The sequence below is a fragment of the Gilliamella sp. LMG 34361 genome (assembly GCF_984569075.1).
Window position 1 is genome coordinate 2360095 of sequence record NZ_OZ474903.1, and the last position, 230686, is coordinate 2590780.

The window sequence follows — 230686 nt, forward strand, 5'->3', positions numbered from 1 at the left end:
TAATGCGATCCAACGTATCGGGTAGTTGAATGGGAGTTTCATCCGGTTCGGGTAAAGTAAAGTTTGATAATTGTTCTAAATTTGCCAGTTGCTTGATGGCTACGTCATCTAATATGGTGTCTTTAGGTCCAAATTTCAATAGTTGACAATTAGCCAGTAAACCAATATTTTTTACAAATGGTGGGATTTCATTAAAACGATTTAATACCATTATAATCGTAATAGTTTGTGCAGATAATTGGCTTAGTTTTTCAGCTAAATTAGCACGAGATGCCACATCTAAACCATCAAAAGGTTCATCTAATATTAATAGATCCGGTTGACTCATCAAGGTACGGCAGACCAATGTCTTTCGAGTTTCGCCAGTAGAGAGATATTTAAAACGACGCTTTAAGAGATGTTCAATACCAAATTGCTGCGCTAAGTGTTTACAAAGTTCTGCGTCTTGATGCGTTTCTTGGATGATTTCAGCAGTCGTTAGTCCGGTATCATCTTCGTTGTCACTAAGCATATCGGTATTATTACGTTTCCATTCATCGTCAATTATTTTTTGTAATTGTTCAAATGAAATATGCGCTATTGATTTAAATTGATTTGTTACTTCACCTGACAATAACGGTTGATTACCAGCTAATGCTTTAGCTAATACCGACTTACCGGATCCATTTCGTCCCACAAAAGCTACAATATCACCATCATTAATGGTTAATGATTCGATAGTAAATGTGCGGAAATCACTTATTTTAAATACTGCATTTTTAATTTGTAACATAAATAATACCTCAAACAGCTAAACTAATGTCGCAACTATGATGTGCTGGGGATGAATGGATATGGTCGTTTGTTGGCCTTCAATTAATTTTAGTTGATTAACCTCATTAGTTGCTTTACTCGCATAAAGCATTATTCCGGATGGCAATGAAAATGAGATTTCTGATAGTTGTCCATCAGTGACTATTTTTTCTACTTTAACTATCAACTTATTCTCATTTAAGTTATTCAATTCTATTAATGGTGCTTTAATTAGTAACAGAACCGTTTTATCAATGTTCAGTTTTAAACGTTCAATACTTTGTTGCGTAATATACGCTTTTAATTCGGTTTGATTGTCATTTAATTTTACTTTAACCAAACCAGCAATATGAGTTGCTTCAATGCTTGAGACATTGCCATAGATTTGATTACGCGCACTAGTTTGTAAGGATAATTTAGCGGTTATTTTTAAAATATCATTAAGCGGTATATTGTCATCATTTAGAATATTAAAGGCTTTATATTGTAATTGGGTTAATAGGTCATAAAGCTGAATGAATCTTACCGCATAAGCACTGAGTTTGGTACCGCCGCCATTTTTACCACCGGTTGCGGTAATTAAAAAAGGTTTAGGTGCTAACTGGTTGATTTCATTTATCGCATCCCAAGCTGTTTTATAACTAATCCCTATTTGCTTTGCCGCTTGACTAAGTGAACCACTCTGCTCTATTGCTTTTAATAAGTCAATTCGTCTTGGATCAGTAAATAATTGCTGATTGATGTTTAAAGTTAATAATATGTCAGGTGACAGCATTACGTTATGCCTTAGTTAATTAAAAAGTCACTCTTAGCAGAAAAGTCATTCTATTGTAGACGCTTTTTTCATTTCCTTCAAAAAATGTACTTAGCTAAATTGATTAAAAGTAATGGAATCCGCAAAGTTTAATTGTACTTTATAAATAAATTTTGATAGCATCGCTATATATTAAATTACATAACGATTCTGAGGAGTAAAATGAAAAAAATCATTGGAGTATTATTATCTTTAACCACTTTATTTGTTAGTTTATCAACATTTGCTAGTCAAAAAATCACAGTATTTGCAGCCGCATCACTGACTAATGCAATGCAAGAGATTGCAACTTCCTACCAAACAGAACATCAAGACAGTGAAATTGTTTTCTCATTTGCTTCATCTTCTGTATTAGCCAAACAGATTGAACAAGGTGCGCCTGCTGATATTTTTATGTCAGCGGATCAAAAGTGGATGGATTACCTTATTGAACACAAAGTCGCAACGGATAAACAAAATTTGTTAAAAAACGGTTTGGTATTAATTGCCCCTAAACAATCTAAATTAGAAAACGTGGAAATCAATGCCAATACCAATTGGCAAGCCATTTTATCTAAAGGAGAAAGATTAGCGGTTGGTAACCCTGATCATGTTCCAGCTGGTCTCTATGCTAAAGAGTCTTTAACCAATTTAGGGGTATTTGATAAATTATTACCACAAATGGCACCAGCAAGCAATGTTCGTGATGCATTAATGTTAGTTGAACGCAATGAAGCAGCCTTAGGTATTGTTTACAGCACTGATGCGAAAGTAAGTGATAAAGTGAAAATTATTGGTAGCTTTCCAGCTGATACATTTAAATCTATTGAATATCCAATTACATTACTCAAAGCTGCTGCAACAGAATTTTACCAATATTTAAATTCAGAAAAAGCCAAAGCTATTTTTCAAAAATATGGATTTATAACCAACTAGTATTTAAATAAGATGATATTAACTGCGTTTGAATGGCAAACATTGCTGCTAAGCTTAAAAATAGCCAGCGCAGCAATTATCTTCAGTCTTCCAATAGGAATTTTGACCGCTTGGATTTTAGCAAGATGCCAATTTATTGGCAAATCACTCTTTGATAGTATTGTTCATCTTCCTTTAGTACTCCCTCCTGTGGTTTTAGGTTATCTATTACTTTTAACCATGGGACGCCATAGTTTTATTGGTGAATGGTTAGATAAGTGCTTTCATTTAAGTTTTAGCTTCAATTGGCAAGGTGCCGCGTTAGCTTCTGCGGTGGTTGCCTTTCCCCTTATGGTGCGATCGATCCGATTAGCAATTGAGTCCATTGATTGCCGGCTAGAAAACGTAGCTCGAACCCTTGGTGCTAAGCCATTTCGGGTCTTTATGACAATCACTTTACCGTTAGCTTTTCCGGGTATTTTAATGGGAATCGTACTCGGCTTTGCTCGTTGCTTAGGTGAATTTGGCGCTACAATTACCTTTGTATCAAATATTCAAGGTGAAACACGTACCCTACCATTAGCGATGTATACCCTATTACAGATCCCAAACGGTGAGTCAGCGGCATTACGGCTTTGTATTGTTTCCATTATTTTATCGTTAGTCGCCTTGTTCCTTTCGGAAATGTTAAATCGCTGGCATAAAAAGAAATTAACAGGATCGAAATAATGTTGAATATTAATGTAAGCAAAGAACTCGCCTCATTTGTTTTTGAATTTAAGCATGAAATTAATTGCCAAGGTGTAACGGCTATCCTTGGGGTTTCTGGTTCAGGAAAATCAACACTCATTAATCTTATTAATGGTTTGATTAAACCTGATATTGGTTATATCAATCTAAATCAAGAAACGTTAGTAAATACCGAAAAACATGTTTATATCGCACCAGAAAAAAGACAAATTGGTACCGTTTTTCAAGATGCGCTCCTCTTCCCACATTATAGAGTGATTAAAAACTTAACCTATGGAGCAAAATCGCTAAATTCTGAAAGATTTGATGAGATTGTAACTGTGCTTAATATCGGCTCTCTCCTTGATCGTTATCCAGCGATGCTCTCAGGTGGCGAAAAACAGCGTGTTGCCATTGGTCGAGCTTTATTAACTAATCCCCAATTATTACTGATGGATGAACCTTTATCAGCTTTAGATATGCCTCGTAAAAAGGAGTTGTTAAGCTATATTGATAAACTTGTCAGTGATTTGAATATACCTATTATCTATGTCACTCATAATATTAATGAGGTAAAACGTATCGCACAGCATGTAGCCATATTGGAGCAGGGAAAATTAATCGACTATGGCTCAACCGAACAAATATTACAAAGTAATTATTTAAAAGAGTGGTTATAGAGCTTTAATAGAGTACTATTCGCTTCTTGTTTTATATAACTAACACCATCATGCCAAGCACCAAGTACCAATCTGGTTACTGATTCACCATTAATGATAAGATGATGGGTAGCCGGTTTATGGGTATGCCCATGAACCATAACATTGGCATTATACTCAATCATCATATCAACCACCGCTTGTTGATTTACATCCATGATAGTTTCAGATTTTATTTGATTATGCTGATTACTTTCTTTTCGTAATTTGCTAGCGATTTTTAAGCGAATAAACAGTGGCATTAATAAAAATAACTTTTGTAACCACTTTTTATGCATAGTTTTTCGAAATTTCTGATATTGAAGATCATCAATACAAAGCAGATCACCATGTAAAAAAACAATGTTTTTATTCTGATTTGCTAAACAATTAATATCTCTTAATAGCGTCATATCACACCGCTTAGCGTACTGCTTGCCAATCAGAAAATCACGATTACCGTGGACAAAAAACTTTTTAATTTGCCTTGAGGATAAGGCATTTAAAGCGTCTGAAATTTGATTGTGTAGTGTTGAATGAACATCATCCCCAACCCAATAATCAAACAAATCGCCTAGAATATAGAGTTCACATTGATTAGGTAGTTGTTTAAGGAAAGACAAAAAGCCTGCTGTAATATCAAAATGATGCGCAGCAGGCTCATTTTCACCGAGATGAATATCGGCGATAAAAAAGCGAACAGGATTATTCAACCGTCACACTCTTAACAATGATATCTTCGACTGGTACATAAGAATGTATTCCGCTACAACTAGTTTTGACCGCTTTAATCTTATCAACCACATCCATCCCGTCTACCACTTCAGCAAAAACACAGTAACCAAAGCCATTGATATCAGAAGAACGATAATTTAAACAATCATTATCAACAACATTGATAAAGAATTGAGCAGTCGCAGAATGTGGATCGGTTGTACGCGCCATAGCTAAAGTACCGCGACTATTTTTTAAACCATTAGCAGCCTCATTTTTAATTGGAGCTTTAGTTTTTTTCTGCTTCATGCCCGGCTCAAATCCACCACCTTGGATCATAAAATTGTCTATCACTCGGTGAAAAATGGTATTGTCATAAAAACCTTCTTGGCAATATTCAATAAAGTTTTTGACTGTTTCTGGAGCTTTGTCATCAAAAGTATTAATCTTAATATCACCTAAAGAAGTATGAAATATAATCATATAATTTTCCTTATAATCATTTTATTAATACATAAAACTTCAAGATAAATAAGCCTTTTTTAATAATGGCTTACTCACTAAATCTCTCGCATGCTTCTAATGTATTGCTCATTAACATTGCAACTGTCATTGGGCCTACACCACCGGGAACAGGTGTGATCCAGCCGGCATGTTGGCTAGCAACGTCGAATTCAACATCACCTACGAGTTTGCCATCAGGTAAACGGTTAATACCAACATCAATCACGATAGCACCCGGTTTTATCCATTCCCCTTTAACGTAATTAGGAATACCAACACCGGCAACTACAATATCAGCATTACGAACATGTTTTTCTAGATCAACGGTTCGGCTATGAGTAATTGTTGTGGTACAGCCTAATAGCAGTAATTCTAACGCCATTGGTCGACCAACAATACTCGATGCACCAACAACAGTGGCATTCAAGCCGGATAAATTAATACCAGTTGACTCTAACATTTTAACCACACCATAGGGTGTACATGGGCGTAAAATTGGATCGCGTTGTAATAAATGACCAATGTTATAAGGATGAAAGCCATCAACATCTTTACGCGGATCGATACGTTCTAGCACTTTTGTCTTAGCAATATTATCCGGTAGGGGAAGCTGAACTAAGATACCATGCACATCAGCACGTTGATTCAATTCATCAATTAACGCTAATAGTGCCTCTGTAGTTGAGGAAGGATAATCATAAGCAAAAGAAGCAAATCCAACATCATCACAAGCTTTCTGCTTATTTTTAACATAAATTTTAGAAGCCGGATCAGAGCCGACTTGTATAACAGCTAATCCCGGTACTGATAAACCTTGTTCAGTACGTGATGCTACCTTTTTGGCAATTTCGTTACGTATTTGTTGTGCTAACGCTTTACCATCAATTATTTTTGCAGTCATAAGTGATTACTTCTTTTACCTATTCATTGTGAATGAGGTATTCTCGCAAAAGTTTTTATTGTTGTCTATTTACTTGTCGGTTGATTGGTGAAGTTCTGTTAAAATCTGTTGATATTGTTGATCTACATCAGTAATTACCGAACAGATATGGGCGTCGAATGCCTTAAGTTTTGGTTTTTGAGTTTTCCATTCATTTTTTGAAATATCTTTGATAGTACCTAAATTTTTAAAAAAGTTAAATTCTACAATACTCCCTCCGACTACGTTATAAAAAATACGTTCCCCAATATCTTGCCCATCTTTTTTTATTTTATTAAAGTTTTGATAGTAAAACGTTGTTGTATCATTTTCAGTAATAATTGAACGATGCAATAATTTAACTAATCGTTTATAAAGTTTATTTAATTCACTATGTAGTTCACGATCATCACTCAATTTTCTGGTTATTGCTTGGTCAAAAGCAATTTTTACCTCCAACAATAAATTTAATGATTGTTGTTCTAACTGTGGTAATTGTAAACGTAGACTTTTTTGAAATTCATTAATTTTTTTACGTAACGACTTATTCACTGATACTGTTTTTGCATTTAATACCACTTGCCCATCACTCATGATAGATAAATCATTTGATTGATTAACGATATGGATGTTGTTTTTATTTATCACAATATCGTAACTTGGTTTGACTGGGCACTCTTTTTTAGCGGCAAACGCCGTTATTGATAATGTTAATGAAAAAAGAAATAGTATTTTTTTTAGCATGCTGACATCCATTTAATGGTTGAAATTAAAATTATAGCGAGTAATATCAAATTAGCATTAAATTTAAAAGTTAAAAAACCCCGTTCCTCAACTTTTTTCTGGATAAAAATAGATAAAATATTCGATTAATTATCCAAATGATTAAAACCCATACCTAACTCACTATGCAAGTGGAGGATCAATAGATATAATCTATTATATTAACTAAGTTTAACTACTTTTTTTTATTTGAAACTGAAGTATAGTAAATCCATCAAGCAAATTTAACTTATTCGAGGTGAAATATGTATGCTGTAATTTTCGGACGTCAAGGATGTCCATACTGTGTGCGAGCTAAAGAGCTTGCTGAAAAGTTATCTCAAGAACGCGATGATTTTTCTTATCGTTATGTTGATATCAATGCTGAAGGTATTACTAAAGAAGATCTTTCAAAAAGTGTCGGCAAACCGGTAGAAACCGTACCACAAATTTTTATCGATGAAAAACCAATTGGTGGTTGCACTGACTTTGAAGCCTATGCCAAAACTAATTTGGGATTATTTCAAGGATAAATATTCTGCATAATAAATACAGATAAACCACCTCGGTGGTTTATCTGATCTTAACGACCCGGTAATTTTTGCCAAGTCACTTCATTACGTAAATAAGTTGGCTCAACATCTTCAACTTTAACAACGTCATTTTTCAACCATTTCTGATGGGCGATAACGACTAAATCTTGTGCTTCTGGTAACCATACTTCACTTTGCTTAATCTCTGTTAACATATCAGGATAAGTTTGCCAACCGGTGCCAGCCAAATAATAGTTACTATCAATATGCTGAATTTTTGATTTCACATCTTCAGGTTTGATAACGCATTCTGCAATAATTGCTTGCCACTCCTGATTTTGATATTGATATTGCCCCAAATAGACCTCACTCATTCTAGCATCTATCGCCGGAATAACTTTACTTGCTCTGGTTGTTCGATAACAACCTTGCGCCAAAGTCATCAAGGTGGACACACCTATCATCGGTTTATCAATGCCCAATGCTAATCCTTGCGCAACCCCTATACCAATTCTCACGCCAGTAAAACTACCAGGACCTTGTGCAAAAGCAATAGCATCAAGTTGTGAAAGTGTACAGCCTGATTGATTTAAAATATTATCAACCATTGGTAAGATCTTTTTAGTATGATCTCGCACCGAAATCATGAAATCGTGGGTGATTTCATTTCGATATAATAGTGCTACGGAACAAGCTTCTGTTGAAGTATCAATGGCTAAAATAGTACTCATTTGTTTTCCAAATTATCAGGTTCATTGTTAGATAATAAAAAATCGATTACCTTGTTAACATCTCGGGTTCTTGGTGATGGCGGTAAACTATTAATAAACGTTGCGCCATAAGGGCGCATAACTAATCGATTATCACAAATTATAATCGCTCCACGATCATTATGATGACGGATCAATCGCCCCACCCCCTGTTTTAGGGTAATAACAGCTTCAGGTAATTGCACTTCATTAAAGGCATCACCACCTTGCATTTGGCAATCCTCCATACGTGCTTTCATTAAAGGATCATCCGGTGAGGTAAAAGGTAACTTATCTATAATAACACAAGATAAAGTATCGCCCCTAACATCAATCCCTTCCCAAAAACTACTGGTAGCGATTAATAGTGCATTTCCGCTTTCAATAAATTGTTCAAGAAGTTTTGTTTTGCTAGTTTCACCTTGAACCAATACCGGTAATTTGGTAAGCAAACGAAATTTTTCAGCTAACGCATTCATCATTGCATAAGATGTACAAAGAAAAAAACAACGACCATTATTAGCCTCAATAACCGGTAATAAAATATCTACAAGTTTTTCAGCATTGCCTCGTTCATTTGGTGATGGTAAATAACGCGGGACACACAAAATCGTCTGATTGATATAGTCAAATGGGCTTTCTAAAATTAAAGATTCAGCGTTGGTTAGCCCCAAACGTTTAGTAAAATAATCTAATTGATTATCGACTGATAATGTTGCTGAGGTAAATATCCAGCTACCTTCTCGCTGGGTTAACAATTCTTCAAATTTTTCCGTTACAGATAATGGTGTTAATGCAAAGAGAAAAGAACTATAGGTGCTTTCATACCAATAGCTATAACCAGGTACATGAGTTTCTGTCAACTTTTTTAACAATTGCTGGTACTGATTAACCCGGTCATAACAATTATCTAATGTGGTAGATCGACCTATGGCTAACAATAGAACTTCTTTACAAAAATCAAGAGCATCAAACAGATAAGATAATTCTTGTTTGATACTGGATTGATTAAATAGATAACGAAGATTACCTTTGTTATTCTGCTGACTGATTAATATTCGCAAATCTTGAGTACATTTTTGCAGTTTATCAGCGCACTGCTGTAACTGAGACATATCTTTAACTTCGGTTCGATAAGCCAAATTTATCTCTTTAGCTAAGTCAAATAGTTGTCGACTCGTTAACTGCTCGCCAAAATAGCGACAAGCAAGATCGGGAAGTTGATGAGCTTCATCAAATATCATTACATTAGCTTTAGGAATTAGCTCGCCAAATCCGGTATCTTTAACCACTACATCAGCCAGAAATAGATGATGATTAACCACGACAATATCGGCATTTAACGCGCGTTTACGGGCTTTAACCACATAACAGTCATTATAATGCTCACAATCACTGCCTAAACAATTATCGTTAGTACTGGTTAAGATTGGCCAAATTGGATTATCTTCAGTCACCGTAGTACATTTACTGATATCACCATCTTTGGTTTTGATTGACCAGTTTTTTACCCTAACTAAATCTGTGCGTAAACTCTTATCTAAATCGCCTGCTGCCGCATATTGATGATACATACGCTCTAAACAAAGATAATTGGCTCGTCCTTTAAGAAGTGAAATTTTACCCGTATAGTCCAATGCTTTTTTGATAATGGGCAAGTCTTTACTATATAACTGTTCTTGTAAATTTTTCGATCCTGTCGAGATAATTACTTTTTTATCACTACGTAATGCAGGAACCAAATATGCAAAGGTTTTACCTGTTCCCGTTCCTGCTTCCACTACCAGCGAATGTTGTGCGTTGATTGCTTGAGTGACTTTATTTGCCATACGCCTTTGTGGTTCTCTTGCAACAAAACCATCTATAGCCGTCGCAAGCAAACCATTTTCTGCAAAATCATCAATCACTTAAAATGCACCTAATTAAAAGATAAGCCTAATTTGTCAATCCACTCGGAAAAATTTATTTAATAAATAAGCTAACGTTAGAAAAAAACAATTATATATTTGAAATGAAATTATTATCCTGAAATTGAACAATTAACCATCAAAATAACGATTTATAATATAGCAATAACTGAAGCAAAAATATAGACAAGAATAATCACTATAAAGAAAAAGCTTAGTTAGAAACTGATTAATTTTCTTAAATCGATAATCTAAATAAACTTTTAGATAATAAAATTAACTAACCATTATTACTTTTTAAATTTAGTTTTTAAATAAATAAGATAGTGTTTTATCCCAGCTAGATATTTTTTTTGTTTAAACATCAGTTTTGAATAAGCGCGAATTGAAGAGGTCTTTTTAGGACTATATATTGGTAAACAATCATTTCGCCATGGTGATTTTTCTAAATAAGAATCAAATAATATAGATCGATAAGGTTCATGCCAAGGTTTATTCTTAGTTATGTAATGAATAAAGACTGTTTCATCGGGAATATTCGCATCTTCATTACCATTAATTGATAATGCCAATAAATTATTAAATTTTCTTGGTAATATTAGCCTTTTTTCACCGACACAAATATTTAAGACATCTTGGTCGGGATATTGATATTTTTCACCACCATTTAATAGTTTCAACGTTTTATCAGTAATGTTATCTTCGCACCAAAGCGGAATGTTAATGAGCATAACACCAGAATTAAAATAAGTTCCTTCAATAACACCATATTTGGTACATTGAGATTGTTGCATATATGGTTCGTCAGCAACAGCTGCAATTAGAATGCCAGTAAGATCAATATTATCAATATCTGATAAGCTATTCGTACATAAGGTATCACTATCAACATAAAGTAATTTATCAGTAGTATTTTTCAGTATTATTGGCGCTATTAGGCGCACACAAGCTGAAAGCGGAAACTGTTCGGTATTTTGCTCATCGACTTTAAACTGATCATTAATAACATATTCAGTTATTGATATATTATCGAATTTAATTTCTTCAAATTTACGTCTATTCTCATCAGAAAGATTATGGGTAAATAAATGAAAATGAATCGGCCTTGAAATATTATTTTCAAAAACAGAGAAAATATTTATACCTGCTGATAATGCATAATTATCATCAAAACATAATAAAATATGTATGACAGATTGATTATTGTCAACATTATTTGAGAGTAATTCATTCCTTTTGTTAATAAAGCTATCAACTTGAATCACGGTTCACATCCTCATCGCCTTTTAAAGGCTTTATGCTTGAGATAAAGTAAATAATATTTGAATGCCGAAAAATATTTTTTTTGACTTACTAACAATTTTGCATAACGTCTGGTGGTTGAGGGCGCATTTTCGTTAGCTAATAATAATTTTTGATTAGCCCATGGTGAAGTAGCCATATAGCGTTGATAAAGTGGGGTTAAATATAGCTGATACCATGGTTTATTGCCGGTAACATAATGAATTATAACAGTGTCATCACTTAATAAGCTATCTTCATTACCACCAACTGAGAGTGAAGTGAGTTGATTAAATATCTTCGGTAGAAACTGAGTTTTACCCTGCATTAATATATTCAATACATCCTGATCTGCAAATTTGTAAACTTTACCGCTATTAATCATTGCAAAAGCTTTTTCGGTTAGATTATTATCTACCCACATATCAGTATTAATATAAATCATACCCGCATTAAAATATTCGCCATATGGAATATCGCAAGCAAAGCATTGTTTTTCCTGCATTTTTTCAACATCACAAACTACAGCGGAATATTTATCATTTAAGTCAATATTCATTAACTCATTAAGATTGTTGGTGCACAAAACATCACAATCTAAATACAACATTCTAGATGTTAATTTGTTTAGAATTTGCGGTACAATAAACCGTAGACATGTTGATGCTGAAATATGTAATACTAATGTATCAGGATTTATTGAGAAATCTTCACTTATTTCATAATAAATTATCGAAGTATTGTTTCGATTTAATTGATTGAATTTTTGTATTTTTTCATCAGATACATTGTTGGCAAATAAATGAAAAACCAAATTTTTATCAGGATTGTTAATTATAACTGAAGATATTGCGATACTAGCTGGCATTGCATAATTATCATCAAAACAAAAGGCGATATGTATTGTATTTTGGGCTTCCAATTTATTTTCAAATAACGTTGTGCTTTTGCGAATAAAATTATTTTGTTCTAACATAGGGTATTTTATGTTTACTATAAGTAAGATTGTTTCATTTTAGCACAACTAAATATCAACAACTAAATAATAATCATTTTTATATTGACATAAATATGATCTAATGACTAAATATCGTATAAGTTTAGCAAAAAAATAAAGTATGGATAACAATATTATAAACATTGCTTACTGTACTGACTCAAATTATCTTGAGCATGTTGCAGTATCGATTAAATCAATTATATTAAATAATCTAAATGAAAATCTTCGGTTTCACGTGTTTTTATACAATGTTGATGAATTTGACATAAAAAAATTTCAACAAACTTCTGAATTAATTTTCATATATCAAATTGAACCAGAAGATTTTGAAAAATACAATCATAATTTTTCAACTACGCATATAACTAATTCAACTTTTATCCGTTTAATGGTACCTAGATTATTATCAAGTGAAGTCACAGAATTACTCTATCTCGACGCAGATGTGTTATGTTTTAATAACATTTCATCTATTCTTAATATTGATATAGAAAATTATATTTGTGCAGCAGCAATCGACTCTAAACAAAATATTCAAAATTCCAATTCTTCTAGATTAAAATTAAATTCAAATGATTATTTTAATGCTGGCGTGTTATACATAAATATTAAAAACTGGATGAGTTTTGATGTTGAAAGCAAAAGCAATGATATTTTATCAAAAAATAATGATTTAAAATATGCCGATCAAGATGCTTTAAATATTGTATTGCAAAATCATATAAAAATAATCGATTCTAAATGGAATTATTTATTTACATGGATGACAAATCAGGAAAAAGAAACATTCTTCTATGATAAAAAAACATTACCCTATTTTATTCATTTTACCGGCCCGAGAAAAATGTGGTACGTAGAACATGAAGGTTTAGCTCAAGATTTATATAATTTTTATAAACATTTTACACCTTGGAGCGATGTACTCTTAAAATCTTACCAAAGCAAAATGAGAGCAGTTGATTATAGGATATATGCAAAAAATTTCTTTAGAAAAAGAAGACTTTTCAAAAGTATTAAATATTATTTAACTTATTTAGTTAAAAAATAGATCAAATAAGAAATTTTAATATCGTAACTTTTTATAATGCTACAACTAAAAAACTAAAATAATTATTTTATGAAGAAACAAAATATACTGATTTTTATATATTTCGCTATTATATTCATCTCATATTATATAATAAACATCAATAATCTAACTAATATTAGTTATATACTCTTATTCTATTTACTTTTATTAGTGATGTTACCAAATTTAAAATGGTTAAGGCTCTCAATATTCATAATAATAAACTTTATTTTAGGATTAGAATTATTCTTTAATTTAAAATACGGTTACATTTCTGAATCACTATTAAGAACCGCATTAGAAAATGATAAAAATTAAAGCATTACAATGATAATCAACGATTTTCTACCTATTATATTACCTTCAATTCTTTTTCTTTGATTTACACTTATTTTATATACAACAAAATTAAAATTTCTTTTAAAAATAGCATTTTATATTGGATAATCATTATTATTACTAGTTTTTTCTTATTCAAAAATACAGTTTACTACTATTTAGCTGATAAACGCCATATTGTTGAATTTAATGTTGATCCTTTTTTTTCTTTAAATAAATCTGTACGAGTTAAATATCCTATAATAATAGGTAATTCAACAATAATGCTTATTAGTTACTTAGGTTTTACAGAGAAATACACGAATGTTATTGAACATGAAAAATTTAATGCATCAATTCTTGATTCAAATAATATTATTACTAATAATAAATATAAGCATATTATTTTTATATTGGGAGAATCGGCTTATCGTGCACAACATAGTCTCTATGGTTATAATGTTGACACGACACCTATTATTTTACTTGCTGTTTTTATACAAGTTTATTAAATAGATAAAAATAGTAAAATTTAACAGCTCTAAAAACTCGACCTCTTTTTAAACAATATTTGGCATAGTGTCTTAACCATGACTTTTTTAGTGCTTTCGGTCGTTTTGTATTTTTCCAAGGAGATAAATCATAAAATTTTCTAAATAACTTAGAATTAAATGTTTGATACCATGGTTTATAGCCTGTTACGTAATGTAATAATACTGTATAAGGCGCTATTAATTGTTCTTCTTTACAAGAAATACTTATGTGAATTTTAGTATTATATTTTATAGGTAAGAGAATTGCTTTATTTTCCAATAAAATATTTAAAACATCTTGATCTGCAAAACGGTAAATATTGCCATCATTCACCTTGTTAATACATTTATTGGTTAAATCATTTTTCATCCACTCATCAGTATTAATTAATAATACTCCAGAATTAAAATATTTCTTAACATCGATTGAATATAAAGTTTTTATTTCATTTTGCATCGGTTTATCGTCAGGAATAACTCCAGCAACATAATTAGATATTTCTGTATTATATAGTTGGCAAATCGATTTCAAACAAAGAATGTCACTATCAAGATATAAAAATTTTTTTGTCTGAGAATGTAATAATGCCGGAAGAATAAAACGAGCACAAGAAACCGCAGATAAGTAACCTAATACCAATGTATTCGAATTAATGTCAAAATTATCATTTAAATGATATATTTTAATACTAACATTGTTTCCAATAAGTTCTTTAAGTTTCGCTATATTAACAAAAGATACATTATCAACTAATAGGTGAAAACAAAAATTTAAATTTTTATTATTTTCAATTATAGAAGTTATAGTTACCCCTGCTGGCATCGCATAATTATCATCAAACGCTAATGCAATATGCAATATTTCTTTATTGCTATTTTGTATAAACTCTTCAACTCTACTGATATATTTATTGTAATTAAACATTTATTACTTAACTTTTTAAAATTTTTTATTATTCTAAATAAATACTATAAAAGTGTAAATTTATTTAATCTGCCAAAAGTTCTTAAATACTCATTTTTTTTATTTATATAAAGTTTTTACCTATATTTTGTTAACAAACGAATATATAATTAACATATTAGATTATCAGATATAACTTAAACTAGAACGGATTAAATGTTTAACATAAATAATTTTATTGATCAAATTGAACCTATAAGTACTAATTTTGAGCTACATTTTCCAACTCTGAACATTGCTTTAGGATTTGACAATAATTATGCAATGCCAGCTGGTGTAGCAATATTATCAGTTATCCAAAATACGCCAAATTACAATCTACATTTTCATTTGTTTATTGATAATGTATCACATGTAAACCTTGAAAAGTTTAAGAAGTTCAATTATCCGAATGTATCAATTACACTGTATTTTTTAAATAACAATTTTATCATCAATCCCAAAACGTTAGTTTTGCATATTCCGACTGCATCAACTTGCATACGTTTTATTATGCCAAAACTCCTTGTTTCAGTAACTGATAAATTAATATATCTTGATAGCGATATAATTTGTTTAAAATCATTGGCCAAATTAGTTGAATATGATGTTGAGAATTATATTGCAGGAGTTATAAGTGATACCGAAGATATGCAACAAACTATCAAAGAAATGTATCAAATTGATTCAACAAGATATTTTAATGCAGGTGTATTAGTGATAAATACTACTAAATGGTGTGAAGAAAAGATTTCCGAAAAGGCATTAACCATGATTAATGATGGAAATATTTATAAGTTTGCTGATCAAGATGTTTTAAATATTCTTTTAGAAAATAAAACACTATTATTGCCTATAAAATTTAATACTAAAATAAAAATTTCAATTGACGCACATCAAGAAAAAGAAATTGGACCTTACACAGTTATTTTACACTATATTTCACAAAATAAGCCTTGGTTTAAAGTCTACCTTTCTAAAATTTTTGAGTATTATTTAGCTTTATCCCCTTGGAAAGATGAACAATTACCTTTAAGTGGTGATAGCTCGTCAATAAGAAATTATGCCAAATATTTATTTAGACAAAAGATCTATTATAAATCTATTTATTACTATATTATTTATTTAAAATATAAGTTATTTCTCAAAAAGTAATTATCTAATTGAAATTTTATGATAAATAAAACAGTTTGTCTTTCTATAATTATACCTTGTTATAATGTTGAAAATTACATTACTGATTGTTTAAATTCTGTAACAAAATATCGTGCTGATTCAATTGAAATCATATGTATTGATGACGGTTCAAGTGACAGTACGCTACGAATACTTGAACAATATCGATCTAAATATGAAAATATCAAAATAATCACGCAAAAAAATCTAGGAGTTAGTCAAGCAAGAAATAAAGGAATAGAGTATTCTACCGGTAATTATGTTTTATTTATTGATTCAGATGATATTATAAATCCTGATTTACTCAAAGAGTTCATATACAGTTTGAGTATTATGCCTCAATTGGATTGCATTTATTTTGATTATACATCTTTTAAAGATAATGAAATAAAATCTTATCCAACCAGTTTGGAACAAATCAAAACAAAAAACTTCGATACTGGAATAGAGCTATTAAATTATTTACTTGAAAAAAGAAATTATTCTGGAGTCATATGGCGATTAATTTTTAACCGCGAATTGTTATCAGAAAAATTTATAGAGAAAAACCACGAAGACCACAATATTTCGCTTTCTATTATTTCGGAAGCGAAATTAACTTATTATTTAATAAATAAAAATTGTTACTTTCATCGAGTTCGTTCTTCTTCATTATCAGAACAATGTATTGATGATTTGAATTTAAAAACTCTAAAAAAAGTTTTAAATCAATGCATAACAAAAATCAATAAACTACCCCTATCTGACAAAGCAAAATACAATTATATTTTTGCTATGAATATAACCTATTTAGAGTCGGTATTGAGATCAAATAAGATATTTGCAAAAAAAATCGAAGATAATATTATAAAAGAACTCGGCTTACTCAAGTTAATGATACGTATACACAATAGTAACAAATCGAATACAATAAGAAATATTTTTTATATATTAAAATTTATAAAAAAATATTCTTGTTCATACTCCGCAAAAAAAACATTATTAAAATGTGCGATAACTAAAAAGTATCCTAATTTAAATATTAAAAAAGATTACATATACTATTCATCTTTAAACAAATTTTGAAAGGAATATTAGTCATTTTTCTTTCATCATCAATAAGTTATTATTCATTAAAATTACTTTTATACAATTTAGTATATGCGCCATTTTTTCTCAATAATTCAATATGCGTACCTTGCTCAATAATAGTTCCCTCATTCATTACTAATATTTGATCAGCATTTTCAATAGTAGATAATCGATGAGCTATGACAAGAGAAGTCCTTCCTTTTTGTAATTCATCTAACGCTGCCTGTATAGCTTTTTCAGACTCTGTATCTAATGCTGAAGTAGCCTCATCTAAAATAAGGATTGGATTATCTCTTAAAAGAGCTCTTGCAATAGCTATGCGTTGACGTTGGCCACCAGATAATAAAACCCCATTTTCACCAACTACTGTATCAAAACCATTATCAAATTGTTCTATAAATTCATAAGCGTTTGCTTTTTTTGCAGCATCTTCTATCTGCTTTTGAGAAAACTCACCAATTTTTCCATATGCTATATTGTTTGCAATGGTATCATTAAATAAATGGACATATTGAGATACTAATCCTATTTGATTCCTTAAACAATACAATGTGTAATCACTCAGATTAATGCCATCAATAGTTATTTCTCCATCAGAGATTTCATAAAAACGAGCTAATAGATTTGCAATTGTAGTTTTCCCTGATCCTGACTTCCCAACTAAAGCTACTGTTTTACCGGCAGCCACAGAAAAACTAATATTGTTTAACGCTAAATCTTGCCTGGTTGCATATTTGAATGAAACATTTTTAAAAATAATATTCCCTTTAACTTTATCAATATTAACATTACCATTATCTTGTTCAACTGGTTGCTCTAATATAGAAAACAATGTTTGGCAGGCGGCCATACCCTTTTGAAACCCAGCATTTACACTAGTTAGACTTTTGATCGGTTGCATTAAAGCAACTAATGATGAAAAAACAACAGTAAACTCGCCAGGGGTAATATTTAAATCAGGATTACTTGCTGTAAGTAATACAAAAGCTATAGCAAAGGAAATAACAACTTGAACAATAGGTGTTGATAATGCTGAAATAGAAACTAATCGCATGTTATCACGACGAAACTTATTACTTAGTTTTTCAAAGTTTCTATTTTCTTCCTCTTGAGCCCCGAAGATAATAATTTCTCGATAACCTTTTAACATTTGCTCAACAGACATTGTCACATTGCCCATTGAATTTTGCATATTTTTTGCCAATCTCCTAAATTTGATTGAGATAAAAGTAATAAGACTTATCACTATGGGTGTAATAATAATTAAAGAGAAAGATAATTGCCAGCTATTATAAAACATTGTATAAAATAGACCGCAAATAAAAGCTGTTTCCCTTATTATAGTTATCAAAGCATCTGATGAAGATGCTGCGACCTGATCTGTGTCATAAGTAATGCGTGATAACAATCGTCCTGTTGAATTTTGATCATAGTAACTAACTGGAGCATCAACAAAATGACTAAATAGTCTCTGCCTAATTTTCATCACGATCTTTCCAGATATTAATGACAAAAATATAGAGTAACCATAGTTTGCAATTCCACGCAATACTACTAATCCAAAAATGTAAAAAGGAGCCATTAGTAAAAACTCTTGATCATTCATTGAAAAACCACGATCCAATAAAGGCCGTAATAATGCTATCAATGAGGTATCAGCAAATGCACTTGCAATAAGCAAAATAACAGATAAAAATAAAAATAATTTATGTTCCATAATTAATGGAGACAACTTTAAAAAAGTTTTCCACGTTGAAGAATCTTTATCTATATCATTAAGATTGAATTGGCTACTTTGTTGATTCATATTATTCATTATTTATTTTATTTACTTTGAGTATTAAATTGCATTTTATGCATTTGTGCATAAATTCCATTTAAATTGATCAATGATTGATGATTGCCATCTTCAATTACTTTTCCATCATCAATAACTAGAATACGATCCGCTTTTTCAATGGTAGACAAACGATGAGCAATGATAATGGATGTTCTATTCTTCTGTAGTATTTCTATTGCTTCTTGTACTAGTCTTTCTGATTCATTATCTAATGCGGAAGTTGCTTCATCAAAAATTAATATAGGATTATCACGTAATAAAACCCGCGCTATTGCAATTCTTTGTCTTTGCCCACCTGATAATAAAACCCCATTATCACCTATTTGAGTATTGATGCCATATTCCAATTTATTAATAAATTCAATAGCATTCGCTTGCTCAGCTGCCCTTATAATATCATCCTCGCTGTGAAGTTCTTTTTCACCATATGCAATATTTTCTGCAATTGTGCCATTAAACAAATGAACATTTTGCGAAACGTAACCAATTTGCTTACGTAAAGATTTTAATGTGTATTCTTGGATATTTATAGAATTTAATAAAATTTCTCCCTCTGACACATCATAAAAGCGCGGTAATAAGCTAGCAATAGTTGATTTACCTGCACCAGAACGTCCGACTAGGGCTATTGTTTGCCCCGCTTCTATTTTTAAACAAAAATTGTTAAGTGTTGGAGTATTTCTTGTTGGATAAGTATAAGTAACATTCTTAAATTCAATGTTTCCTTTTACTCTATTAGCAACAATAGTTCCATTGTCATCTTCTAATGGGGAGTCTAAAAGTTCGAACAAAGATTCACAAGCAACAGCACCTTTTTGGAGCTCAACATGTAAACTTGTTAATTCACGCAATGGGCGCATTACAGCAACCATTGCCGAAAAAACAACGGTAAATGAGCCGGGAGTAATATCTAAATTTTGACTTGCGACTAAATAGAGTATAAAACCTAAGCCAATTGTTGCAATTAACTGAATAATAGGCGTTGATAATCTTGAAACTATTTCAATTTTCAACATACCTCGCCAAACACTATCTGTTATACGATTAAAATTATTTTTTTCATATTCCTTTGCATTAAAAATTAAAACCTCTTTATGCCCTTTCAACATTTCGTCAGTTGCTATAGTAATTTGTCCCATTCCAGCTTGCATTGATGCAATTGTCTTCCTAAATTTTTTGGCAATAAATTGAGCAACAAAAATAATTAACGGAACTAAAATAATCAATACTGATGCTAATTTCCAACTGCCATATAACATAACAAGACATAGACCAACAGCATAAGTTATTTCGCGAATAAGTATGATTAAAGCGTCAGATGAAGCTTTTGATAACATCTGAGTATTAAAAGTAATAACAGAAACCAGATCTCCTATGGATTGCTTATCATGAAAACTAATAGGACTTTTAATCAAATGATTGAAAATCATTTGTCTAAACTTAGTTACAACTTTTCCTGATAACCAAGAAAGGCAGTATGTTGAAATATAATTAGATAACCCTCTCAGTAAAATTAATCCAATAATTGCGATTGCGATTATAATCAAAAGAGAATAATTTTTATTCATTAAACCATGGTCAAGTAAAGGTTTCGTAAGTGATATTAAAGTAGCATCTGTAGCTGCATTTAATAATAATCCAAATACGGCTACAAATAATGCTTTTTTATATGGTTTAATAAATGGCCAAAGTTTTTTTAACGTCGTAATTGAGTTTAATTTTTGAGGCATAATAAAATATTAAAATAATAAATTATGAACGATTATACACTATCTAAGACTTTCACGTTAATTTTATTGTGTTGTGATTACATAATAATTCATTGTATAATCTTAGTATATGTTATCTAATACATTTAATTTCTTTTTTACTTTAATCTTAATCCCTAAAAAACATAAAATATAAGAGTTATCAGCATCCCAAACTCCAACCAAACGTTGTCTTTTACTTAAAAATAATTGATTTATCTTTCCTATATTATGATAATTTTTATTAGATATTGAACTTAAAAAATTATTATTAGGAAAATAATATGTTAAATCAAATAGCTTAACAATTTGAGTAGCTTTATTTAAAGCTAACATTCTATTCTTTTTAGGTAAACGGCGCATAGACTCTATTAACTTATCTTGAAATAAATCAATTAAAACAGGTTTAAACTTTTCAAATAACTTCCAGCGAAAAACAAATTGCAATAAATAATCAAAACACAGCAATGAATCTAATTCATGAGAAATCATACTATTTTTCTGATTTCCTTTCTTATAACTCATAATGGAACCATCTCTTATAAGATAGTTATAAAATTTATCATTGATAAAATACGCTTCATCACATAACAATCCATAAGACCAGAAAAAAGGGTTATCTTCATACCAAAGTCCTTCCGGAAAAAGAATGTTGTATTTTCTAATGATTGAAAGTTTATAAACTTTATTCCATGCACACACATCCATCTTCGTCATTACATCATTAGATAATTTAATAAAACCTTTATATTTATGTTCAAAATAGCGTTCATCTTGCATTCTGCTAAGATTGTTTTCAATAATAATGTTAGTTGAAAAATAGACTAGATCAACTTCCGGTTTATTAAATTTCTCAATCGCTTTCTCGTATGTATCTAATTCAACAAAATCATCTGAATCAACAAAAGTAATATATCTTCCTTTTGCGTTTTCTATACCAATATTTCTAGCAGAAGATAAACCACCGTTTTTCTTATCAATGATCCGTATTCTTTTATCAATTTCATTATATTGTTGTAAAAAAGCTAACGAATTATCTGTTGAACCATCGTTGATACAAATAATTTCAATGTTTTTAAGAGTTTGAGATATGACACTATCTAAACATTTTACTAAATATTTTTCCGTATTATATACAGGAATGATTACAGACAAAATCGGTTCCATTAAAAATAATCCTTAATTGTTTTTTAATATTTAAATAATTTGTAAAATCAAGCAAAAGAAAACTCATAATGTTTTGTTACAATTCTCCCTGCATTTTCATGATTTTCCTTTGCAATTTATTTATTTGATTTATCACAAGACAATAAGGAAATAAATTTAATAAATATAAAATCACTATCCTTTTAATATATTTAAATTGTGAGTATTGCTTTAGTTTTTTCTTCTCAAAAAATTCAGTTTTAACAACGTCAAAATTAGGTCCATGTATAAAATTGATCGGTAATGGCTTTATCGCTTTATATTTCCAAAAATTAGCCCACCAGACCTCCATACAATAAAATTCATCAGATTGTAGATTGTGTTCAAAATCAGTATATAATGACGATGCATCATTGATAATGTTTGGACGTCCAAAAAAAATCAAATCTGAACCTTCCAAAAAACAAGGATCCTCAATCATATTTCCACGACCAAATGGACCAAAACCATGAAAAATTGCATTTTGTGGTATTGTTAATTGAAATTCAGAATAACAGCTTATAAATGAATTAATTCCAAATGGCTTTTTGAAAAATATATCTGGTCTGGTTACTATTACCCAATCGTATTCAATATCATTTTCGATTTCATAATCATTACGTAATTTATTGCTCATATAAATAGTATAAGCATTATTTAAACATCCTTTTTTAGCTCTTGGATGTTGGCCAATTTTTTCTACTAATACATCATCGGAACAATCTAATTGAGGTTCAACAAGCATTTTTTTAGGTTGATAAAGTTGATTAACTAATAATAATTTATCACTAGTTAATGTTTCCTTCGTTAAAGGTTTTCCACCAACATTACGATAGTTGATAGTAGAGTGATCTAATTCTTCCCAAGTATGAATAAAAATATCTATATGATAACCGTCTTTTATATTTTCTTTTAATAAATTTTGTTCAAACGAGTTGAATGTATATTCAAAGGTTCTCAAATGACCAAAAAATTGGACAGCTATATTTTTAGAATTCATCAGGTTATTCCGCTTGTTAATAATAAACCTATTTTATAAAAGATTCGAAATCTAAACTTGTAATCTTCATCTATAATTAATTAACTATAACATATAAATTCATATGATATTTGAATCTATATTTCATCAGTTAGTAGATTTTAATGCATAATACTTTTTATATCATCATTTAATGTAATAGACTTATTTTGAATTTAGTGTTTGTTATTTTCTCACTTAAATTATTTTCTAACTTCTTAACCAAAAAATATGGCATGATCCCAAGAATGAATCTTAATAATTGAATTGATATATATTTTATTTTCAAAACAAATCTCTTATTATTAGCAATATTATTGTCCTGATTACAAGACCAATTTCGCCATATTTTTTTCGATTTAATAGTATAATAATGGTCGACAATATTTTTATTACCATGAATTTCATGTCTTAAAATGCAAGCAGCTTTTTCAATAGGTCCCCCCTCAAAAGGAGCTAATTTAAAAAAGTGAGGTAAGATGATTTGATTTCCTTTTTTAAAAGGATAATTTCTTTTCTTTTTCCATCTTAATGAAATATCCCAAGAATTTAATAGATAAATATATTTTTTGAAAGCATTATAACTATCTTCTCTAGTTTCTTTAAAATCCCAATTTTGTTTTTTCAAGAAATTTCTAAATAACTCACTTTCGGGAGAAAAGGGGTTATAAACAATATTAGTTGGACTATTTTCTACTAATTCACGTATTTCCAAAATAACATTTAGTTCTGTTTTATCATAAAACGGAATATCATAATATTCCTTCAAGATTTTAGCCTTACTGGCTAAAAACATATCTGAAGGGTGGTATAATCTATCCTTCCTTGTGTAACAGCAAGTTGTAACAATTTTCTTATCATTATCAAAATTCCATTTAAATTTTTTTATTTTTTCGAAAAACTTATTAAAATCAAAAGACTGATCATTTCTTAATTTTATAACAAAATTAGAATCATCTATCTCATTGAGTCCAGCTTTTACAGTCAATAACTGACGATTAATATTAGCAAAACCCGGATTAATTAAATCTTTAACATATATCTTTTTTACTTTACATTCACCAAATAAATCCGATATATCTTTTTCATAAAGTTTCTTATCATTTTCATAAATAACAAATACAACTTCACTTATATTATAATCACTTTTTCCTAAGGAAATCGAAATTTTTTTCAATATATTATCATGATATGGACCATGAATGAGCAAAGAAATTTTATCCATTTACATTATCCTGTAGATTTAATTTTTCTCGAATAGAAAGCATATATTTAAGATGACGCCGATTAGATTCTAAATTTCCAAAATTATCAATAACTATTTCAATAACGTGCTCTTTCCTTAAGTTAACAACATCCAAAATATCTCTATAAGATAGAGTGCTTCCTTTCGTAAATATCTTATCAGCATTCAGTATCATAATTGGACAGCCATAATCAATTGCATCAATAACCTCATTAATATAAGCATAACCTTGATTAAAAACAATAATTTTATCTACAAAGTTTATATTTAAATTAAAATAATTCAAAAAGTTATCTATTATATTATTCTTTTTATCATTCGGGGTTAATATTACATGCTTCTCGGAGAAAACAACAATTTCTTGATTATTTATATACTGCCATGAATCAATTTTATTTTTTCCATTTTCAATTTTAAGTTTAAGTTTATCTTTTATCCATTCTAAGCGAGAATCGACAGAAACCAAAGGAGACGTTGCTTTAGAAAAGCTTTCTTGTTGATCTAATAAAATTGTCATCTTATCTTTTTCTGACATATTATAAAATTTTTCAATTTTTTCTGCCAAATCATCATCATTGAAAGGATCAAAAGTTGTAAATTCTTTAGTTTCCCCTAAATAGTCGCAGCATCCTGTATATTTTGATGCCATTCCAGGAACACCCTTCAAGATTGTTTCTCCAAGTGCAATAGAAAAACTTTCAAATGTAGATGGTAAAATACAAAGATCTCCAATAGCGATAAATTTATCCTTTTGTTTAGAATCAGCAAAATCATAAAATAATATATCATTTCTATATTCTAATGGAATATCTTTAAAAATTTGGAAACGGCACTCTTCATTAGTAATTTCATCATAATTTGAATTTCCAACGATAAAAAGTTTAGACCCAGAGATTTTCTTTTTAACTTTAATAAATTGATCAATAAGAAAATGTTGGTTTTTACGACCCTCAACTCTCGAAATAATGAATATATTAAAAGTATCTTTATATTGTTCAAGATTATAAATTTTAGATAATTCATCGACAACTAACTCTTTATTTTTTATAGTTTCAACATTTAGATGATTAAATACTTTAATACTATCATGAATAAAGTAATTTTTCTCTACGTAATTACTCATAAACGTCGATGGTGAAATATGTGCATCAGCAAGCATGAACTGCAGTTTTTCTCTCATAAAACAATCTTTTATAAAACCATTAGCATACTTAATAGGCAATGAAGTATTCCACTCGTAACATTCTCTAGATGCTGTGTGATGATGAACAGCAAAAATAGTATTTGAAAATTCGCCTTTTAAATTTTTAGCTAACAAGCAATCTAATGCGTGTGCACAATAATCTGATACTTCAACAAAATCAGGTTTAATCGAAGAAATCTGCCAATACACATCAGCAGAATTATTAATATTTATAATGTGTAACTTTTCATAATTTAACAAATCTGTGTGCTTATCGTGACAATTTACCAACACATAAACGTTTATATCTTCATGATTTTGTAATATATATTTACAAATGTTGTATAAATATGATGCGATACCTCCATGACCGGTAAAAAAACCAAACTCATGGGCTACAAAAGCGATTTTTTTTAACATAAAAAGCCTTCAACTATATAAATTATTAATTAAAAATCAAATTTATATTTAAAAATTTTATTTTTAATTAAAATAGGTTATTAATCATATATAAAACTAATTTTGTTTATTCTTAAGTTTATACTACTAACTTTTACGTCTATCAAGCTGAATTAATAAAAATAATGATGGATTATCAAATAATTTAAAATTAGTACGAGTACATAGCATTATATTAAATTTATCATATTTGGCTGAGTTCATATTTGTAAGAGCATCGGTTGCTTCGCAAACCCCATAGCTAGATTCCACGCCCATATCGACAATTAAAAATCCCTCATATAAAATTAAATAATACATGTATATATAGTAATCAAATTGAAACCAATTAATCAAATTTAAATTATTATGGAGCTTCGTAATTTCAAAGAATTTATTTAAATTTGAGGTTTTATATATACATGGTTGATTAAACCACAGATACAACTCAGATTGAAGTTTTTGTTGCATACCCGATGAAAAAAAAACTTTACACTCGTCTTTTATTTTATCTGTTAATAATTTACCTTCTGGTAAAATTTTATTACCCAATAAAATTTTAGATTCAAAAAAATTAGAACATAGTTGCAGTAAATCTACATTGCGGATAAATAACGATTCTGAATCAAGGGTCATTATATAATCGTATAATGGCTCCAAGGATTTAATCGCCCAAATCTTTTTTATATTTATTATACCATCGAAATTAACTGTCTGATAATTTTCAGGTAAAATTAATTTATACTCATAATCTCCAAATGAATCTGCCTCAGCGGCATTACCAAAGACAAACCATAAATGCGATTGTTCTTCAAAACCTTTTTGTTTAAAAGAAAGAAGAAGAGATTTCGCAAATTCAAAGTGAAGGAAATATGTTGGGCAAATAAATGCAATTTTAATTTTACTCATATAATCTCTACTACATAAACATTTTTCAATAAAATCAATTCTCATTAATGAAATATTTATCAGAATTAGCACCAGGTATTTTCACAACTACGTTTATCGTTCCATCTTCCAGGCATTCAAAATCAGTTGATTCATTTGGTTCAATAATAACAATATCACCAGCTTTATATTCTATATTATTCATTCTCACTCTACCTAAAATAATTAAGGTATATTCGGTCGCAATTTTATGAAAATGCTTCATTTCATGATCGCCTTTATTATATTTTTTCACTGCAACCTCAACATCATTTGTTTTGCAAATAGATGGTTCGAAATTACCTATAAACCAACCTTTAAACATATCATCAAGTTTTGCTACTTTCATTACTTACTTTCCTTAACATCTATTAATTCTGTAATATATTGAGCTAATTGCATTTCTGTTTTTAGAGGATGAAATTTTTCATTTGTAATTTTGTAGATTGAAACTTTTTTTTGTTTCAATATCATTTCATTTAAAGTTTGGCTTAAATAAAAAGCTCCATTAATCAAATTATCCTTTCGAATCACATTTTTAGCACAATCAACAAAGTCAGCGCCTCTTTTGTAATAATAAAAGGAGACCAGTGCATTTTTGCTTATAGGTTTTTTTTCTGAAACTTCTATTACCAAGTCATTTTCGTCTAATTTAACAAAAGAATATCTTGGATGAACAGAGTTAAAAGATACAACTCCAGCATCACTTTTATTTTCCCTGAAAAAGTTTAAAATATTTTCACTTGAAACTTCAATAAAATCATCAACTGCCAATAATATTAACTCTTCTTCATTATTTATATATTCAATTCCAAGCAGAGCGGTACACACTGCCCCCATAGTTTTATCATTTATGATGATAATTTCACTATCAGGCACTAATTGTTTAATAACCGAATCTACTTTAAAATTTTTTATATCTTCATCTTTAATACAAAATAGAAATTTCCTTGGATTTAATCCTCGACAGTAATCAATTTGTTTCTCAATTATCAATTTTTCATTAATTTCCGTTAAATAAAGAGGGTATTGTTCTCTATTTTTTTCAAAGTTTTGCCCACCCATTAAAAAGATGATTTGCATTAGTTATATCCCTCTTCAATTTCTAAAATTCGTTTTTTAATATTATCATAATTGACTTCATCAACTGTTTTAACTACCAACACATTAGCACCGGAAGCAACAGCGGCTTTAATACCATTTTCATTATCTTCAACTATCAAACAATTTTCTGGCTTGATATTCATTTTCGACATCGCAGTCAAATAAATCTCGGGGTCTGGTTTAGCATTCTTAACATCTTGATTGCTTAACATGAAATCAAAATAATCTGTCAATTTTGCATAATCCATCATCATTTCTATAGTCATTCTTATAGAATTCGAGCCAACTGCAAGCCTATATCCTTCCGACTTCAATTTTGATAAGGCATATTCATGATTAAAACGAGGGCGGCATAAATTTTGGATCATTGATACTGTATATTGTTGCTTCATTTCATTTATGAACTTATGAAGCTGTAAAGGTAAGCCTTTTTCTAAAGTTAATTTTTGTAACTTCATAGAGGTTGGTAAACCATCATAACTGGTTAAATGTTCAAACCTGCTTATTTCATAACCAAATAAATTTAAAGCCCGATTTAAAGCTTCATAGTGCCAATCTTTGGCTTCAATCAATACTCCATCCATGTCAAATAAAACAGCTTTAATTCTCATTGAAATACTCCCTCGCTTTTTCAGGAAAATCTGTACAAATCATTAGATTATCACTATGTAAAAATTTACTCTTTTTAATAATAGACCATTGATTCAAATTTTCTCTTTTATGTAATTCAGCTGAAACTAAGCAAACTTTTTTATTCTGTCCTAAAAGATTATCTATGACAGACCAATCATACCAATCAGAATTAAAGCAATCCAACCAGACACCTTCACATTCAGGCAATAAAACTGGTTGAATTAATAAATCATTTAAACCTGTAAAGACTTTAAGTTTATTTTTTAAGTGACAAACCATATCTGGTATAGACATATCAAAAGTAAAATAATTAGTATGATTATATTTTTCTAGTTTACTTTTAATATTTTCATATAAACCATCCGCTTTAATATTTAAAGCAAGCGGTAAATTTCTCCCCCTCATAAGGATTAATAATTCTTCAAAAGTTCGTTCATTACCTTTAGGCATATCATGAGCAATAACTATTTCACCGTTATAATCTCTCAAGTCTGTCTCTGTCCCAAAACCCATATTGAAACTTCGTCCGAAAGCATCAAAAGAATTTCTTTCTTCTAAAGATTTCCAATATCCTCTATGTGAAAGAACAATCATATTTTTACCTGTTGGGAAATTGGATGATTTATAAAGAAATCAAGATCCTTTGGTATTCCTAGACCATACATACCATTGTATTCTTCACCAATTCCATAAATGCCTATTTTTTTACCTTCTTTGATTAGATAATTATAACATGGACAAGTATAAAACTCATTATTAACTCTAATATTATCTTTGATCATTTGTTCAGCTGCTCGAACTAAATCTTTTCCTTTCGAAAAATTGAAAATACCAACTGTAGCATCTTCTGAAATAACTTTCTTTTCCGCTGTTTTAATAACAAAACCATCACTATTGGTTTTTGCATATGACCATTTTGGATCTTGTGATTTCATCGTCATGATCATACCATCTAAATTTCGTGAAAGTATAACATCCAAATACTCATTAATATCAAAATCGATATATTGATCCGCGTTAGCATTCATTAAGGGTTCATCATTATCGAAAAATTTTTTTGCTAATAGAGCAGTACATACTTGACCTTGAGTAATACCATTTATACCTATAATTTCTACATTTTTAGCATATGATTTTAATTTAGGTATTAAATCATACAGATCTATATGTTGTTGTTGGCAAATAAAAATAAAACGGTGATCGCAAGACGGAGTTAAATTATCCACTACCACTTTAATCATGGGAACATCATGAATAGGAATGAACGGTTTCGGTATAGAATATCCAGCATCTGCAAACCGGCTTCCTCTACCTGCCATAGGCAATACAATGTTTAACATTTGACACCCTTTACCATATATTAACATTATGTAATAATAAGGTAATATATTATCAGAAAATACTATTAATTTCCTGTTATTTTTTTTCTAATTTTTTTCCTTAAATTTTTATTATTTTTACCTAAAATAAAAATAGTAACTATTTTTGCGAAAATTTTTAATAATTTATAATATTTTAGAACCAAATTTAATTTAATTCTTTCAAAATCAAACTCTATAAATTTGTTTGGTTTCTGGATAACATGTTTATAATATAGCTGCTTCCATTCAATATGAGTAATACAAGAAAAATGATCTAATTTTCTATATAATTTAAATTTTTTAGGCGGTTTTAAATTAAAAAAGCGCCATTCTAAAAAAATAAAATTTGAAGTAAAATACTTTTCGGTAAACTTTATTTGTTTTTTTGTAGTAGGAAATCGATTACTAAAAGATACATTTATACCTTTTTTTCTTAAAAAACTTATAAAAATATATTGTTCAGGTGCATATTTTCTTTGCCATTCTCCATTTTCAAATATATAAAATTCGTCCGATTTAGACATTAAGTTGATATCAAATAAATCAAGCAAATCTAATTTCAAACCGAAAAAGGCTATATCTGAAGGATGATAGGCTAAATTAACATTATTAGGGTTACGTGAAAAATAGCTGCATGCTAAAACTTTATGTTTAAATAAAGCAAAATCAGGTTCAATTAAATTATATTTATCAAAAAAATTTAAAAACGAGTTTCCAGTTAATTGAAAATCTGTTCGCAATTTCATTACATATTTAGTTTTAGCCGCCCTAATTCCATTTAGACTTGAAAGAATCAATCTATTTACATTATTATATTTAACTTTATTTGAACTAGTGTGAATAAACCCTCCTGGATCTTGACTGTATATCAGTTGATCAAATTCTAATCCCGTTATGTCAGAATCATTCCAAGTGGACAATATAATTTTTGAATTGGGAAGAAATTTTCTAATGCTTAATAGTGTAAGCTTCGTAATATCAGAATGAATAACACCCTGAACAACAACAGAAATATCTTCAAATTTTATCATTTTTTGATTATTCATAAGTTATGATTAAGCATTTATATTATCAAAATTGTTTAATTTTATATTATATATTTGAGAGGTAAATAATTGTCCTTATCAGTCCAGAATCTAATCTTTTCTAAACTTCCAACCTAACTGTCGAACTTTAGATGTATCTATAACAGATCTGAAATCGTGACCAGGTATTTCAGAAAAATTCTATCTTTTTGTATTGGTAAATATTTATCAAATAATAGAACATATTTTTGAACCATATCAAGATTATTGATTTCATTATCGATTCCAATATTATATGTTTCACCACATTTTACTTTTTTAAAATAGAACATAAAGTTTTTGCGATATCTTGAAAATAAATACAATTGCGAATTTGTAACCCTTTACCATAAATTCTAATTGGTTTGCCTGATACAACATTAGTAATAATTGATGATATTAATTTTTCTTCATATTAATAAGGCCCGTTATAATTAGAGCTATAATTTATAATAGCATGTGTACCATAAGCGCGACACCATGCTGAAACAAGATGCTGACTTGAAGCTATAGATGCCAAGTAAGGCTTATTTTGAGTATAACATGAAGACTCATTAAACGATGAATCACGACTTTTCAATTCACCATATACCTCATTAGTATAAACATGAATAAAAAAATTACTTCTAATTTCCTTAGATGAATAAATCAAATAATTTGTGGTAACTTCATGTAGTATAAAAGTGCCCAAAATATTGTTCTTTATAAAAGTTGTTGGATAAGCTATCTAACAATCCATACGACTTTCAGCAGGTAAGAGAATCACTACGTTTGGGTGATATAACTTAAATACATGATCTAAATGATGTTGACTAAAAATATCAATTTTTCAAATATATATTTCTTACTGTAAGAAACACTTTCGATCCCTTTGAGATTTGCCGCATAAGTCAATTTATCAAAATTTATAACAAAATGTGGAGTATGTTTAATAATATATCGCACAACTGCAGATCCAATAAAACCGGCTCCACCCGAGACTAAAATCTTCATTGGCGTTTTTGATAAATTCGTCAACCTACCGTCCTATTCCATAATCCCGGAGTTTATTCGCTATCGCGGTATGTGATACGCCTAATCTTTTTGCGAGCTTTCTAGAGCTTGGATAATTGATATACAAGCTTTTTAAGACTTCCTTTTCAAATTGTTTAGTCATCTCATCAAGAGTTTTATTTTCGATATTATTGATTAACGATATCTGAGTCGAAGTTATCGCTGGTAGAACAATATCTTTTACCTTTAATTGCGATGATGTCAACTGAACTAATGCGGAATAAAGTACATTTTTAAGCTGTCTAACATTACCCGGCCAAGAGTACTGAGTTAAATAAGCAATAACATCTTGATTCACGGTTGGCGCATCAATGCCCTGCTTATTAGCAAATTCATCAATAAAAATATGCGTAAGTGTTGCAATATCTTCCTGACGCTCTTGTAGTGAAGGTAAATTTAAGGACAATACATTTAAGCGATAATAAAGATCTTTCCTAAACTTCCCTTGTTCCACCAACTCAGCTAAATCAACTTTAGTCGCACAGATAATTCTGACATCAACATAAACTTCGTTATCATCTCCTACTCTTCGAAAATATCCGTCATTAATGAAACGCAATAATTTGGTTTGCATTTGAAATGACATTTCATCGATTCCATCAAGTAATACCGAACCACCATTTGCTTGTTCAAAAAAGCCTTTTTTACCTTCTAGAACACCGAGATAAGCGCCTGCTGCATGGCCATAAAGCTCACTTTCAACAACCTCATCAGGCATAGCAGCACAATTGAGACCTAAAAAGGTGCGATCCCCCCTAGGGCTATATTGATGGCATGCGCTAGCCAGCAAATCCTTACCGGTACCTGTTTCACCGATAATTAGCAATGGTTCTCGTTGCATTGAAAATGTTTTAGCCTGAGCAATCAGTTTTTTCATTGGTTGGCTTTGTGCTGCGAAAATATCAAAAGCATGACTGCCAACAACATTAATCTTCGATAATCGTTTTTTTAAATATTCAACCGGTTGCAAAACAAAAGTAATTTTGAATGATTTACTAATTTTTTGCAACAAAAAATACTGGGAATCTAAAACAACAATTGTATCGTCATGCTTGGATAAATTAAATGTTATATCCAAATTGAATACATTTTGATAATCAAACTTTTGATTTAATTTTAATGAATTACTAGAAAATAGTGCTTTTGCAGCTTTATTAAAAGCAACCAATTGTGAATTATTATCGATTTCAATGATGGCTGCTTGCATGATAATCTTCCCACTTTTCATTCAATTTCATTAAATTATTATGACGAACTTGCCACTCATGACTCTTTATTAAGTCAGCATAACTTATTTTTGTACTCGTTAATAACTGTTTTGCCTTATCTTTTAATAACAATTGTTTTTTATTTAAACAATTTAATGCATCTAAAATAGCTAATGTGCCATTTCGATTATTACAAGCCAATAATAAATCACAACCAGCACTAAGGGCTGCTTTTGCTCGCTCAGCGTGATTACCTAGGATAGCCGCACCTTCCATCGATAAATCATCAGAAAATATAATACCATCAAAATGCAATTGTTGGCGTAACACCGTATTGAGCCAAAATGTTGATGCACTGGCTGGTTTATCATTAAATTCTGGGTAAATAACATGAGCAGGCATAATCGCATCAAGTTTCCTTCTAGCAATCAATTTTGCAAAAATCTGCATATCATTTTCAATAAGTACTTTCGAGCGATGATCAATTGGCGTTTCTTTATGAGAATCAGCAATAACATGGCCATGACCAGGAAAATGTTTACCGGTGGTTTTCATGCCCGCTGAATGCATACCATCAATCAAAGATGAAGCAACTTGATAAGCAATATTAATATCGGAATGAAAGGAGCGACTGCCAATCGCTAAACAATCGTGCCCCAAATCTAATACTGGTGCGTAACTAAGATCGATATCATAGGCAATCAATTCCATAGCCAGTAACCAGCCTGCATCAAATGCCAATGACTTAGCTTGATCCAGATTATTAAGTAAAGCAAAAGATTGTGCTGGTGGAATAAGGGTAAAGCCTTGCTTAAAACGTTGAACACGACCACCTTCATGGTCAACTGAAATCAATAAACGCTCAGGAGTTACGATGCGAATATGTTTAATGAGTTCAGTTAATTGTTTTGGACTATCAAAATTACGACTGAATAATATAATACCGGCAACCAATGGGTTTTGTAAAAGCTCTACATCGTCATTAGTCAACAACGTACCTTGTACATCGATCAATAAAGGCCCCATTATTTACCTGCTCCTTGAGCATTATCCAAGGTCCCATTAGGCTGAACATCTTTTGATGTTACACGTTGTAAAATTTCACCCGTTTGCGTTGAAAGTAATTCCATAGAAAGATCAGCATCAACATTTTCTGATGGAGCTTTATAAAGGGTTGTAAAAAGTACATATCCAGCATTCATTGATTTAGCCAGCCCAATCATTTTACTTCGTGAAACAAGTTTATCATCAACTGAAATACCTAACGCTTGTTTTGCTTGGATAATTGATTGTCTATTAGCGACAGCAAAAAAGTTTTGATTATTCATTAATTGATGTAGCGCGTCATCAACCTGGTTTATCGCTAAATAATCACCACTACGATTTTGAATATCGCTAATTAACAATAAGTTATTGCCACCAATAGAAGATGAAGATTGCAATATTTTATTCACAAACGGTGATAATATCGTATTCCAATCAGTTGTTTTTACAATTTGTGGAGGCGTATCAACGACGCCAGCATCATCAGGTGCTTCTATTGGTGCTTTGACTTCATTTTTCTGATTAAGACCTAGAAGTTGACATCCTGCTAAGCCAAAAGCCAACATACTCATTACGACGACACGTTTAAACTGTTTCATAGTAAGTTAACCTATTAATCGCCCTAAATTCTTACCGCCTAATAAATGCATATGAATATGAAAGACTTCTTGCCCAGCATCTTTATTGCAATTCATAATTAAACGGTAGCCACTTTCATCAATACCTTCTTGTTTGGCAATTTTAGATGCCACTACCACCATATGACCAAGCAGAGCTTCATCTGTTTCTTCTATATGATTGATGGTCGGAATCAATTTGTTGGGAATGATTAATATATGTGTAGGCGCTTGCGGAGAAATATCCCGAAATGCTGTAACTTTATCATCTTGATAGACGATATCTGAAGGAATTTCACGGCGAATAATCTTACTAAAAATGGTTTCTTCAGCCATATAAACACTCCTTAAAAAAATAGCTATTAACCTTAAATTTATATTCTGTTAAGAATAGCATACTTTAATAACAAAAATGTATAGATATCATTACATTTTTACATCTAGACCAAATTTTAGAAAAAAAATTGAGGAACGGGGTTTTTGTGGTTTCTAATATAGTCGTTTTTATGATTAAAATTATATTTTGCTTTAAAAAACCAAATTGCATTTTTATAATTTATTCGTTTGTTAAAGAAGTTAATTTGATATATAATGCGCCGTCGATTTCAACCGCCCAATTTTCATGTTCCTTGCTTTCAATGGGTTGCGGTTGCCCCGACAGAAAGCTGATTAATCCGTAGGGAGCGATAATGCGTCATTACGAAATTGTATTTATGGTTCACCCAGATCAAAGTGAACAAGTACCTGGTATGATTGAACGTTATACTGGTACGTTAACCACAGATGGTGGAAAAATCCACCGTTTAGAAGATTGGGGGCGTCGCCAATTAGCCTATCCTATCGAAAAACTGCATAAAGCACATTATGTGTTAATGAATGTAGAAGCAACTCAAGAAGCAGTAAATGAACTTGAAGATAACTTCCGTTTTAATGATGCAGTAATTCGCAGTTTAATTATGCGTACAAAACACGCTGTAACTGAAACATCACCTATGCTAAAAGCTAAAGATGAACGTCGTAGTTCAGAAGAAGATTATAGCGATGTAAACATGGACGATGATTCAGAAGAATAATCGTTTAGTTTTATCGGGATTGGTTACCAAAACCCCGATAAAAAAAATGAGTCCCAGTGGAATTTCACACTGCCAGTTTTATTTAGAACACGTTTCTGAACAAATCGAAGCAGGACTCCCCAGACAAGCATGGTGCTCAATGCCCGTTATTGTCAGTGGACAACAAGATTTGAGTTACAGTATTAAAAAAGGCAGCAAAGTATTAGTAAGTGGCTTTATTAGCACACATACTAAACGAGATAAAACTAGTCAATTAGTTTTACATGCTGACCAAATTAAACTATTAGGAGAATAGCCAAATGGCACGTTATTTCCGTCGTCGCAAATTCTGCCGTTTTACTGCAGAAGGCGTTAAAGAAATTGATTATAAAGATGTTTCTTTATTAAAAAGCTATATCACAGAAAGTGGTAAAATCGTACCAAGCCGTATCACTGGTACTAGCGCAAAATATCAACGTCAACTAGCTCGCGCTATCAAACGCGCTCGTTACTTGGCATTATTACCATATACTGACAACCATCAGTAATTAGCAACAGAGGGAACATATAATGCAAATTATTCTACTCGATAAAGTTGCTAATTTAGGCAGCTTAGGTGATCAAGTTAATGTTAAAGCGGGTTATGCTCGTAACTTTTTGATTCCACAAGGTAAAGCAGTACCTGCGACTAAAAAGAATATTGAATTCTTCGAAGCACGCCGTGCTGAATTAGAAGCAAAATTAGCAGAAACATTGAAAGCCGCTGAAGAGCGTGTATCTGAAATCAATGCATTAGGTAAAGTAACTATTACTTCCAAAGCAGGTGATGAAGGTCGTCTATTTGGTTCAATTGGTACTCGTGATATCGCTGATGCTGTTAAAGCTCGTGGTATTCAAGTATCAAAAAGTGAAGTTCGTTTACCAAATGGTGTATTGCGTACTACTGGTGAACACGAAGTGTTATTCCAAGTACACAGCGAAGCTTTTGCAAAAGTTATTGTTGATATTATTCCTGAATAATCACCAAATAATAAATAGCAATAAAAAACCCGTTTTTATAACGGGTTTTTTTATTACCACAAGAATCTATTATGTTTTTGCTGTTTTTCCCCTAAACTAGGATAGATTCGATACCAACCTGCAATTTATTCCTCTGTTTGACTATTGCTTTCAGATTTTGCTTGTTCTTCTTTATAAAGTTTGTTGTCATAAATTTTGACAAATGGTAGGTAAATCAACAATGCTAAAATTGCTGAAAGTATCGCAACAAACATAGCGCGATAATCACCACCGGTTCCTATAAATGCCCCTAATCCCATTGGTGACGGCCAAGGTATTAAGGCAATAATTGGTTTCATAAATTCAGTACTAATAGCAAAGTAACCTAAGGTACCACATGCCATAGGCGCTAATAGGAATGGTAAGGCAAGGTATGGATTATAAACTATCGGCATACCAAAAATAATTGGCTCATTGATATTAAAAATTGCCGGGACCGCTGAAGCTCGCCCCAAAATCTTTAATTGACTCGATTTAGCACAAAAAGCAATAAAGAAAGTCATAAGTAGCGTTGAACCTGAACCACCTAAAATTACCAAAGAATTATTGAACTCACCAGCAAATGGAATATGGGCTCCGCCAACGTTTTCATTCATATTACTAAGCATTATCGGAGTAATAAAGGCACCAATGATACTTGCACCATGAATACCAACCACCCAAAGTGCATGGATTAAAAATAGAATAACCATTATACCAAGCCAACTTTTAGTTAAATTAGTTACAAAGGTAAACGGAACACCAATAATATCAAAAATATCAGTACCAAAGTAAACCAAGATACCATTTAGGATGATAATGGTGAATGCGATAACAAAGGTGGGAATTAATGCAGTAAATGAACGAGAAACACCTAATGGAACGGTTTCTGGCATCTTAACCACCCAATTTCGACGAACACAGAGAAAATAAAGCTGTGTTGCAACAATTGCCATAACAATTGCAATAAAGATACCTGAAGTTCCTAATCTAAAAACAAATGGTTTTAAACGTAATCCATTAAATACTAATTCGCTTTGATCACTAAGTAATACCATTGCACCACTTTGCATAACCAATTCTGGTAAAGTCATAACAAAAGCGAAAACCGATAACATTGCACCATTAAGTGCGTTCACTTTTAAACCAGTTTCCTCTTCCTCAATTTTGGTTAATTCATAACCAACAACAATATTAAAATAGAGCGCTAATATCCCCATTGTTGCCGTATTAGCAATCATATAGAGATCACTTACTTTAAAAATAGTATTTTCAAAAAGGGTTTCTAAACCAGTAAATGTCATCGGTAATGTATTAAACACCAAAAACATCGATCCAACAATACAAAAAGGAACGGATGCCATCCCCGCTGCCATTACTGCCCGAACAATCTTAAACTGCGATATTTTTGCCATCGGAGTCATTAGATACTTTTGTAACAACACAAATCCGGTATTCATTTTGTTTTCCTCATTTAATTAATGATTTCTTGATAAGCTCGAATTCTTTTAAAATGTTTATCCTCATTACGCTCAATCTTCTTCAGTTTTAATAATATAAGAATTGTAAAAAATAAACTTACTGACAAAATTCCTAATAATATGTTTATCGCCTCTGGCGAATTTTTTAAAAATGGAAAAAAGAAGTGAAATAACGGAGTGAATATCGAAACTATTAACACTATGATTGCTATCAACATTATTCGATAAAACAAACTGGCATAACGCAAATAGTTTTTATGATTTCGGTAAAGCCTAATTTGCTCAAAGCTGGTTAACGTAGCAAGAACAATGAGCATAAGAGGTAGCACAAAAGCTATTGATAAGCTTCCCATCAAAAAAACCGCCCAATAAAGGTTAATAAACAGAAAAAATGCTGTGATATAACGAACCGCTAAAAAACGATTAAAATAGAGATTAGTCAAGCTGACTTTTTTATGCATCTTAAGTTGGCTTTCTAGTGGAGTATTCATCGCTAACCTCTTTATTGATTTGATAATTTATATATTTGTTTATACAGGTGGGACATTTCAATAGCAATTTCGCGTAACGTCATGGTGGTCATCAGGTGATCTTGAGCGTGAACCATAATGATCTCCATCTCAATTTTAGTACCACTTGCATAAGATTGAAGCAATTCAGTTTGCGATTTATGCGCTTCTAAAATCTCTTCATTCGCTTCTTCAAGTAATTGCGTTGCTTGTTCAAATTCAGATTCTCTCATTGCTTTAAATGCAAGGTGAATCTTAGTTTTAGCATTACCACTATGTAAAATAATATTGAAAGCGGTAATTTGAATATCCTCCGAGCTCATTATGTCAGTCATTGCTACGCTCCTTTTTCAATTAGTTGGATAAAAAGTGATTTAAACTGATTAAAATCTGAGATTTTTAACATTGCTTGTTGCATAGCTAAATCATCAATTAAATTGACAATCGCTTTGGTCATCATAGCTAAGTTGGAATTTTGATAAATGGATGGTGAAATCATAAAAACAAACTTGATGTCTTGGTAATGTTCATCCCAACATAATCCTTTAGGTATGATGGCAATCGCAATTTTAGCTATCTTACCGATTGGAATTGCAGGATGAGGAACCACTATGGTTGGACTAAAGATTATTTCACCAATTGACATCCTTTTATCCATTTGTTTTTTCATCTCTTGCTTGAAGTTTTTTGCTTCATTCACAGATAATGAATCAAGTAAATGATCTAACACAACCTGTTTAGTTGGCTTTTTTTGAAACAGACCAAAGTAATCCGCAGCAATTTCATCAAATACCTGAGCAAGATATTTCGAATGATTCTGTTTTTTATCATCTATTGGTAAGCCACTTTTAGGTAATGAACAAGGTGTTTGTCGATAAGATAGATATCGACGGATAGCTTGTACATCTTCCTCACAAAAGAATACTGAAACATGAAATACCGGGACTTTAAATACCTTGGAAGACAAATCAACAGAAGAAATTATAAAATCAATGTCATTTAACATATCTTGCTCTATTTCATAATAGCCACGTGTTGCTACAATTTTTACTCGCTCGTCAAATTCACTTTCCACTCGATTTTTAAGCAGTTGGGCACTACCAAGTCCGGTTGCACAAATAATTAATACCTTAGCTTTCTGTTCGTTTTTTAATTTTTCAATCGATGCTAAAAAGTGGAGTGCCAAATATCCCCACTCATCATCATTTACATCATATTTATTTAAATTGGGTAATTGGTTGACATAGCGCTTCACTAATCCAAAGACTTCACCATATTGGCTTTTAATTTCATCTAATAGCGGATTTTCTAATTTTATATTTTGTTCTAAACGTACAAGCATAGGCTTTATGTGCTGAATCAAACCATTTTTCAACTGTTCATCATGCCAAAAAGGATAACCGGTTTCTTGTTGTATTTTTAATAGTAAACCCGCTAGTGACGAGCCTAGCTCTCCATCCTCATTATCTTGGATTAAATTCGATTTACTCATTAAATGCAGAGTAAGGTACATTTGCTCTTCTTTTGGAAAATGAAAACCAATTATTGATTCAATGCGCGCAATGATTCGCTTCGCGACTTGGTATTCAAGTGTTGAATCAGAGGAAAGAGGCAAATCGAGATTTTGTATCGTTAGTCCTGATTGCAAACGTTTAATACTTAATGATAGATGCAAAACGATATTTTGAATCATAACATCTGATAATTTGATATTAGCCTCACGACATTCATCTAAAATGATAATAGTTAATGTATCGAAGCTAATGACTTCACAGGTTTGGTTGAAATAGGATAAATGGTGTAAAAAATTAATCGAATCTTCATGAAAAAAGTAACTCATAATAAAATGACGTTTGGCTTTTTCCTCACCATCAACATAAATTAACGAACGACTTTTTTTAAGGGTAAGCTCATAAGGTTGTAATTGCGATTTAATTTCTGCAATATCTTTATTTAATTGCGATGAACTAATAAAAAACTGTTCTGATAACGTTTCAACATCAATTTTTTGACTTTCTAGTAATAACAAGTTAAGAATATAGTGTTTTCGATCACTCGCTTCTCGACACTTAGATTGCTCAACATTTTTATCTAATAAATGATGTTCAATTAAAAATAAATTAAAATTAGTTCGATCTACAATTTCAAGTTGAAAACCATAACCTTGTTTACTAATAATATTGCCACCATTGTTTTCAATTAATGTCTTTAAATCTTTAAGATAAGTACGAACAGTACGATCTGATAACGATAATTCCGTTGCAAGCTCTTGACTACTTTTATAGCCATTTTTAGAACGAATTAATAAACTAATAAGTTCTCGTTGTTTCTGTTTTATCATTATCTACTACACCTTAACTATTAATAAAAATTATCTAAAAGTATTAAGACATTGAAACTTAAACTTCTTCTATGATGCGATTATTTAACTCAACAATCGCATCACATTAAGAATGGTAGAACTAAGATTTTCTTAAATTTTAATTAATATTGTCCTCAACTAATTTAGCTAATTGTTCAATGCCTGATTGAATCGGAATATATGCCTGAAAAGGAATACTGACAACAGGTTTACCCACTTCATCCCCTAACGCTTTCAATTTATCAAACATCATCATAGTTTGTGGACTAACCAAAAACAGTGAGAAATCACTATTTTTAATCTTATTACTGCCTTCTGTTGCAGATACCGCATCAAGCTCAATCGCTATATTTTTGTTTGCAAAAAATTCAGTTACCTTTTTAGCCATAAGTGATGATGACATGCCTGCTGCACAAATAATTAACGCTTTTTTCATAATTTCTCCTAATGAAGTTAAATCGTTATAGAGTTTCACCATTTGACTCAATGACTTTTTTATACCAAGCAAAAGAATCTTTACGGCTACGTTTTAAAGTTCCATTGCCTTTATTATCTTTATCAACATAGATAAAGCCATAGCGCTTTTCCATTTCACCTGTTCCTGCTGAAACTAAATCTATACAACCCCAAGGGGTGTATCCCATCAAATCGACACCATCTTCTTCAACAGCTAATTTCATTTGTTTGATATGTTCACGTAGATATTCAATTCGATAATTATCATGAACACTACCATCTGCCTCAACTTTGTCATAAGCACCAAAACCATTTTCAACAATGAAAAGTGGCAATCGATAGGTATCGGTTAGCCAATTTAATGTGTAACGCAAGCCTTCAGGGTCAATTTGCCAGCCCCAATCGGATTTTTTGACATATTGATTGCCGACTAAATCGGTTTTTTCGTTATAATCATAATGATCATTACCCTTATTGTGTCTAACCACATTCGACATGTAATAGCTAAATCCAATATAATCAACCGTTCCTTTAGTTAATACCTCTAAGTCTTGCGGGGTAATATCGAGTTTGATATTTTTACGTTGCCAATATTTTTGAATGTAATTTGGATATTTGCCGTGAACATGGACATCAGTAAAGAAGTACTTACGTTCCATCACTTTTTGAGCCATTAAAATATCACTTGGTTTACAAGTTTCAGGATAAATTGGTACTAGAGCAATCATACAGCCAATTTCAAAATCAGGATTAATCGCATGCCCAATTTGAACCGCTTTTGCACTGGCTACTAATTCATAATGTGCGGCTTGATACATGATTTCTTCACGATTATCGCCTGGTTTATAGTAAATACCTGAGTTAGTGAAAGGAGCAAAATCTTCATTAAAATTAGCTTGGTTATTAATCTCATTAAAGGTCATCCAATATTTCACTTTATTTTTATAACGATCAAAACAGACTTCAGCAAAGCGAACAAAGAAATCAATTAGTTTGCGATTACGGAAGCCACCATATTCGGTAACTAAATAATAAGGTAGCTCAAAGTGTGAAAGGGTAACAACTGGCTCAATGTTATATTTTAAACATTCATCAAAAAGATCATCATAGAACTTCAACCCCTCTTCATTTGGTTCAAGTTCATCACCTTTTGGAAAGATTCGCGTCCAAGCAATCGACGTTCGAAAACACTTAAAACCCATTTCAGCGAACAATTTAATATCATCCTTATAGTGGTGATAAAAATCGATTGCCTCGTGATTAGGGTAATACTCACCAGGAATAATACCTTCGGTGATTTTTCGATAACTTTTAGGCGACCCAACAGTCATCACATCAGCAACACTAGGCCCCTTACCACCAGCTTGCCAACCACCTTCCAATTGATGAGCGGCAACTGCGCCTCCCCATAAAAAACCTTTTGGTAAACCTTTATTATTCATAATCAAGTACCTATGTTTATTGACGATTTAAATTTAGTATAAAAGGAAAAATGAATAATTACTAACCTATATTTTCCGTATTGATAAGGAAAAATTAGGCATAATAAGGAAAATTTCATTAGGATAAAAGGATAAAATTCGCTTGTATTACTCCGATAAAAAAATAAGCCAACCATCAATGTTGACTTATTATTTTTGAACCTGATTATTCATAATCGTTCGAAACTGTTATTTTGTCACCCATTTACCATCTTCACCTTTGCGATACACTTTTTCAACTGCCGCCCAAGCCACTCGAAAAGCGACTTGTTCCGGATTACTGTTATCGCGTCGTTTTTTGGGATCTTGATACTCTTTTATGGCGCTATTAAAAGCCTCTTTAAAAATATCTTGAGCATGAGCAGGTAAGACATGTCGCACTGATTCTGGTAGGTCATCTCGTGTTTGATAAGGCATATCACATTCCCCTTTAAATTAATCATTCAATATGGATAATTCTAACGGTCATTGCGAACTTTAATTTAAAAACAACTGAACTTGAATTTAGTCTGATTTTACGGGAAATACAAGAACTATTAGGCAATAATTTGTCATTTAGATATAAAAGTGAATAAAGCGATGATAAATTACATCGCTTTATTGGTGATTTAGTTACTTATTCACATCAACCACAAAACGACCTTTAATTTTACCGGCGATCATTTCAGCGGCAACATCGGTGCATTCATTTAAGGTGATGGTGTTAGCTATATGTGAATATAGCTGTTCGTCCATATTTTGCGCAATTAATTGCCAAGCCGCAATCCGTTTATCATAACTGGCCATCACACTATCAACGCCGGCTAATGTTACTCCGCGTAAAATAAATGGTGCAACCGTGGCCGGTAAATCCATACCCTGAGCAAGACCACAGCAGGTGACAATACCACCATATTGGGTTTGAGCACAAATATTGGCTAAAGTGTAAGAACCTACCACATCGATCGCTGCTGACCATAACTCTTTTTGTAATGGTCGATTAGCCTCTTTCAAAGATTGACCATTAATAATTTCAACAGCACCGAGTTTATGCAGATAATCTTCATCAGTCACTTTACCCGTAGAAGCGGTTACCTGATAGCCTAACTTACTCAGTAGCGCAACCGTAACCGAACCAACACCACCTGTTGCACCAGTAACTAAAACCTTGCCATCATCTACTTTAACACCAAAATCAACAATACGCTTAACACATAAAGCCGCCGTATATCCCGCAGTACCGATAATCATCGATTGATAAGGGGTAAGATTTTTGGGTAAAGGGATTAACCAATCCGATTTTAAATAGGCATATTGAGCATAACATCCCCAATGCGTTTCACCACATCCCCAACCATTCAAGATAACTAAATCACCGACTTGATAACGACCATTTTGACATTCAATAACCGTACCTACTCCGTCAATTCCGGGAACCATTGGCCATTGTCTAACAATAGAACTTTTATTGGTCAATGCTAATGCATCTTTGTAATTGATACTTGAATATTGAATTTGAACTAAAGTATCACCTTGTTGTTGTAATAATTGTTGTTTAGTTAAGGTTTTTAATGAATGTGAAAACCCATTAACCTCATCTTTTTCTAAAATAAGAGCCTTGAATGACATAATGAATCCTTAATGCAGCTAGTAATAAAATCATAATAAATAGTCGAACTATCAAATGCAATAATTTGCCATTAATCACTTTATTCAATTAATAAAAAGCCTGATAGTTATCAGGCTTAATAGTAAAGGTTCGCCAGTTTTGGCATAAAAACAGAATTATTTTGTTTTTCGGCGTTTTACTTTTTCGGAAACTGCACCAATAAAGACAACATCACTAGATGAATTAAGTGCGGTTTCAACCGAGTCTTGAATGACGCCAATCGCAATACCGATACCAATAACTTTTGCTGAAATTTCGTTAGGTATACCAAACATACTACAAGCTACTGGAATAAGTAGTAACGAACCACCCGCAATACCCGATGCACCACAAGCACAAACACTGGCGACAATACAAAGTAACACCGCAGAAAAAATATCAATATCCATACCCATTGAGTATACAGTTGCTAAGGTCAAAACGGTAATAGTAACGGCAGCGCCAGACATATTAATAGTCGCCCCTAGCGGTACGGCAACCGAATAGGTATCTTCATCCATTTTTAATTTTCGACAAATTTCCATATTAACTGGAATATTTGCTGCCGAACTACGAGTAAAAAAGGCTGGAATAGCACTTTCTTTTAATGAGGTAAACACTAATGGATATGGATTTTTACGCATCACCAAAAATGCCAATAGTGGATTAATAATTAACGCAACTATCAACATACATGAAACTAACACGATCAATAAATGTGCATACTTAGTAAGCTCACCAAAACCTGTTTCAGCCAAGGTAGAAGCAACTAAACCAAATACACCAATTGGCGCAAACCGAATAATAATTTTAACAATAAACGAAATAGCTAAAGAGAGATCGTTCATCATTGTTTTGGTTGTTTCGCTCGAATGCCTTAGTGCAATCCCAATGCCTACCCCCCATATAATAAGACCGATATAATTAGCATTAACCATTGCATTGATAGGGTTGTCTATCATCTTATCCAACAATGTTTTTAATACCTCAAGAACGCTACCTGGCGGCGTTAATTTATTCTTATCAATTGAATCCCCTAACGAAATTTGTGAAGGGAAAATAAAACTAGCAACTGTAGCAAGTAAAGCTGCCAACATCATACCAGCAAAATAAAGTGCAAGTAATTCACCCATATTGGCACGTTTGCCATGTTGATGATTCGAAATTGAAGCAATAACTAAAATGATAACCAAAATTGGCGCCACTGATTTCAACGCATTAATAAATAATGATCCAATAAAAGACATATCTAATGCAACTTCTGTAGAAACCGCTGCTAACGCGATACCTAAAAGCAAACCTAAAACAATTTGTGGAATTAGCCCTACTTTAAAATAAAAACGAACCAAAGGATTGGTTGAATGAGTCATGGTTTTTCCTTATATAACAATATAACGCCAAAACATTACCATAAATAAATCTTAAAACTATAAAAAAATTATTATGATAACTATTTTTTATATAGCATTATTCAATTATTAAGATTAGTTATTCCTTAGTATAAATAAGGAGATTTAATAATGAAGAAATGGTCACAATTATATAAAAAAGTTGAGGAAAGGGGGTTTTGAAGGTAAAAATAAGTAACTAAAAAGGGAATATAAATTGGCTTGATGCCATAGTATATAAAATAAATCCTTCTAACTTTACTAAATAGAATTATTGATAAATAATCCTAAACAAGATAATAACACCAGTTATTTTCAATTAACTTTTATGCTAGAGGTGCTGATGATGAAAAGGATAAAATTAAATAATGGTATTGAAATGCCTATTGTTGGATTTGGAGTATATCAAATTGATGAAAAGCAGTGTCAGCAAGCGGTATTGGATGCAATTGATGTTGGTTATCGTCTGATTGATACCGCAACGGCCTATCAAAATGAACGCCAAGTAGGCGATGCGATTAGAGTTAGTGGAATTAACCGAGATGAGCTGTTTATCACCACCAAACTTTGGTTAAATCGGGCTAGTTATGAAGGTGCTAAAATCCAATTTGAGCAATCCTTAAATTTATTACAAGTAGACTATATTGATCTGTATTTAATCCACCAACCTTTTGGTGATATTTTTGGCGCTTGGCATGCGATGGAAGAACTTTATGAGCAAGGTAAAATCAGAGCAATAGGTGTTAGTAATTTTAGGCCGGATCGTTTAGCCGATTTAATGGCATTTAATAAAATAAAACCGGCCGTAAATCAAATTGAAGTTAACCCTTTTAATCAACAATTACAAGCAGCACCTTGGATGCAAAGTAAGACTATTCAGCCGGAAGCGTGGGCGCCATTTGCTGAAGGAAAGAATGATATCTTCAATCATCCAATTTTAACTGCAATTGGAAAAAAATATAATAAGTCGGTTGGGCAAATTATTTTACGTTGGTTAATTCAACGGCAAATTGTCTGTTTGGCTAAATCAGTTAGAAAAGAACGTATGATGGAGAACTTTAATCTATTTGATTTTCAACTATCAAATAAGGATATGATCGATATTACCGCAATTGATACAGCAACCAGTGCATTTTTTTCACATAGCGATCCGGCCATTGTAGAGTGGTTGACTCAACGCCGACCAAATATTTAGTTTTAAAATATTTACTATGTGTAGAAAAAAGTTATAAAAAAGCCGATATTTAGCATACAATATCGGCTTTGTAAATTTATTGTGATTTTTTTCACACTTACCATTTAGCTCGTATGCCAACAGAAGCACTAACAGGAGCTTTCACTCTGGCATCACCACCATGAGTCCAGGTATGCCCTATTTCGCTATATACATTGATTTGATTATTGATTTCATAACTGCCGCCAATTGCTAATTCCGAACTTAAATATTTACCCCCATTACTAAATTCGCTACTACCATTTTTACAATCAAATTTAATATGATCCGCACCATTTGGAGAATAGAAAAGGTTTACTCGTGCGTAAGGGCGCAATATAGTGTCTTGAGTTTTATAATTACCTTCTAACCTTGTACCTAAACGGAATAACCAACTATTATTATCACTATGTTTTACAGTGGTTTTACCACTGATATGACTATCTTTTAAATCAAGCCATTGATGGATTATTTGTACTTGAGGCTCTAGTTTCCAATTGCTCTCCATTAAAACAAAGGGTTTGCCTGTTTCAATCGATGCGCTCAAACCTTTAGCTTTTTGTTTACTATTTTTATTTCCATTTGGATTGAGATCAACTCGATGACGAACTCCTTGTAAAACCATATCAATATAACTACCATCATTCTGCATATAGGTACTATATGCACCTAAAAAGTAGGAATTTATCTCATTTTTACCCACTCGTTTATATTTACCACTAGCGAAACCATCAACACTTAAATCACCATTTAAGTAACCAAAATAAGCCCCAATTCGCCAATCATCATTCTGCCAAATATCACTGCCTAATTGGAAACCGCTATAGTTTCCTTTGCTATGCGCATTAGCGATGCCATTTTGTTTTAAATTCACTCGTTTGGTAATAATTCGCCCCCAACTTATTGGCGAATTCAATAATGGCACATTACCGATGCGTTGGTGCAGATTGCTCTGCATAAGATTATCCGCAAGACGAAGCTGTGCAGCAACAGCCCCAAACAATGGAACCTCTTTACGATAGGTTATCTGAGGTACCGGTTTACCTGGTTCAGGGTCAATAGTTGGATTGGTCGGATCCGTTGGGTTAGTCGGATTTGTTGGGGTCGTTGGGTTCGTTGGATTGGTCGGATCCGTCGGGTTAGTTGGATTCGTTGGATTGGTCGGATCCGTCGGGTTAGTTGGGTTCGTTGGATTAGTCGGATCCGTTGGATTCGTTGGATTAGTCGGATCCGTTGGATTCGTTGGGTTCGTTGGATTAGTCGGATCCGTTGGATTCGTTGGGTTCGTTGGATTAGTCGGATCCGTTGGGTTCGTTGGATTCGTTGGATTGGTCGGATCCGTTGGGTTCGTTGGATTCGTTGGATTGGTCGGATCCGTCGGGTTAGTTGGATTCGTTGGGTTCGTTGGATTAGTCGGATCCGTTGGATTCGTTGGGTTCGTTGGATTAGTCGGATCTGTTGGGTTAGTTGGATTCGTTGGATTGGTCGGATCTGTTGGGTTAGTTGGATTCGTTGGATTGGTCGGATCCGTCGGGTTAGTTGGATTCGTTGGGTTATGCGGTAAGTAAGAACGCAAATACCAGTTATTATTTTGGTTATTAATATCACCTTTATGTAAATAATATTCATAAGCACCGACATCTAAATGTTCTGTTTGCATTCTAAATGCATCATTACTACTGGTACCGCCAACATGGATTAATTCAATACCATTGGTATTACCTGTATCAGCACCTAAACCATTAATATCATTGATTTGTATCCATGTGTTGCCTGAAACATTACCATTTACTAGTAAGCGATCGGTAGCACTATCACTATCTTGAAGGACTGTATCAAAAATTATTTTACCGCCATTGCCTATATAATCGCCTGTAACCGTTAAACGGTCACCTGTAAAAGCATTATTAAGATTAATTGAACCAGCGTTATTGACGCTACCAGTAATTATAGATTGGTGCAGACCTGATTGCAGTTCAACTATTGCACCAGAATCAAGCGTCAAATTATCAGCATTTAAATTACCGGTTAACGTTAATTTACCGCTACCGCTCAAATTAATATTTTCCCACCCCCAAATAGCCACATTATTTAGCGAACCATCAGAGGTGGATGAGCCAATAAGATGCGTATTCAAATTTAACGTATCAATATCAGAAGAGCCTGCAACACGAGTAAATTTATTACCGCCATCAACCATAATCAGTTGCGATATATCTGCACCTTCATTAATAAACAAGGTATCATTACCAGTTCCAAGTACAATTTTACCACTGATTTTTGCACCATCATTTAAAGAGATTATAGAATCTGTTTTATCATTTTTAATCGCAATACCGCTAGCCGATGAAACATCTGCACCTTGATTCAGATTTATATAGGTTTTAATCCCTTCTCTACCATTACTATTTATGGCTATTCCGGATGTACTATTGTTGGCGATTACTTTACTTGATATATCGATTTTGGTGTTACCACTAGCATTATTGAATACAGAAATCCCCTTATCAAAGCCACTAATAACCCCATTTGTTTGTTGCAATAATAGATCCTGTGCGCTACCATAATTAGCGGCAACAATTCCAGAACCACCTATACCAGAGACATCGCCATCAATAAAAATCTCGGTCGAGCGCTGACCTCGATTTGCCAAATTTACACCATTATTTCCACCTTGAATAATACTATTAGTGGTTTGCTTAAATATTAACTCATTAGTGTTAAACTCATTACCTGCCATAACGGCATCTAAATTTCTGCTCGTAACTTTACCCGCAATGTTAATAGTAGTTACACCTTGGCCACTATTAGTAAGATTAAAACCACTAGTTTGCCCAATAATCTCACTACCTTCAGTTTGATCGATAATTAAATCAGAACTATATGAGCCATTATTCACCCAAACACTGTCATTATTACTTACGACTTTACCCGCTAAACTGATCAGTGTTGAACGTTGCCCATCATTAGATATATTGAATCCATAATTATTGGCATTGATTTCACCTCCTGCTTGAATAATATTAATCTCCTTACTATTGCCTCTAATTGCCGCGGTAATCCCATCTTTCTCCTCAGCGACTATTTTACTTTTTGTAGTGATATTCGTTGCACCTTGACCTGTACTGATTATATTTATTCCATTTTCCTTACCTTGAATATTACCAGCTAATTGATCAATTTTAATATCATTTGTATTTTCATAATTTACTACAGTTATTCCATCATTCTGTGAGCCGATAACGTTACCAGAAACACTTACCGACGTAGTATTTTTACCACTATTAAACAAAATAATCCCATAAGTGTTACCTTTAATATTCCCACTGTTTTGAGAAACCGTAATACCTTGACTATTTTCACCATTAACTACTAAAATACCATTATCTTGAGTACCTATAATGTCGCCATCTGCTGTTATTGTCGTGGTATTAACTCCATTATTATCAATATTTATTCCGTCTAATTTACCTTGAATACTTCCTCCAGACTGAGTAACACTTGCTTCTTGGCTATGTCTATAGTTGTTAATATAGATACCATAATGCTGACCACCAATAACATCACCATTGGTATCAACAGTGGTTGACCCTGTGCCATAATTTGTTAGAGAAATTCCATTTAGACCACCTTGGATACGCCCTGATTCTTGTTTAACTATAATATTTTGGGTATTTGTTTGAATCGTGGCATTGATACCATTACCATTTTCACCAATCACGCTACCTGTGGTAGAGATAATTGTTGAACCTGTTCCATTATGGTTAACATTAATACCATCTGTATTACCATGAATTTCACCTGATGCTTGAGAAATAGTAATATCCTTGGTATTAGTATCAGCAGCAGCTATAATGCCAGAATTAATATTGCCAGTAACATTACCTTTGATAGTTACATTAGAAGAACCAGTACCTCTATGGGTAATATTGATACCAGCGTTTTGACCATAAATCGCGCCACCATTTTGATTGATAATGAGATCACGAGTATTAGTTCCATTGATTATACGAAGCCCATCATCCCCAGAACCTGTCACTGTACCGTTAGTGTTAATTTCGCTTGAACCATTACCTTGATTAGTTAGAATCATGCCATAACTTAACCCTTTGATATTACCATTCGACTGTTCAACCTTTAAACCAGTCGTGTTTACCCCACTAAATACAGACATACCTTCTTGATGTTGGCCTTCAATATCACCCATAATAGAAATAGACGTTGTTTCATTGCCATTATTAACAATACCAACACCAGATCCTTTTCCTATAATGGAACCTGCTACCTGATTAAAGGTTAATTTGTGAGTATTCGCAAAATTAGTAATAGATACCCCAGAACTTTGATTAGCCACTATCTTACCGGACGTTGTGACTATCGTTGAACCATTGCCACTATTAACAGCATTGATGCCGTTTGCCAAACCATTGATCTCGCCTGATTTCTGACTAATGGTTAAATCATGAGTGTTGGAATTGTTATTGGCAAAAAGACCGTCATTTTGTTTACCGATAACTTTTCCCGCTACCGTGATAGAAGTTGAACCATTACCAAAATTATTTGCTTTGATTCCATTAAGTGCACCTGAAATTAAACCACGATCTTGCGAAATAGTTAAATCGCCTGCATTTTGTTCATTAGTTGCATTAATCCCTTCTTTCTCATCACCAATGACATTGTCATTAGTATCAATATTTAATTTGCCTTTTCCTTTATTATCAGCATTAATACCATTTTTTTTGCCATGAATATCACCCGATGATTGAATTATATTTAATCCCTGAGTATCTCCATCATTCACAGCCAAAATACCATCAAGATCATCACCTATCACAGAGCCAATGGTCGATATCATTGTGGTACCATGACCATAATTAACCGCATTAATTCCATTTGATTTTCCATGGATACTGGCATCAATAAGCTCCATGATATTCAAATCATGAGTATTATTTGAGTTTACCACATGTAAACCATCGTTTTGCTTACCCGTGACATCACCCGAAATATTAATCGTTGTAGAGCCAGAACCATTATGGCCAAGATTGATTCCGTTTTTACCACCAATGACCTCACCAGCATACTGAGTTAAACTAAGGTTATCAATATTATTATCACTCATGTATCTATAACCATCATCATTAGACTCAACATGATCAGGAATATTTAACTCTATGGAATGACTAAAAGTAGATATATTAAAAAAAGGGTTAATAGAATTACTAACGAAATCATTATTCGTTAGTTGATAAGTAACATTTTGGGTAAATAGGTTATTGAAAGGTGAGTTCTCATATTGGGCATAGCTAGCTGGAGTTATGGCTAAAGTTAAACCAGCAACTGATAATAAATTAATCAGAAATAATCGTCCTTTAGATTGCGATTTTTCTGATGCCACTACATAAGCTTGACGACGTGCATTCCAAACTAACTTATATATTTTATTCATTATTTCCTCTCCCAGAATAAGTCCATATTGGTCAAACCACATCATTATTTGAAAAATTAAATAGCGAATTAATAAGCAATAAGGATAAGTGCTTTTCTATTTGTTAATTATTGCAAAGAGATCAATGCTAATGATGGAACTTGCAAAAAATCTTAAAATAAAAGGCTTAATTTATGAAAACATGGAAAAATTAATAAATAATTTAAAGTAGAAAAAGAAAAGTTATATTGTTGATGAATTGGTCACATAAAAGAAACTAATCCAGTTTCGTATTTTTACCATATCGAAGAAAAATAAGCAATAAAAAGAATAAAATTGGTTAATATTAATAAACTAAAAATTCGTCTTGTCTTTAAGTATTTTAAATAATTATTCTAAAAAAATAGATAACTGCACATATCCAAAAAGAGATATAAATATATTGATATATAATATCGGACACAAAAAAAAGGGCCAAAAGCCCTTTAAATATAATAGTGAAATCACATTAATTAATATGCATACCACCTGTCACGCCATACACTTCAGCAGTAGTATAGCTAGACTCTTCTGATGCTAAATGCACGTACACACCAGCAAGCTCAACTGGTTGACCGGCACGTTTTAATGGTGTTTGTTTTCCAAACTCTGGTATTACCTCACTTGGTTGACCACCACAAATTTGTAACGGTGTCCAAACTGGGCCAGGTGCCACACAGTTAACACGAATACCTTTACTACCTAATTGCGCCGCTAAACCACGAGTAAACGCGATAATCGCTGTTTTAGTTGAAGCATAATCCAACAAATTACCACTTGGTTGATAAGCTTGCACAGAAGAAGTGGTAATAATTGTTGAACCCGGTTTTAAATAACCCAATGCTGCTTTGGTTACCCAAAATAGTGAAAACACATTGATTTCGAAGGTTTTGATGATCTGCTCAGTAGACAATTGCATAATATCCTCTACAGCAGTTTGTTTACCAGCTACTAATGTTAAGTTATCCAGTCCACCTAATTTTTTATGGGCTTCCTCGATTAATTTTTTACAAAATGACTCATCGCTTAAATCACCTGGAATTAATACTGCTTTTCGACCCACTGATTCAATCACTTTAGCCACATCTTCAGCATCTTTTTGTTCGGCAGGTAAATAATTGATTGCCACATCTGCGCCTTCTTTTGCATACGCAATTGCTGCAGCACGACCGATACCAGAATCACCGCCAGTAACCAACATTTTAAGCCCTTCTAAACGTTGATGACCTTGATAACTCTTTTCGCCACAATCTGGCACTGGTTTCATCTCACATTGCAAACCAGGAGGATTTTGTTTTTGTTTAGGAAACTTGTCATGGTGATATTTGGTTAATGGATTATGCTTACTCATAATTTTCTCCTAAGTTAAACATGTATTTGAATTCAAATTCAATATAACTTAAATAAAATCAATTAATAATCACAAAATCCTATTGTCGAGTATATTTTACATCTTTAAAATATTTAATTAATTCAATTAATTATATTATTCGATACTGTAAAAAATAAAAATCATTGATAGAAAAAACAACTTCCTTGAATGGTTTAGCGAGGACAGAAAACGAATGCTGAAACCATGATGGGTGAAATAGAAACACCAAAAGTAGTTTAGCAAAGAAATAATTATTAATCTAGCAATGCTAGCTTAATAATAACTATCTCTGAATTTTACAATCAGTTGCAGCAATCATCGCTAAACCCCTTTGACCCTCGATGTAAAACATGAATTCAACACCGTCACTAAAATATTTCTTCAGTTTTTTCATTTGAGCATTATCTTGGCAATAAATTTCAGTAATAGCTTTACCAATTTTTTTATATTTTCACTTGTCAATAAATCCTCTTTAGTTATTCCTTTAACTTCCGTTTTATAAACGAGGGCATTACCATCCGCCTCAATATCAAACCAAATTAGGTTATCATTAAATTTAATAGGTAATATTTGCTTAAGTATACTGATGGCAGCTTTTTTTTCATCACCTAAATCATAAGGTTTATTATTCTTTGAAGTATTAAATTTTTCATCATCAACTTGATCGATAATTTGAAGTAACTTTTCTGTTTTTTCAGCTCCAATATTCTCCACAAGCCTATCAATTTTATTTTTTTCTAGCGGTGAATTATCACAACCAAATTGGAGCATGACCAACACAATAAAACAAATAATCTTGCGCATTCCTAATCCTTAGTTAGCCTATATTTTATAACTATTGTAATAAGTGATCATTTTATCAATTATATGATTGTCAATCACAGATAGTTATTTAACACGACAATCCGCTGGTGTTAATTCAACCACAACAATCTCTTTATTATTAATAAAATAATGGTAATTTGCTCCATCTGGGAACGCCGTTTTCAACTGTTGCATCTCCTCAGTATTTTGGCAATAAGCATTAAAAAGTGCTTGGCGAATTGTATCGAGGGTACTTGGTAACAACAATGTATGCTCTGGCGTATTTTTAACATCATATTGATAATTGATAATATTTCGATCTTTATCCTTCTCAACACCAACCAAAGTAGTTAACTCATCAACATCAATCGGTAAAACCTTTTTCATTGGTTCAATCATCGAATTTTGTACCGAGTTGAGTGAATCATCTTCAACTGCGGTATTTTTTTTGGCATTATCACAGCTTAATACGAAAAAACTCACCACAAAAAAAGCAAATAGTTTAATTATTTTCATAATGATATCTCTTATTAGGTAATAAATAATAATTATCAATAGGCTATTAAATAATGTTGATTTATTTTCAGGGTTGATGAGTGATATTTATACACTAACCTTCTTCAAAAAGCCAAAATAATCATTTTTAATCCCTCAAAAACCCCGTTCCTCAACTTTTTTACAGAGATAAAAATAAGATGCTTAAAAAAAACCACAAAAAATAGTTGCACTTTTTTTTAAAACGAGTATTTTGGATAAATATTTTTCGAAATTGACAAAAAAATTACAAAAACATTATGAATTTTTCACTCATCGTCGTCCTCATTAACATTATTGTCAGCGTGGTCATTATTCCTGCGCGGGGGCGTCTTTTGAGTTAAATATATGGTCATCATATTTCAAAACCCCCGCCCCAAAAAGCGGGGGTTTTTTTATGAACAATTTTGACATTAACAATGCATGAGCAAAAGTAAAAAGAGAGGAATGAATGTTAGGAACACAGTGGATAGTAAAAACCTTAAAAGAAAAAGGCATTACCACCGTTTTTGGATATCCTGGTGGTCAAATTATGCCTCTATACGATGCCCTTTATGATGGCGGGATTGAACACGTACTTTGTCGTCACGAACAAGGCGCTGCCATGGCGGCGATTGGTTATGCCCGTGCCACTGGCAAAATCGGCGTTTGTATTGCCACATCAGGCCCCGGCGCAACCAATATTATTACTGGTCTTGCTGATGCATTAATTGACTCAGTACCCGTTATCGCGCTTACCGGACAAGTTCCAACTACACTTATCGGTACCGATGCCTTTCAAGAAGTTGATGTTTTAGGATTATCCTTAGCATGCACCAAACATAGCTATTTAATTGATGATGCCACCCAGTTGCCAAATACCTTACAAGAGGCTTTTAATTTAGCTAATTCGGGCAGGCCGGGACCAATATTAATTGACATCCCAAAAGATATCCAACTTGCCGACCATGATTACCAAACTTATTTAACACCATCAACTATAAAAACGCCTTCTGATAACGCTCAATTATATCCAATCTCACCTGAGGAGATAAAACAAGCCAAACAAATGATAAACCAAGCTAAAAAACCAGTACTTTATATTGGTGGTGGTGTTGGACTTTCTGGAGCGATCAACGAACTACGCGAGTTTATGAAACTAACTCAAATTCCTAGCGTATCAACCTTAAAAGGGCTTGGTGTAGCAGATCTTAACAACCCCTACTACTTAGGGCTTATTGGCATGCATGGCGCCAAAGCCGCTAACTTAGCGGTACAAGAGTGTGACTTACTTATTGCCTTAGGAGTAAGATTTGACGATCGTGTAACAGGTAAGCTTAACGAATTTGCTAAACATGCAAAAGTTATCCATGTTGATATAGATCAGTCTGAAATCAACAAATTACGCCAAACTCATTTAGGTTTACAAGGTGACATCAAACACGTTTTACCTATGCTAAATCAAACCATATCGATTGATGACTGGCATAACAAAATAAAACAACTCAAATCCCGACACCCAACGCCATACGATCATCCTGGTGACGCCATTTATGCACCAGCATTACTAAAGCGTATTTCAGAGCGCAAACCGATTAACACCATTATCACCACCGATGTTGGTCAACATCAAATGTGGACAGCACAGCACATGTCATTTACCCATCCACAGAACTTCATTACTTCAAGTGGGCTTGGAACTATGGGCTTTGGTTTACCAGCCGCAGTTGGCGCCCAAATGTCTAGACCCAATGACTTGGTAATTTGCGTATCAGGTGATGGTTCGTTCATGATGAATGTACAAGAACTAACTACCATCAAACGTAAAAAACTACCGATCAAAATTGTCCTTATCGACAACCAACGCCTTGGTATGGTAAGACAATGGCAAGAGCTATTTTTTAATGAAAGATATAGTGAAACCAACTTATCGGATAACCCAGACTTTTTAATGCTAGCCAAAGCGTTTGATATCCCGGGACAAACCATCAGCAAAAAGTCGGAAATAGAGTCAGCACTTGATAATCTATTTAATTCAGCTGGCGCTTATCTACTGCACGTTTGTATTGATGAGCTTGAAAACGTATGGCCACTTGTTCCACCGGGTGCCGCCAACGAAAACATGTTAGATAAAAGTAATAAGGAATAAGTGATGAATCAAAAAGCGACACATCAATTTACCATAACCGCCCATGATAAATTAGGTTCACTTGAACGCATTTTACGCGTTGTTCGCCATCGCGGTGGTCATATAGAGCAGATGCAGATGCAATCAATTGATAATCGGCTATTTAGCTTAATACTTACATTAACTACCGAACGGACGCTATCATCCTTACAAAACCAAATAATCAAATTGGAAGATGTAATAAAGGTAGAATAAAGTGTAACTATATTCTTTGGTGAAACAACAAGTTAAATTAAAAAAGTAACAATATTAACAGTTAAACAAACAGTAAAGTAATGTATAATGCTTAACATTAAATTAACATAAGCAAAATACTGGCTTAACAAAGGTAAAATTTAAGAGGAAAACAAAAAATGGGTACTACAGCAAAATCTGATTATATTTGGCTAAATGGTGAAATGATTCCATGGGCAGATGCAAAAATACACGTCATGTCACATGCACTACATTATGGTACTTCAGTATTTGAAGGTGTTCGTTGCTACGAAACGCATAAAGGCCCAGCTATTTTTCGTCATAAAGAACATGCCCAACGCCTATTAAACTCAGCCAAAATATATCGTTTTCCTGTCCCTTATTCTCTTGAAGAGATCATGGAAGCAACTCGCCAAGTAATCAAAAAAAATAACCTAAAAAGCGCCTACATCCGTCCATTAGTCTTTATTGGTGATGTTGGCATGGGCGTTATTCCACCTGCCGGTTACCAAACCGATGTCATGATTGCCGCATTCCCTTGGGGTGCTTATCTTGGTGAAGATGCCTTAGAACAGGGTATTGACGCAATGGTATCATCATGGAACCGTTTTGCACCAAATACCATCCCTGCAGCAGCTAAAGCCGGCGGTAACTATCTATCATCACTACTCATTGGATCAGAAGCCCGCGCAAATGGCTTCCAAGAAGGGATTGCTTTAGACGTTAATGGTCAGTTATCTGAAGGTTCTGGAGAAAATCTATTTATCGTTAAAGATGGCATATTATTTACCCCATTACTATCATCATCAGCACTACCAGGCATTACTCGTGATGCCATCATCACCCTTGCACATGATCTAGGCATTGAAGTACGTGAACAAACACTCTCTCGTGAATCACTATACCTTGCTGATGAAGTGTTTATGACTGGTACAGCTGCGGAAATCACGCCAGTACGTAGTGTTGACCGTATTCAAGTTGGTATTGGACGTTGTGGGCCAATCACCAAACAAATCCAACAAACATTCTTCGGATTGTTTAATGGCAAAACTCAAGACAAATACGGTTGGTTAGACCCTATTAAATAAATAAGCAAAACACCGCCGAACAAATCGGCGGTGTCACAATTATTTAACGATTTATTATTCATCAAAACACAAATATGTACCGAAAGAAATCGGTCGCTTGCATTATAAACTTGGGAGCAACAAATGCCTAGATATCGTTCAGCAACCTCGGTTGAAGGTCGCAACATGGCAGGCGCCCGCGCCTTATGGCGTGCAACAGGCGTAAAAAATGAAGACTTTGGTAAACCCATCATTGCAGTGGTTAACTCATTTACCCAATTTGTACCGGGTCATGTTCACTTAAAAGATATCGGTCAACTGGTAGCAAAAGAAATTGAGGCATGCGGTGGCATTGCCAAAGAATTTAACACCATTGCTGTCGATGATGGTATCGCTATGGGGCATGGTGGTATGCTTTACTCATTACCCTCACGAGAGCTTATCGCCGACTCAGTAGAATACATGGTTAATGCCCACTGTGCCGACGCTATGATCTGCATCTCAAACTGTGACAAAATCACGCCCGGCATGTTAATGGCCTCACTGCGTTTAAACATTCCAACCGTATTTGTATCAGGCGGGCCGATGGAAGCAGGCAAAACCAAACTATCTGATCAAATCATCAAACTTGACCTAGTCGATGCCATGATCCAAAGTGCCAACCCAAATGTCAGCGATGCCGATAGTGAGGCAATCGAACAATCTGCTTGCCCAACTTGTGGATCATGCTCTGGCATGTTTACCGCTAATTCAATGAACTGTTTAACCGAAGCATTAGGTTTATCCTTACCGGGTAACGGTTCACTCATTGCGACGCATAAACAGCGCGAACAACTCTTTTTAAATGCTGCTAAACGTATTGTTGAAATTACCAAACGCTATTACGAACATGGTGATGAATCCTACTTACCGCGCTCTATCGCAACCAAAGCAGCTTATGAAAATGCCATGTCGCTTGATATCGCTATGGGAGGGTCAACCAACACGGTATTACACTTACTTGCCACCGCACAAGAAGGTGAAATCGACTTTACCATGTCAGATATTGACCGATTATCTCGTAAAGTCCCTCACCTATGTAAAGTGGCACCTAGTACTGCCATTTACCATATGGAAGATGTGCACCGCGCAGGTGGTGTAGTCTCAATTTTGTCAGAGTTAGACAAAGCAGGATTACTCAATCGCAACGTCCACAACGTACTTGGTTTAAGCTTACAAGAAACCTTTGCCAAATATGACATCACCCAAACCACTGAGGAAAGCGTCAAAAAAATGTATCGCAGTGGTCCAGCAGGTATTCGCACCACTAAAGCCTTCTCACAAGATTGCTACTGGGATACGCTTGATGACGATCGCCAAAACGGCTGTATACGTGACAAAGCCCATGCTTATAGCCAAGATGGTGGATTGGCAACCCTATACGGTAACGTAGCTGAAGATGGCGCTATTGTAAAAACCGCTGGCGTTGCTGCAGAAAACCTCGTTTTTCGCGGTCCGGCTAAAGTCTATGAAAGCCAAGAAGATGCCGTTGATGCAATTCTAGGCGGTAAAGTGGTTGAAGGTGATGTAGTGGTTATCATCTATGAAGGACCAAAAGGTGGCCCAGGCATGCAAGAAATGCTCTACCCAACAAGCTACCTAAAATCAATGGGGCTTGGCAAAGCTTGTGCATTAATTACCGATGGTCGATTCTCTGGAGGCTCATCAGGCTTATCCATTGGTCACATCTCCCCAGAAGCTGCTAACGGTGGCGTAATTGGTTTAGTTCGTGATGGTGATATTGTGGATATCGACATCCCGAATCGAAAATTAAACATCATTGTACCAGAAGATGAATTAGAGCGTCGCCGCGTGGCAGAACTAGCTCGCGGCGATAAAGCCTTTACACCGCATAACCGAGACCGTTATGTCTCATATGCCCTAAAAGCTTACGCAAGCTTAGCAACTAGTGCCGACAAAGGTGCGGTACGTGATAAAAGTAAATTAGGTGGTTAATGTGAATAATAACAAACTAACCGGCGCTGATTATTTAAAAGCTACCCTATGCAGCGCTGTATACGATGTCGCTCAAGTGACACCACTTGAACATATGGAAAAAATCTCATCTCGGCTAAAAAACCAAGTATTTGTTAAGCGAGAAGATCGCCAGCTCGTTCACAGTTTCAAAATTCGTGGCGCACAAGCCATGATTGCCAGCCTTACCCCGGAAGAACGCCAATGCGGTGTCATTGCCGCATCAGCTGGCAACCATGCCCAAGGCGTCGCATTTTCAGCAACAAAATTAGGCATTAAATCGCTAATTGTTATGCCATTAAATACCGCCGATATCAAAGTCGAAGCGGTAAAAGGCTTTGGTGGTGAAGTCCTGCTTTACGGCGCCAACTTCGACGAAGCCAAAGCCAAAGCGATGGAACTGGCCAAACAGCAAAACCGCATCTTTATTCCCCCTTTCGATCACCCACTTGTCATTGCGGGGCAAGGCAGTATTGCTATGGAACTGCTACAACAAAATGCCAAACTTGACCGCATATTTGTACCTGTGGGTGGTGGAGGACTTGCCGCGGGCGTTGCCGTATTAATCAAACAAATCATGCCATCAATCAAAGTGATTGCAGTTGAACCAGAAGATGCCGCCTGCTTAAAAGCAGCATTAGTTGCTGGTCACCCGATTGATCTCGATCGAGTCGGCTTATTTGCCGAAGGCGTAGCAGTAAAACGTATTGGTGATGAAACATTTAGACTCTGTCAGCAATATATCGACGACATTATCACTGTGGATAGTGACGAAATCTGCGCTGCCGTTAAAGATCTGTTTGACGACGTACGAGCCATTGCCGAACCGTCAGGCGCAGTCGCCTTAGCAGGAATGAAAAAATATGTCGCACAACACAACATTTGTGGCGAAAACTTAGCTCATATTCTATCTGGGGCTAACTTAAACTTCCACAATTTACGTTATGTATCAGAACGTTGTGAATTGGGCGAAAAACGCGAGGTTCTATTAGCTGTCACCATTCCAGAACAAAAAGGCAGCTTCCTCAAATTCTGCCAATTGCTCGGTGGTCGCGCTGTAACCGAATTTAACTACCGCTATCACGACGACAAATCAGCTTGCGTGTTTGTTGGGGTTAAAATTGCCAAGAGCAATGAAAAAGAGGAAATCATGCAAGAACTCACTGCTGCCAGTTACCAAGTTGTCGACTTAACAGACGACGAAATGGCTAAACTGCACGTGCGTTATATGATTGGCGGCAAACCATGCAAACCTATTCAAGAACAAGTCTACAGCTTTGAATTCCCTGAATCACAAGGTGCACTTCTCAAGTTCTTAGAAACATTAGGTACTAACTGGAATATCTCAATGTTCCACTATCGTAGTCACGGCACCGATTATGGTCGCGTGCTAGCTGCCTTTGAAATTGACAAAGCCAGTCATAGCACCTTTACTAAACACCTAACCGAGTTAGATTACGGTTTTCATAACGAAACGCAGAATCCTTCGCTTAAGTTGTTTTTAACCGCTTGATGATTCAACTGCCCCTAAAATAAATCAGGGGCATTTTTTTCCTCAAAACTCGCTTAATTTACTGATTAATTATGATGATTTTAATCTGTTTTTTAACAAAAATACCAAGTTAACTGTTATTTTTAAGATATGAGTTCTAAAAAAACACCTTGATTTTTTAAGGCTTAAAAAATAGCTATCCTCAATTGAATTCGCCAATCTCTAAAACGCACGCTGCTAAACGATAAAACCATTCAGATTTCACTACTTCGGTAATTTAGTAAATATAAAAAGTTAAGGTGAAGGTGAATAAATACAAACTGCATAACCGCCGTTAGAAACAGAGGATAGTTTAACTAATCCTGTATACGCGTCCACAGCTATATTATTGCTGCCACTACTGTCTGAAGTACTCGTCCAGTAGTCGTAGTCGAAGCCATAATGGGACATATTTCCCCATTCTGAAAACAATCCTGCACCAATTTGACGTTTATAATAATTATCAGATGAAGGAGATGAAGAATCTAAATTGTTATAATTTGAATTAGTTAATTCTTCAGCTGTAGCAAGACGATAACCTATCTTATCACACCATGATTTCTGATTATTAAGATTTGTGTAACTAATATTTGGGTAACTAGTTTCTCCACGGTTGATAAACCATTGTTTTAACTCAAATCCATACTTGACAACGACATTGCCATCTGGACTATCACGACCAACTAACTCAAATACCTGAGGCAAAGATGGCTTATCGATATTTCCCGGATCACCTGAACTCATTTGTGATTGTGTAGCGAAATAACCAGTTAATGTGACTCGAACGCTTGTCTTTGTTGAATTAGTCATCGTCGCCGTAATACCACTATGAGAAACTGGCGCCCAATGTAAAACCTGATCATTACCGCTAATATCCAAATCAAAATATAAATTATGAGCACCAGTAGTTGGGAAATTTAAACCATAAGACGATGGTTTAGCTGTCTGTGTCAGGAATCCCTTTTTAGGGTCCCATATGGAAGCAGGGCCACGAAAGTCAACATTTGGATATTCCCATTCGTCATTTGAACCATATTTTAAAAAACTTGGTTTAGCAAAACAAATTGCTGCTGATCCCTTAGGATTAATATAATAAGTAACATTATTTGCATTAAAACGACTTTCATTAGGCACGCCATAAAGTGTTTTCAATGTACCATCAGTATTTGATAAGGTTAATTTATAAGGCGCTTTACAGATGGTAAGAACATCATTACGCTCAACAACCTGATTATTTTTATCAACGATGGATAACCTTAAACTACCTGTAGCCGTTATACCATTAGAGCCTTGACCGTCCCCATCATCATCCCTCCAATAATAATAAGGTGCACCAATAAAAGAACTTAATTCGATTGAATTAATATCAGTTGGCACTAACATATTAATATCAGCAAAACTCTCACCAGTTTCCGGCAATTCAATTGGTTGGGTTGACGAATTATTTGTTGCTGGCGTAAATTTAGTTCCATTGGATAAAGTTATCCAAAGTAAATCTTCAGAGTTAGTTACATGCGTATAACCATTATCGAAGGTTAAATATGGCGCATTACCATTAATAATATCTGAAGTTGTAGCCGTTAATGCATGACTTGAATAGGAAGTTATTAGTGACACGCCGAGCGTTATCGTTAAAAGGGTCTGCCGGGTTAAATCAGATTTGCAAGATGCTCGTTGGGAGGATTTTCGAAGTGATATCAAATTATCACTGATTAATAAACTAGAGTGTAAACCTAAACAATTAGAGTTTATACTAAAAGAATCTAAATTATAGCTTGGTATACTTGGTATAGGTTGGGCAGGTTTGTTGTTTGTTGTTTGTTGTTTGTTGTTTGTTGTTCAATATTGTAACTCATAAATAGAGACCTTGTCAATTACTTTATTATTTTATTTCAACTTTCTACATTATAAATTAATTTCTTAATTGATAACTTAGTTTAAAAATATGAAGAAAGATAAATTCCTTCATAGCTTATTTTTATATATTAATTAATTACTTTTGTAAAGTGTAATGCTAAATTTCATTTTTATAACGTACGTTATCACGATAACAACAATTATTTTTTCATTTCAAAAACTTCACTTTTTAATTTTTCACGTTATTTTAATTCACTTTTGAAATCTTAGGCATATTGATCAAATAAGAGCATTTCGGATCTTAATAATATTAAAACCCCGTTCCTCAACTTTTTTTGAGGAACGGGGTTTTTGAATTTTTGTATGCGAACAGGGTAGTATTTTCGAAAAAACGGACTTTTACAGTGCGTTTCCTTGTCTGAAGAATAATCTTTCCATCCCTTTTACGACGTTTTTCGAGAGTTTTTCGGATAATTTTTGTTTACGTTGATAGCTAACCGCAATGATTTTATAAGTGTCTAAATGCGATAAGATAAAGTCATCACTAGTACTAATTTCGTCAACCAGTCCCTTTTCTTTGGCTTGGGTTGCAAACCAATGTTCGCCAGTAGCCACTTGCTCTATATCGACATTTGGTCGATATTCCTTTACAAAATCTTTAAATAATAGATGTGTTTCTTCAAGTTCTTGTTTGAATTTTTGGCGGCCTTCGTCGGTGTTTTCACCAAACATAGTTAACGTTCGTTTATACTCTCCCGCTGTTTGTAATTCAATATCGACATCATGCTTTTTAAGTAATCGGTTGAAATTAGGAATTTGTGCAACCACACCAATTGACCCGACAATCGCAAACGGCGCTGCAACAATTTTGCTGGCAGTACAAGCCATCATATAACCGCCACTAGCTGCAACTTTGTCAACCACAGCAGTAAATGGAATATTGCGCGTTCTAAAACGTAATAGTTGTGAAGCCGCAAGCCCATAACCATGCACTACCCCACCAGGGCTTTCAAGTTTTACAACCACTTGATCTTCCGGCTTGATTATGGCGAGTACCGCCGTGATTTCTTGACGTAATTCTTCGACTTCGTGTGCATCCATACTGCCATTAAACGATAATACAAATAATTTAGGTTTGGCATCTGGCAATTTAGCATTATCATCGGTGCTGCCTTTCTTTTTAGCTGCTTGTTTAGCCTGTTTCTTTTCGAGTTTTTTTTGTTTTTTAAGTTCTTTATTAAACTGTTTAGCTTCGACTTCATCCAGACTCGACATTAACATATCATCTTTGACTTGTTCATATTCTTGACTAATATCTTTGACCGATAAACGCCCAGCAGTCAATGATTTTCGGCGTTGACTTAAAATAAAAATTAATACCGCTAAAATAGCAATAACAACTGTTGCTGTTTCAGCCAAGAAGAGAGAATACTGCGAAAACCAGTTCATTTAATAATTATCCTTAAGTTGAGAATTTTTGTTATTATAACAAGATAATTAACGCTTGTGCCGAAAATCAATAAAGATAAAATTGTCGCTTTATTCGGCATTTTAAATTCTTTATACTGACAGCCTAATTTATTGCTATACGAGAATAAAAATGCCACTACGCCCGATAACTGAAATTGCTAAGCAATGTAATATTCCTCAAAAGTATATACTTCCTTACGGTAAACACGTTGCCAAAATCGATTTATCTATTCTTAACACTAAACAAAATAAAGCTGCTGGTAAATTAATTTTAGTTACCGCTATTACGCCAACACCGTTAGGTGAAGGTAAGACGGTTAATACCATTGGCCTGAGTGAAGGTCTTAACTATTTAGGTAAATCTGCTATCGCCTGTATTCGTCAACCTAGCTTGGGGCCTGTTTTTGGAGTTAAAGGCGGTGCTGCAGGTGGCGGGCAAGCCGAAGTTTTGCCAATGGAAACCTTAAACCTCCATCTTACTGGTGATATTCATGCGATAACCGCCGCACATGATTTAGCGTCTGCGGCATTGGATTCTCGTCTTTATCATGAAGAGCGCCTTGGTGATGAATTTACCGCACAAACTGGTTTACCTCGTCTAAACATCGATGTGAACCGCATTGTTTGGAAACGCGTTATCGATCACAATGATCGCGCTCTGCGTAATATCACTGTCGGTGTAGGCGGTGGCGTCAATGGTATTGAACGCCGTGATGGATTTGAGATCACCGCCGCATCTGAATTGATGGCAATTTTAGCCTTAGCTTCCGATTTACATGACATGCGAACACGCATTGGTCGTATTATTTTAGCCTATAATACGCAAGGTGACCCAATCACCGCTGAACAACTCGAAGTAGCTGGTGCCATGACTGTGCTGCTTAAAAATGCGATTAACCCAAACTTAATGCAGACGGTTGAAAATAATCCAGTATTAATTCATGCTGGACCATTTGCTAATATTGCCCATGGTAACTCATCAGTTATCGCTGACCGCATTGCAATGCAATTAGCTGATTATGTGATAACCGAAGCTGGATTTGGATCTGACATGGGCATGGAGAAATTCTTTAATATTAAATATCGTCAAGCTGGTATTAAGGCGTCTTGTGTGGTTTTAGTCGCAACTGTGCGTAGCTTAAAATCCAATAGCGGTAAATATAATATCAAACCAGGACAAGCCATTCCAAAAGAGATTTCACAGTCTAATGTAGAATTACTGGAAATTGGCGCTGCCAATTTAGCATGGCATATTAGCAATGCCAAAAGCTATGGTTTACAAGTGATTGTAGCCATTAACCGATTCCCACATGATAGTGAAGAAGAACTCGCATTTTTACAAAAATACGCCGTTGATCATGGCGCATTTGCCTGTGAAGTGAGTGAAGTGTTCACTCAAGGTGGTAAAGGTGCTGAAAAACTGGCTAAACATGTGATTAAAGCGTGTGATATGCCAAGTGAAATCAAATTACCTTATCCTGACAGTATGCCTTTAATGGATAAGATCCAAACTATGGTTAAAAAGTACGGCGCCAATAAAGCGAATTTGTCTGAAACTGCACTCAAAAACGTTAAAGAAATTGAGGCGTTAAAACTCGATCATTTACCACTTTGTATCGCTAAGACCCCGATGTCAATTAGCGCCGATGCAAATTTAAAAAATGTACCGACCGACTTTGATGTCGATATCAGCCATTTAGCAATTTCGGCAGGTGCTGGTTTTATTCGTGTTTATGCTGGTAATGTGATGACAATGCCTGGCCTCGGTACCAATCCAGCCTATCGTCATATTGATATTGACAAAGATGGTAATATTGTCGGTTTAAGTTAATTGAAAATTTATTATGCAATATAAAGCCTTTATTGATGAAGAAAATTGTATTGGTTGTGGCAAATGTGTTCGCGTTTGCCCGACTGATGCTATTATTGGTAGCAAACAGGTGCTACATACGATATTACCGCAATTTTGTACCGCTTGTAGTAGTTGTATTAATACCTGTCCAACTGACTGTATTACCTTAAGTACCCTTGGCGTTGCCCTAAGTGAGCAAGAGGAATTAGAGCTAACCGAAAAGAAACAACAACGTATAAATTGTAATCAGTTGATTCCACCCACTATCTTATTTCCTAGGTCGATGTCGACAAGTAGTGCGGCTACACAGAAAGATCGCAAACAATCGATTGCCGACGCCATCGCCCGAGTTAAAGCCAGAAAAAAACTCGCTAATTAGCGAGGTTCAATTTTCTTTATTTCAGACCATTAGAAGTATTAAAGTATTACTCTTTATTACTTCTAAATGCACGTTTACGGTCGTTTTCGGTTAAATGAAGTTTACATAGACGACATAGACGACATAGGCGAACAGATAATGGCGTAACTTCAACTAAATCATCATCAATAAACGCTAATGCTTGTGCTAATGACATTTTTACTGGTGGTGATAACGTAGTTGCTTCATCACTACCCGATGCATGATCGCAAACAACCGATTGCCGACGCCATCGTCCGAGTTAAAGCCAAAAAAACCTCGCTAATTAGCGAGGTTTTATTTTCTTTATTTCAGACCATTAGAAGTATTACTCTTTATTACTTCTAAATGCACGTTTACGGTCGTTTTCAGTTAAATGACGTTTACGTAGACGAACAGATAATGGCGTAACTTCAACTAACTCATCATCATCAATAAACTCTAATGCTTGTTCTAATGACATTTTTACCGGTGGTGATAAGGTAGTGGCTTCATCCGTACCTGATGCTCGCATGTTAGTTAATTTCTTACCAGTTAAACAGTTAACAGTTAAATCATTTGAGCGAGTATGGATACCAATAATTTGCCCTTCATATACTTCAGCACCATGACCAAGGAATAATTTACCACGATCTTGTAAACTATAAAGTGCATAAGCTAACGCTTTACCTGTACCGTTTGAAATCATTACGCCATTAATACGTTGACCGATTTCACCTGGGCGAACATCATCGTAATGGCTAAATGTTGAGTAAAGTAAACCTGTACCAGATGTCATAGTCATAAATTCAGTTCTAAAACCGATAAGACCTCGGCTTGGGATCACATAATCTAAACGTACACGACCTTTACCATCAGGTAACATATTGGTTAAATCACCTTTACGTAAACCTAAGGCTTCCATCACAGAACCTTGGTGCTGTTCTTCAATATCTAAAGTCACTTGTTCGAAAGGTTCTTGCTTTTTACCATCGATTTCTCTATAGATAACTTTAGGACGAGATACACCAAGCTCATAACCTTCACGACGCATATTTTCGATAAGAACCGATAGGTGCAACTCACCACGACCTGAAACTTTAAATGCATCTGGATCTGGGGTTTCTTCAACGCGTAATGCCACGTTATGCACCAGTTCTTTATTTAAGCGTTCAAGGATTTGTCGAGAGGTAACATATTTACCTTCTTTACCGGCAAATGGTGAGCTATTAACATTAAAGAACATGGTTACCGTTGGTTCATCAACGCTTAATGCTGGTAATGCTTCAACACAGCTGTTATCACAAATTGTGTCAGAAATACCAAGTTCACCTAAACCAGTGATAGCAATAATATCGCCAGCTTCGGCAACTTCTGCTTCATAACGTTGTAAACCTAAATGACCTAATACTTGCCCAACTTTACCGGTACGTTTGTTACCTTCGCTATCAACAATAGTGACTTGTTGATTTGGTTTAACGCGACCACGTTTAATGCGCCCAATCCCAATAACACCAACATAATTGTTATAATCAAGTTGCGAAATTTGCATTTGGAATGGACCATCTAAATCCACTTTTGGTGGCTCTACATGTTCAACAATCGCTTCAAATAATGGCGTCATATCTTGCGCCATGTCTTGATGATCAAGACCAGCAATCCCCATTAAAGCTGAAGCATAAACAATTGGGAAGTCAAGTTGTTCATCAGTCGCGCCAAGATTAACGAATAGGTCGAATACTTGATCGACAACCCAATCAGGACGCGCACCCGGACGGTCAACTTTGTTAATAACAACAATTGGTTTTAAACCATAAGCAAACGCTTTTTGCGTAACAAAACGTGTTTGTGGCATTGGTCCGTCCATTGCGTCAACAAGCAATAGTACTGAATCAACCATCGACATTACACGTTCAACTTCACCACCAAAATCGGCATGGCCCGGAGTATCTACAATATTAATTCGGTAACCATTCCAATCAATAGCAGTATTTTTTGCTAAAATAGTAATACCACGCTCTTTTTCAAGCGCATTAGAGTCCATTATTCTCTCGTTATCATCGCCACGCAAATTATCAAGCGTACCAGACTGTTTTAAAAGTTTATCAACCAAGGTTGTTTTACCATGGTCAACGTGAGCAATAATGGCTATATTTCTTAAATTTTCAATCACAATTAAAATCCCAATTAGGAGACAGATTCTTTAGGCGCAATATTGTACACCTTTTTAGTAAAAAAGTTGATCTATATCACAAAGTTTCTGCAAAATGAAGTTTAAGATTTGATATTTAACGAAAATAATGACTTATTTTAACAAAACAACTAAGGTTGCTTATTAATAAGTGCCACAAATTGCTCAGCAAATTCATCTACTTTTGCCCAATTCGTGTACTCAATCACCTCTTTAGTCACATCGGTATCGCCTTTACCTAGCCACATAATAAATCGGATCATATTACGATCAAACCAATTATATTTTGGATAATAAAGCGCGCCAGCAAATACCGCTTTGATAGTCGGTTGCCATGCAATTTTAGCGAGGAATTTTTTAGTATACAAATTGGTCTCAGGTGTATTTTTATGCGGTTTTCTTGCCACCACATTCACACCGAAGAATCCCGATTTAAGCGTATTTAATTGCGCAAAATTAGCATCAATAAATTTCTTCATGGTTTTACTGTAAAAACCATATCGAATTGAACAACCAATTAATACCGCTTGGTAGCTGCCAAGATCAATCTTACTTTCTGGCAATAACTCAAGCAAATCACAATCACATTTACCCACAAGATGTGTTTTTATTCGTTGCATAATTTTAAGGGTTTGCTTTTCGTGAGTGGTGTAAAGCAGTAAAACCTTCATTTTACGTTTCCTATTAGCGTTTATAAATGTACCCGAGGACAACGAATTGTCACCTAAAATTTGTCTTAGAAACTATTGCCAAGTTGATTTCACATAAACCTATGCTTTGCAATAGACAAATTAAGAAATAGAAATAACAACATATTATATACCAATATTAAAACAGAAAAACGAATGCGTTAATTTTACTTTTTTATTGTATTAAACCGAAATGACGACATTTTTAGTTAAATCAAGAGTAATCGAGATGGAATAGGTTGATAGAATTTTGTGATATAGCTAGCAATTTACAGAAAAAAAGTTTGAAATACCAAATTAATATCTTTATTATAAAGAATAAATCTGTGTTTTAATCTTTTTATTATTAATTTATTGTCTGTTATAGACATTAAGCACAACAAAAAACTATTTATACATCTGGAGATATCTTATGAAAAATACTGTCGCAATATTGGAAAAACCGGGAAAAATGGTTATCAAAGAGACGCAAATGCCTACCCCTAAAGATGATGAAGTTTTAATTGAAGTAAAATATGTAGGTATCTGCGGTTCAGATGTTCATGGATTCGAATACGGCCCCTATATTCCACCTAAAGACCCAAATCAAATTATTGGTTTGGGTCATGAATGTTCCGGAATTATTAAAAAAATCGGTAAAAATGTTAGAAAATTCAAGGTCGGACAACGAGTATGTATAGAACCTGGAGTACCTTGTTATACCTGTGAGTTTTGTTTATCTGGTCATTACAATGTCTGTCCTAATGTTGACTTTATGGCTACTCAACCCAATTATCGTGGTGCACTTACTAACTATTTAACCCATCCTGAAGCAATGACCTTTCATCTTCCTGAAAACATGTCCCTAATAGAAGGTGCACTTGTTGAACCTGCGGCAGTAGGTATTCATGCTGCTAAAATGGCCGGAGATTTATTAGGTAAAACCGTTGTGATTTTAGGTGCTGGCTGTATTGGTCTGATGACACTACAAGCATGCAAATTGAAAGGAGCAGCAAAAATTGTAATGATCGATATCTTAGACAATCGGTTAAATAAAGCCATTGAACTAGGTGCAACAGCGACCCTCAAAGGTAACGATCCACAATTAACCGAGAAAGTTAAAAATATCGTTGGTGAATATGGTACTGATGTGGTGCTAGAAACTGCTGGTTCAATTTTCACTGCGGAAAAAGCTTTAGAAATTGTTAAACGTCGAGGAAAAATTTTAATCGTTGGTTCTATTGCGGGTGGCGTTCCTGTTGAATTTTTGAAAATTAATCGTGAAGTTACCATTCAAACTGTTTTCAGATATGCCAATGATTTCCCGGCAACCATAGATTCTATCGCTAATGGCGACTTTGACGTAGATTCAATTGCCGATCGTTTTTTCAATTACCAAGATACTCAGAAGGCCTTTGAATTTTCAGTTAACAACAAAAAAGAGTTAATTAAAGGCGTAATCAAAGTAGCTGATTAAAAAGGAGTTTTGAAATGAGCAGTGTTGAGGTGATTTGTATTGGTGCAGCAATTGTTGATTTACCTTTATATCCGGTAGGTGAACATATCTTTAAAAATGTTTCTTATCCAGTTGATAATATATCAATGACGATAGGCGGAGATGCAATAAATGAAGCAACAATTATTACAAGACTTGGTCACAAAGTATCATTATTTGCGATGGTTGGTAATGATGTTGCAGGTAAATTTATTAAAGATTTTGCCCAACAAAATAATATTATTACTGACAATTTAATAACTCGAGAAGATATCACCACATCTATAAATGTAGGTTTGGTTCAGGAAGATGGTGAGCGAACTTTTGTCACCAATAGAAATGGTAGTCTTTGGAAGATGTCCTTACAAGACATTGAACTGGCTAATATCAAACAAGCAAAAATCCTATCTTTTGCAAGTATTTTTAATAATCCTAAATTGGATAATCACGCATTAGTTTCAATTTTCAAAAAAGCAAAATCTGAACATATGATTATTTGCGCTGATATGGTTAAGAGTCGGTTAGGTGAAGGTTTAACTGATATTGCTGAAGCATTAAGTTATATTGATTACTTCTTCCCCAATTATGATGAAGCATCTGAGCTCACAGGGAAAACAGAACTGAGTGAGATTGCGGATACTTTCATTGCATTAGGGGTAAAGAACGTCCTTATCAAAATTGGAAAAAAAGGTTGTTACATTAAAAACCAACATCTAAGCAAAATTGCCCCCGCGTTCAAAAAACCTAAAGGCGTCAAAATTGATACTATCGGCGCAGGCGATAACTTTGCATCAGGATTTATTTCTGCCTTATTAAAAGGACAATCAATTGAAGAGTGTGCGGTATTTGGTAATGCAGTAGCTTCAATATCAATTGAGTCACTAGGGGCAACAACCGGCGTAAAAAGTCGTAAACAAGTAGAAGAGATGATCGCAATTTATGAAAAAAGTTATGGGAGAGTGAGTTGTGAATAAAATGAAATTAGCTAAAACTGGACTTGATATATCAAGAATTGGCTTAGGAACATGGGCAATTGGTGGCGGACCCGCTTTTGGCAATCAAGATAATAAACAAGCTTCAATAGAAACTATTAGATATGCACTTGAAAAAAATATAAATTTTTTAGATACCGCCCCAGCTTATAATTTTGGCAATAGTGAGGCAATTGTTGGTGAAGCAATTAAAGGAATACGCGACAAATACATCATTATTACCAAATGTGGTATTACATGGGAACGAGAAGGAAGTTTTTTTAATAAAGTTGGCGATCGCTCTCTATTTAAAAATTTATCAAAAGAATCAATTAAATTAGAAGTTGAGAGCAGTTTAAAACGATTACAAACTGATTATATTGATGTTTATATGACTCATTGGCAATCAGTTGAACCTTTTTTTACACCAATTTCAGAAACCGTTGCAGCGTTAAATGAATTGAAAGCAGAAGGCAAAATAAAGGCAATCGGTGCAGCCAATGTAGATATCAACCATGTCAAAGAATACCTAAAATATGGTCAATTAGATATTGTCCAAGCAAAATACAGTGTATTAGATAGGCAAGTTGAGAAAGAGCTGTTACCTTTGTGTAAGGAACATGATATTACTCTACAAGCTTATTCCCCTTTAGAAATGGGCATTTTAACTGGTGCCATTGAAAAAGATTATATTGCCCCTAAAGGTACAGCAAGATTTGGAAAAAAATGGTTTGAACCTAAAAATTTATCTAATGCTATTGATATGATGAATAAATGGAAACCATTATGTGAAAAATATCACTGTAGTATCGCCAATCTTGCTATCGCTTGGATACTTGCGCAAGGTGATAATATTAATGTGCTTAGTGGTTCCACCACTAAAGCTGAATTAGATGAAAACAGCAAAGCGGCAGAGATAAACTTATCGGAACAAGATAAAAATTATATTAGAAAACTAGCCGAAGATATCTCATAAAAACAAGGCTCATTCAGCTGACTAATAAACCTACTAAGTTAAGATAATCAAATTAATTTAGTAGGTTATATGGATAGTTATTTACCATAAGTTAAAACAGAAAATAACGCGATTTGCTCTCTAACTTATCAAGCTCAATAATTAATATATTAACTCTATCTTGTTAGTTTTGAGATAAGTAATCCACTCTTTACTCGGCTCTTTATCCGTAATAATGGTGGTAATATTGGATAGATTGGTTAAATGAACAAATGCTTTTTTGTTAAATTTTGAAGAATCTGCAAGTAGTATCACTTCTGTAGCTTGCGAGATCATGCGCATTTTTAATTTAGCTTCATCTTCGTTGGAATCGGTAATACCTGTAGCTATGTCTAATCCTTTACAACTAATAACGGCGGTATCTACATTATAGTTGCAAATCGATTGCTCAGCTAATGTGCCTTGTAGTGAAAGTGATTGCTTATTAAACATACCGCCAGTAGACAAAATATTCACCGATGACAGCATAAGTTCGCGTAATACTTCAGTCGAATTAGTAACAATAGTCAAATCATTGCGATCTTTTAATAATTTTAAGGTTTCCATTACGGTCGAACTGGAATCAGCCGATATGGTCGACCGGTTTTTAAGCAGTTGTACAGTTTTAATTGCGATATTCTGTTTTTGCTCAAAATTCTTTTCAGCTCTTTTATAGAACGGGATGTTGGATACAATCTCTTCCCCATTAAATACTGCACCGCCATAAGTTCTGGTCGCAAAATTTTCTGCTTCAAGTTTTTCTAAATCTCTTCTTATTGTCTCTTCGGTGACTGAAAACTTTTGGCTTAAATCAGACACTAATACCTTTTTATCATTAAGTAATAATTGTCTAATAGTTGCTAATCGATTTGTTCCTTTCATAGTACTTAGCTCTGAATTTTGGATTTCATTGCATAATATCATATTTTTTTGCAGAAAAAAAAGTTACTTCTACAACGTTATTCTGTGAAAAAAATAAATAAATTCATTTTTTAAATCAAAAACTATAGAAACTAACACTTCTATAGTTTTTGGTTGGTTAGCGATTATTGCGGGCTTTTGCCTTCAGCACCAAATAGTGTGATTTTTTCAATCGCTCTATTTTTTACTGCGGCTCGAACACTTCTTTCAAGCTCAAGGAAGGATGCATTGACATTTTTTCGAATCGCATCCATCGCAGCCAAACAAAGTTCCGTATGAATATTGATTTTCGAAATACCTAAAGATATTGAAGTTTTGATATCATGATCGGCAATCCCTGATGCGCCATGAAGAACAATTGGAATATCAACAGCATTTCTTACTTTTTCAAGAACATCAAAAGCAATTTTAGGTTCTGAAGAATAAACACCATGCACATTACCAATAGCTACCGCCAAAGAATCACACTGTGTTCTATCAACAAATTCTGCCGCTTGTGAAGGCTCAGTATAATGATAGCCCGATAACGCTTCTTCATAAATAGTTTCATTCCCCACATGCCCTAATTCAGCTTCAACAGGTACACCTAACGGATGAAAATAATCAACGACTTCTTTGGTTAGTTTAATGTTCTCTTCAAATGGACAAGCAGAAGCATCTCGCATAACCGAATTCATACCATAATTATAGGCATTTTGAACAATCTCCATACTTCGTCCATGATCCCAATGAGTGATAACTGGAACAGAGGCATTTTTAGCCATCGAAACCATCATTGGTGCGAACTCTTCAAATATAGTATTACCGATAAAACCGGTACCAAAAGAGATAATAATTGGTGCTTTAGTTTCTTCAGCGGCATCAATAACGCCCATTAGCATTTCGGCATTCCATACATTAAAATGTGGAATAGCAAAACCGTTCTTTTGTGCAAATTCTTCCCAATATTTTATATTTGCTAACATGTTATCTCCTATTCTTTTTAGTCATTAAAGTCATAAGTCAAAATGACTTTAATCGCTTCTTTGTTTGCCATTAACTCAAAACCTTTTTCCCATTCAGATAATCCAAATCTGTGGGTTATCATTGGTTTAACTTTAATTTTTCCATCTGCTAATAATCTAATAGCATTACGCCAGGTGGTTGAGTCATAAGCCATATGCCCAATAATACTTATTGCCCATGACGTAATATCATTAATTGGATAATTAAAAGGTTTGAAACCCATACCGATTCGAACCACTTCACCATTCGGTCTAAGCATATCAATCGACTGTTTAAGTGCGATATTGGCGCCTGAACACTCCAACACTAGACCTAAATTATCTACGCCACATATTTCCTGACATCGTTTTACAACATCTTCTTTAGAACCATTGACTAAATGCGTTGCACCAAGTTGTTTAGCTACAGCAAAACGTTTCTTGGTATCTTCTTCAAGCCCGACCATGACAATATTTACCGCGCCCATTAGCTTTGCCATCTGCACAGAAAACAATCCCAAAGGACCAGTACCAATAACCACCACATCGTTGCCCGGTAAAAAACTTGAACGTTGAGCAATTGCTTTATAAGCATTACAGATTGGGTCAAGTACACAGGCCTCTTCATAATCTAAATTTTCAGGGATTTCCCAAATTGCATGTTTATGAATTCTTAGAATTTCACCGGGGATTAAACAATATTTTGAAAACCCACCTCCCCAACGGTTATTATCAAGACCAAGATTTACTTTTTCATTGCAGGTTAAAAAATCGCCCTTATCACAAGCCGGACATTTACCACAAACATGTCCAGAGTTATCAGAGACAATCCTCTGCCCAACATGCCAATCAGTCACTTTGTTACCAACTTTGACGATCTTTCCTGCAAATTCATGACCTCTGATAGAATTAAATTCATCAGAACCATTTTCAACACGAAAATGTTTCATATCAGCACCACAAATAGCCGCGGCTTTAACTTCAATGACAATATCTTCATCACCACAAACCGGCTCAGGAACATCAATTAAACGATATCCACCAAACTCTTTTCCATATCTTGCTAACGCTTTCATAATTCACTCTCCAAATTAAATTAACTCTCTTTTTTAACAATATTACCAATATCCTCAACTGATGCGCTCCTCGTCTCAATACCAACAATGGCAATGATTAACGCGGTAGCAATAGCCACGCCACCAAGTAGTAAGAACACGCCAACAACACCTGAAGTATTTAAAAAATAGGCCACACCATATGGTGCAATGATGCCACTCACTCGCCCGACAGCATTGGCAAGTCCTGCACCACGCATTTTTGCAGCTGTTGGCCATATTTCTGGCACATAAACTGCTGATGCATAACACACATACATATAAACGAAGGTAATTAAGAAAAATCCCAAGATAGAAATTGTTGTCATATCGCTTTGTAATGAATATATATAGCCTAAGACAGCAATAATAATTAATAGACCAATACCCATTATTTTTCTTGGAATTTTGTCAATAATGAACATCGCAATAAATATGCCGATTGGTGCACCAAACATACTCATCGTATTTAATAAAACTGAATCTTTTAAATTGATACCTTGTTTTAAAAAGATGGTTGGTAGCCAATTAATTAGGGTGTACTGCACGACATTCATTGCGATAAGAACAAATGATCCTAAAATGACACGTTTTAATAATTCCCCTTGAAACAGTTGTGAATAGGAGATATTGGTTTCTTTAGCATTATCCAGTTTCTCATATGGCGGTAATGTTTTACCTGTTTCGGCAACAACACGTTTTTCAATATCTGAAACTATTTTTTCAGCTTCGGCATATCTACCTTGAGATTCAAGCCATCGAGGCGATTCGGGAAAATGACGATAGGTAACCCAAAAGAGTATAGTCGATAAAAAAGCGGGAACTAAAAGCTGTATACGCCAATTCATTTCCGGGGCGATAGCCGGAGTAATAGCCATGGCAATCAATGAACAAACAGGATAAGACCAATTTCCTATAAACGAAGCACGTGCAGACCATGTTCCCCTTGTTTTACTAGGAACATATTCAGTAAAACCGGCAAATAATGTTACTAGTAAGGCACCGAGGGCAAATCCCATAACAAATCGACAGGCAATTAAAAACGTCATATTAGGTGACATAGCACCAATAACCATCGAAATAATATGGATAAAGACAAAAAGCAGGTAGCTTTTTCTTCTGCCAATCCTATCGCCAATAATCCCGCCGATAAAAGCACCAAAAAACATACCAGCAGTAGTTAGCGACGAAAAGATCGCGGTAATGTTATTGTTTGTCCAACCGATTTCCTGCAATTGGGCGAGCATTAAACCACCAATTGCATTACTCCAACTAACCAACAAACCAAACGCCACTAAACCAAAAATTTTCCATTGATTTTTGCTTGTTGGTAACCTATCTAATCTTGCCCCACAATAGGGTTTTGTTATCTCATTCATTGCTTCCAACCTTATTCAATTAAGCCAAACAACCAAGCGATTAATTATTAATTAATAATCACCTTTTTTTGAAAACAGACAAAATATGACACCATTATTTTTTAAAGTCAACATAAATTCTTTTATTCAAAGAATTCATGTTGGATTGTGATGTTGTTATTTTTGAATAAACGAATTGAATAAAATTTAATTATAATCATTAAATTATGTAAATAATTAAAAATTAAAAAACCATATGTATTGATATACCACACCAATAATATTCTGCAAATTTTGTGAAATAGCGCACATAAAAAAGATTTTTTGTTTGAATTAATCATTTTTTCTTGGAATATTACATTATTATTTTGATTAATCATTAGGGATATTAATGATTACTTAATATTTATTGCTATGAGCGAAACGAATTAGCAAAAGCATAGAAAAATTGACAGTTGCAATAGTATTTTATCTTTTTAAAAATTAAATGATTAGGAGCAATAATGAGTAATTTAGCAGCACGACTTGATCGACTCCCGATCAGTTCTTTTCATCGAAATTTACTGATTATTATTGGTGGAGGAATGTTTTTTGACGGTTTTGATAATTATCTGGCTAATTCGGTTTTAAGTATTTTAATTGAGGAAAACTGGTCTACATTACATTTAAATGCCTGTTTTTTATCTGGAACTTCATTAGGCATGTTACTCGGCTCAATTATGGCTGGATACCTTGGTGATAAACATGGCCGCAAATCTACCTATCAAATTAATTTGCTGATATTTGGTTTTGCATCAATTGCCTGTGCTTTGACACCTGATATGTACTGGTTAATTTTCTTTAGATTTTTAACCGGTATTGGATTAGGCGCTGAAATTGTTGTCGGTTATGGTTTACTGAGTGAATTTATCCCGCCTTCCCACCGTGGCCGTTGGGGGGCTCTCATGTCATTTATTGGTCAATTTGGTCTATTTTTTGTTACCTTTACTAGTTGGCTAATCATTCCATTAGCCGGTTGGCGAACAATGTTTGTGATTGCTGGTCTTGGTGGATTATTAGTATATATAGCTCGCAAGCAACTGCCTGAATCACCTCGATGGTTAAGTAGAAAAGGACGAAAACAAGAAGCGGAAATCATTGTCAGTAATATTGAAAATAAGTATTACCAAGGTAATTTACCGACACCCAATACTGATAACCACTCAAATTTATATATTAAACCTAAAATTAGTGTTTTTGAGCCACGTTTTCGTAAACGAATATTTTTAGGGTCACTAATGATGGTAGTACAGAGTATTTCTATTTATGGTTTTGTCGCTTGGCTACCGTCCTTAATGGTAAGTCAAGGAATATCGGCTAATCTATCACTAACTATCACTGTACTTATGACCTTAGGGGGACCAACCGGAGCAGTTTTTGCCTATTGTTTAACTGACAAAATAGGACGAAAACCGGCAATAATCTTCGGTTCATTACTTGCAGCATTATCAGGGATTTTATACGCACTTAGTTCATCACAATTATATGCTACACTTTGTGGTTTTGTTACCTTTTCGTTAATCTATTATTTGGTTTCGGTAATCCAAGCCGGTTATATCCCTGAACTTTTTCCAACCGATGTTAGAATGCGGTTATCGGCAATTTGCGTCATCTTTGGTCGTATATCCTCAATTATCATGCCATTCTTTGTCGTCTTGTTATATAACTATGGCGGTATATTAATGGTAACCTCGATGATCGCTATTTTGTTATGCATACAGGCTATAGCCGTCTATATTTTAGGTATTGAGACCTATAACAAAAGTCTAGAGTCAATTTAATAATGAAGTTACGGTACAAAGATTAGCTGATTAGATAATCGTAAAACTTTTTTTGGGATAAAAATTAACAATTTCGTGATGATTTCGTGGAAAACTTTGATTATAGTATTAGCCTTATTTAACCAGACCGGAACTGATTATGGCAATTTCACCTCCAAAGCGCAGTGCTATTATTTTGGCGGCAGGAAAAGGCACACGGATGTATTCCAACCTACCTAAAGTTTTACATAAAATCGGCGGTAAGCCGATGTTACAACATGTTATTGATACCGTTCAACAACTTAATACCGATCGTATCAATATTGTTTATGGTCATGGCAAAAGCGAGCTAGAAAAATCGTTACAAGATCAACCTGTACAACTGGTTTATCAAGCAGAGCAGCTAGGTACAGGACATGCTGTTCAACAAGCTATCCCATTTATTCAAGATGATGAAGATATCTTAATTTTGTATGGTGACACGCCTCTTATCTCAATTGAAACGTTACAAAATCTTATCGCCAGTAAACCACAAGAAGGCATTGCCTTATTGACCGTGATTTTAGATGATCCAACTGGTTATGGTCGAATCGAACGCCAAGACGGTAAAGTGGTCGCTATTGTTGAACAAAAAGATGCCAATGCTGAGCAGCAAAAAATCACTGAAATTAATACTGGCATCATGCTAGTGACAGGTAAATTACTTAAACAATGGCTATCACGCTTAAACAATAACAATGCGCAAAAAGAGTACTATTTAACTGATATTATCGCTTTTGCTCACCAAGATGGTTACCAGATTTTAACATCCCATCCAGTTAAAAAATTCGAAGTTGAAGGCGTTAACAATCGTTTGCAGTTAGCAACCTTAGAGCGCCATTATCAACAACATCAAGCTGAACAACTTCTACTTGCTGGCGTCACGTTACTCGATCCGGCACGCTTTGATTTACGCGGTAAGTTAACCCATGGCAAGGATGTCACAATTGATACTAACGTGATTATTCAAGGTGAGGTTAAATTAGGAAACAGTGTCTTTATCGGTGCCGGCTCTATTTTGAAAAACTGCACCATTGCTGATAACAGCCAAATTAGTCCTTACACAGTTATTGAAGATTCAGTCATTGCCGAGCATTGTACTATCGGCCCTTTTGCCAGAATACGACCGGGCAGCAAACTTGATGATCATGCGCATGTGGGTAACTTTGTCGAATTGAAAAAAGCTCATCTTGGTAAGGCCAGCAAAGCAGGACATTTAAGTTATTTAGGTGATAGTGAAATTGGTAGCAACGTCAACATTGGCGCTGGCACAATTACCTGTAACTATGATGGTGCGAACAAATTTAAAACCATAATTGAAGACGATGTATTTGTCGGTTCAGACACTCAACTCATTGCACCTGTCAAAATTGGTAAAGGCGCAACAATTGCCGCGGGAACAACAGTAACCAATGATGTAAACGACAATGAACTTGTGGTTAGTCGTGTAAAACAGAGACAACTTGCCGGCTGGAAAAGACCAACTAAATTGAAAGAGGAATAAACAATGTGTGGTATTGTGGGCGCTATCGCCAAACGTGATGTGGCAGAAATATTGTTAGAGGGGTTAAAGCGATTAGAATACCGTGGTTATGATTCTGCTGGACTGGCAATTATCTCACCTACTGGTGAGTTACAGCGAGTAAGACGTGTCGGAAAAGTAAAGGCGCTTAAAGATGCACTAGACGAACATCCGATCAAAGGGTCAACAGGGATTGCACATACTCGCTGGGCAACGCACGGCGAACCGGTCGAACATAATGCCCACCCACATGTATCAGGCTTTATTGTCGTTGTACATAATGGCATTATCGAAAATTTTGAGCCGCTACGTGAAACACTCATCGCAAAAGGCTACCAATTTCGTTCAGAAACCGATACTGAAGTTATTGCTCACTTAATTCACAATATTATTGCAACCGAAGATTGCTCACTGTTCGAAGCGGTACAAAAAGCAATCCCGCAATTACGCGGTGCTTATGGCACAGTGGTAATGGATACTCGCAATCCAGACATTTTAGTCGCCGCCCGATCAGGTAGCCCATTAGTAATTGGTTGTGGTGTTGGCGAAAACTTTATTGCCTCAGATCAGCTAGCGTTATTACCGGTTACTCGGCAATTTATCTTTTTAGAGGAAGGTGATATTGCGTTAGTCACCCATCGCACAGTAACCATCTTTGACAAAAGTTATCAAGAAGTCGATCGCCCTTGTATTGAGTCTGATGCTAAATATGACGCAGGCAGTAAAGCCGGTTTTAACCACTACATGCAGAAAGAGATTTACGAACAACCTAATGCCATCAAAAATACGCTTGAAGGCCGAATGGCGCATGGCAAAGTGGATTTATCTGAACTTGGTGTCGATGCTGAAAATATTCTTAAACAAGTTGAACATGTGCAAATCGTCGCTTGTGGCACCGCTTATAATGCTGGTATGGTGGCTCGTTATTGGTTTGAAGCCTTGGCCGGTATTCCTTGTGACGTTGAAATCGCTTCAGAATTCCGCTATCGAAACCCCGCGCGTCGTAAAAACAGTTTATTTATCACCCTTTCACAATCAGGTGAAACGGCAGATACCCTTGCGGCATTACGCTTAGCAAAAGAGAATAATTACCTAAGTACCCTTGCCGTCTGTAATGTGGCGGCCTCCACTCTGGTACGTGAAGCGGATTTGGTGTTATTGACCAAAGCTGGCGTTGAAATTGGCGTTGCTTCAACCAAAGCTTTTACCACCCAATTGACAGTATTATTACTTTTAGTGGCCAAATTAGGGCGACTTAATAACATGGCCGAAATCACCGAACAAGCGATCGTCCATGCTCTGCAAACCTTACCAAACCGCATTGAACAAGTGTTAATGGCCGAACCAATAATCAAAAAACTTACAGGTCACTTTGTCAATAAACACCATGCACTATTTTTAGGCCGTGGCGACGAGTACCCAATCGCCATGGAAGCGTCATTAAAATTAAAAGAGATCTCCTACATTCATGCCGAAGCTTACGCCGCTGGTGAATTAAAACATGGTCCATTAGCGTTAATTGATGCCGATATGCCAGTGATTGTAATGGCACCGACCAATGACTTACTTGAAAAACTTAAAGCCAATATTGAAGAAGTGCGTGCCCGTGGTGGTCAACTTTATGTGTTTGCCGAGCAAGATGCAGGTTTTGTCAGTGACGATACTATGCATATTATCAACTTACCCCATATTGAAGAATTTACTGCGCCAATCTACTACACAGTTCCGACGCAATTACTTGCTTATCATGTCGCCCTAATTAAAGGTACCGATGTCGACCAACCACGTAACCTAGCAAAATCGGTGACAGTGGAGTAATTTATTAGATTAAATGTGAGGACTTAATATATATAGTTATGATATCATCATCAAAATTAGAGTTCTCACATTAAATCAATTGGATAAAGAAAAAGAAAAAGAATATCGCAACGATATGAATATTTATTTCTTGCGAATTAATCGATTTAGAATGATGAGACGCTTCTGGCATATAAAAATTATCTAATTATTAAACAATTCCCCATCTACTTCAACATACATATATTGACTAATAAGACTTAGCACAATCACTATTAATTGTTTACCTTATGCATACTAATATTCTAACTTTCGTGTTATCGACATATCTAATTCACTATTACCGTTAAAACATTGGCTAACAGTCCAATCACCGTGTTCATTATATTGACTATAGTAACAAGTAGATATTCGATACTTAGACTCATTGATATCTTTGGGTAACGATGCAGTGTTTCCGTTTAGTAATGGATCCTCCTGTTTTGAAATGGAAGAAATCAGTCTATTTTCATCATCATAATAATATAAATTTGTTGACAGAAAAGTAAGTATTTTTTTGGGCCTAATGGTTTCAATTTCTCGTTCGTTATGCTGAATAAGATTATTGTTTTTATCATATAAATAAGTTCCTATATAATTTTTCCCATCTACATTTTCATTTGAAGAAATCAATTTTCCTTGTTCATCATATTTATAATAAGAAGTTATTTTTTGGTTAGAATCTTTAATTTCTGTAACGTTTTTTTGATCATCAAATTGTACTGAATAATTAACGAAAGTTCCTTTTTCATTTCGTGTTAAAACTTGCATCTCATAATCCATAATCAGACCTTTTTTATCAGGAGCAGATTCTTCTATAATAAGACCATTATCATCTGAATATACTTCTAAATTACTGACAGAAGATGTTGGTTGGATATTTTTAATAAGTAATTCTTGTTTTTTTATAGGAACAGAATGCGGAATATACTCAGGAAAAAGTAGAAAGAGATAATTATTAGTAACACGAATATGGTTACGTTCATCATCAACAGATGCGAAGGCATAAAAATTAAAAAAACAGCATACTACTAATAAAAGCTTTTTCATCTATATTCTCTTTTTATTATTAATATCTTAACTATTTTTATCATAAAGAAATTTTTAATTAAATATAGTAAAGGATAATATTCATTTTAATATAATTACCAATATTCTATTTCTCTCTTAAAATCGCCTAGATTTTTTTTGTTTGCGGAACAATAACCTTTTGTCCAATCACCATGCTTATTATGGTTGATGAAAAAACAATCCATATTAATTCTGTTTTTGGTCTCAGCTAAATACATCGATTGTTTTGTTTGAATTATTCTATTTTCATCATCATATATATATTCTATTATTTCATTGCTGGTTTCATCTGATGAAAAAAGTTCTGGGTCTTCAACATTTTCACTCTTAATTAATTTAGCTAAATTTTGATTTGTATAATCAATTTTATTCATTACAAAAAAAGCATTAACTTTTTCTAAAAAATTGATTAATCTTTTCTTCTCATCATAAATATAGTTGGTATTAATATCAAAAAAGTCATTTTTAGATAACGACTCTTTTTGGATATCATTATTTTCATTGAAAGTAATATCATACTTAGAAATCTGAGTTGACTTTGCTTCAGAACTCGAATTAACAAAAGAGTTACTAATCAATCTAAATTTTTTCTCATAATCAATTAGCCACAAACCTAGATTTTTTTTATGAATGAAAGTAATAAAACCATTTTTTTGGCATTCTATAATTGTATTTTTCCCAGCAACTTTAGTAAATGGAAGGTTGAAAGGTAACGTTGAGGAAATTTCTTGTCTCTTTATCGTAGTTGAATGAGGTGATAATTCAGGATAAGAGTATATTAAATAATTGTTATATACTTTTATATTTACTTCGGAATAAGAATAATAACTAAAAGTAAATAACACGATAAATATTAATTTTTTCATACCTAGTACTTTCCTATATCCATTATTTTCGCGTTACAAATATTATACAATCTTTACTGATTATACACGCTATCAATTATAAGCGTTGTTAAATTGGATTAATAAAAGCAAAGTGAGTATGAATATTTACTAATCTATTACTTAAGCAACTTTATAAAGTCTCAAAATTATTTAGCAAATTGATTTTTTAGTCTAAATTGGTGGATTATGCTGCAGTGTTTTTTTACCGAAAATAAAAAATAAAATAACCGCAATGAATAGTAATATTATATGGAAGAAAACAAACATTTGATAACTGCTAAAACCAGTACTACTTGCTATAGCAGCTAACAGCGGAGAAAAAAATGCGGTACTAATAATATTAATGCCGAATATAGTAGTAGAAATAATCGGTTGTTTAACAAAAGTAATTAACGCCAATAAACTACATAACATAGCTAAAAGTAAACCGAAAAATGGAATAAAAACAGATATTATAGCTAAAATTAATCCAAAAATTGAGAGCGCTTTCATCTTACCTCTAATTAAAATAATGATTCTTCATCGAATCTACTAAATAAAATTTGACAAAACTGGTTTACATCTATAACAAGTGCATACTAACAAATTTTAATCTGAGATAAAACTATTCTCAATAATTCAATAAAATATTGATAACGTATCAATAAATTATCATGTTTACCTTTACTTTACTCTGATAGCCGCCAATTCTATTCACTCATCCAACGTCCAATTGACCATTCTTGTGGTAATCAAAGGCAAAAATGTGATCTAAATCACAAAATCAGAAAATACCCCGCTTTTAACAATGTGACATTCGTCACATTTTTTGATTATTTTTGATGAATCTACTAACTAAATACTTCTACAATAGTTGCATAATGATTATATCAATCAAAAAGGAAAGATTTATATGACAACATCAAACATTAAACTAAAAGTCCAAAATTTTGGGCGGTTTTTAAGTAATATGGTGATGCCAAATATCGGCGCATTTATTGCTTGGGGTTTTATAACCGCAATTTTTTTATATAACGCTAATGACCCTAACGCTGGGGGATGGTTTCCAAATGAAGGGGTATCAACTGCTTTTATCGGACCAATGATCACTTACCTACTTCCCCTACTAATTGGTTATACAGGAGGTAAATTAGTTTATGGAGAACGAGGGGGGGTAGTTGGTGCGGTTACCACAATTGGCGTAATTGTCGGTGTATCTATCCCAATGTTTTTAGGTGCAATGATTTCCGGTCCTTTAGGTGGATGGTGTATTAAACAGTTCGATAAGTTAATTGATGGCAAAATCAAAAGTGGCTTTGAAATGTTAGTTAATAACTTTTCAGCTGGCATTATTGGTATGATTCTTGCGCTTATCGCTTACTTCGGGATTGGTCCTGCTGTTGCTTCATTAACTAATGTACTTATTGTTGCTGTACAATTCATGGTAGATCATGGTTTATTACCATTGACTTCAATCCTTGTTGAACCAGCAAAAATACTATTTCTCAACAATGCAATTAATCACGGCGTATTTACATCTCTAGGTGTAACACAAGTAGCAGAAACAGGTAAATCTATATTCTTCTTGATTGAAGCAAACCCAGGACCAGGCTTAGGTTTATTACTTGCTTATATGTTCTTTGGTAAAGGTGCAGCAAAAGGGTCGGCTAGTGGTGCGGCAATTATTCACTTCTTTGGTGGTATCCATGAAATTTACTTCCCTTATGTCTTAATGAATCCAAGACTCATTATCTCTGTGATTTTAGGCGGCATGACTGGTGTATTCACTTTAACATTATTTAACGCTGGTTTAGCTGCACCAGCATCACCAGGTTCTATCTTCGCAGTAATGAGTATGGCAAAAGGTTCATATTTAGGAGTAACAGTATCTGTACTTGCAGCAACTACAGTCTCATTTATTGTGTCAGCAATTTTATTAAAAACCACAAAAGATAATGGTAAAAGTTTAGATGAAGCAAAATCTGATGTCACTGCAATGAAAAGCGAAGCCAAAGGAGAAAGTGGTAAACTTGATCTTGCTAACGTGAAAAAAATCATCGTCGCTTGTGATGCAGGTATGGGCTCAAGTGCCATGGGCGCAGGTGTGTTACGTAAAAAAATAGAAGATGCTCATTTAGGTATCAATGTGACAAACTTAGCAATAAATAACTTGCCAACTGATGCTGATATCGTCATCACCCATAAAGACTTAACTGCACGTGCAAAACAATATGCACCAAACGCATACCATATTTCATTAACTAACTTTTTAGACAGTAATTTATATGCTAATTTAGTAAATGATTTAGTGAAAGCTCAAGGCCAAAAAGTTGCGCCTACAAAAGAATCACAGAACCAACAACCTCTGTTTAAGTTAAGTGAGAAAAATATCTTTTTAGGCTTAACTGCACAAACTAAAGAAGAAGCTATTCGCTTTGCAGGACAAAAATTGGTCGAAAACGGTTACGTTAAACCAACTTATATCGAAGCCATGTTAGAACGTGAACGTTTAACATCCACCTATTTAGGCGAATCTATAGCTGTTCCGCACGGCACTATTGAAGCGAAAGAAGATGTTATTAATACCGGTATCGTATTTTGCCAATACCCAGCGGGTGTACAATTTGGTGAAGAAGAGCAAGACAAAGCTAAAATTGTGATTGGCATTGCCGCTCGCAACAATGAACATCTTGACGTTATCGCAAAATTAACTAATGCACTTGACGACGATAAGATTATTGCAAAACTAGCTACAACTAGCGATATTCAAGAAGTCTTAGCAATATTAAGCTAACTTAACCACTTCCTACTAAGGTAGGAAGTGTTCATAAAAACGATTCAAGATTAAGGGTTATTATTATGCAAGCATTACATTTTGGCGCCGGCAATATTGGGCGTGGTTTTATTGGTAAACTATTATCCGATGCGGGTGTCCATGTCACCTTTGCAGATGTTAATCAACAAGTTATTGATGAACTTGCAAACCGTCATCAATATCCTGTCAATGTGGTGGGTGAACAATCGATCACCGAAACAGTTAAGAATGTTGATGCAATCAACAGCACCTCACCAAAAGTCAGTGATTACATCGCCAAAGCCGATCTGGTTACAACTGCAGTGGGTCCTCAAATTTTAGCTCGCATCGCACAAAGTGTTGCACAAGGTATTATCGCTCGACATTCACAAGGCAATAATGCCCCACTCAATATTATTGCATGCGAAAATATGGTGCGCGGTACCAGCCAATTTAAACAAGAAATTGTTAAATATTTACCTGATGATCTTCTTCAATGGGTTAATGAACATATTGGTTTTGTTGATTCCGCCGTGGACCGCATTGTGCCACCAGCAACCTCTAAAACCGGTGATATTTTAGAAGTAACAGTTGAAACATTCTCTGAATGGATTGTCGATAAAACCCAATTTATTGGTGCGATCCCCCAAATTAAAGGGATGGAACCGGTTGATAACCTAATGGCTTTTGTGGAGCGTAAACTATTTACTTTAAATACCGGACACGCCATTACAGCCTATCTCGGTTTCTACCACAACATTGGTACTATTCGCGATGCTATTTTAAATGATAAAATACGTAAAATTGTACGCGGCGCAATGGAAGAAAGTGGTCAAGTGCTGATCAAACGCTATCACTTTGAGCCAGCCAAACATCAAGCTTATATTGAAAAAATCCTAACTCGATTTGAAAACCCTTATCTTCATGATGATACCGCCCGAGTGGGTCGTCAACCAATACGCAAACTAGGTTCAGGCGACCGTTTAATCAAACCATTACTTGGCACGTTTGAATATCAACTCAGTAACCAAAATTTACTTATTGGAATTGCAGCTGCACTTAACTATCGTAATAATGATGACGAACAAGCAATCGACCTAGCAAATCAGATTGCAAACAAAGGTTTAAAACAAGCGTTTTGTGATATTTCTGGTATTGAAAATGATAATCCAGTTGTTAGTCAAATCGAACAACTTTATACTGCTATGCAAAATCATCAATTTTAATTGACAATGCCAAAGCAGCCATTAGCAGAAGACACTATACTTGAAAAACTCAACCAGCAAGCTGATATACACAGCTTGCTCAAGGTTGCTATCAAACTAATTAATGACAGCGTTAATCAATTGATATTAAAAGTCTTTCGTAAAGAGCCTCATGCCATCAAGTTTGTTATTCCATCATTAATGGGCAAAAACGGGCCACTTAATGACACATCAGTCTGTTTAAAGTTACTCTATGCGCTAGGAATTATTACCCGTGAAGATTATGAAGATATTGAATTGTTAATGGCGATTTTAGACGAGCTTGAACAAGACGACAAAAACTACACCTATCTAGATGATGAAATCCTAGGACCTATCAGCTTATTGCATGATATGATACTTCCGCCTAACTGGAACTATCCACCCAATCAAGACAATGGTATTGTCGACACCTTAAAATCATCCATGTACCAAAACCGTTATCAACAGATGATCCGCTCGGCATTAATCATTGCCATCACGGATTTAACCTTACGAATTGTAAATAAACAGAAAATTGATTATTTTCCTGAATAATTATACTGATTAATTTGTCTAATCGAATTTTGAATTCATATAAAAGGGATTTTTAATCCCAAAACAGCTATTTTTAAAATTCAAAAACCCCGCTCCTCAACTTTTTTACTATAAAAAAATCCGCCCCTAAAAAATAACTCCTTTCCGGTTGGAACATATAATTCATCACAAAATCGCTTTGAAGCTTCCCTTTATGTCAACGGCGCTACAAATCAACCATTCTTTAGTGAGCTTGATGTTATCTTTATCTTCACCCACCTAAAGAATAAGAACCAGAAAATAAAGGTTAAGGATAAGTGCACATTACACCATTGAGACCGACATCTGGGCTAAAGACGGGGCCTAATATATAGCCATGTTGCGAATCAACCACGAAAAAATAAGTGCCACCATTGTCGTCGTTCGCCCAATAGAAGAAGGAAATGTCGGCTGAAGAGCGAAGATATCCCCATTCCGAAAAAAAGCCGGCTCCTATTTGTCGTTGGTAATGATTAAACGATGAAGAAGATGAAGTGCCAGATATGACCGTACTACCTTGATGAACAACAGCATTAGTTAAATCCTTTACCTTAACCATTCGATAGCCTGAACTATTACACAATTGTAAAGCTGTATTATAAGTATAACCGGCATGACCCATATTGATAAACCACTGCTTTAACTCAAATCCATACTTCACAACGATATCATTATTGTCACTGTCTTTACCTTTACCAACTAACTCAAATACTTGAGGCAAAGGAGTTAGTTTCTCAATATCTCCCGATTCATCTAATGACTTTATCTGTAAGGAAGAGGCGGCAGGTCCCCTTAATAAAACGCGAACAACTGAACCAGAAGCATCGGGTGTCATGATAGCAGTTATATGACCATCATGAGAAGAAACTGGTGCCCAATTTAAGGCCTGATTGCTACCACCTATCACTAAATCAAAATATAAACCATCTGCGCCAGTAGTTGGGAAATTTTGACCATATTTTGATGGAACAAATGACTGAGGAAGGAACCCCTTATCAGGCGCCCAAATAGAAGCAGGGCCCGCATAATCATTTTTACCATGCCATATACTTGGCCTTATAAAGCAAATAGAAGGCCCGGCCTTAGGATTAATATAATATGTGGCGTTACCCTCATTAAAACTATTACTATTAGGTACACCATAACGGGTAGATAAGATGCCACCATCCGTATTTAACGTCACTTTATAAGGCGCATTACAGATTGTTAACACAGTATTTCGTGATACAGCTTGATTGTTTTTATCAACAATAGACAAGCTTAAATTACCTGTAGCCGTTATTCCATTAGCACCATCACCATCATCATCACCCCAATAATGATAAGGTGCACCAATAAGCGAGTTTAATTCGATTGAATCAGTATCAATTGGTATCAACATACCAATATCAGCAAAACTCTGACCTGCATTAGGTAACTCAATAGGATTGGTTAAACTTGAAGTGTTAGACGATGGCGTATATTTATCTCCATTAGAAAGGTATATTCCAAGCAAGCTGTCGGTATCTGTTACTCGTGTATGACCACCATCAAAGGTTAAGTAAGGTGCATCGCCTTTAATAACTTCTAAGGTATTAGCGGTTAATGCTTGGCTACCGAATGAAAACAATAAGATTAACAGTGTTAACAACCAATATAAAAATAGGTACCATTTTAAGACATCTTTTAAAATTACCTCAAAGAGTGAACTATAGTGAAATATGGCTCTTCGATTACTAAAACTAGTTAAAATAAAATCATAACGCATAACAGCATTCCTATTAATTAATCACTTGTTTTATTTGATCCTTTATGTCAATTCCCTTTAACTACAACACCTTTTATCTTAAATTGTGTAAAAGTTCGCTAAAAGCAGTACTTTGAACTTTTAGTGTTGATAAAAACGAACGCTAACATGATTGTCAAATTAGCGACTTACGCTCTGTTTTATAGTCAAAAATACGCTTTGTAATACTCAAAAAATCACATTTGATGATTAATTTTGAGCTTCAAAAACCCCGCTCCTCAACTTTTTTACTGTAAAGAAACGGCTTTTCAAAAATATACCTATCTCAATTGGGCGGATAGTTCACACCACAAAATCGCTTTTTATCACTCTTTTCGTTAACTTCATTGCCTTTTCAAGGCAATGATTATTTAGCTTTCTAACTCTACTTTTCCTATCTCCCTAGTTCAAGAAATAAGGCTAAGGAGAAACGCAAACTATGCCTGTGCCCCCGGTTTCGTTTGATGTGCTATCACAAAAATAGCCATCGAGTAGACTAACTGCAAACTGATATTTATCCGTAATACCATCCGCCCAATAGAAGGGGATAAAACCGGCGTCAGCGTAATGGAGCATTCGCCCCCACTCCGCAGATAATCCGGCACCGATTCGACGTTGATAATGAACCCCTGAGGAAGAAGGCGTCTCGTCGACAGCTAAAGAACAATCCTTAATATGGTATTTGTTGCAAGATGCGTTAGTTAAATCCTTAACCTTAACCATTCGATAACCTATACTCTTACACCATTGTAAAGCTTGACTATAATTACCGGTGTTATTACCTCTATTGATAAACCACTGTTTTAATTCAAAACCATACTTCACAACGATATCACTATTATCACTGTCTTTACCTTTACCAACTAACTCAAATACCTGAGGCAAAGGAGTCAGTTTCTCTATATTTCCCGATTTATCTGATGACTTTATCTGTAAGGAAGAAGCGGTAGGTCCCGTTAATGTTACCCGAACTGTACCAGTAGGAGTAGGCAATGTATCATCATATGTCATTGTTGCAGTTATATCACCATGAGAAACGGGATCCCATGACAATTTCTGATTGATACCACCTATTTCTAAATCAAAATATAAACCATCTGCGCCAGTAGTTGGGAAATTTTGACCATATTTTGATGGAACAAATGACTGAGGAAGGAACCCCCTATCAGGGTCCCAGATAGAAGCAGGGCCAGCGAAAAAATCTCTACCATGCCTTACAATTGGCTTTGCAAAACAAATAGAAGGCCCAGCTTTAGGATTAATATAATATGTTACGTTACCCTCATTAAAACTATTACTATTAGGAACACCATAGCGGGTAGATAAGATGCCACCATCCGTATTTAACGTCACTTTATAAGGCGCATTACAGATTGTTAACACAGTATTTCGTGATACAGCTTGATTGTTTTTATCAACAATAGATAAACTCAAATTACCTGTAGCCGTTATTCCATTAGCACCATCACCATCATCATCACCCCAATAATGATAAGGTGCATCAATAAGCGAGTTTAATTCGATTGAATCAGTATCAATTGGCATCAACATACCAATATCAGCAAAACTCTGACCTGCAATAGGTAACTCAATAGGATTGGTTAAACTTGAATTGTTAGACGATGGCGTATATTTATCTCCATTAGAAAGGTATATTCCAAGCAAGCTATCGGTATCTGTTGCTCGTGTATGACCACCATCAAAGGTTAAGTAAGGTGCATCACCTTTAATAACTTCTAAGGTATTAGCGGTTAATGCTTGGCTACTGAATGAAAACAACAAAATTAACAGTGTTAACAACCAATATAAAAATAAGTACCATTTTAAGATATCTTTTAAAATTACCTCAAAGAGTGAACTATAGTGAAATATGGCTCTTCGATTACTAAAACTAGTTAAAATAAAATCATAACGCATAACAGCATTCCTATTAATTAATCACTTGTTTTATTTGATCCTTTATGTCAATTCCCTGTAACTACAACCTCTTTTATCTTAAATTGTGTAAAAGTTCGCTAAAAGCAGTACCTTGAACTTTTAGTGTTGATAAAAACGAACGCTAACATGATTATCAAATTAGCGACTTATGCTCTGTTTTATAGTCAAAAATACACTTTGTAATACTCAAAAAATCACATTTGATGATTAATTTTGAGCTTCAAAAACCCCGCTCCTCAACTTTTTTACTGTAAAAAACACGGCTTCTCAAAAAGATACCTATCTCAATTGGGCGGATAGTTCACACCACAAAATCGCTTTTTATCACCCTTTTCGTTAACTTCATTACCTTTTCAAGACAATGGTTATTTAGCTTTCTAACTCTACTTTTCCTATCTCCCTAGCTCAAAAAATAAGGCTAAGGAGAAACGCAAACTATGCCTGTGCCCCCGGTTTCGTTTGATGTGCTATCACCAAAATAGCCTTCAAGTAGACTAACTACAAACTGATATTCATCCGTAATACCATCCGCCCAATAGTAGGGGATAAAACCGGCGTCAGCGTAATAGTGCATTCGCCCCCACTCCGCAGATAATCCGGCACCGATTCGACGTTGATAATGAACCACTGGGGAAGAAGGCGTCTCGTCGACAGCTAAAGAACAATCCTTAATATGGTATTTGTTGCAAGATGCGTTAGTTAAATCCTTAACCTTAACCATTCGATAACCTATACTCTTACACCATTGTAAAGCTTGACTATAATTACCGGTGTTATTACCTCTATTGATAAACCACTGTTTTAATTCAAAACCATACTTGACAACGGCATTACTATTAGGATTAGGACTATCACGACCGACTAACTCAAATATTTGAGGTAAAGATGGAACAAGTATCTTATCCGAATTACTTGATTCCGGTTGGGATTGCGATGATTTAATGGCAGGCCCCCTCAATAAAACGCGAACAATTGAACCAGAAGCGTTGGACGTCATGATGGCAGTTATACTGCCATCATGAGAAGAAACTGGCGCCCAATATAAAGCCTGATTACTACCGCCTATCACTAAATCAAAATATAAACCATCTGCGCCAGTAGTTGGGAAATTTTGACCATATTTTGATGGAACAAATGACTGAGGAAGAAACCCCTTATCAGGCGCCCAAATAGAAGCAGGGCCAGCGAAAAAATCTCTACCATACCTTACAATTGGCTTTGCAAAACAAATAGAAGGCCCGGCCTTAGGATTAATATAATATGTTACGTTACCCTCATTAAAGCTATTACTATTAGGAACACCATAACGGGTAGATAAGATGCCACCATCCGTATTTAACGTCACTTTATAAGGCGCATTACAGATTGTTAACACAGTATTTCGTGATACAGCTTGATTGTTTTTATCAACAATAGACAAGCTTAAATTACCTGTAGCCGTTATTCCATTAGCACCATCACCATCATCATCACCCCAATAATGATAAGGTGCATCAATAAGCGAGTTTAATTCGATTGAATCAGTATCAATTGGCATCAACATACCAATATCAGCAAAACTCTGACCTGCAATAGGTAACTCAATAGGATTGGTTAAACTTGAATTGTTAGACGATGGCGTATATTTATCTCCATTAGAAAGGTATATTCCAAGCAAGCTATCGGTATCTGTTACTCGTGTATGACCACCATCAAAGGTTAAGTAAGGTGCATCGCCTTTAATAACTTCTAAGGTATTAGCGGTTAATGCTTGGCTACTGAACGAAAACAATAAGATTAACAGTGTTAACAACCAATATAAAAATAGGTACCATTTTAAGATATCTTTTAAAATTACCTGAAAGAGTGAACTATAGTGAAATATGGCACTTCGATTACTAAAACTAGTTAAAATAAAATCACAACGCATAACAGCATTCCTATTAATTAATCACTTGTTTTATTTGATCCTTTATGTCAATTCCCTGTAACTACAACCCCTTTTATCTTAAAGCGGCTTACGCTTTTTTTATATTCAAAAATACACTTTGTAATACTCAAAAAATCACATTTGATGATTAATTTTGAGCTTCAAAAACCCCGCTCCTCAACTTTTTTACTGTAAAAAAACACGGCTTCTCAAAAATATACCTATCTCAATTGGGTGGATAGTTCACGCCACAAAATCGCTTTTTATCACCCTTTTCGTTAACTTCATTGCCTTTTCAAGGCAATGATTAGTTAGCTTTCTAACTCTACTTTTCCTATCTCCCTAGCTCAAGAAATAAGGCTAAGGAGAAACGCAAACTATGCCTATGCCCCCGGTTTCGTTTGATGTGCTATCACCAAAATAGCCTTCGAGTAGACTAACTCCAAACTGATATTCATCCGTAATACCATCCGCCCAATAGTAGGGGATAAAACCGGCGTCAGCGTAATAGTGCATTCGCCCCCACTCCGCAGATAATCCGGCACCGATTCGACGTTGATAATGAACCTCTGGGGAAGAAGGCGTCTCGTCGACAGCTAAAGAACAATCCTTAATATGGTATTTGTTACAAGATGCGTTAGTTAAATCCTTAACCTTAACCATTCGATAACCTATACTCTTACACCATTGTAAAGCTTGACTATAATTACCGGTGTTATTACCTCTATTGATAAACCACTGTTTTAATTCAAAACCATACTTCACAACGATATCACTATTATCACTGTCTTTACCTTTACCAACTAACTCAAATACCTGAGGCAAAGGAGTCAGTTTCTCTATATTTCCCGATTTATCTGATGACTTTATCTGTAAGGAAGAAGCGGTAGGTCCCGTTAATGTTACCCGAACTGTACCAGTAGGAGTAGGCAATGTATCATCATATGTCATTGTTGCAGTTATATCACCATGAGAAACGGGATCCCATGACAATTTCTGATTGATACCACCTATTTCTAAATCAAAATATAAACCATCTGCGCCAGTAGTTGGGAAATTTTGACCATATTTTGATGGAACAAATGACTGAGGAAGGAACCCCCTATCAGGGTCCCAGATAGAAGCAGGGCCAGCGAAAAAATCTCTACCATACCTTACAATTGGCTTTGCAAAACAAATAGAAGGCCCAGCTTTAGGATTAATATAATATGTTACGTTACCCTCATTAAAGCTATTACTATTAGGAACACCATAGCGGGTAGATAAGATGCCACCATCCGTATTTAACGTCACTTTATAAGGCGCATTACAGATTGTTAACACAGTATTTCGTGATACAGCTTGATTGTTTTTATCAACAATAGACAAGCTTAAATTACCTGTAGCCGTTATTCCATTAGCACCATCACCATCATCATCACCCCAATAATGATAAGGTGCACCAATAAGCGAGTTTAATTCGATTGAATCAGTATCAATTGGCATCAACATACCAATATCAGCAAAACTCTGACCTGCAATAGGTAACTCAATAGGATTGGTTAAACTTGAAGTGTTAGCTGATGGCGTATATTTATCTCCATTAGAAAGGTATATTCCAAGCAAGCTGTCGGTATCTGTTACTCGTGTATGACCACCATCAAAGGTTAAGTAAGGTGCATCGCCTTTAATAACTTCTAAGGTATTAGCGGTTAATGCTTGGCTACTGAACGAAAACAATAAGATTAACAGTGTTAACAACCAATATAAAAATAGGTACCATTTTAAGATATCTTTTAAAATTACCTGAAAGAGTGAACTATAGTGAAATATGGCACTTCGATTACTAAAACTAGTTAAAATAAAATCACAACGCATAACAGCATTCCTATTAATTAATCACTTGTTTTATTTGATCCTTTATGTCAATTCCCTGTAACTACAACCCCTTTTATCTTAAAGCGGCTTACGCTTTTTTTATATTCAAAAATACACTTTGTAATACTGAAAAAATCACATTTGATGATTAATTTTGAGCTTCAAAAACCCCGCTCCTCAACTTTTTTACTGTAAAAAAACACGGCTTTTCAAAAAGATACCTATCTCAATTGGGCGGATAGTTCACGCCACAAAATCGCTTTTTATCACCCTTTTCGTTAACTTCATTGCCTTTTCAAGGCAATGATTATTTAGCTTTCTAACTCTACTTTTCCTATCTCCCTAGCTCAAGAAATAAGGCTAAGGAGAAACGCAAACTATGCCTCTGACCACGGTTTGGTTTGATGTGCTATCACTAAAATGGCCATCGAGTACATTAACTATAAACTGATATTCATCCTCAATACCACCCGCCCAATATTCGGGAATAAAACCGGCCTCTGCGTAATGGAGCATTCCCCCCCACTCTGCAAATAACCCGGCACCAATTCGTCGTTGATATTGGGTAGTTGGGGAAGAAGGCGTCTCGTCGACAGCTAAAGAACAATCCTTAATATGGTATTTGCTACAAGATGCGTTAGTTAAATCCTTAACCTTAACCATTCGATAACCTATACTCTTACACCATTGTAAAGCTTGACTATAATTACCGGTGTTATTAACGTGGTTATTACCTCTATTGATAAACCACTGTTTTAATTCAAAACCATACTTGACAACGGCATTACTATTAGGATTAGGACTATCACGACCGACTAACTCAAATATTTGAGGTAAAGATGGAACAAGTATCTTATCCGAATTACTTGATTCCGGTTGGGATTGCGATGATTTAATGGTAGGCCCCCTCAATAAAACGCGAACAATTGAACCAGAAGCGTTGGACGTCATGATGGCAGTTATACTGCCATCATGAGAAGAAACTGGTGCCCAATATAAAGCCTGATTACTACCGCCTATCACTAAATCAAAATATAAACCATCTGCACCAGTAGTTGGGAAATTTTGACCATATTTTGACGGAACAAATGATTGGGGAAGGAACCCCCTATCAGGGTCCCAGATAGAAGCAGGGCCAGCAAAAGAACCTTTACCACGCCTTATAATTGGCCTTATAAAACAAATAGAAGGCCCGGCCTTAGGATTAATATAATATGTTACGTTACCCTCATTAAAACTATTACTATTAGGTACACCATAGTGGGTAGATAAGATGCCACCATCCGTATTTAACGTCACTTTATAAGGCGCATTACAGATTGTTAACACAGTATTTCGTGATACAGCTTGGTTGTTTTTATCAACAATAGACAAACTTAAATTACCTGTAGCAGTTATTCCATTAGCACCATCACCATCATCATCACCCCAATAATGATAAGGTGCACCAATAAGCGAGTTTAATTCGATTGAATCAGTATCAATCGGTATCAACATACCAATATCAGCAAAACTCTGACCTGCAATAGGTAACTCAATAGGATTGGTTAAACTTGAAGTGTTAGCTGATGGCGTATATTTATCTCCATTAGAAAGGTATATTCCAAGCAAGCTGTCGGTATCTGTTACTCGTGTATGACCACCATCAAAGGTTAAGTAAGGTGCATCGCCTTTAATAACTTCTAAGGTATTAGCGGTTAATGCTTGGCTACTGAACGAAAACAATAAGATTAACAGTGTTAACAACCAATATAAAAATAGGTACCATTTTAAGATATCTTTTAAAATTACCTGAAAGAGTGAACTATAGTGAAATATGGCACTTCGATTACTAAAACTAGTTAAAATAAAATCACAACGCATAACAGCATTCCTATTAATTAATCACTTGTTTTATTTGATCCTTTATGTCAATTCCCTGTAACTACAACCCCTTTTATCTTAAAGCGGCTTACGCTTTTTTTATATTCAAAAATACACTTTGTAATACTCAAAAAATCACATTTGATGATTAATTTTGAGCTTCAAAAACCCCGCTCCTCAACTTTTTTACTGTAAAAAAACACGGCTTCTCAAAAATATACCTATCTCAATTGGGTGGATAGTTCATACATTACTATGCCCCAAGATCACTTTAGCTCGCTCAGTACGTTGCGACTCTGCAAAACAATTGCCATTTAGCGAGCTAACTTTTTTCTTATCTATACAAAAATCGAGCAAGAATTGAGAACCGAGAAATAAGGACTCATGGCAACCTTATCAACAAATCCTATATTTATTTATAACCACCATCTTTAACCAACAATTACTGGCTGGTCTTAGGTGTCTCAGGAATTAAAGGGCGGACACATAAACCATAAGCACCGTGTATGGCAGGGTAGTTCCAACCAACAGCACCATCGTAGGAGTAGACATCAAATGGCTTATTACCAGAATATTGAGAAATGTCACTAGTCCAATAACCGTGATTACCAAAATTAGAGTTAGTGTAATAGCTCATAAAACCCCACTCTGAAAAAAAACCTGCACCAATTATACGTCTGTAATAATTATTAAGTGAACGTGGTTCGGCACCAACTGCTCCCTTACAATATTCATTTGGACCATTTCCCGTACAAGCTGAGTTTGTTAAATCTTTAACTTGAGGTAATCGATATTTTAGTTTTTCACACCATGATTTTGTATTAGTATAGTCATAAGTTTTAGTTCCACGATTAACGTACCATTGTTTTAATACAAAACCATACTTAACCACTTCATTGCTATTACTATCTCGACCGACTAATTCGAATGTCTGTGGTAAATCAGGTTTACCTATTGTATTAGGAGTATCTGATTCCCATTGTGTTTGATCAGTAACAGCAGGACCTTCTAGTGTAACCCGAACAATTGAACCAGAAGCGTTAGACGTCATCTTGGCTGTTATATTATTTTTAGGAGAAACCGATTCCCAAGTCAAAGAACCACTACTGGCACCTATCTCTAAATCAAAATATAAACCATTTGCACCAGTAGTTGGGAAGTTTAAATCGTAAGATGTAGTAGATTGTGGAATAAAACCTTTGGCGGGATTCCACATTGTATCTGGACCACGAAAATCATGTTTTGAACCATATTCATCTTTACCCAATTTTAAATGTGGTCTTGCAAAACAAACTAATGGCCCACCCTTTGGATTAATATAATAAGTGGTATTCCCTGCACTAAACACCTGACTGTTAGGAATACCATAATGGGTAGTTAATATCGCATCAGTACTTGTTAATGTGATTTTATAGGGGGCTTTACAAATATCTAATGTCGTATTACGTGATACAGTTTGGTTATCTTTATCGGTAATAGTTAAATTTAAGTTACCTGTTGCTGTTGGGCTTCCATCTCCGTCATCATCACCCCAATAATTGTATGGTGGTGAAATAAGTGTATTTAACGTGATTGAATCAGAATCAATGGGTACCAACATATCAATATCTGCAAGCGTTTCGCCAGCATTAGGCAACTCGATAGGTGTAGTTAATGAGTTGTTTGCTGCTGGAGTAATTTTCGTTCCGTCTGATAAAGTGATTTCAAACAATCCTTCCGTATTAATCACTTTTGTATGACCGCCGTCGAATGTTAAATAAGGTGCATTACCATTAATTATATTCAATGTTTGAGACGTTAAGGCTTGACTACAAAATGAAAACGACGCGATCAACAGTATTACTAAAAACTGTCGGTATGAATATAAGTACGTCTTTAAGAAATATTTTAAAATTACATCGAAGAGAGAACTACAGTGAAATATTGAACTTTGATTACTAAAACTAGGTAAAATAGAATTATAATGCATAATGGCATTCCTGTTGAGTAATTATTTGTTTTATTTAAATCTCCATATCAATTCCCTTTAATTACAACCTCTTTAGTCTTAAATCGTGTAAAAGTATAGTTTTTCAAAAAAAAAGTGCAACTTCTTTGAAATTTTAATTGTTAATTTTTGTAAAGATGAGTGCTAAAACGATTTCAAATTAATTGCTTACTATCTGTTTTATATTAAAAAAATTCTTTACAAAATTTAAAATTAACATTTAGTGATACATTTTATAAACAACTTAATAACCTTTAATAACGCGAAAATAACGTTTTTAAGATAGCTGTAAATTATTTTTATTATTGATGTTGGCAGTAACATGGATAATTGAGAATTGTTTAAGCGGATCGTTTCCTACTACTACAATTAGTCGGTATAATGCCTGCAATTTTATTATTAAGTGGATTATGCATGAAAACGCTATTTGCCAGCACATCTCGCGGGCTTGAAGAGTTATTAAAAAAAGAGTTAGAAAATATTGGCGCGATAAATTGTAAAGTGTCGCAAGGTGGTGTCTACTTTGACGCTGATCAATCAACCATGTACCAATCATTATTATGGTCTCGTTTGGCTTCTCGGATTCTATTGCCGATTGCTGAGTTTGATATTTATAGCGATTTAGATCTCTATTCATGTGTAATAAATATCAAATGGAGCGATATTTTCGCGGTCGATAACTCATTTATTATCAACTTTGTTGGCGTTAATGACTTTATTCGCAATAGCCAATATGGAGCATTAAAGATCAAAGATGCAATTGTTGACCATTTTATGCGTCAAACTAATGAGCGCCCAAATGTTGCCAAACAAAATCCAGATATTCGTTTACATGCTTATCTAAACAAAAATCGAGTTACCTTATCGTTAGATTTAAGTGGTGAAAGCCTACATCAACGTGGTTATCGTCAACAAACAGGCCAAGCACCATTAAAAGAGAACTTAGCTGCAGCAATTATTCGCCGCTCAGGTTGGCAAACAGATGAACCTCTTATCGATCCAATGTGTGGTTCAGGAACCTTACTAATTGAAGCCGCGATGATAGCGTCTAACATTCCACCGGGACTTCTACGTAAACAGTGGGGATTTTTTGCTTGGCAAGGATTCAACCCAACACTTTGGAATGAGTTATTCTTCGCGGCCAAGCACAACGTAAAAAAAGCGACAACGCCTTTCATTGGTTATGACAATAACCCTGCGGTGTTAGAGCGCGCCAAGCAAAATGCTATCCAAGCTGGAGTTGGTGACTTAATTACTTTTGCTGTGCAGGACGTGACTCAATTAACTAATCCATTTGAGCACCAGATACATGGTATGATCATCAGCAATCCGCCTTATGGTGAACGATTAGAAAGTGAACCTGCATTGGTTGCCCTGCACTCTGCACTTGGTCGTCAAATTAAGCAACAATTTGCTGGGTGGCGATTATCGCTATTTAGTGGTGCGCCACAACTGTTAGATTGTTTGCAAATGCGAGCCGACAAACAGTTTAAAGCCAAAAATGGGCCTTTAGATTGTGTACAAAAAAATTATACCATTGCTGATCGTCAAGTCGATAAGCCGGTTACATCCCCCAATTTACCCGCAGCCGATTTTGCCAATCGCCTACGTAAAAATTGCCAAAGATTTGCAAAATGGGCAAGCCAAGAACAACTTGAATGTTATCGCCTTTACGATGCAGATTTACCTGAATATAACGTGGCTATCGATCGTTATAAAGACAAAATCGTGATACAAGAATATGCCGCGCCAAAAAATATTGATCCGCAAAAAACGCGACAACGACTATTTGATATTATTAATGCCACTATGTCGGTACTGGAGTTAACTGCCGACCAATTGGTACTAAAAACTCGCGAAAAGCAAAAAGGTAAACAACAATATCAAAAACTCGGGCAAAAACAGGATTACTTCTTAGTCCATGAATATCCTATTAACCAGCAAAAAACGCAGTTTTGGGTTAATGTGGTCGATTATTTAGATACCGGTTTATTTTTGGATCACCGCTTAGCCAGAAAAATGATCGGCCAAATGAGCGCGGGTAAAGACTTTTTAAATCTATTTGCCTACACAGGTAGCGCAACCGTTTACGCCGGTCTTGGTGGCGCAAAATCGACCACGACCGTTGATATGTCACGCACCTATTTAGAGTGGGCTGATCGTAATTTAAAACAAAATGGCTTAACCGGAAAAAAACATCGATTGATACAAGCCGACTGCTTGCTCTATTTATCGCAGGCGGATGAACAGTTTGATTTGATTTTTATCGATCCTCCGACATTTTCCAACTCTAAACGGATGAATGATACCTTTGATGTTCAGCGTGATCATCTAAAATTAATGAGTGATTTAAAACGATTACTTAGACCAAATGGAGTAATAGTATTTTCAAACAATAAACGTGGCTTCAAAATGGATGCCGATGGTATGCAAAAACTAGGGCTAGCATTTAAAGATATCACCGATAAAACTCTATCGCTTGATTTTAAACGCAATAAACAGATCCACTGCTGTTTTATCGTTAAACATCAATAATAAATAAAATACCGCCGCAAGGCGGTAAATTCTTCCATCTTCAAAAATAATTGAATCAAATTTATCTTAGCAATTAGCTATTCTGTTTGTTTTAATTCATTTAAATGGTAAAATAGTTAAATAACTAATGAACTATTAAACTATAAACTTAAACAAATTAGATACCATATAGCCTAATAGATTAAAAAATCCAAATTAAGGAAATTATTTTGCCCAATATAGCCAAGCAGGAAGTTGACAATATGCAAGAAAGAAAGGTTAATTCATCAGCTATCATTATTTTATCTTCTTTAGGATTTTTCATGTCAATGATCGATTCAATGATAGTTACCACAGCCACTACCGCCATAAGGCATGATTTTCAAATATCGGTAAATTTATTACAGTGGTTGTTGAACATTTATAATATAACCATAGCGGCATTACTACTGGTTGGTGTATCACTGGGCGAAAAAATAGGCAGAAAAAAAGTCTATCTGATTGGTATTGCGATTTTCACTATTGCTTCTGTATTTTGTGCTTTATCGAATAGTATTACCGAATTAATTATATCTCGAATGATACAGGCTGTTGGTGCTTGTGTTATGACGCCAATGTCCATGGCAATTCTAACACATTCATTGCCCGTTGATATACGTGGAAAAGCTTTAGGAATATGGAGTGGCATTGGTGGTTTAGCACTAATTGTCGGGCCAGTTTTAGGCGGATTTATTGTCGCAACTTTATCATGGCAATGGATATTTTGGATTAATTTGCCTATTGGAATAATAACAATCTATTTTGCTCATAATTTATTACCTGAAAGTAAAGGTAAGGATGATAAGTTGAACTTTATTGATATTCTGCTTATTGCCATCTCTTCCGCCGGAATAATATGGTCATTATCCACCATAACCACAAATACCACACATGTTATAACGATTATTACCGGATTATCTAGCCTCGCACTAGCTATTTTATTTACTGTTAGGCAAAAAATAAGTTCTACCCCTATGATTCCATTAAGACTATTTCGCACCAAGGTATTCACTAACGGTAACATTGCAACTTTTTTATTATATGCCTCAATGTTTGGCGTGTTATTCTTTTTGCCACAATTTTTATTAGTATTAGAAAACGTTAATCCACTCGTGGCGGGATTACAATTATTACCTTGGACAGCAACATTAGTCGTTATCGCACCTTTTGCAGGCAGCGCTGTAGATAGGTTTGGCGAAAGGATTATTGCAACATTAGGATTATTCTTACAGGGGATCGGTTATCTATTAATTATTTTTTTATTTAATGCAACTGATTCATATATAGCAATGGCAATACCTTTAATGATCGCTGGTATGGGACTTTCGATGGCAGGACCGGCTCTGCAAAAAGCGGTGTTAAGCGCTGTCGAACCAATATATTTAGGGAAAGCATCTGGAATATACAATATATTTCGCTTATTTGGTGGAGCAATAGGTACCACAATATGCGTAATTGTATTTAATATTTTCGGCGGAACCACTGATTCAACAGCTTTTGCCGAAGGATTTGATGCTGTTATTATTATGTCTGGCCTGATATCATTATTTGGAATAGTTTTTTCAATTAGGCTAACAGCTAGGAATAAAAAATAATATTTGATAAAATCAAAGCGATAAATTCAACAATAAATCAATATTTGAGTATTTTAAAGATTATCAAAAAACCCGGTAACATATTTATCAAATGTTGATTTATTAAGCCATACGTATTTTTCCCTAGCACTCTTTCTTACATTAATTAATTCTGCTTGTTGTAATAACCTAAAATGATAAGTTCCTGAAGGTTTACTAATACCAACCGCTTGACCAATTTCACCACAGATAACCTCTGTTTCTATACTTTTTAAATATTTAATTATTTCTATTCTAACCGGATCTGATAATGCTTTGAAAATAAGCACCATTTTTTCATTTAATTGGTTATCAATTGTACTATTATTCATCATATTTACAGAGTTAATTATAATTAAACATGATTATAACATGTGGTGAATTTATTCACCTAAAAAACTGATACTTCAACTTTTATATGGAACGTTTTTTGTGTCACAAAAATAAACTCAATCTATTGGAAATATAAATGTTTATGTTTCCAATTAAGTTAGAAGAGCGTTAGTTAGTGGTTTGGTAAAATTAGTAACGACTTAGAAACAGGCCTGATATTTGATAAGCTCAAACAGATCGTTACATTAATACCAAACGATGGGTTAAGGTGAGCATGCATTCACGACGCTAGCGGAGAGCACCGTGCGGATAAATTTACTGGCATAAGTTTGATATTTTTTCATACAAGCCTGAATAACATAACCAATTAAAATTATTATATATTTATTGAATTTTCACCCGAAATTTTTGTTTGGCAACCTTTTACTGTGAAAACACCATTAAACAAAATAAATCCGCCGCTATTGGGGCGGATTGTTCACGCATTACTTCGTCATAAAATCACTTTAGTTCACCTACTTCGTCAGTTTGGTTGACTTTGCGAAGAGTTATTATATAGCGAATTAACTCTATTTTTTCTGAGTATACCGTGCCAATTCAAAAATTAAGAAACAAGATCTAAGGATAGATGCAAAGCCCGTTACGGGCGGGTGTAGGGCCAGAGCGAACCGCGTTACCAACGAGCGAGCCTACGATAAATGCTTCACTTGTCCAGTAATATTGACCTCGTGCACCGATACCATTAAAGTTGTAGAAATACATGTCGCCCCACTCTGCAAAGAACCCGGTTCCTATGTGACGCTAGTATAAAATATTTGGTGATGAAGGTGTAGCACCGACAGTACCTTGACAGTTATCAGAAATAGCTCCCAGACAAGATGCATTACCATGAATAATATTCGAAGTTTTGGACGTTAACGCGTAGCTAGTATAGGAAGTTATTAGCAACGAGCTAAACGATAATCCTAAAAAAGATCTGCCGAAATAAAAAGGATTGAAGGAAGGATCGCGCAAAATTTCGCGAATTTATGTATAACTTCGATAAAAATAAACTATGGTTAAAAATGAACGTTGAGAACTTAACTTTGACGAAATTAAATTATAGGTTGTGCGTGTTGAAAATTATAATGCATTTCGACATTCCTGTTAATTATACCTTTGATTTATTTTAAATTTAATGCTAATTATTTAGATATTTATCGTTTGCATTAAACGATACGAAAAGCGTAAAGAGAAGTAAAAAAGAGTATAAAAAATAGATGGCCTAATCCTTATTCCAACAGGAAATAGCTTCTTTGCTTACATATCATTGGCTATAGCGTATTGACGAGGTAAATTTTGTTTTAGTGGTTGAAATTAGTAGTTATTATTGAGAACGAGATTTTGATTTTTTAAGCACGTTATTAACAACAAAAAGTGCATTACTTAACTTATTAGCAGTATAGTGCAATTAGTTAGTTTCAATAAAATTTTAATAGTTTAACCAATAGAATAATTATAAACTTTAATAAATTGATGCCCACCAAAAGACCTTTTCTCAATTTTTCCTAACTTTAAGTGGGCAAATATTAACTTAATCACAATAATTGGCTAGTTCGACAAGGTTTCCATCCGGGTCTCTCAGATAAAGACTTTTGATATTACCTTTAGCGCCATGTCGATCAACGATCCCTTCTACAATCGGATAACCTTTTTTATAATCTCTTTTTTTACGCTCTCAATATCGTCTTCAACTATTAAACAAAAATCTTGGCTGCCATATTCTGGATGTAATGCTGCTGGCTGAAATTCGCCTTTTTTGGCATGAATGTTAATCTTTTGATTACCAAAGACAAAAGCATGGCGCCCGTTGCGTTCGACATGTTTTAATCCTAAAATATCTTGATAAAATGCAATACTTTTAGTGAGATCATGACTAGTAATGACAAAATGATCGATATTTTTAATTTTCATCAGTATCTATCCTCTCTATCTAATCTAAAAAAGAGTATATATTGAAACTATATTGATTATTTGACTTGCAATAGTTTTATCGATTAAATAATTATTATTCAACTTAATATATAAATTAACAAATTGATCAAACAAGGCAAAATTTTTGAATGTTGTCTAGAGCTGTTTCTGATAAAAGAATATTAGTATCAATCCTGATATAAACTCTGAATAATTGTTAAGCATTTTCTTCAGATAATGTATACAGAAATGAGGTCTACTCTGTTTATTATCCCTGATAGTTAAATCAAAATATTTTTTTATTATCTGGTTGTGACAATTTTTCAAAACAATTTCAGTAATACCATCTCTATCAAACTTCATTATTATGATATTATTACGAGTAGGTATACTCAATTTTATTGGCATACTAAAAAGGGGCAAAAAATACTTAATTTTTTTTATTTATTTTATTTATCCATCATAATAGGCTCAAATTGATATTCACTTTTACCCGCTAAAAGTTGATCGATTTTATCCAAAAATTCTGCGACATCTTTATCTTTGCGATCTGGCGTGTTAGAGCTAAATAAATTGTTTGCCCCAATACCATAAATAGAAATCTTATAACCTGGCCCATCGTACTCTTGCATATTATAATATTCATCATCTCTTAAATATCTTTCAGGGATTAATTGGAAAAGATTATGATGACCGGTGTATTCACTGTCAGGTTCATTAGCTGTGCAGCTACTAACATTCTCGTTTTGGACACAAGTTAATGTTGCATATTTAACAATATAGTTTTCAGCGATTTCAAAGCGTATTCTTCCAACCGGTGCTTCTGGTGTTGAATCATAAATAATTATTACTGCATTATAAGTATCAAATGTTGTTGCATTAACAACAAAACTTAAAATAAAGAATAACCACCCAAAAAATATCTTTGTTTTCATCATTATTCCTATTATCCTTTTGTTTTCTTAATATTATAGAGAAGCTTCTACTTTTTTATGTACTATTTTAGGGGATAGTTATAGTTTTAATATTACTTCTCACTTTATCGTCATAAAGTTGTGTTATTCTTCTTTGAAATTCTTTTGCTTCATCATCATTATAGCGATTAAAAAAGTTATCAAACTCACGATTCCCAATATACAAATCCCATATATTGCAATGACCATCAGTAAAACAACCTTCTATTTTGAACAATGGACGGTCAGTACTAATATTTCCTTCACCATATCTCCTGAGATCAATAAAATTAGAGCCTGATAAAAATAAAGTTGGAAAAGCCTTAAAAATATTATATTTATCTTGGTACTGAATACTTTTACTTTTTACCTTACATTGAAGTTCACCAAAGTATGAATGGCATATTTTGGCGGGATATTCAGTTATTGAATCAGCAGTAATGGTATATAACAACACTTCATGAAAAGGGTAACCAATTAATTGATATAGATTAATTGATGTCAGATTTTTTTTATCAAAAATAGCTTTCGGCATTGGAGGAGTCGTTTTCGGATGAAATTGATATTCACTTTTACCGGATAGTACTTCGTCTAATTTATTAGCAAAAGGTTTCATCACGTTATCATCAAGATTTTCATAATTCCATGAATGACAACGACCATCTGTAATACAAATTTCTACTTTAGTCGTCCACATACCATCATAAGTTATTGGATCAGTATAGTTTGATTTTGCTAAATATTCCTCAGGAATAAATTTAAAAATATCATGATCTCCTCGATACTCTATATCCTGACCATCTGTATGACATTCTTTATCATTACATAATCCATGAGGGATAAAAATTGAATCAGCGGTTATTTTAATAATTAAAGATTTACAAAAATCTATAGACTTAATCCTATGAATAGTAATCATCGAAACATCTTGGCGATTAAAGACGTCTGCTTTCACCGCAAAGCTTAATAAAAAAAAGGTGAAGATGAAAAAAACAATATTTTTGACATTCATTATATATTCCTTTTAATATTCAATACTATCTTTATCTTTTCGCATCAAATCCCATTGCCATTTATAAAAAGAATACATTTTACCTCTGTAACGATTATCTTTGTGAGATAAAAGCTGTTGGTTTTTGTTATCAATATAATTGAACTTTTTTCAATTGAATTATTAAAAGTAGGAAAAAAAGGATTATAGAATATAAGTATTTTTTTAATCAGGTCAATTTTTTTATTTATTCCAGATAATAACTAAAAATAACTAAACCAACTAATGAATGCGGATTTTCAATTTTCATGATAATTATATTAATAATTTATTAATCAATTAGTTATAAAATATAATGATTTATAAACACATATAAAATTAATTGTTAATAATAAACACAACTTATAATAGATCGTATTGATATGAATTTTAGGTTATTTATTAAGAGTATTAAACGACGAATTATTTACGAGGAGTTATTCGCTCCTCGTTATAGTTTAGAGAATAAATTTAGAAACTAGCGAACGACTAACACTGATGTTTTTGCACCTCGCACCACACCAGAGGCATTTGATCCTAGTAGATGCGTTGAGATATTCGGCCGTCTTGAACCTATGATGATCAGATCGGGCTTTATCTCTTCAACTAAACGTAAGATCTCATCTCTAGGGTTACCAAACGCGATAGAATAAGATACATTGTCTTTTGGCAAATCAATTGAATCGATCAAGCGAAGTAACGACTGCTGTGTTTGTACTGTTGCTTGATCTTTAAACTCATCAAAACCAAATGAGTAGGCATTTACAATAGCAGATGAAACCGGTAAGCTATGAAAGAAGATAACTTGCGCATTAGATAATTTTGCTAAGCACTCAATATGTGGGATCATTTTTTGAGTAAGTTCATCTTCAAGCACATCAATTGGAACTAATATTTTTTTGTACATAATACTTCCTCACAATAATTAAATTTGGCTTTATCATTTTAACTAGTAAAGGCCAATGGCATAGGTTTAGTATGATACTAATTTGACATTAAATCCAACATTATTATCCTAACGCGAATTTAAAAGATTGAAATAATTTTTTTGCAAAATCATGATGGAGATCAATAATGGCAAACATTATTGATAACAATGATATGACGCTAGAACAAGTAAGGCTGTTATACGGTCATTGTTTATTAGGAGAACGTCAACCAATAAATAACAAATCTTGTTTTCAAAAAATACCAGATAATGTCAATTTAGTAATTACAGCATGAGATGGAGCAAAACTAATCGGTATTGCTCGCTGTTTAACTAACTTTGTTTACATATTTAGCTAATTTGGTTGTTAACGAAGTTCATTAAAAATAGGGTATTAGTAATCAATGACTAAAGCGATCCAAAATCATGCAGATAATCGCTGTGCGATTACCTTAATTACAGTGCCACAGGCAGTTGATTATTAAAGTCATATCGGTTTTAATGTTCATCCTTCAGTATCGATTTTAAGAGAAGCGTTAAATGAGAATTATCCTAGCATCGACATCATTATCACGTAAAAAAGTGCTGGAAAAATTAGCCATTCCTTTTGAATGTGTGCCTCCGATTTGTGATGAAACACCCCAAGCAAACGAGAGTGCACAGCAGTTGGTAGTGCGATTAGCTTACGCTAAAGCGCAGTCATTAGTTCCAAGCTATCGTGATTGTTTGATTATTGGTTCCGACCAAGTGGGCGTTTTAGATGGGCAGATTGTTTGTAAACCACATACCGTTGAAAACGCCCAGCAACAATTAAGAAATAGCAGTGGCAAAGCGTTTTACTTTTATACGGGGATGACTGTGATTAATAGTCACACAGGTCAATCGCAAACAATTTGTGAACCATTTAAGGTCACTTTTCGCCAATTAACGGATGCAGAAATTGATGCTTATATCACTAAAGAGATGCCACTACAATGTGCTGGCAGTTTCAAATGTGATGAGTTAGGTATTACGCTGTTTGATAAACTCGAAGGCGATGATATCAATTCATTAGTTGGATTACCGCTGATAAAGTTAAATAAAATCATGATTAATATGGGCTGTAATCCGTTATTGTTATAATCGTTAATAATACCATTAGTGTAAATTAATCTATTAACCGACCGGACGACATTTTTAGCGTTCTTTGGCTATAATTTGCTACATCATTATCATGGGTAACAATCAATAGCCCTGTGCCTTGTTGGTGAATATCGGTTAATAACGTCATGATTTGTGTTGAGCTTTCCTCATCAAGATCGCTGGTTGGTTCGTCGGCAATCACGATTTGTGGTTGGCAAATTAGCGCGCGTAAAATAGCAATTCGACGCATTTCACCACCCGACATATTGGCTGGGTAGGTATCTTTTAGATAACTAATTTTTGCTTTTTCAAGTAGTTGCAGAGCATAATTTAAGCTCGATTGGTTTTCACGTTTGGTTAAAGAAAACGGTAATCGAATATTCTCTAGTGCGGTCAAATTCGGTAACAAACTACTACCTTGTGGAATATAACCGATGTTTTGATTACGAAACGCCGATACCTGTTTATCATCAAGTTCAAATAAGTTGGTACCATTAATGGTAATTTTACCTTGAGTCGGGGTCAATAACCCAGCAATCATATTAAGTAACGTCGTTTTACCACTGCCTGATTTGCCCATAATACTGATAAAATCGGTTTGTGCCATTGAAAAACTAACATTATTTACCGCTGAGAAATGTTGCGAACCACGTTGATAATCTTTGCGAAGGTTTTTGACATCCAATAACATTATTCACCCTCTCTTAATGTTTGATAAGTATCAAATTTAGTCAGCGATAATGCCGAATAAATACTAGACAGTGGACCAATAATCAACGTCAACATAAATACCATTAATGCATAAATTAAACCATCCGTAATTGAAATATTCATACATGGCAAACCTATCGACTGGCAAATCAATAAGCTAAAGGCATAAATCAACACGCCAGCAATCACAATACCTGCAATACCACCTAAAGCGCTAATAATAAGCGATTCTCGCAGTAACATTTTGACCAGATCACCACGTGATGCACCTAAAATGCGTAATAAGCTAATTTCGCGTTTACGTTCATTAAGCGATGAAGAAAATATCACAAAGATCACAATAATTGCCAGTACCCAAAATATCGCCGATAAGCTATAGACAATGGTTGAAAAGCCATTCAGCCATTTGGAGATATTACTCAATATGCCTTTAGTCATCACAAAATCAATATTGTAATCGATGGCATATTTCGGCATGATTTGATTAACAACGTCCTTAGGTTGATAATCAGGATCGACTTTAATAAAAATTGATGACACATAATTAGCAAAGTGATCAATATCGCCTTCAATTAAATTAGCTTCTTTCATCAGCGATTGCGCGGTTGGGATGGTCATAAAAACCGAGGTGTCAAAGCCCATACCGGTACTATCCATTTTTGCGGCGATTTTAAAAGGGTGATTGAAAAACATGATTTCCTCACCCACATTTGAAGTAATTTTGCTCCCCACCACTACCTGATCGTCGGCCAATGGTTGGTTTAATTGTGTTTGTAACCAAGGTTTGATCACAAAATCACTTTGCTGATCAAATCCTATTAGTTGCACTTTAGACGTACAGCAAGCAGCACTTAATGAAGCGATAAACAGTTGTGGTGAGGCAGCTTCGATCTCTTTGATATCTTTGATTTTATCAATCAAGTCAGCTTTTAGATAAAAACTACTTGGTTCGCCTCGTAATAAGGCAACTTCAAGATTTTTTTCATAACCATAAGGCACCACCAAAATGTCCGCCCCTAACCGACTAGCCATGCCAGAAATCCCTAGGCTTAGGTTTTTCATTAACACACTACCACCAAATAGCGTAGCGGAAAAAAGCATAATGATGATAATCAAACAGCAACTTCGAAATGGTCGTCGTTGAATGTTTCGCCATGCTAAATTCGCGATAGTTATTTCTTGCATGTTTTGCTTCTCGTTATTGTCTAGTGAATGTTAACGCTAGTTAATGCTATTTACTAAATGCTATTTACTAATAGTTACCAACGTTTAGTTTGTTTATTTAAATACCATACATTGATAATAGCAACAATTGCCAAAACCAAGGACAATAAAACCAATGCCGGTTTAGCACCCATATTGCAACGCATCATTTCATTACCACATACACCGATTAAAATGGTTGGAATCGCAGCAGCCAATACAGCAGTGCAAGCAATAGCCATGCTTAATCCTATACGCACAAATAGCGAACGGCTAACTAGTACTAATAATCCAATAGCTATAACTAGACTACCAATTCCAATTTCCGCTCTAGATGTCCAAAAACATTTCATGATTTTGCCGGGTGTATTGTGCATATGTCCATCCATTGGCGCTGCATGCATAGCATCGGCTGGCATTGCGGTAGTAGCCGGCATCGCTTGCACATCCGGTAGTGGACAAACCGGTAAAATATAGAGTGGAAATAAAATAAGTAGCGCCCCAAATAACATAAACAATACAGATGAAACAATACGATTTTTCATAAATATAGACCCTTTAATCATTAATTATTGATAATATTTGCTATTTTACCATGTTCAAGAACCACCGTGGTTTGCGCATGTTTAGATACTTCAGGTGAATGCGTAACTACGATGATTGTGCTTCCTTCTTCATGAAGCTGATGCAGTAAGTTCATGACCATTGCTTCATTGCTTTCATCTAAATTACCGGTTGGCTCATCAGCTAAAATCAGTTTGGGATAATTAATTAGCGCTCTGGCAATACAGACGCGTTGCTGTTCACCACCCGATAATTGACGCGGTAGATGTTTAGCGCGCGCGGCAAGCCCAACGCGTTCTAATGCTTGTAGGGCTTCTTTTTCGTCTACCATACTGTGATAATATTGTGCGACCATCACGTTTTCTAATGCGGTTAAATAAGAGACAAGGTGGAACTGCTGGAAGATTAAGCCAATCTTGTCGCGCCGAATTTCCGTTAACTGTGGTAATGAAAGTTGGGTGATATTTTGTCCATCTAAAATTACCGTTCCTAGTGATGGTTTATCCATACAGCCAATAATATTCATTAACGTGGTTTTACCACTGCCTGATGGTCCCATGATGGATATCCACTTGCCCTCTTCAACGGTTAAGTTAACTTCTGACAAGGCATGTAATGAGCCATAGATTTTAGAAACATTATTCACTTCGAGCATATTCATACTTTACTATCCTATTCACCTCGTAAAACTAAGGCTGGTTCAACTTCAAGCGCACGTTTTACCGGAATCAAACACGCTATAATGGTAACCACAGCGGAAATAACAATCGTTGTGGGTATCAAATAAAATTCAATTACAATTGAGCGCCCAAAAACATTAGCACTAATTACTTGGGCAAAAATCAGACCACAAATTACCCCAATCACGCCACCGACAATACCTAAAATTAATCCTTCGGCTAAAAACTCTTTGGCAATACTCTTATTGGTTGCCCCGATGGCTTTTTTCAGACCGATCTCCTTACGCCGTTCCATGACGACGGTCATCATAGTTGTGGCAACACAGATCATCGTCAAAATTAACACCACTAAGGTTACTAAATAGAGTAAAGATGAGAGCTTGCCGAGCACCGATGCTTCGGACTGCGTTACCCATTTTATAAGATGCGGTTCGACGGTAGTGGAGTGCTCTTTAATGGTTTGAATATAATGCTGTAATTCATCTTGCGTTGCGGTGATACTAATTTCGACCACTTCGGCTTGATTGCTTTCCTCAAGTAATGTTTCAAGATCGTTGAGATCGATAAAGATAAAGTTATCCTCAGCCCTGCCGGTTTTTACGATGCCGGTAATGGTTAACTCTTCATCAAAGCGAGAATCTTGTTTAGATTTTCCTGAAATCAGCATTGTGCTGCCAATGCTAAGTTTAGCAAACTGGGCAATATCAGTACCGATCATAATTTCATTTGGGTTTTTGGGCAGTTCGCCATCTATTTTCCAATACGGGCTAGTTTTACTGACTTGATCAAACTGCGTGCCAACAAGGGTATACGGCTGTTGATTACTACGGATGGCATCATAACGAAACGGCGTAACCCCTAATAGTTTATCTTGTGGTAATAAACCTACTGCTTTTTTTACCTCAACCATTGATATGGTGGGGTGATTATTGGCTGGCATCAACAATAAGTTAGCGCCATAAGAGCGAAATTCCTGTCCCATTTGCCTTGGAATATCATAACAAAGCGTTATCATACCCAGTAATACCGTTGCCCCTATCGCAACACCAAGTAAAGCAATCGCAATCCGAGAACGTCGGCGAATTAGCGAGCTAAATAGCGTTTTTAAAATAAAGCGTTGGTTTTTATTCATCATCAGCCTCACTTACCGACCATGTAGCACATCGGTAGGGCGTAAGAACATCATGATACGCAATGCTGGCAAGCTACCTAACAAAGTAATCAAACCTACCATAATTAATACCAGTGGAACAATAATCATCTTCGGTTCAACAAACGAACTAAATACCGTCTGACCAATGATTTGCGCAAAGCCCAATCCAATAAAATACCCAACTATACCACCCAATAATGCAATGATCACTATTTCGGTAAGAATCAACATCGCCACTGAGGTATTCGTTGCACCCAGCGCTTTTAATAAACCGATTTCTGTACTGCGTTCAATCACATTGGCGGTGACTAAGTTAGATATTGCAAGTGCCGAACAGATTAACGATAAGATCGTCAGCAATAACATTAATAATTGGGTTTTTTGTAAGATAGAGCCTTCTGATTCGGCCACTTGCATTATCGCTTTTACCCGCACATCTGGCATTAGCTCCTCTAATTGATAGGCAATTGAACTGATATAAGCGGTGCAATACCAAGTATCCCACTCGGTTCGCGATAAGCTATTAGGATCTTGCGCTGCTTTGCGGGCTAAATCGTTTTCAGGTGTGGTGAGCGCACTCACTTCAACTCGTTCAACTAAGCCTTCTTTATTAGCCAAATTTTGAGCAACTGGCAGTGATACATAAAGCTCTCTATCTTCAACCCCACCACTATGGAAGATATTATTCACCGTTAGGGTGATTTTTTTGGTGGGTGATATTAGCTCAATACTATCACCCAATTTGAGATTCAATTGCTTGGCAATAGTTTCACCTACCATTACACCTTGCAAATTATCATCCTTCATGGTGTTGCCTTCAATTGACCACCACGATTTCATGGCTAACATTCCAGTGTCAACTTCATCACCTGTTGGAATTGTCAGATGCTTATTAAACCAGGTTCCAACTAGCGTGACCGGTTTATCATTAACCACAACTTGGGTTGTTATATAAGGGGCAAAATCAACAATATTATATGCCCAGAAGATCATCTTAATCTTAACTAAATCATCTTGCTTAATATATTGAATCGCATTTTGTTTATCATCGAGTTGATATAACTCATTGACCAACGCCGCACCTTTTGGCACGATATTTAAATTAGCGCCATAAGCTTTTAATTCTTGGTTAACTTTATCGCCAACATCAAACATCACATTTAACATAGCAGTTGCAAGCGAAACACCCAAAGCAACGGTTAAGGCAATTAAAAATAGCTTCTTTTTTTGACGAACTAACACGCTAAGCAACATTCTACGAAACATATTTTCTTCCTTTTCACACCTTTACTTAAAGCGACTTTTTTCAGCTTCAAGATGAGCAGGTCGAATAATCATATTACCATCTACTATTTCATATTTAAGCGGGACAGGATTACAACCACCAGGAAATCCAATCGTCGCAATATTCATCACCACATCACACAAAATACAGACAACTTGATTACCGCGTTGATAATAACCACTTGCACCGCAGATATCACAAGCATCAAAACCAACACCATAAGCATTTTCGCTTTTCTTAATCACAATAAACCGAACTAATGTGCCATCCATTGCTGAATAGCCATAACGGTGCAAATTACCATCATTGACTCTATCTAACGCAATCACAATCAAACCATCGGCGTTGGGGGTTACTGGTTCGGCCGGGGTTAATTCCACCCCTTTTTCAAAAATATAACGCGCACGGGTAACGGTATAAGCCGTAATGGCAACGCCAGCCATTAACAATAATGAAGTGCGACGATCACGACGTAAACTCGCTTTCACTTTACGCACTTGGGCTGGATTACTACCAACTAATGAGGTCGTTTTGGACTTGGTGTATAACAAAATGCTCATTAATAACACCAAAATCATAAAGATAAAGGTAAACAAATTGACATGTGCTAAAACAAAAATCACTAATTCCATCATCCATTTTTGTGATGAGATAAACCGTCTGACAATCAGGATCTGTAGCAAATTAATGGCATTTTGCGAAGTAAAAATAATAATTGCCAACGAAGTTATGGCAGTAACAAATCGACTTGAAAACCTTGTACAAAGACGATAAACAAACAACCCAATTAAAATGCAAACTAATAAAGCAAAACCATAACCCACCCATTTAAACAGATAGTCATTATTGAATATGGACTCCATGCCAACATCAAATTCAAATGGATAAAGTAAAATATTTGGTAGGCACTGTGCGGTAATAAGCCCTATGGCAATTACCATCAATAAAATACTTAGAGGTTTTCTTAAAAACAAGCAGATAAGCAATGGAATGGCAATGATGCACCAAGCAACAATCACACCAAGATCATAAAATTCACGAACGGCAATACCCGTATTTCGTTTTAATATTGCATAAACCAATGCAGCCATCATTCCCAACACAAAACCAGTCACAAGATATTTTTTACTTGTTTGAACAAATGCCGCACTAAGTAGAGCAAACATAATCACTGGTACAAAAGTGTTATCGGTAATATTGATAAGGTATTGGAGCATAATGATTGCCTAAAGATTACAACGTATATTGGCGAGCTTTAACCCTCACCAACAGTCCAGCTAATTATCTAATGATTAAATTCAATTAAAATCATCATTACCATGCACGTGGGATGAAGTCAAAGTCCCAAGAAACTTCGATTGGTTTAGTCCAGAAACGACCTTCAACTCCAGTTTCTTTATCAACATGTAATAAATAACCTTGTTTTTCAGGGTTTTCGATAGTGAAAGTAACTTTATATTTACCTGCACCGTCTAATTTAATATTATTACCATAGTGAGGGCCGTCTGATGCGTTCATCGGCATAAAAGTACCTTCGATAGCTTTAGCGCTGCCTTCTTTTTGAATTTTATATTTTACGGTTAAGTAAGGCACAAAATCACCGGTACCAAAACCTAATTTATTACCCTCAGCCGCTGAGATATCCGCTTCGATATGCATATCTGATTTAGACGCAGGTAACCCCCCCATGCCAGCAGGTTCCATATCAACAGGTTGGAAGTAAACCGCACCGATATGTAAAGGACCAACGGTTACTTCATCACCAATTGGAAACTCTTCGAAACCCTTTTCTTCACCTGGTGCAGGTGCAGCAGCATAAGCCATTGAAGAAAGCGCAAGTATTGATGAAATACCAGCAGAGACTAATAGTTTTTTCATTGAAAACTCCTTAATTTTGTTTTTCGTTTTGAAAACTAATCAATAAAATCATGACTAACCAATCACAATTTACTACCAATGTGTTAATTACGACTTAGAACGAATCATCAATCGTTTTTATTCTTCTATTTTAACTATTTGCTTTTCTGGATCGATAATAGATAACCGACGCTATCACCGCCATTATCATAAACAATTGTGGTACTAATGTCTCAACTGTTGGATAAATACCCAAAATCTCAACCGAATGAACAAAATCGACTGGCGTAACTTGAATAATGTCGGCTTCTTGCAACTCTTTCACGCCGCCACCTGCAAACGCGATCGCCATTAGATACATTAATGCACTGGTACAAATAAAGAACGGTTTAAGTGGCAATTTAACGGTACCAAAGCGGATAACTACAAACACAACGGTTAACACAATCGTACCCACCCCCAAGCCATACCAAACCATATCCATATGCTCTTTGGCATCGGCCAACATGGCTTGATAAAAGATGATGGTTTCTGCCCCTTCACGAAATACCGCTAAAAAGGCTGCAAATCCTAAAGCAAAGCTACTACCGGTCGAAACCGCACTTTGTACCTTACCTTCCACATAGTTTTTCCAGGCTTTCGATTCTGATTTAGACAACATCCAATTACTAATAAAGAACAGCACCACCGTTGCGAGTAACATGGCCGCGCCTTCCATAATTTCTTGGTTGGCACCGCTTAAACCGACAACCGTATGCAACAAAATCGCAGCTAAAACGCTAGCGAACACCGCAAATAAACTGCTGAAATAAACCACTTTAAGCATCGGTTTATTATTCGAACGCACAAGATAGGCCGAGATTGCCGCAATAACCAATATCGCTTCTAACCCTTCACGGAAAATGATGATAAAAGATGCCAAAAAGACACTCCAACCACTCTCTTTTTTACCATCTAACTCGTTGGCATCTTCATGTAGCATTTTTAAAATCACATCAATTTCGGCGCGCACTGTCTTATTAGATTCATTTTGCGACATTAATCGTTTGATTTTTGCGAATTGGTATTCTGTATCAGTGCCACGTTTACCTGAAATATAAGACATCACCGCCCGTTCAACGCCATGCTTTTCATAAAACCCAAAGTAAGCGTTGTTTACGCGGGCTTTAGCACCCTCGACATCTTTCATAAAATAGATATTGTAGGCATCATTAAGAATGATATCCATCTCATCAATAATCGCATTCCAGCTTTCGTATTTCTTTTCGTTTGCATAAGAAGGAGAGCTAAAAATCGCTAAACTTGCAATAAGTAGAGCAACTAAAGTTAAGTACTTTTTCACTTCCTACTCCTTTATTTTCCTAACAACATTATCCCTATTGGTTTGCTGTTTTCAGGCAATTGTAACGATTGACGTATAAATTCAGCATTGATGGAATTGATGTAGCGCGTACTTAGTTTTAGCGCTGCGGCCGCCAAATAAACATTTTGACTCATAGCGCCAACGGCAATTTGGCTAAAATCATTGGCTTTTTGGGCATCATAATCTTCAAGGCTATCGCCATCAGACACAAAAATAAAAATATAAGGGGCTCGCTTAGTAAAGTTCTGCTTACCAATATCACTACGAATATCTTGCTTGTTAATTTCACGAAGATAATGGCCTTCCCACTCATATAAAAAGGTCCCATTCTCACTGGCAATATACAGGCGAATATAAGGAGGCTTACCGCTTGCCATTGGCACTGTCCATCCGTTTTTACCACGATTTAAGCCACTGGCAGCCCAAAGTACGCTTGAAAGCTCATCGTCTGACACCATTGCGGTAGGAAATCCCCCACCCGGCGTTGAAGCACGCTTTTTGAGACTATCAAATAATCCCATGCCATCTTTTTTTTGTGGGGCGGGCAAAGTGACATCAGCATAACAATAGGTAATACAAGACATTAACAAAATAATGGCAAATCTACGTAATAACATAGCCTTAACCTTTCAGCTTAAAAAAATATAATAGCTATCTTATTGCTAATGCTATCAATTATCAACAACAAACAATAATAATTATCATTAATCGTACTGCAACTAATAAAATTAAGGCATTAATATTATAACTCATCAGCCATTTTTATTTTTCGGTTTAAAAAGTATATACTGATGCAATTTTCCTATTTTAAGTAAAATTGAGTACTATTTTTTATGCCATTATCGACTTTAATTGTATTGCCACTTTTTATCTTAACTATCACTTTAGCTTCGTTTTTTAAACACAAAAAATGGCAACTACTCACCATTATCTTAATGACAGTTTTCATTGTGATGGAACTCACCTCAATCTATTTTAGTGGTGGATTTATTGACTATCAGTTTTACGTCAACTTAAATGTGAATGACATTATTGAAGGGTTATTCATTTTCAAATTGCAAGCTCTACTAGTGATTGTGGTCTTTTTGGGATTGGTATTTATCCTTAGCAAATTAGCTAACTTGTTTCGCAATAAATGTCGATTACTATGGCGCTTACCATTCACCGTCATTGCGATTGTCACAATAAGCTATCACAACGGCCCAATCAGTCGCATGTATGAAATCTATCAAGTTACCTGCGCGCCAAAAGCGACTTTCAAACAAGCGTTACAAACGCTAAACATGAATGATTATGTTGAAAAATCACAGCTTAACAGCCAAAAAGGTAAGAATATTATTGTGTTATCGTTAGAATCGTTTGAACAAGGATTTTTAGATTTTGCTGATATTACCCCAAATTTAAGACAGCTACAGCAACAATATACCTTTTTCCCTAATATGCCCATGAGTGCGGGAAGCACATGGACAACCGCCTCAATGTACACTTATATGAGTGGTGTACCATTTTTAATAGGCGAACACTCAACATCACCGCTAAAAAGTGCCAACACCACCCAATTAGTCACCTTAGCTGATGTGCTCAAACAAGCTGGCTACCAAACTCATTATGTGATGGCAGGTCCTGAATTTGCGGGCATTGGCCACACAGCTGAAGTGCTTGGCATGCAAGTCGTATCGGAAAAATCCTATCCCGGTAAATACCCAAATGCCCCATTTGGATTATACGATAAAGATATTTTAGACATCGCTAAACAACAAATTCAAGAGATGAAAAATACTGACAAACCCTTTGCACTATTTATCTCGACCGTTTCAACCCATGCACCAAATGGCTTTGATGATGAGCGCATGACCTCTGTCATCAGTCCGAAAAAAGATAATATGTCGTTTGTGGCTGCATCGCTTGATTACAACTTAGGGCAATTTATTGAAAACCTAAAACAGCAAGGCATATTAGACAACACCGTGTTCTACATCTTTCCTGACCATTTAATGATGGGTGCGGGCACCGAAACCGTTAAAAAATTGTCGGCAAAAGAGCGCAAACTCTACTTATTAACCAATGCGAGTACTGATGATTTACAAAAATCACCGAATCAAACCATCTACCAAATCGATTTACCAAGATTGATTTTAAACGGAGCACAAATTAAAACGAATGCAAAATTCTTAACCGATTACTTAATTGGCGAAAATACTGATAAAAAACAGTTTATTGAACAACATAAATCGAGTATCGCGACATTAAACAATGCGGCACAAGTGCAAAAATGAGCGTCGATACCTTAATTTTAGTTATCACTATTAGCTGTTTAGGCATGATATCACCTGGGCCAGATTTCTTTCTGGTCTTAAAAAACAGCTTAAGTTATAACCGAAAAATGGCATTAATGACCTGTTTAGGTGTAATTAGTGCTATCGCAATTCATATGAGCTACTGTGTAGCTGGTATTGCCGTGTTAATTATCACAACTCCGTGGCTTTACAATGTCTTGCGTTATGCTGGTGCTGCTTATTTGCTATGGATTGGTATTAAAGCGTTGTTGGCCAAAAATAGTGGTGCCACTTATGTCACCAAGCAATCTCAGCAACTCAATATCACCGCAAAAGCAGCATTTATACAAGGACTGTTATGCAACTTACTAAACCCCAAAGCGACGCTATTTTTTCTGGCTATATTCACCCAACTACTTAATGCTCACTCAACTATAATGGATAAATTGCTTGTCGCATTTATTATTTGGTTTGAAGCCTTACTTTGGTGGCCTTTGGTAGTATTTATCTTTCAAACGCAAGTCGTCCAGCGGCGTTATTTTAAGTTGCAAGCGATTATTGATAAGTTATTAGGCATGATATTGATTGTGATTGGAGTTAAAGTAGCGTTAGGGTTTTAGAGCATAAAAAGTGCTTTCCTCAACTTTTTCTACAAAAACCCCGTTCCTCAAAAATAAATCCACCCCAATTTTGGGGCGGATATTTAGCTATGCACTTTACTTGCCTCTTGGTAAGACTATGTGTCAATTTGTGGTGCAAATTGCAGTTCTCTCTATAGATTCCTCAGAACGATACCCATATACTGTACCGGCAAGATGGCCGATGAGAAAATTTATCTCACCATCGCTGTCAATTACCCAGTACCCCTGATATGGATCAAAATCTCCTTCGTCCATTTTGTATTCTCCTAAAACGCCCCACTCGCTTAAAAGCCCTCCAGCAATTTTACGTTGGTAATGATTATCAATTGAAGGGTTGGAAGGTTTGGTAATTTGACAATTTGTACCTGCCGGACACCACGCTTGTCTTGCATTAGTTAAATCCATAGCCCGGGAAAGACTATAACCTATCTTTCTACACCATTCTATTTGCTCGGAAACAATTGCAGCTCCAGGTTCAGGTGGAATTTGATTTTTATCACCATTAAGATCTGGAAGACTTTCATCATACACATCTGGTCGTGGTTTGTCCCCTCTATTAACAAACCACTGCTTTAATACAAAACCATACTTCACCACAACATCATTATCATTACTATCTTTACCTTTTCCAACTAACTCAAAAACCTGAGGCAAAGTAGGTTTTTTAACACCAGTCTCCGGCATTGTCCTTATCTGGTCCCCACTAGCAGCAGGCCCTGTTAAGATGACCCGAACAACACTTGTATCCGATTCATTTGTATCCATAGTTGCTGTAATCTCGCCATGAGAAACAGGCTCCCATGTCAATTTCTGATTAACACCACCTATCTTTAAATCAAAATATAAACCATTTGCGCCTGTAGTTGGGAAATTTCGGTTATAACTCGATTGATCGTATGACTGAGGAATAAAACCATTTTTAGGGTCCCACTCATTAGCGGGACCTTTGTAATCGTTACTATTACCATCATCATCAGTATGTATGTCATGAAAGGTCATATCAGGTTTAGCAAAGCAAACTATAGGCGAAGCCTTAGGACTAATATAATAAGTCACATTACTTGCTGCAAAACGACTACTTTTAGGAACACCGTAATTCGTCTCTAATGTCCCATCTGTACTGGTTAATGTTACTTTATAAGGTGCATTACAGATCTTTGGAACAGTATTACGTGATACAGCTTGATTGTCTTTATCAACAATAGATAAACTTAAACTACCTGTAGCAGTTATACCATCAGGACCTTGACCATCTCCATCACTATCTCCCCAATAATGATAAGGTTCCCCAATGAGAGAATTTAATTCGATTGAATCGCTATCAGTTGGCACCAACATACCAATATCAGCAAAGCTCTGATCAGCGATAGGCAACACAATAGGCTGTGTTGGGCTTGAATCATTAGATGATGGCGTATATTTATCCCCATTAGAAAGGGATATTTCAAGTAAGCCTTGGGCATCAGTTATCCGAGTCTGACCGCCGTCGGTAGTAAAATATGGTGCAGTTCCGTTAATAGTATTCGTGGTTTTAGTCGACAAAGCTTGACTAGAAAAGGAAGTCATTAAAGGCAGGCTAAACGATAAAACGATAAAAATCTGTCGGATTGATAAAAATCGGCGAGGAGACCGCAATAGAATTGGTGAGGTCTTATGGAAAAACAAACTACAATAGCAAAACGAACGCCGAGAGTTTAATTTTACCGAATTTAAAATAAGGTTTGCCAGTTTGGCTTTTTGTAAATTATAATGCATATTCGACAATCCTGTCAAGTAACTTTTTAATTTTTTTACATTTTTATGTTAATTATTTAAAACTTAACCGTTTGTATTAAACGGTTAAGTAAGTATAGTGACTATATAAGCACGTTGCAACACTTATTCGCACCCTTAATCGTTAACTTTTATAAAGAAAATAAAAAATGAATAGAAAAATATTGGAAAATTAATTAATTGATAGTTATTATTAACCAAATAATCATTCCTTTACATATCTTTAAAAATCTAACTATTTTGATGATAAAATTATTTTTAGGGGAATTTTAGTGGTTATTATCGGACTGAGAATTTTGATTTTAGCAGGATTTTAAACCTTAAAAAGTACGTTACTCGACTATTTTTCCATAAAAACCCCTTTCCTCAAAAATAAATCCACCCCAATTTTGGGGCGGATATTTAGCTATGCACTTTACTTGCAAGACTCTATGTGTCAATTTGTGGTGCAAATTGCAGTTCTCTTAAAATTAGTATTACTATATCCATATATTTTACCAACCAGATGGCTGACGAGGTAGTAAACGTTAATGCCCTTACTTGACATGTCACTTGTCCAGTAACCATTATCTGGATCAAAGTTTGCTTCTTCCATATTTGAATCATAATTTGGATCAGAGTTTGCTTCTTCCGTTTCCTTTTTTCCTAAAACGCCCCACTCGCTTAAAAGCCCTCCAGCAATTTTACGTTGGTAATAATTACCAATTGAGGCACCTTCAAGATTTTGAGCTTCACAATTTTCAGCATCGAACGGACATTCAGCTCCTTTTGCATTAGTTAAATCCTTAATTTTGGAAAGACTATAACCTATCTTTTCACACCATTTTTCTTGCATGTAAGGAGCTTCGGATCCGGGTTTATTGTCCTTATTGTCTTGGTCATTAGGATTTGGAGCATCACTTGGATACTTATCTAGTCGTTGCTTATCCCCTCGATTAACAAACCATTGCTTTAATTCAAAACCATACTTCACCACAACATCATTATCATTACTATCTTTACCTTTTCCAACTAACTCAAATACCTGAGGCAAAGTAGGTTTTTCAACAGTTCCTATCAGATTTGCCTCTGCCATTATCTGGTCAGCACTAGCCCTTATCTGGTCCCTACTAGCAGCAGGCCCTGTTAAGGTGACCCGAACAACACTTGTATCCGATTCATTTGTATCCATAGTTGCTGTAATTCCGCCATGAGAAACAGGCTCCCATGTCAAGTTCTGATAAACACCACCTATCTTTAAATCAAAATATAAACCATTGGCGCCTGTAGTAGGGAAATTTTGGTTATAACTCGATGGATCGTATGACTGAGGAATAAAACCATTTTTAGGGTCCCACTCCTTAGCTAAACCTTTGAAATCCATACCATCCTCTATGTCAGAATACCTCATATTAGGTTTAGCAAAGCAAGCTATAGGCGAAGCCTTAGGACTAATATAATAAGTCACATTACTTGCTGCAAAACGACTACTTTTAGGAACACCGTAATTCGTCTCTAATGTCCCATCTGTACTGGTTAATGTTACTTTATAAGGTGCATTACAGATCTTTGGAATAGTATCACGTGATACAGCTTGATTGTCTTTATCAATAATAGATAAACTTAAACTACCTGTAGCAGTTATACCATTAGGACCTTCACCATCTCCATCACTATCTCCCCAATAATGATCCCCAATAAGAGAATTTAATTCGATTGAATCACTATCAGTTGGCACCAACATACCAATATCAGCAAAGCTCTGACCAGCAATAGGCAACACAATAGGTTTTGTTGGGCTTGAATCATTAGATAATGGCGTATATTTATCCCCATTAGAAAGGGATATTTCAAGTAAGCCTTCGGCATCAGTTATCCGAGTCTGACCGCCGTCGGTAGTAAAATATGGTGCAGTTCCGTTAATAGTATTCGTGGTTTTAGTCGACAAAGCTTGACTAGAATAGGAAGTCATTAAAGGCAAGCTAAACGATAGAACAATAAAAAGCTGTCGGATTGATAAAAATCGGCGAGGAAACCGCAATAAAATTGGTGAGGTCTTATAGAAAAACAAGCTATAGCAGCGAAACGAACGCTGAGAGTTTAATTTTACCGAATTTAAAATATTAGTTTGCCAATTTGGCGTTTTGGCGTTTTGTAAGATTATAATGCATATTCGACAACCCTGTCAAGTAAATTTTTAATTTTTTTACATTTTTATGTTAATTATTTAAAACTTAACCGTTGGTATTAAACGGTTGAGGAAGTATAATAACTGAAAAAACACGTTGCATTCGCACCCTTAATTGTTAATTTTTGTAAAGAGAATAGAAAATTAATAGAAAAATATTGGAAAATTAATTACTTGATGATGATTATTAACCAAATAATCGCCCCTTTACATATCTTTAAAAATCTAACTATTTTGATGATAAAATTATTTTTAGGGGAATTTTAGTGGTTATTATCGGACTGAGAATTTTGATTTTAGCAGAATTTTAAACCTTAAAAAGTACGTTGCTCGACTATTTTTGCCATAAAAACCCCGTTCCTCAAAAATAAATCCACCCCAATTTTGGGGCGGATATTTAGCTATGCACTTTACTTGCAAGACTCTATGTGTCAATTTGTGGTGCAAATTGCAGTTCTCTTTATAGGGTCCTCAGGGAAAAAACGATACCCATATATGGCACCGGCAGTATGGCCGACGAGAAAATACATATTACCATCGTTGTCACTTGTCCAGTAACCATTATTTGGATCAAACTTTCCTTCATCCATTTCGTATTGTCCTAAAACGCCCCACTCACCTAGAAGCCCTGCAGCAATTCTACGTTGGTAATGATTACCAATTGAAGGATTGGAAGGGGTGGAAGGGTCGGGAATTTTACAACTTGTACCTGCTGGCACATCCGGACACCACGCTTGTATTGCATTAGTTAAATCCATAGCTCGGGAAAGACTATAACCTATCTTTTCACACCATTTTTTTTGCATGGGAGGAATTGAAGATCCAGGTTTTATTGCCTGATCGCTATCATCATCAGCTGGATATTTATCTACTCGTCGCAGATCCCCTCGATTAACAAACCACTGCTTTAATACAAAACCATACTTCACCACAACATCATTATCATTACTATCTTTACCTTTTCCAACTAGCTCAAATACCTGAGGCAAAGTAGGCTTTTTAACAGTTCCTATCAGATTTGCCTCTGCCGTTATCTGGTCATCACTAGCCCTTATCTGGTCCCCACTAGCAGCAGGCCCTGTTAAGATGACCCGAACAACACTTGTATCCGATTCATTTAAATACCTCATAGTTGCTTTAATATCGCCATTAGGAGAAACAGGCTCCCATGTCAAGTTCTGATAAACACCACCTATCTTTAAATCAAAATATAAACCATTTGCGCCTGTAGTTGGGAAATTTCGGTTATAACTCGATTGATCGTATGATTGAGGAATAAAACCATTTTTAGGGTCCCACTCATTAGCTGGGCCGTTGACATCCTTACTACTACCATTATTTTCATCAATATGTATGCCAGACAAATTCATATTAGGTTTAGCAAAACAAGCTATAGGCGAAGCCTTAGGACTAATATAATAAGTCACATTACTTGCTGCAAAATGACTACTTTTAGGAACACCGTAATTCGTCTCTAATGTCCCATCTGTACTGGTTAATGTTACTTTATAAGGTGCATTACAGATCTTTGGAATAGTATCACGTGATACAGCTTGATTGTCGTTATCAACAATAGATAAACTTAAACCACCTGTAGCAGTTATACCATTAGGACCTTCACCATCTCCATCACTATCTCCCCAATAATGATCCCCAATAAGAGAATTTAATTCGATTGAATCACTATCAGTTGGCACCAACATACCAATATCAGCAAAGCTCTGACCAGCAATAGGCAACACAATAGGTTTTGTTGGGCTTGAATCATTAGATGATGGAGTATATTTATCCCCATTAGAAAGGGATATTTCAAGTAAGCCTTCGGCATCAGTTATCCGAGTCTGACCGCCGTCGGTAGTAAAATATGGTGCAGTTCCGTTAATAGTATTCGTGGTTTTAGTCGACGACAAAGCTTGACTAGAAAAGGAAGTCATTAAAGGCAAGCTAAACGATAGAACAATAAAAATTTGTCGGATTGATAAAAATCGGCGAGGAAACCGCAATAAAATTGGTGAGGTCTTATGGAAAAACAAACTACAATAGCAAAACGAACGCCGAGAGTTTAATTTTGCCGAATTTAAAATATAGGTTTGCCAGTTTGGCTTTTTGGCTTTTTGTAAATTATAATACATATTCGACAATCCCGTCAAGTAAATTTTTAATTTTTTTATATTTTTATATTAATTATTTAAAACTTAACCGTTTGTATTAAACGGTTGAGGAAGTATAGTGACTGAAAAAACACGTTGCAACACTTATTCGCACCCTTAATTGTTAATTTTTGTAAAGATAATAGAAAATGAATAGAAAAATATTGGAAAATTAATTACTTGATGATGATTATTAACCAAATAATCGCCCCTTTACATATCTTTAAAAATCTAACTATTTTGATAATAAAATTATTTTTAGGGGAATTTTAGTGGTTATTATCGGACTGAGAATTTTGATTTTAGCTGAATTTTAAACCTTAAAAAGTACGTTACTCGACTATTTTTGCCATAAAAACCCCTTTCCTCAAAAATAAATCCACCCCAATTTTGGGGTGGATATTTAGCTATGCACTTTATTTGCCTTTTGGCAAATCTATGTATCAATCTGTGATGCAAATTGCAGTTCTCTCATAGTCATAATTAGTATTACTATATCCATATACTTTACCAAGCAGATGGCTGGCGAGGTAGAAAATGTTAACGCCCCCATGATTTATCACATCACTTGTCCAGTAACCATTATCTGGATCAAAGTTTGCTTCTTCCATATTTGAATCATAATTTGGATCAGAGTTTGCTTCTTCCGTTTCCTTTTTTCCTAAAACGCCCCACTCGCTTAAAAGCCCTCCAGCAATTTTACGTTGGTAATAATTACCAATTGAGGCGGCTTCAGGATTTGGAGCTTCACAACTTACATCTGGATCGTCCGGACAATAAGCTCCTTTTGCATTAGTTAAATCCTTAATTTTGGAAAGACTATAACCTATCTTTTCACACCATTTCACTTGCACGTAAGAAGGTGCGGATCCGGGTCTATTAGAATTTGTAGAATCACTTGGATACTTATCTTCTCGTTTCTTATCCCCTCGATTAACAAACCATTGCTTTAATTTAAAACCATACTTCACCACAACATCATTATCATTACTATCTTTACCTTTTCCAACTAGCTCAAATACCTGAGGCAAAGTAGGTTTTTCAACAGTTCCTATCAGATTTTCCGGAGCCATTATCTGGTTCTTACTAGCTCTTATCTGGTCCCCACTAGCAGCAGGCCCTGTTAAGACGACCCGAACAACACTTGCATCCGATTTATTTGTATACATAGTTGCTGTAATCCCGCCATGAGAAACAGGCTCCCATGTCAATTTCTGATTAACACCACCTATCTTTAAATCAAAATATAAACCATTTGCGCCTGTAGTTGGGAAATTTTGGTTATAACTCGATGGATCGTATGACTGAGGAATAAAACCATTTTTAGGGTCCCACTCCTTAGCTAAACCTTTGAAATCCTGACCATCCTCTATGTCAGAATACTTCATATCAGGTTTAGCAAAGCAAGCTATAGGCGAAGCCTTAGGACTAATATAATAAGTCATATTACTTGCTGCAAAACGACTACTTTTAGGAACACCGTAATTCGTCTCTAATGTCCCATCTGTACTGGTTAATGTTACTTTATAAGGTGCATTACAGATCTTTGGAACAGTATCACGTGATACAGCTCGATTGTCTTTATCAACAATAGATAAACTTAAACTACCTGTAGCAGTTATACCATTAGGACCTTCACCATCTCCATCACTATCTCCCCAATAATAATAAGGTTCCCCAATAAGAGACTTTAATTCGATTGAATCACTATCAGTTGGCACCAACATACCAATATCAGCAAAGCTCTGATCAGCGATAGGCAACACAATAGGTTTTGTTGGGCTTGAATCATTAGATGATGGCGTATATTTATCCCCATTAGAAAGGGATATTTCAAGTAAGCCTTGGGCATCAGTTATCCGAGTATGACCGCCGTCGGTAGTAAAATATGGTGCAGTTCCGTTAATAGTATTCGTGGTTTTAGTCGACAAAGCTTGACTAGAATAGGAAGTCATTAAAGGCAGGCTAAACGATAAAACGATAAAAATCTGTCGGATTGATAAAAATCGGCGAGGAAACCGCAATAAAGTTGGTGAGGTCTTATGGAAAAACAAACTACAATAGCACAACGAACGCCGAGAGTTTAATTTTGCCGAATTTAAAACATAGGTTTGCCAGTTTGGCTTTTTGGCTTTTTGTAAATTATAATACATATTCGACAATCCTGTCAAGTAAATTTTTAATTTTTTTTACATTTTTATGTTAATTATTTAAAACTTAACCGTTTGTATTAAACGGTTGAGGAAGTATAGTGACTAAAAAAACACGTTGCAACACTTATTCGCACCCTTAATTGTTAATTTTTGTAAATAAAATAGAAAATGAATAGAGAAATATTGGAAAATTAATTACTTGATGATTATTATTAACCAAATAATCGCCTCTTTACATATCTTTAAAAATCTAACTATTTTGATGATAAATTATTTTTAGGGGAATTTTAGTGGTTATTATCGGACTCACAATTTTGATTTTAGCAGAATTTTAAACCTTAAAAAGTACGTTACTCGACTATTTTTGCCATAAAAACCCCGTTCCTCAAAATAAGTTACAGTTTATGCGCATAATCCATCGCGTTTTATCATCTCACTCAATAGCATTTTTTTAAGCGCTAGTTAACTTATTTATTTGTCTTCTTTCCATCAAAGACGCAAGCTGCCGCATAATTACTTGTTTTATTACTATGATAAATCATGCCGATTTCCTTGGTCGCAGTTAATTGGGTGTTAGAACTCGTACCATCGAGCTTTTCGGACTGTTCGCTCGCCCAGAAGGAATAAACGTCCCTAGCCTCACGAGTGTAATAAGCTACATCACCCCATTCAGCAAGAAATCCTGCGCCAATTCGTCGCGAATAGACATAAGTATTTGATGGGTAAGCAATTCCTCCAGGACATTTAAATTCACGAATACCATTACACGATGATGCGTTAGTTAATTCCCTAAGATGTGGAAGGCGATAACCTATATTGCTACACCATGATTCCTGTTCGGCAAGTGGACGACCTCTGTATCGAATAAAGAACCACTGCTTTAATACAAAACCATACTTCACCACGATATCATTATCATTACTATCTTTACCTTCTCCAACTAGCTCAAATGTCTGAGGCAAAGATGGAACAAGTTTTTTCTTATCTTCATCGATGTTACCCGTTATATCTCTAGCGGTAGGCCCTTTTAAGGTGACCCGAACAACGCTGGTATCCGATTCATTTAAATACCTCATAGTTGCTTTAATATCGCCATTAGGAGAAACAGGCTCCCATGTCAATTTCTGATCAACACCAACTATCTTTAAATCAAAATATAAATCATTTGCGCCAGTAGTAGGAAAATTTGAATGGTAAGATGATGGCCTAGTTGATTGAGTGAGAAAGCCCTTAGTAATACTCCAAATGGAAGCTGGACCAGCATAGTGGCGATCACCGTTTACCATATTAGGTTTAGCAAAGCAAACATCAATCGTTGACTTAGGTTTAATATAATAAGTTACATTACTTGCAGTAAAATAAGTACTTTTAGGAACACCGTAACGGGTCGATAATGTACCACCATCAGTCCTTAACATCACTTTATAAGGTGCTCTACAAACGCTAAGCGGTTCATTACGAGTGACAGACAAGTTGTTTGCATCAACGATAGATAAATATAAATTACCCGTAGCAGTAACACCACTATCCCCATCAGCGTCACCCCAATAATTATAGGGAGCCTCAATAAGGGTATTTAATGAGATTGTGTCAAAATTGATTGGTATCATCATGCCAATATCAGCGAAACTCTGACCTGCAGAAGGTAACTCGATAGGATTAGTTAAACTTGAATCATTGGACGAAGGTGTAAATTTAACCCCATTAGAAAGAGATATTCCGAGCAGACCGTCAGTGTCAGTCACTTGAGTGTGACCACCATCGACAGTAAAATATGGAGCATTACCCTCAATACTATTCAAAGTTATAGACGTTAGTGCTTCACTTGCAAAGGAAGTTACAAGCAAAAAAACAAATATTAAAAAGATCTGCCAAGATAAAAAGAAGCGTTGGAAGAAATCTGCAAAAATGCTCGCAATTTTGTTGAAAAATAAACCGTGGTAAAAAAATGAATGTTGGCACCCTAACTTCGTTGAACTTAGATTATAGATTGGCCATGTTGCTTTGTTATAAATCATGATACACATCCGACAATCCTGTCAATTAACTCCGTATTTTATAGCCACTTACACTTTATCAGTTAAAATATAATCAATAATTCACTTAAAAACGAGGTGGGGTAGCATAGCGCTTTCAAAAAATAACCACAATTTAATATAACTATAAAATTGTTAATTTTTGTAAATTAAAATGTTAAAGCCCATCTAAAAAATACACGTTTAACGATTAAAATGACCAATTTTAAAACTCAAAAAACTGTTCCTCAACTTTTTACTGTAAAAGTCCGCCCTTCTAAAAACCCGCTTTAGTAGGAGCGGATAGTTCAGCTACGTCAAAAAATCACTTTTTATCTCCGACGTTAATCGACACCTTTTTAAAATAAACAAATTCACCTGTCATGAGCTTGATTAACAAACATCTGGCAATTGCGACGTTTTCTTGTGGATTTATCTTGCCTTTCTAACAGCTAAACCCAATTGCCATACCGCCATGGCATAATGCGTACTGTGATTATAGCGGGTGATGACGTAAAAGTTAGGTAAACCATACCAAAATTGGTAACTATTTCCCATGTCTAGACGTAATAAGCTGACTTCTTTATGACCGTCGATTGAGCTTTTTGGTTTTAATCCTGCTTTGGTTAAATGTTCAACAGGGTATTTAGTGCTAAAACCTGTATCAAGCTCAAGCGCTTGACCATCAGCCACCACGGCAACTTTTTTGTTACGTTGCCAACCGTGTGCTTTGAAATAGTTCGCTACACTGCCAATTGTGTCAACCGGATCCCATAAATCGGTATGGCCATCACGATTGAAATCGACTGCATGATGTCTAAAAGCCGATGGCATAAATTGGCCATAGCCCATTGCTCCGGCAAATGATCCACTTAAATCAAATGGATCAACACCTTCATCACGACACATAACTAAAAAGTCTTCAAGTTCATTAGCAAAGTATTGAGATCGTCTTGGGTAATAAAATGCAAGAGTTGATAGCGCATCGATAATTTTGGTTTTTCCCATAACACGGCCCCACCCTGTTTCAACGCCAATAATACCGACGATGATTTCAGGTGGTACACCATACTCTTTGTAAGCACGTTGCAGGTCTTTGTCATATTTATTCCAAAATTCGACACCTTTAGGTAAGTTACTTGGTGTAATGAATTTATTTCTGTAACGAATCCATGCACCATTTGGTACGTTTGATGATCCCGATTTTGGTGCTTGTTTATCCATTAAGCCAATAACCCAATCAAGTTTGTTTGTTTGCTCTAGAACTTTACGTAGTTGCTGGCGATTAAAACCATGTTTTTTAACCATCATGGTGATAAACTTCTCTTTATCTACTGGTGCGCTATTTGCTTTCGGTTTTTCGTGCTGTTTTTCTAAATAAACGCCACCTTTTACATTTGAATGGCCCCGATGCTGCTGCATTGGGGACTTTGAAGATTTCCCACCAGAACAAGCAGCAAGCCATAAAATCATCATCACATAAATAACGATACGTTGCATAAACCATCCATATTTAGTTAGTTAAAAAACGACGATATATTAAATTATTTACTTTTATTTAACAACATTTTGACAATCTCTTCCTGCTGCTATTTGTGCAATATTGTTTAGGGTAGTGTCCGAGATATTTAATAATGCCTCTTGAGTTAAAAAGGCTTGATGACCGGTAAAAATCACATTATGACACGCAGATAATCGACGAAATACATCATCTAAGATGACATCGTTAGATTTATCTTCGAAAAATAGGTCTCGCTCGTTTTCATAAACGTCCATACCTAGAGCACCGATTTTAGTCTGTTTTAGTGCTTCAATTGCAGCAGTTGCATCCAATAAGCCACCACGGCTAGTGTTTATAATCATCACACCGTTTTTCATTTTGTCAAATGAATCTTTGTTTAATAGATGATAATTTTCAGGTGACATTGGGCAATGTAAGGTTATTACATCTGATTTTGCATAGAGTTCGTCTAATTGAACATACTGAGCACCTAATTCAACAACGATATCGTTTGGATAGGGATCATATGCAAGAATATTCATGCCAAATCCCTTTAAGATACGAATCACTGCTTGACCAATTTTACCTGTACCAATCACCCCGGCAGTGCGATTATGCATGTTAAAGCCTGTTAACCCATCTAACGAAAAATTAGCATCGCGAGTTCGTTGATAAGCTTTATGGGTTCTGCGATTTAGTGTCATCATTAATGCAACGGCGTGTTCAGCAACTGCTTCTGGCGAATAGGCTGGCACACGAACGACAGTGATCCCTAATTTCTTTGCTTCAGCCAGATCGACATTATCAAAACCTGCACAGCGTAATGCTAGGATTTTAATACCATAATGCGCTAATTTTTGTAGGACAGCTTTATCAACTTCGTCGTTAACAAATACACAAACAGCATTATAACCTTCTGCTGTGACAACCGTTTTGTGGCTTAATTTATGCTCGTAATATTCAATATCAAAACCAAAGTGTTTGTTGGCGATTTCGAGATGTTCTTTGTCGTAATGTTTACTGCTAAAAACAGCAACCTTAACTGTTCCTTTCATATTATGCCCCCTTGTCGGCAATAAATAGATGTATTGTTTCAGCTTTAATGATGATCGAAACACATTGCTTGCTTGATAATTTTTGACGAATGTCAAATATTGATTTAATGTTTGCTTTGAAATATCCGGTTAGTAAAATTCACATATAGTAAAACGCGTTATGTTAGCTTTAGCAATAATTTTTTTTATTTGTATGCTATGATAGCACTTTGCTATAAAACTCACCAATAATGTTAACTGATGAATAAAAAACAAGATCCCCTTTTCAAAACTATTTTTTCGACAAAAATGCTCATTTGTGTTTTTACCGGTTTTGCTTCAGGACTTCCTTTTTTTTTATTAATACAACTTTTACCAGCATGGTTAACCAGTGAAGGACTAGATATCAAAGCAATTAGCGCATTTTCATTAACGCAACTACCTTACATTTTCAAATTTGTCTGGGCGCCATTTATGGACGATATTTCATTGTTTAAGATGGGACGACGTCGAGGGTGGATGTTTTTGTCGCAAATAATATTGCTATTTTTCATAGCGATATTAGGTTGTTTTTCACCAACATTGAATATTTGGGTTATTGCTACTATATGCTTTATTATTGCATTGTTTTCCGCCACACAAGATATCGCTTTAGATGCATTTCGACGCGAAATACTTCTCGATTCCGAACTTGGATTAGGAAATAGTATTCATATTAATATTTATCGCATCGCAGGCTTGGTACCTGGTTCATTATCGCTAATTCTATCTCAATTTTTGCCATGGAGTAGCGTTTTTATTATCACAGCATTATTTATGTTACCAGCCATAGTTATGACTCTTTTGGTGAAAGAACCACTTAATCAACAAATACCAAAATCCCGTAATCTTGAAGATATTATTATAAACCCATTTTTAGAATTTATTACTAGGAAAGGCATTAAATCAGCCATGGTTATTTTGTCCTTTATATTTTTATATAAATTAGGCGATAGCATGGCGACGTCCTTAGCGACCACTTTTTATATGAAAATGGGATTCAGCCGATTAGACATTGGTTGGATCGCCAAAAATGCTTCATTATGGCCTAGTATATTCGGTGGCATAATGGGCGGAATTTTGATGATAAAAATCGGCATTAATCGCGCTTTATGGTGCTTTGGTTTGGTGCAAGTCTTTTCTATTTTAGGTTTTGCGTGGTTGTCAATTGAAGGACCATTTAATGAAATTGGTACACATGAAAAAATTATGTTAGCGTTAGTTATCGGAATTGAATCACTAGGCGTGGGTCTTGGCTCAGCAGCATTTGTTGCATTTATCGCCAAAACGACTAATCCACTATATACTGCAACACAGTTTGCATTATTCACCAGTATCGCATCAATTCCTCGAACACTTATTAATTCGACAACAGGAATTATGGTTGAATATTTAGGATGGACGACCTTTTTTGGTTTATGTACGATATTAGCCCTACCGGGCATGGTGCTTTTATTGAAAGTAGCACCATGGAATATAAAATCTTAGGAGACATTATGGACAAACTATCATTAGCTTTCGAATTTAGGCACGCTTGCAAACGTTTTGATCAATCAAAAAAAATTAGTCATGCCGAGATTGAAGTGATTTTAGATGCTGGCCGTTTATCGCCGTCATCATTTGGTTTGGAGCCTTGGCATTTTGTGGTTGTCGATAATACAGATATTAAAGCACAATTGCGTGCAGCTTGTTATAATCAAGAACAAGTTACTAGCTGTTCGCATTTTGTGATTTTACTTTATCGTAAAGCAAATAACTTCACTTCACAAAGCCCTTATTTGCGTCAAGCTGTAGCAAGAACTTTGCCAGATCAAAACGATCAAACGGCAATTGATAAAGCTAGCCAAGATTTTCTTAACTATATTAACTATGGTTTAGGAGAAGGATTGAATACTAATAACTGGTCAGAAATGCAGGGTTATATAGCGGCTGCAAATATGATGACTACAGCGGCTTATCATAATATAGACTCTTGCGCGCTTGGTGGATTTCAATATGATAAAGTGATTAACATCTTAGAAAAACATATTCCTACATTTAGTCATGAAGTGTTTGGTGTCGGACTATGTTTAGCATTTGGTTATCGCATTGATGAGCAACCGCCACATATTCGTTGGTCACTCCAAGATGTAACAACTTACTTATCTTAATTGCAATTATCATCCTTATGTCGCCTTTTGGCGGCATTAATTGAAAACACAAAGAAAACCAATACTATTGTGCGTTACTCAATATTATCACCTTCACCTATTGCTGCAATAAACAATTTTTTTACAAGAGAAAGATTGATAATGTTAGACTTATTAACTATAAATTGCGCTAACCATATTTTATTTAGCCAGAAAATAGGAAAGATATAAGATGAAAACCAAACATGCCCGTCTATTAATTTTAGGGTCAGGACCAGCTGGCTATACCGCAGCGGTTTATGCTGCACGAGCAAATTTATCTCCAGTATTAATCACCGGCACTCAGCAAGGTGGACAACTTACCACCACGACCGAAATCGAAAACTGGCCAGCGGCGAATCCTGAATTAACGGGACCTGAACTGATGGACAAAATGCAACAGCATGCCGAACGATTCAACACTGAAATCATTATCGATCACATCGATAGTGTTGATTTTAGCCAAAAACCATTCAAATTACTTGGTAGCGACACGCAATACAGTTGCGATGCGTTAATCATCGCTACCGGTGCATCTGCGCAATATTTAGGCTTACCTTCCGAAGAAGCATTTAAAAGCAAAGGTGTGTCAGCTTGTGCTACATGTGATGGCTTCTTTTATCGTAATCAGAAAGTGGCTGTTGTAGGTGGTGGTAATACAGCTATTGAAGAAACCCTTTATTTAGCTAATATTGCAAGCGAAGTCCATTTGATTCATCGTCGTGATAGCTTTAGGGCAGAGAAAATCTTAATGGACCGCTTGGCCGAAAAAGTGCGAGAAGGCAAAGTCATTTTACATACTCATCAAATCATCGACGAAATCCTTGGTGACAATATGGGCGTAACCGGCGTTAGATTACGAAGCAGTCAAGATCCAAATCTTACTAAAGCGCTTTTAGTAATGGGGGTATTTATTGCCATTGGTCATAAACCAAATACGGCCATTTTTGATGGTCAACTTGAACTAGATAATGGTTATATTAAAGTAAAATCAGGCACTAGCGGTAATGCCACTCAAACAAGTATCGAGGGGATTTTTGCTGCTGGTGATGTTATGGATCATATTTATCGACAAGCAATCACGTCGGCAGCAACAGGGTGTATGGCAGCTTTAGATGCTGAACACTATTTAGACAACTTAAAATAGAACACGCTAAATAGTATGTCACTAGATAAAAAACGTCAAACCTATTTACTTAACTGGTTAAAACAGCACACAAAAATGTATAAATCAGATTTGCGTGCTTCGGTTTTATCTGGTTTTTTGTTAAGTCTATTAATGATTGGTCAAGCAGCGTTATTGGCAATTATTCTGCAAAAATTAATCATCGATCAGACTTCGTTTTCTATGGTTGTTCCCTATTTTTTATCTTTAATCGTCATTTTATTGCTACGTGGCTTGCTTATTTATCTTCGTGAAAAGATTAACTTTGTCTTAGGGCAAAAGATCCGTCAACAAATTCGGCAAAAAATTATCGATCAGTTTGAGTTATTTGGCCCTGCCTATTTAAGCCAAAGCACCACTGGCGCATGGAGTACTTTAATAATTGAGCAAGTCGATAATTTGCATGATTTTTTTGCTCGCTACTTACCGCAAATGCGCTTAGCAAGTATGGTACCGATATTAATTTGTATTGCCATCCTCCCTTTTAATTGGGCTGCGGCCGTTATTTTGCTTTGTACCGCTCCGCTAATTCCTATTTTTATGATTTTAGTCGGCATGGGCGCTGCCGATATTAATCGTCGTCATTTTAAGGCACTTGCTTATTTAAGTGGGCATTTTTTAGATCGCCTAAAAGGACTTAGTACCATTCGTTTATTCAATCAAGGCGAACAACAAACTGAACAAATTGCCCATGCATCTGAAGATTTTCGCGTTAAAACCATGCAAGTGTTAAAAATGGCATTTTTATCATCTGCAGTTTTAGAATTTTTTACATCGATTTCGATTGCAATTGTGGCGGTTTATTTTGGTTTTTCGTATCTAGGAGAGTTTAATTTTGGCACTTACAATGGCACTGTCACTTTGTTTGCTGGTTTTTTTGCCTTAATTTTAGCACCCGAATATTTTCAACCATTACGCGATTTAGGAGTATATTATCATGCCAAAGCCGAAGCCATTGCCGCAGCGGATAATATTGAAACGTTTTTAAATAAAAAAATGGCACTTGATGGTGATCAGCAAAAAAGCAAATCTAATCAATTATCATCAAACAGCCCCTTAAAAATAACTGTTTTAAAAACGATTGAAGCGAACGATCTTATTGTGTTATCAAACGAAGGGATACCAATAGTTGGTCCGTTTAGCTTTTCATTACACTCACCATTTAAATTAGCGTTAATTGGTACGAGTGGTGAGGGTAAAAGTTCTCTTATGCAGGTATTATTAGGATTTTTACCTTATCAAGGATCGCTCAAAATTAATGGTATTGAATTTAATCAACTTGATTTAACTAGTTGGCAACAACAAATCAGTTGGATTGGGCAAAATCCTTATCTGATTAATGGTTCAATTCGGGAAAATATCCTACTGGGCAAACCAATGGCTACCGCCAGGGAGCTTGACGAAGTCATCTCCAAAGCGCAACTATCTGATGTAATCGCACAATTACCTGAAGGTGTCGATACTAAGATTGGTGATGATGCCGTAAGATTGTCTGTTGGACAAGCTCAGCGTATTGCTCTTGCTAGAGCGATGCTCAAACCTTGCCAATTACTGATCCTTGATGAGCCAACTGCCAGTTTAGATAAACAGACAGTCCAACAATTAGCTCCCTATCATATTGCGACAAATAGTATCACTATCACTCACCATGATATTGAGGATTTTGACCAAGTCTGGAAACTGTCAAAAGGGCAACTTACCGCCATTAAGGAGAGCTTATGCTAACGCTATTACGTCCCTATATTGCGCTTTATAAGCACTACTTTTGGCAAATTGTTATTGGACTGGGCTTAGCTATTCTTACGTTATTTGCCAGTGTCTTTTTACTTTCTTTATCAGGATGGTTTTTAGCGTCTACCGCGGTGGTTGGTGTTGCGGGTCTATATACCTTTAATTACATGTTACCTGCTGCAGGCGTGCGAGCCGCAGCTATTATGCGAACAGCGTCGCGTTATGCTGAACGTTTGGTCGATCACAATACTACATTTAAGATATTAGCCTATTTAAGAACGCTGGCATTTAAAAAGATCTTACCATTAAGCACCAACCAATTAGCTCAATATCAAAAAGCTGATCTGCTTAACCGCTTTATTGTGGATATTGATGCACTTGATCATCTCTATTTGAAACTATTTTCGCCGATTGTGACAGCTCTCGTCATCGTTATGATACTATTTGTTGGATTAAGTTATATTAACCTTCCTATCGCCTTAATTATCAGTATTGTACTCACTATTACTTTACTTGCCATTCCTGTGGTCTTTTATCATGCAGGTAAACAGTTAGGTGAAAACCTAGCTAAACAGCAAAGTGAATATCGAGCGTTATTAATTAACTATCTTCAAGGTCAAGCTGAACTGACTTTATTTAATGCGCAAAATCGTTACCGTTCAAAATTGGACAAGCTTGAATCAGACTGGCTTTATTATCAAAAAAAACAATCCACTTTAATGGCTCTATCCAGTGCTCTTGTGGTATTAATTGCCGGATTTTTGACTTTGTTGGTGCTTTGGCTTATCACCCAATACACATTATCGCCTTTCATTGCCTTATTCGTGTTTGTCTGCCTTGCAAGTAGTGAGATTTTAGCCCCTATTCCTACTGCATTTATCTTTTTAGGCCAAGTATTGGCATCAGCAAAACGAACAACCGCTTTATTTACTCAAACTCCCGATATCAAGTTTACCAAGCAAGGTAAAGTGATAGATTTAACCACCGCCAAACTACAATTTAATGACATTAACTTTTGCTACCCAAATCAACCGTTTACAATCTTAAATCACTTTTCATTAACCGTTGAAGCAGGCAAACATATTGGCTTAATTGGTAAAACCGGCTGCGGTAAGTCGACCTTACTTAATTTAGTCACCCGCACGTGGGAACCAACTTCGGGCAATATTCTTATCAATGATATACCAATTAATCAACTTGACGAACCAACTTTACGACAAGTAATTGCAGTGGTACCGCAAATGATTACTATCTTTAGTGATACATTAAGACAAAATTTGTTAATTGGTGATCCACACGCATCAGACCAACAACTAATTGCTGTTTTACAGCAAGTTGAGCTATCGAAATTGCTATCAACTGAGCAAGGATTGGATTTACCTTTAGGACAAGGTGGGCGTTCACTATCAGGTGGTGAAATTCGACGTATCGGTATTGCTAGAGCACTATTGCATAACTCGCCATTAGTCTTAATGGATGAACCAACTGAAAGCCTTGATCAGCAAACTGAACAACAGATTATTCAGCTTATTAAGCAAATTTGCCATAATAAAACCCTACTAATGGTAACTCATAGATTAACCGATAGTCCCTTGTTTGATCGGGTGGTTGAGTTATGAGTTTTGCAAGAATCAAAAAACCAGTTTAGTCATTAACGATTGATTAGCTTGGTTGAAAGTGATTTCACCAATTGCTTCTATTACCGCAAAAATCAATGTGCACGATAAGCACGTTGACGGTAATGGCAGATTGTTGCCGTAATTAACATTACATTTAATACCATCTCGCATTAAATCATAACCAGCAACTAGTCGTTTGGTCCAGTTTTTTAGTCTATTTAGGCGCAGCTTTTAAGTTCAATAGTTGCTCAACTATGTATAACGATGGGTTATATGCCCTAAATGGTTACCTTCGGCAATAAAAGTAACAGTTTTATTACTCTAATATCTTCAATCTTCATTTTATATTGCTCCTTTAATATTCAGGTTTATGCATCTAATACCACCCCCGCGATAGTGTCAGCTAGACTTCATTGTGCAATCTAAAATTCCGCCAACACTGTCGGCTTACTCTCTTATCACTACATAATCATTTCTTATTGGTTACTTTGTTGTTTCTACCTCACCCTAAGTATAAGTTATGAAGACTTTAGTGTTAAGGATGAACGCAAATTTGACATACCAAGGGAGTATTTGGGGTGAAATATGGTCCAGTAATATAAGCCTCTCCTGGGGTTACAACGAAATTGCCGTCGCTAATCCAGTATTGGTCTTCTCGGGTTCTATGAGCGATGAAATAGGAACCAGCATAGGTTGACATAACACCCCATTCAGTAAATAGCCCTGCACCAATTCGACGCTGATAATAATTACCCGGTGACGAAGGCGTGGCACCAACAATGATTCTGTTTCCGCTACGGTAAATAGCATTCGTTAAATCCGCTGCTTTTGAAAGGCGATAACCTATATTATTACACCATTCTTGCTGGTATCTATAAGCAACCCTAGCGCCTCTCCGATTGACAAACCACTGCTTTAACTCAAAACCATACTTCACGACCGCCTGACCACTATTATCTCGTCCAACTAACTCAAATCTTTGCGGTAATGTGGGTTTATCTACCTGCTTAGATGGATTTTCTACTAATTGTTCGGGTTCGGCTACAGGTCCTGTTAGTGTAACACGGACTTTTTCACCTGTAACATCCGGCGTCATAGTTACAGTGATACCTCCCTGTGTGATGGGGTCACCCCAATTTAAAGGACCACTATTTCCTATTAATAAATCAAAATACAAATTATTAGCGCCAGTAGTAGGGAAGTTTCGATGATAAGATGACGAATTGTTAGACTGAGGAATAAACCCGTAATGAACATCCCACTCTGAAGAAGGTCCTGCATATTTATCTTTACTATAGGTCATATTAGGCTTTGCAAAACAGACCCTTGGTCCTTCTTCTCCTTTAGGTTTGATATAATAAATTGCTGTACCACTATTATAAACGGCTCTATTTGGAACGCCACTACGAGTAGTAAGTATACGGTCACTCCCCGATACTCTTAGTTCAACTCTATAAGGTGCATTACAAATATTTAGTGTCTCGTTACGTGCTACAAGATTATTATTCCTATCATAAATATATAGGTAAAAAAAACCACTTGATGAAAAATCACCATCGCCATCGTCATCACCTGCATAATTATATGGTGGACTAATCAGTGTGCTAATATCGACTCTATATGCATTGATATCCGTTGGCATAAGCGTACTAATATCGGCGAAAGTCTCTCCGGCATTAGGTAATTCGATAGGATTTGATGCACTTGAGTTATTTGTTGCTCGAGTGATGATAGTTCCATCGGATAGCGTTATCCCGAGTAATTCATCGATATTAGTCACACGCGTATGACCGCCGTCGAAGGTTAAATATGGTGCGTGACCGTTAATAACATTACGTGTTTTAGCTGTTAATGCTTGACTGCAATAAGAAGTCAACATCAATAAAATAGGTAATAAGGCTAAAATAATTTGCCGGAATGGAAACCAGCCACGAATTGTTACCCCAAAAAATCGGAAAACAGAGGAGAGATATTGAAGATTACTACGAAAACTAGACCGATTTAAATTATAAGTTGGGCAGGTTTGGTGTTTGGTGTTTGGTGTTCAAAATTATAATGCATAGCGACAGCCTTGTCAAGTAATATTCTAATTTAATTCAATTTTTTCGCTATATCGGTAGCTCTCTAACCGATAAATTCACTTAAAAAGTGTTTAAAATTATATAGTTTAAACAACCTCCTTCGCAACTGATTTTAATCGCTCAATTGTTAACTTTTGTAAAGAAAAGCACCAAACTAATCATTAAAGTAAATAATTAAAATGGAATGCCTACACTTTTCATACTTAAGGCGTTATTAAATGCCATTGCTGTCAAATACGATAAATGTTTGTTGTTGTACGCATAACCAAGGAAACGTTGTTTTCTTTTTTCCGAGTAGCTTATCCCTTAAGTACAATTAGTGCAGCCTATCCACTTCAATCTTCATTTTATATTGCTCCTTTAATATTCAGATTTATGCATCTATATCCCGCCTGCGATAGTGTCGGCTAGACTTCATTGTGCAATCTAATATTAGTTCGCCAACACTGTTGGTTTATTCGCCTATCACAAATATTGGGTGCTTCGTTGTTCTTATCTCCCCCCCAACCTTTACGATTTAAGCGCTAAGAAGAATTAAGGATAGGCACAAATTAAATATACAGAATAATCGAGAGGTAAATAGCGGATCGCACCATCATTAGGATTCACTTTCGAACTAGTATCACTACTACTACTACTATTAGCCGCAGCCCCATATCCACCACTTTCGTCACTATATGCATACACAAAATTTGCACCAACATAGGTTGACATAACGCCCCATTCAGTAAATAGCCCTGCACCAATTCGACGCTGGTAATAATTACCCGGTGACGAAGAAGGTGTAACTTCCCATCCTCTACCAACTGCGTTAGTTAAATCCACAAATATTGGATAACGATAACCATTCCCATTACATATTTTTCTGAGGGTACTAAAGCCAAATGACTTCTTCCCTCCATTAAAAAACCACTGCTTTAACTCAAAACCATACTTCACGACCGCCTGACCACTATTATCTCGTCCAACTAACTCAAACGTTTGCGGTAATGTGGGTTTATCTACCTGCTTAGAAGGATTTACTACTAATTGTTCGGGTTCGGCTACAGGTCCTGTTAGTGTAACACGGACTTTTTCACCTGTAACATCCGGTGTCATAGTTACAGTGATACCCCCCTGTGTGATGGGGTCACCCCATTTTAAAGGACCGCTATTTTGTATCAATAAATCAAAATACAAATTATTAGCACCAGTAGTAGGGAAGTTTCGATGATAAGATGACGAATTGGTAGACTGAGGAATAAATCCGCTATAAGCATTCCACTCTGAAGAAGGTCCTGCATATCTACCTTTACTATAGTCCATATTAGGCTTTGCAAAACAGACCCTTGGTCCTTCTTCTCCTTTAGGTTTGATATAATAAGTTGCGCTGCCACTATTATAAACGGTTTTATTTGGAACGCCATTTCGAGTAATAAGTGAAGTGCTGCCCCCCCCTATACTTACTCTGAGTTCAACTCTATAAGGTGCATCACAAATATTTAGTATCTCGTTACGTGCTATTACACGATTATTATTCCTATCATAAATAGTAAAATAAAAAACCCCTCCTCCTATTGAAAAATCACCATCGCCATCATCATCACCTGCATAATTATATGGTGGACTAATCAGTGTACTCATACTGACATTGTAGCCATTAATATCCGTTGGCATAAATGTACCAATATCGGCCAAAGTCTCTCCGGCATTAGGTAATTCGATAGGATCTGATGCACTTGAGTTATTTGTAGCGCGAGTGATGATAGTTCCATCGGATAGTGTTATCCCGAGTAATTCATCGGTATTAGTCGCACGCGTATAACCGCCGTCAAAGGTTAAATATGGCGCGTGACCGTTAATAACATTTCGTGTTGTAGCTGTTAATGCTTGACTGTAATAAGAAGTCAACATCAATAAAATAGGTAATAAGGCTAAAATAGTTTGCCGGGATAAAAGACAGCCACGAATCAATACCACAAAAAATCGGAAAATAGAGGAGAGATATTGAAAAGTACTACGAAAACTAGACCGATTTAAATTATAAGTTGGGCAGGTTTGGTGTTTGGTGTTTGGTGTTCAAAATTATAATGCATAGTGACAGCCTTGTCAAGTAATATTCTAATTTAATTCAATTTTTTCGCTATATCGGCAGTTGCCTAACCGATAAATTCACTTAAAAGCGTTTAAAATTATATAGTTTAAACAACTCCCTTCGCAACTGATTTTAATCGCTCAATTGTTAACTTTTGTAAAGAAAAGCACCAAACTAATTATTAAAGTAAATAATTAAAATGAAATGTCTACACTTTTTCATACTTAAGGCGTTATTAAATGCCATCGCGGTTAAATACGACCATATTGTACGCATAAGCAAGGAAACGTAGTTTTCTTTTTTCCAAATAGCTTATCCCTTAAGTACAATTAGTGTATCCACTTCAATCTTCATTTTATATTGCTCCTTTAATACTCAGGTTTATACATCTAATACCACCCCTGCGATAGTGTCGGCTAGACTTCATTGTGCAATCTAAAATTCCGCCAACACTGTCGGTTTACTCGCCTTCCTATCACAAAGCAACCATTCACTATTGGTTAATTTGTCGCTCCTGTCTCTGTCAGGTATAAAAATTAAGGTGATACGCAAACACCATAGCGCGTCGAAAGGTTGTTCTGTGCGCCACCGTTGTCCGGGTTGACTCCTACTCTGCTACCCTCGTTCGTACGGTAATATCCACCAGCAGGGTAGGAATAGCGTTGAAAGTTGGCGCCAGCATAGGTTGACATAACACCCCATTCAGTAAATAACCCGGCACCAATTCGACGCTGGTAATGATTACCCGGTGACGAAGGTGTAGCACCTATATAATCTCCATAAACAGCGTTAGTTAAATCCGCAATGCTTGAAAGACGATAACCTATATTATTACACCATAATAGATGGTTGTTTTTATCATAATGATCAAATATGCTTTCATAAACAGTTCCACGATTGACAAACCACTGCTTTAACTCAAAACCATACTTCACGACCGCCTGACCACTATTATCTCGTCCAACTAACTCAAATGTTTGCGGTAGTGTGGGTTTATCTACCTGCTCAGAATTATTCTGAGCTAATTGCTTGGCTACAGGTCCTGTCAGTGTAACGCGGACTTTTTCACCTGTAACATCCGGTGTCATAGTTACAGTGATACCGCCCTGTGTGATGGGGTCACCCCATTTTAAAGGACCGCTATTTTGTATCAATAAATCAAAATACAAATTATTAGCACCAGTAGTAGGGAAGTTTCGATGATAAGATGACGAATTGGTAGACTGAGGAATAAACCCGTTATAAACATCCCACTCTGAAGAAGGTCCTGCATCTCCATCTTTACTATAGGTCACATCAGGCTTTGCAAAACAGACCCTTGGTCCTTCTTCGCCTTTAGGTTTGATATAATAAGTTGCTCTACCCCCATCATAAGTGGTTCTATTTGGAACGCCACTACGAGTAGTAAGTGTACGGTCACTCGGGTTAGTCCCCGATACTCTTAGTTCAATTCTATAAGGTGCATTACAAATATTTAGTGCCTCGTTACGTGCTACACGATGATTATTCCTATCATAAAGATATTGGGTAAAATAAAAACCCGATCCTGCTATATAAAAATTACCATCGCCATCATCATCACCTGCATAATTATATGGTGGATTATTAATCAGTGCTTTAATATTGACCTCATTACCATTAATATCCGTTGGCATAAATGTACCAATATCGGCGAAAGTCCCTCCGGCATTAGGCAACTCGATAGGATTTGATGCACTTGAGTTATTTGTTGCGCGAGTGATAATAGTTCCATCGGATAGTGTTATCCCGAGTAACTCATCGGTATTAGTCGCGCGCGTATGACCGCCGTCGAAGGTTAAATATGGTGCGTGACCGTTGATAACATTTCGTGTTTTAGCTGTTAATGCTTGACTACAATGGGAAGTCAACATCAATAAAATAGGTAATAAGGCTAAAATAATTTGCCGGAATGGAAACCAGCCACGAATTAGTACCCCGGAAAATCGGAAAATAGAGGAGAGATATTGAAGAGTACTACGAAAACTAGACCGATTTAAATTATAAGTTGGGCAGGTTTGGTGTTTGGTGTTTGGTGTTTAAAATTATAATGCATAGCGACAGCCTTGTCAAGTAATATTCTAATTTAATTCAATTTTTTCGCTATATCGGCAGTTCCCTAACCGATAAATTCACTTAAAAAGTGTTTAAAATTATATAGTTTAAACAACTCCCTTCGCAACTGATTTTAATCGCTCAATTGTTAACTTTTGTAAAGAAAAGCACGAAATTAATCATTAAAGTAAATAATTAAAAATAATATTAACTAGGAAATAGTTCTATTTTTAAACCTTAAAATACCAATTTCAATGGTACATTTTAAAAACTCGATGTACATTTGAGTAGTGAAAACAATCGTACTTTTTAGATGACTGTCACTATAATTTTATTATTGATAATACTAAAAGCGGTTAATAAAAATCGATCTTATTAGTTACCTAACAACTCGCTTTATTGAGAATATTAGTCCTGATTTCAACGTTCCTTTTTTAGCTGGTTATAAAAAAAAAATATAACTATATATAAATATATTATTTAACAGTCAAATGCAGATTTTATATTATAATCTCCAACCTCATAATTTTAATATATAAAAACAATGCATAAACTAGCTAATCGACTCGATCACTTTTCCGATTCGGTTATCCGCCGGATGACTCGGATCGCTAATCAATATCAAGCTATCAATTTGTCACAAGGATTTCCTGATTTTGATCCACCTAAACCGTTAATCGATGCGTTAAAACAAGTTGCTGATTATGGTCCGCATCAGTATGAGATCACTTGGGGTTCGGCTGAGTTTCGCCGTTTGTTGGCTAAAAAGCAACAAAAGTTAATGCAAATTGATATCAATCCCGATGAGAATGTGTTGGTAACATGTGGTAGTACCGAGGCGATGATGTGCGCGGTGATGACGGTTTGTAATCCTAAAGATAAGGTTATCATTTTTTCACCGTTTTATGAAAATTACGGCGCGGATGCTATTTTGTCTGATGCAACACCAATTTATGTGCCACTCATTCCACCTACCTTTGAATTTGATAAGCAACAACTTCGTGAAGCGTTTGAGCAAGGGGCAAAAGCGCTGATTTTATGCAATCCAAGCAATCCTTGCGGCAAGGTGTTTACTAAGACTGAACTTGAATATATTAGCCAATTAGCGATTGAATTTGATACCTATATTATTACCGATGAAGTTTACGAGCATATGGTTTATGCCCCACATCAACATCTTTACTTAGCCAGCTTTGCCAATATGCAAGAACGGACTATTTGTTGTAGCTCGTTGTCAAAAACCTATTCGATCACTGGTTGGCGACTCGGTTATATTATTGCCGATAAGAGGATTATTGATGGCTGTAAAATGATCCACGACTTTCTAACTGTTGGCGCAGCTGCGCCTCTACAAAAAGCAGCTTGCGTTGGGTTAGCATTAGGAGATGATTATTACCAACAATTAACCGAAACCTATACCGCTAAGCGCCATCTATTTTTAAAAGGATTAGATGACTTGGGGCTTACTTATTACGAACCACAGGGTGCTTATTACGTTTTAGTGGATATTTCGGCGTTAAATCCATTTAAGACTGATTTTGAATTTTGCGAATGGTTAATTAAAGAAGTCGGCGTAGCGGCAGTGCCGGGTTCGGCCTTTTTTAAACATCTTGAATATCGCTATATTCGCTTCCATTTCGCTAAACAAGAACCAACGCTGATTGCAGCTTTAGAAAGACTATCCAAACTTAAGGAAAAATTATCATGTTTAAAAAATTAATTGTGGCAACTTTAGCCATTTTAACTTCACTGTTGGTATTAACTGGCTGTGATAGTGCTAAAAAAGAGAATCAAATTACTGTTGGCGTTGCCGCTGGCCCTTATGGCGACATGTTTAAACAAGCTATCGCTCCGGGTTTAGAGAAGAAGGGTTACCACATTGAGATTCGGGAATTTAGTGATTATGTTCAACCAAATTTAGCACTAGCCAACAAAGATATCGATATTAATTTGTTTCAACATTTAACTTATCTTAATAACTTCAAACAAGCTCGCAATTTAGACATTATCGCAGTTGGTTTTGTTCCTACTGCTGGCGCGGGTATTTATTCAAACAAAATTACCGACTTTTCGCAATTAAAACAGGGCGATCAAGTGACGATCTCTAGCGATGTAACTAACGAAGCTCGCGCTTTACGTATTTTAGAAGCAGCAAAATTAATTAAACTTGATGCAAATGTAGATAAAAATAACTTAACACCTAAAGACATTATTGAAAATCCCTATGGTTTAGAGATAGTGCCAATTGAAGCACCACAAACACCGCGCTCTTTAGACAATGTTGCGTTATCAGTCGTTAACGGTAATTATGCCATCGGTGCTGGTTTAGATCTTTCTAAAGCGCTTTATCATGAAGTGTTAGATAAAGATCATAAAAATGTGATTGCAATTCGTGCTGAATCAAAAGATACACTAGGTAAAGACATTATTGAAGTACTTAAATCACCTGAATTCGCTCAAGTGATTAATGATAAAAATGGTATTTTCTACACCTTCCAAAAACCCGATTATCAATTATTTTAATTATGCAAACTAATCCGTTAATTCAAGTAAAAGATGTTTCAGTAAGGTTTGCAGCCAAAGGGCAAGTTGTCGAAGCCGTTAAAAAGGTCTCGTTTGATGTTAATCAAGGTGAGATCTTCGGTATCATTGGTTCCAGCGGTGCAGGTAAAAGTACGTTAGTAAGAACGCTTAATCGACTGGCTGAACCTTCATGCGGGCAAGTTATTATCAATGGCGTTGACATTCAAACCTTACACGGCCGCGAATTACAAGCTTTTCGTTTTCATGTAGGGATGATTTTTCAAAACTTCAATTTGGCATCCTCGAAAACCGTCTATGAGAATATTGCCTTTGTGCTTAAAGCCGCAGGTAATAAAGGCGATGCGGTTAAAAACAGAGTTAACGAATTACTTACTTTAGTCGGGTTAAGTGATAAAGCTAGTGCCTACCCTGCTGAACTCAGTGGAGGGCAAAAGCAAAGGGTCGGCATTGCCAGAGCGCTGGCTAATGATGCAAAAATACTATTATGTGACGAAGCTACCAGCGCATTAGATCCAACCACAACTAGCGCAATCCTAGATTTACTAAAACAGCTTAACCAAGAATTTGGATTAACCATTGTGCTAATCACACATGAAATTGATGTGGTTAAAAAAATCTGCCATCGGGTTGCTGTAATGTCGCAAGGTGAAATTGTCGAAATGAATACCACTTTCAACCTTTTTGCTTGCCCAAAACAACCGTTCACGCAAAAATTTCTCAATATTGATGAAAACACCCATTTGCCAGATGTTATCAAACAAAATGTTAAAGGCAAATTGGTCCGTTTGCGTTACATAAACGAAAACACCACCCAACCAATACTGTACCAATCTGCCATTGAAGCGCAGGTTGCATTTAATATTCTGCATGGTTTTATTGAATATTTCGACAATCAAGCTTTAGGCAATTTGGTGATCGAACTCATTGGTGAACCGATTAACATCGAAAATCTAATAACCAAATTGGCAGATCAAGAAGTCATTATTGAGGAATTAAATTAATGATAAAACTCACCATTGCCGAAATAACGCAAATGTTATGGAAAGCCGCTTACGAGACATTCATCATGGTAAGTTGGTCATTATTAGCTGGTTTAATATTTGGTACATTAATCGGTTTAATGCTGTTTTTAATGTCCAATCAGTTCTTCTTTAAAAATAGAATCATCAACAGTATTGCCAATTTTATCGTCAACGCAACTCGTTCAATTCCATTTTTAATATTAATGGTGACAGTACTGCCTTTAGGCGCTCTATTGGTTGATACCGCAGTTGGTCCTAAAGCTGTGATCTTACCACTTTCACTTGCCGCTATTGCCTTTTATGCCCGATTAGCTGAAAACGCCTTTAGCCAAATCGACAAAGGGGTAATTGAAGCTGCAGTAGCCAGTGGTGCATCACACATGCGGATAATATTTGGTATTTTATTTCCTGAGGCGATGGCACAATTAATACGCCATGCAACAGTCACTACCATCTCGCTTATCAGCTTTAGTTCAATGGCGGGCGTTGTTGGTGGCGGAGGGATTGGTGACTTAGCCATCAGTTATGGTTATCAACGCTATGTAACCGAAGTTCTCATTTTATGTATTGTTATTCTTATTGTTATTGTAATGGTGATTCAATACCTTGGTGACAAGTTTGCTAACCATTTTGATAAAAGCTAGTCGGTAATTTAGTATGAACAATCTAACAGATATTATTAAAGACCCAAAACGCATCGTTCTACAAGATGCCATCCCACCATCACATCTAACTGATGGTTTACAGTTAAAGCATGGCCACGCTGATATTTTAGTCTACCCCAAAACCACTACCGAAGTGGCCGAGGTGGTTAAATTTGCTAATGCAAACAATCTAAATATTACCACTCGTGGCGCAGGGACTAACTTAGTTGGTTCAACCATCCCTAATGGCGGCATTATTCTTGATTTATCGTTGATGACTAATATTGTTGAATTAGATGAGCAAACCTTTACTGTTACTGTGCAACCCGGCATCTTGCTGCAAGAACTGCAACAGTTTGTCGAACAGCATGACCTATTTTACCCGCCCGATCCTGGAGCCAAAACGGCTACCGTTGGTGGAAACATCAGCACCAATGCCGGTGGCATGCGTGCAGTAAAATATGGTGTGACCCGTGATTATGTGCAAGCTCTTGAAGTTGTGATCGCCGACGGAAGTGTGTTAACTATTGGCAGTAAAAATGTTAAGGACAATACCGGACTTGCCTTAAAACATCTATTCATTGGTAGTGAAGGCACTTTAGGCATTATCACTCAATGTACCTTAAAACTGATAGCTAAACCAAAAGTGTCGCAAACATTTATTGTCGGTTTTAATACCATTGAGCAAGCCATTGCCAGTATCAATACTGTGTTACATACCCTAACCCCAACGGCGCTAGAATTTGTCGAGCGTAAAGTGGCACAATGGGGAGAGCAGTATTCAGGTTTTCAATTTCCACTACCTAATAGCCAAGCTTATTTGATTATTATGCTTGATGGCGCCGATAAGCAAACCATTGAACAACAACGCCAACAATTATTAGCGAATTTAGGTGATTGTGATTTTTTTGTTGCCGAAGATAGTAAACAAACCAATCAAATTTGGGCGATTCGCGGTTCATTAGTGCGCGCAGTTGAGGCAGTAACTCAGCAAGATCCGATTGATATTGTGGTACCAATAAATCGTATTGCCGATTTTATTAACTTTACCAAACAGCTTGAAGTACAAACCAAAGTACGCATGTTAGCCTTTGGTCATGCTGGGGATGGGAATATTCATCTCTGTATTTTGCGCGATGATCGTGATGATCAACAGTGGCAAAGCGATCTGCAACAAGTCCATCAAGCATTGTATCAAAAATGTTTGGAACTTGGTGGCTTACCTTCAGCCGAACATGGCATTGGTACCGCAAAAGTTAGCTATTACAACGACGCCATTCCCGAAACAAATCGTCGACTTATGCGCGCTATCAAACAACAGTTTGATCCTAAAAATTTGCTCAACAATCAGATCTATATGACTATGATTTAATCTATTCATCATCATAATTGCTATTTGATGATGTAAATTTGGGTTAAAACGATTTTAATGAATGGATTATAAATGAGGAACGGGTTTTTTAATGGGTAAAAAACCCTGTTCCTCAACTTTTTATTTGACTTGTAGTTCTAACATTAGTTGTATCGTTTTCATAACTGCACTTTCATTATTTTGACCGGTGATAAATTTAGCTACGGCTTTAGTTTCGCCCAAAGCGTTTCGCATTGCAAAGCTGTAGTCGGCTTGTTCAAGTAGTTCGATGTCATTAAGACCATCACCAAATGCCATTGATTCGTAATAAGTGACATTTAGAATTTGTTGTAGTTTTTTTGATGGTGTTGCCTTTATGGACGTTGCGTTCGGTGATATCTATCCATGCTGCTTCTGATACCACGATGTAGACGTCTTGTCATAAAGGTGAGTACATGTTTGTGAGCATTGTCCTTTTTCGTCGTATAAGGTGATTTTAATAAAGTCATCTGAGATGGTTTTAAAATCATCCACTTCAATAACAGTTGCATAAGATCCACGAACTTTTTGTTTTAAGTGCGCAGGTAAATTAGATTTGATGATTGCACCATTTGCGGTACATGCAATCATTACATGTTCTTGGCTAACTTGTTCAAGCGTGTTGATTATACGTTGACCAAGTTGGTTTTGAATAAAAGAACGGTAGATAAATTCACCTTTGTGTTTGATGGTCGTAGCACTATCACCGACTATCCAAATTTTATCGAGATAATCAGCAAATAGTTCTTCTACTCGTTCACACTGTTTGCCTGTACAGGCGACAAATTGCACGTTTTGTTTTGCCATTAGTTCATAGACTTGCGTAAATAATGCTCGGTCCTAGTCACCTTGGTTATTTAGGAACGCTCCATCTAAATCTGTGATAATTAACTTGATCATGTTTGCATCCTTAGGGGGAAATTGATTCGCTTTTTGTTCATTTCGACCCATTCTGTAGATAAGCAATATGACGGAGCAAAATAAAAATAACATCGAGCCATTTTTATCAATTTATGAAAAATAATAAAAAATAAGGTGTTATGGTTACTTTATTATAAATAATAAGACTTGTGTTTATAGATTAAATTTAAATTTTGAAAATAATCAAAAAAAATTGATTTTTTTTTGGATTTTTTAATAAAATTAGTTATACTAAAGACTTGAAGTATAAAATTCCCTAAAATAAAAGCCTGAAAAGAAATTTTCAGGCTTTTTCTTTTTCCAATCTGTTATTCTTTCTAGAACCATTTATATCTCAGTTTTAGCAGACACTTCAAAAACCCCATTCCTCAACTTTTTTGACCTTTTAATGAATTTTCAATTAAAAATACGGAAGTCAATTCTATCGATAAAAAAAGCCTGAAAATTACTTTTCAGGCTTTTAGCTTATTAATATTGTTGAGAATTCGACTCAATAAGTAAGCTTATTGTTTTGCAACAATATTACCATCATCTAAATCTAGATGAATCGTTTTACCCGGCACTAATTTGCCAGATAGAATTTGCTGCGCTAGTGGATTTTCGATCTCTTGCTGTATTGCACGTTTTAATGGTCTTGCACCATAAATTGGATCGAAGCCAACTTTAGCAAGTTGTTCAAGTGCAGCATCAGAGATATCCATTTCATATCCACGTTCGTCTAGGCGTTTTTCAACATGTGCTAATTGTATTTTAGCAATTGCTTTAATGTTTTCTTGGCCTAGTGGGTGGAATACCACTGTTTCATCAATTCGGTTGATAAATTCCGGTCTGAAGTGTTTGGTTACCACTGTCATGACTAGGGCTTTCATTTCGTCGTAACTGAGTTCAACTTGACCTTGAATTAGGTCTGAACCTAGATTAGAAGTCATAATGATGACAGTGTTACGAAAATCCACAGTTCTACCTTGCCCATCAGTTAATCGGCCATCATCAAGCACTTGTAATAGGATATTAAATACATCCGGATGTGCTTTTTCAACTTCGTCGAGTAAAATGACAGAATATGGTCGACGTCTCACTGCTTCGGTTAAGTAGCCACCTTCTTCATAACCTACATATCCAGGAGGCGCACCGATTAAGCGAGCCACAGAGTGTTTTTCCATAAATTCGGACATGTCGATTCGCACCATGGCATCTTCACTGTCGAACATGAAGTTAGCTAATGCTTTGCAAAGTTCGGTTTTGCCTACCCCAGTTGGCCCTAAAAATAGGAAAGATCCAATCGGTTTATTAGGATCAGATAGCCCTGCTCGACTACGACGAATCGCATTAGCAACAGCAACAACCGCTTCGTTTTGGCCAATTACGCGTTTATGTAAGGCATCTTCCATATGAAGTAGTTTATCTTTTTCGCTTTCCAACATTCTTGATACAGGGATCCCAGTTGCTTTGGATAGTACTTCGGCAATTTCGTTATCGGTGACTTTATTACGCAATAACTTCATGGTTTTGCCTTCCAACTGCGTTGCATCAGCAAGTTTCTTTTCTAACTCTGGAATCTTGCCATATTGTAGTTCAGACATTTTATTTAAGTCACCCATTCGGCGAGCTTGTTCTATCTCGGTGCGCGCTTTTTCCAGCTCCGCCTTGATATTTTGAGTGCCCGAAAGTGCAGCCTTCTCTGACTTCCACTCTTCTTCAAGTGAAGCATAATCCTTTTCTTTTTCAGCAAGTTCATCGTTTAACATCTCAAGTCGTTTTTTACTTGCATCATCAGACTCTTTCTTGAGTGCTTGTTGCTCAAGTTTGAGTTGGATAATACGCCTTTCAAGTCGATCCAGTGATTCTGGTTTCGAATCCATTTGCATACGGATACTTGATGCGGCTTCGTCAATTAAATCGATCGCTTTGTCTGGCAACATGCGATCTGATATATAACGATGTGATAAAGTTGCCGCAGCAACGATTGCCGGATCAGTAATTTGTACGTGGTGATGGAGTTCATAACGCTCTTTTAATCCACGTAAGATTGCGATCGTGTCTTCAACTGTTGGTTCTGCAACATAGACTTTTTGGAATCGTCGTTCTAATGCCGGATCTTTTTCTATGTATTGACGATATTCATCAAGCGTGGTTGCCCCAACACAGTGTAGTTCACCTCGTGCTAATGCTGGTTTTAACATGTTACCGGCATCCATCGCTCCGTCACTTTTACCTGCTCCAACCATAGTGTGAATTTCGTCAATAAATAAGATGATGCTACCTTCGGCTTTGGCGATATCTTTTAATACAGCTTTTAAGCGTTCTTCAAATTCACCTCGGTATTTTGCACCAGCAATTAATGCCCCCATGTCTAAGGATAATACACGTTTGTTACGTAACCCTTCCGGCACTTCTCGATTCACAATTCGTTGTGCTAATCCTTCAACAATCGCAGTTTTACCTACTCCTGGTTCACCAATAAGTACTGGATTATTTTTAGTTCGACGCTGTAAAACCTGTATTGTACGGCGAATCTCTTCATCACGGCCAATGACTGGGTCAAGCTTACCTTGTTCTGCGCGTTGAGTTAAATCAATAGTGTATTTTTTTAATGCACCACGTTGATCTTCAGCATTAGGATCGTTCACGTTATCACTTCCTCTCACTTGGTTGACAGCTTGGCTAAATTTCTCTTTGGTAATACCCGCTTTCTTAAGGATGTCCGCTAGGCTACTTTTTTCATCTAAAGCCGCTAATATAAATAGCTCAGATGAGATGTAGCTATCACCATTTTTTTGGGATAACTTGTCACATAGATTTAATATTCTTACTAATTCTTGTGATGGAATAACTTCGCCGCCAATACCTTGAACTTGTGGTAAACGCTCAATTGCTTGATTTAATTCTTGTTGTAACGCCTGAACATTTGCACCTGATGCAGCTAATAATGGGTTTATGCTGCTACCTTCTAACATGGCTGACAGCACATGTACAGGCTCTATATATTGATTGTCTTTACCTAATGCGATTGATTGCGCATCAGCTAAAGCTTGTTGAAATTTGTTTGTGAGTTTATCTAACCTCATATGATTTATCTCCTCAGCAATAGATTTGGTTTAAATGTATAAACATTCAATCCATTTGCATAATCACTAAATAAGTGTGGAAGAATAAATTTCAAGAGCTGATTGACAATATTTTTGAAGATTTTTTGAAACAAAATCGTATTTATTTTACTCGCATCTTGGCAAAAGATAAAGTGGTTTGAGAAACCATCGATTATGTTAAGAAAATTTAGATGACACAACGGTTTTTATCCTTTATATTAACCGCGCTTTTAAGTTAGCTAACCGTGGTTCGTGATCCATCCCACGTAAAAAAACTAGGAATATATATGTTTAAAATTGCTAAAGAATTTCAATTTGATGCTTGTCATATGTTAGATGGGCATAATGGAAAATGTCATAACCTTCATGGCCATACCTACCGTTTGTTAGTCGAGATAAAAGATGAGCTTATTACCAGTGGTTCTAGTGCCGATATGGTAATGGATTATGCCGATTTAAAATTAGTTGTAAAACAGCAAATTATCGACCAACTCGATCATGCTTATCTTTATAATCAAAATAATGCTAATGAATGCCAAATAGCCGAACTTTTGCAAAAAATGCAACGTAAAATTTTTGCTTTTCCTTGTCGTACTACCGCAGAAGGAATGAGTAAATTTATTTTTGATCGCCTATCACAATTTCTACCAGTGTCAATGATTAAGCTTTGGGAAACACCAACCTCTTATTGCGAGTATCGGCGGAGCGAAAAATGATTGAGTATCGCATTGTTGAAATCTTCGAGTCTTTACAGGGCGAAGGTTATAACACCGGCATGCCTGCTATTTTTATTCGTTTTGCAGGTTGTAATTTGAATTGTAGTTGGTGTGATACTAATTTTCGTCAGTTTAAACGCTTTACCTTAGAACAATTAATGGCTATGGTTGGGCAATATAAGAGTTCTAATATCATCATCACCGGTGGTGAACCTACCATGGTTAGAAATTTACCCGTGCTGTTGTTGCAATTGAAGCAAGCTGGCTATTATATTGCTATTGAGAGTAATGGGCTTGGAAAGGTCAACCCATTGATTGATTATATCGCACTGAGCCCTAAATTTTGTTATCAACATCATTATCATAAAATTGTACAACCAACGGCTAATGAAGTACGAATTGTTGCTGAAAAACAAACAGGTTTTATCGATTTTTGTCACTATATTGAGCAGCATATTCAAGCTAAGCGTTATTATTTGTCACCTTGCGAAATAAATGGCGAAATGAACATGTTCGATACTATTGAGTTGTTAGGAATGATAAATCATAAACGTATCAATAATAAGTGGCTGTTAAGTTTGCAAACACATAAATTTGCTAATATTGAATGATCTTTTTTTAATTAATTACTATTAATTAATCATATTAAAATAACTAAGTTATTCCTAACAAATTCGTTTTATAAATAAATTATTGAGAAAGTGTTGGAAGGATGAATCACATATAAGTAGTTTATTGACTTTATTCAAACCAAATCATTGTTGCCATTCGTCCTGTCTTATTTTCTCGACGATATGAGTAAAACAGATCTCGCTCGGTATAGGTACAATAATTCCCACCATAAATTTGAGTTATACCGATCGATTTTAATCGCTGTTTAGCTATCATGTACAAGTCGGCAAGATATTTTTGTTGTTTGGCGTCGATTAATTTAAATGCATGATGCGCATTTGAATCATATTTTTGAAATTGTTCTTTGACTTCAGCACCAACTTCAAATTTTTGTGCACTAATTGCTGGTCCTAACCAGACAAGAATTTCATTGGTGTCACACTGAAATTTTTTAACGGTTTCCTCCAAAATACCGTGACATAATCCTCGCCAGCCGGCATGAGCAGCTGCAACTTGATCCCCTTTAGCTGAGCAAAATAGTACTGGCATGCAATCGGCAGTTAATACCACACTAACTTGATTAACTTGCGAGGTATAAGAGCCATCGGCTTCAAATCGATCGGTGTTGCCTATCATTCCTGTCGCTGGTTTTACTTTTATTTCTGAGATATCAAGTACGGTTGTACTGTGTGTTTGATTTAACCAATATGGTTCACTCGGAATTTTTTCAGCTTTTATTAAGCGACCACGATTTTCTACAATGTTATTTAGATCATCCCCAGTTCGACTGCCTAAATTTAAACTATCAAAAGGAGCAAGGCTTACACCACCAATACGAGTGGAGGTAAAAGCACGAATATTACTTGGCGCTGGCCAATAAGGATATATTGATTTAATCATTTTTATTTACCAATCAAGTTCGTCTTTATGCAGTTCAGTATCTTCTTGTAACGCATTAATTAATTTTACCATATCATCAGGTATTGGGGCATGCCATTCCATTTGTTCGCCTGTGATTGGATGATATAAACGTAACATCGTTGCATGTAAAGCTTGACGGTCAAACTCACGTAGCGTCTGAATAAATGAATCACTCGCACCTTTTGGTGGTCTTGGTCGTCCACCATAAAGCGGATCACCAACTAATGGATGAGCAATATGAGCCATATGCACACGAATTTGATGAGTACGACCAGTTTCAAGTCTTAGTCGTAATCGGGTATGAAGTCTATATTTTTCCATGACCCGATAATGGGTTACTGCAGGTTTTCCAGTTGGAAAAACTGCCATGTGAGTTCGTTTAGTTGGATGTCGAGTTATTGGTTGGTCAATTGTGCCACCTGCTGTAATTATCCCCATCGCTACCGCTTCATATTCACGTGTAATTTCTCGACGTTGTAAAGATTCAACTAGATGGGTTTGTGCTTCTATGGTTTTCGCAACTACCATTAGTCCTGTTGTGTCTTTATCTAAGCGATGTACAATACCAGCTCTTGGGACTCGCGAAATATCTGGGTAGTGATAAAGTAATGCGTTTAGTACAGTGCCGTTGGGGTTACCAGCTCCTGGATGAACAACAAGATCTCGAGGTTTGTTAATAACCAAGATGTCATCATCTTCATAAACAATATTGAGTTCAATATTTTCAGGTTGATGATACGTTTCTTCTTCGATCTCAACATTTATGGTTATTTTTTCGCCGCCAAGGACTTTTTCTTTAGGTTTATTTACAATATTACTATTAACTAGCACTTTATTATTGATGATCCATTCTTTAATTCTCGATCTCGAGTAATCAGAGAAAAGTTCTGATAATGCTTGATCTAAACGCATTCCGAGTTGTGTTGGTTCTATTTCAGATGTAAGTTTTAACTTATGCATGTATAATTTATCTATTTTAAGCTGTTTTATTTTAGAGTATTATATACCAATCATCGCCTTTAATGTTTAATTATATTTTGGATTGAAACCGAATGAAACTTCGTTTATCTACTTTGTTAGTCATCGCTTTAAGTAGCGTACTAATTGGCTGTACAAGTACAAAGCCTGATGTTGAAAATGCGCCAGAAATTGAACTATACAATAAAGCCAAAACTGAGCTTGAAGGTGGTAATTTAAAATCGAGTATTACTGTTTTGGAAACTATTGATAAAAATTATCCTTTTGGACCTTATTCTCAACAAGTGCAACTTGATTTGATTTATGCTTATTATAAAACCGCAGATTATCCTTTAGCCATTGCGTCAATCGACCGCTTTTTAAAATTAAATCCAACTCATCCTAATATTGATTGGGTAATTTATATGCGCGGCATTACTAATATGGCCCAAAATGATAATACTATACAGGGTTGGTTTAATGTTGATCGTTCCGATCGCGATCCTGAATTTGCGATGGCCGCATTTAAAGATTTTACTTATTTAGTTTCGAGTTTCCCAACGAGTAGTTATACCGCTGATGCAAAAAAACGCTTGATATATCTTAAAAACCGTATCGCTCGTTATGAGTTAAAAGTAGCACAATTTTATACTAAACGTGGTGCCTATGTTGCAGTAATTAATCGTGTAACACAAATGCTAACATTATTCCCGGATACTGATTCAACTAAGAGTGCGTTATTGTTGTTAAGTCAAGCTTATAATGAATTAGGTTTGGCTGACGAAAGCCAAAAAGTCGATCAACTGATTCAAGCTAATCTTGAAAATATGCCAGTTGAAAAGAAAAAATCGTACTTTTCTCGTTTCTTAAGCGTATTTAATGGTGGTTAATTATTAACGTAACGGGGCTCTCCCCCGCTTACGCAAAAAAGACATCGCTTTTTAGTTCCTTTATGATTTTCAGATTTTCTTCCTTCCAACAAATAATTCTTTATATACACATATCGTTTGTAAAACACCTCAATAACCAATACAATTAGCAAATTATTTTTATTAGTAATAATAGATAGGACATTAATTCGTCATGCAAGAACAATATCGCCCAGATGAAATTGAAGCCAAAGTACAAAAACATTGGCAAGAAGAACAAACTTTCCACGTTACTGAAGATCCTTCTAAAGAGAAGTATTACTGTTTGTCAATGCTTCCTTATCCTTCAGGTCGTCTGCATCTTGGTCATGTCCGTAATTATACAATCGGTGATACGATTTCACGCTATCAACGTTTAAATGGCAAAAATGTTTTACAACCAATCGGTTGGGACGCATTTGGTTTACCCGCAGAAGGCGCAGCCGTTAAAAACAATACTGCTCCCGCTAAATGGACTTATGAAAATATTGCTTATATGAAAAAGCAATTACAATTACTTGGTTTTGGTTATGATTGGGATCGTGAAGTTACGACTTGCCGTCCTGAATATTATAAATGGGAACAATGGTTTTTTACCAAGCTTTTTGAGAAAGGCTTAGTTTATAAAAAAACGTCAGCGGTTAACTGGTGCCCTAACGATCAAACCGTTCTAGCTAATGAGCAAGTAGTTGAAGGTTGTTGTTGGCGCTGTAATACGCCTGTTGAGCGTAAAGAGATCCCACAATGGTTTATCAAAATCACGCAATATGCTGATGAGTTATTAAATGATTTAGATACACTTGAAAGCTGGCCAGAACAGGTTAAAACCATGCAACGTAACTGGATCGGTCGTTCAGAAGGTGTGGAATTTGATTTTGCGGTTGAAAACTATAGCGATAAGTTACGTGTTTATACCACTCGCCCCGATACCTTAATGGGTGTGAGTTTTGTTTCAGTAGCGGCTGAACATCCTCTTGCTCAATTAGCTGCGCAGAACAATGCGAAAATTGCTGAGTTTATTGCTGAATGTAAAACAACCAAAACCGCTGAAGCTGATATGGCGACAATGGAAAAGCGAGGTATGGCGACTGGATTTTTTGCCATTCACCCATTGACCGGTAATAAAGTCCCCGTTTGGATTGCTAACTTTGTGTTAATTGAATACGGCACTGGTGCGGTAATGGCAGTTCCGGGGCACGATGAGCGTGATTATGAATTTGCATCCAAATATAATCTACCAATCAAACCAGTTATTTTGAATAAAGATGATCAAGCACCGGATCTTTCTGAGCAAGCTTATACCGAACACGGTAAATTGTTTAACTCTGGCGAGTTTGATGGTCTTGATTTTGAACAGGCATTTAATGCTATTGCCGATAAACTAATTGCTTTGGGTATTGGTAACCGCAAGGTGAATTACCGTTTACGTGACTGGGGCGTTTCTCGCCAACGTTATTGGGGTGCGCCAATTCCTATGGTAACCCTTGAAGATGGTACAACTATTCCAACGCCGGCAGATCAACTTCCGGTCATTTTACCTGAAAATGTTGAGATGAATGGTATCACCAGCCCTATTAAGGCGGATCCTAATTGGGCAAAAACCACCGTCAATGGTCAACCCGCTCTACGAGAAACAGATACTTTTGATACCTTTATGGAGTCGTCTTGGTATTATGCTCGCTATACCTGCCCTCATTATGACAAAGGTATGTTAGATGAAAATGCAGCAAACTATTGGTTGCCTGTTGATCAGTATGTTGGAGGTATTGAACATGCGATTATGCATTTACTCTATTTTAGATTCTTCCATAAATTGATGCGTGATTTCGGATTAGTCAAATCAGATGAGCCAGCAAAACGTTTACTTTGTCAAGGTATGGTTTTGGCTGATGCATTCTACTACACCAGCCCTACTAATGAACGTATTTGGGTTTCACCAACAGAAGTAACCATTGAACGTGATGATAAAGGCCGTATTGCTAAAGCTACAGATAGCAGCGGTAATGAACTTGTTCATGCTGGTATGACAAAGATGTCAAAATCGAAAAATAATGGTATCGATCCGCAAGAGATGGTTGAAAAATACGGTGCGGATACTGTGCGTTTATTTATGATGTTTGCATCACCTGCCGATATGACCCTTGAGTGGCAAGAATCAGGGGTTGAAGGTGCTAACCGCTTTATTAAACGTGTTTGGCGTTTAGTGTTTGAACATGCTCAACTTGGTGAAGTTGTCGCGCTTGATATTACTAAATTAAATGCCGATCAGAAATCTCTACGTCGTGAATTGCATAAAACAATTGCCAAAGTGAGTGATGATATTGGTCGTCGTCAAACCTTCAATACAGCTATTGCTGCGGTAATGGAGTTTATGAATCGGTTACAAAAAGCACCACAAGAGACCGATCAAGATCGTGCATTAATGAACGAATCTTTAAATGCTGTGGTTCGATTACTTTATCCTATGATGCCGCACGCTTGTTTTGTTATGTGGCAAGCATTAGGTCATAGTGAAACGATTGATAATACTTCATGGCCAATTGCTGATGAGTCAGCGATGGTTGAGGATGAAAAGTTAATTGTTGTGCAAATCAATGGTAAAGTACGCGGTAAATTCACTGTACCGGCAAATGCCCAGCAAGATTTTGTTGTAGAGCAAGCCAAACAAGAGCCAAATATTCAAAAATACTTGGCCGATGCCACAATTCGTAAAGTGATTTATGTGCCAGGTAAATTATTGAATCTGGTTGTAAGTTAATATGGCTGAATAACTTAGATATAGGTGGTACTACCAATGAAAAAATATTTAGCTTTACTATTTTTATTGACAATATCGCTAACTGGATGTGGATTTCATTTGCAACATGAAACTGAGGTTCCAGCTCGTTTTAAGACGCTTTCTTATATTAGTGGTGATCCTTATGGTCGTTTATCAAGAGATATAAAAGAGTTACTACGCGATAATGAGGTAACTTTAGCTAATATTAACGAGGTAGCTAAATATCCATCACTAAGAATAATTGGTGATTCATTGAATAAAAGCACTATATCAATCTATCGAGATGGTAAAGCGGCAGAATATCAATTAATATTAACGGTTAATGCTCAAGTAATAATTGCTGGTGAACAAATTCATCCAATTACCGTTCGTGTGTTCCGTACTTTCTTTGATAATCCCGCCGCAGCTTTAGCCAAAACGGTAGAACAGAATTTAATTGAAGACGAAATGTATAAGCAAGCCGCAAAACAGATCATCCGTAAATTAAAATCGATTGATGCTGTTAATTAACGATGATAAAAATTAGTGCCGAAAAAATCACTCAACAATTAGGATCGCCCTATTATTTAATTTTAGGTAGTGATCCTTACTTGCAACATTATGCGCAAACCAAACTACGTAAGGCTTTTAAGCAAGCTGAATATGACGAGCAACGCTCCTTCACAATAAACGGTCAAACTGATTGGTCGGCAATGTATGATAGTTGTCAAGCGATGAATCTATTTTCAAGTAAAACCTTACTCTATTTAGATATCGGTGAAGGTGTGCTCAATGTTTCAGTTGCCGGAAAGTTAAATACCTTATGTGAAATGTTAACGCCTGATATTGGATTAATAATCAGTTTGGTTAAAATAACGAAGGCTCAAGAAAATGCACCATGGTATAAGGCTTTATCTAATAAATTAGTGGTTGTAAATTGTGCAACACCGCAAGCCGCACAATTACCATTATGGATAAAAACCTATTTGCAACAAATGCATATGACCATTGAGCAACCTGCTATTGAATTACTCAGTTATTGTTATGAAGGTAATTTGTTGGCTTTAACGCAAATTATTGAGCAATTACAGTTACTTTACCCAAATCAAACTATTACTTATGAGCAAGTAGAATCTAATATTAATGATTCAGCAATATTTACGCCTTTTCATTGGGTTGATGCAATGATTTCTAATAAAGCCAAGCGTGCAATGCATGTTTTGCAACAGCTTAAGATGAATGATTTTGAGCCTTTGATATTAATGCGTATTGTTCAACGTGAGTTGATTTTGTTGATTAATTTAAAATTGGCTTTAACACAGAAAACCCCTCGCCAAGTTTTTGATGAATATCGAGTTTGGCAAAATAGGAGAGCAATATATAGTGCTTATTTAAATCGTTTTGATATTAGAAGTCTATTTGCCTTACTGGCAACTTTAACTGAAATCGAAATTAACTTAAAGCATAATAATGAGTTACCTATTTGGGATGCACTCTTGAGTCTATCTATGCAGTTTATGGGATTAGATAAGTGTTAACTGCATTATTTGGTGGCACTTTTGATCCAATCCATTATGGGCATTTACGCCCCGCTTTAGCTTTAGCCGAAGAAGTTGGGTTAAGTAGCATCAGTTTGTTACCTAATCGAACACCACCGCATAAACCTCAACCAGAAGCCACAACAGAGCAACGTTCGGCTATGTTGAAGTTAGCGATATCGAATTATTCACTTTTTTCAATCGATACGCGAGAATTGGAACCAAAGCTAATTAATCAACCCTCTTTTACCATAGATACTCTTAAAGCATGGCGTAAACAAAATGGTCCACAATCAGGCTTGGCTTTTATTATGGGGCAAGACTCTCTGCTGAGTTTACCAACATGGAAAGAGTGGCAGAAGCTGGTTGATTATTGTCATTTACTTATATGCAAAAGGCCAGGCTACGCTAAAACTAGTTGCGATTGCAATCTACAAGCATGGATTAATCAACATCAAACCAAAGATAGCCAAGCGTTACACCATTGTCCTAATGGTTATATCTATTTTGCTAATACGCCACTTGAAACGATTTCAGCCACGGAAATCAGGCAAAATATCAATAGTCGGCAAAGTTGTGAAAAGCTATTACCGCCCAAAGTTTGGCGGTATATCCATGAACATGGGCTTTATAATTTAAAGAAATGTTAGAAATGACTTTACATCTGGGAGTTTTTTCGGCATTATTTCGCCGCTATATTTAGATAATCTGATTATAGCTGTTTTGTGTTTATACTTAAATCAATGGATTTGCGCACACCTAAAATTAGCGATTTAGTTGATCAACTCGCTTTTCCAATTAAGCATAAAGGAAATTGGAATGATATTAATTGATTTGAGTGTATTTAATTTGTATTTAATATTAAGAGGCCCCAATGGCAAAAGAAGATAACATTGAAATGCAAGGTACTATTCTTGATACACTTCCAAACACGATGTTCCGTGTTGAACTCGAAAATGGTCACGTTGTTACTGCACATATTTCTGGAAAGATGAGAAAGAACTACATTCGTATTCTTACTGGCGATAAAGTAACTGTTGAAATGACACCTTACGATCTTTCAAAAGCACGTATCATATTCCGTAGTCGCTAATATCGTTATCATACTTGTTATTTTTTAAATTATTAACCAGTTAATTTTCTCTTTTTTAATACAATTCCGTCGACAAACGTCGACGGAAGCACAATTCTAATTTAGCTTGATTAATCCATTTGGGAAAAATCCATCTGATCGTATTTTATCCATTTTGTCTTTTTAACAATCTTATAACTAAAGTAAATAGACAAGAATAATGGAATACCGATGTAAGTTGCAATAACGCCATTCCAATCGATGGTATCTTGTAAAAATGCTTGATAATTTTGACCTAGCGTTATAGTCAAACAAAGTACAAAAGCAAAAATAGGCCCAAATGGGAAAAAACTTGAACGATACGGTAATTTATTGAGATCTCGTCCTTGCAAGACATAACCCTTTCTAAAACGATAATGGCTAATGGCAATACCAAGCCATGCAATAAACCCTGTCATACCAGACATATTTAGTAACCATAAATAGACCATTTGATCTTTGTATAGCGAAGTTAAAAAGCAAAGCATTGCAACTAATGTTGTTGCAAATAAGGCCATATCAGGCACACCTGATGAAGATAACCGACTGAAAATCTTAGGTGCTTTACCTTCTTTAGCTAATGCGTATAGCATGCGTGTTGAAGCATATAAACCAGAGTTACCCGCAGAAAGAACTGAGGTCAAAATTACCGCATTCATAATAGCTGCTGCCGATAATAATCCTGCATGTTGGAAAACTAAAGTAAATGGACTAACACTGATATCAGTTTCATCATTACGCAGTAAGTTAGGATCAGTGTAAGGGATAATTAAACTAATAACTAAAATTGCAAAGATATAAAATAGTAGTATTCGCCAAAAAACTTGCTTCATAGCTTTGGGAATATTTTTTTCGGGATCTTTTGATTCACCCGCCGCAATTCCAATAAGTTCGGTACCTTGGAATGAAAAACCTACAACCATGGCAACGCCAATCATTGATGAGAATCCCCCAACAAATGGAGCATCACCTATTTCCCAGTTTTTCCAACCAGCATTTTCAGCACCTTGTAAAATACCAATTATCATTAATAGACCAACCACAATAAATAATATTACAGTAACCACTTTGATTAATGAAAACCAAAATTCTGCTTCACCAAAGCCTTTTACAGAAATATAGTTCAAGCAAAAGATGATACTTAAGAACAATAAGCTCCATAACCAACTATAAGCACCTGCATCAAACCAATAGGAAATAACTAATTGCGCTGCAACTAAGTCAACAGCAACAGTAATCGCCCAGTTATACCAATAATTCCAGCCAATAGCAAAACCAAAGGCTTCATCAACATAGCGTGCTCCGTAGGTAGCAAATGTTCCTGAAACAGGAAGATAAGCAGCAAGCTCACCTAGGCTAGTCATTAAAAAATATACCATTATGCCGATAATTGCATACGAAAGTAATGCGCCTCCTGGACCTGCTTGTGCAACCGTAGCACCAGAAGCAACAAATAGCCCGGTACCGATTGAACCACCAATAGCGATCATTGCTAAATGGCGAGCTTTCAAATCACGCTTTAATTTTTTAGTCATATCAATTTTCTTCTTGTTAAACAGATTAAATTTACTAAATATCTTAGTTACTATCTAAAATGCTGTAGTTTAGTAACTGATTTAAGCTAATTTATTTCAATATTTATCATTAGCTAATAAAGTGCGTGAAGTGTATCAAAAAAATTTATGTGCGAGATAAATAATTCTAATAATACGGCGGATATGTTAAATATTAGCAATACTTAGTTGCTAGTTAACTGTTCTAATTGAGTTAAATAATCGAACGCTTGATTACGACTCGTGCCACACATTTCAAAACATGGTTTTAGATGGCTACAAACTTTAGGTCTGGTTGATTTACCAAATAATTTACATTGATAATTTTCATCCAAATGGAGACAAGCTACACCTGCTGGTTTACCATTAGGCATGCCGGGCATAACAGATGAGATTGACGGCGCAATACAACATGCTCCACAGTTTTTTCGACATTGGAATGAATCAGCCATTAGATTATATAAATTTGTGTTATAAATTTTATTGGTGACAATAGCAAGTTAAGGGTAAAATAGCGAACTAATTTTTAACTCTATTGAATACGAAGAATGTATTATGGCTAAAGCAAATGAAATAAAACGTGGTGATGCCATCACCTATAACGGTAAATTGTTACTTGTAAAGGAAATTGATGTACAAAGCCCTAGCGCCCGTGGTGCAAGTACGCTCTATAAAATGCGTTTTACCGATGTTAAATCTGGTGGCAAAGTTGAAGAACGTTTTAAAGGTGATGATATTTTAGATACTATCGAACTATTTCGACGTCCTGTTAGCTTTTCTTATATTGATGGTGATGAATATGTATTTATGGATAATGAAGACTATACACCGTTTATTTTTAAGAAAGATCAAATTGAAGAAGAACTTCTGTTTATCCCTGAAGGTGGTATGGATGGTATTCAAGTTTTAATGGCCGAAAGTGAAGTGGTAGCTTTAGAATTACCACAAACAGTTGAACTTGAAATCATTGAAACATCACCAAGTATTAAAGGTGCTTCGGCAAGTGCACGCACTAAACCGGCTACACTCTCTACTGGCCTTGTAATTCAAGTACCTGAATATATTGATAATCACGAAAAAGTTAAAATTCATATTGCTGAACGCCGATATATGAGTAGAGCGGAATAATCAATTAAATCGCGATGAATACATACAATCAAAATAAATTACATAAACGATTGCGTCGCCTTACTGGCGAAGCAATTGCTGATTTTAATATGATTGAGGAAGGCGATCGTATAATGGTCTGTCTATCAGGCGGTAAAGATAGTTATACATTGCTAGACATTCTCATTAATTTAAAAATCAGTGCACCCGTGCAATTTGAATTAGTTGCAGTCAATTTAGATCAAAAACAACCGGGATTTCCTGAAGATGTTTTACCAAAATACCTAGAATCCTTAGGTATTGAATATAAAATTGTTCAAGAAAATACTTATGGTATTGTTAAAGAAAAAATCCCTGAAGGCAAAACTACATGTTCGCTCTGTTCTCGGCTTCGACGTGGTATTTTATATCGCACTGCAACTGAACTTGGTGCAACCAAAATAGCGCTTGGACATCATCGTGATGACATTTTGGAAACCTTGTTTTTAAATATGTTTTATGGCGGTAAACTCAAGGCTATGCCACCAAAATTGATGAATGATTCGGGCGAACATATTATTATTCGCCCCCTTGCTTACTGCAAAGAAAAGGATATCGCTAAATATGCTGAAATTAAGCAATTTCCAATCATTCCATGCAATCTTTGTGGTTCACAACCTAATTTGCAACGTCAAGTGATCAAAGAGATGCTAAATGATTGGGATAAAAAGTTTCCTGGTCGTATAGAAACTATGTTTCGTGCCACGCAAAATATTACCCTTTCGCATTTATGTGATACCAAGCTTTATGATTTCAAAGGTATTAAGAAAGGAGATATTGATGTCAATGGAGGCGATTTAGCCTTTGATCGTGAACAATTGCCACCTATGGTCGGATTTGATTCATCCGAACTCGATGATCAAAATCTAATTCTTTGGAAAGAAGCCAACTAGCAATTAGCTCTTTTCATTAAACCTACTTTTATCGGCGATGATCTATATCGCCGATAACTCACCTGAAAATTATATTTATCGTCTATTATTTAATTGATTATCTTAGAAATAGTGCCATAAAATACACCAGCAAGTTTCACAATATCTATGATCGTCTCCATTAGATATTAAACTGCATAAATTCCCCTCATCAATCAAATCAACAATCTTAACCTACCATAAATATATTCAGGCTAACTATTATTTAAGCCATTTTAACCAACTTTGGTTAACAATCTGTTTTTCTGATTTGAAACAATTGGCATCAACTGTACTTGGTAAAAGTTGTAATGATAATTGATGAATTTCATTACGCATATCGATATAAGCTTTAGTGAGTTGCTCCGCTTCTTGGCTATCGATAATTTGATAATTTGCTGCTAGCTCTAAAATTCGTACGTTATCACTCCATGTAGTCATTTTAGGATATTGATGTGCATAATTGAGCACTAAATATTGGGATAAAAATTCAATATCACCAATACCTCCTTCATCAATTTTTAAATTAAATCGATCAGGTTCAGTCGTACCTAAATGGGCTCGCATCTTTTCACGCATCTGTCGAACTTCGTTTTTTAATGCACTTTCCTCACGTTTTTTACATAAAACATCATGTCTGATTTGATTAAAGCGCTCAATAAGGTCTATTTCACCATAAACTGCTCTTGCTCGAACCAACGCTTGATGTTCCCATGTCCAAGCTTCATGCATTTGGTAATCATAAAATGCGCTTAAACTACAAGCTAATAATCCTGCGTCACCTTGTGGGCGTAAACGAACATCAACTTCATAAAGAATACCGAAGGTTGTGCGTACATTAAATAGGTGAATAATTCGCTGCACCAATCGCAAGTAAAATTGGCGACTATCAATTTGTTTCTCACCATTAGTCATGCTATCAACGGGACAATCATGAAGAAATACCAGATCTAAATCAGAACCATATCCTAATTCTAAGCCACCCAATTTACCATAAGCGATAATAACCAACCCTTTTTGATTATCAGTTAAATGTACTGGCGTTCCATAACGAACAACCATTTGATGCCACGCCATTTGTACAACAAAATCAATTAATGATTCTGCAACATAAGTCAAATGGTCACTTACTTTCATGGTATTTAATACCTGCCCAACATCAGCCGCCGCTATGTGCAGTAGTTGCATCTGTTTGAACTGCCTTAATGCCTCAAGTTGTTGTTCTTCATCATCAACCTGAATTCTCAGTAAATATTGATAAAGTTCACTTTTGTATTCATTAGGTGCAACAGTTTGATAAAGTGAGTTAATATCTATTAGTTCATCTAATAGGATTGGATAATGTGCAAGTTGCTCGCTAATCATTGGCGAGGCACGACATAGTCGAATTAGTTGCTTCAATGCAGTTGGGTATTCAAGCAGTAATTCTAAATACGTTGTTCTACTAACAATATTCACTAATAGCGGTAAAATCCGCGACAATACGATTAGCGCATGCTTATCATTACAAACTGATTCCAATAATCTTGGCATTAGCTGATCAAGGATTTCGCGACCTCGAACACCAATCGTCCTTTTACCAATATCATCACGAAATTGGCATAGCATTTGATAGAGCTTTTCAGCATCATCATGTGCATAGTTGGATAATACCGACGTAACATCACTTAATTGTAAATCGGGTACCCAAAGATCAGCGTATTGGTCGTTGTTTACGTTATGTGCTGTTTCTGTTGATTCATCACCGATAAGCTGATTGAATATTTGTCGAGTAAATTGCATTCTTCTAGTGAGTTCTGTTACAAATTCGTTCCAGTTACTAAAATTCATGCCGATTGCTAAACGTATTTGGTCTAATTCATCTTCTGGTAGAGTTTGCGTTTGCTCATCATGTATCGCTTGTAATAGGTTTTCACAGCGACGTAAGAAGAAGTAGTTTTCTCGTAGCGTATTTACTTCATTAACATTAAGTAGGGATTCTTGTTCAATCACCTGTAGCGCCGATAATAGGGAACGAGTTTGTAAACCAACAACTCGGCCACCGCGAATAAGTTGAAAAACTTGTACGATAAACTCTATTTCACGAATACCACCTGCCCCAAGTTTGATATTATTGGTTAAACCTCGACGACGAACTTCGCGTTCAATCATGCTTTTCATATTTCGCAATGATTGTAATACACTGAAATCAATATAACGGCGGTAAACAAACGGTTTTAACATTTGGTAAAGCTCTTTGGTGTAAGGATCTTGCTGATCACCCAGTATTTTAGCTTTTACCATGGCATAACGTTCCCAATCTCTACCTTGTTCTTGATAATAATCTTCCATCGCAGAAAAACTCAAAACTAGTGGTCCACCATCGCCAAGCGGACGCAAACGCATATCAACTCGGTAAACAAAACCATCTTCGGTAATTTGGTCCAAGGCTTTTATTAATCGCTGCCCCAAACGCGTGAAGAAAACGGCATTGTCCAATTCTCTCCTGCCACCTAGTGTTTGTCCATGCTCAGGATAGGTAAAAATGAGATCAATGTCAGATGAAAAATTGAGTTCACCGCCACCTAATTTTCCCATTCCTAAAATAAGTAAAGGCTGTTTAAGTCCTTGTAAGTTACATGGCGTTCCCCATTCTTTACAACTAAGTTCATAAAGCCAATCTCGTGCATTTACAATAATCACCTCTGCTAAGTGAGTAAGTTGCAATAAAATTTGCTCATCGCTACTTGTGCGGGTTAATTGTGACCATTCTAGTCTCAGCAAAATATAGCGCCTAAATAATCTTAGAGCTTTCATTAATGTTAGTTCATCAAATACCGATGCTAATTTTTCAGTTAACCATTGTTGATAGTAACATCTTTCATCAGCTTGCGGGGGATTATTAACAATGTCTGTTAGCCACTCTGGATAGCGATAGAAAGCATCAATAATAAAATCACTTTGTAGCAAAATATCAAGGTTATCGAGCACCTCTTTTGCATCACATTGTGATAATTGGGAGATAATTTTCTGTTTTTGCTGATCAATTAATGGTGAAGCTAGCGATATAGGCTGAGACATAATAAGCACTCACTTAAAATAGTTACATGTTGATGAAATCACCTAATTAACTATTATAAATGACTTTTTAAGTTCACCTATCTTTTTATTAAACAAATCTCGAAAAACAGTATTGATACTTTTTCGCAATTTGTTTACCGATAAAACTATAGCAGTTGACTATCGTTAGGTCTTATTTTGCTTGTTTACCTTATCATTGTTATAACTTAACGGCCAATAACAATGTTATATTCTTTGATTCGAATAGCGGGTTAATGTTTATCAAAAAACAGCTTTGTCATCTTTCTTACCAATAGACAACTTGAAATCAACAAAGTAATTAAAAACATCCATAAGTAGAGCAATTTAAAAGTACTAGAGATAATATTAAATGGTAGAAGATTATAGATATAGTTGTAAATATATAGAATAAGTACTAATAAAAAGCAGTTTAATATAAAGGTAATAAGCGAACTAAAAATTACCTTTTTTATAGCCAAAATTTCTGTTACCGCTGTAAAGCACTTTCTTAGCAAGAAATAACCAATTAAATTTACTATTGATAAAAATATCGCCAATAAGACTATAGCGAAAATCAGGTAACTTAAACTGTAAAACATATCATTGAAAAGTAACAAATATGACATCGTTATAAAGAAACAGTTATAAAAACAGATGAATAACACCATATGTAACTTCTGACTTTCTGTTTGGGTTAATATGATTTCGTTACAGATATAATTTTTTTTGAATAATTTAATACTAAGATAAGTATAAAGTGTTATACAAAAATAAATAATGAGATACTTAGCGAGATGAAATATATATTTCGAAAAATTATCTGCATCATTAATATTTAAAAATCTTAGTTTAGACACAATCCAATCATAACTATAAGAGTAGTAACTCCAGCGAAAAACCATATCGCTTAATACTATAAATATGGCAACTAAGAAGGTATTAATAATGTTTTTCCGATTAATTATGGAAATGGAATACTGATTAAATGCTATTGTGGAAATAATAAAAAGAACTACTGAATTAGGTATTTGAAGTAAAAAATTGATTAAAACTTGCTTAACAATTTTCAAGGCAATTTGATCAGTCCCAACATATAACGATATAAAATCGTTATCAAATTTAGTAAGATAAATAACGGTAAAAACACTATATAATAACCAATAAAATACCACTAATAATAGTGGTAATTTGAAGAGGGTTGTTTTCATTTTAATTCGTATACCTATTTTTTATTTATTTCAGCCATTAACAACAATTTGAACTTGTTATTCACCTCGCAATAAGCAAACTGTTTAATCGAGTCAATAAATGGTATCGCCATTTGCCACTGTTTAAATTCAGGCTCAATTTGCAGATTTTTGTTAATAAGTATCTCGTTTATTTGAATAAGTAGCTGTTTATAAAAAATTAAATCATTATTTGCTAAAGCATATTCTTCATTTTGTTGCCAAAAGTTTAGTAGACCGGCTAAATCTTGCTCAATTTGTGAGGAAAGAATAGTAGGAGTTAAGGTTAAGTTATCTAATAAACGATAGCCCCGAGAAGCTTTACTTTGAGAAAATAGATGTAAGTTAAAGCGACTTAATTCGATCGCAAAGTTGAGCAAATCTTGTTTATTGCCTTGTTTGATTTCTAACTCTACCTCTTGTATTGGCATAGATTGACCATTTGAGGTAATTTTCCCCAAATCTAAAGCAACTTCAATTTCGCTATTGGCAAATGAAATCAGCCAAGTTTGCCGTTTAAAATTGGTGGTAAAAAGAGGCCTTAACTGCGTTAATCCATTAGGTAATGCCTCTTTCGGTAGGACACTTAAATCGAGCTTATCATTAGGTAAAGGTTGGTTAATTTCAATGCGTTCATGTAATCCACCTACAGAATTACCTTTTGATTTTAAGGTAATTTCAAAACACTTACTTTGCTCAGTTTCTGTAGTTCGAATTCGAAGACCACAACCATTAAGTCGTAAAAAATGATCTTCAGTATCGTAATAAGTGTTAGTCAGATTTAATTGACTAACCAAATGTTGTTGCGATGAAAACTCGGCTTCATCACAACAAACCCATTGATTTAAGTAATTTTGTAACTGCTCTATATCACTTTGATTGATTTGAAACTTTAATTCAATTTCGTTACTCATTTGTCTGTTTTTTATCAGTTATTTTGCTATATGATATACTGATTAAGTTGATAAATATAGCCTGTCATGAAGTAATCGAAAATGTCTGTTTTTGTAAACTATAAAGCTTGGTAAATAAACCATTTCTTGCCATTAATTCATGATAATTACCTTGTTCAACAATTAAACCTTTATCTAAGACAATAATATTATCCGCACCGACGATGGTTTTTAGGCGATGAGCAATAACAATCACGGTTCGATCTTTGACTAAATTAGCAATTGCTTCTTGAATATAAACCTCATTTTCTGGATCTAATGAAGCTGTAGCTTCATCAAGTAAAATGATTGGCGCATTTTTTAATAATGCTCTGGCTATTGAGATTCGTTGTCTTTCACCACCTGAAAGCTTACTACCGTTTTCACCGATTAATGTATTCCAACCATCTGGTAATCGAGCTATAAGTTCATCACATCGGGCTATTTTAGCTGCTAGTTTAACTTCCTCATCACTAGCATTATGCTTACCAATTCGAATATTATTCATGATGGTATCATCAAATAGTACTACCTGTTGAAAAACAAAGGCCATTGAGTGCATCAAGGTTTCGGGATCAATCTGTTTAATATCCTGATCACCAATGGTGATCGTCCCCGAATTGACATCCCAAAAACGAGCAATCAATTGCAATAAGGTACTTTTACCGCTACCTGATGGTCCAACTAATGCCGTCATTTTACCTTCCGGAATAGTACAACTTAAATCATTGATAACACTGGTTTGGTTATAGGAAAAGTTAACATGATCAAGATTGATAGTAAAATTGTCAAAAGTCACATCATCTTTACCTTCCATGATTGATTCAGTTTGCAGACTCTTCATTCTGTCGGTAGAGACAAGCATATAAAACAGTTCAGGTAATAATGTTAAAACCGATATCAAAGGGCTGTAAATCCGAGAACTAATAATGATAAAAGCGATAAAAGTAATTGGATCCAAACTACCGGTAACCATCAAATTAACCCCTAGGAGTACAACAATGCCTAAACCGACTTGCAATACCATGGTAGACAAGGTGACAATAATGCCACCTATTCCTTCAAACTTAATTGACGCCCACATCATATTTTTAAGGGCTTGATCTAATCGTTGGAATTTTTTACCGCTTAATCCAAATCCTTTTATAATCTTTATACCTTCAAGATATTCTTGAACTTCGCCTGATACAGCTAATTTGGATTGAACATGTTTTTCCCCTAATTTTTGCTCTAACCTTTTACCGACAACAACAATAATAATAGCAATTGGCAGGGTACAAAAGATAGCGCCAGCCATGCGCCAATCATAAAATGCTAATAGACAACATGTTATAAAACTACTTAAAGAATAACCAATCAATTGTGGTATTACATGGCTTAGCATGTTTTCTATAACGGCACAGTCCCCCATAATATTAGTTGTGAGCTCTGAAAGATCTTTTCGATTGAAAAAGCTAAGCGGTAGTTTTCGAATCTTTTCAGCAACTTCAATTCGGGTATTCGCTGCTTGACCAAAAGCATTAGTATAGGTCTTTTTATATTCTCTTTTATAACATAGTAAGAACAATATTGCTGATACACCGCCTAAGCCAGCCATCATCCAAAGATAATAAATATTTACCGGTATTTGACTAGTTAATGGTTCAATTAACAATATGATTGTTTGTAATAAAATGATAAAAGGTAACATTAATGACAAATTGGAAATGCTACAAGCTATTATAGCTTGATTAAGATTTCTACTTTCGATATCAGACAACATTAAGATTTTTTTAAACATGTGCCACCTCATCATTGTGACTAGAACCATCCATCTGCCAATCTAACGTTTGTTTATAGTATTGCCACATTTTGTAATAGGTTTGCTGACGATCAATGAGTTCGTCATGGGTTCCCTTCTCAACAAGGTTACCTTTATCTAATACTACAATCTGATCTGCATCTTTTATTGTCGATAAGCGATGGGCAATCATAATTACGGTTTTACCTTCCATCAAAACTTTTAAGGCAAGTTGAATTTTGTATTCATTTTCAGGATCAGCAAAAGACGTTGCTTCATCTAAAATCAAAATAGGCGAATTTTTAAGTAAAGCACGTGCTATTGCTAAACGTTGCATTTCTCCTCCTGAAAGATGCATTCCTTTAGCGCCAATCACAGATTGATAGCCATCAGGTAGTCTTTCAATAAATTCGTGACATTGAGCAGCTTTAGCTGCGGCAATAACTTCATCTAAACCGGCATCTGGTTTACCGATTTTGATATTATCTAAAATAGTTTGTTTAAAAAGAAAAACATCTTGAAACACAAAACTTACTAGCGATAATAAATAGTCACTTTTCATTTGCTTAATATCCACACCACCAATCGTTATTGAACCTTTATTTGGATCAAAAAAACGAGGAATGAGCAAAGAAATTGTACTTTTACCACTTCCCGACAGTCCAACTAGTGCGGTAGTAGTTCCCTGTTTGGCATCAAAAGAGATATGATTCAAAGCATTATTTTCTGGGGCTTCATTTGTCTTATTTGCATCATAAGCGAAAGTAACCTCATTAAAGCAAATATCATAATTATCGACTTCAAGACCAGATTCTGGTTCAACCAATGGCTTGGTATTTAAAATATTATCCATATTTTCAACACTTTTCACTGCTCGTTGTAAACCTTGTGAGACATACAAAAGTTTAAAAAATGGTGCTGGTAATGCTAATGAGAAGATTAAATAGAAAATAGAGGCCAAAATAAAATTCGCATAATTATCAGTCACACCTAATAACAAAATTATTACTGGAACAATAAAAAGATAGATGTTATTTAAGATAAGGATAAAAAATGCCATATGATATTTGAAGCAATTAATAAACCTAAGGCAATATTGTTCATAGGCTTTAATTGATTCATAAAAACGTTTAAATGAGAAAAACGTTTGGTTAAAAGCTTTGACAACCGTTATTCCTCGAATAAATTCCACCGATGCATTACTCATATCAACAAGTCGCTTTTGAAACTCTTGCATATTGTTTTTGATATCTTTGCGACGGTAACCGCTGATTAACACAATATAGGCTAAAATAATTGGTACTAACGTTGCTAATCCTAAACGCCAATCGAAAAAGGCTAAAATAATTAATATAATCACAGGTGTTGCAAATGATCCAATGATATCTGGTAATTGATGAGCAATAAAAATCTCAATTTTTTCAATATCATCATCTACAATTTTTCGCAATTCCCCACTCGAATGTGAACTATAAAATCCTAGTGGTAAACATGATAAATAGCGAACAAAATTATATTTCAAATGATAGAGTGTTTTAAACGCTGCAATATGTGAAAAACAGAGCGCAAGAAAATTAAAAAAGATTGAAGACGCAGCTGCAATAAAAGCCAACCAACCATAATTAATGACAAGCTCACTATTTAATAGTTGATGATTAACTAGCGCCGATATTATTTCGTAAACAATATAATAAACTGAAATAAAAGGAATAAAGGCTGCAGCAACACTCAGGATTGAAAATAAACAAGAAAAAATAATTATTATCTTATATCTAAATGTGAGTTGCCAAAGCCTATAGCTGGAATTACTTGTTTTCATTGAATAAGCACTTTATATCCGAAATAATAATCATTATCAATTATAAATTATGAAATAACAATTACTTTCATACATTATATGATTTATCTTCACTATTATTAGGATAGATATTATCTTAGAAAGGAAGGTATCCTATTTTGGGCAAGCTTTAAAATAGGATAATAAAATTAGGTTATTAGTTAGAAAAAATTAAAAATAGTTTATAATAATTATTTAACTACACGAAAAGGATTAGCCGGTTTGGCTTTTTCTGATGGTTTATTTATACCTTCCCTTAAGGTTTTATAATATGGCTCATCTTCAAATCCCATCCCTACTCCGTTTTCACGCGCATAGATAGCTTCAATGGCGGCCATTGGTACCACAATATGTTGCGGAACCCCAGAAAATCTAGCATTAAATTCAATTTGATCATTAGTTGCCAAATATTGACCTACTGATTGAGGAGCAATATTAAGTACTATCTGACTATCCTTCACAAACTCTTGTGGTACTAATACTCCATTAATTGAAGTATTGACCACAATATAAGGTGTTAATTCATTATCTAAAATCCAGTCATAAAAAGCCCTAAAAATATAAGGGCGACGAGGAGTCATGTTATTAAGTTCCATAACGGCTACCTTGTATAATTGTTAATCTGTCATTAGATAAAAATTTAGTTTTATGCTCTTATCTTTCGTTCATCTTCAGTTAGAGAACTTATAAAAGCAGGACGTTCGAAAATACGTGCCATATACGAAAGATAATTTTTCTCGGCAATTTTCGGCAATTCAATACCGATCATCGGTAAACGCCAAAGCAACGGCGCAAAATAACAATCGCACAAAGTAAATTCATCACTCATAAAATAATCTTTTTCTTTAAACATGACAGAAATAGAAACTAAATCATCTATTAAATTTTTACGAGCTTCTTTAGCTTCACTACTATCAGGATCTTTTAAGATTGTTTCGTAAGCACTATACCACTCTTTTTTAATGCGATACATTGTTAAGCGAGAATTAGCTCTAACAATTGGGTATACCGGCATTAATGGTGGATGAGGAAAACGTTCATCTAAATACTCTAATGCTATATGTGGTTCATATAGAGTAAGGTCACGATCGATTAAAGTTGGAATTGAACCATATGGATTGAGATCCAATAATTCTTGAGGTAAAGTATCTGTTGTAACAAACTCAATCTCAGCTACTACCCCTTTTTCTGCCAGCACAAAACGAATCTGATGGCCGTAAATGTCAGTTGTATCACAAAATAATGTCATCACAGAACGTTTATTAACAGCGACAACCATATTCACTCCAGATATGCAAAATTTAAAATTAGTTTTTATATGGTTACTATTCTAGCAAATTGGATAACAAATTTGTTAAAAAAAATGTATTTTCTTTTTGTTTTTTCTAAAAATAGTATTTTTTGAACTTTTACTAAAATCAATACAGTCAGAATAAAAACGAAAAAAATAATTATCTTATTGAATATATTATAATTTAAATAAAACTAAAATTAGTGTTATTGTAATTCGTTTAGAATTGTAATAAAAAACCCAGTATAGACTGGGTTTTGAAGCAAATTTGTATAGCGTTGCACGTCGGGTAAGGACACAACATTACTGTTGCGCCCTCCCCTAAGAACTGTACGAGCGAATTTCTCCGCATACAGCTCAAGCCTTTCAATTAACTTTAGTAAGCCAGTTTCACTACCTCTAATTTCAGTGCATGAACTTTTTTATGGCAAGTAGGATGAAGTAATACCCTATTTTTGAGCGTGTCCATCCCTCCGTGCATTTTGTAGATAATATGATGGTCATGCCACCCCGTCTCTTTTGTGATTGGGAGTTGGCATAAACCACAACGTCCTTTTTGTGTCTTATACAGCATACTCCATTTGTGTCTGTGTGAAAATTCTTCATACATCCTTTTCTGGTGTAGTGTTTCCCCGTATAATTCCCATTCTGGTAAAAATGGGTTATAGTCCGATTTTACCTTGATATGTCGTTTGATTGCTGTCTTGCTACATTGCAATAATTCAACCCATTTATCCATACCATGACGGTCTTTTATCATTGTGCCAAAGTTCCATACCCGAGTTGCGGTTGTTTTAAAGTATTTCTCTTTTATCCAACGTTTACCCTTTTTGTTATGTCTTCTTTTGCTCCAATTCCAAATCGCACGCCATATTAATGCATCCATTCGCCCATATGACTGGCTCGCTGCTTGACTTCGGTGATAGTTAGCCCATCCCCTTATCATTGGATTGAGTTTCTTTATTAAGTCTTCTTGTTTCGCCATGCTTAACTTTTTAATCTTATCCCTTACCTTGCTATAGAATGCTTGCACATTCTTTTTACTCGGCTTGATGATAAGTTTGTCGTTAAACTGTCTCACCGTCCAACCTAAAAAGTCAAAACCCTCCCCGATATGCATTACTTTCGTTTTCTTCTCTGATAGCGTGAGTCCTCTCTCTTTGAGAAATTCCTCCACTACAGGAATGACCTCTTCTTCCAGTAATTCTTTCGATATCCCTGAAATAATAAAGTCGTCTGCATATCTGACCATGTACGTTTTATGTTGCCTGATTTTCCTGCTCGCTTTCTCACCAAAGTGATTGGCAAGCTCTTTTTCTAAGCCATCTAACGCCATGTTTGCCAGCGTTGGCGAGATTATCCCACCTTGCGGTGTACCCGCCTCCGTCATCTTCACCTGTCCCATATCCACAACGCCCGATTTTAACCACTTCGTTAATATCCGCTTATTCATTGGGATATTTGCTATTAACCAATCATGGCTAATGTGGTCAAAACAGCCCTTTATGTCCGCATCTAATACCCACTGCGCAGGTTGGTTTGTCTTCCGCCCTTTGTGTGAGAATATCCGATGTATATGTGTTATCGCATCTACCGTTGACCGATTAATACGAAAACCATAAGAGCCTTTGTCCGCCGTTGTTTCCGAAACAGGCTGTAGGGCAAATAGATAAAGCGCTTGCATTGCTCTGTCTTTCATGGTTGGAATGCCCAAAGGACGCTTCTTTCCGTCAGACTTGGGGATATACACCCGTTTTAATGGTTGCGGTTGATATCCTTTATTTGTCAGCATTGCAATAGCTTTCCATTTTGCCTCAGCTGTATTCCAAGTTACCTTGTCTACACCCGCTGTCCTTTTACCTCTATTTTCAGTCACTCGCCTTACCGCTAATTGCTTAGCATAAGTTGAGCGTGTCAATAATCTTTGCAAGCGTTTAACCTTGCGCCAATCATTTTCAAGTGTCGCTTTCGCAATCCGTCCCTGCAATCCTTTAACATGTCTTGTTGCTTTGACCCAATCAATATTGTGCCATTGCCTCGCCATGTCAGAGGTCGCTGGAGCTGGACTGCGTTTAATGTTTCCATTATACTTAGTGTACTCTTTCATACTTACCTCTTGATACAAGAAGTAGCAGAAATTACTTGATAAGGTATGAATAACTACCAAAAGAACTACCACGTTACATGTGGTAGTTATTCAAAAAATCAAATAACTCTACCACGTTGTAACATGGTTAATGATTGAGTTTTGAGCTTGACGAATGTTTCACAGGTGAATTACTTCCCAATAATTCATAAACTGTTAGGCATTCGTTAACTCATCCCTCGCCTAAAATAATTTATTAGTAATTACCCACCAAAGGATTAGCTTGTCATCTTGCGACGAAAGACCAGTTAGAAGTCTGCACCCTTTCGAGTTAGGTCATGTTTCATACCCTATATCGACCATTACAGCCAATCATTCGCTTTCTCTAACCTCCCTTACCTGCACGCTCGACAGCATCACTTACGCTCTGCCTGCCGACCCCAATTTTGCGCTCTATATACGATTGCTGAATTGTGGGCGGCAAACGTACAGGCTTAACAAGTTCCATTATTGTCACACGAATAGTGAAGATGCAGACTGTTCACCGATAGTCATATTGATGGCGTATTCCCACGTTAAAAAGGAATAACCGACTACGTCACCTTTTGGTCAAAGCCTGTCAGTAGATTTGGCTCTTTCAGCATTACGGTGTTTATCATCTGTTCACATTACATTCATCTTTCTATTCAGCCTAGCCCCTCACAGCATTCTACTTGCCATTACTTAATCAATATTTCACAATATAGATTAACCTTGCTATTCCTCAAGGGGGTACATTGTCAGGAAGCTTCGTACCCAGTTGTTGCCAACTACGCACTATCCCTAAGCTACTGTCAGCCATATGACAGGTTGACTATTAATCCAGTTTATTTCTATATACAGGATTAATTCAACAATGACAATAATAGCTTACGCACTTTTGCATTAAGTATAATGATACAAGTGCGGAAACTAAGCCTTCTATCGTTCTAAATAAGCACACAATGCTTTTAAAAAATGATTAATTTTATGGGAACCACAAAATTAATCTTTACGTACTGTTGTAGATACTAAACAAGGATTTAATTTATAGATTATGCAGTCCTAAACTAAACATTGCTTCATATTATTTGAGTACATTTATTTAATTAACAATTCAATAATATCTATATTTGACTACTTATGGCACAATACCAGTAAGTAATACAAAGACAGTATCATCTTATTATTAAAGATAGAATTAATAGAATATAGAATATGCTGATTAGCATTTTTAAGATAAAAATATAATTAGTACTTTTAATAACAGCACCAGTTATATTTCTTTTAGATTTACAAACAATAACACAAGAAAAATATATTATCTTTTCCTGTTATGTGTTAACACTGAATGTTAACGTTTTCTTATCTCCTAGCCTTTGTTCGTTTCTTTCTATCTTGAGATTGAAGACGACCAACATGACCCACTACGGTAAAAATGACCTCAAACATTATTAAACGTTCTTAATAATGGAGAATTCATTTAAATTACCTCGCTTAAGACAAGTTAATTTCGATAACACCAATATTATTGATTAACCTAATTCACATCAAGGATGTCCTTGAATAGATTATAATATCCCAATAATTATTAACAACTTACTGTTGTAAGTGAATTGCCAAGAAGATATTTACAATTGCTTATCTCTTATCAATTCATTAATATACTCAACTTAATTGAGTTTCTTTTTCTTTATTGTTTCCTTTGCTTTACACATTTGAAACAAATTCTTATTATGCTATTTGCATTCGAGATTCAGTAGATTAATATACTATAATTAGTACATTACTACTAAGGCTCTCTCGGCTAAGCTACCAACTATACCTTAATGCAAGTATAAAGAGGTTGCCCCGTAGGACAACTTTCTTTTTAAACCTTGTAATATATGAAAAAAAATCCATATAAAACAAGGCACAAGCGCTACTTGCCGCACTTAACGTTTGCTGAATTGTGGACGACGACGTGCTTTGCGTAGACCCACTTTTTTACGTTCAACTTGACGTGCATCACGAGTAACAAAGCCCGCTTGACGTAATGAAGAGCGTAAAGTTTCATCATATTCCATTAATGCACGAGTAATACCGTGACGAATCGCACCAGCTTGACCTGAAATACCACCACCTTTAACAGTGATGTAAAGATCAAGTTTGTCAGTCATTTCAACTAACTCTAAAGGTTGCATAACAACCATACGAGCTGTATCACGACCAAAGTATTGCTCTAATGAACGTTTGTTAATAATGATATTTCCACTACCTGGTTTAATAAACACACGAGCAGCAGAACTTTTGCGGCGACCAGTACCGTAATATTGATTATCAGCCATCTTCTATCCCCTTAAATATCTAATACTTGCGGTTGTTGTGCCGCATGATTGTGCTCATTACCAGCATAAACTTTTAGTTTACGGTACATTGCACGACCAAGAGGACCTTTCGGTAACATGCCTTTTACAGCAATTTCGATGACTTGTTCAGGATGACGTTCAATCATTTCTTTAAAAGTCGCTTCTTTAAGTCCACCGATGTAGCCAGTATGACGATAATAGATCTTATCTGTGCGTTTTTTGCCTGTTACAGCAACTTTTTCTGCATTGATAACGATAATATAGTCACCTGTATCAACATGTGGTGTATATTCTGCTTTGTGTTTACCACGCAAACGGCTTGCGATTTCAGTAGCTAAACGACCTAACGTTTTACCTGCTGCATCGACAACATACCAGTCGCGTTTAACTGTTTCTGGTTTAGCTGAAAAAGTACTCATTTGTATTTATCCAAATTTTAATTAATCTCACGTTAATAAATCATCTGATTTATTTACACTTTTTGATTGCTACTATTAACTAACTAACCCCTTCAAGTCGTTAAGCCAATTCTGACAATCGAAAACAGCGTTGGGAAAACGCTGTTGTAACGTGGGTGGCATTATTATACAGAAATATTATAAAAGCGCTAGAATTTATAATAAAAAAAGCGTAGCGATAAAAAATGGTAACTGCTACACTTTTATCTAACATTGAATAACACGATAAAGATTGATGAAAAACTTAATTCAACTTACTGAAAAAGATTATATAAGTAAAGGGTTACACCGTAAATGCTATCATCATCCCGAAGATCTTAATAAATGTATCAAGGTTAATTATAATGACGGAGCTGAAGAAGAAACAAACCGTGAAATTGCCTATTATAAACATCTTATAAAACGCAATATCTCATGGCACGTATTAGCAAAATATTATGGTCCAATTACCACTAACTTTGGCCAAGGTCATATTTTTGAACTCATTCGAGATTATGATGGAAAAATTTCTATTCCATTAGAAAAATATCTTTCCGACGAAGCGTTAACTAAACAATATTATGCAGCGTTAGTTGTATCACTTAAAGCATTAAAATCAGCATTGCTTAAAGATCGAATTATTACAATGACGATTAAAAGCAAAAATATTTTATTTCAGCATTTATCAGCCGAAGAAAATCGTTTAATTATTATCGATAACATTGGTAATTCGACCTTTATCCCTATCGCTAATTATGTAGGATTTTTTGCAAAAGCCAAAATTGAACGCACATGGCAACGATTTTTATCATCACTTATTCGAGAAAATAAGCATAACACATTAATTACTAAGTTAATTGATGAATTGAATCATTAAGTCTGACTTCGGCAATGGTACCCTTTTTGTGGTCATGCCGATTTCTTAAGGTAAAATGCCCATGATGTAATTTAGTAATACGATTAACTATACTTAAACCTAGTCCTATTCCATCATGTTTACGATCCATTCTGAAGAAAGCTTGAGTTAATTTTTCGGTTTTTGACTCATCAATACCATTACCTTCATCTTTGACCGCTATTACAATTTCTTCAATATCTTTATAGAAACAAATAGTAATTTTACTATTATTCGGACTATATCGATAACTGTTTTCAACTAAATTACGAATCAGTAAACGAATCAAAGTCGCATCACCATTAAAAGTAATATTATTGCTAAGAATTTGCCAATCAATACATTGCTGTTTTTGTTTAGCCAACTCCGTTAACTCATCAAAAAGAAGAATTTGAATATCATCATGGAAATTAATTTTTTGATATAGACCTAAAGTAAACTTTTGACTTGCCCGAGCAAGCATTAACAGTTGCTCAACAGTATTAACCAAACGATCTATTCGTTCAATTAATTCATGACAATCTATTTTGTTTTTAGTTTCCAATAACTCTAAATGCAGACGAATACCTGCTAATGGTGTTCTCATTTCATGAGCAACATCAGCAGTAAATAAACGTTCTTGAGAAAGAGTATTATTAAGCCTTTCAAACAAATTGTTTAATACCATAGTAATAGACTTAATTTCACGCATATTACTGATTGGATTTATTGGTTTAAGATTATCTTCAGTTCGTTGATTAAGATCTTTTTCGAGTACCTCAAGTGGTTTTGTAATCCATTTAATTGCCTTATAAGCTAAAAATAAGGTTACAACCATCATGGAAAATGCAGAACAGAACAATGCGAAAATTGCTTCCAACTCTTCGTGTTCAACCACTTCATCAATTTTATTTCTACTCAAGGTTAAATTGACTAAGACATCAATTTGTTCTTTACTTTCATGCCACAACCAAAAAACCGTGATAATTTGGCAAATTAACATTATTGCACCCAAAGTAAAAAATAGGTTCCAACGAATACTATGACGGATGTTATCCAAAGACTTTTCAATCATAAATTTGCCATTTAATAAATTTAAAATAATAACTAATTATCAATGTTGAGTTGATAACCATAGCCACGTACAGTTTTAATTAGATGTTTACCTATTTTATTCCTTAACGCATGAATATAAACTTCAAGGACATTTGAACTTGGATCATTTTGCCAATCATATAGATCATTTTGTAACAAGCTTCGATGCACTTTTTCACCCGCTTTTAACATCAGTCGAGTTAGTAAAATAAATTCTTTAGGCGTTAAAATCACTTCTTGATTATTTAAAGTGACTTTTTGCTGTTTTATATCAATCGAAATAGGACCATAATTAACCACATTATCAGCAGTACCTTGATTTCGACGAATTAACGCCCTAACCCTGGCTAATAATTCAGTTAAAGCAAAAGGTTTAATTAGATAATCATCAGCGCCATGGTCTAAACCTTCAACTCTATCTTCAATAGTATCGCGAGCGGTTAAAATAAGAACTGGAATACCTATATTTTTTTTACGCCATCTGGTAAGTAACGCTAAACCATCACAATCAGGCAAACCTAAATCAAGAATAACTAAACTAAACTGTGCAAACTCAACAAGGTCTTCAGCTTGCTTACCATTAGATGCAACCTCGCAAACATAACCGTTAGACGTTATCGCATCATATAACCCTTTTTGTAATAAACTATCATCTTCTACTATAAGAATTTTCATTATAGTGTTACCTAATGTTGATTAAAAAATATTACATTTACATCTATTATACGCTTTACTATTTATTGCCCAATACATTAAATATATTCATTTTATTTAAATAGTTACCATCTAACTATTTAAATCTATTGGTGCGTATAAATCCTATTTTTTTGACTAAATAAGTCGATATGAAACTTAACAAAATGCCAACCAAAATATCTAATGGCCAATGAACACCTAAATAGATCCGACTCCAACAGACAAGCAAGGCAACAACTGTACATAAATAAGCTAACGCTTTAAACTGTTTTTTATAATTCAGATAAATCGAGAAACAGATAGTCCAAACAAAAACAGCATGCTGACTAGGAAGCGAACTCGTTTTATCATGAGTTAAATAATTAGTACCAATGTTTAGTACAAATGGTCGTGGTGAATAAAATAAATGTCGAATGATAAAGGTTACGATTAAAGCTAACGCTAATCCTAAAGCAATTTTTATAATCAATTGTCTATAAACTGGTTTAAATAAAAAACATATTCCCAACATCCCAATAGGAACCAGTATTAAATAATCAGCACAAAAAATGGCAAAAAGAACAAATAATTTGGAAGCTTGTTCTTGAGCATTAATTAATAAAAAAAGATGAGTGTTCATATCAAGCGACATACAACAACCTATAATAACAATGTTTAGTTGTAATTTAATAAATAAAGCTTAAAAGAACCTTAATAATGATTTTGAACATTTACTGGAGGATATTTATTCATAATTAAATATTGGTCTATTTTTTCGAGTAAATAAATGATATTTAGGTAACACAGATATGGCAAAATCAAGTGCAGCACAGATAATAAAATAAACGATAATAACAAACAAAAATATTTCAGTTGGATAAATCATACTTCGATTATTAATTTGGGTAGCAATGAATGTAAACTCTGCAACACCTACTATATAAGCTAAAGACGTATCTTTAATTAATGATACCCATTGATTAACAAATGAAGGTAACATCATTTTTAACGCTTGTGGCAAAATAATAAAAATGATGACTTGTCTTTTATTTAAACCTAACGAAAAAGCTGCCTGCCATTGTTCTTTAGCAATAGCAACCATTCCCGCATGCACAGAATGACCAATATAGGCCCCACCAATCAACGATAAAGCAAAAATAACTGTCGCAATGGCCGGTACATCAACATTCAATAGCACGGGCAATAAAAAATAAGTCCAAAATATAAGCATAATGACGGGAATAGCTCTTAAAAAGCCTAATACAATAATTAAAAGTTGGCGTAAGAATCCTCGATAAACAGTCAAACCGATACCAGCGAAAATCCCCAAAATAGATGAAAAAATAATGGCAGCAATACTCATCAACAATGTTAAAACAATGCCGCCAGGAAAGTTACCCCACGTTAGATAATCTAAATTATTCCAAATAACTTCAAAACCTTTAAAGTCCATAATGCATTAGACCTCATTTAACCGCTTTGATTGATAAATATTGCCAAGGGTACCTACAATAACAATGGCTAAAATATATAAAAAAGTTGCTATCGCAAAATCCTGAAACGTTTTTAGTGATTCGGTTTCAACTTGACGAGAAACATAGGATAGTTCCAATACGCCAATTGCCATCGTTAATGAGGAGTTTTTTATAATATTCATATATTGACCAATTAACGGAGGAAATGCAATACGAATGCCTTGCGGTAAAATAATAAATCGCATACTTTGCCAACGAGTTAGCCCTAAGGCTAATGATGCTTGTTCTTGCCCATGACTTACACCGAAAATCCCTGCACGAAATTCCTCTGCAATAAAAGCACTGGAGTAACAGGTTAAACCAATTAACCCAATGATAAATTCGAAAGAAGGCATTTTCAAAGTAAAAAACAACAATTGAATTTGTGGTTCATCAAATAACCATAATTTAAATTCCACAGGTAGCAAATTACCTACACCAAAATACCAAAAGAAAAGTTGTGGCAATAATGGAGAATATCGAAAAATGGCGTTATAGCTAATCACAACCCCTTTGATAATTTTGATATGACTTTGTTGAGCAATAACTAGCAAGAATCCTAATATAGTGGATAAACTGATGGTTAAAGCCGAGATAGCAATAGTGACTAAAAAACCATCCCACAACCACCACAAATAACGTGGCTCTAGCAATTGCTCATACATTATCTATTGACCTTTACCTATTTTGAAATCACCACGAGGTATAGCTGAATTAGTATCCGGCCCAAACCAATGGTTATAAATAGTTAAAGCTTCACCATCATTTTCTAGTTTTAATAATATTTGGTTAACTTTCTCTTTCAAACGAGTTTCCCCTTTTGGAATACCAACAGCTTGATATTCTTGAGTGATACTAAATGGTGAAATTTCAAAAGCAGCTCGTTGTTCTTCAGGAAGATTAGCTAGCAAACCAATTAACTTTGCATCATCTTGAGTAATAGCTTGTACCACACCATTACGCAGCGCAGCAAAAGCAAAAGGCGTATCATCATAGGAGATCACTTTAGCGGTTGGGAACTTTTCACGTAACGTAATTTCCATTACTGTTCCTTTATCTGCTCCTATGCGAAGATTCTTAAGATCATCGGCTGTTTTTAATAACCCTTTTTTAGCTACAAACTTCTGACCGGTAGCAAAATAAGGTAGACTAAAATCGACTGTTTTAGCTCGCTCGTCAGTAACCGTAAAGTTTGCCACAATTAAATCGGCTTTTTGTGAAGTAAGTAGAGGAATGCGATTAGCTGGATTAGTAGGAACAAGTTCGACTTTTACCTTTAATGCTTTGGCAATTTCATTGGCATAATCAACATCAAGACCGGCAATTTTATTGGTTTTTTCATCAATAAAGCCAAACGGAGGATTACTATCAAAAACAGCAATCTTGATCTCTCCTCGTTTTTCTATATCATCCAAACGATCGGCATAAGCAGAATTAACATTCAATAATGTACCGATTAAAGTAACAGCTGTTAACGATTTAGTTAGAAATTTCATGACACATCCTTAATAAGGTAATTTGGTGTTTACATAAAAAGTCTACCAATAAACGGTCTTGTCACTAAATAACAAATATTTACATGGTTATAACAAATAGTTATATGTTAATGAATATATAAATAGTTAACTAATTAATAATATTATTATGCTTAAATATCGATCGTATTAATTTAATCAATCTTACATTTTGGACATATTTAGGCATAAATATCACCTCTACGGTTGATGCTAATTGAGTAATCCATGTAATACCTAAACTATCTAATTATCTGCAAATAAATTTAGGTAAAATATCAAAATTAATATAATCATATTTTATTAAATATCTTAATTAATCAGACATAAACGTTAATCGAAAAATTTGCCCGCTTTCATCTATTAAAAGTAAACGATGAACACCTTTTTTGATGATAGTTAAAGCAATTTTTTCATTATTTTGGGAATTAGCGACTAAATCACCATCCAAAAACCACCATTTTTCACCATAGCCACCTTCAGGAGTTAAACTTATAGTGACTTGTTTAGATCCCGGTAATGCTCTAACTAGTTGTCTATCGCGCAAGCCAATAATATTAAGTGAGGCAAAAACATCTTGCCCCATTACCGGACAACTTTTATCAATTGGCGGTAAAATGTTATGTCTTTTCTCTTTGGTTAATAACCAATTTTCTAATGAAACTGGCCATAGCGCGAGTTGTTTTTTTTGTGCACCTGGGCAATCAGCAGCTACACGTTCACCTCGTTCATTAACCCAAATAGTTATCGCACCAGAACGATAAATATTATTTTTTAGTTCACTATAAGTGCTCAGTGTTGGTGGTACCATATTATTTAAAACCCATGCCGTTTTTTGTCGATGACAATTTATATCCGATTCGGCAAGTGGTTGCCCTAAAGGCCAACAAATTTTCATAGAAGATACTGATTCTGGTTTTTGATAAGCAGTGAGTGGTCGATTTAGAAGATTTTCTCGATTTAATAGGATTGAATTAACATGTTGTAAAAGTGGCATAGCAGACATTGAACCATATTGCCCAACAACGGGCGTTCCATCCGGGCGCCCTACCCAAACACCAATTAAATATCTTGGATTTATACCCACCGCCCAAGCATCACGATACCCATAACTGGTTCCTGTTTTATATGCTAATAAATTACTATTAGCCAGCATTTGTTTCGTTATCCAAGCACTTCCATCGGAAATAAGTGGTTTATTTATCAATGGCTCTTTTGGGGTAAACCGTAATGGACTCACTTCACCATGCCTTGCAAATGCACTGTACGCACTAACAAGATTATCCAACCTTAATGAAGCACCACCTAAGATGTAAGAGATATTAGGTTCATTTGCTATTGAGGATAAAGGTAAACCAACAGCAGCCAGTTTGCCGGTAAATCGTCTTGGTCCATATAACTCAATTAATTGCACCGCAGGTAAATTTAATGATTTGCTTAATGCATCAGATGCGCTAACCGGACCATTAAAACCTTCATCAAAATTTGTTGGGCGATAGTCGGTTGTAATACGTGGGACATCTTGTAATAACGATTCAGAATGAATCATACCTTCATCAATAGCAAAAGCATAAATAAAAGGTTTTAATGTCGAACCGGGGGAACGTAGTGCACTAATCATATCGATTTGGCCAAAACGTTCGTTATCATTAAAATCAGCCGAACCGACATAACCTTTTACGCTCATATCCGTGTGATCCACCACCAAAATAGCCAATGAGGTTTTAGGTGGTAACTGTTTTGCCCGATTAATGGCTAAATCTTCTAAATTATATTGAATGCCAACATCAATCGTCGAGTGAATAATATCCTCATCAGGGTATTTGCGTTTTAAACGATAAGCCAGTAACGGAGCTAATTGTGGTGCTTTTCTTGGATACACCCAAACTTCATCACGGCGAACTGTTTCTATTAAGTCTTTTGACCACACTTCATATTCAGCCAATCTATCTAGTACTTTGTCTCGGGCTTGCTTAGCTCTTTCAGGAAACCGATCAGGTCTTAATCGGCTCGGTGCTTGAGGCAGTACAGCTAATAACACAGATTCACTTCTTGTTAACTCTTTAGGTTGTTTACCAAAATAGGACCAGCTTGCCGCCCCAATACCTTCTATCGTTCCCCCATAAGGTGCACGATTAATATATAAAGATAATATCTCTTTTTTACTATAATGTAATTCAAGTTGAAGGGTTCTAAAGATCTGTTTTAGCTTTCCGACCAGTGTTCGGTCATGTGGATATAATAATCTTGCCACTTGCATAGAGATTGTACTACCACCTGAAATTATTCTATCATTTGCTATATTTTGCCAAGCCGCACGAAATAGAGAAAGCGGATTAATACCGAAATGATCGTAAAAATAGCGATCTTCATAATTCAATAAAACTTCGAGATAATAGTCAGGAATTTCTTCAAGACTGACTGAATACCGCCAAATTCCATCTTTATCAGCAAATCGCCATAATGGTGTTTCATCTTCGGCGACAACCGTTTGAGTAGTTTGATTTTGTGAGATGGATAGCGGAAAAAGATAGTCAGCTATAAAAAAACTACCGATTAATAAAACTAATAATATCAATATAAATTTAAATAGTTTATAAAAGCGTTTTTTCATTATCGTGATTATATGACCCAGCTAAATATATTTAAAAACAAAAAATTCCGCCAAATAAATTGGCGGAAAAATTAGTCAAATTAATTGATATTTAATTAGTTTTGTTCCTTGCGAGGATTTGAAATAGTCATCAAATCAGGTGATTGTCCTATAGCAAAACGTTCCGGACGATACATTGATTCAACATAAGGATAAGGAATCACATAATCGCCAGTAGTTACTGCTCTAACTAAATAGACCAGACGTTTACGATAATTAAGATTAACGGCTGCAACATATCTATCGTCTCTATATTCCTGATATTTGATATCACTAACATCGTCACCTTTCAATAAATCAGCTACACCAGGAATTGATGATAAATTCACACTACTATTAGAAAGGTTTTGATTTTCAAGTTCTAAACCCGCAGGTAAAAAATCAACAATCAACGCATCTCGAACAGGCTCTTTTGCTGTTACATCTAGCACCACGACCATCATTGAACCAACCTTTAATTCTGTTGGCGATATTTTATTACCCTGTAAATCGTAATAGGTTCGACTAATATTAAAGAAACCATCAGGTGAGGTTGGTGCTGGTGGTGTTTTAGAATAACCTGTAACAGAGAACTTAATATAAATTGGTTCATCTGATTGAGAATTATTAATTAGTAACCCCTGCGCTAAATTATCATAATCATAAGAATGAGAAAATACAGAATTAACTTCGTTTATTTTTCCATTTACCGACATTTTAAATTTATTACCACTTTTATGCTGTTCTAATGACCAACCGGCAATAAACAATGAATTTAACTCTTGTGTTGAGAAATAGCGTTTATCGTATAATAAATCCGATAAATTAATTAGATAATTACCTTGATTATTCTCAGCCATATTATTATCTATTAATAAAGATAGAATTAATGATCTATCACGTATTTCGCTACCGTAATTACCTAACCAGTAATTGTACTGATATGAAGTTATGAAAATTAAAGGTAATAATTTTTCATAGGTAGATTGAAAACCATTTAATTTTGCAGTAACCGCTAATTGAGCTAAAGGCAACGGCGAATAGATAAATGATTGATTGCTACTAATCTTATCTGATAAATAATTTATCTCATTTCGCATTGCTGAGGTAATTTTATTTTGTTTACTTAAAACCATTAAAGCATAAGCTTTAATAGATAATTTCTCAAACTCAAGAATATTTGAATCACTATAGTAATTATTAAGATTGTTAAATGCAGACGCATCATAGATATACTGACCTAAACGTGTCATTGCAAAATCAAGTGCTTTGTCACTAACTTGATAACCACGTTCTTTAGCTTGCAATAAGAAGTCAGTTGCATAAACAGTTAGCCAATGCTCTTCTGAACTTTGGTTACTCCATAAACCAAAGCTACCGTTACTACGTTGCATGGATAAGATACGTGAAATACCTTTTTGAACTTTTTCACGTCGCTTTTCATCTGAATCGGTTTTAATACCTAATCGCGCTAGTTGTTCACTATTGGCATATAATGATGGAAATAACCCACTCGTCGTTTGTTCCAAACAACCATAAGGATAAGCAAATAACTCTTTTACATATTGAGCTATATTTAATGGTGGTTGATTAGAGACAACCAATTGTCCTTCAATGGTATTTTCAACTAAGTCTGTCAAAGCTTGATCGGGTAATTGCCAACTTTCATTTGCATCTAGTACTGTCACATAAGATCTTGTTGTTCCTGCATATGCAGGTCTTACTCCAATTGTCCATGAACGTTCAATGTTAAAGTCAGTATTGTCTTCAAGTAAAATCCCTTTAACACCTATTGTTACCTTACCGGTACCATGTCCATAATCAGCAGTGACAGGAATTTGAATAATATCTTTTTGTTTACTATCAAGTTTAACCGATATGGTTTTTGCTTCATTTTGATGAACCAAACCAGAAGTTGATACTTCAACTTGCATATTTTGAGTACTATCAGTCAAATTATGCAGTTCTAAGGCTAATACCGAGCGATCTCCACCAGACAAAAATCGTGGCGTTAATAATTCAGCTACAACTGGAGCTGCAACCTTCATTTTTTTATCTGCTTTACCAAAACGATTATCATCCCATGCTTGCGCCATTATACGAAGTTCACCATTAAAGTTAGGTAATGGTAAATTGATAATACCTTCACCATTATCGTCTAATTGAATGGTTTTTAGCTGTTGTGCAACAATTTCGACTTCATTTGACGGTTTTTTACCTCCTGCGCTCATCGCATCACCGCCGAAACTCATGTTAACATTACGACCGGTAGCCTCAATTAATTTGCCATAAACATCGTAAATATCAATATCTAAACGTTTACGGCCTAAGAATTCGGCATAAGGATCAGGGGTAACAAAATCAGTGATATTTAAAATTCCTGAGTCAACTGCTGAAATCAATACAGTCACTTTTTTATCATCTTGGACAAAAAGCTTATCCATTTTGATTTTTATCGGCACAACACTTTCTGGTTCTACTTGTATTGGTGTATCGATTGAAACGTTTAATTGACGATTAGCCGAATCAACTGGTAAATAAAGCAGCCCAATTGCTCGTTTAACTGTTTGTAATGAAGCATCAGTCGATGGACGAATAATCATGGCACTAATGTAAATATCATGTCGTTTCCAGTTTTCAATAGGAACTTCGACATCTAAACCTTCTTCGCCAACTGTAATTGCTTTTTTCCAAATAGTGCCGTCATTGGTTTCAAGTGAAATATAGCCAGAACCAGCTACAGGCGCTTGAACATTAACTTTAGCAATATCACCAGGATTATAAGATGGTTTATCAATACTCAATTTAACTTGATCTGGCCGAATGGATTTAGTACCGCGAGTATTATCTTCCCAATCATAACCAGACCAGAATCGGAAACTTGTCATAACTTTAGTATCAGTATCCACAATTTCAACACGATAAGAACCATAATCGGTTGGTTGATATGCTATTTTAGTGGTACTATCAGACTCAATAGATAGCTGTTCTTCCGAAATCACAAACTCTTTAGAGTTATAATTTAAACGCCAGCCATCTTCGTCTGACCATACCCAATAATAATTATTACGCTCACGAATAAGTCTAGCTTTTAGTGAATTAGTTCCTAACTTATCCCCATCTGTATTCACATAAGCAATTTCAAACTCTGCATTACTATTTATATCCACAGTAGGACGTTCATAATAATTATCATTATTCCAATCATAGTATGGTGAATCTTCAAATAATGGACGGATTGCTGGCAATTTAGATGCAGGCCAAATAGTTTGCGTTGCATAGCGGTTAACTGGTCTACCTCCTGAATCTAGCAAACTAGCTTGTAAAACTACTTTAACAGGTGAAGATATTCCAGACCAATAATCTTTATCAGCATAAATTTCAGTAAAACCGTCGTTATTTAACTTTAACTCTAAAGAATCAAGTTCACGATATGGATCATCATCAGTAACCGATCCAATTTTAAAGTCATTTAATCCGGGAACCGTGTCCACTTTCTTCAAATAAAGATTAGCATCTAAGCGATTACCTGATGCAGGCTCACCGTATAAATACCAACCTTTGATATTAAACCAAACATTTTCATCATTTAACATGGGACCATCAGATGAACTTTTGATTTCCATCGCCATACGTTCTGGCAAAAATTCTTCAACTTTAAAATTCCATTTCTGATAGTTATCATCCCCTAAATTGAAACGAATTGTCCAATTACCTGTGTCTGCATTAGCTGGAATGTCAAACTGTTGTTGATATAAACCATTGGTATCAGCAATGCTTTTTAATTGGAAAGTTTTAACGACTTTACCTTGAGTAGAAATCACTTCTGCAATGATTGGTTGATCAGGTAATGATTGGCCATCAGCATCACGTACGAGTGCATTAAAATAAACAGTTTCTTCTGGACGATAAAGATCACGAGGTCCGAAAACAAACAATTGTTTTTTATAGAACGGTTTACCAGATAAATTGAAATCGGTTAAGTTAAGCGCATTTCTGTCAAGTGGTACAAATGAAGTTTGTCTTCCATCGGTTGCAGTCAATATGTTATATACAACACCTTTATTTTTAGTAAATTCAGCGTAACCATCTTTATCTGTCGTTGCTGTAATATTGTTACATGTTTTGTTACTGTCACTGGTTTGGCATAGTAGTGACAAATTGATATTGGCAAGTGGTTTTCCATTATCTAAACCATGAGCCATTACTACTAATTTACCATTTTCATAACTATGAAGTGAAACCCCAATGTTACTGATTGAAAATATGGTCGCAGGATTCGATTCATTATAAGTTCCCGCTTCATTCATTACTGCAATATAAACACCTTCTTGATTAAGCTCTGCAACTTTAGAAAGGTTAACAATAACGGTTTCTTGTGTGTTCGGTTTAGGATTAAGATCGAATCTTGATGAATAAACTAAGTCGGTATATTCGTTCATCGATTGCGAGCGCCAAATTGATAACATATCAATAAAGCCATAATTTTCAATTAAAGAAATCAGTTTTTCTGGTTTGATTTTGAAAAAGTTAATATCGACTTTATTGACATTTAACGTGGTAATTGGCAACCCACCCATGGATTTACTTGGTAATAATAATCCAGTACTAGCAAAACCAACTATTGGTTGACGTTCTTGAGTAGTTATTTCGGATTGATATACAGATGGTAAATGGCTATCGTTAATTGCTGATAACATTTTATCGATAGTTAAAACCAAATTACGATTTGGTTGAAGATAACGAAGTCTTAATTCAAGACCATTATCAGACAATTCCCATGCACCATCAACCACACCACTGTCTTTGTCAACCAATCTCAATAAATTTGAAAAATTCAATTTTGGATTAATAGGAACAGAAAATGTCACGACTAAAGTACTTGAACCATCCAGAATAACTTCTGAACTATCAATTACTTTTAGCTCTTTACCTTTATATTTTTCAATTAATTCAGGTGTTGGATTAAATGGATTACGAGATTGCGAATTAACACTTGAATCATAAGTTGTATTATCCGTATTTTCCGTATTTTCCGTATTTTCCGTAGCTAACTCAATTTTATTAGTATTGTCTGAATCCGCCGTTTTATTTTTTTGATCGTCACAAGCGCATAACGTCAAAAACAAACTTAACACAGCCAAGTGTCTTATCAATCTCATTATTTCACCTAATTCCTGCTATTCCAAATTAATTTACAGATTATTTTTTTGCAAATATTATGCACTGTCACTTTAACTTTAGCAAAGAATCTTTAGCTAGATTAGTAATTTATTTTCAGATTAATAAAATTTTCGATTTAGTAAAAAAGTTGAGGAACGAGGTTTTTGAAGGAGAGAATACTGACACTTAGCACTTATCATGATTGCGATAAGCGCTAACTGTCTATAATTTATGGGTTATTAGGCAAATATTGGTTTATTTTATTGTGACTTTATAATTAATTTTTTTAAGATAAAATTCAGAATAATGCCATATAATGGTAAAAAGAATAGACCACAGATGATAATTTTAAAACTATAATCGATAGTGGCGATTTCGACCCAATGCGTAGCCATAAATTCATCATTTGTTTTATAAAAGGCGATCGCAAAAAAGACAACAGTATCAATACCATTTCCTAGTACTGCCGATGCAGAAGGCGCCACCCACCATGCTCTGTTTTTACGTAGATAATTAAACACGGTGATATCCATTAATTGGCCAACTAAGTAAGCAGCAAAACTCGCTAACGCAATTCGGAAAACAAAACTATTAAACTCACTTAACGCTGAAAATCCTATCCAGTGCGTTTCAAAAAAAAGTACTGAAATAGAATAAGAAAATAGTAAAGCGGGAATCATCACCACAAAAATAATCTTTCTCGCTAAACTCGCGCCAAAGACCCGAATAGTTAAATCAGTAGTCAAAAAGATAAATGGAAAGGTAAACGCTCCCCACGTGGTATGGAAACCAAAAATATCAAAAGGGATTTGTACCAGATAATTGCTTGAAGCAATAACCAAAATATGAAAAAACGAAAGCCAACCAAGGGCTTTCATTTGTTGTGCGTGAGTAAATTGGCTAGTTTGTTCTGAATTAGTGTTCAGATACATAAATTTTTCCTTTTTTAATGGGGTAAGTCAGCCCAGTGTTACAATTAATTTGAATGATTAAGGTATTCGTTTAAACCTTTTTCGCGAAGAATACAGCTAGGACATTGGCCACATCCACCATCTACACCATAGTAACAAGTATGGGTGTGGCTTCGGACATACTCCAAATAGCCAAGTTTATCTGCTATTTCCCATGTTTGGGCCTTCGTTAGATACATAAGTGGAGTAATAAGATTAAAATTGTAATCCATAGCCAGATTCATCGATACATTCATTGATTTAATAAAGACATCTCGACAATCAGGATAGCCACTAAAATCGGTTTCACAGACACCAATAATAATATTACGTATACCTTGTTGCTTGGCATAACAACCTGCTAGAAGTAAGAACAGCATATTACGACCGTCAACAAAAGTATTCGGGTAATCCCCATCTTTGGCTGCTTTGATTTCTTGCGAATCATCAATCAAAGCATTATTAGTGGTCTGTTTAATCACCGAAGTATCGATCACCGTTTGTTTAACGCCAAGATCTTCAGCAATCCATTTGGCTTTTTCAAGCTCAATAACATGCCGTTGCCCATATTGAAAGCTAATGGTTTCCACATTTTCGCGTCCATAATCAGCAATGGCTTGCAGTAAACAGGTGGTAGAGTCTTGCCCACCAGAAAATATCACTAGTGCTTTACGATTTTGCATGTTTCTTTATTCCAATTTAACTATTTCGTAATACGGTTGCGTTGAAAAGATTAACGATTATCAACTTTTTCAGGATAAAGATCGTGATTAGCTAAACGATTCATCGCTATTTGCTGCCAATTGGTGCCAGCTTTACCATAATTGGCATATGGATCGATTGAGATTCCACCGCGTGGCGTGAATTTGCCCCAAACTTCAATATATTTAGGATCCATTAACTTAATTAGATCTTTCATAATGATGTTGATGCAATCTTCATGATAATCACCATGATTACGGAAACTGAATAGATATAGCTTGAGTGATTTACTTTCTACCATTTTTATATTTGGCACATACGAAATATAAATAGTAGCAAAATCGGGTTGGCCAGTAATTGGACAAAGACTGGTAAATTCCGGACAGTTGAATTTAACAAAATAATCATTGCCGGGATGTTTATTATCGAATGTTTCTAAAATTTCTGGACAATAGTCAGTTGGATAGCGAACGGATTGATCGCCAAGTAGTGTTAGGTTACTCATAATTTTCCTTAGTTTTTTAGCGTGGGAGGTTCACGAACCACGTAATAAGGCGCACACCTTACTCTTTTTAGGGCTAAAAGTCTAGAATATTGATTAAAAACCCGCTAGTTTAAGTGTTTATTGGTAGCGCAATGCTAGAATTAATTTATTAAAAAAATCGCGCATTTTAACTAAAAATGACATGTTTAATTTAATTCTATACCGAAAACGACGTTACCTTATTTTCCGTAACATTGACATGTAATGCTCTACCCTGATCATCAAAAAAACAATATTCATCACCAATATACGAACACGACACCTTGGTCGATGCATTCCACTCAATTGTCATGCATATTTTCTTATTAAAAGGATAAAAGAGATGAATATCATAACCAGATTCATCTATTCTTTGAATGATAAGTGCCATAAATGCCATAAGTTGACCGGTTGAGTAGATAAGTAGGTTATCGAATTGTTTTTGGACTATTTTTAATGGAAATTCGGAGCAATAACGAATGTCACTAAATCTAAATCGCAACTTCTGATTAAATCGATTATATTCCATTTTCATTATGTCAGAATCATGAGAAATAAATATTTTATTATTTTCTTCATTTATATCAATTCGTTTTATTAAACAATGTTCCGGCAAACTATAACAAAAAGCTTCATATTTATTTTCATTACTGAGCGTCAAAATAGTTTTGTAATTAATATTCATGGCTATTTGTTTGACACTATTCGGGGAAAAATCCACACGCCAAACCACAGATAACTTATCACTTATATCAATAATTTCTAAACAATTATCTTTAATAATAGTCCAATTGATGCCATCAAACTCCCAGCAACATAAATCAAATTTGATCACCCCAAGATCGACGATGCTACCGGTACTCAAATCGAGTTTATGAATACGATAATAATTATCTCGTTTAATCAATGCTAAAACCTGTAATCGGTTTGCAGATACCACAAAGCTATCAGCAACAATCATAAAATGGGCTAGTTGCTTACCTTGCTTATTAACTTGAATAATGCCTAGTTCACCTAATGCTAATAAAAAGTTATTATTGGTTAACGGTATCATAGCAAAAATTGCTTTCTGCCCCTTATCGGGACAATGATATCGTATAACATTACTCGTCTCTAATAACGATTTTTGTTTAACACGGTTTAAACTTGATAACGGCAGATCCACCTGCAACGCTTTATCTTGAGTTAGTTTAATTAATGCTGCTATATCAGATTTAGTAAATTTATTAGGATAAGTGATGGCATCAACAAGAATATGATTGATCATTATCCGCAACAAACCGCGCAATTTATCAATATATTTTTGTTGTTCTAGAATTTCATAAGCTATTTCCAACCTTGTTTGATAATAACTAACATTAGTTTTGATTTCCATTAAGCATTCTTCAAGTTTATTAATGGAATCTGGCATTAGAATAAAGCGTTTTACGATCGCTTTGGCATTAAATTTATCAACGTTACAAAGCCACTGTTCAGCTAGATAGCGATATTCTGTTAGTGGCCAAATAACATCAATCGCCGCTAACCACTCTGCTTTTTCCGCTAAGGTGTTGGCCCACTCTACTCTTAACTTCTTTGCAATTTCACGTTGTTCTTCTTCAAGCATTATAATCGCACTAGCAAATGCATGATCTCGTCTTGCTATCATTATTGCTGTATGCCAATCATTAGCTAAACAACATAGTTTAACTATCCACGCAGTATTTGCATTCCTAGCAATAGCGAGCTCCATAGCCTGTTTGTACATTTTATGCTGTTCTAGACATTCTATCCCTTCTTTTAAATTATTGAGTAGTTCAACTAAAACATAAACCGCTGCTTCAATTTTTTTTTGTTGGATTAACTTAGTAGCAGTTTGTCGATATAACTGTTGCAAATAGTTTTTCAATTGTTGGTCAAGATTAATAGCGAGCGAATTTCCATAAACCGATTCACTTAATGACAATTTTTCACGCGGCTTGGGTACACCAAATGATTGTCCTATTGGAGGTTGATCACCATTGATCGGAATAGCATAACGCAAAGCATCCATCAAATTACCTTTCTCAAGTTTTTTAATCATTGTGTCAATATATTTACCTTGTCGAAAAGCAACTAAATGGCTCAATTTCGAAACTAAGGCAAATAATGTTGCGTAATGACGCCACTGACTTAATACCGATTTTTTTCGATTAGCACGCGATGGTAGCGTTGAGTAATTAAGGTTAGGAGTTGCTTGTAAATCACCCGCTTTAATATTATAAGAAAAATTTTTTGCTACAATGTTGGGAGGAAAATTAGCTTGTTTAACCTTAGATGGGAGATTGTATAGAAATTTTATAATTTTTATACCTAGCAAAATAGTCACGACATAAAATGAGGTCAAAAGGATAAAAGAGCAAATTTTAGATAAATTTTGACTAAGTCGCGTTTCAAGTGAAAATAATTTAAAATTAAAATAAATCAATATTGCCATCAGCAAGATTAATAGAATAAAAATGGGTAAGATCAAATTCCTTTTTGTTATTGATGGTTCTTGATCGTATTTATTATATTGTTTATCTTTTTCCTGTTGAATACCATTATGTTGGCTATTAACGAACTCCAACATTCGCCGATTAGGGCGAGGTATTTTTCCTGCCAATATTTGTTCGATGGATTTACTCTCTTCAATATCTTCAGATAACTCATCATAAACAATATTAATATTATAACTGTCCGTCTCGCTTAATTGATATTCTGTTAGATCAATCCAATCGGCAGGATCGATATGGACCGCATCTTCATAACGATAACAATTGATATCGTTCCCCATTACAATAACCAAATCATAATTCATGATTTCAGCATCTGGTTTTTTTACAAATTGTGTTGAGGTGAGGATTCCATTTTCTAAAACTAATGGCCAACCATCTAAATTATTACAATTGAGCGTTTTTGGGTTTGCAAACTTGAGTAAGTCACCTTGTTCAAATCGATAAATTGAACATCCTATAAACCACGATTTTATCAACAAACCTCGACGCTGCTCACTCTCAAACCATTGCTTAGGAAACCATATTCCAAATACCTTTTGTACGCCTTTCAGCGTTGGATAGCCAATAAAATAGGTGTTATTGTTCATTGTGTAAATCATCTTGATATAATTTTAATCTTATTGATCGCGTCAAAAAGGAATACAAAATTAATTCACCGATATCAGTGATAATTGTGAAGCATTGAGCTAATGAGTGATAACTATAATTGACAATTTTATTTGATGAACTCAAACAGATATCAATGTTATTATTGAGATAATCAAATGTTGCCACTTGTTTTTTATCATGATTGATTATTAGAAAATTAATTTTATCTTCATGATAATCATGAAAAAGCCCAAAAACCTGCCAGTTTAAAGGCGTTTTTACTTCAACATAACTATTTTCATTATCAAATACTTGCCATTGTTGCTCGAATCCAATGGCTAGTCGACCAAAACCTGTCAACCATAAGTTTTCGGCGGAAATAAAATACTGTAGATTATCATGAATTGATTTTATCTTTAAACAATATGGTAAATGATACAAATGTTCACTTTCTATCCAAAACTGATCTTGATTATGATAAATATAACATGCATGTCTATCACTTAATTTAAACAATGCAATAACGTTTTGAGCAATTTTCTCAACTTGTTTAATTTCCTCGCTATTTTTTGGTACGCAAAATATTGAATAAAGTACTTTTTGATCGTCAATATATAAAATATTCGTTACATCATATCCATACATCGATTGTCTAGATATCGATAAAAAATGCGACAAAGTGTGGTTTGCATTGATTTGAATAGCTTCAGATAGCGCTTTTCGTGGACCTTTAGTTCCCCATAAAAAAATTTTTTGATCTTCTTGATATAAAGCGAATATGTATTTGCCTTGAATATCAATTGCCAATACCTTAGACTTTAACTTCAATTGATAAAATTTGATACGGCATTTCTGTCTCTGAGATAAGGCATCACTAATTCCAATAAAATGAATATTATTGTTTTCATTGTTAAACATTAAAACATAATCTCCATTTTTTGAAATTTTAGGCTTGAAGTTAATATTTATAGGTTCAATGAATTGTTGATTAATTACACCGTAATTACTACCTGACTCGAATTGTCCCGACAATAATTTTGCGCAAATAACTTGGTTAGGTAATGTGAGTTCAAAACGCTTTGCTACTTTATTACTCACTATATTAACTGCTATTTTACTAAAGTGATTAATCAATCTGCTTATTGATACTTTATGAGTTGCAAAATCACTTTGTGAAATGTTATTACCAATTAACCAACACTCATCATAAAATAATTCAGATTTTTGTAAATAATTATGCCAATAATCTAATTGGTTATCATCAATACATGTAATTGTACGGCTATTCAATAACAGCTTTAGATCCTCGATACCTGAAAACAATTTTAATTTTGATCTTGATTGTATGATGCCCCAGTAAAATTGACTCTTGTGTTGCTGAGCTCGGATATCGAATAATATCATCAAAATCAGATGGGCAAGACGCGGAACACCTAATTGTAATAATCCACAATCAAACAAAGCGATAATCACACCATTCGCTTTTGATTTTTCATATATTGGCGTTACGAAAAGATGCTCATTACTAACTGCACGACGGATAAACTCATCTGGCTCTTCTTCCCCTATTAACCATTCTGTCGTCAATAAGTGTTGGTAATCTCCTCGATTGTGAATGTCACCTAAACCAGATGATAACATTTGGTCACACCATTTACTTTCCTTGACAGGACCAAGAGAATTGCTTAATTGCCAAAGCAAATCAGCAATAACGGGTTGTAAGTCTTCATCAAACCATGATAACCAAGATTGCCAAGTTTGAATTGGTTTGGTGAATTGATTATATGGCATATTCAAGAAACTCTTTGGTTAATGGCCAACTAATACCTAAAGGAATAATCATTTTAGGATGATCCCATAATAGTACATGTTTATGAGTAAATTTATTCGCGATAGCATTAGCTAAAAGCAAGGTGGAAATTGAGGGTTTAGCATGACATGGTAACCAAAGTTGGGGAACTTGACTGTCAACCATTGCATACTGAACTCCATCTACCCACGGCAATTGAGCTTCAGGACCAATGATGATTATAAAATCTTCACCTTTCACAAATTTAAATTTTTGCAAATCGTATTTATCTTGATTTTTCAAAAGGTAAAGTAGTAAACGTGGCACTGTTTCATGCCATGCAACTACAGCAACAGGGATTACTGCCTCATTATTGAGTTGCCAATGCCAGTTGATCAATCTTTTGTTGTTCATATTACGCTATCAATTTAATTAATTGTGTTCTTAACTGGTTTAATTCATCTGGTATAGTTTCAGTGGTGTAATTGGCATCAATTTCACGTAACACACTTTCTACTTGAATATCGCCTTGATTTAGGCAACGATTAGCCAGTTCAACCAACCTTTGTAAACGGGCGTTAGGTTGTTGCGACGCTAATTCCGTAGCGTAAAACAATTGAGAATTATTTGATAGTGTAAAAAATTCCTTTAAAATCTCTTGACCACGCTGTTGCAGATCTTTGGTCGGTAAAACGTAAAATAAAGGCCAAATGTCTTGTTTTTGAGCTTCAAGGCGACCATTTACTAAAGCTGCTGCTGCAATAAGTTTTAATGTTTTTACCACTCGTCTATCAGTCAAAATAATGCCATTTTGTCTTAGTAAACGGATTGCATCAGCAAAAGAAGGAATAATGCGATCTAATTTAACATTTTTTAAATGTTCACTCATTTCTGATAGTTCATTTAATGAAAAAACTGAATCAACATGGGTAAACTCAGCTTGCCAACCCCCGACTAATAAGTCTTCAATAAAATTATCAGTAATTGGTTCAATAAAAAGATGGATTAAAAAACGATCGGCGAAAGCAGCTAGGCCTTCGTCTTCTGGAAGCGAATTTGATGCTCCAATACAAATTTTCAATGGACAGTCTATTTGCGTATGTCCACGTCTAAATTTTCGTTCATTTAATATACCTAGCAAGGTATTTAAAATTGCCGTTGAACCTAAAAAAACTTCATCTAAAAATGCGATTTCAGCTTCCGGTAACATTCCTTGGGTATCGGTCTCAACGCTCCCTTCTCGAAGTTTTTTAAGGTTAACAGTCCCAAACAATTCTGATGGTTCGGTAAAACGACCTAAAAGATATTCAAAATAGTTACCATCCATGATTCTAGCCATACGCCTAACTACAGCACTTTTAGCTGTACCTGGCGGCCCGATAACTAATAAATGTTCTTTGGCGATAGCTGCGAGTATGATGAGTTCAGCGAGTTGCTGACGACCAATAAAACCTTGGGTGGCAACTTTAATGCATTCGTGAATTTTAGTGATGTTTTCCATTATATTTCTTTATATTTATATTTATATTTATATTTATATTTATATTTATATTTATATATAAATTATAGCGTTATTATATTAGCAATTAATTATCTTAAAGAATGGTAACTCTTTTATAAAGAGAAATATTTTATAATCTATAAAAAAGGTCTCATGCAGATTTGAAATTTATCTACTTGAGACCATCATTAATTTGAAAAATTTAATCTTATTATGGTTAATAATCAATAACTATCTAATAAGGTAAGAACAAAAATCACAATTATTTCGCTTTAAGTTTGTTATAATAATCAGCTAAATTATTTTTGGCTTCAGTTAACTCTTTTTCGGCATCATTTAATTTAGCTTTTAATGCATCAATTTTATCTTGATTTGCATTGAGTTTATCTTTGGCATATTCTTTGGTTTTTTCGGCTAATTCTTTTGTTTTGTCAGTTACATCTTTGGTTTTTTCAACCACTAATCTTTTGTATTTTTCTTCTAATGTTTCATCTTTACAGTTGGTATTAACTTCTTGAAGTGCTTTTTCAAGACCGGTTACTTCATTGGTATTATTGGCAGTTTTAGCTTGATTAATTTTGGTTTGAATTGCTTGCTTTTTAGCGTCGCAAGTTAACCCTTGGTATTCATCGTTGCCTGTTGCATAACTGTTGATAGAAAACGCAGTAACTAAAGTGATAATGCTTAACTTACTTAATAACCTTATTGCTGATTTCATATTGATTCCCCTAAGTTTATTTTCTTAATTGAACACAATCTACTTTATGGTCTTTACCTTTGGTTAGAATCAAACTTGCTCGTTCCCGTGTTGGCAGGATGTTTTCGATTAAATTTAATTCATTAATTTCTCGCCAAAGGCGGTTAGCAATATTCACGGCTTCTTGTTCAGGAAGCTTAGAATAGTGGTTAAAGTAAGAGTTAGGATCACTAAATGCCCCAGCTCTAAATTTTAAAAATCGGTTCACATACCAGTCATGTAATAATGGTAATTGCGCATCGACATAGATAGAAAAATCCACATAATCGGAAACAAATACCCGATTATTAGCTTGAGTATAGTTTATGGTACCTTGTAAAACGTTTAATCCTTCAAGAATTAAAATATCTGGGCTATCGATGGTGATCTGTTCGTCTTCAACAATATCGTAAACTAAATGAGAATAAACGGGTGCTTTAACTTCTGATTGTCCTGACTTTACATCAGCAACAAAATTAATTAACTTTTTGATATCATAAGATTGAGGAAATCCTTTCTTATTCATGATACCACGTTCTTCAAGATAGCGATTGGGATATAAAAAACCATCGGTCGTCACTAATGCAACTTTGCGATGCTCTGGCCATCGAGTTAATAATGCTTGTAAAACGCGAGCTGTGGTACTTTTACCAACAGCGACACTACCAGCAATACCAATTACATAAGGTATTTTTTGGCTTTTACCAAGGAACTTTGATAAGACTGCCTGACGGCTAAAACTGTTGCTTATATAATAATTGAGTAATCGAGATAAAGGCAAGTAAATTTCACTTACTTCATCCATAGATAAATCCTCATTAATACCTTGTAGTGAAGTTAACTCCTTTGCTGTTAAAGTCATCGGTACCGCATTACGCAAACCTGCCCACTCTTGTCGGGTAAATTGCATATAAGGGCTCAAATGATTTTTCATGTCTTATTCTCTATTGCTCACTGATTAAAATTATTTGGCTCAGATTATACTAAATCTATTTTTTTACAATCATAAATTCGCATTACCTTCTGCTCATAGCTATATTAACCACTTACTGGTAAAATAAGTTCAGAGCATTAACAACCAGATATTAAATTGAGATTGTATGTTAAAAAATAAATCGAAACTAAAACCCCAAAAAACCCGTCAAGAGATTAATGAAGAGTCTCGTGAACTTAAGCGTAAACGCAAACACAAAGGTTTGCCTAGTGGTTCTCGTTTTAATGGACAATATAAAAATAAAAAATCAGCTAATACCATTAAAGATCCGCGAATTGGTAGTAAAAAACCAATTTCATTGGTACAAACGAATGATTTAACGATGAAAAGCGAAGTTAATCAACCACAAAAAACTAAATTAACACCGCAACAAGAGTTAGAACAACTTGAAAATGATACTCAACTAGACCATTTACTTAATTTAGTTGAGCAAGGCAAAACATTGACTAATGATCAACAATCTTATCTCGATAATAAACTAGATCGCATTGATCAACTGATGACACAGTTAGGTTATGAAGATGACGATTTTGATGAAGATGAAGAAGAGTCTAAAGAAGATATTGTCGGCTTACTTAAGCGTAAGTAAGTTAGTATAATTTTATATAAATGACAAATTAATATTTTTTGTAACAAATAATCACGATTAAGAGCCATCAACCATGCCAATATTTATTATGCTAGGTTTGTACTTGGGATTATTTATTTGCACATTATTATATTTGAAAAAAATCAATCGGCTTAAAATTAAAACGCAATTAAAGACCAAACAGCCTAATACCGCAAAACGTTATGGAAGTGGCAATGTCAAACGTAGAATTAAAAAATAATAATATGCTTCAATCGCAACTCTGGGATCAAGCGTTAATTGAAAAGTATAACTATTCCGGCCCAAGGTATACCTCATACCCAACTGCACTTGAATTTAACGAACAGTTTACAGAACAAGATTTTGTTTCAGCAGTAAATCGTTATCCTAATCGTTCATTGTCGCTTTATGTTCATATTCCGTTTTGCCACAAACTCTGTTATTTTTGCGGATGTAATAAACTCGTTACACGGCAAACTCATAAAGTCACACAATACCTTGATACATTAGATATAGAAATTGCTAAAAGGGCTGATTTGTTCAAAGAACGAATCGTAACTCAAATGCATTGGGGTGGTGGTACGCCTACTTTTTTGGCTAACGATGAAATTACTCGATTAATCACATCAATAAAGCAACATTTCAACTTTGCTCAAAATGCCGAACTATCCATTGAAATTGATCCCAGAGAAATCAGCCCTCAAACCATCGATCATCTTGCCAAACTTGGCTTTAATCGGTTAAGTATGGGTATTCAAGATTTTAATCGTGAAATTCAAAATCTAATTAACCGTGAGCAAGATGAGAATTTAATCCGCTCGTTAATTACCCAAGCACGAAAAAACAATTTTCGATCAATTAGTCTTGATTTAATTTATGGGTTACCTAAACAAACCGTTGAAAGCTTCACCGAAACATTAAATAAAATTATTGATATTTCGCCTGATAGATTAAGCGTTTTCAATTATGCGCACTTACCTAACCGTTTTGCTGCACAGCGTAAGATCAAAGACCATGACCTACCTAACGCCAACCAAAAATTAAAGATCTTACAAACCAGTATCGAAAAATTAACCTTAGCTGGATATCAATTTATTGGCATGGACCATTTTGCAAAACCAACTGATGAGTTAGCTATTGCACAACAACACAATAAGTTACATCGCAATTTTCAGGGTTATACAACTAAAGGAGATGCCGATTTACTTGGTCTTGGTGTATCAGCCATAAGTATGTTGGGAGACAGCTATGCCCAAAATCAAAAAGATCTAAAAATATATCAAAATCAAGTTGAACAAAAAGGTAATGGTTTATGGAAAGGGTTTACTTTAAACCAAGATGATAAAATACGAAGAGATGTGATTAAGCAACTTATTTGTCATTTTCATCTCGATAAAAAGCAGATTGAACAACTTTATGCAATCAAATTTGATGACTATTTTGCTGACGATTTAGATCTATTAGCACCATTAGAACGTGATGGATTAGTAATAGTTAATCAAGATAGCATCAATGTACAACCCAAAGGTCATTTGCTCATTCGAAATATTTGTATGTGTTTTGACATTTATATGCGTCAATTAGTTCGACAACATCAGTTTTCACGCGTGATTTAATGAGTTTAAATCACACGTGAATATCTGATTATCGTTATTTATTAATGACTAGCTAAATAAACTTTAAATTTTGTTGTTTGTGCAATAAGTTCCACACGTTTAAAGGTCTCATCCAAAATCGATTGATATGGTAAAAATGAATTTGCCACAATACAAAGATAGCCATTTAATTTTAAGTACTTTTTAGCTTCTTTTATCAGTTTATTTACTGCTGTATAACTGGTCTCCTTACCATCATGGAAAGGTGGATTAGAGATGATTAAGTGATATTTATCGTTAATATCTGAAAATACATCACTGGCAATCACATTTCCTGCAATGTGATTGCTAGCTAATGTAGCTTTACTGGATTCTAACGCAGCGCTACTAACATCGGTTAATGTCAAGTTTAGATCTTGATATAACTTACCTAAAACTGTTGATAAGATACCTGAGCCACAGCCTACATCCAGAACGTTACCTTTAATAATATCACTCTGCTCCATCAATGCATTCAATAGTAATTCACTTCCAGCATCCAAACCTTTTTGGCTAAAGACACCTGGCAAGCTCTTAATTTCGATAGCTTGGTTTTCAATAGTTAAATGATAGCTCAACCACCATTCTTTTAAATCAAAAGCCAAACGGCTATCACCGCGAAAATGATATAAACCACATCGTCTGGCACTATCTATTTTTTGAATGGTACCAAAATCCGTTGATAACCCTTCAACACTTTTTACCCCAGTACGATTTTCACCTATGATAAAAATATCACTCTCTTTGGGCATACTATTTAGTAAAAACGATAATTGAAATTGCGCTTCGTTTTTGGTTTTAGGCCAATAGTAAATGAGTGTATTGATATCGGTATAAAAAGATTCGTCAGGATAGAGTGAAAAATTCGTGTTATTAGCTCGTTTACTGTGTTTAAAATTTAAAAACGTATGATACTGCGAGCAGTGGATCTTAACTAGATTAGCTGTAATAACTGCAGGATAATTATCTTGGATATCACCAGCAATTAAAATATTTTTATCCTCAAAAAAGGATTGATGACGTTCAAGTACTTGGCTAGCAGGAGTAAATGTGGATGTTGCCATAATGCCTCAATGAAAAACCTTTATAAATTGAAGCGAAGATTATACAATTAACTCTCTTTAATCCCTAATAAAAACAGTAATCCAACAATGACACAAACTGATTGGTATCTTAAGCAATGTAATATTACCCAATATGTATTACGCAACTCTGCCGTTTTTCAAGGTGAACTTGCTACGCATATCAACGATAAAATTCGGTTAATCGTTGTTGCTAAAAAGAAACCAACACAAAAAATATATTACGATATTTTAAAAGCCATTGACTTAACTGAAGAGCAAGTATTAGTTCTCACGCCTTCACAATTAATTATCTCGGCTGATGAAGTAAAAGTCGTGACTTGGTTTATTGACGTAAATAGCAATGAACCGTGGCAAAATAACTTAACTATTAACACTAGCGATTTAGATTCGCTAGCCAAAAATCCACAACAAAAACGCAAACTTTGGCAACAATTATGTGAATATGAAAACGATTTCCATCCTGAACGAAAATGATCTAAAAGAAGCTTATGAATTAGAGCTATTATGCCACCCTATTCCTTGGTCTAAAGAGACTTTTTTTTCAAACCAAGGCGAACGCTACTTAAATCTTAAAATAACTGTTAATAATAAAATTGTAGGTTTTTGTATATGCCAACAAGTGATTGATGAAGCAACTTTATTTAATATTGCCATACACCCTAAATATCGTAAACAAGGGTTAGCTAAAGCACTATTAAATCATTTGATTGACGAGTTAATGGCAATGTCAAATACGATTTCAACGCTATGGCTTGAAGTAAGAGAATCAAATAGACCAGCAATTGATTTATATCATTCAATTGGATTTAATCAAATAACCATCAGAAAAAACTATTATCCAACCGCTAGTGGTGATCAAGAAGATGCCATTATTATGGCTTATACTTTAGCATTATAAATTGTTTTAAAGGAGTAATCATGTCCACAGCACTGTTATTCGTAAATGGTGAACCACCTAAGAATATACCCAAGCAATTAGCAAACTATAATTATATTGCATGTACTGATGGGGCATATCACAGCTATCTATCGAAAACATCAATTGAACCTGATTTTATTATTGGTGATTTAGATAGCATTAATTCAACAATAACGGTTCCAAATAAAACTCAGATCATTCACACTCCAGATCAATCTAAACCTGACTTTGAAAAAGCACTACTATTTTTATATAGTAAAGGAGTCACATCATTTAGCATATATGGTGCGACAGGACGTTCCAGTGACCATTTCTTAGGTAACTTGTCGGTTGCAATGCGATACTATAAAAAATTCAAGATGGTATTTTATGATGATTATTGTCACTTTTTCTTTGCAAATAATCTTCAAATTATTCATCATGTTAAATGCCACATTATTTCGTTAATGCCATTATCAAAAGTCATAGATTTGACTATAACAGGTTTTCAATACCCATTACATAATCAGACTTTATCTTTAAGTGGCACTATCAGTTTACGTAATAAAGCTGTCGATGATACTGTCAAAATTTCTTTTAAGACTGGCGATTTATTAATTTTCATTCAAGATTTACACTGTTTAGATTGACATCAATTTACATTCCCATACAATATCAAGCTATATTATTGACATAATTTTTAAGGAACTGCTCCATGCTATTCAAAAAACTAACAGTACTTACTTATTGTTCACTTGTTTCTTGCATGGTTTTTGCTCAGGATAATAAAACAAGTGTAACTGATAGTATAGTTGAAACTTTTCTTGCATGTGATGATCAATTTTTTCACAAATTAGCTGAAAATCGTGAATCATTTAGCGAATATGTTGATTTAACGACAAAGGACAATGTAACTTTTATTCCTGTAGAATCAATTTATCAATCCGATAAAGATAAAGTTACTTTCAAAAAACCTCTTCTATATCATGGCTTAACTATAACTGGATATCAAAACATTTTCATTCCAACAAATTTATCCGGACAATATTATTATTGGGGTTTCATTTTTGATAACAACCAAGAAGAAATTATCAATGCATTAAAAAATATAAAATGGCTGAACTATAATGAAAATGTTTATTTTGCTAATGCAAAAATTTATGATCGCAATGCTAAACCAGCACAATGGCAAGACAATCCTTATTCGATAGATGGAGTTGTGCCTAGACTAGGGACAATTGAAAAATCGCTATATTTAGAGAACGTGGACAACAAACAAAACCGTGTACTTTGTTCTATACAAGGTGATTTAACAAAAGATATTCTTTATAAAGATCGTCCTGATATGAAACCGCTGGATGAACAAATAGAAAAAGAGCGTCAAGAAAAGATTAAAGCTTATAAATCAAAAAAAGAACAAGAAAAAAATAAAGCAACTCAAGAATCAAGTGACAGTAATAGCTCGAAAGAGGGAGATAAAATTTAAATGAAAAAATTATGTTTGTTCTTATTTCTTTTTTCTTTTGCCGCTATAACCAATGCAACAGATGAAAAACCATCACTTACCGAAGAAGAAAAAGCTGCTCAAGCAAAAGAAGTTGAAGATATGTTGAGCAATCCTAAAATCGGTGAACAATTTTCTCCGCTTTCTAAAACGAAAGAAGATAATACAGTTGGCTACTCTTTTCTAGATAAAAAATCGATAAAGTTACACCCATATAATCAGCGCATTCGTGTTTTTAAAGAAGTTATCAACTATATCCCTGCATTAGTACAAAATATAGATAATGTAAAAACACCTTATCATACAGTTGTCATTAACTATTATGTTAATTGTGAGAAAAAAGAGATCGTTAAAGGACAACTCGATCTTGTTGAGAACTTCTTCGCAGAAGGTAAATTGATTAATAATATTAATATTCCAAGTCGCTGGACGCGAGCAAGTAAAGGAGACGAAAAGCATCAGTTATTAATAATAGCTTGTTCATTACCACTTAACCAGTAATACTCTATTTAATTATTTTTCTCTCGCCACCTAGCTGGTGGCAGAGCCTTCTTATTTATGCTAATATCAACACATTAATCGCTCAATACAATCACACCAATATGAACATCGCACAATTTCATACTCTAACGGATCAACTTTTTAATCAAATCGAATTATACCTTGATAATTATGCCCAAGAGCATGATATCGATTTAGATTATGAAACCAATGGTAATGTAATTACTGTTAGCTTCCCTAATAACAGTAAAATTATTATTAATACTCAAGAACCTTTATTTCAAGTCTGGTTAGCAACAAGAAAACAAGGTTATCATTTTGACTTTATAAATGACAAATGGATCTGTAATCGTACCGATCAATTATTTGAAGATATCTTTGCCCAAGCAGTACAAGAACAAGCAGAATAATAATTATCAAAAAAATAGGCGCCAAATGAATATTTAGCGCCTATATTATTTTATATTTATGGTAATTATAGTAACGTCAGATTCGCTAGTTTTATCACTAGCCATTTAATACCAACATCAACAAAAGCAATTTGTACTCTTTTATGCTCACCTTCACCATCAAGATTAATAATTGAACCTTCACCAAAACGGTTATGCTTGACTTTTCTACCCAACGTATAACCATCGTCTTCCTTTTTCTTCTTAGAATATGAATTTCTACGTTCTTGATAAAATTGATCATCATTATTTCGATAATTCGATCGTCCGCCAAATGATGAGATACTACCGTGGTAATAAGTTTCATTTAAATTATCAACTGGCAACTCATCTAAAAAGCGCGATGGTAAATTACGTTCTTCCCGCCCATAGCGTCGCCTTTGTTCAGTGAATGAAAGTGTTAAGCATTTCCTAGCTCGGGTTATACCAACATAAGCTAGACGTCTTTCTTCTTCCATTTTGTCAACTTCTTGGATTGAACGTTGTGTAGGAAAAATACCCTCTTCCCAACCAACAATAAAGACATTATCAAACTCTAATCCTTTAGCTGAGTGTAATGTCATCAATTGGACAGAGTCTTGATCTGTGCCCACATCACGACTTTCAAGTGATGTAACCGATAAGAATGATTCTAAAACAGTTAATGGTTTACCAGTTTCATTATCTTCAATCACTGTATTTTGGTTAACACGATAAAATTGCTCTGCTGCTGAAACAAGTTCTTCTAGGTTTTCTAACCTAGCTTGTCCTTTAATGCCTGGCTCTTGTTCATACATTCTTAACACACCTGATAATTTGATGATCTTTTCAAGCTGTTTATAAAATGGCAAATCATTAACTTCTTCATGAATAGATTGCATTAAATGGATAAAACGATTTATATCTGTAAGTTGCCTATCAGAAAGTGCGTTTTCCTCAATTAACGCTAAACAAGCATCCCATAAGGAAATATCTTTATGCTTAGCGAAATGCCTAACTTTTTCTAAAGTAACTTGGCCTATACCTCGAGTTGGTGTATTTATGGTAGCTTCAAATGCCATATCATTGTTATGGTCATGTAATAGACGTAAATAAGCGAGAGCTAATTTAACCTCTTGCCTTTCATAAAATCTAATCGAGCCATAAATTTGGAAAGGTATGTCATTTTGCATTAATGTATCTTCGAATATTCGCGATTGAATATTGTTACGATACAAAATCGCACAACTTGCGTATTTTTGACCTTCGTCATGGAATTTTTTTATTTGGCCGACAACAAATCGAGCTTCATCAGCTTCATTAAAGCTTCGGTATAGCGAGATTTTTTCACCATCGCCGCTATCGGTCCATAAATTTTTACCTAACCGATTCTTATTGTTAGCAATTAGTTTATTTGCAGTATCTAAAATAATCCCGGTGGATCGATAATTCTGTTCAAGACGAACAATTTCAGTGTCAGGATAATCATTGATAAATAATTGAAGATTATCAGCATTAGCGCCTCGCCAACTATAAATAGACTGATCATCATCACCAACAATCATTATATTAGCTGTATTTCCCGCTAATTTTTGCACAAACCGGTATTGTATTTTATTGGTATCTTGAAATTCATCAATGAGAATATTTGAAAAACGATGACGACAATAATTTAAAACATTATCGTCTTTGCAAAGTAATTCATAAGCTCTGAGAATTAGCTCAGAAAAATCAACATAACCAACTTTATCACAAATTGCTTGATAATCACGATAGATCGTTTGCCACATAACTTGTTTTGGGTCTTCTGGCACTAAGTCTTTAGCACGTAGTCCTTTTTCTTTTTGAGCAGAAATATAATTAGCACACTCTTTAGCTGACCACTCTTTTTCATCTACTTGAAGTTCGCGAAAAATTCGCTTAATAAGTCGAATCTGATCTTCGGTATCAATAAGTTGGAAATTATCTGGAAGATTAGCTGGTTGGGCAAACATACGCAGTAAACGATGAGTTAAGCCATGGAAGGTACCAACCCACATTCCATTTAAGTAGCTTTCACCAACTAAAGCCTCAATTCGTTCTTGCATTTCAGCAGCAGCCTTATTGGTAAAGGTTACGGCAAAAATTGAACCCGATGAATAATTTTTTTCAACACAAAGCCAAGCTATTCGATGAACAAGTACACGTGTTTTACCACTCCCAGCACCGGCAAGTACAATAGTATATTGGTTATCTGTAACTACAGCAGTTTGTTGTTCAATATTAAGGTCTTCTAATAATGATTGTTTAATGTCCATTATGCTTTAATCCATCCCGATTACGTAAACTGCTAATCGTTACTAATGTTATGAATCTTTTTAAAATTGTCATTTTATTTACAATATTTATTAGTGAGTCCATCAAAAAAATAAAGACAGAGAGTAAATGCAAATTTTGCTCACATCTAACTACACTGTCTTTTTATACACATATACGTATAATTATAACAGATTATCTAATTCTAGCAATCGGCTTATCTCAATATGAGGTAAACACCTTGCTTCTGTAAGATGAAAAATATCTTGCGCAAAGATATTTATCCAACATGATAAATACCCATTATTAATGGCGCCATTTACATCTGTTTCTAAATTATCACCAACGTGTAAAATGTACTCATTGGGTATGGCTAATTTCTTTGCAGCTAAATCAAAAATTTCAGGAAACGGTTTTGAACGACCATCTGGTCCACCACGTAAAGAAAATTGGAAATAATCACCTAATCCTATTTTATTTACATCGACATTACCATTAGTAATCACTGCTAATGGATATTTTTTTGCTAGTTTAGCTAATAATATATGCGTTGATTCAGGAATAACCATCTTATGCCGCCAAACATTAAAGCAATCTAAAGCGCCATCAATAATCTTAGAATGTTGCGATACTGGAATATTGGTTTTATTCAATAAAGATTTGATGGTATCTATCCGCCAAGCTATCACATCGTGATAAATTTCCGGATTTAAAGAAAGAGTCACATTTTTTTCTTGATAATATAAATCTAATGTTAAATTTTCAAACTGTTGATATTTTTGTAAATTTTTTAACATCTCTTCTTCAGCTTTATCTACTATCATACTATTGTCATATAAAGTATCATCAAGATCGAAAGTGATCGCTTTAATGCAGTCAATTGAACGATAAAAATGCATTATTTTTTCCCTCTTTTAGCTCGTGGATGAGCGGAATCATAAACTGGCGATAAATGTGAAAAATCCAAATGAGTATAAACTTGATTACCGGAACTTCTCCTTCCCTTAAATTTAGCTCTCGGCAATCAATATTAACTAACTCAGAAAGACGTAATCCTGAACCGTGCATAACTTCAAGTATGGCTCTATTACGTACAGATAGTGGATATTTAATATCAAACAATTGATTAACTTCGTCAATATCAATATTATTAGGAAGATGCTGGCCTAATTTAGGGTTTACCACACCTCGTGGGGGATTGACGTAACTCATTTCATTCTTTACCATTCAATCAAAAAAACTTCGTAATGCAAACAATCGTAAAAACAAACTTTTTGCTTGTAAACCAGTTTGCCGGCTTCGACTAATTAATAATCGCAACCCTGAAGAATCAAGTGCTTGCCATTTGATAATATCCGAATCCTTGGTTAAATCGATAATAGCATAAAGTTGTCGACGATAATTAATTTGTGTATTTAAACTAAATTGTTTTTCCGATTTTAAATAGTTTAAGAAATGCTCAACCGTTTCAGCTAATAAAACAGAATAATTTGGATTAGTTTCAACCATCATAGTTCCTTAATTTTTTCGCATAATCCATTTTTCAATCAAAATAGGCAATATTTCACTAACCTTTTCTAGTAACAAGGTTCCTTGTCCATTTTGATAATGATGAGGATCTGAACTGGTGAACATTAAAAGACCAAGGTCGCCAAATTGACCGAATAACGATAAAGCAATTGATCCAACATAACCATGCTGCGGCAATAAAAAATCTAATTCTGTGGTGTTTAATGGTCCTAAATAGAATTGACTATACTGTAGATGACGAACACGAATATAATCGAAATGTGATGAATTTAAAGCCAAATGATGATAATTCGATGGTGCGTTAAGTAACCACTTATCATCAAAAAGATATAAATAAGCACCACTAAGCCCCAAATCTTTAGCCCAATTTTTTAATGAGGCAATTAATTCATCCATATCTTTTGCTTTAATTAACTCAAATTGTAATTTTGTTAATTGATTAAAAAGTAGCTCGTTAGCACTAGCATACTCCATCAGCATGGTGATTTCCGACTCTAATTGATTAATTTTATTGCGCTGCCTAGCCATGTGCCATTCAGGTAACGAAATAACTCCGCGAACGGGGTGTGGCACACGCATACGTTCGATCTGCGTTGCATTGCGAATAAAGAAATCAGGATTATTAACGATATACTGATTAACCATTTCATCATTCAATTCAACAAAATTTTGTTGTTGAAGCTGTGAATTATATTTAAACGCTTGTGTTTTTTTAATAGCCATAATTTATTTCTACTGTGCTAAATATCGAACTTTAAACTAAATCAGTTATTAAATTGAAATATAACCATCATATACATGTGTTGCCGGTCCAGTCATAAAAAGTGGTTGCTGATTACCTTTCCATTCAATAATTAAGTTTCCACCAGGTAAATTAACATTTACCCGTGAGTTTAAAAGCCCTTGATTGATACCGACCGCAACAGCCGCACAAGCACCTGTACCACAAGCCTGTGTTTCACCAACACCTCGCTCAAAGACTCGCAAATTAATATTATCTCGATCGATAATATGCATAAAACCAATATTTGCTTTTTCAGGAAAACGTTCATGTTGTTCTAACAATGGACCTAAAGTTGCTATTTGAGCTGTTAATATATTATCAACTTGAATAACACAATGAGGATTTCCCATAGACGCTGCGCCACACAAAATCGTCTGGTCTTGTGCACGAATAATATAGGTTTTTTCTTCTTTAATAGCTTTGAAAGGAATTTTACTCGGTTCAAAAATAGGCGTTCCCATATTGACACGTACGGTTTCATCGTCATTAACCGTCAATACAATATTACCTTTCATCGTGCTAACTTTTAGGACACGTTTTTTCGTCAACCCTTTTAACCGAACAAAACGAGCAAAACAGCGTGCACCATTACCACATTGTTCAACTTCAGATCCATCAGCATTAAATATACGATAATGGAAATCACTTTCAGGCGAATAAGGCGGTTCAACAATCAATAATTGATCAAAGCCTATACCGGTATAACGATCCGACATACGTTTAATCATTTCACTCGAAAGATGAACATTTTGCGTTACTGCATCAATAACCATAAAATCATTACCTAATCCATGCATTTTAGAAAAGTTCATCTTTACTTACCTTTTTTTAAAACGTTATTATCTATTACTTTTATTAAGTTTGATTAATAAAGCGCTTTATTCGCTAAACGAATTAACTCCCCTACATCTTTTAGCAAATTATAATACTAATTCACCACGCCATAAATCATCAAATGTCTCACGTTTCCGAATTAATTTATGTTGATTGTCTCCCTCTAACATAACTTCAGCTGGACGAGGATGACCATTGTAGTTTGAGGCCATACTAAAGCCATAAGCACCAGCACTACAAATCACTAAGAGATCATCTTGTGCAACGGATAGTTCTCGCTGATAGGCCAATACATCACTAGATTCACAAATTGGACCTACCACATTGTAATATTCTTTATTATCCGAACTTTTTGGCTCTTTGACAGGTAAAACACGCATCCAAGCTTGATACAGAGCAGGTCGAATTAAATCATTCATACCCGCATCAACAATAGCAAAATGATTATCATCTTGATGTTTGGTGTATTCAACTTTAGTAATTAACAATCCAGCATTAGCAACAATTGAACGGCCCGGTTCGAAAATAACTTCAAGTTCGGCATAATTGGCTAATTTTACCATTAACTCAGAAACAAGTAAGGATGCACAAGGTGGTGTTTCATTATCATAACAAACGCCTAATCCCCCACCTAAATCGATATGTTCAAGATGAATATTTTCAGCTTTAAGTTTATCAACCAATGCCAAAATTCTATCGGCAGCATCAAGAAATGGCGATAGCTCTGTTAATTGAGAACCAATATGACAATCAATACCGACTATTTTGATATGACTTAAACAAGCCGCTTTTTGATAAAAATCTAGGGCTAACTGATAACTAATACCAAATTTATTTTCACGCAATCCAGTTGAAATATAGGGATGGGTTTTTGCATCCACATCAGGATTAATTCGTAATGAAACTGTTGCTATTTTACCTAATTGTTTTGCAACTTCGTTGATACGATACAATTCGGGTTCTGATTCAACATTGAAACATTTAATGCCAACTTCAAGTGCTCGTTTGATTTCTACAATGGATTTTGCCACCCCAGAAAAAACAATTTTTTTAGGATCACCACCCGCTTTTAGAACTCTTTCTAATTCACCTTGCGAAACAATATCAAAGCCAGCACCAAGTTTAGCTAACAAGTTTAAAACCGATAAATTACTATTTGCCTTAACGGCATAACAAATTAAATGTTGCTTATCTTTAAGTGAATCTTGATAAGCACAAAACTGCTGAGTTATATGGTCAGCACAATAGACATATAGCGGTGTTCCATATTGCTTAGCAAGATCAGAAATAGCGACTTTACCAGCCAATAATTGGCCATTGTGATAATGTAAAAATTCCATTGAATTATTCCTTTAAGCAATTTTACTTAAATCGTTTAATTGAATAGCTGCACCTGACTGATCATTGGGTAATATAGCGGACCTTTTAAACCACAACCCACTAAAATGAAAACAACTAAGAAAACAGAAATGAGTTTTAGAAAGGATGTCATACAATATTCGCAATTTATCAAATTTATAATAAAGACTATATTACACGATAGCTATATTCGTGCAAAGAGCAAATCGTTAAGTTTTCTAAAGTAAATCCGAGAAAATTACCACAAATAATTTAATCATATTAGTGATTTGATCATCAACGGACATGATGCTTTAATTATCAATAAATTCAAGTTAAAGATAAATACCCAATATTATCCTTCTTTAAGACAATGTTATCCGATAAATATCATCACACCTTGAATCAAAATATTTCAATTGCTTTTTAGGTAATAATCACTTGGTTTCATCAAAATTTTTGTAAAAAATATTGAGGAGTCTATACCGCCTTACGACTTACATAAGAATAAGTGGGATATAAGACCGGACTAAGCTGTTATAGAAGTATCCCCTTGTTACCAATATTAACCGATGAGTATTATCTGAACTTTTAACCGCATATTCCAATTATTAATAGGTTATTTAGGTAATGATTATTTGGTTTAATACAATTTTTTGTAAAAAATATTGAGGAGTCTATACCGCCTTACGACTTACATAAGAATAAGTGGGATATAAGACCGGACTAAGCTGTTATAGAAGTATCCCCTTGTTAACCAATATTAGCCGATGAGTATTATCTGAACTTTTAAACGCATATTCCAATTATTAATAAGTTATTTAGGTAATGATTATTTGGTTTAATACAATTTTTTGTAAAAAATATTGAGGAGTCTATACCGCCTTACGACTATTTGGCTAAATGTAATAACCATCACAAACCAATCAATGCTCCAAGTTAAAAAATTATGGAGCATTGTTTTAAATTATCATTGCAAATGAGATATTGAAAATAAAGGAAAATCTGCCTGTTTGGCGATTGTTTGTAAGCGTTTTTTGGCAGTGATAATATTTTCTTGCCAATTTTCATCTTTAGCCCACATTTCGATAACTAATGGTGCGGTATAGTCCATCCTTTTTAGAGTTTTAAAGATGGAAAGAAAGTCAACTTCACCTTCACCAATTGTTAAATCTCTAAATTGACCTGCATAATTGGCGTTAACTTTATAAGTATCTTTTAAATGTATTTGCACTATATGTTCACGACTTAACATAAGCTCAGTACAAACATCATAATTCCAACCGGAAATATTACCCACATCGGGATAAGCCATAAAGTAAGGTGAACTCACCTCTTTTTTGAGAATTTCAAACTTGCTAAGCGAATTTAGATAATTAGTATCCATAATTTCGACAGCAAGCATTATTCCTAATTTTTCTGCTTGTTTTGCAGACCATTGCATACCGGAAATAAAGCGTTGGTGAGTTTGTAAATTGGCTGGTTCATAATAAACATCATAGCCAGCCAATTGAATAACTCTGATACCTAATTTATAGGCAAGAATGAGCGCTTTATTCATAATGATTTTTGCTTGTTGACGAATGGTTTCATCAGCAGAACCAAAAGGATATTTACGATGAGCACTCAAACACATTGAATGTAATGGTAGGCCGGATTGTTCACATAATCGTTTTAATTGATAAATTTCGTCATCTGACCAATCAAGTCTTGCCCGGCGTTCATCGGATTCATCAATTGAAATCTCAATAAAATTAAATCCAAGTGATTTTGCTTGGTCAAGTTTTTCTTGCCAAGTAAGATCATTAGGTAAGGCTTTTTCATAAATACCAATATGATTAGTCAGTTTGGTTGGATCGATTGCAAATTTCGACATAATTAAAACCTAATAACAGTTGTTTAATCATAAAAAATGCAGTCGTATTACCGACTGCATCAGTTAAATTACCAATATTTAGCGATCTGCTCTCTTAATGCTTGCGCCGTTTTATTACCATTTTCATTTGCTAATGCGCGACCCGCAATAAAAGCCTTAGTTTTAATACCCGCAAACAAGTGAATATCTTCTGGTACAATCCCACCGGTAATAGATAGCTCAAGGCCTAAATCCGAAAGTTGACGCATTTTAACAAGGTCTGCTTCTCCCCAACCTACGCCAGCTAGCTCGGCATCACGAGAACGATGATAAATAGCCTGTTTAATCCCCAATTTCCGCCATGCTTTGGCATCTTCGAGTGTCCAATGACCATATAATTCGATCTGAATTTCGCCATTAAATTCGTCAGCCACTTTTTTACACGCGTCAATGGTAGCGATATGCGCTGCTGCTGAAACCGTTAACCAGTTAGCCCCAGCTGAAAAAGCCATTTTAGCTAATATCGCTCCGCCATCAGTGGTTTTTAAATCACAGACTAATATATGATTAGGATATAATTTTCTTAGATTTTTAACGCTTTCTATTCCGGCACCAAAGGCGAGAATAGTACCAACTTCGATAATATCAACAAATCCTGAAACATTTTTTGCCACCTCCAATGCTGAGGTTAGTTCTGTTTGATCTAAAGCAATTTGTAATTTTGGTGTTGTCATGTCGGTTTCCTTATCTAATTTGATTTTTGACCATAATAAGCATTAGCACCATGTTTGCGAAAATAGTGCTTATCGGATAATGTTTGTTGAATTTTGATGGTTTGATTGAGTTGCCGAGTTGAAATTGCCATCATTGCGACTTCTTCAAGTACCACAGCATTGTGTACCGCATTTAAGGCATTTTTACCCCAACAAAATGGCGCATGACCAGAGACAATAACGCCAGGCATCGCCATAGGATCAATACCGCGATGTTTAAATTCCTCGATAATAACGAGTCCGGTATTTTTTTCGTAATCTGTGGCGATTTCACTATCAGTTAGTCTGCGACTACAAGGTACATCACCATAAAAATAGTCAGCATGAGTGGTACCCAATGCAGGAATATCCAATTCTGCCTGTGCCCAAACGGTTGCATAACGAGAATGGGTATGCACAATTGCGCCAATATTTGCAAAGGCCTTATAGAGTTCGAGATGAGTTGCGGTATCACTAGAAGGATTTAGTTTGCCTTCGACAATTTCACCGGTCAATGAAACCACAACAATATCATCTATGGTCATATCACTGTACTCAACCCCAGATGGTTTGATGGCAATGACCTCCTTGGCACGATCCACTTCTGATACATTGCCCCATGTAAAGGTGACTAAATTATATTGTGGTAGCAATAAATTAGCCTGTAGTACGCGTTCTTTTAATGCTTGAAACATCATTTAGCCTCCATTTAGCGCGCGATCGATAACCGCATAAACATCTTCTTTGCTGTTACAGCGTCTCAATTTATCTAGATCAACCCCTGTCTCACTATTTTCATCATCTAAAATTTGAGTCACTTCCATTAATCCTTCCATATGCTGATCAGAAGTACTACCGGCGAGGGTAACTAGTACATCAACAGGATCGGTCTCTCCCTCAAAATAAACAGGTTTTTTCAAAGTTACTAATGCAAAAGCCGTACGGTTCACGCCATCTTCTGGTCGCGCATGTGGCATGGCCAAATTAGGGGCAATAATGATATAAGGCCCCATGGTTTTAACGCATTGAATGATGGCATCATAATAACGAGGCTCAATTGCTTTAGACGCAACCAGCATATCGGTTCCTAACTTAACCGCGTCTTGCCAACTTGCAGCCTCTGCTTTAAGTAAAATAGAGTTATTTTCAATTAATGATTCTTTGAAAGCCATTGTTGGACTCCTTTTAAATGTTCTGCCTATTTTTCATTTACTTTATTGATAAGTTTGATAAGTTCATCACCAAAAGTTTGTGGATTTAACATGTTTTGAACACCTAATGCATGTTGTCCTTCGTTGACCTCGATTTCATGAATCAAATGTTTAGAAGCAACAATAATGTCAACATTAGGTAGTTTTGATTTGTAATCCGTGACTGCGCATGAATCCATGACATTTGTGATACCTTTTTTATCTAAATAATTGGCAATTTTCATCTTCATCATCATTGATGATCCCTGACCACTACCACAAACAGCAAGAATACGAATCGGTTGACCTTCACTAATTGCCACTTCCTCCATTTTTTCAACTACTGCTTCATTAACATCATCATGAATATCATTGGTCGGTTGTTGTTTTTGTAGGGCTTCTTCGGCTCGTAGTGATTTAGCGGCAAAGAACATATAGACCAGAGATAACGCAATCAAGACATAGATAAACAGATGAGAGAAAGATAAACCTTGTAAAATCGGCGGGAATAAAATTGCCCAATCAGCCATTCCCATCCAAGAATCAATTGGCGTACCATTTTGGGCGAAAATATTAATTACCCAAGCAGAGCCAAGAACCTCAACCATTCCCATAACGAAACAGAGTTTCATTACCGCTTTCCACCCACCATAATGATTAGCAAATACGCCAATAGTGGCATTAGAGAAAAACATAGGAATAAAACCAGGGATAATCATGATTGGCGATTTAAATACTAGTAATAACGCTATTGCCAAAAATTGACCTAATGCCCCCCAGATAAAACCAAATACCATGGCGTTAGGTGAAAAAGCATAGATAGCCGCACAATCGATAGCCAACACTGCATTTGGTATTAATTTTTCAGAAATTCCCTTAAATGCTTCCGACAACTCCGCCACAAACATTCTTACACCACCAACAATAACTTGGATGGCTACGGCAAATTTAAGTCCGGTTTCGAAAATGTAGATAGTCCAATGAGTTGACCCTGCCATTGTTTGTAAATTATCCAAACCAAAAGAGATAAGAATGATACCGAAGAAGATTGTCATCACAATCGTTGTGGCGGCAATACTATCATGGAAAATATGTAACCATTTTGGTAATTTTAAATTATCTACTGAATCATTTTTATCGCCCAATTTTGGCGCTAATTTCACCGCAATCCATGAACCAAGCTGCTGTTGGTGACCAATTGAAAAACCCGCCCCACCAGTTACCGATTCAGTCGGTTTAAACATCATATTTGAGAAAATTCCCCAATATAATGCCGTAATTATTGCTGAGTAGGTAATAGTTTCCCACATGCTATAACCAAACAGGAAGTAGAAAAGAGCAATTAAACCAACCTGTTGAAACATAATATGACCGGTCAACATAATGGTTCTAATTCCGGTGAAACGTCTAAAGATAACCAGTAAAATATTAATTGCTAATGCAAGCAATACTGCATAACCAACCCACGAATATTGTTCACCCATCCCCTTTTCGACAGCTACCATTGAGGCATAAGTATCAATAATCGATCCGGTTATACCATGATATTCGGAGAGTTTAGCAATAACCGGTTTAAATGTTGAAACTAAAACACCTGAACCAACTTGTAATAGCATAAATCCAACAATGGTTTTAATCGTGCCTTTTAAAATCGTGGTGATATCTTTTTTTAAAAGACAATAGCCTAGCAAGGTAACTAAGCCCAGTAATAATGGTGCCTTCGTCATAACCTGACTATAAAAGATATAAAATATGTTATAAATTACTTCCATATGTCCCTCTCATTGATTGTTGACAACTTTAGATAGCATTAATGCTATAGCATGGGGACATTAACCCCACTTAATGTCATTTGTATAATTACTCATCTCGCAAAACGAATTGATGGAACTTTTGCTCA

At 34.9% G+C, this 230686-nt stretch carries 191 protein-coding genes, 5 pseudogenes and 2 riboswitches (1 of these 198 cut by a window edge); of the genes and pseudogenes, 64 read left to right on the top strand and 132 right to left on the bottom strand.

Annotation, left to right across the window (positions count from 1 at the left end; all coding sequences use genetic code 11):
* Together modF and AC5LXI_RS11180 are read right to left on the bottom strand one after the other, a co-directional pair.
* Positions 1-772, bottom strand: the 5' portion of a protein-coding gene (gene modF / locus AC5LXI_RS11175) for a molybdate ABC transporter ATP-binding protein ModF (RefSeq protein ID WP_493442396.1). Its footprint begins 689 nt before the window's first position; the window shows 772 of its 1461 coding nt (coding positions 1-772); it begins with the start codon at positions 770-772; its stop codon lies off the left edge, out of view.
* A gap of 18 nt (positions 773-790) precedes the next feature.
* Positions 791-1567 carry a TOBE domain-containing protein gene (locus AC5LXI_RS11180; protein WP_493442397.1) on the bottom strand — a complete coding sequence of 259 codons (777 nt, stop codon included), beginning with the start codon at positions 1565-1567 and terminating at the stop codon, positions 791-793.
* 201 nt (positions 1568-1768) lie between these two features.
* Here AC5LXI_RS11180 and modA point away from each other — a divergent pair, with 201 nt between their 5' ends.
* Genes modA through modC form a run of 3 tightly spaced genes read left to right on the top strand, consistent with a single transcriptional unit; the run spans position 1769 to position 3909 of the window.
* The gene (gene modA / locus AC5LXI_RS11185) at positions 1769-2521 is read left to right on the top strand and encodes a molybdate ABC transporter substrate-binding protein (protein ID WP_493442398.1); all 753 of its coding nucleotides are present in this window, start codon (positions 1769-1771) and stop codon (positions 2519-2521) included.
* A gap of 12 nt (positions 2522-2533) precedes the next feature.
* Positions 2534-3229: a molybdate ABC transporter permease subunit gene (gene modB / locus AC5LXI_RS11190; protein WP_493442399.1), complete on the top strand. Its 696-nt coding sequence runs from the start codon at positions 2534-2536 to the stop codon at positions 3227-3229.
* Entirely contained in the window at positions 3229-3909 is a 681-nt protein-coding gene (gene modC, locus AC5LXI_RS11195) for a molybdenum ABC transporter ATP-binding protein (RefSeq protein WP_493442400.1), read from the top strand. Before modB ends, modC begins: the two co-directional genes overlap by 1 nt.
* Here the strand turns inward: modC and AC5LXI_RS11200 are convergent.
* From AC5LXI_RS11200 to AC5LXI_RS11215, 4 genes are all read right to left on the bottom strand, one after another.
* Positions 3888-4640, bottom strand: coding sequence for a UDP-2,3-diacylglucosamine diphosphatase (locus tag AC5LXI_RS11200; protein WP_493442401.1), 753 nt, complete (start codon positions 4638-4640; stop codon positions 3888-3890). The two genes, modC and AC5LXI_RS11200, sit on opposite strands and share 22 nt — an antisense overlap.
* Positions 4633-5124: a peptidylprolyl isomerase B gene (gene ppiB / locus AC5LXI_RS11205; protein ID WP_493442402.1), complete on the bottom strand. Its 492-nt coding sequence runs from the start codon at positions 5122-5124 to the stop codon at positions 4633-4635. The genes AC5LXI_RS11200 and ppiB overlap by 8 nt, the downstream gene beginning before the upstream one ends.
* Positions 5125-5194: 70 nt before the next feature.
* A complete protein-coding gene (folD, locus tag AC5LXI_RS11210; protein ID WP_493442403.1) occupies positions 5195-6046 on the bottom strand; it encodes a bifunctional methylenetetrahydrofolate dehydrogenase/methenyltetrahydrofolate cyclohydrolase FolD in 852 nt (283 codons plus the stop codon).
* Positions 6047-6115: 69 nt separating this feature from the next.
* Entirely contained in the window at positions 6116-6808 is a 693-nt protein-coding gene (locus AC5LXI_RS11215) for a DUF2884 family protein (RefSeq protein WP_493442404.1), read from the bottom strand.
* A 284-nt stretch (positions 6809-7092) separates the two neighbouring features.
* On the opposite strand from AC5LXI_RS11215, the gene AC5LXI_RS11220 reads away from it, so the two are divergent.
* Entirely contained in the window at positions 7093-7359 is a 267-nt protein-coding gene (locus AC5LXI_RS11220; RefSeq protein ID WP_493442405.1) for a GrxA family glutaredoxin, read from the top strand.
* Positions 7360-7409: 50 nt separating this feature from the next.
* On the opposite strand, the gene tsaB is transcribed toward AC5LXI_RS11220, so the two are convergent.
* The 4 genes from tsaB to AC5LXI_RS11240 form a co-directional block, all read right to left on the bottom strand.
* Positions 7410-8090 (bottom strand): tRNA (adenosine(37)-N6)-threonylcarbamoyltransferase complex dimerization subunit type 1 TsaB, encoded by a 681-nt coding sequence (gene tsaB, locus AC5LXI_RS11225; protein WP_493442406.1) that lies wholly within the window; start codon positions 8088-8090, stop codon positions 7410-7412.
* Positions 8087-10015 (bottom strand): DNA repair helicase YoaA, encoded by a 1929-nt coding sequence (yoaA, locus tag AC5LXI_RS11230; protein WP_493442407.1) that lies wholly within the window; start codon positions 10013-10015, stop codon positions 8087-8089. The genes tsaB and yoaA overlap by 4 nt, the downstream gene beginning before the upstream one ends.
* Positions 10016-10305: 290 nt before the next feature.
* The gene (locus AC5LXI_RS11235) at positions 10306-11280 is read right to left on the bottom strand and encodes a glycosyltransferase family 8 protein (protein WP_493442408.1); all 975 of its coding nucleotides are present in this window, start codon (positions 11278-11280) and stop codon (positions 10306-10308) included.
* Between the two features lie 11 nt (positions 11281-11291).
* Positions 11292-12272, bottom strand: coding sequence for a glycosyltransferase family 8 protein (locus AC5LXI_RS11240; protein WP_493442409.1), 981 nt, complete (start codon positions 12270-12272; stop codon positions 11292-11294).
* A 142-nt stretch (positions 12273-12414) separates the two neighbouring features.
* Here AC5LXI_RS11240 and AC5LXI_RS11245 point away from each other — a divergent pair, with 142 nt between their 5' ends.
* Together AC5LXI_RS11245 and AC5LXI_RS11250 are read left to right on the top strand one after the other, a co-directional pair.
* A complete protein-coding gene (locus AC5LXI_RS11245) occupies positions 12415-13344 on the top strand; it encodes a glycosyltransferase family 8 protein (protein ID WP_493442410.1) in 930 nt (309 codons plus the stop codon).
* Positions 13345-13967: 623 nt separating this feature from the next.
* Positions 13968-14195: a hypothetical protein gene (locus AC5LXI_RS11250; RefSeq protein WP_493442411.1), complete on the top strand. Its 228-nt coding sequence runs from the start codon at positions 13968-13970 to the stop codon at positions 14193-14195.
* On the opposite strand, the gene AC5LXI_RS11255 is transcribed toward AC5LXI_RS11250, so the two are convergent.
* Complete coding sequence (locus tag AC5LXI_RS11255) at positions 14179-15141, bottom strand: glycosyltransferase family 8 protein (RefSeq protein ID WP_493442412.1); 963 nt, start codon at positions 15139-15141, stop codon at positions 14179-14181. The two genes, AC5LXI_RS11250 and AC5LXI_RS11255, sit on opposite strands and share 17 nt — an antisense overlap.
* Before the next feature lie 195 nt (positions 15142-15336).
* Between AC5LXI_RS11255 and AC5LXI_RS11260 the strand changes: the two genes are divergently transcribed.
* Positions 15337-16314 carry a glycosyltransferase family 8 protein gene (locus tag AC5LXI_RS11260; protein ID WP_493442413.1) on the top strand — a complete coding sequence of 326 codons (978 nt, stop codon included), beginning with the start codon at positions 15337-15339 and terminating at the stop codon, positions 16312-16314.
* Positions 16315-16332: 18 nt separating this feature from the next.
* Positions 16333-17400, top strand: coding sequence for a glycosyltransferase (locus tag AC5LXI_RS11265; RefSeq protein WP_493442414.1), 1068 nt, complete (start codon positions 16333-16335; stop codon positions 17398-17400).
* A gap of 40 nt (positions 17401-17440) precedes the next feature.
* Here AC5LXI_RS11265 and msbA (AC5LXI_RS11270) read toward each other — a convergent pair whose 3' ends face one another.
* From msbA (AC5LXI_RS11270) to AC5LXI_RS11360, 19 genes and pseudogenes are all read right to left on the bottom strand, one after another.
* Positions 17441-19213: a lipid A export permease/ATP-binding protein MsbA gene (gene msbA, locus AC5LXI_RS11270; RefSeq protein WP_493442415.1), complete on the bottom strand. Its 1773-nt coding sequence runs from the start codon at positions 19211-19213 to the stop codon at positions 17441-17443.
* Positions 19214-19230: 17 nt separating this feature from the next.
* Positions 19231-20976, bottom strand: a complete 1746-nt coding sequence (gene msbA / locus AC5LXI_RS11275; protein ID WP_493442416.1) for a lipid A export permease/ATP-binding protein MsbA — start codon at positions 20974-20976, stop codon at positions 19231-19233.
* Positions 20977-21078: 102 nt separating this feature from the next.
* Positions 21079-22161 (bottom strand): glycosyltransferase family 2 protein, encoded by a 1083-nt coding sequence (locus AC5LXI_RS11280; RefSeq protein WP_493442417.1) that lies wholly within the window; start codon positions 22159-22161, stop codon positions 21079-21081.
* Between the two features lie 76 nt (positions 22162-22237).
* A complete protein-coding gene (locus AC5LXI_RS11285; RefSeq protein WP_493442418.1) occupies positions 22238-23179 on the bottom strand; it encodes a DUF7796 domain-containing protein in 942 nt (313 codons plus the stop codon).
* Positions 23180-23348: 169 nt separating this feature from the next.
* The gene (locus AC5LXI_RS11290) at positions 23349-24422 is read right to left on the bottom strand and encodes a WavE lipopolysaccharide synthesis family protein (protein WP_493442419.1); all 1074 of its coding nucleotides are present in this window, start codon (positions 24420-24422) and stop codon (positions 23349-23351) included.
* Entirely contained in the window at positions 24415-26046 is a 1632-nt protein-coding gene (locus tag AC5LXI_RS11295; protein WP_493442420.1) for a glycosyltransferase family 4 protein, read from the bottom strand. The genes AC5LXI_RS11290 and AC5LXI_RS11295 overlap by 8 nt, the downstream gene beginning before the upstream one ends.
* A 126-nt stretch (positions 26047-26172) precedes the next feature.
* The gene (locus AC5LXI_RS11300; protein WP_493442421.1) at positions 26173-26973 is read right to left on the bottom strand and encodes a hypothetical protein; all 801 of its coding nucleotides are present in this window, start codon (positions 26971-26973) and stop codon (positions 26173-26175) included.
* Between the two features lie 34 nt (positions 26974-27007).
* Positions 27008-27340: a hypothetical protein gene (locus tag AC5LXI_RS11305; RefSeq protein WP_493442422.1), complete on the bottom strand. Its 333-nt coding sequence runs from the start codon at positions 27338-27340 to the stop codon at positions 27008-27010.
* Positions 27340-28074: a glycosyltransferase family 2 protein gene (locus AC5LXI_RS11310; RefSeq protein WP_493442423.1), complete on the bottom strand. Its 735-nt coding sequence runs from the start codon at positions 28072-28074 to the stop codon at positions 27340-27342. The genes AC5LXI_RS11305 and AC5LXI_RS11310 overlap by 1 nt, the downstream gene beginning before the upstream one ends.
* The gene (locus AC5LXI_RS11315) at positions 28074-28706 is read right to left on the bottom strand and encodes an HAD family hydrolase (RefSeq protein WP_493442424.1); all 633 of its coding nucleotides are present in this window, start codon (positions 28704-28706) and stop codon (positions 28074-28076) included. Before AC5LXI_RS11315 ends, AC5LXI_RS11310 begins: the two co-directional genes overlap by 1 nt.
* The gene (locus AC5LXI_RS11320) at positions 28696-29322 is read right to left on the bottom strand and encodes a PI-PLC domain-containing protein (protein WP_493442425.1); all 627 of its coding nucleotides are present in this window, start codon (positions 29320-29322) and stop codon (positions 28696-28698) included. The genes AC5LXI_RS11315 and AC5LXI_RS11320 overlap by 11 nt, the downstream gene beginning before the upstream one ends.
* Complete coding sequence (locus AC5LXI_RS11325; RefSeq protein ID WP_493442426.1) at positions 29319-30068, bottom strand: glycosyltransferase family 2 protein; 750 nt, start codon at positions 30066-30068, stop codon at positions 29319-29321. Before AC5LXI_RS11325 ends, AC5LXI_RS11320 begins: the two co-directional genes overlap by 4 nt.
* A gap of 65 nt (positions 30069-30133) precedes the next feature.
* Positions 30134-31135 carry a WavE lipopolysaccharide synthesis family protein gene (locus AC5LXI_RS11330; protein WP_493442427.1) on the bottom strand — a complete coding sequence of 334 codons (1002 nt, stop codon included), beginning with the start codon at positions 31133-31135 and terminating at the stop codon, positions 30134-30136.
* A gap of 289 nt (positions 31136-31424) precedes the next feature.
* A pseudogene (locus tag AC5LXI_RS11335) lies at positions 31425-31880 on the bottom strand (NAD-dependent epimerase/dehydratase family protein).
* A 71-nt stretch (positions 31881-31951) separates the two neighbouring features.
* Complete coding sequence (locus tag AC5LXI_RS11340; RefSeq protein WP_493444298.1) at positions 31952-32146, bottom strand: NAD-dependent epimerase/dehydratase family protein; 195 nt, start codon at positions 32144-32146, stop codon at positions 31952-31954.
* A 25-nt stretch (positions 32147-32171) separates the two neighbouring features.
* Positions 32172-33434, bottom strand: coding sequence for a sigma 54-interacting transcriptional regulator (locus AC5LXI_RS11345; protein ID WP_493442428.1), 1263 nt, complete (start codon positions 33432-33434; stop codon positions 32172-32174).
* Complete coding sequence (gene nagZ / locus AC5LXI_RS11350) at positions 33394-34440, bottom strand: beta-N-acetylhexosaminidase (RefSeq protein ID WP_493442429.1); 1047 nt, start codon at positions 34438-34440, stop codon at positions 33394-33396. The genes AC5LXI_RS11345 and nagZ overlap by 41 nt, the downstream gene beginning before the upstream one ends.
* Positions 34440-35057 carry an LpoB-related protein gene (locus AC5LXI_RS11355; RefSeq protein WP_493442430.1) on the bottom strand — a complete coding sequence of 206 codons (618 nt, stop codon included), beginning with the start codon at positions 35055-35057 and terminating at the stop codon, positions 34440-34442. Before AC5LXI_RS11355 ends, nagZ begins: the two co-directional genes overlap by 1 nt.
* Before the next feature lie 6 nt (positions 35058-35063).
* Positions 35064-35411, bottom strand: a complete 348-nt coding sequence (locus AC5LXI_RS11360) for an HIT domain-containing protein (protein ID WP_493442431.1) — start codon at positions 35409-35411, stop codon at positions 35064-35066.
* A 353-nt stretch (positions 35412-35764) separates the two neighbouring features.
* Between AC5LXI_RS11360 and rpsF the strand changes: the two genes are divergently transcribed.
* Genes rpsF through rplI form a run of 4 tightly spaced genes read left to right on the top strand, consistent with a single transcriptional unit; the run spans position 35765 to position 37147 of the window.
* Positions 35765-36148, top strand: coding sequence for a 30S ribosomal protein S6 (gene rpsF / locus AC5LXI_RS11365; RefSeq protein ID WP_034882519.1), 384 nt, complete (start codon positions 35765-35767; stop codon positions 36146-36148).
* Positions 36132-36443, top strand: a complete 312-nt coding sequence (priB, locus tag AC5LXI_RS11370) for a primosomal replication protein N (protein WP_493442432.1) — start codon at positions 36132-36134, stop codon at positions 36441-36443. The genes rpsF and priB overlap by 17 nt, the downstream gene beginning before the upstream one ends.
* A 4-nt stretch (positions 36444-36447) precedes the next feature.
* Positions 36448-36675: a 30S ribosomal protein S18 gene (rpsR, locus tag AC5LXI_RS11375; protein WP_025314965.1), complete on the top strand. Its 228-nt coding sequence runs from the start codon at positions 36448-36450 to the stop codon at positions 36673-36675.
* 22 nt (positions 36676-36697) lie between these two features.
* Positions 36698-37147, top strand: a complete 450-nt coding sequence (rplI, locus tag AC5LXI_RS11380; RefSeq protein WP_034882514.1) for a 50S ribosomal protein L9 — start codon at positions 36698-36700, stop codon at positions 37145-37147.
* Between the two features lie 125 nt (positions 37148-37272).
* Here the strand turns inward: rplI and celB are convergent, their stop codons facing one another.
* The 9 genes from celB to sstT form a co-directional block, all read right to left on the bottom strand.
* Complete coding sequence (gene celB, locus AC5LXI_RS11385) at positions 37273-38625, bottom strand: PTS cellobiose transporter subunit IIC (protein WP_493442433.1); 1353 nt, start codon at positions 38623-38625, stop codon at positions 37273-37275.
* Between the two features lie 14 nt (positions 38626-38639).
* Positions 38640-39137: a hypothetical protein gene (locus tag AC5LXI_RS11390; RefSeq protein ID WP_493442434.1), complete on the bottom strand. Its 498-nt coding sequence runs from the start codon at positions 39135-39137 to the stop codon at positions 38640-38642.
* Positions 39138-39148: 11 nt separating this feature from the next.
* Complete coding sequence (locus AC5LXI_RS11395; protein ID WP_493442435.1) at positions 39149-39490, bottom strand: PTS cellobiose transporter subunit IIA; 342 nt, start codon at positions 39488-39490, stop codon at positions 39149-39151.
* A 2-nt stretch (positions 39491-39492) separates the two neighbouring features.
* Positions 39493-41496: a BglG family transcription antiterminator gene (locus AC5LXI_RS11400; protein ID WP_493442436.1), complete on the bottom strand. Its 2004-nt coding sequence runs from the start codon at positions 41494-41496 to the stop codon at positions 39493-39495.
* A 139-nt stretch (positions 41497-41635) separates the two neighbouring features.
* Positions 41636-41953 (bottom strand): PTS cellobiose transporter subunit IIB, encoded by a 318-nt coding sequence (locus tag AC5LXI_RS11405; RefSeq protein ID WP_110423304.1) that lies wholly within the window; start codon positions 41951-41953, stop codon positions 41636-41638.
* 25 nt (positions 41954-41978) lie between these two features.
* Positions 41979-43415 (bottom strand): 6-phospho-beta-glucosidase, encoded by a 1437-nt coding sequence (locus AC5LXI_RS11410; protein WP_493442437.1) that lies wholly within the window; start codon positions 43413-43415, stop codon positions 41979-41981.
* Between the two features lie 228 nt (positions 43416-43643).
* Entirely contained in the window at positions 43644-43871 is a 228-nt protein-coding gene (locus AC5LXI_RS11415; protein ID WP_034882497.1) for a ChaB family protein, read from the bottom strand.
* A 195-nt stretch (positions 43872-44066) separates the two neighbouring features.
* Positions 44067-45062: an acrylyl-CoA reductase (NADPH) gene (gene acuI, locus AC5LXI_RS11420; RefSeq protein ID WP_493442438.1), complete on the bottom strand. Its 996-nt coding sequence runs from the start codon at positions 45060-45062 to the stop codon at positions 44067-44069.
* 156 nt (positions 45063-45218) lie between these two features.
* The gene (gene sstT / locus AC5LXI_RS11425; protein WP_493442439.1) at positions 45219-46451 is read right to left on the bottom strand and encodes a serine/threonine transporter SstT; all 1233 of its coding nucleotides are present in this window, start codon (positions 46449-46451) and stop codon (positions 45219-45221) included.
* A 364-nt stretch (positions 46452-46815) separates the two neighbouring features.
* Here sstT and AC5LXI_RS11430 point away from each other — a divergent pair, with 364 nt between their 5' ends.
* Positions 46816-47664: an aldo/keto reductase gene (locus AC5LXI_RS11430; protein WP_493442440.1), complete on the top strand. Its 849-nt coding sequence runs from the start codon at positions 46816-46818 to the stop codon at positions 47662-47664.
* Between the two features lie 97 nt (positions 47665-47761).
* Here AC5LXI_RS11430 and AC5LXI_RS11435 read toward each other — a convergent pair whose 3' ends face one another.
* The 4 genes from AC5LXI_RS11435 to AC5LXI_RS11450 form a co-directional block, all read right to left on the bottom strand.
* The gene (locus AC5LXI_RS11435) at positions 47762-53131 is read right to left on the bottom strand and encodes an autotransporter outer membrane beta-barrel domain-containing protein (protein WP_493442441.1); all 5370 of its coding nucleotides are present in this window, start codon (positions 53129-53131) and stop codon (positions 47762-47764) included.
* Positions 53132-53618: 487 nt separating this feature from the next.
* A complete protein-coding gene (locus AC5LXI_RS11440; RefSeq protein WP_493442442.1) occupies positions 53619-54500 on the bottom strand; it encodes an SDR family oxidoreductase in 882 nt (293 codons plus the stop codon).
* 411 nt (positions 54501-54911) lie between these two features.
* Entirely contained in the window at positions 54912-55325 is a 414-nt protein-coding gene (locus AC5LXI_RS11445) for a hypothetical protein (RefSeq protein WP_493442443.1), read from the bottom strand.
* A gap of 84 nt (positions 55326-55409) precedes the next feature.
* Positions 55410-55841, bottom strand: a complete 432-nt coding sequence (locus AC5LXI_RS11450; protein ID WP_493442444.1) for a hypothetical protein — start codon at positions 55839-55841, stop codon at positions 55410-55412.
* Between the two features lie 469 nt (positions 55842-56310).
* Between AC5LXI_RS11450 and ilvG the strand changes: the two genes are divergently transcribed.
* From ilvG to ilvA, 5 genes are all read left to right on the top strand, one after another.
* Complete coding sequence (gene ilvG, locus AC5LXI_RS11455; RefSeq protein WP_493442445.1) at positions 56311-57987, top strand: acetolactate synthase 2 catalytic subunit; 1677 nt, start codon at positions 56311-56313, stop codon at positions 57985-57987.
* Positions 57988-57990: 3 nt separating this feature from the next.
* The gene (gene ilvM / locus AC5LXI_RS11460; protein WP_493442446.1) at positions 57991-58221 is read left to right on the top strand and encodes an acetolactate synthase 2 small subunit; all 231 of its coding nucleotides are present in this window, start codon (positions 57991-57993) and stop codon (positions 58219-58221) included.
* 158 nt (positions 58222-58379) lie between these two features.
* Positions 58380-59309: a branched-chain amino acid transaminase gene (locus tag AC5LXI_RS11465; RefSeq protein WP_493442447.1), complete on the top strand. Its 930-nt coding sequence runs from the start codon at positions 58380-58382 to the stop codon at positions 59307-59309.
* A gap of 123 nt (positions 59310-59432) precedes the next feature.
* Complete coding sequence (ilvD, locus tag AC5LXI_RS11470; protein ID WP_493442448.1) at positions 59433-61283, top strand: dihydroxy-acid dehydratase; 1851 nt, start codon at positions 59433-59435, stop codon at positions 61281-61283.
* 1 nt (position 61284) lies between these two features.
* Positions 61285-62814 (top strand): threonine ammonia-lyase, biosynthetic, encoded by a 1530-nt coding sequence (gene ilvA, locus AC5LXI_RS11475; protein ID WP_493442449.1) that lies wholly within the window; start codon positions 61285-61287, stop codon positions 62812-62814.
* Between the two features lie 273 nt (positions 62815-63087).
* Here ilvA and AC5LXI_RS11480 read toward each other — a convergent pair whose 3' ends face one another.
* Positions 63088-64449, bottom strand: a complete 1362-nt coding sequence (locus tag AC5LXI_RS11480; RefSeq protein ID WP_493442450.1) for a hypothetical protein — start codon at positions 64447-64449, stop codon at positions 63088-63090.
* Positions 64450-65088: 639 nt separating this feature from the next.
* Entirely contained in the window at positions 65089-66138 is a 1050-nt protein-coding gene (gene sohB / locus AC5LXI_RS11485; protein ID WP_493442451.1) for a protease SohB, read from the bottom strand.
* 151 nt (positions 66139-66289) lie between these two features.
* Between sohB and AC5LXI_RS11490 the strand changes: the two genes are divergently transcribed.
* Together AC5LXI_RS11490 and AC5LXI_RS11495 are read left to right on the top strand one after the other, a co-directional pair.
* Positions 66290-67990 carry a formate--tetrahydrofolate ligase gene (locus AC5LXI_RS11490; protein ID WP_493442452.1) on the top strand — a complete coding sequence of 567 codons (1701 nt, stop codon included), beginning with the start codon at positions 66290-66292 and terminating at the stop codon, positions 67988-67990.
* Between the two features lie 13 nt (positions 67991-68003).
* Entirely contained in the window at positions 68004-68390 is a 387-nt protein-coding gene (locus tag AC5LXI_RS11495) for an RnfABCDGE type electron transport complex subunit B (protein WP_493442453.1), read from the top strand.
* A 46-nt stretch (positions 68391-68436) separates the two neighbouring features.
* On the opposite strand, the pseudogene AC5LXI_RS11500 reads toward AC5LXI_RS11495, so the two are convergent.
* The 3 genes and pseudogenes from AC5LXI_RS11500 to hemG all read right to left on the bottom strand — a co-directional run.
* Positions 68437-68622: pseudogene (locus AC5LXI_RS11500) on the bottom strand (hypothetical protein); the annotation flags it as partial.
* Positions 68623-68736: 114 nt separating this feature from the next.
* A complete protein-coding gene (typA, locus tag AC5LXI_RS11505; protein WP_493442454.1) occupies positions 68737-70560 on the bottom strand; it encodes a ribosome-dependent GTPase TypA in 1824 nt (607 codons plus the stop codon).
* A gap of 149 nt (positions 70561-70709) precedes the next feature.
* The gene (gene hemG, locus AC5LXI_RS11510; RefSeq protein WP_493442455.1) at positions 70710-71249 is read right to left on the bottom strand and encodes a menaquinone-dependent protoporphyrinogen IX dehydrogenase; all 540 of its coding nucleotides are present in this window, start codon (positions 71247-71249) and stop codon (positions 70710-70712) included.
* A 430-nt stretch (positions 71250-71679) separates the two neighbouring features.
* On the opposite strand from hemG, the gene AC5LXI_RS11515 reads away from it, so the two are divergent.
* The 3 genes from AC5LXI_RS11515 to AC5LXI_RS11525 are packed head-to-tail and all read left to right on the top strand — an operon-like array spanning position 71680 to position 74688.
* A complete protein-coding gene (locus AC5LXI_RS11515; protein WP_493442456.1) occupies positions 71680-72723 on the top strand; it encodes an NAD(P)-dependent alcohol dehydrogenase in 1044 nt (347 codons plus the stop codon).
* 14 nt (positions 72724-72737) lie between these two features.
* On the top strand, positions 72738-73715 hold the full coding sequence (locus tag AC5LXI_RS11520; protein ID WP_493442457.1) for a carbohydrate kinase family protein: 978 nt from the start codon (positions 72738-72740) through the stop codon (positions 73713-73715).
* Positions 73708-74688 carry an aldo/keto reductase gene (locus tag AC5LXI_RS11525; protein ID WP_493442458.1) on the top strand — a complete coding sequence of 327 codons (981 nt, stop codon included), beginning with the start codon at positions 73708-73710 and terminating at the stop codon, positions 74686-74688. Before AC5LXI_RS11520 ends, AC5LXI_RS11525 begins: the two co-directional genes overlap by 8 nt.
* Before the next feature lie 141 nt (positions 74689-74829).
* Here AC5LXI_RS11525 and AC5LXI_RS11530 read toward each other — a convergent pair whose 3' ends face one another.
* The 4 genes from AC5LXI_RS11530 to AC5LXI_RS11545 form a co-directional block, all read right to left on the bottom strand.
* Positions 74830-75588, bottom strand: a complete 759-nt coding sequence (locus AC5LXI_RS11530) for a DeoR/GlpR family DNA-binding transcription regulator (protein ID WP_493442459.1) — start codon at positions 75586-75588, stop codon at positions 74830-74832.
* A 164-nt stretch (positions 75589-75752) separates the two neighbouring features.
* A complete protein-coding gene (locus AC5LXI_RS11535) occupies positions 75753-76592 on the bottom strand; it encodes a class II fructose-bisphosphate aldolase (RefSeq protein WP_086359558.1) in 840 nt (279 codons plus the stop codon).
* 17 nt (positions 76593-76609) lie between these two features.
* The gene (locus AC5LXI_RS11540) at positions 76610-77686 is read right to left on the bottom strand and encodes a zinc-binding dehydrogenase (protein ID WP_493442460.1); all 1077 of its coding nucleotides are present in this window, start codon (positions 77684-77686) and stop codon (positions 76610-76612) included.
* A gap of 20 nt (positions 77687-77706) precedes the next feature.
* Entirely contained in the window at positions 77707-79083 is a 1377-nt protein-coding gene (locus tag AC5LXI_RS11545; RefSeq protein WP_493442461.1) for an MFS transporter, read from the bottom strand.
* A 482-nt stretch (positions 79084-79565) separates the two neighbouring features.
* Between AC5LXI_RS11545 and AC5LXI_RS11550 the strand changes: the two genes are divergently transcribed.
* The 3 genes from AC5LXI_RS11550 to glmS all read left to right on the top strand — a co-directional run bounded on the left by AC5LXI_RS11550 (position 79566) and on the right by glmS (position 84240).
* Entirely contained in the window at positions 79566-80882 is a 1317-nt protein-coding gene (locus AC5LXI_RS11550; RefSeq protein WP_493442462.1) for an MFS transporter, read from the top strand.
* Positions 80883-81021: 139 nt separating this feature from the next.
* A complete protein-coding gene (gene glmU, locus AC5LXI_RS11555) occupies positions 81022-82404 on the top strand; it encodes a bifunctional UDP-N-acetylglucosamine diphosphorylase/glucosamine-1-phosphate N-acetyltransferase GlmU (protein WP_493442463.1) in 1383 nt (460 codons plus the stop codon).
* A gap of 3 nt (positions 82405-82407) precedes the next feature.
* Positions 82408-84240, top strand: coding sequence for a glutamine--fructose-6-phosphate transaminase (isomerizing) (gene glmS, locus AC5LXI_RS11560; RefSeq protein WP_493442464.1), 1833 nt, complete (start codon positions 82408-82410; stop codon positions 84238-84240).
* Between the two features lie 276 nt (positions 84241-84516).
* Here the strand turns inward: glmS and AC5LXI_RS11565 are convergent, their stop codons facing one another.
* The 3 genes from AC5LXI_RS11565 to AC5LXI_RS11575 all read right to left on the bottom strand — a co-directional run bounded on the left by AC5LXI_RS11565 (position 84517) and on the right by AC5LXI_RS11575 (position 86708).
* A complete protein-coding gene (locus tag AC5LXI_RS11565; protein WP_493442465.1) occupies positions 84517-85308 on the bottom strand; it encodes a hypothetical protein in 792 nt (263 codons plus the stop codon).
* Positions 85309-85403: 95 nt separating this feature from the next.
* On the bottom strand, positions 85404-86195 hold the full coding sequence (locus tag AC5LXI_RS11570) for a hypothetical protein (RefSeq protein WP_493442466.1): 792 nt from the start codon (positions 86193-86195) through the stop codon (positions 85404-85406).
* Positions 86196-86387: 192 nt separating this feature from the next.
* Positions 86388-86708, bottom strand: coding sequence for a hypothetical protein (locus tag AC5LXI_RS11575; protein WP_493442467.1), 321 nt, complete (start codon positions 86706-86708; stop codon positions 86388-86390).
* A 400-nt stretch (positions 86709-87108) separates the two neighbouring features.
* On the opposite strand from AC5LXI_RS11575, the gene AC5LXI_RS11580 reads away from it, so the two are divergent.
* The 3 genes from AC5LXI_RS11580 (at position 87109) to AC5LXI_RS11590 (ending at position 90770) form a co-directional block, all read left to right on the top strand.
* Positions 87109-88989: a PTS mannitol transporter subunit IICBA gene (locus tag AC5LXI_RS11580; RefSeq protein WP_493442468.1), complete on the top strand. Its 1881-nt coding sequence runs from the start codon at positions 87109-87111 to the stop codon at positions 88987-88989.
* 65 nt (positions 88990-89054) lie between these two features.
* Positions 89055-90215 carry a mannitol-1-phosphate 5-dehydrogenase gene (locus AC5LXI_RS11585; RefSeq protein WP_493442469.1) on the top strand — a complete coding sequence of 387 codons (1161 nt, stop codon included), beginning with the start codon at positions 89055-89057 and terminating at the stop codon, positions 90213-90215.
* Between the two features lie 6 nt (positions 90216-90221).
* Positions 90222-90770, top strand: coding sequence for an MltR family transcriptional regulator (locus AC5LXI_RS11590; RefSeq protein WP_493442470.1), 549 nt, complete (start codon positions 90222-90224; stop codon positions 90768-90770).
* 286 nt (positions 90771-91056) lie between these two features.
* Here the strand turns inward: AC5LXI_RS11590 and AC5LXI_RS11595 are convergent, their stop codons facing one another.
* The 6 genes from AC5LXI_RS11595 to AC5LXI_RS11620 all read right to left on the bottom strand — a co-directional run bounded on the left by AC5LXI_RS11595 (position 91057) and on the right by AC5LXI_RS11620 (position 101906).
* On the bottom strand, positions 91057-92535 hold the full coding sequence (locus tag AC5LXI_RS11595) for a hypothetical protein (RefSeq protein WP_493442471.1): 1479 nt from the start codon (positions 92533-92535) through the stop codon (positions 91057-91059).
* 438 nt (positions 92536-92973) lie between these two features.
* Entirely contained in the window at positions 92974-94470 is a 1497-nt protein-coding gene (locus AC5LXI_RS11600; RefSeq protein WP_493442472.1) for a hypothetical protein, read from the bottom strand.
* Positions 94471-94909: 439 nt separating this feature from the next.
* The gene (locus AC5LXI_RS11605; protein WP_493442473.1) at positions 94910-96400 is read right to left on the bottom strand and encodes a hypothetical protein; all 1491 of its coding nucleotides are present in this window, start codon (positions 96398-96400) and stop codon (positions 94910-94912) included.
* A gap of 360 nt (positions 96401-96760) precedes the next feature.
* Complete coding sequence (locus tag AC5LXI_RS11610) at positions 96761-98257, bottom strand: hypothetical protein (RefSeq protein WP_493442474.1); 1497 nt, start codon at positions 98255-98257, stop codon at positions 96761-96763.
* Positions 98258-98617: 360 nt separating this feature from the next.
* The gene (locus AC5LXI_RS11615) at positions 98618-100120 is read right to left on the bottom strand and encodes a hypothetical protein (RefSeq protein WP_493442475.1); all 1503 of its coding nucleotides are present in this window, start codon (positions 100118-100120) and stop codon (positions 98618-98620) included.
* A gap of 442 nt (positions 100121-100562) precedes the next feature.
* Positions 100563-101906 carry a hypothetical protein gene (locus AC5LXI_RS11620; protein WP_493442476.1) on the bottom strand — a complete coding sequence of 448 codons (1344 nt, stop codon included), beginning with the start codon at positions 101904-101906 and terminating at the stop codon, positions 100563-100565.
* A 615-nt stretch (positions 101907-102521) separates the two neighbouring features.
* Here AC5LXI_RS11620 and rlmKL point away from each other — a divergent pair.
* Together rlmKL and AC5LXI_RS11630 are read left to right on the top strand one after the other, a co-directional pair.
* Positions 102522-104642 (top strand): bifunctional 23S rRNA (guanine(2069)-N(7))-methyltransferase RlmK/23S rRNA (guanine(2445)-N(2))-methyltransferase RlmL, encoded by a 2121-nt coding sequence (gene rlmKL, locus AC5LXI_RS11625; RefSeq protein WP_493442477.1) that lies wholly within the window; start codon positions 102522-102524, stop codon positions 104640-104642.
* Between the two features lie 242 nt (positions 104643-104884).
* A complete protein-coding gene (locus AC5LXI_RS11630; RefSeq protein ID WP_493444299.1) occupies positions 104885-106255 on the top strand; it encodes an MFS transporter in 1371 nt (456 codons plus the stop codon).
* A 53-nt stretch (positions 106256-106308) separates the two neighbouring features.
* On the opposite strand, the gene AC5LXI_RS11635 is transcribed toward AC5LXI_RS11630, so the two are convergent.
* From AC5LXI_RS11635 to AC5LXI_RS11655, 5 genes and pseudogenes are all read right to left on the bottom strand, one after another.
* A complete protein-coding gene (locus AC5LXI_RS11635; protein WP_034901766.1) occupies positions 106309-106605 on the bottom strand; it encodes an ArsR/SmtB family transcription factor in 297 nt (98 codons plus the stop codon).
* Positions 106606-108179: 1574 nt separating this feature from the next.
* A pseudogene (locus AC5LXI_RS11640) lies at positions 108180-108559 on the bottom strand (VOC family protein).
* A 449-nt stretch (positions 108560-109008) separates the two neighbouring features.
* A complete protein-coding gene (locus AC5LXI_RS11645) occupies positions 109009-109494 on the bottom strand; it encodes a hypothetical protein (protein WP_493442478.1) in 486 nt (161 codons plus the stop codon).
* A gap of 67 nt (positions 109495-109561) precedes the next feature.
* Positions 109562-110524: a hypothetical protein gene (locus AC5LXI_RS11650; RefSeq protein WP_493442479.1), complete on the bottom strand. Its 963-nt coding sequence runs from the start codon at positions 110522-110524 to the stop codon at positions 109562-109564.
* 496 nt (positions 110525-111020) lie between these two features.
* A complete protein-coding gene (locus AC5LXI_RS11655; RefSeq protein ID WP_493442480.1) occupies positions 111021-111449 on the bottom strand; it encodes a universal stress protein in 429 nt (142 codons plus the stop codon).
* Between the two features lie 167 nt (positions 111450-111616).
* On the opposite strand from AC5LXI_RS11655, the gene AC5LXI_RS11660 reads away from it, so the two are divergent.
* Together AC5LXI_RS11660 and AC5LXI_RS11665 are read left to right on the top strand one after the other, a co-directional pair.
* Positions 111617-111766 carry a hypothetical protein gene (locus AC5LXI_RS11660; RefSeq protein WP_493442481.1) on the top strand — a complete coding sequence of 50 codons (150 nt, stop codon included), beginning with the start codon at positions 111617-111619 and terminating at the stop codon, positions 111764-111766.
* 244 nt (positions 111767-112010) lie between these two features.
* Positions 112011-112592 (top strand): Maf family protein, encoded by a 582-nt coding sequence (locus tag AC5LXI_RS11665; RefSeq protein WP_493442482.1) that lies wholly within the window; start codon positions 112011-112013, stop codon positions 112590-112592.
* A 25-nt stretch (positions 112593-112617) separates the two neighbouring features.
* Here the strand turns inward: AC5LXI_RS11665 and AC5LXI_RS11670 are convergent, their stop codons facing one another.
* The 10 genes from AC5LXI_RS11670 to AC5LXI_RS11715 all read right to left on the bottom strand — a co-directional run bounded on the left by AC5LXI_RS11670 (position 112618) and on the right by AC5LXI_RS11715 (position 122025).
* A complete protein-coding gene (locus AC5LXI_RS11670) occupies positions 112618-113283 on the bottom strand; it encodes an ABC transporter ATP-binding protein (RefSeq protein ID WP_493442483.1) in 666 nt (221 codons plus the stop codon).
* The gene (locus AC5LXI_RS11675; protein ID WP_493442484.1) at positions 113283-114488 is read right to left on the bottom strand and encodes an ABC transporter permease; all 1206 of its coding nucleotides are present in this window, start codon (positions 114486-114488) and stop codon (positions 113283-113285) included. The genes AC5LXI_RS11670 and AC5LXI_RS11675 overlap by 1 nt, the downstream gene beginning before the upstream one ends.
* 74 nt (positions 114489-114562) lie before the next feature.
* A complete protein-coding gene (locus tag AC5LXI_RS11680; protein WP_493442485.1) occupies positions 114563-115051 on the bottom strand; it encodes a DUF4418 family protein in 489 nt (162 codons plus the stop codon).
* A 20-nt stretch (positions 115052-115071) separates the two neighbouring features.
* Positions 115072-115731 carry an ABC transporter ATP-binding protein gene (locus tag AC5LXI_RS11685; protein WP_493442486.1) on the bottom strand — a complete coding sequence of 220 codons (660 nt, stop codon included), beginning with the start codon at positions 115729-115731 and terminating at the stop codon, positions 115072-115074.
* An 11-nt stretch (positions 115732-115742) separates the two neighbouring features.
* Positions 115743-116885, bottom strand: coding sequence for an ABC transporter permease (locus AC5LXI_RS11690; protein ID WP_493442487.1), 1143 nt, complete (start codon positions 116883-116885; stop codon positions 115743-115745).
* 9 nt (positions 116886-116894) lie between these two features.
* Positions 116895-118169, bottom strand: a complete 1275-nt coding sequence (locus AC5LXI_RS11695) for an ABC transporter permease (protein ID WP_493442488.1) — start codon at positions 118167-118169, stop codon at positions 116895-116897.
* Positions 118170-118190: 21 nt separating this feature from the next.
* Positions 118191-119405 carry a Fe-S-containing protein gene (locus tag AC5LXI_RS11700; RefSeq protein WP_493442489.1) on the bottom strand — a complete coding sequence of 405 codons (1215 nt, stop codon included), beginning with the start codon at positions 119403-119405 and terminating at the stop codon, positions 118191-118193.
* A 97-nt stretch (positions 119406-119502) separates the two neighbouring features.
* Entirely contained in the window at positions 119503-120066 is a 564-nt protein-coding gene (locus AC5LXI_RS11705; RefSeq protein WP_493442490.1) for an iron transporter, read from the bottom strand.
* Positions 120067-120196: 130 nt separating this feature from the next.
* Positions 120197-121387 (bottom strand): FTR1 family iron permease, encoded by a 1191-nt coding sequence (locus AC5LXI_RS11710; protein WP_493442491.1) that lies wholly within the window; start codon positions 121385-121387, stop codon positions 120197-120199.
* A gap of 11 nt (positions 121388-121398) precedes the next feature.
* Complete coding sequence (locus AC5LXI_RS11715; protein ID WP_493442492.1) at positions 121399-122025, bottom strand: nitroreductase family protein; 627 nt, start codon at positions 122023-122025, stop codon at positions 121399-121401.
* Between the two features lie 216 nt (positions 122026-122241).
* Here AC5LXI_RS11715 and AC5LXI_RS11720 point away from each other — a divergent pair, with 216 nt between their 5' ends.
* A complete protein-coding gene (locus AC5LXI_RS11720; protein ID WP_493442493.1) occupies positions 122242-123684 on the top strand; it encodes an LTA synthase family protein in 1443 nt (480 codons plus the stop codon).
* Entirely contained in the window at positions 123681-124304 is a 624-nt protein-coding gene (locus AC5LXI_RS11725) for a LysE family transporter (RefSeq protein WP_493442494.1), read from the top strand. The genes AC5LXI_RS11720 and AC5LXI_RS11725 overlap by 4 nt, the downstream gene beginning before the upstream one ends.
* Positions 124305-124427: 123 nt before the next feature.
* Here the strand turns inward: AC5LXI_RS11725 and AC5LXI_RS11730 are convergent, their stop codons facing one another.
* The 7 genes from AC5LXI_RS11730 to AC5LXI_RS11760 form a co-directional block, all read right to left on the bottom strand.
* Complete coding sequence (locus AC5LXI_RS11730; RefSeq protein WP_493442495.1) at positions 124428-125891, bottom strand: hypothetical protein; 1464 nt, start codon at positions 125889-125891, stop codon at positions 124428-124430.
* A gap of 643 nt (positions 125892-126534) precedes the next feature.
* Positions 126535-128049 (bottom strand): hypothetical protein, encoded by a 1515-nt coding sequence (locus AC5LXI_RS11735; protein ID WP_493442496.1) that lies wholly within the window; start codon positions 128047-128049, stop codon positions 126535-126537.
* 647 nt (positions 128050-128696) lie between these two features.
* Positions 128697-130199 carry a hypothetical protein gene (locus tag AC5LXI_RS11740; protein ID WP_493442497.1) on the bottom strand — a complete coding sequence of 501 codons (1503 nt, stop codon included), beginning with the start codon at positions 130197-130199 and terminating at the stop codon, positions 128697-128699.
* Between the two features lie 659 nt (positions 130200-130858).
* A complete protein-coding gene (locus AC5LXI_RS11745; protein WP_493442498.1) occupies positions 130859-132568 on the bottom strand; it encodes a hypothetical protein in 1710 nt (569 codons plus the stop codon).
* A gap of 467 nt (positions 132569-133035) precedes the next feature.
* Positions 133036-134586, bottom strand: coding sequence for a hypothetical protein (locus AC5LXI_RS11750; RefSeq protein ID WP_493442499.1), 1551 nt, complete (start codon positions 134584-134586; stop codon positions 133036-133038).
* A 429-nt stretch (positions 134587-135015) separates the two neighbouring features.
* Positions 135016-136083, bottom strand: a complete 1068-nt coding sequence (gene mltB, locus AC5LXI_RS11755; protein WP_493442500.1) for a lytic murein transglycosylase B — start codon at positions 136081-136083, stop codon at positions 135016-135018.
* Between the two features lie 54 nt (positions 136084-136137).
* Entirely contained in the window at positions 136138-137139 is a 1002-nt protein-coding gene (locus AC5LXI_RS11760; RefSeq protein ID WP_493442501.1) for a 2-hydroxyacid dehydrogenase, read from the bottom strand.
* A gap of 240 nt (positions 137140-137379) precedes the next feature.
* Here AC5LXI_RS11760 and AC5LXI_RS11765 point away from each other — a divergent pair, with 240 nt between their 5' ends.
* The 5 genes from AC5LXI_RS11765 to cydC all read left to right on the top strand — a co-directional run bounded on the left by AC5LXI_RS11765 (position 137380) and on the right by cydC (position 143840).
* Positions 137380-138645, top strand: a complete 1266-nt coding sequence (locus tag AC5LXI_RS11765; protein WP_493442502.1) for an AmpG family muropeptide MFS transporter — start codon at positions 137380-137382, stop codon at positions 138643-138645.
* 8 nt (positions 138646-138653) lie between these two features.
* Positions 138654-139307, top strand: coding sequence for an NAD(P)H-dependent oxidoreductase (locus tag AC5LXI_RS11770; protein WP_493442503.1), 654 nt, complete (start codon positions 138654-138656; stop codon positions 139305-139307).
* A gap of 211 nt (positions 139308-139518) precedes the next feature.
* Positions 139519-140472, top strand: coding sequence for a thioredoxin-disulfide reductase (gene trxB / locus AC5LXI_RS11775; RefSeq protein ID WP_493442504.1), 954 nt, complete (start codon positions 139519-139521; stop codon positions 140470-140472).
* A 15-nt stretch (positions 140473-140487) separates the two neighbouring features.
* Positions 140488-142215, top strand: coding sequence for a heme ABC transporter permease/ATP-binding protein CydD (gene cydD, locus AC5LXI_RS11780; RefSeq protein ID WP_493442505.1), 1728 nt, complete (start codon positions 140488-140490; stop codon positions 142213-142215).
* On the top strand, positions 142209-143840 hold the full coding sequence (cydC, locus tag AC5LXI_RS11785; RefSeq protein ID WP_493442506.1) for a heme ABC transporter ATP-binding protein/permease CydC: 1632 nt from the start codon (positions 142209-142211) through the stop codon (positions 143838-143840). The genes cydD and cydC overlap by 7 nt, the downstream gene beginning before the upstream one ends.
* A 535-nt stretch (positions 143841-144375) precedes the next feature.
* On the opposite strand, the gene AC5LXI_RS11790 is transcribed toward cydC, so the two are convergent.
* The 3 genes from AC5LXI_RS11790 to AC5LXI_RS11800 form a co-directional block, all read right to left on the bottom strand.
* The gene (locus AC5LXI_RS11790) at positions 144376-145719 is read right to left on the bottom strand and encodes a hypothetical protein (protein ID WP_493442507.1); all 1344 of its coding nucleotides are present in this window, start codon (positions 145717-145719) and stop codon (positions 144376-144378) included.
* A 736-nt stretch (positions 145720-146455) separates the two neighbouring features.
* Entirely contained in the window at positions 146456-147880 is a 1425-nt protein-coding gene (locus tag AC5LXI_RS11795) for a hypothetical protein (protein WP_493442508.1), read from the bottom strand.
* A 651-nt stretch (positions 147881-148531) separates the two neighbouring features.
* Positions 148532-149887: a hypothetical protein gene (locus tag AC5LXI_RS11800; protein WP_493442509.1), complete on the bottom strand. Its 1356-nt coding sequence runs from the start codon at positions 149885-149887 to the stop codon at positions 148532-148534.
* 725 nt (positions 149888-150612) lie between these two features.
* On the opposite strand from AC5LXI_RS11800, the gene AC5LXI_RS11805 reads away from it, so the two are divergent.
* The 5 genes from AC5LXI_RS11805 to AC5LXI_RS11825 are packed head-to-tail and all read left to right on the top strand — an operon-like array spanning position 150613 to position 155650.
* The gene (locus AC5LXI_RS11805; RefSeq protein ID WP_493442510.1) at positions 150613-151788 is read left to right on the top strand and encodes a pyridoxal phosphate-dependent aminotransferase; all 1176 of its coding nucleotides are present in this window, start codon (positions 150613-150615) and stop codon (positions 151786-151788) included.
* The gene (locus tag AC5LXI_RS11810; protein WP_493442511.1) at positions 151773-152591 is read left to right on the top strand and encodes a MetQ/NlpA family ABC transporter substrate-binding protein; all 819 of its coding nucleotides are present in this window, start codon (positions 151773-151775) and stop codon (positions 152589-152591) included. Before AC5LXI_RS11805 ends, AC5LXI_RS11810 begins: the two co-directional genes overlap by 16 nt.
* A 2-nt stretch (positions 152592-152593) precedes the next feature.
* Complete coding sequence (locus AC5LXI_RS11815) at positions 152594-153613, top strand: methionine ABC transporter ATP-binding protein (RefSeq protein WP_493442512.1); 1020 nt, start codon at positions 152594-152596, stop codon at positions 153611-153613.
* A complete protein-coding gene (locus AC5LXI_RS11820; protein ID WP_493442513.1) occupies positions 153613-154278 on the top strand; it encodes a methionine ABC transporter permease in 666 nt (221 codons plus the stop codon). The genes AC5LXI_RS11815 and AC5LXI_RS11820 overlap by 1 nt, the downstream gene beginning before the upstream one ends.
* A gap of 13 nt (positions 154279-154291) precedes the next feature.
* Entirely contained in the window at positions 154292-155650 is a 1359-nt protein-coding gene (locus tag AC5LXI_RS11825; RefSeq protein WP_493442514.1) for an FAD-binding oxidoreductase, read from the top strand.
* A 120-nt stretch (positions 155651-155770) separates the two neighbouring features.
* Here AC5LXI_RS11825 and AC5LXI_RS11830 read toward each other — a convergent pair.
* Positions 155771-156475 (bottom strand): annotated as a pseudogene (locus AC5LXI_RS11830) (HAD hydrolase family protein).
* A gap of 617 nt (positions 156476-157092) precedes the next feature.
* Positions 157093-159657: an ATP-dependent chaperone ClpB gene (gene clpB, locus AC5LXI_RS11835; RefSeq protein ID WP_493442515.1), complete on the bottom strand. Its 2565-nt coding sequence runs from the start codon at positions 159655-159657 to the stop codon at positions 157093-157095.
* 260 nt (positions 159658-159917) lie between these two features.
* A riboswitch (PreQ1 riboswitch) is annotated at positions 159918-159963 on the top strand.
* A gap of 2 nt (positions 159964-159965) precedes the next feature.
* Here clpB and queD point away from each other — a divergent pair.
* Positions 159966-160394 carry a 6-carboxytetrahydropterin synthase QueD gene (queD, locus tag AC5LXI_RS11840; protein ID WP_493442516.1) on the top strand — a complete coding sequence of 143 codons (429 nt, stop codon included), beginning with the start codon at positions 159966-159968 and terminating at the stop codon, positions 160392-160394.
* Positions 160391-161005, top strand: a complete 615-nt coding sequence (locus AC5LXI_RS11845) for a 7-carboxy-7-deazaguanine synthase QueE (protein ID WP_493442517.1) — start codon at positions 160391-160393, stop codon at positions 161003-161005. Before queD ends, AC5LXI_RS11845 begins: the two co-directional genes overlap by 4 nt.
* 130 nt (positions 161006-161135) lie before the next feature.
* Here the strand turns inward: AC5LXI_RS11845 and pgeF are convergent, their stop codons facing one another.
* Positions 161136-161903: a peptidoglycan editing factor PgeF gene (gene pgeF / locus AC5LXI_RS11850; protein ID WP_493444300.1), complete on the bottom strand. Its 768-nt coding sequence runs from the start codon at positions 161901-161903 to the stop codon at positions 161136-161138.
* A 9-nt stretch (positions 161904-161912) separates the two neighbouring features.
* A complete protein-coding gene (gene rluD, locus AC5LXI_RS11855; protein ID WP_493442518.1) occupies positions 161913-162887 on the bottom strand; it encodes a 23S rRNA pseudouridine(1911/1915/1917) synthase RluD in 975 nt (324 codons plus the stop codon).
* A gap of 92 nt (positions 162888-162979) precedes the next feature.
* Between rluD and bamD the strand changes: the two are divergent.
* The 6 genes and pseudogenes from bamD to infA all read left to right on the top strand — a co-directional run.
* A pseudogene (gene bamD, locus AC5LXI_RS11860) lies at positions 162980-163702 on the top strand (outer membrane protein assembly factor BamD); the annotation flags it as partial.
* Positions 163703-163967: 265 nt separating this feature from the next.
* On the top strand, positions 163968-166550 hold the full coding sequence (gene leuS, locus AC5LXI_RS11865) for a leucine--tRNA ligase (RefSeq protein WP_493442519.1): 2583 nt from the start codon (positions 163968-163970) through the stop codon (positions 166548-166550).
* Between the two features lie 36 nt (positions 166551-166586).
* Positions 166587-167081, top strand: coding sequence for an LPS assembly lipoprotein LptE (gene lptE / locus AC5LXI_RS11870; RefSeq protein WP_493442520.1), 495 nt, complete (start codon positions 166587-166589; stop codon positions 167079-167081).
* A 2-nt stretch (positions 167082-167083) separates the two neighbouring features.
* A complete protein-coding gene (holA, locus tag AC5LXI_RS11875; protein WP_493442521.1) occupies positions 167084-168088 on the top strand; it encodes a DNA polymerase III subunit delta in 1005 nt (334 codons plus the stop codon).
* On the top strand, positions 168082-168738 hold the full coding sequence (gene nadD, locus AC5LXI_RS11880) for a nicotinate-nucleotide adenylyltransferase (RefSeq protein ID WP_493442522.1): 657 nt from the start codon (positions 168082-168084) through the stop codon (positions 168736-168738). Before holA ends, nadD begins: the two co-directional genes overlap by 7 nt.
* A 224-nt stretch (positions 168739-168962) precedes the next feature.
* Positions 168963-169181, top strand: a complete 219-nt coding sequence (gene infA, locus AC5LXI_RS11885; protein ID WP_025315083.1) for a translation initiation factor IF-1 — start codon at positions 168963-168965, stop codon at positions 169179-169181.
* Between the two features lie 110 nt (positions 169182-169291).
* Here infA and AC5LXI_RS11890 read toward each other — a convergent pair whose 3' ends face one another.
* Complete coding sequence (locus tag AC5LXI_RS11890) at positions 169292-170758, bottom strand: amino acid permease (protein WP_493444301.1); 1467 nt, start codon at positions 170756-170758, stop codon at positions 169292-169294.
* A gap of 179 nt (positions 170759-170937) precedes the next feature.
* A complete protein-coding gene (locus AC5LXI_RS11895) occupies positions 170938-171204 on the bottom strand; it encodes a YkgJ family cysteine cluster protein (protein ID WP_493442523.1) in 267 nt (88 codons plus the stop codon).
* 103 nt (positions 171205-171307) lie between these two features.
* Here AC5LXI_RS11895 and yeiP point away from each other — a divergent pair, with 103 nt between their 5' ends.
* Positions 171308-171880, top strand: a complete 573-nt coding sequence (gene yeiP / locus AC5LXI_RS11900; RefSeq protein WP_493442524.1) for an elongation factor P-like protein YeiP — start codon at positions 171308-171310, stop codon at positions 171878-171880.
* A 14-nt stretch (positions 171881-171894) separates the two neighbouring features.
* The gene (gene ttcA / locus AC5LXI_RS11905; RefSeq protein WP_493442525.1) at positions 171895-172791 is read left to right on the top strand and encodes a tRNA 2-thiocytidine(32) synthetase TtcA; all 897 of its coding nucleotides are present in this window, start codon (positions 171895-171897) and stop codon (positions 172789-172791) included.
* A 240-nt stretch (positions 172792-173031) separates the two neighbouring features.
* Here the strand turns inward: ttcA and glnE are convergent, their stop codons facing one another.
* The 9 genes from glnE to rplM all read right to left on the bottom strand — a co-directional run bounded on the left by glnE (position 173032) and on the right by rplM (position 187806).
* Entirely contained in the window at positions 173032-175869 is a 2838-nt protein-coding gene (gene glnE, locus AC5LXI_RS11910; RefSeq protein ID WP_493442526.1) for a bifunctional [glutamate--ammonia ligase]-adenylyl-L-tyrosine phosphorylase/[glutamate--ammonia-ligase] adenylyltransferase, read from the bottom strand.
* A gap of 1222 nt (positions 175870-177091) precedes the next feature.
* Positions 177092-178009 (bottom strand): CYTH domain-containing protein, encoded by a 918-nt coding sequence (locus AC5LXI_RS11915; protein ID WP_493442527.1) that lies wholly within the window; start codon positions 178007-178009, stop codon positions 177092-177094.
* Positions 178010-178073: 64 nt separating this feature from the next.
* A complete protein-coding gene (locus AC5LXI_RS11920; RefSeq protein WP_493442528.1) occupies positions 178074-179807 on the bottom strand; it encodes an ABC transporter ATP-binding protein in 1734 nt (577 codons plus the stop codon).
* Positions 179800-181626 carry an ABC transporter ATP-binding protein gene (locus AC5LXI_RS11925; RefSeq protein WP_493442529.1) on the bottom strand — a complete coding sequence of 609 codons (1827 nt, stop codon included), beginning with the start codon at positions 181624-181626 and terminating at the stop codon, positions 179800-179802. Before AC5LXI_RS11925 ends, AC5LXI_RS11920 begins: the two co-directional genes overlap by 8 nt.
* Positions 181627-181835: 209 nt before the next feature.
* Complete coding sequence (locus AC5LXI_RS11930) at positions 181836-182240, bottom strand: ClpXP protease specificity-enhancing factor (RefSeq protein ID WP_493442530.1); 405 nt, start codon at positions 182238-182240, stop codon at positions 181836-181838.
* Between the two features lie 50 nt (positions 182241-182290).
* Entirely contained in the window at positions 182291-182923 is a 633-nt protein-coding gene (locus tag AC5LXI_RS11935; RefSeq protein ID WP_493442531.1) for a glutathione S-transferase N-terminal domain-containing protein, read from the bottom strand.
* Positions 182924-183311: 388 nt separating this feature from the next.
* Positions 183312-185042: a group II intron reverse transcriptase/maturase gene (gene ltrA, locus AC5LXI_RS11940; RefSeq protein WP_493442532.1), complete on the bottom strand. Its 1731-nt coding sequence runs from the start codon at positions 185040-185042 to the stop codon at positions 183312-183314.
* Positions 185043-186973: 1931 nt separating this feature from the next.
* Positions 186974-187366 carry a 30S ribosomal protein S9 gene (rpsI, locus tag AC5LXI_RS11945; RefSeq protein ID WP_065561853.1) on the bottom strand — a complete coding sequence of 131 codons (393 nt, stop codon included), beginning with the start codon at positions 187364-187366 and terminating at the stop codon, positions 186974-186976.
* Between the two features lie 11 nt (positions 187367-187377).
* Positions 187378-187806 carry a 50S ribosomal protein L13 gene (gene rplM / locus AC5LXI_RS11950; RefSeq protein WP_065566227.1) on the bottom strand — a complete coding sequence of 143 codons (429 nt, stop codon included), beginning with the start codon at positions 187804-187806 and terminating at the stop codon, positions 187378-187380.
* Between the two features lie 274 nt (positions 187807-188080).
* Between rplM and AC5LXI_RS11955 the strand changes: the two genes are divergently transcribed.
* Positions 188081-188701, top strand: coding sequence for a YrbL family protein (locus tag AC5LXI_RS11955; protein WP_493442533.1), 621 nt, complete (start codon positions 188081-188083; stop codon positions 188699-188701).
* Here the strand turns inward: AC5LXI_RS11955 and pmrB are convergent.
* From pmrB to coaA, 17 genes are all read right to left on the bottom strand, one after another.
* A complete protein-coding gene (gene pmrB, locus AC5LXI_RS11960) occupies positions 188673-189773 on the bottom strand; it encodes a two-component system sensor histidine kinase PmrB (protein WP_493442534.1) in 1101 nt (366 codons plus the stop codon). The genes AC5LXI_RS11955 and pmrB overlap by 29 nt on opposite strands.
* Positions 189774-189805: 32 nt before the next feature.
* On the bottom strand, positions 189806-190468 hold the full coding sequence (pmrA, locus tag AC5LXI_RS11965) for a two-component system response regulator PmrA (RefSeq protein ID WP_493442535.1): 663 nt from the start codon (positions 190466-190468) through the stop codon (positions 189806-189808).
* 115 nt (positions 190469-190583) lie between these two features.
* Positions 190584-191120: an undecaprenyl-diphosphatase gene (locus tag AC5LXI_RS11970; RefSeq protein WP_493442536.1), complete on the bottom strand. Its 537-nt coding sequence runs from the start codon at positions 191118-191120 to the stop codon at positions 190584-190586.
* A gap of 93 nt (positions 191121-191213) precedes the next feature.
* Entirely contained in the window at positions 191214-191921 is a 708-nt protein-coding gene (locus AC5LXI_RS11975; RefSeq protein ID WP_493442537.1) for an amino acid ABC transporter permease, read from the bottom strand.
* A gap of 6 nt (positions 191922-191927) precedes the next feature.
* On the bottom strand, positions 191928-192647 hold the full coding sequence (locus tag AC5LXI_RS11980; RefSeq protein ID WP_493442538.1) for an amino acid ABC transporter permease: 720 nt from the start codon (positions 192645-192647) through the stop codon (positions 191928-191930).
* 3 nt (positions 192648-192650) lie between these two features.
* Complete coding sequence (locus tag AC5LXI_RS11985; protein ID WP_493442539.1) at positions 192651-193478, bottom strand: ABC transporter substrate-binding protein; 828 nt, start codon at positions 193476-193478, stop codon at positions 192651-192653.
* Between the two features lie 334 nt (positions 193479-193812).
* Positions 193813-196110 carry a penicillin-binding protein 1C gene (gene pbpC / locus AC5LXI_RS11990; protein ID WP_493442540.1) on the bottom strand — a complete coding sequence of 766 codons (2298 nt, stop codon included), beginning with the start codon at positions 196108-196110 and terminating at the stop codon, positions 193813-193815.
* Between the two features lie 95 nt (positions 196111-196205).
* Positions 196206-201290: an alpha-2-macroglobulin family protein gene (locus tag AC5LXI_RS11995; RefSeq protein ID WP_493442541.1), complete on the bottom strand. Its 5085-nt coding sequence runs from the start codon at positions 201288-201290 to the stop codon at positions 196206-196208.
* 261 nt (positions 201291-201551) lie between these two features.
* Entirely contained in the window at positions 201552-202223 is a 672-nt protein-coding gene (locus AC5LXI_RS12000) for a 7-cyano-7-deazaguanine/7-aminomethyl-7-deazaguanine transporter (protein ID WP_493442542.1), read from the bottom strand.
* Between the two features lie 44 nt (positions 202224-202267).
* Positions 202268-202924: a 7-cyano-7-deazaguanine synthase QueC gene (queC, locus tag AC5LXI_RS12005; RefSeq protein ID WP_493442543.1), complete on the bottom strand. Its 657-nt coding sequence runs from the start codon at positions 202922-202924 to the stop codon at positions 202268-202270.
* Between the two features lie 50 nt (positions 202925-202974).
* Positions 202975-203448 carry a preQ(1) synthase gene (gene queF / locus AC5LXI_RS12010; protein ID WP_493442544.1) on the bottom strand — a complete coding sequence of 158 codons (474 nt, stop codon included), beginning with the start codon at positions 203446-203448 and terminating at the stop codon, positions 202975-202977.
* A 2-nt stretch (positions 203449-203450) separates the two neighbouring features.
* Positions 203451-203495: riboswitch (PreQ1 riboswitch) on the bottom strand.
* 149 nt (positions 203496-203644) lie between these two features.
* Complete coding sequence (locus AC5LXI_RS12015; protein WP_493442545.1) at positions 203645-206569, bottom strand: bpX6 domain-containing protein; 2925 nt, start codon at positions 206567-206569, stop codon at positions 203645-203647.
* Positions 206559-208361: a hypothetical protein gene (locus AC5LXI_RS12020; protein WP_493442546.1), complete on the bottom strand. Its 1803-nt coding sequence runs from the start codon at positions 208359-208361 to the stop codon at positions 206559-206561. Before AC5LXI_RS12020 ends, AC5LXI_RS12015 begins: the two co-directional genes overlap by 11 nt.
* Positions 208351-208773, bottom strand: a complete 423-nt coding sequence (locus AC5LXI_RS12025) for a bpX5 domain-containing protein (protein WP_493442547.1) — start codon at positions 208771-208773, stop codon at positions 208351-208353. Before AC5LXI_RS12025 ends, AC5LXI_RS12020 begins: the two co-directional genes overlap by 11 nt.
* Position 208774: 1 nt before the next feature.
* Positions 208775-209860 carry an AAA family ATPase gene (locus tag AC5LXI_RS12030; RefSeq protein WP_493442548.1) on the bottom strand — a complete coding sequence of 362 codons (1086 nt, stop codon included), beginning with the start codon at positions 209858-209860 and terminating at the stop codon, positions 208775-208777.
* Positions 209861-210122: 262 nt separating this feature from the next.
* Complete coding sequence (locus tag AC5LXI_RS12035; protein WP_493442549.1) at positions 210123-210578, bottom strand: DUF1090 domain-containing protein; 456 nt, start codon at positions 210576-210578, stop codon at positions 210123-210125.
* 16 nt (positions 210579-210594) lie between these two features.
* Positions 210595-211530: a type I pantothenate kinase gene (coaA, locus tag AC5LXI_RS12040; protein ID WP_493442550.1), complete on the bottom strand. Its 936-nt coding sequence runs from the start codon at positions 211528-211530 to the stop codon at positions 210595-210597.
* Between the two features lie 166 nt (positions 211531-211696).
* On the opposite strand from coaA, the gene yihI reads away from it, so the two are divergent.
* Both yihI and hemN read left to right on the top strand, forming a co-directional pair.
* Positions 211697-212179: a Der GTPase-activating protein YihI gene (gene yihI, locus AC5LXI_RS12045; protein ID WP_493442551.1), complete on the top strand. Its 483-nt coding sequence runs from the start codon at positions 211697-211699 to the stop codon at positions 212177-212179.
* 245 nt (positions 212180-212424) lie between these two features.
* A complete protein-coding gene (gene hemN, locus AC5LXI_RS12050) occupies positions 212425-213795 on the top strand; it encodes an oxygen-independent coproporphyrinogen III oxidase (protein WP_493444302.1) in 1371 nt (456 codons plus the stop codon).
* A 41-nt stretch (positions 213796-213836) separates the two neighbouring features.
* Here hemN and rsmC read toward each other — a convergent pair whose 3' ends face one another.
* Complete coding sequence (gene rsmC / locus AC5LXI_RS12055) at positions 213837-214877, bottom strand: 16S rRNA (guanine(1207)-N(2))-methyltransferase RsmC (protein WP_493442552.1); 1041 nt, start codon at positions 214875-214877, stop codon at positions 213837-213839.
* Between the two features lie 87 nt (positions 214878-214964).
* Here rsmC and AC5LXI_RS12060 point away from each other — a divergent pair, with 87 nt between their 5' ends.
* The 6 genes from AC5LXI_RS12060 to cyaY all read left to right on the top strand — a co-directional run bounded on the left by AC5LXI_RS12060 (position 214965) and on the right by cyaY (position 218211).
* Positions 214965-215372 carry a DNA polymerase III subunit psi gene (locus AC5LXI_RS12060; protein WP_493442553.1) on the top strand — a complete coding sequence of 136 codons (408 nt, stop codon included), beginning with the start codon at positions 214965-214967 and terminating at the stop codon, positions 215370-215372.
* A complete protein-coding gene (gene rimI / locus AC5LXI_RS12065; RefSeq protein ID WP_493442554.1) occupies positions 215341-215796 on the top strand; it encodes a ribosomal protein S18-alanine N-acetyltransferase in 456 nt (151 codons plus the stop codon). Before AC5LXI_RS12060 ends, rimI begins: the two co-directional genes overlap by 32 nt.
* Before the next feature lie 20 nt (positions 215797-215816).
* Positions 215817-216446 (top strand): thiamine diphosphokinase, encoded by a 630-nt coding sequence (locus tag AC5LXI_RS12070; RefSeq protein ID WP_493442555.1) that lies wholly within the window; start codon positions 215817-215819, stop codon positions 216444-216446.
* A 65-nt stretch (positions 216447-216511) separates the two neighbouring features.
* Positions 216512-217282, top strand: coding sequence for a hypothetical protein (locus tag AC5LXI_RS12075; RefSeq protein WP_493442556.1), 771 nt, complete (start codon positions 216512-216514; stop codon positions 217280-217282).
* Entirely contained in the window at positions 217283-217801 is a 519-nt protein-coding gene (locus AC5LXI_RS12080) for a surface-adhesin E family protein (protein ID WP_493442557.1), read from the top strand. It abuts the gene before it with no gap.
* Between the two features lie 101 nt (positions 217802-217902).
* Complete coding sequence (cyaY, locus tag AC5LXI_RS12085) at positions 217903-218211, top strand: iron donor protein CyaY (RefSeq protein ID WP_493442558.1); 309 nt, start codon at positions 217903-217905, stop codon at positions 218209-218211.
* Positions 218212-218276: 65 nt separating this feature from the next.
* Here cyaY and uvrD read toward each other — a convergent pair whose 3' ends face one another.
* The 13 genes from uvrD to AC5LXI_RS12150 all read right to left on the bottom strand — a co-directional run bounded on the left by uvrD (position 218277) and on the right by AC5LXI_RS12150 (position 230558).
* Positions 218277-220505, bottom strand: a complete 2229-nt coding sequence (gene uvrD / locus AC5LXI_RS12090; protein WP_493442559.1) for a DNA helicase II — start codon at positions 220503-220505, stop codon at positions 218277-218279.
* Between the two features lie 183 nt (positions 220506-220688).
* Entirely contained in the window at positions 220689-221402 is a 714-nt protein-coding gene (yigB, locus tag AC5LXI_RS12095) for a 5-amino-6-(5-phospho-D-ribitylamino)uracil phosphatase YigB (RefSeq protein WP_493442560.1), read from the bottom strand.
* Positions 221380-221715: a tyrosine-type recombinase/integrase gene (locus AC5LXI_RS12100; RefSeq protein ID WP_493442561.1), complete on the bottom strand. Its 336-nt coding sequence runs from the start codon at positions 221713-221715 to the stop codon at positions 221380-221382. The genes yigB and AC5LXI_RS12100 overlap by 23 nt, the downstream gene beginning before the upstream one ends.
* 15 nt (positions 221716-221730) lie before the next feature.
* Positions 221731-222012 (bottom strand): site-specific integrase, encoded by a 282-nt coding sequence (locus AC5LXI_RS12105; RefSeq protein ID WP_493442562.1) that lies wholly within the window; start codon positions 222010-222012, stop codon positions 221731-221733.
* 9 nt (positions 222013-222021) lie between these two features.
* A complete protein-coding gene (locus AC5LXI_RS12110; protein ID WP_493442563.1) occupies positions 222022-222756 on the bottom strand; it encodes a DUF484 family protein in 735 nt (244 codons plus the stop codon).
* 48 nt (positions 222757-222804) lie between these two features.
* The gene (dapF, locus tag AC5LXI_RS12115) at positions 222805-223629 is read right to left on the bottom strand and encodes a diaminopimelate epimerase (protein WP_493442564.1); all 825 of its coding nucleotides are present in this window, start codon (positions 223627-223629) and stop codon (positions 222805-222807) included.
* Between the two features lie 108 nt (positions 223630-223737).
* Positions 223738-224991: a diaminopimelate decarboxylase gene (gene lysA, locus AC5LXI_RS12120; protein ID WP_493442565.1), complete on the bottom strand. Its 1254-nt coding sequence runs from the start codon at positions 224989-224991 to the stop codon at positions 223738-223740.
* Positions 224992-225026: 35 nt separating this feature from the next.
* The gene (lptM, locus tag AC5LXI_RS12125; protein ID WP_493442566.1) at positions 225027-225143 is read right to left on the bottom strand and encodes an LPS translocon maturation chaperone LptM; all 117 of its coding nucleotides are present in this window, start codon (positions 225141-225143) and stop codon (positions 225027-225029) included.
* 816 nt (positions 225144-225959) lie between these two features.
* Positions 225960-226865 (bottom strand): L-ribulose-5-phosphate 3-epimerase, encoded by a 906-nt coding sequence (locus AC5LXI_RS12130; RefSeq protein ID WP_493442567.1) that lies wholly within the window; start codon positions 226863-226865, stop codon positions 225960-225962.
* Between the two features lie 68 nt (positions 226866-226933).
* Complete coding sequence (locus AC5LXI_RS12135; protein WP_493442568.1) at positions 226934-227578, bottom strand: 3-keto-L-gulonate-6-phosphate decarboxylase UlaD; 645 nt, start codon at positions 227576-227578, stop codon at positions 226934-226936.
* Between the two features lie 14 nt (positions 227579-227592).
* A complete protein-coding gene (locus AC5LXI_RS12140; protein WP_493444303.1) occupies positions 227593-228291 on the bottom strand; it encodes an L-ribulose-5-phosphate 4-epimerase in 699 nt (232 codons plus the stop codon).
* Between the two features lie 3 nt (positions 228292-228294).
* Positions 228295-228768 (bottom strand): PTS sugar transporter subunit IIA, encoded by a 474-nt coding sequence (locus AC5LXI_RS12145; protein WP_493442569.1) that lies wholly within the window; start codon positions 228766-228768, stop codon positions 228295-228297.
* A 26-nt stretch (positions 228769-228794) separates the two neighbouring features.
* A complete protein-coding gene (locus AC5LXI_RS12150; RefSeq protein ID WP_493442570.1) occupies positions 228795-230558 on the bottom strand; it encodes a PTS ascorbate-specific subunit IIBC in 1764 nt (587 codons plus the stop codon).
* Between the last annotated feature and the right edge of the window lie 128 nt (positions 230559-230686).

Excerpts from the sequence above, each read along its gene's own strand:
- AC5LXI_RS11920 (WP_493442528.1), bottom strand. The coding sequence starts at position 179,807 with ATGTTTAAAAAAATCTTAATGTTGTCTGATATCGAAAGTAGAAATCTT.
- ltrA (WP_493442532.1), bottom strand. The coding sequence starts at position 185,042 with ATGAAAGAGTACACTAAGTATAATGGAAACATTAAACGCAGTCCAGCT.
- priB (WP_493442432.1), top strand. The coding sequence starts at position 36,132 with ATGATTCAGAAGAATAATCGTTTAGTTTTATCGGGATTGGTTACCAAA.
- AC5LXI_RS11635 (WP_034901766.1), bottom strand. The coding sequence starts at position 106,605 with ATGAATAATAGTACAATTGATAACCAATTAAATGAAAAAATGGTGCTT.
- rlmKL (WP_493442477.1), top strand. The coding sequence starts at position 102,522 with ATGAAAACGCTATTTGCCAGCACATCTCGCGGGCTTGAAGAGTTATTA.
- AC5LXI_RS11810 (WP_493442511.1), top strand. The coding sequence starts at position 151,773 with ATGTTTAAAAAATTAATTGTGGCAACTTTAGCCATTTTAACTTCACTG.
- rplI (WP_034882514.1), top strand. The coding sequence starts at position 36,698 with ATGCAAATTATTCTACTCGATAAAGTTGCTAATTTAGGCAGCTTAGGT.
- nagZ (WP_493442429.1), bottom strand. The coding sequence starts at position 34,440 with ATGGGGCCTTTATTGATCGATGTACAAGGTACGTTGTTGACTAATGAC.
- acuI (WP_493442438.1), bottom strand. The coding sequence starts at position 45,062 with ATGTCATTCAAGGCTCTTATTTTAGAAAAAGATGAGGTTAATGGGTTT.
- clpB (WP_493442515.1), bottom strand. The coding sequence starts at position 159,657 with ATGAGGTTAGATAAACTCACAAACAAATTTCAACAAGCTTTAGCTGAT.
- AC5LXI_RS11325 (WP_493442426.1), bottom strand. The coding sequence starts at position 30,068 with ATGTTAAACATTGTATTGCCTATGGCAGGTAGAGGAAGCCGGTTTGCA.
- ilvM (WP_493442446.1), top strand. The coding sequence starts at position 57,991 with ATGAATCAAAAAGCGACACATCAATTTACCATAACCGCCCATGATAAA.
- cyaY (WP_493442558.1), top strand. The coding sequence starts at position 217,903 with ATGAACATCGCACAATTTCATACTCTAACGGATCAACTTTTTAATCAA.
- AC5LXI_RS11760 (WP_493442501.1), bottom strand. The coding sequence starts at position 137,139 with ATGAAAGGAACAGTTAAGGTTGCTGTTTTTAGCAGTAAACATTACGAC.
- AC5LXI_RS11680 (WP_493442485.1), bottom strand. The coding sequence starts at position 115,051 with ATGAAAAATCGTATTGTTTCATCTGTATTGTTTATGTTATTTGGGGCG.
- AC5LXI_RS11410 (WP_493442437.1), bottom strand. The coding sequence starts at position 43,415 with ATGAATAATAAAGGTTTACCAAAAGGTTTTTTATGGGGAGGCGCAGTT.
- AC5LXI_RS11750 (WP_493442499.1), bottom strand. The coding sequence starts at position 134,586 with ATGATTTATAACAAAGCAACATGGCCAATCTATAATCTAAGTTCAACG.
- modB (WP_493442399.1), top strand. The coding sequence starts at position 2,534 with ATGATATTAACTGCGTTTGAATGGCAAACATTGCTGCTAAGCTTAAAA.
- rplM (WP_065566227.1), bottom strand. The coding sequence starts at position 187,806 with ATGAGTACTTTTTCAGCTAAACCAGAAACAGTTAAACGCGACTGGTAT.
- ilvD (WP_493442448.1), top strand. The coding sequence starts at position 59,433 with ATGCCTAGATATCGTTCAGCAACCTCGGTTGAAGGTCGCAACATGGCA.
- AC5LXI_RS12135 (WP_493442568.1), bottom strand. The coding sequence starts at position 227,578 with ATGACAACACCAAAATTACAAATTGCTTTAGATCAAACAGAACTAACC.
- leuS (WP_493442519.1), top strand. The coding sequence starts at position 163,968 with ATGCAAGAACAATATCGCCCAGATGAAATTGAAGCCAAAGTACAAAAA.
- AC5LXI_RS11675 (WP_493442484.1), bottom strand. The coding sequence starts at position 114,488 with ATGCAAGAAATAACTATCGCGAATTTAGCATGGCGAAACATTCAACGA.
- msbA (WP_493442415.1), bottom strand. The coding sequence starts at position 19,213 with ATGAATCAACAAAGTAGCCAATTCAATCTTAATGATATAGATAAAGAT.
- AC5LXI_RS11330 (WP_493442427.1), bottom strand. The coding sequence starts at position 31,135 with ATGAATAATCAAAAAATGATAAAATTTGAAGATATTTCTGTTGTTGTT.
- AC5LXI_RS11445 (WP_493442443.1), bottom strand. The coding sequence starts at position 55,325 with ATGCGCAAGATTATTTGTTTTATTGTGTTGGTCATGCTCCAATTTGGT.
- AC5LXI_RS11355 (WP_493442430.1), bottom strand. The coding sequence starts at position 35,057 with ATGAAACAGTTTAAACGTGTCGTCGTAATGAGTATGTTGGCTTTTGGC.
- AC5LXI_RS11415 (WP_034882497.1), bottom strand. The coding sequence starts at position 43,871 with ATGCCTTATCAAACACGAGATGACCTACCAGAATCAGTGCGACATGTC.
- AC5LXI_RS12030 (WP_493442548.1), bottom strand. The coding sequence starts at position 209,860 with ATGGAAAACATCACTAAAATTCACGAATGCATTAAAGTTGCCACCCAA.
- rimI (WP_493442554.1), top strand. The coding sequence starts at position 215,341 with ATGAAAACGATTTCCATCCTGAACGAAAATGATCTAAAAGAAGCTTAT.
- AC5LXI_RS12035 (WP_493442549.1), bottom strand. The coding sequence starts at position 210,578 with ATGAAATCAGCAATAAGGTTATTAAGTAAGTTAAGCATTATCACTTTA.
- AC5LXI_RS11685 (WP_493442486.1), bottom strand. The coding sequence starts at position 115,731 with ATGAATATGCTCGAAGTGAATAATGTTTCTAAAATCTATGGCTCATTA.
- AC5LXI_RS11520 (WP_493442457.1), top strand. The coding sequence starts at position 72,738 with ATGAGCAGTGTTGAGGTGATTTGTATTGGTGCAGCAATTGTTGATTTA.
- AC5LXI_RS11670 (WP_493442483.1), bottom strand. The coding sequence starts at position 113,283 with ATGTTATTGGATGTCAAAAACCTTCGCAAAGATTATCAACGTGGTTCG.
- AC5LXI_RS11645 (WP_493442478.1), bottom strand. The coding sequence starts at position 109,494 with ATGAAAACAAAGATATTTTTTGGGTGGTTATTCTTTATTTTAAGTTTT.
- AC5LXI_RS11340 (WP_493444298.1), bottom strand. The coding sequence starts at position 32,146 with ATGAAGATTTTAGTCTCGGGTGGAGCCGGTTTTATTGGATCTGCAGTT.
- AC5LXI_RS11745 (WP_493442498.1), bottom strand. The coding sequence starts at position 132,568 with ATGTATTATAATTTACAAAAAGCCAAAAAGCCAAACTGGCAAACCTAT.
- AC5LXI_RS11440 (WP_493442442.1), bottom strand. The coding sequence starts at position 54,500 with ATGAGTAAGCATAATCCATTAACCAAATATCACCATGACAAGTTTCCT.
- AC5LXI_RS12070 (WP_493442555.1), top strand. The coding sequence starts at position 215,817 with ATGTCCACAGCACTGTTATTCGTAAATGGTGAACCACCTAAGAATATA.
- AC5LXI_RS11765 (WP_493442502.1), top strand. The coding sequence starts at position 137,380 with ATGAATAAAAAACAAGATCCCCTTTTCAAAACTATTTTTTCGACAAAA.
- mltB (WP_493442500.1), bottom strand. The coding sequence starts at position 136,083 with ATGCAACGTATCGTTATTTATGTGATGATGATTTTATGGCTTGCTGCT.
- queF (WP_493442544.1), bottom strand. The coding sequence starts at position 203,448 with ATGAGTAACCTAACACTACTTGGCGATCAATCCGTTCGCTATCCAACT.
- AC5LXI_RS11530 (WP_493442459.1), bottom strand. The coding sequence starts at position 75,588 with ATGAAAGGAACAAATCGATTAGCAACTATTAGACAATTATTACTTAAT.
- lptM (WP_493442566.1), bottom strand. The coding sequence starts at position 225,143 with ATGACATCCTTTCTAAAACTCATTTCTGTTTTCTTAGTTGTTTTCATT.
- glmU (WP_493442463.1), top strand. The coding sequence starts at position 81,022 with ATGGCAATTTCACCTCCAAAGCGCAGTGCTATTATTTTGGCGGCAGGA.
- rpsI (WP_065561853.1), bottom strand. The coding sequence starts at position 187,366 with ATGGCTGATAATCAATATTACGGTACTGGTCGCCGCAAAAGTTCTGCT.
- AC5LXI_RS11580 (WP_493442468.1), top strand. The coding sequence starts at position 87,109 with ATGACAACATCAAACATTAAACTAAAAGTCCAAAATTTTGGGCGGTTT.
- AC5LXI_RS11395 (WP_493442435.1), bottom strand. The coding sequence starts at position 39,490 with ATGACTGACATAATGAGCTCGGAGGATATTCAAATTACCGCTTTCAAT.
- AC5LXI_RS11315 (WP_493442424.1), bottom strand. The coding sequence starts at position 28,706 with ATGAGAATTAAAGCTGTTTTATTTGACATGGATGGAGTATTGATTGAA.
- AC5LXI_RS11240 (WP_493442409.1), bottom strand. The coding sequence starts at position 12,272 with ATGTTAGAACAAAATAATTTTATTCGCAAAAGCACAACGTTATTTGAA.
- AC5LXI_RS11935 (WP_493442531.1), bottom strand. The coding sequence starts at position 182,923 with ATGGTTGTCGCTGTTAATAAACGTTCTGTGATGACATTATTTTGTGAT.
- AC5LXI_RS11345 (WP_493442428.1), bottom strand. The coding sequence starts at position 33,434 with ATGAAAAGTGGGAAGATTATCATGCAAGCAGCCATCATTGAAATCGAT.
- AC5LXI_RS11430 (WP_493442440.1), top strand. The coding sequence starts at position 46,816 with ATGAAAAGGATAAAATTAAATAATGGTATTGAAATGCCTATTGTTGGA.
- AC5LXI_RS12140 (WP_493444303.1), bottom strand. The coding sequence starts at position 228,291 with ATGTTTCAAGCATTAAAAGAACGCGTACTACAGGCTAATTTATTGCTA.
- pmrA (WP_493442535.1), bottom strand. The coding sequence starts at position 190,468 with ATGAAAATTCTTATAGTAGAAGATGATAGTTTATTACAAAAAGGGTTA.
- AC5LXI_RS12025 (WP_493442547.1), bottom strand. The coding sequence starts at position 208,773 with ATGAACAACAAAAGATTGATCAACTGGCATTGGCAACTCAATAATGAG.
- AC5LXI_RS11360 (WP_493442431.1), bottom strand. The coding sequence starts at position 35,411 with ATGGCTGAAGAAACCATTTTTAGTAAGATTATTCGCCGTGAAATTCCT.
- AC5LXI_RS11660 (WP_493442481.1), top strand. The coding sequence starts at position 111,617 with ATGGCAAACATTATTGATAACAATGATATGACGCTAGAACAAGTAAGG.
- AC5LXI_RS11310 (WP_493442423.1), bottom strand. The coding sequence starts at position 28,074 with ATGCAAATCATCTTTTTAATGGGTGGGCAAAACTTTGAAAAAAATAGA.
- AC5LXI_RS11320 (WP_493442425.1), bottom strand. The coding sequence starts at position 29,322 with ATGATTGTTCTTTCACATAGAGGATATTGGAAATCTTTAGAAGAAAGA.
- yeiP (WP_493442524.1), top strand. The coding sequence starts at position 171,308 with ATGGCTAAAGCAAATGAAATAAAACGTGGTGATGCCATCACCTATAAC.
- AC5LXI_RS11465 (WP_493442447.1), top strand. The coding sequence starts at position 58,380 with ATGGGTACTACAGCAAAATCTGATTATATTTGGCTAAATGGTGAAATG.
- AC5LXI_RS11665 (WP_493442482.1), top strand. The coding sequence starts at position 112,011 with ATGAGAATTATCCTAGCATCGACATCATTATCACGTAAAAAAGTGCTG.
- AC5LXI_RS11280 (WP_493442417.1), bottom strand. The coding sequence starts at position 22,161 with ATGGAACCGATTTTGTCTGTAATCATTCCTGTATATAATACGGAAAAA.
- AC5LXI_RS11605 (WP_493442473.1), bottom strand. The coding sequence starts at position 96,400 with ATGCGTTGTGATTTTATTTTAACTAGTTTTAGTAATCGAAGTGCCATA.
- AC5LXI_RS12060 (WP_493442553.1), top strand. The coding sequence starts at position 214,965 with ATGACACAAACTGATTGGTATCTTAAGCAATGTAATATTACCCAATAT.
- AC5LXI_RS11245 (WP_493442410.1), top strand. The coding sequence starts at position 12,415 with ATGGATAACAATATTATAAACATTGCTTACTGTACTGACTCAAATTAT.
- AC5LXI_RS11215 (WP_493442404.1), bottom strand. The coding sequence starts at position 6,808 with ATGCTAAAAAAAATACTATTTCTTTTTTCATTAACATTATCAATAACG.
- AC5LXI_RS11220 (WP_493442405.1), top strand. The coding sequence starts at position 7,093 with ATGTATGCTGTAATTTTCGGACGTCAAGGATGTCCATACTGTGTGCGA.
- AC5LXI_RS11735 (WP_493442496.1), bottom strand. The coding sequence starts at position 128,049 with ATGACTTCCTATTCTAGTCAAGCTTTGTCGACTAAAACCACGAATACT.
- AC5LXI_RS11540 (WP_493442460.1), bottom strand. The coding sequence starts at position 77,686 with ATGAAAGCGTTAGCAAGATATGGAAAAGAGTTTGGTGGATATCGTTTA.
- infA (WP_025315083.1), top strand. The coding sequence starts at position 168,963 with ATGGCAAAAGAAGATAACATTGAAATGCAAGGTACTATTCTTGATACA.
- pbpC (WP_493442540.1), bottom strand. The coding sequence starts at position 196,110 with ATGAAAAAACGCTTTTATAAACTATTTAAATTTATATTGATATTATTA.
- AC5LXI_RS11610 (WP_493442474.1), bottom strand. The coding sequence starts at position 98,257 with ATGCGTTGTGATTTTATTTTAACTAGTTTTAGTAATCGAAGTGCCATA.
- uvrD (WP_493442559.1), bottom strand. The coding sequence starts at position 220,505 with ATGGACATTAAACAATCATTATTAGAAGACCTTAATATTGAACAACAA.
- AC5LXI_RS11895 (WP_493442523.1), bottom strand. The coding sequence starts at position 171,204 with ATGGCTGATTCATTCCAATGTCGAAAAAACTGTGGAGCATGTTGTATT.
- AC5LXI_RS11805 (WP_493442510.1), top strand. The coding sequence starts at position 150,613 with ATGCATAAACTAGCTAATCGACTCGATCACTTTTCCGATTCGGTTATC.
- AC5LXI_RS11260 (WP_493442413.1), top strand. The coding sequence starts at position 15,337 with ATGTTTAACATAAATAATTTTATTGATCAAATTGAACCTATAAGTACT.
- dapF (WP_493442564.1), bottom strand. The coding sequence starts at position 223,629 with ATGAACTTTTCTAAAATGCATGGATTAGGTAATGATTTTATGGTTATT.
- AC5LXI_RS12080 (WP_493442557.1), top strand. The coding sequence starts at position 217,283 with ATGAAAAAATTATGTTTGTTCTTATTTCTTTTTTCTTTTGCCGCTATA.
- AC5LXI_RS11495 (WP_493442453.1), top strand. The coding sequence starts at position 68,004 with ATGCAATATAAAGCCTTTATTGATGAAGAAAATTGTATTGGTTGTGGC.
- AC5LXI_RS11545 (WP_493442461.1), bottom strand. The coding sequence starts at position 79,083 with ATGAATGAGATAACAAAACCCTATTGTGGGGCAAGATTAGATAGGTTA.
- AC5LXI_RS11290 (WP_493442419.1), bottom strand. The coding sequence starts at position 24,422 with ATGGATAAAATTTCTTTGCTCATTCATGGTCCATATCATGATAATATA.
- AC5LXI_RS12110 (WP_493442563.1), bottom strand. The coding sequence starts at position 222,756 with ATGGCTATTAAAAAAACACAAGCGTTTAAATATAATTCACAGCTTCAA.
- holA (WP_493442521.1), top strand. The coding sequence starts at position 167,084 with ATGATAAAAATTAGTGCCGAAAAAATCACTCAACAATTAGGATCGCCC.
- AC5LXI_RS11980 (WP_493442538.1), bottom strand. The coding sequence starts at position 192,647 with ATGTATGAGCAATTGCTAGAGCCACGTTATTTGTGGTGGTTGTGGGAT.
- AC5LXI_RS11565 (WP_493442465.1), bottom strand. The coding sequence starts at position 85,308 with ATGAAAAAGCTTTTATTAGTAGTATGCTGTTTTTTTAATTTTTATGCC.
- AC5LXI_RS11725 (WP_493442494.1), top strand. The coding sequence starts at position 123,681 with ATGAGCGTCGATACCTTAATTTTAGTTATCACTATTAGCTGTTTAGGC.
- AC5LXI_RS11655 (WP_493442480.1), bottom strand. The coding sequence starts at position 111,449 with ATGTACAAAAAAATATTAGTTCCAATTGATGTGCTTGAAGATGAACTT.
- AC5LXI_RS11690 (WP_493442487.1), bottom strand. The coding sequence starts at position 116,885 with ATGATGAATAAAAACCAACGCTTTATTTTAAAAACGCTATTTAGCTCG.
- rpsF (WP_034882519.1), top strand. The coding sequence starts at position 35,765 with ATGCGTCATTACGAAATTGTATTTATGGTTCACCCAGATCAAAGTGAA.
- modA (WP_493442398.1), top strand. The coding sequence starts at position 1,769 with ATGAAAAAAATCATTGGAGTATTATTATCTTTAACCACTTTATTTGTT.
- AC5LXI_RS11815 (WP_493442512.1), top strand. The coding sequence starts at position 152,594 with ATGCAAACTAATCCGTTAATTCAAGTAAAAGATGTTTCAGTAAGGTTT.
- cydC (WP_493442506.1), top strand. The coding sequence starts at position 142,209 with ATGCTAACGCTATTACGTCCCTATATTGCGCTTTATAAGCACTACTTT.
- glnE (WP_493442526.1), bottom strand. The coding sequence starts at position 175,869 with ATGTCTCAGCCTATATCGCTAGCTTCACCATTAATTGATCAGCAAAAA.
- AC5LXI_RS11435 (WP_493442441.1), bottom strand. The coding sequence starts at position 53,131 with ATGAATAAAATATATAAGTTAGTTTGGAATGCACGTCGTCAAGCTTAT.
- lptE (WP_493442520.1), top strand. The coding sequence starts at position 166,587 with ATGAAAAAATATTTAGCTTTACTATTTTTATTGACAATATCGCTAACT.
- AC5LXI_RS11255 (WP_493442412.1), bottom strand. The coding sequence starts at position 15,141 with ATGTTTAATTACAATAAATATATCAGTAGAGTTGAAGAGTTTATACAA.
- AC5LXI_RS11700 (WP_493442489.1), bottom strand. The coding sequence starts at position 119,405 with ATGCTCCAATACCTTATCAATATTACCGATAACACTTTTGTACCAGTG.
- yihI (WP_493442551.1), top strand. The coding sequence starts at position 211,697 with ATGTTAAAAAATAAATCGAAACTAAAACCCCAAAAAACCCGTCAAGAG.
- AC5LXI_RS11720 (WP_493442493.1), top strand. The coding sequence starts at position 122,242 with ATGCCATTATCGACTTTAATTGTATTGCCACTTTTTATCTTAACTATC.
- AC5LXI_RS11695 (WP_493442488.1), bottom strand. The coding sequence starts at position 118,169 with ATGTTTCGTAGAATGTTGCTTAGCGTGTTAGTTCGTCAAAAAAAGAAG.
- AC5LXI_RS11535 (WP_086359558.1), bottom strand. The coding sequence starts at position 76,592 with ATGTTAGCAAATATAAAATATTGGGAAGAATTTGCACAAAAGAACGGT.
- AC5LXI_RS11820 (WP_493442513.1), top strand. The coding sequence starts at position 153,613 with ATGATAAAACTCACCATTGCCGAAATAACGCAAATGTTATGGAAAGCC.
- AC5LXI_RS11590 (WP_493442470.1), top strand. The coding sequence starts at position 90,222 with ATGCCAAAGCAGCCATTAGCAGAAGACACTATACTTGAAAAACTCAAC.
- modC (WP_493442400.1), top strand. The coding sequence starts at position 3,229 with ATGTTGAATATTAATGTAAGCAAAGAACTCGCCTCATTTGTTTTTGAA.
- AC5LXI_RS12105 (WP_493442562.1), bottom strand. The coding sequence starts at position 222,012 with ATGGTTGAAACTAATCCAAATTATTCTGTTTTATTAGCTGAAACGGTT.
- rsmC (WP_493442552.1), bottom strand. The coding sequence starts at position 214,877 with ATGGCAACATCCACATTTACTCCTGCTAGCCAAGTACTTGAACGTCAT.
- AC5LXI_RS11515 (WP_493442456.1), top strand. The coding sequence starts at position 71,680 with ATGAAAAATACTGTCGCAATATTGGAAAAACCGGGAAAAATGGTTATC.
- hemN (WP_493444302.1), top strand. The coding sequence starts at position 212,425 with ATGCTTCAATCGCAACTCTGGGATCAAGCGTTAATTGAAAAGTATAAC.
- hemG (WP_493442455.1), bottom strand. The coding sequence starts at position 71,249 with ATGAAGGTTTTACTGCTTTACACCACTCACGAAAAGCAAACCCTTAAA.
- AC5LXI_RS11305 (WP_493442422.1), bottom strand. The coding sequence starts at position 27,340 with ATGAAAGTAGCAAAACTTGATGATATGTTTAAAGGTTGGTTTATAGGT.
- AC5LXI_RS11800 (WP_493442509.1), bottom strand. The coding sequence starts at position 149,887 with ATGTTGACTTCCCATTGTAGTCAAGCATTAACAGCTAAAACACGAAAT.
- AC5LXI_RS11450 (WP_493442444.1), bottom strand. The coding sequence starts at position 55,841 with ATGAAAATAATTAAACTATTTGCTTTTTTTGTGGTGAGTTTTTTCGTA.
- AC5LXI_RS11180 (WP_493442397.1), bottom strand. The coding sequence starts at position 1,567 with ATGCTGTCACCTGACATATTATTAACTTTAAACATCAATCAGCAATTA.
- AC5LXI_RS11575 (WP_493442467.1), bottom strand. The coding sequence starts at position 86,708 with ATGAAAGCGCTCTCAATTTTTGGATTAATTTTAGCTATAATATCTGTT.
- trxB (WP_493442504.1), top strand. The coding sequence starts at position 139,519 with ATGAAAACCAAACATGCCCGTCTATTAATTTTAGGGTCAGGACCAGCT.
- AC5LXI_RS11825 (WP_493442514.1), top strand. The coding sequence starts at position 154,292 with ATGAACAATCTAACAGATATTATTAAAGACCCAAAACGCATCGTTCTA.
- AC5LXI_RS11570 (WP_493442466.1), bottom strand. The coding sequence starts at position 86,195 with ATGAAAAAATTAATATTTATCGTGTTATTTACTTTTAGTTATTATTCT.
- AC5LXI_RS11390 (WP_493442434.1), bottom strand. The coding sequence starts at position 39,137 with ATGAATACTCCACTAGAAAGCCAACTTAAGATGCATAAAAAAGTCAGC.
- AC5LXI_RS11740 (WP_493442497.1), bottom strand. The coding sequence starts at position 130,199 with ATGACTTCCTTTTCTAGTCAAGCTTTGTCGTCGACTAAAACCACGAAT.
- AC5LXI_RS11615 (WP_493442475.1), bottom strand. The coding sequence starts at position 100,120 with ATGCGTTGTGATTTTATTTTAACTAGTTTTAGTAATCGAAGTGCCATA.
- tsaB (WP_493442406.1), bottom strand. The coding sequence starts at position 8,090 with ATGAGTACTATTTTAGCCATTGATACTTCAACAGAAGCTTGTTCCGTA.
- ttcA (WP_493442525.1), top strand. The coding sequence starts at position 171,895 with ATGAATACATACAATCAAAATAAATTACATAAACGATTGCGTCGCCTT.
- queD (WP_493442516.1), top strand. The coding sequence starts at position 159,966 with ATGTTTAAAATTGCTAAAGAATTTCAATTTGATGCTTGTCATATGTTA.
- AC5LXI_RS12150 (WP_493442570.1), bottom strand. The coding sequence starts at position 230,558 with ATGGAAGTAATTTATAACATATTTTATATCTTTTATAGTCAGGTTATG.
- rluD (WP_493442518.1), bottom strand. The coding sequence starts at position 162,887 with ATGCATAAGTTAAAACTTACATCTGAAATAGAACCAACACAACTCGGA.
- AC5LXI_RS11930 (WP_493442530.1), bottom strand. The coding sequence starts at position 182,240 with ATGGAACTTAATAACATGACTCCTCGTCGCCCTTATATTTTTAGGGCT.
- AC5LXI_RS11970 (WP_493442536.1), bottom strand. The coding sequence starts at position 191,120 with ATGTCGCTTGATATGAACACTCATCTTTTTTTATTAATTAATGCTCAA.
- sohB (WP_493442451.1), bottom strand. The coding sequence starts at position 66,138 with ATGAACTGGTTTTCGCAGTATTCTCTCTTCTTGGCTGAAACAGCAACA.
- AC5LXI_RS12000 (WP_493442542.1), bottom strand. The coding sequence starts at position 202,223 with ATGTATCTGAACACTAATTCAGAACAAACTAGCCAATTTACTCACGCA.
- AC5LXI_RS12015 (WP_493442545.1), bottom strand. The coding sequence starts at position 206,569 with ATGAACAATAACACCTATTTTATTGGCTATCCAACGCTGAAAGGCGTA.
- AC5LXI_RS11285 (WP_493442418.1), bottom strand. The coding sequence starts at position 23,179 with ATGAATTCTAAAAATATAGCTGTCCAATTTTTTGGTCATTTGAGAACC.
- AC5LXI_RS11650 (WP_493442479.1), bottom strand. The coding sequence starts at position 110,524 with ATGAATGTCAAAAATATTGTTTTTTTCATCTTCACCTTTTTTTTATTA.
- AC5LXI_RS11600 (WP_493442472.1), bottom strand. The coding sequence starts at position 94,470 with ATGCGTTATGATTTTATTTTAACTAGTTTTAGTAATCGAAGAGCCATA.
- AC5LXI_RS11730 (WP_493442495.1), bottom strand. The coding sequence starts at position 125,891 with ATGACTTCCTTTTCTAGTCAAGCTTTGTCGACTAAAACCACGAATACT.
- ppiB (WP_493442402.1), bottom strand. The coding sequence starts at position 5,124 with ATGATTATATTTCATACTTCTTTAGGTGATATTAAGATTAATACTTTT.
- AC5LXI_RS11715 (WP_493442492.1), bottom strand. The coding sequence starts at position 122,025 with ATGTTATTACGTAGATTTGCCATTATTTTGTTAATGTCTTGTATTACC.
- sstT (WP_493442439.1), bottom strand. The coding sequence starts at position 46,451 with ATGACTCATTCAACCAATCCTTTGGTTCGTTTTTATTTTAAAGTAGGG.
- AC5LXI_RS11955 (WP_493442533.1), top strand. The coding sequence starts at position 188,081 with ATGAAAAACTTAATTCAACTTACTGAAAAAGATTATATAAGTAAAGGG.
- lysA (WP_493442565.1), bottom strand. The coding sequence starts at position 224,991 with ATGGAATTTTTACATTATCACAATGGCCAATTATTGGCTGGTAAAGTC.
- AC5LXI_RS11630 (WP_493444299.1), top strand. The coding sequence starts at position 104,885 with ATGCAAGAAAGAAAGGTTAATTCATCAGCTATCATTATTTTATCTTCT.
- cydD (WP_493442505.1), top strand. The coding sequence starts at position 140,488 with ATGTCACTAGATAAAAAACGTCAAACCTATTTACTTAACTGGTTAAAA.
- AC5LXI_RS11770 (WP_493442503.1), top strand. The coding sequence starts at position 138,654 with ATGGACAAACTATCATTAGCTTTCGAATTTAGGCACGCTTGCAAACGT.
- AC5LXI_RS11790 (WP_493442507.1), bottom strand. The coding sequence starts at position 145,719 with ATGTTGACTTCTTATTGCAGTCAAGCATTAACAGCTAAAACACGTAAT.
- ilvG (WP_493442445.1), top strand. The coding sequence starts at position 56,311 with ATGTTAGGAACACAGTGGATAGTAAAAACCTTAAAAGAAAAAGGCATT.
- AC5LXI_RS11845 (WP_493442517.1), top strand. The coding sequence starts at position 160,391 with ATGATTGAGTATCGCATTGTTGAAATCTTCGAGTCTTTACAGGGCGAA.
- AC5LXI_RS11405 (WP_110423304.1), bottom strand. The coding sequence starts at position 41,953 with ATGAAAAAAGCGTTAATTATTTGTGCAGCAGGCATGTCATCATCACTT.
- celB (WP_493442433.1), bottom strand. The coding sequence starts at position 38,625 with ATGAATACCGGATTTGTGTTGTTACAAAAGTATCTAATGACTCCGATG.
- AC5LXI_RS11975 (WP_493442537.1), bottom strand. The coding sequence starts at position 191,921 with ATGGACTTTAAAGGTTTTGAAGTTATTTGGAATAATTTAGATTATCTA.
- msbA (WP_493442416.1), bottom strand. The coding sequence starts at position 20,976 with ATGCCTCAAAAATTAAACTCAATTACGACGTTAAAAAAACTTTGGCCA.
- rpsR (WP_025314965.1), top strand. The coding sequence starts at position 36,448 with ATGGCACGTTATTTCCGTCGTCGCAAATTCTGCCGTTTTACTGCAGAA.
- AC5LXI_RS11295 (WP_493442420.1), bottom strand. The coding sequence starts at position 26,046 with ATGTTAAAAAAAATCGCTTTTGTAGCCCATGAGTTTGGTTTTTTTACC.
- AC5LXI_RS11550 (WP_493442462.1), top strand. The coding sequence starts at position 79,566 with ATGAGTAATTTAGCAGCACGACTTGATCGACTCCCGATCAGTTCTTTT.
- coaA (WP_493442550.1), bottom strand. The coding sequence starts at position 211,530 with ATGAAAAATCATTTGAGCCCTTATATGCAATTTACCCGACAAGAGTGG.
- AC5LXI_RS11585 (WP_493442469.1), top strand. The coding sequence starts at position 89,055 with ATGCAAGCATTACATTTTGGCGCCGGCAATATTGGGCGTGGTTTTATT.
- folD (WP_493442403.1), bottom strand. The coding sequence starts at position 6,046 with ATGACTGCAAAAATAATTGATGGTAAAGCGTTAGCACAACAAATACGT.
- yigB (WP_493442560.1), bottom strand. The coding sequence starts at position 221,402 with ATGCATTTTTATCGTTCAATTGACTGCATTAAAGCGATCACTTTCGAT.
- AC5LXI_RS12020 (WP_493442546.1), bottom strand. The coding sequence starts at position 208,361 with ATGCCATATAATCAATTCACCAAACCAATTCAAACTTGGCAATCTTGG.
- AC5LXI_RS11995 (WP_493442541.1), bottom strand. The coding sequence starts at position 201,290 with ATGAGATTGATAAGACACTTGGCTGTGTTAAGTTTGTTTTTGACGTTA.
- AC5LXI_RS12130 (WP_493442567.1), bottom strand. The coding sequence starts at position 226,865 with ATGTCGAAATTTGCAATCGATCCAACCAAACTGACTAATCATATTGGT.
- AC5LXI_RS11595 (WP_493442471.1), bottom strand. The coding sequence starts at position 92,535 with ATGCGTTATGATTTTATTTTAACTAGTTTTAGTAATCGAAGAGCCATA.
- AC5LXI_RS11705 (WP_493442490.1), bottom strand. The coding sequence starts at position 120,066 with ATGAAAAAACTATTAGTCTCTGCTGGTATTTCATCAATACTTGCGCTT.
- AC5LXI_RS11250 (WP_493442411.1), top strand. The coding sequence starts at position 13,968 with ATGCTTATTAGTTACTTAGGTTTTACAGAGAAATACACGAATGTTATT.
- AC5LXI_RS11985 (WP_493442539.1), bottom strand. The coding sequence starts at position 193,478 with ATGAAATTTCTAACTAAATCGTTAACAGCTGTTACTTTAATCGGTACA.
- AC5LXI_RS12145 (WP_493442569.1), bottom strand. The coding sequence starts at position 228,768 with ATGGCTTTCAAAGAATCATTAATTGAAAATAACTCTATTTTACTTAAA.
- AC5LXI_RS11265 (WP_493442414.1), top strand. The coding sequence starts at position 16,333 with ATGATAAATAAAACAGTTTGTCTTTCTATAATTATACCTTGTTATAAT.
- glmS (WP_493442464.1), top strand. The coding sequence starts at position 82,408 with ATGTGTGGTATTGTGGGCGCTATCGCCAAACGTGATGTGGCAGAAATA.
- AC5LXI_RS11400 (WP_493442436.1), bottom strand. The coding sequence starts at position 41,496 with ATGATAAAACAGAAACAACGAGAACTTATTAGTTTATTAATTCGTTCT.
- AC5LXI_RS11490 (WP_493442452.1), top strand. The coding sequence starts at position 66,290 with ATGCCACTACGCCCGATAACTGAAATTGCTAAGCAATGTAATATTCCT.
- AC5LXI_RS11915 (WP_493442527.1), bottom strand. The coding sequence starts at position 178,009 with ATGAGTAACGAAATTGAATTAAAGTTTCAAATCAATCAAAGTGATATA.
- pmrB (WP_493442534.1), bottom strand. The coding sequence starts at position 189,773 with ATGATTGAAAAGTCTTTGGATAACATCCGTCATAGTATTCGTTGGAAC.
- AC5LXI_RS11925 (WP_493442529.1), bottom strand. The coding sequence starts at position 181,626 with ATGAAAACAAGTAATTCCAGCTATAGGCTTTGGCAACTCACATTTAGA.
- AC5LXI_RS12100 (WP_493442561.1), bottom strand. The coding sequence starts at position 221,715 with ATGAGTTACGTCAATCCCCCACGAGGTGTGGTAAACCCTAAATTAGGC.
- AC5LXI_RS12075 (WP_493442556.1), top strand. The coding sequence starts at position 216,512 with ATGCTATTCAAAAAACTAACAGTACTTACTTATTGTTCACTTGTTTCT.
- AC5LXI_RS11300 (WP_493442421.1), bottom strand. The coding sequence starts at position 26,973 with ATGAGTAAAATTAAAATTGCATTTATTTGCCCAACATATTTCCTTCAC.
- queC (WP_493442543.1), bottom strand. The coding sequence starts at position 202,924 with ATGCAAAATCGTAAAGCACTAGTGATATTTTCTGGTGGGCAAGACTCT.